The organism is Nakamurella deserti (assembly GCF_003260015.1).
In the GTDB taxonomy this organism is placed as follows: Bacteria; Actinomycetota; Actinomycetes; order Mycobacteriales; family Nakamurellaceae; genus Nakamurella; species Nakamurella deserti.
On sequence record NZ_QCXS01000002.1, the window covers coordinates 691,352 to 922,037 of the forward strand.

Annotated in this window: 197 protein-coding genes, 1 tRNA gene and 3 pseudogenes (2 of these 201 cut by a window edge); 119 read left to right on the plus strand and 82 right to left on the minus strand. The window is 72.1% G+C overall.

Annotated elements, in window-relative coordinates; all coding sequences use genetic code 11:
- From DB033_RS03310 to DB033_RS03330, 4 genes are all read right to left on the minus strand, one after another.
- A protein-coding gene (locus DB033_RS03310) for an MFS transporter (protein ID WP_111765442.1) crosses the window boundary here: on the minus strand, positions 1-330 show its start. It extends 1,245 nt beyond the left edge of the window; only the first 330 of its 1,575 coding nucleotides appear in the window; it begins with the start codon at positions 328-330; its stop codon lies off the left edge, out of view.
- A complete protein-coding gene (locus tag DB033_RS03315; protein WP_111765443.1) occupies positions 327-1,043 on the minus strand; it encodes an LppX_LprAFG lipoprotein in 717 nt (238 codons plus the stop codon). The genes DB033_RS03310 and DB033_RS03315 overlap by 4 nt, the downstream gene beginning before the upstream one ends.
- Before the next feature lie 418 nt (positions 1,044-1,461).
- Positions 1,462-2,022, minus strand: a complete 561-nt coding sequence (locus DB033_RS03325) for a DJ-1/PfpI family protein (protein ID WP_111765445.1) — start codon at positions 2,020-2,022, stop codon at positions 1,462-1,464.
- Between the two features lie 309 nt (positions 2,023-2,331).
- Positions 2,332-3,144, minus strand: coding sequence for a DUF3105 domain-containing protein (locus tag DB033_RS03330; protein WP_157970482.1), 813 nt, complete (start codon positions 3,142-3,144; stop codon positions 2,332-2,334).
- A 372-nt stretch (positions 3,145-3,516) separates the two neighbouring features.
- On the opposite strand from DB033_RS03330, the gene DB033_RS03335 reads away from it, so the two are divergent.
- The gene (locus DB033_RS03335) at positions 3,517-4,923 is read left to right on the plus strand and encodes a glycosyltransferase family 39 protein (RefSeq protein WP_111765447.1); all 1,407 of its coding nucleotides are present in this window, start codon (positions 3,517-3,519) and stop codon (positions 4,921-4,923) included.
- Complete coding sequence (locus DB033_RS03340) at positions 4,920-7,022, plus strand: glycosyltransferase (protein ID WP_205843625.1); 2,103 nt, start codon at positions 4,920-4,922, stop codon at positions 7,020-7,022. The genes DB033_RS03335 and DB033_RS03340 overlap by 4 nt, the downstream gene beginning before the upstream one ends.
- Positions 7,023-7,159: 137 nt before the next feature.
- Here the strand turns inward: DB033_RS03340 and DB033_RS03345 are convergent, their stop codons facing one another.
- A complete protein-coding gene (locus tag DB033_RS03345) occupies positions 7,160-9,550 on the minus strand; it encodes an ATP-binding cassette domain-containing protein (RefSeq protein WP_111765448.1) in 2,391 nt (796 codons plus the stop codon).
- 162 nt (positions 9,551-9,712) lie between these two features.
- Positions 9,713-11,080 carry an MFS transporter gene (locus tag DB033_RS03350; RefSeq protein WP_111765449.1) on the minus strand — a complete coding sequence of 456 codons (1,368 nt, stop codon included), beginning with the start codon at positions 11,078-11,080 and terminating at the stop codon, positions 9,713-9,715.
- Between the two features lie 73 nt (positions 11,081-11,153).
- Between DB033_RS03350 and DB033_RS03355 the strand changes: the two genes are divergently transcribed.
- Positions 11,154-12,257, plus strand: a complete 1,104-nt coding sequence (locus DB033_RS03355; RefSeq protein ID WP_157970483.1) for a winged helix DNA-binding domain-containing protein — start codon at positions 11,154-11,156, stop codon at positions 12,255-12,257.
- Positions 12,258-12,582: 325 nt separating this feature from the next.
- Here the strand turns inward: DB033_RS03355 and DB033_RS03360 are convergent.
- The 5 genes from DB033_RS03360 to DB033_RS03380 form a co-directional block, all read right to left on the minus strand.
- Positions 12,583-12,654, minus strand: a tRNA-Arg gene (locus DB033_RS03360).
- A gap of 13 nt (positions 12,655-12,667) precedes the next feature.
- Positions 12,668-14,857 (minus strand): heavy metal translocating P-type ATPase, encoded by a 2,190-nt coding sequence (locus tag DB033_RS03365; protein ID WP_111765451.1) that lies wholly within the window; start codon positions 14,855-14,857, stop codon positions 12,668-12,670.
- Positions 14,857-15,135, minus strand: coding sequence for a DUF1490 family protein (locus tag DB033_RS03370; RefSeq protein WP_111765452.1), 279 nt, complete (start codon positions 15,133-15,135; stop codon positions 14,857-14,859). The genes DB033_RS03365 and DB033_RS03370 overlap by 1 nt, the downstream gene beginning before the upstream one ends.
- 116 nt (positions 15,136-15,251) lie before the next feature.
- Positions 15,252-16,253 (minus strand): DUF305 domain-containing protein, encoded by a 1,002-nt coding sequence (locus DB033_RS03375; protein ID WP_111765453.1) that lies wholly within the window; start codon positions 16,251-16,253, stop codon positions 15,252-15,254.
- Complete coding sequence (locus DB033_RS03380; RefSeq protein ID WP_240615712.1) at positions 16,250-17,206, minus strand: DUF3105 domain-containing protein; 957 nt, start codon at positions 17,204-17,206, stop codon at positions 16,250-16,252. The genes DB033_RS03375 and DB033_RS03380 overlap by 4 nt, the downstream gene beginning before the upstream one ends.
- Before the next feature lie 489 nt (positions 17,207-17,695).
- Here DB033_RS03380 and argS point away from each other — a divergent pair, with 489 nt between their 5' ends.
- The 12 genes and pseudogenes from argS to DB033_RS21770 all read left to right on the plus strand — a co-directional run.
- Entirely contained in the window at positions 17,696-19,366 is a 1,671-nt protein-coding gene (argS, locus tag DB033_RS03385) for an arginine--tRNA ligase (protein WP_111765454.1), read from the plus strand.
- Positions 19,363-20,829, plus strand: a complete 1,467-nt coding sequence (lysA, locus tag DB033_RS03390; RefSeq protein WP_111765455.1) for a diaminopimelate decarboxylase — start codon at positions 19,363-19,365, stop codon at positions 20,827-20,829. The genes argS and lysA overlap by 4 nt, the downstream gene beginning before the upstream one ends.
- Positions 20,826-21,104 carry a hypothetical protein gene (locus tag DB033_RS03395; RefSeq protein ID WP_157970484.1) on the plus strand — a complete coding sequence of 93 codons (279 nt, stop codon included), beginning with the start codon at positions 20,826-20,828 and terminating at the stop codon, positions 21,102-21,104. Before lysA ends, DB033_RS03395 begins: the two co-directional genes overlap by 4 nt.
- A complete protein-coding gene (locus DB033_RS03400; RefSeq protein WP_111765457.1) occupies positions 21,101-22,408 on the plus strand; it encodes a homoserine dehydrogenase in 1,308 nt (435 codons plus the stop codon). Before DB033_RS03395 ends, DB033_RS03400 begins: the two co-directional genes overlap by 4 nt.
- An 82-nt stretch (positions 22,409-22,490) precedes the next feature.
- On the plus strand, positions 22,491-23,582 hold the full coding sequence (gene thrC / locus DB033_RS03405; RefSeq protein ID WP_111765458.1) for a threonine synthase: 1,092 nt from the start codon (positions 22,491-22,493) through the stop codon (positions 23,580-23,582).
- Between the two features lie 10 nt (positions 23,583-23,592).
- Positions 23,593-24,528 (plus strand): homoserine kinase, encoded by a 936-nt coding sequence (gene thrB / locus DB033_RS03410; protein ID WP_157970485.1) that lies wholly within the window; start codon positions 23,593-23,595, stop codon positions 24,526-24,528.
- A 433-nt stretch (positions 24,529-24,961) separates the two neighbouring features.
- Positions 24,962-27,178: a transcription termination factor Rho gene (rho, locus tag DB033_RS03415; RefSeq protein ID WP_240615713.1), complete on the plus strand. Its 2,217-nt coding sequence runs from the start codon at positions 24,962-24,964 to the stop codon at positions 27,176-27,178.
- Positions 27,179-27,180: 2 nt separating this feature from the next.
- Complete coding sequence (locus tag DB033_RS03420) at positions 27,181-27,648, plus strand: PPOX class F420-dependent oxidoreductase (RefSeq protein ID WP_205843626.1); 468 nt, start codon at positions 27,181-27,183, stop codon at positions 27,646-27,648.
- 156 nt (positions 27,649-27,804) lie between these two features.
- A complete protein-coding gene (rpmE, locus tag DB033_RS03425; protein WP_111765460.1) occupies positions 27,805-28,017 on the plus strand; it encodes a 50S ribosomal protein L31 in 213 nt (70 codons plus the stop codon).
- 106 nt (positions 28,018-28,123) lie between these two features.
- Complete coding sequence (gene prfA / locus DB033_RS03430) at positions 28,124-29,206, plus strand: peptide chain release factor 1 (protein ID WP_111765461.1); 1,083 nt, start codon at positions 28,124-28,126, stop codon at positions 29,204-29,206.
- Positions 29,206-30,081, plus strand: coding sequence for a peptide chain release factor N(5)-glutamine methyltransferase (gene prmC / locus DB033_RS03435; RefSeq protein ID WP_111765462.1), 876 nt, complete (start codon positions 29,206-29,208; stop codon positions 30,079-30,081). The genes prfA and prmC overlap by 1 nt, the downstream gene beginning before the upstream one ends.
- A 45-nt stretch (positions 30,082-30,126) precedes the next feature.
- Positions 30,127-30,747, plus strand: a pseudogene (locus DB033_RS21770) (L-threonylcarbamoyladenylate synthase); the annotation flags it as partial.
- A 723-nt stretch (positions 30,748-31,470) separates the two neighbouring features.
- Here DB033_RS21770 and DB033_RS03445 read toward each other — a convergent pair.
- Together DB033_RS03445 and DB033_RS03450 are read right to left on the minus strand one after the other, a co-directional pair.
- Positions 31,471-31,956, minus strand: a complete 486-nt coding sequence (locus DB033_RS03445; protein ID WP_157970486.1) for a hypothetical protein — start codon at positions 31,954-31,956, stop codon at positions 31,471-31,473.
- Positions 31,953-32,642: a hypothetical protein gene (locus tag DB033_RS03450; protein WP_111765464.1), complete on the minus strand. Its 690-nt coding sequence runs from the start codon at positions 32,640-32,642 to the stop codon at positions 31,953-31,955. The genes DB033_RS03445 and DB033_RS03450 overlap by 4 nt, the downstream gene beginning before the upstream one ends.
- Positions 32,643-33,272: 630 nt before the next feature.
- On the opposite strand from DB033_RS03450, the gene DB033_RS03460 reads away from it, so the two are divergent.
- From DB033_RS03460 to DB033_RS03515, 12 genes are all read left to right on the plus strand, one after another.
- Positions 33,273-34,442: a glycosyltransferase family 4 protein gene (locus DB033_RS03460; RefSeq protein ID WP_240615714.1), complete on the plus strand. Its 1,170-nt coding sequence runs from the start codon at positions 33,273-33,275 to the stop codon at positions 34,440-34,442.
- Between the two features lie 97 nt (positions 34,443-34,539).
- Positions 34,540-35,013: a Cg1360 family ATP-synthase-associated protein gene (locus DB033_RS03465; RefSeq protein ID WP_111765467.1), complete on the plus strand. Its 474-nt coding sequence runs from the start codon at positions 34,540-34,542 to the stop codon at positions 35,011-35,013.
- 207 nt (positions 35,014-35,220) lie between these two features.
- Positions 35,221-35,454, plus strand: a complete 234-nt coding sequence (locus tag DB033_RS21040) for an AtpZ/AtpI family protein (RefSeq protein WP_205843628.1) — start codon at positions 35,221-35,223, stop codon at positions 35,452-35,454.
- The gene (atpB, locus tag DB033_RS03475) at positions 35,451-36,263 is read left to right on the plus strand and encodes a F0F1 ATP synthase subunit A (RefSeq protein WP_111765468.1); all 813 of its coding nucleotides are present in this window, start codon (positions 35,451-35,453) and stop codon (positions 36,261-36,263) included. Before DB033_RS21040 ends, atpB begins: the two co-directional genes overlap by 4 nt.
- 114 nt (positions 36,264-36,377) lie before the next feature.
- Positions 36,378-36,620 (plus strand): ATP synthase F0 subunit C, encoded by a 243-nt coding sequence (atpE, locus tag DB033_RS03480; protein WP_111765469.1) that lies wholly within the window; start codon positions 36,378-36,380, stop codon positions 36,618-36,620.
- Between the two features lie 55 nt (positions 36,621-36,675).
- Positions 36,676-37,200 (plus strand): F0F1 ATP synthase subunit B, encoded by a 525-nt coding sequence (locus DB033_RS03485; RefSeq protein ID WP_111765470.1) that lies wholly within the window; start codon positions 36,676-36,678, stop codon positions 37,198-37,200.
- Positions 37,200-38,021, plus strand: coding sequence for a F0F1 ATP synthase subunit delta (locus tag DB033_RS03490; protein ID WP_111765471.1), 822 nt, complete (start codon positions 37,200-37,202; stop codon positions 38,019-38,021). Before DB033_RS03485 ends, DB033_RS03490 begins: the two co-directional genes overlap by 1 nt.
- Positions 38,022-38,097: 76 nt before the next feature.
- Positions 38,098-39,753, plus strand: coding sequence for a F0F1 ATP synthase subunit alpha (gene atpA / locus DB033_RS03495; RefSeq protein ID WP_111765472.1), 1,656 nt, complete (start codon positions 38,098-38,100; stop codon positions 39,751-39,753).
- A gap of 48 nt (positions 39,754-39,801) precedes the next feature.
- Positions 39,802-40,740 (plus strand): F0F1 ATP synthase subunit gamma, encoded by a 939-nt coding sequence (locus DB033_RS03500; protein ID WP_111765473.1) that lies wholly within the window; start codon positions 39,802-39,804, stop codon positions 40,738-40,740.
- Positions 40,741-40,747: 7 nt separating this feature from the next.
- On the plus strand, positions 40,748-42,169 hold the full coding sequence (atpD, locus tag DB033_RS03505; RefSeq protein ID WP_111765474.1) for a F0F1 ATP synthase subunit beta: 1,422 nt from the start codon (positions 40,748-40,750) through the stop codon (positions 42,167-42,169).
- Positions 42,170-42,276: 107 nt separating this feature from the next.
- Positions 42,277-42,663 carry a F0F1 ATP synthase subunit epsilon gene (locus DB033_RS03510; RefSeq protein WP_111765475.1) on the plus strand — a complete coding sequence of 129 codons (387 nt, stop codon included), beginning with the start codon at positions 42,277-42,279 and terminating at the stop codon, positions 42,661-42,663.
- A gap of 11 nt (positions 42,664-42,674) precedes the next feature.
- Positions 42,675-43,121 carry a DUF2550 domain-containing protein gene (locus tag DB033_RS03515; RefSeq protein WP_111765476.1) on the plus strand — a complete coding sequence of 149 codons (447 nt, stop codon included), beginning with the start codon at positions 42,675-42,677 and terminating at the stop codon, positions 43,119-43,121.
- A gap of 3 nt (positions 43,122-43,124) precedes the next feature.
- Here the strand turns inward: DB033_RS03515 and DB033_RS03520 are convergent, their stop codons facing one another.
- On the minus strand, positions 43,125-43,697 hold the full coding sequence (locus tag DB033_RS03520) for a cob(I)yrinic acid a,c-diamide adenosyltransferase (RefSeq protein ID WP_111765477.1): 573 nt from the start codon (positions 43,695-43,697) through the stop codon (positions 43,125-43,127).
- A gap of 63 nt (positions 43,698-43,760) precedes the next feature.
- On the opposite strand from DB033_RS03520, the gene murA reads away from it, so the two are divergent.
- On the plus strand, positions 43,761-45,023 hold the full coding sequence (murA, locus tag DB033_RS03525) for a UDP-N-acetylglucosamine 1-carboxyvinyltransferase (protein WP_111765478.1): 1,263 nt from the start codon (positions 43,761-43,763) through the stop codon (positions 45,021-45,023).
- Between the two features lie 694 nt (positions 45,024-45,717).
- On the opposite strand, the gene DB033_RS03530 is transcribed toward murA, so the two are convergent.
- Positions 45,718-46,656 (minus strand): sucrase ferredoxin, encoded by a 939-nt coding sequence (locus tag DB033_RS03530; protein ID WP_157970487.1) that lies wholly within the window; start codon positions 46,654-46,656, stop codon positions 45,718-45,720.
- 30 nt (positions 46,657-46,686) lie between these two features.
- Here DB033_RS03530 and nucS point away from each other — a divergent pair, with 30 nt between their 5' ends.
- Together nucS and DB033_RS03540 are read left to right on the plus strand one after the other, a co-directional pair.
- On the plus strand, positions 46,687-47,346 hold the full coding sequence (nucS, locus tag DB033_RS03535; RefSeq protein WP_111765479.1) for an endonuclease NucS: 660 nt from the start codon (positions 46,687-46,689) through the stop codon (positions 47,344-47,346).
- Positions 47,347-47,453: 107 nt separating this feature from the next.
- On the plus strand, positions 47,454-47,705 hold the full coding sequence (locus tag DB033_RS03540; RefSeq protein WP_240615715.1) for a DUF3107 domain-containing protein: 252 nt from the start codon (positions 47,454-47,456) through the stop codon (positions 47,703-47,705).
- A gap of 886 nt (positions 47,706-48,591) precedes the next feature.
- Here DB033_RS03540 and DB033_RS03545 read toward each other — a convergent pair.
- On the minus strand, positions 48,592-49,209 hold the full coding sequence (locus DB033_RS03545) for a TetR/AcrR family transcriptional regulator (RefSeq protein ID WP_111765480.1): 618 nt from the start codon (positions 49,207-49,209) through the stop codon (positions 48,592-48,594).
- Between the two features lie 968 nt (positions 49,210-50,177).
- On the opposite strand from DB033_RS03545, the gene DB033_RS03555 reads away from it, so the two are divergent.
- The 4 genes from DB033_RS03555 (at position 50,178) to DB033_RS03570 (ending at position 54,886) form a co-directional block, all read left to right on the plus strand.
- On the plus strand, positions 50,178-51,035 hold the full coding sequence (locus tag DB033_RS03555) for an alpha/beta fold hydrolase (RefSeq protein ID WP_420814045.1): 858 nt from the start codon (positions 50,178-50,180) through the stop codon (positions 51,033-51,035).
- Between the two features lie 770 nt (positions 51,036-51,805).
- Positions 51,806-52,753 (plus strand): DUF3152 domain-containing protein, encoded by a 948-nt coding sequence (locus tag DB033_RS03560; protein WP_111765483.1) that lies wholly within the window; start codon positions 51,806-51,808, stop codon positions 52,751-52,753.
- A gap of 66 nt (positions 52,754-52,819) precedes the next feature.
- Entirely contained in the window at positions 52,820-54,016 is a 1,197-nt protein-coding gene (gene moeB / locus DB033_RS03565) for a molybdopterin-synthase adenylyltransferase MoeB (RefSeq protein WP_111765484.1), read from the plus strand.
- 24 nt (positions 54,017-54,040) lie between these two features.
- Entirely contained in the window at positions 54,041-54,886 is an 846-nt protein-coding gene (locus tag DB033_RS03570; protein ID WP_111765485.1) for a TIGR02569 family protein, read from the plus strand.
- Here DB033_RS03570 and DB033_RS03575 read toward each other — a convergent pair.
- Together DB033_RS03575 and DB033_RS03580 are read right to left on the minus strand one after the other, a co-directional pair.
- Positions 54,880-56,064 carry a DUF4192 domain-containing protein gene (locus DB033_RS03575; RefSeq protein ID WP_111765486.1) on the minus strand — a complete coding sequence of 395 codons (1,185 nt, stop codon included), beginning with the start codon at positions 56,062-56,064 and terminating at the stop codon, positions 54,880-54,882. The genes DB033_RS03570 and DB033_RS03575 overlap by 7 nt on opposite strands.
- 173 nt (positions 56,065-56,237) lie before the next feature.
- Positions 56,238-56,540 carry an MGMT family protein gene (locus DB033_RS03580; RefSeq protein ID WP_111767207.1) on the minus strand — a complete coding sequence of 101 codons (303 nt, stop codon included), beginning with the start codon at positions 56,538-56,540 and terminating at the stop codon, positions 56,238-56,240.
- 157 nt (positions 56,541-56,697) lie between these two features.
- Between DB033_RS03580 and DB033_RS03585 the strand changes: the two genes are divergently transcribed.
- The 5 genes from DB033_RS03585 (at position 56,698) to DB033_RS03610 (ending at position 65,445) form a co-directional block, all read left to right on the plus strand.
- A complete protein-coding gene (locus DB033_RS03585; RefSeq protein ID WP_170315467.1) occupies positions 56,698-59,820 on the plus strand; it encodes an ATP-dependent helicase in 3,123 nt (1,040 codons plus the stop codon).
- Positions 59,817-63,113 carry an ATP-dependent helicase gene (locus tag DB033_RS03590; RefSeq protein WP_111765488.1) on the plus strand — a complete coding sequence of 1,099 codons (3,297 nt, stop codon included), beginning with the start codon at positions 59,817-59,819 and terminating at the stop codon, positions 63,111-63,113. Before DB033_RS03585 ends, DB033_RS03590 begins: the two co-directional genes overlap by 4 nt.
- On the plus strand, positions 63,110-63,757 hold the full coding sequence (locus DB033_RS21045) for a DivIVA domain-containing protein (protein ID WP_205843629.1): 648 nt from the start codon (positions 63,110-63,112) through the stop codon (positions 63,755-63,757). The genes DB033_RS03590 and DB033_RS21045 overlap by 4 nt, the downstream gene beginning before the upstream one ends.
- Positions 63,758-64,280: 523 nt before the next feature.
- Entirely contained in the window at positions 64,281-64,742 is a 462-nt protein-coding gene (locus DB033_RS03605) for an SRPBCC family protein (protein WP_111765489.1), read from the plus strand.
- 1 nt (position 64,743) lies between these two features.
- Positions 64,744-65,445: a DNA-3-methyladenine glycosylase I gene (locus DB033_RS03610; protein ID WP_276309193.1), complete on the plus strand. Its 702-nt coding sequence runs from the start codon at positions 64,744-64,746 to the stop codon at positions 65,443-65,445.
- Positions 65,446-65,972: 527 nt separating this feature from the next.
- Here DB033_RS03610 and DB033_RS03615 read toward each other — a convergent pair.
- Positions 65,973-66,209, minus strand: coding sequence for a DUF6191 domain-containing protein (locus DB033_RS03615; RefSeq protein ID WP_157970489.1), 237 nt, complete (start codon positions 66,207-66,209; stop codon positions 65,973-65,975).
- Between the two features lie 64 nt (positions 66,210-66,273).
- Positions 66,274-67,074, minus strand: a complete 801-nt coding sequence (locus tag DB033_RS03620) for an SDR family NAD(P)-dependent oxidoreductase (RefSeq protein ID WP_111765491.1) — start codon at positions 67,072-67,074, stop codon at positions 66,274-66,276.
- A gap of 830 nt (positions 67,075-67,904) precedes the next feature.
- Between DB033_RS03620 and DB033_RS03625 the strand changes: the two genes are divergently transcribed.
- Complete coding sequence (locus DB033_RS03625) at positions 67,905-68,072, plus strand: DUF3117 domain-containing protein (protein ID WP_090479970.1); 168 nt, start codon at positions 67,905-67,907, stop codon at positions 68,070-68,072.
- 605 nt (positions 68,073-68,677) lie between these two features.
- On the opposite strand, the gene glgA is transcribed toward DB033_RS03625, so the two are convergent.
- A complete protein-coding gene (gene glgA, locus DB033_RS03630) occupies positions 68,678-69,829 on the minus strand; it encodes a glycogen synthase (protein ID WP_170315468.1) in 1,152 nt (383 codons plus the stop codon).
- Between the two features lie 104 nt (positions 69,830-69,933).
- On the opposite strand from glgA, the gene glgC reads away from it, so the two are divergent.
- Positions 69,934-71,160, plus strand: coding sequence for a glucose-1-phosphate adenylyltransferase (glgC, locus tag DB033_RS03635; RefSeq protein WP_111765492.1), 1,227 nt, complete (start codon positions 69,934-69,936; stop codon positions 71,158-71,160).
- 117 nt (positions 71,161-71,277) lie between these two features.
- Here the strand turns inward: glgC and DB033_RS03640 are convergent, their stop codons facing one another.
- The gene (locus DB033_RS03640) at positions 71,278-71,919 is read right to left on the minus strand and encodes a D-alanyl-D-alanine carboxypeptidase family protein (RefSeq protein ID WP_157970490.1); all 642 of its coding nucleotides are present in this window, start codon (positions 71,917-71,919) and stop codon (positions 71,278-71,280) included.
- Between the two features lie 18 nt (positions 71,920-71,937).
- On the opposite strand from DB033_RS03640, the gene ligD reads away from it, so the two are divergent.
- Positions 71,938-72,912 (plus strand): non-homologous end-joining DNA ligase, encoded by a 975-nt coding sequence (gene ligD, locus DB033_RS03645; protein WP_111765494.1) that lies wholly within the window; start codon positions 71,938-71,940, stop codon positions 72,910-72,912.
- Positions 72,913-72,917: 5 nt separating this feature from the next.
- Here the strand turns inward: ligD and DB033_RS03650 are convergent, their stop codons facing one another.
- On the minus strand, positions 72,918-73,538 hold the full coding sequence (locus DB033_RS03650; protein WP_111765495.1) for an O-methyltransferase: 621 nt from the start codon (positions 73,536-73,538) through the stop codon (positions 72,918-72,920).
- Between the two features lie 259 nt (positions 73,539-73,797).
- On the opposite strand from DB033_RS03650, the gene sigE reads away from it, so the two are divergent.
- The 4 genes from sigE to tatB all read left to right on the plus strand — a co-directional run bounded on the left by sigE (position 73,798) and on the right by tatB (position 77,081).
- Positions 73,798-74,391 carry an RNA polymerase sigma factor SigE gene (gene sigE / locus DB033_RS03655; protein WP_240615716.1) on the plus strand — a complete coding sequence of 198 codons (594 nt, stop codon included), beginning with the start codon at positions 73,798-73,800 and terminating at the stop codon, positions 74,389-74,391.
- A complete protein-coding gene (locus DB033_RS03660) occupies positions 74,388-74,891 on the plus strand; it encodes an anti-sigma factor family protein (RefSeq protein WP_111765497.1) in 504 nt (167 codons plus the stop codon). The genes sigE and DB033_RS03660 overlap by 4 nt, the downstream gene beginning before the upstream one ends.
- Before the next feature lie 57 nt (positions 74,892-74,948).
- Positions 74,949-76,427, plus strand: a complete 1,479-nt coding sequence (locus tag DB033_RS03665) for a S1C family serine protease (protein WP_205843630.1) — start codon at positions 74,949-74,951, stop codon at positions 76,425-76,427.
- A 138-nt stretch (positions 76,428-76,565) separates the two neighbouring features.
- Positions 76,566-77,081, plus strand: a complete 516-nt coding sequence (gene tatB, locus DB033_RS03670) for a Sec-independent protein translocase protein TatB (protein ID WP_111765499.1) — start codon at positions 76,566-76,568, stop codon at positions 77,079-77,081.
- Between the two features lie 7 nt (positions 77,082-77,088).
- Here tatB and DB033_RS03675 read toward each other — a convergent pair whose 3' ends face one another.
- The 9 genes from DB033_RS03675 to DB033_RS03710 form a co-directional block, all read right to left on the minus strand.
- Positions 77,089-80,589 carry a 2Fe-2S iron-sulfur cluster-binding protein gene (locus DB033_RS03675; protein WP_170315469.1) on the minus strand — a complete coding sequence of 1,167 codons (3,501 nt, stop codon included), beginning with the start codon at positions 80,587-80,589 and terminating at the stop codon, positions 77,089-77,091.
- Positions 80,586-80,876, minus strand: a complete 291-nt coding sequence (locus tag DB033_RS20895) for a sarcosine oxidase subunit delta (protein WP_170315470.1) — start codon at positions 80,874-80,876, stop codon at positions 80,586-80,588. Before DB033_RS20895 ends, DB033_RS03675 begins: the two co-directional genes overlap by 4 nt.
- A gap of 25 nt (positions 80,877-80,901) precedes the next feature.
- Positions 80,902-82,158, minus strand: a complete 1,257-nt coding sequence (locus tag DB033_RS03680) for a sarcosine oxidase subunit beta family protein (protein WP_111767210.1) — start codon at positions 82,156-82,158, stop codon at positions 80,902-80,904.
- The gene (locus DB033_RS03685) at positions 82,155-84,662 is read right to left on the minus strand and encodes a GcvT family protein (RefSeq protein WP_111765500.1); all 2,508 of its coding nucleotides are present in this window, start codon (positions 84,660-84,662) and stop codon (positions 82,155-82,157) included. Before DB033_RS03685 ends, DB033_RS03680 begins: the two co-directional genes overlap by 4 nt.
- Before the next feature lie 113 nt (positions 84,663-84,775).
- Positions 84,776-85,771 (minus strand): ABC transporter substrate-binding protein, encoded by a 996-nt coding sequence (locus DB033_RS03690; RefSeq protein WP_111765501.1) that lies wholly within the window; start codon positions 85,769-85,771, stop codon positions 84,776-84,778.
- 51 nt (positions 85,772-85,822) lie between these two features.
- A complete protein-coding gene (locus DB033_RS03695) occupies positions 85,823-87,832 on the minus strand; it encodes an ABC transporter permease (RefSeq protein ID WP_111765502.1) in 2,010 nt (669 codons plus the stop codon).
- 4 nt (positions 87,833-87,836) lie between these two features.
- Positions 87,837-88,946, minus strand: a complete 1,110-nt coding sequence (locus DB033_RS03700; protein ID WP_111765503.1) for a quaternary amine ABC transporter ATP-binding protein — start codon at positions 88,944-88,946, stop codon at positions 87,837-87,839.
- A gap of 254 nt (positions 88,947-89,200) precedes the next feature.
- Positions 89,201-90,667, minus strand: coding sequence for an aldehyde dehydrogenase family protein (locus DB033_RS03705; protein ID WP_111767211.1), 1,467 nt, complete (start codon positions 90,665-90,667; stop codon positions 89,201-89,203).
- A 180-nt stretch (positions 90,668-90,847) separates the two neighbouring features.
- A complete protein-coding gene (locus tag DB033_RS03710) occupies positions 90,848-91,672 on the minus strand; it encodes an IclR family transcriptional regulator (RefSeq protein ID WP_111765504.1) in 825 nt (274 codons plus the stop codon).
- A gap of 173 nt (positions 91,673-91,845) precedes the next feature.
- On the opposite strand from DB033_RS03710, the gene purU reads away from it, so the two are divergent.
- Positions 91,846-92,718 (plus strand): formyltetrahydrofolate deformylase, encoded by an 873-nt coding sequence (purU, locus tag DB033_RS03715; protein ID WP_111765505.1) that lies wholly within the window; start codon positions 91,846-91,848, stop codon positions 92,716-92,718.
- A 148-nt stretch (positions 92,719-92,866) separates the two neighbouring features.
- Here the strand turns inward: purU and betA are convergent, their stop codons facing one another.
- Entirely contained in the window at positions 92,867-94,540 is a 1,674-nt protein-coding gene (gene betA / locus DB033_RS03720; protein WP_111765506.1) for a choline dehydrogenase, read from the minus strand.
- A 67-nt stretch (positions 94,541-94,607) separates the two neighbouring features.
- On the opposite strand from betA, the gene DB033_RS03725 reads away from it, so the two are divergent.
- Positions 94,608-95,381 (plus strand): IclR family transcriptional regulator, encoded by a 774-nt coding sequence (locus DB033_RS03725; protein WP_111765507.1) that lies wholly within the window; start codon positions 94,608-94,610, stop codon positions 95,379-95,381.
- Between the two features lie 18 nt (positions 95,382-95,399).
- On the opposite strand, the gene DB033_RS03730 is transcribed toward DB033_RS03725, so the two are convergent.
- From DB033_RS03730 to DB033_RS03750, 5 genes are all read right to left on the minus strand, one after another.
- Entirely contained in the window at positions 95,400-96,521 is a 1,122-nt protein-coding gene (locus tag DB033_RS03730; protein ID WP_111765508.1) for an aromatic ring-hydroxylating oxygenase subunit alpha, read from the minus strand.
- Positions 96,518-97,720: an NAD(P)/FAD-dependent oxidoreductase gene (locus DB033_RS03735; RefSeq protein ID WP_111767212.1), complete on the minus strand. Its 1,203-nt coding sequence runs from the start codon at positions 97,718-97,720 to the stop codon at positions 96,518-96,520. Before DB033_RS03735 ends, DB033_RS03730 begins: the two co-directional genes overlap by 4 nt.
- 91 nt (positions 97,721-97,811) lie before the next feature.
- Positions 97,812-98,189 carry a bifunctional 3-phenylpropionate/cinnamic acid dioxygenase ferredoxin subunit gene (locus DB033_RS03740; RefSeq protein ID WP_111765509.1) on the minus strand — a complete coding sequence of 126 codons (378 nt, stop codon included), beginning with the start codon at positions 98,187-98,189 and terminating at the stop codon, positions 97,812-97,814.
- A 139-nt stretch (positions 98,190-98,328) separates the two neighbouring features.
- The gene (locus tag DB033_RS03745; RefSeq protein WP_111765510.1) at positions 98,329-99,456 is read right to left on the minus strand and encodes an Mrp/NBP35 family ATP-binding protein; all 1,128 of its coding nucleotides are present in this window, start codon (positions 99,454-99,456) and stop codon (positions 98,329-98,331) included.
- Between the two features lie 182 nt (positions 99,457-99,638).
- Positions 99,639-99,818 carry a hypothetical protein gene (locus tag DB033_RS03750; protein WP_111765511.1) on the minus strand — a complete coding sequence of 60 codons (180 nt, stop codon included), beginning with the start codon at positions 99,816-99,818 and terminating at the stop codon, positions 99,639-99,641.
- A 176-nt stretch (positions 99,819-99,994) separates the two neighbouring features.
- On the opposite strand from DB033_RS03750, the gene DB033_RS03755 reads away from it, so the two are divergent.
- Complete coding sequence (locus DB033_RS03755; RefSeq protein WP_111765512.1) at positions 99,995-100,507, plus strand: YflT domain-containing protein; 513 nt, start codon at positions 99,995-99,997, stop codon at positions 100,505-100,507.
- Positions 100,508-100,529: 22 nt separating this feature from the next.
- On the opposite strand, the gene DB033_RS03760 is transcribed toward DB033_RS03755, so the two are convergent.
- The gene (locus tag DB033_RS03760; RefSeq protein ID WP_111765513.1) at positions 100,530-101,645 is read right to left on the minus strand and encodes a magnesium and cobalt transport protein CorA; all 1,116 of its coding nucleotides are present in this window, start codon (positions 101,643-101,645) and stop codon (positions 100,530-100,532) included.
- Between the two features lie 117 nt (positions 101,646-101,762).
- Between DB033_RS03760 and DB033_RS03765 the strand changes: the two genes are divergently transcribed.
- Together DB033_RS03765 and DB033_RS03770 are read left to right on the plus strand one after the other, a co-directional pair.
- Positions 101,763-102,635 (plus strand): PHP domain-containing protein, encoded by an 873-nt coding sequence (locus tag DB033_RS03765; protein WP_111765514.1) that lies wholly within the window; start codon positions 101,763-101,765, stop codon positions 102,633-102,635.
- Positions 102,632-102,970 (plus strand): hypothetical protein, encoded by a 339-nt coding sequence (locus DB033_RS03770; RefSeq protein ID WP_111765515.1) that lies wholly within the window; start codon positions 102,632-102,634, stop codon positions 102,968-102,970. The genes DB033_RS03765 and DB033_RS03770 overlap by 4 nt, the downstream gene beginning before the upstream one ends.
- Position 102,971: 1 nt before the next feature.
- Here DB033_RS03770 and DB033_RS03775 read toward each other — a convergent pair whose 3' ends face one another.
- Together DB033_RS03775 and DB033_RS03780 are read right to left on the minus strand one after the other, a co-directional pair.
- Positions 102,972-104,435: an Rv3212 family protein gene (locus tag DB033_RS03775; protein WP_111765516.1), complete on the minus strand. Its 1,464-nt coding sequence runs from the start codon at positions 104,433-104,435 to the stop codon at positions 102,972-102,974.
- A pseudogene (locus DB033_RS03780) lies at positions 104,365-106,083 on the minus strand (DEAD/DEAH box helicase); the annotation flags it as partial. The gene DB033_RS03775 and the pseudogene DB033_RS03780, both read right to left, overlap by 71 nt.
- A gap of 61 nt (positions 106,084-106,144) precedes the next feature.
- On the opposite strand from DB033_RS03780, the gene DB033_RS03785 reads away from it, so the two are divergent.
- Positions 106,145-106,810, plus strand: coding sequence for a ferritin-like fold-containing protein (locus DB033_RS03785; protein WP_111767213.1), 666 nt, complete (start codon positions 106,145-106,147; stop codon positions 106,808-106,810).
- A 58-nt stretch (positions 106,811-106,868) separates the two neighbouring features.
- Here the strand turns inward: DB033_RS03785 and DB033_RS03790 are convergent, their stop codons facing one another.
- Positions 106,869-108,149, minus strand: coding sequence for a M18 family aminopeptidase (locus DB033_RS03790; protein ID WP_111765518.1), 1,281 nt, complete (start codon positions 108,147-108,149; stop codon positions 106,869-106,871).
- On the minus strand, positions 108,146-108,808 hold the full coding sequence (locus tag DB033_RS03795; protein ID WP_111765519.1) for an MOSC domain-containing protein: 663 nt from the start codon (positions 108,806-108,808) through the stop codon (positions 108,146-108,148). Before DB033_RS03795 ends, DB033_RS03790 begins: the two co-directional genes overlap by 4 nt.
- A gap of 108 nt (positions 108,809-108,916) precedes the next feature.
- On the opposite strand from DB033_RS03795, the gene rlmN reads away from it, so the two are divergent.
- Both rlmN and DB033_RS03805 read left to right on the plus strand, forming a co-directional pair.
- Positions 108,917-110,068, plus strand: coding sequence for a dual-specificity RNA methyltransferase RlmN (gene rlmN, locus DB033_RS03800; protein WP_111765520.1), 1,152 nt, complete (start codon positions 108,917-108,919; stop codon positions 110,066-110,068).
- 65 nt (positions 110,069-110,133) lie between these two features.
- Entirely contained in the window at positions 110,134-110,688 is a 555-nt protein-coding gene (locus tag DB033_RS03805) for an isochorismatase family protein (protein ID WP_111765521.1), read from the plus strand.
- 107 nt (positions 110,689-110,795) lie between these two features.
- Here the strand turns inward: DB033_RS03805 and DB033_RS03810 are convergent, their stop codons facing one another.
- On the minus strand, positions 110,796-111,158 hold the full coding sequence (locus DB033_RS03810; RefSeq protein WP_157970492.1) for a DUF2631 domain-containing protein: 363 nt from the start codon (positions 111,156-111,158) through the stop codon (positions 110,796-110,798).
- Between the two features lie 140 nt (positions 111,159-111,298).
- On the opposite strand from DB033_RS03810, the gene dxr reads away from it, so the two are divergent.
- From dxr to DB033_RS03830, 4 genes are all read left to right on the plus strand, one after another.
- The gene (dxr, locus tag DB033_RS03815; protein ID WP_111765523.1) at positions 111,299-112,405 is read left to right on the plus strand and encodes a 1-deoxy-D-xylulose-5-phosphate reductoisomerase; all 1,107 of its coding nucleotides are present in this window, start codon (positions 111,299-111,301) and stop codon (positions 112,403-112,405) included.
- A complete protein-coding gene (locus DB033_RS03820) occupies positions 112,399-113,721 on the plus strand; it encodes a M50 family metallopeptidase (RefSeq protein WP_111765524.1) in 1,323 nt (440 codons plus the stop codon). The genes dxr and DB033_RS03820 overlap by 7 nt, the downstream gene beginning before the upstream one ends.
- 108 nt (positions 113,722-113,829) lie before the next feature.
- Complete coding sequence (ispG, locus tag DB033_RS03825; RefSeq protein WP_111765525.1) at positions 113,830-114,993, plus strand: flavodoxin-dependent (E)-4-hydroxy-3-methylbut-2-enyl-diphosphate synthase; 1,164 nt, start codon at positions 113,830-113,832, stop codon at positions 114,991-114,993.
- Positions 114,994-115,018: 25 nt separating this feature from the next.
- Positions 115,019-115,855, plus strand: coding sequence for a GNAT family N-acetyltransferase (locus DB033_RS03830; RefSeq protein WP_111767214.1), 837 nt, complete (start codon positions 115,019-115,021; stop codon positions 115,853-115,855).
- A gap of 70 nt (positions 115,856-115,925) precedes the next feature.
- Here DB033_RS03830 and DB033_RS03835 read toward each other — a convergent pair whose 3' ends face one another.
- Entirely contained in the window at positions 115,926-116,594 is a 669-nt protein-coding gene (locus DB033_RS03835; protein WP_111765526.1) for a DsbA family oxidoreductase, read from the minus strand.
- Between the two features lie 264 nt (positions 116,595-116,858).
- Here DB033_RS03835 and DB033_RS03840 point away from each other — a divergent pair, with 264 nt between their 5' ends.
- Together DB033_RS03840 and map are read left to right on the plus strand one after the other, a co-directional pair.
- Positions 116,859-118,685: a penicillin-binding transpeptidase domain-containing protein gene (locus DB033_RS03840; RefSeq protein WP_157970493.1), complete on the plus strand. Its 1,827-nt coding sequence runs from the start codon at positions 116,859-116,861 to the stop codon at positions 118,683-118,685.
- Positions 118,686-118,756: 71 nt separating this feature from the next.
- Entirely contained in the window at positions 118,757-119,614 is an 858-nt protein-coding gene (gene map, locus DB033_RS03845; protein ID WP_111767215.1) for a type I methionyl aminopeptidase, read from the plus strand.
- Positions 119,615-121,367: 1,753 nt separating this feature from the next.
- On the opposite strand, the gene DB033_RS03850 is transcribed toward map, so the two are convergent.
- The 3 genes and pseudogenes from DB033_RS03850 to DB033_RS03860 form a co-directional block, all read right to left on the minus strand.
- Positions 121,368-122,780, minus strand: a complete 1,413-nt coding sequence (locus DB033_RS03850) for a mycothione reductase (RefSeq protein ID WP_111767216.1) — start codon at positions 122,778-122,780, stop codon at positions 121,368-121,370.
- A gap of 142 nt (positions 122,781-122,922) precedes the next feature.
- A pseudogene (locus DB033_RS03855) lies at positions 122,923-123,874 on the minus strand (RIO1 family regulatory kinase/ATPase domain-containing protein).
- 495 nt (positions 123,875-124,369) lie between these two features.
- Entirely contained in the window at positions 124,370-125,107 is a 738-nt protein-coding gene (locus DB033_RS03860; RefSeq protein WP_111767217.1) for a YaaA family protein, read from the minus strand.
- Between the two features lie 25 nt (positions 125,108-125,132).
- Here DB033_RS03860 and DB033_RS03865 point away from each other — a divergent pair, with 25 nt between their 5' ends.
- Positions 125,133-125,891, plus strand: coding sequence for a fructosamine kinase family protein (locus tag DB033_RS03865; RefSeq protein ID WP_111765529.1), 759 nt, complete (start codon positions 125,133-125,135; stop codon positions 125,889-125,891).
- A gap of 86 nt (positions 125,892-125,977) precedes the next feature.
- The gene (locus DB033_RS03870) at positions 125,978-127,741 is read left to right on the plus strand and encodes a proline--tRNA ligase (RefSeq protein WP_111765530.1); all 1,764 of its coding nucleotides are present in this window, start codon (positions 125,978-125,980) and stop codon (positions 127,739-127,741) included.
- Between the two features lie 227 nt (positions 127,742-127,968).
- Here DB033_RS03870 and DB033_RS03875 read toward each other — a convergent pair whose 3' ends face one another.
- On the minus strand, positions 127,969-128,322 hold the full coding sequence (locus DB033_RS03875) for an iron chaperone (RefSeq protein WP_205843634.1): 354 nt from the start codon (positions 128,320-128,322) through the stop codon (positions 127,969-127,971).
- A 342-nt stretch (positions 128,323-128,664) separates the two neighbouring features.
- Between DB033_RS03875 and DB033_RS03880 the strand changes: the two genes are divergently transcribed.
- A complete protein-coding gene (locus DB033_RS03880; RefSeq protein ID WP_157970494.1) occupies positions 128,665-128,976 on the plus strand; it encodes a hypothetical protein in 312 nt (103 codons plus the stop codon).
- A gap of 5 nt (positions 128,977-128,981) precedes the next feature.
- Here the strand turns inward: DB033_RS03880 and DB033_RS03885 are convergent, their stop codons facing one another.
- Positions 128,982-129,542, minus strand: coding sequence for a ferritin-like domain-containing protein (locus DB033_RS03885; RefSeq protein ID WP_111765533.1), 561 nt, complete (start codon positions 129,540-129,542; stop codon positions 128,982-128,984).
- Entirely contained in the window at positions 129,539-130,078 is a 540-nt protein-coding gene (locus tag DB033_RS03890) for a hypothetical protein (protein ID WP_157970495.1), read from the minus strand. Before DB033_RS03890 ends, DB033_RS03885 begins: the two co-directional genes overlap by 4 nt.
- A 61-nt stretch (positions 130,079-130,139) precedes the next feature.
- Here DB033_RS03890 and rimP point away from each other — a divergent pair, with 61 nt between their 5' ends.
- The 5 genes from rimP (at position 130,140) to rbfA (ending at position 135,876) form a co-directional block, all read left to right on the plus strand.
- Positions 130,140-130,919, plus strand: a complete 780-nt coding sequence (gene rimP / locus DB033_RS03895) for a ribosome maturation factor RimP (RefSeq protein ID WP_111765535.1) — start codon at positions 130,140-130,142, stop codon at positions 130,917-130,919.
- Positions 130,916-131,929 carry a transcription termination factor NusA gene (gene nusA / locus DB033_RS03900; protein ID WP_111765536.1) on the plus strand — a complete coding sequence of 338 codons (1,014 nt, stop codon included), beginning with the start codon at positions 130,916-130,918 and terminating at the stop codon, positions 131,927-131,929. Before rimP ends, nusA begins: the two co-directional genes overlap by 4 nt.
- Before the next feature lie 106 nt (positions 131,930-132,035).
- Positions 132,036-132,287, plus strand: coding sequence for a YlxR family protein (locus DB033_RS21615; protein WP_276309194.1), 252 nt, complete (start codon positions 132,036-132,038; stop codon positions 132,285-132,287).
- Positions 132,288-132,427: 140 nt separating this feature from the next.
- On the plus strand, positions 132,428-135,331 hold the full coding sequence (gene infB / locus DB033_RS21620; RefSeq protein WP_111765538.1) for a translation initiation factor IF-2: 2,904 nt from the start codon (positions 132,428-132,430) through the stop codon (positions 135,329-135,331).
- Positions 135,332-135,423: 92 nt separating this feature from the next.
- Positions 135,424-135,876 (plus strand): 30S ribosome-binding factor RbfA, encoded by a 453-nt coding sequence (gene rbfA / locus DB033_RS03915; protein ID WP_111765539.1) that lies wholly within the window; start codon positions 135,424-135,426, stop codon positions 135,874-135,876.
- A gap of 113 nt (positions 135,877-135,989) precedes the next feature.
- On the opposite strand, the gene DB033_RS03920 is transcribed toward rbfA, so the two are convergent.
- The 6 genes from DB033_RS03920 to DB033_RS03945 form a co-directional block, all read right to left on the minus strand.
- Positions 135,990-136,943: an SGNH/GDSL hydrolase family protein gene (locus DB033_RS03920; protein WP_157970496.1), complete on the minus strand. Its 954-nt coding sequence runs from the start codon at positions 136,941-136,943 to the stop codon at positions 135,990-135,992.
- An 8-nt stretch (positions 136,944-136,951) separates the two neighbouring features.
- Positions 136,952-137,776, minus strand: a complete 825-nt coding sequence (locus tag DB033_RS03925; protein WP_111765541.1) for a carbohydrate ABC transporter permease — start codon at positions 137,774-137,776, stop codon at positions 136,952-136,954.
- Positions 137,773-138,726 (minus strand): carbohydrate ABC transporter permease, encoded by a 954-nt coding sequence (locus DB033_RS03930; RefSeq protein ID WP_111765542.1) that lies wholly within the window; start codon positions 138,724-138,726, stop codon positions 137,773-137,775. The genes DB033_RS03925 and DB033_RS03930 overlap by 4 nt, the downstream gene beginning before the upstream one ends.
- A gap of 6 nt (positions 138,727-138,732) precedes the next feature.
- Positions 138,733-140,133, minus strand: coding sequence for an ABC transporter substrate-binding protein (locus tag DB033_RS03935; RefSeq protein WP_111765543.1), 1,401 nt, complete (start codon positions 140,131-140,133; stop codon positions 138,733-138,735).
- A gap of 67 nt (positions 140,134-140,200) precedes the next feature.
- Positions 140,201-141,157, minus strand: coding sequence for an alpha/beta hydrolase (locus DB033_RS03940; protein WP_111765544.1), 957 nt, complete (start codon positions 141,155-141,157; stop codon positions 140,201-140,203).
- 183 nt (positions 141,158-141,340) lie between these two features.
- A complete protein-coding gene (locus DB033_RS03945) occupies positions 141,341-142,333 on the minus strand; it encodes a LacI family DNA-binding transcriptional regulator (protein WP_111765545.1) in 993 nt (330 codons plus the stop codon).
- Positions 142,334-142,785: 452 nt separating this feature from the next.
- Between DB033_RS03945 and DB033_RS03950 the strand changes: the two genes are divergently transcribed.
- The 12 genes from DB033_RS03950 (at position 142,786) to DB033_RS04005 (ending at position 156,283) form a co-directional block, all read left to right on the plus strand.
- The gene (locus tag DB033_RS03950; RefSeq protein ID WP_111765546.1) at positions 142,786-143,772 is read left to right on the plus strand and encodes a DHH family phosphoesterase; all 987 of its coding nucleotides are present in this window, start codon (positions 142,786-142,788) and stop codon (positions 143,770-143,772) included.
- On the plus strand, positions 143,769-145,118 hold the full coding sequence (locus DB033_RS03955) for an MFS transporter (protein ID WP_111765547.1): 1,350 nt from the start codon (positions 143,769-143,771) through the stop codon (positions 145,116-145,118). The genes DB033_RS03950 and DB033_RS03955 overlap by 4 nt, the downstream gene beginning before the upstream one ends.
- Positions 145,091-146,044 (plus strand): tRNA pseudouridine(55) synthase TruB, encoded by a 954-nt coding sequence (truB, locus tag DB033_RS03960; RefSeq protein ID WP_111767218.1) that lies wholly within the window; start codon positions 145,091-145,093, stop codon positions 146,042-146,044. The genes DB033_RS03955 and truB overlap by 28 nt, the downstream gene beginning before the upstream one ends.
- A 13-nt stretch (positions 146,045-146,057) precedes the next feature.
- Positions 146,058-146,999 carry a bifunctional riboflavin kinase/FAD synthetase gene (locus DB033_RS03965; RefSeq protein ID WP_111765548.1) on the plus strand — a complete coding sequence of 314 codons (942 nt, stop codon included), beginning with the start codon at positions 146,058-146,060 and terminating at the stop codon, positions 146,997-146,999.
- A gap of 32 nt (positions 147,000-147,031) precedes the next feature.
- A complete protein-coding gene (sppA, locus tag DB033_RS03970; RefSeq protein WP_111765549.1) occupies positions 147,032-148,660 on the plus strand; it encodes a signal peptide peptidase SppA in 1,629 nt (542 codons plus the stop codon).
- Positions 148,661-149,083: 423 nt separating this feature from the next.
- Positions 149,084-149,866: a serine hydrolase gene (locus tag DB033_RS03975; protein ID WP_111765550.1), complete on the plus strand. Its 783-nt coding sequence runs from the start codon at positions 149,084-149,086 to the stop codon at positions 149,864-149,866.
- A gap of 392 nt (positions 149,867-150,258) precedes the next feature.
- Positions 150,259-150,528 (plus strand): 30S ribosomal protein S15, encoded by a 270-nt coding sequence (gene rpsO / locus DB033_RS03980; protein WP_111765551.1) that lies wholly within the window; start codon positions 150,259-150,261, stop codon positions 150,526-150,528.
- Positions 150,529-150,713: 185 nt separating this feature from the next.
- On the plus strand, positions 150,714-152,936 hold the full coding sequence (locus tag DB033_RS03985; RefSeq protein ID WP_111765552.1) for a polyribonucleotide nucleotidyltransferase: 2,223 nt from the start codon (positions 150,714-150,716) through the stop codon (positions 152,934-152,936).
- Between the two features lie 97 nt (positions 152,937-153,033).
- On the plus strand, positions 153,034-154,320 hold the full coding sequence (locus DB033_RS03990; protein WP_240615721.1) for a M16 family metallopeptidase: 1,287 nt from the start codon (positions 153,034-153,036) through the stop codon (positions 154,318-154,320).
- A 1-nt stretch (position 154,321) separates the two neighbouring features.
- Positions 154,322-155,086 carry a 4-hydroxy-tetrahydrodipicolinate reductase gene (gene dapB / locus DB033_RS03995; protein WP_111765554.1) on the plus strand — a complete coding sequence of 255 codons (765 nt, stop codon included), beginning with the start codon at positions 154,322-154,324 and terminating at the stop codon, positions 155,084-155,086.
- Positions 155,083-155,529: a tetratricopeptide repeat protein gene (locus DB033_RS04000; RefSeq protein ID WP_111765555.1), complete on the plus strand. Its 447-nt coding sequence runs from the start codon at positions 155,083-155,085 to the stop codon at positions 155,527-155,529. The genes dapB and DB033_RS04000 overlap by 4 nt, the downstream gene beginning before the upstream one ends.
- An 82-nt stretch (positions 155,530-155,611) precedes the next feature.
- The gene (locus DB033_RS04005; RefSeq protein ID WP_111765556.1) at positions 155,612-156,283 is read left to right on the plus strand and encodes a hypothetical protein; all 672 of its coding nucleotides are present in this window, start codon (positions 155,612-155,614) and stop codon (positions 156,281-156,283) included.
- A gap of 3 nt (positions 156,284-156,286) precedes the next feature.
- Here DB033_RS04005 and DB033_RS04010 read toward each other — a convergent pair whose 3' ends face one another.
- Positions 156,287-156,805 carry a GNAT family N-acetyltransferase gene (locus DB033_RS04010; RefSeq protein ID WP_111765557.1) on the minus strand — a complete coding sequence of 173 codons (519 nt, stop codon included), beginning with the start codon at positions 156,803-156,805 and terminating at the stop codon, positions 156,287-156,289.
- A 205-nt stretch (positions 156,806-157,010) separates the two neighbouring features.
- On the opposite strand from DB033_RS04010, the gene DB033_RS04015 reads away from it, so the two are divergent.
- The 3 genes from DB033_RS04015 to DB033_RS04025 all read left to right on the plus strand — a co-directional run bounded on the left by DB033_RS04015 (position 157,011) and on the right by DB033_RS04025 (position 162,445).
- Entirely contained in the window at positions 157,011-159,653 is a 2,643-nt protein-coding gene (locus DB033_RS04015) for a discoidin domain-containing protein (protein WP_111765558.1), read from the plus strand.
- Positions 159,654-159,797: 144 nt separating this feature from the next.
- Positions 159,798-161,042 (plus strand): winged helix-turn-helix domain-containing protein, encoded by a 1,245-nt coding sequence (locus DB033_RS04020; protein ID WP_205843635.1) that lies wholly within the window; start codon positions 159,798-159,800, stop codon positions 161,040-161,042.
- Entirely contained in the window at positions 161,039-162,445 is a 1,407-nt protein-coding gene (locus DB033_RS04025) for a gamma-glutamyltransferase (protein ID WP_111765559.1), read from the plus strand. Before DB033_RS04020 ends, DB033_RS04025 begins: the two co-directional genes overlap by 4 nt.
- 123 nt (positions 162,446-162,568) lie before the next feature.
- Here the strand turns inward: DB033_RS04025 and DB033_RS04030 are convergent, their stop codons facing one another.
- Positions 162,569-163,270: a DUF4097 family beta strand repeat-containing protein gene (locus DB033_RS04030; protein ID WP_111765560.1), complete on the minus strand. Its 702-nt coding sequence runs from the start codon at positions 163,268-163,270 to the stop codon at positions 162,569-162,571.
- A gap of 42 nt (positions 163,271-163,312) precedes the next feature.
- Positions 163,313-163,891: a toxin-antitoxin system HicB family antitoxin gene (locus DB033_RS04035; RefSeq protein WP_111765561.1), complete on the minus strand. Its 579-nt coding sequence runs from the start codon at positions 163,889-163,891 to the stop codon at positions 163,313-163,315.
- Between the two features lie 126 nt (positions 163,892-164,017).
- Between DB033_RS04035 and DB033_RS04040 the strand changes: the two genes are divergently transcribed.
- From DB033_RS04040 to DB033_RS04090, 11 genes are all read left to right on the plus strand, one after another.
- Positions 164,018-164,560, plus strand: a complete 543-nt coding sequence (locus DB033_RS04040) for a ferritin (RefSeq protein ID WP_111765562.1) — start codon at positions 164,018-164,020, stop codon at positions 164,558-164,560.
- Between the two features lie 3 nt (positions 164,561-164,563).
- The gene (gene thyX, locus DB033_RS04045) at positions 164,564-165,295 is read left to right on the plus strand and encodes an FAD-dependent thymidylate synthase (protein WP_111765563.1); all 732 of its coding nucleotides are present in this window, start codon (positions 164,564-164,566) and stop codon (positions 165,293-165,295) included.
- A gap of 69 nt (positions 165,296-165,364) precedes the next feature.
- Positions 165,365-166,012 (plus strand): TIGR03085 family metal-binding protein, encoded by a 648-nt coding sequence (locus DB033_RS04050; RefSeq protein ID WP_157970497.1) that lies wholly within the window; start codon positions 165,365-165,367, stop codon positions 166,010-166,012.
- A 9-nt stretch (positions 166,013-166,021) separates the two neighbouring features.
- Entirely contained in the window at positions 166,022-166,951 is a 930-nt protein-coding gene (gene dapA / locus DB033_RS04055; RefSeq protein WP_111765565.1) for a 4-hydroxy-tetrahydrodipicolinate synthase, read from the plus strand.
- A 3-nt stretch (positions 166,952-166,954) separates the two neighbouring features.
- The gene (locus tag DB033_RS04060; RefSeq protein WP_276309195.1) at positions 166,955-168,727 is read left to right on the plus strand and encodes a ribonuclease J; all 1,773 of its coding nucleotides are present in this window, start codon (positions 166,955-166,957) and stop codon (positions 168,725-168,727) included.
- Between the two features lie 136 nt (positions 168,728-168,863).
- Positions 168,864-171,461, plus strand: a complete 2,598-nt coding sequence (locus DB033_RS04065; RefSeq protein ID WP_240615722.1) for a molybdopterin oxidoreductase family protein — start codon at positions 168,864-168,866, stop codon at positions 171,459-171,461.
- Positions 171,462-171,465: 4 nt separating this feature from the next.
- Positions 171,466-173,988, plus strand: a complete 2,523-nt coding sequence (gene nirB, locus DB033_RS04070) for a nitrite reductase large subunit NirB (RefSeq protein ID WP_111765566.1) — start codon at positions 171,466-171,468, stop codon at positions 173,986-173,988.
- Entirely contained in the window at positions 173,985-174,311 is a 327-nt protein-coding gene (locus DB033_RS04075) for a Rieske (2Fe-2S) protein (protein ID WP_111765567.1), read from the plus strand. Before nirB ends, DB033_RS04075 begins: the two co-directional genes overlap by 4 nt.
- Positions 174,312-174,428: 117 nt before the next feature.
- Complete coding sequence (locus DB033_RS04080) at positions 174,429-175,841, plus strand: nitrate/nitrite transporter (RefSeq protein ID WP_111765568.1); 1,413 nt, start codon at positions 174,429-174,431, stop codon at positions 175,839-175,841.
- On the plus strand, positions 175,842-177,092 hold the full coding sequence (gene cobA, locus DB033_RS04085) for a uroporphyrinogen-III C-methyltransferase (protein ID WP_205843636.1): 1,251 nt from the start codon (positions 175,842-175,844) through the stop codon (positions 177,090-177,092).
- 83 nt (positions 177,093-177,175) lie between these two features.
- Positions 177,176-177,841 (plus strand): maleylpyruvate isomerase family mycothiol-dependent enzyme, encoded by a 666-nt coding sequence (locus DB033_RS04090; RefSeq protein ID WP_111765569.1) that lies wholly within the window; start codon positions 177,176-177,178, stop codon positions 177,839-177,841.
- On the opposite strand, the gene DB033_RS04095 is transcribed toward DB033_RS04090, so the two are convergent.
- The gene (locus DB033_RS04095) at positions 177,842-178,270 is read right to left on the minus strand and encodes a VOC family protein (RefSeq protein ID WP_111765570.1); all 429 of its coding nucleotides are present in this window, start codon (positions 178,268-178,270) and stop codon (positions 177,842-177,844) included.
- A gap of 79 nt (positions 178,271-178,349) precedes the next feature.
- Here DB033_RS04095 and DB033_RS04100 point away from each other — a divergent pair, with 79 nt between their 5' ends.
- The 4 genes from DB033_RS04100 to DB033_RS04115 all read left to right on the plus strand — a co-directional run bounded on the left by DB033_RS04100 (position 178,350) and on the right by DB033_RS04115 (position 183,266).
- Complete coding sequence (locus tag DB033_RS04100; protein WP_111765571.1) at positions 178,350-178,757, plus strand: MmcQ/YjbR family DNA-binding protein; 408 nt, start codon at positions 178,350-178,352, stop codon at positions 178,755-178,757.
- A 345-nt stretch (positions 178,758-179,102) separates the two neighbouring features.
- Entirely contained in the window at positions 179,103-181,721 is a 2,619-nt protein-coding gene (locus tag DB033_RS04105) for a DNA translocase FtsK (RefSeq protein ID WP_205843637.1), read from the plus strand.
- 9 nt (positions 181,722-181,730) lie between these two features.
- Positions 181,731-182,132 carry a protein-tyrosine phosphatase family protein gene (locus DB033_RS04110; protein ID WP_111765573.1) on the plus strand — a complete coding sequence of 134 codons (402 nt, stop codon included), beginning with the start codon at positions 181,731-181,733 and terminating at the stop codon, positions 182,130-182,132.
- Between the two features lie 90 nt (positions 182,133-182,222).
- Complete coding sequence (locus tag DB033_RS04115) at positions 182,223-183,266, plus strand: DNA topoisomerase IB (protein WP_111765574.1); 1,044 nt, start codon at positions 182,223-182,225, stop codon at positions 183,264-183,266.
- Positions 183,267-183,420: 154 nt separating this feature from the next.
- On the opposite strand, the gene DB033_RS04120 is transcribed toward DB033_RS04115, so the two are convergent.
- The 7 genes from DB033_RS04120 to tkt form a co-directional block, all read right to left on the minus strand.
- On the minus strand, positions 183,421-183,843 hold the full coding sequence (locus tag DB033_RS04120; protein ID WP_157970498.1) for an NUDIX domain-containing protein: 423 nt from the start codon (positions 183,841-183,843) through the stop codon (positions 183,421-183,423).
- 65 nt (positions 183,844-183,908) lie between these two features.
- Positions 183,909-184,895 (minus strand): malate dehydrogenase, encoded by a 987-nt coding sequence (locus tag DB033_RS04125; protein WP_111765576.1) that lies wholly within the window; start codon positions 184,893-184,895, stop codon positions 183,909-183,911.
- Between the two features lie 134 nt (positions 184,896-185,029).
- Positions 185,030-185,779: a 6-phosphogluconolactonase gene (pgl, locus tag DB033_RS04130; RefSeq protein ID WP_111765577.1), complete on the minus strand. Its 750-nt coding sequence runs from the start codon at positions 185,777-185,779 to the stop codon at positions 185,030-185,032.
- Entirely contained in the window at positions 185,776-186,846 is a 1,071-nt protein-coding gene (opcA, locus tag DB033_RS04135; protein WP_111765578.1) for a glucose-6-phosphate dehydrogenase assembly protein OpcA, read from the minus strand. The genes pgl and opcA overlap by 4 nt, the downstream gene beginning before the upstream one ends.
- A gap of 55 nt (positions 186,847-186,901) precedes the next feature.
- Positions 186,902-188,431 (minus strand): glucose-6-phosphate dehydrogenase, encoded by a 1,530-nt coding sequence (gene zwf, locus DB033_RS04140; RefSeq protein WP_111765579.1) that lies wholly within the window; start codon positions 188,429-188,431, stop codon positions 186,902-186,904.
- A gap of 118 nt (positions 188,432-188,549) precedes the next feature.
- The gene (gene tal / locus DB033_RS04145; RefSeq protein ID WP_111765580.1) at positions 188,550-189,677 is read right to left on the minus strand and encodes a transaldolase; all 1,128 of its coding nucleotides are present in this window, start codon (positions 189,675-189,677) and stop codon (positions 188,550-188,552) included.
- A 45-nt stretch (positions 189,678-189,722) separates the two neighbouring features.
- Positions 189,723-191,834: a transketolase gene (gene tkt, locus DB033_RS04150; protein ID WP_111765581.1), complete on the minus strand. Its 2,112-nt coding sequence runs from the start codon at positions 191,832-191,834 to the stop codon at positions 189,723-189,725.
- A 310-nt stretch (positions 191,835-192,144) separates the two neighbouring features.
- Between tkt and DB033_RS04155 the strand changes: the two genes are divergently transcribed.
- Both DB033_RS04155 and DB033_RS04160 read left to right on the plus strand, forming a co-directional pair.
- Positions 192,145-193,176, plus strand: coding sequence for a heme o synthase (locus DB033_RS04155; RefSeq protein ID WP_111765582.1), 1,032 nt, complete (start codon positions 192,145-192,147; stop codon positions 193,174-193,176).
- A 50-nt stretch (positions 193,177-193,226) separates the two neighbouring features.
- Positions 193,227-193,586, plus strand: a complete 360-nt coding sequence (locus DB033_RS04160) for a hypothetical protein (protein WP_111765583.1) — start codon at positions 193,227-193,229, stop codon at positions 193,584-193,586.
- A gap of 176 nt (positions 193,587-193,762) precedes the next feature.
- Here DB033_RS04160 and DB033_RS04165 read toward each other — a convergent pair whose 3' ends face one another.
- The 5 genes from DB033_RS04165 to mptB form a co-directional block, all read right to left on the minus strand.
- Positions 193,763-194,566, minus strand: a complete 804-nt coding sequence (locus DB033_RS04165; RefSeq protein ID WP_111767223.1) for a transglutaminase domain-containing protein — start codon at positions 194,564-194,566, stop codon at positions 193,763-193,765.
- Positions 194,567-194,697: 131 nt separating this feature from the next.
- Positions 194,698-195,648 carry a COX15/CtaA family protein gene (locus DB033_RS04170; protein ID WP_111765584.1) on the minus strand — a complete coding sequence of 317 codons (951 nt, stop codon included), beginning with the start codon at positions 195,646-195,648 and terminating at the stop codon, positions 194,698-194,700.
- A 55-nt stretch (positions 195,649-195,703) separates the two neighbouring features.
- Positions 195,704-196,477 (minus strand): ABC transporter permease, encoded by a 774-nt coding sequence (locus DB033_RS04175; protein WP_205843639.1) that lies wholly within the window; start codon positions 196,475-196,477, stop codon positions 195,704-195,706.
- On the minus strand, positions 196,474-197,388 hold the full coding sequence (locus DB033_RS04180) for an ABC transporter ATP-binding protein (RefSeq protein ID WP_111765585.1): 915 nt from the start codon (positions 197,386-197,388) through the stop codon (positions 196,474-196,476). Before DB033_RS04180 ends, DB033_RS04175 begins: the two co-directional genes overlap by 4 nt.
- Positions 197,385-199,154 (minus strand): polyprenol phosphomannose-dependent alpha 1,6 mannosyltransferase MptB, encoded by a 1,770-nt coding sequence (gene mptB, locus DB033_RS04185; protein WP_157970499.1) that lies wholly within the window; start codon positions 199,152-199,154, stop codon positions 197,385-197,387. The genes DB033_RS04180 and mptB overlap by 4 nt, the downstream gene beginning before the upstream one ends.
- 167 nt (positions 199,155-199,321) lie before the next feature.
- Between mptB and DB033_RS04195 the strand changes: the two genes are divergently transcribed.
- From DB033_RS04195 to DB033_RS04235, 9 genes are all read left to right on the plus strand, one after another.
- Positions 199,322-200,095, plus strand: a complete 774-nt coding sequence (locus DB033_RS04195) for a helix-turn-helix transcriptional regulator (protein ID WP_111765587.1) — start codon at positions 199,322-199,324, stop codon at positions 200,093-200,095.
- A 154-nt stretch (positions 200,096-200,249) separates the two neighbouring features.
- Positions 200,250-201,656: a Fe-S cluster assembly protein SufB gene (gene sufB / locus DB033_RS04200; protein ID WP_205843828.1), complete on the plus strand. Its 1,407-nt coding sequence runs from the start codon at positions 200,250-200,252 to the stop codon at positions 201,654-201,656.
- Positions 201,657-201,829: 173 nt separating this feature from the next.
- Positions 201,830-203,014 carry a Fe-S cluster assembly protein SufD gene (gene sufD, locus DB033_RS04205; protein ID WP_420814046.1) on the plus strand — a complete coding sequence of 395 codons (1,185 nt, stop codon included), beginning with the start codon at positions 201,830-201,832 and terminating at the stop codon, positions 203,012-203,014.
- 64 nt (positions 203,015-203,078) lie between these two features.
- Entirely contained in the window at positions 203,079-203,858 is a 780-nt protein-coding gene (sufC, locus tag DB033_RS04210; protein ID WP_111765588.1) for a Fe-S cluster assembly ATPase SufC, read from the plus strand.
- Positions 203,855-205,213 carry a cysteine desulfurase gene (locus DB033_RS04215; protein ID WP_111765589.1) on the plus strand — a complete coding sequence of 453 codons (1,359 nt, stop codon included), beginning with the start codon at positions 203,855-203,857 and terminating at the stop codon, positions 205,211-205,213. Before sufC ends, DB033_RS04215 begins: the two co-directional genes overlap by 4 nt.
- 5 nt (positions 205,214-205,218) lie before the next feature.
- On the plus strand, positions 205,219-205,794 hold the full coding sequence (gene sufU, locus DB033_RS04220; protein WP_111765590.1) for a Fe-S cluster assembly sulfur transfer protein SufU: 576 nt from the start codon (positions 205,219-205,221) through the stop codon (positions 205,792-205,794).
- Complete coding sequence (locus tag DB033_RS04225) at positions 205,791-206,231, plus strand: iron-sulfur cluster assembly protein (protein ID WP_111765591.1); 441 nt, start codon at positions 205,791-205,793, stop codon at positions 206,229-206,231. The genes sufU and DB033_RS04225 overlap by 4 nt, the downstream gene beginning before the upstream one ends.
- A gap of 258 nt (positions 206,232-206,489) precedes the next feature.
- Entirely contained in the window at positions 206,490-207,020 is a 531-nt protein-coding gene (locus tag DB033_RS04230) for an SRPBCC family protein (RefSeq protein WP_111765592.1), read from the plus strand.
- 58 nt (positions 207,021-207,078) lie between these two features.
- Positions 207,079-208,095, plus strand: a complete 1,017-nt coding sequence (locus DB033_RS04235; RefSeq protein ID WP_111767227.1) for an LLM class flavin-dependent oxidoreductase — start codon at positions 207,079-207,081, stop codon at positions 208,093-208,095.
- 549 nt (positions 208,096-208,644) lie between these two features.
- Here the strand turns inward: DB033_RS04235 and DB033_RS04240 are convergent.
- From DB033_RS04240 to DB033_RS04250, 3 genes are all read right to left on the minus strand, one after another.
- Positions 208,645-209,958: an alkaline phosphatase family protein gene (locus DB033_RS04240; RefSeq protein WP_111765593.1), complete on the minus strand. Its 1,314-nt coding sequence runs from the start codon at positions 209,956-209,958 to the stop codon at positions 208,645-208,647.
- A gap of 11 nt (positions 209,959-209,969) precedes the next feature.
- Complete coding sequence (locus tag DB033_RS04245) at positions 209,970-211,781, minus strand: alkaline phosphatase D family protein (RefSeq protein ID WP_111765594.1); 1,812 nt, start codon at positions 211,779-211,781, stop codon at positions 209,970-209,972.
- Positions 211,782-212,138: 357 nt separating this feature from the next.
- Positions 212,139-212,981: a class I SAM-dependent methyltransferase gene (locus DB033_RS04250; RefSeq protein ID WP_111765595.1), complete on the minus strand. Its 843-nt coding sequence runs from the start codon at positions 212,979-212,981 to the stop codon at positions 212,139-212,141.
- Positions 212,982-213,155: 174 nt separating this feature from the next.
- Between DB033_RS04250 and DB033_RS04255 the strand changes: the two genes are divergently transcribed.
- The 7 genes from DB033_RS04255 (at position 213,156) to DB033_RS04285 (ending at position 219,281) form a co-directional block, all read left to right on the plus strand.
- Positions 213,156-213,836, plus strand: a complete 681-nt coding sequence (locus tag DB033_RS04255; protein ID WP_111765596.1) for a winged helix-turn-helix transcriptional regulator — start codon at positions 213,156-213,158, stop codon at positions 213,834-213,836.
- A 23-nt stretch (positions 213,837-213,859) separates the two neighbouring features.
- Complete coding sequence (locus DB033_RS04260) at positions 213,860-214,528, plus strand: Pr6Pr family membrane protein (RefSeq protein WP_111765597.1); 669 nt, start codon at positions 213,860-213,862, stop codon at positions 214,526-214,528.
- A complete protein-coding gene (locus DB033_RS04265) occupies positions 214,525-215,181 on the plus strand; it encodes an acVLRF1 family peptidyl-tRNA hydrolase (RefSeq protein WP_111765598.1) in 657 nt (218 codons plus the stop codon). Before DB033_RS04260 ends, DB033_RS04265 begins: the two co-directional genes overlap by 4 nt.
- A 317-nt stretch (positions 215,182-215,498) precedes the next feature.
- On the plus strand, positions 215,499-215,906 hold the full coding sequence (locus tag DB033_RS04270; RefSeq protein ID WP_111765599.1) for a YciI family protein: 408 nt from the start codon (positions 215,499-215,501) through the stop codon (positions 215,904-215,906).
- An 8-nt stretch (positions 215,907-215,914) separates the two neighbouring features.
- The gene (locus DB033_RS04275) at positions 215,915-217,066 is read left to right on the plus strand and encodes an RNA polymerase sigma factor (RefSeq protein WP_111765600.1); all 1,152 of its coding nucleotides are present in this window, start codon (positions 215,915-215,917) and stop codon (positions 217,064-217,066) included.
- A 57-nt stretch (positions 217,067-217,123) separates the two neighbouring features.
- Complete coding sequence (locus DB033_RS04280; protein ID WP_111765601.1) at positions 217,124-218,740, plus strand: ABC-F family ATP-binding cassette domain-containing protein; 1,617 nt, start codon at positions 217,124-217,126, stop codon at positions 218,738-218,740.
- Positions 218,741-219,062: 322 nt separating this feature from the next.
- Complete coding sequence (locus DB033_RS04285) at positions 219,063-219,281, plus strand: helix-turn-helix domain-containing protein (RefSeq protein ID WP_111765602.1); 219 nt, start codon at positions 219,063-219,065, stop codon at positions 219,279-219,281.
- 31 nt (positions 219,282-219,312) lie between these two features.
- On the opposite strand, the gene DB033_RS04290 is transcribed toward DB033_RS04285, so the two are convergent.
- Positions 219,313-219,621, minus strand: a complete 309-nt coding sequence (locus tag DB033_RS04290; protein ID WP_111765603.1) for a putative quinol monooxygenase — start codon at positions 219,619-219,621, stop codon at positions 219,313-219,315.
- A gap of 216 nt (positions 219,622-219,837) precedes the next feature.
- Here DB033_RS04290 and DB033_RS04295 point away from each other — a divergent pair, with 216 nt between their 5' ends.
- Positions 219,838-221,262 carry a glucose-6-phosphate dehydrogenase gene (locus DB033_RS04295; protein ID WP_111765604.1) on the plus strand — a complete coding sequence of 475 codons (1,425 nt, stop codon included), beginning with the start codon at positions 219,838-219,840 and terminating at the stop codon, positions 221,260-221,262.
- Positions 221,263-221,283: 21 nt separating this feature from the next.
- Here the strand turns inward: DB033_RS04295 and DB033_RS04300 are convergent, their stop codons facing one another.
- The 3 genes from DB033_RS04300 to DB033_RS04310 form a co-directional block, all read right to left on the minus strand.
- Complete coding sequence (locus DB033_RS04300; RefSeq protein ID WP_111765605.1) at positions 221,284-222,069, minus strand: class I SAM-dependent methyltransferase; 786 nt, start codon at positions 222,067-222,069, stop codon at positions 221,284-221,286.
- 113 nt (positions 222,070-222,182) lie between these two features.
- The gene (locus DB033_RS04305) at positions 222,183-222,746 is read right to left on the minus strand and encodes a TetR/AcrR family transcriptional regulator (protein WP_111765606.1); all 564 of its coding nucleotides are present in this window, start codon (positions 222,744-222,746) and stop codon (positions 222,183-222,185) included.
- A gap of 29 nt (positions 222,747-222,775) precedes the next feature.
- Positions 222,776-225,655: an aconitate hydratase gene (locus tag DB033_RS04310; protein ID WP_111765607.1), complete on the minus strand. Its 2,880-nt coding sequence runs from the start codon at positions 225,653-225,655 to the stop codon at positions 222,776-222,778.
- A 220-nt stretch (positions 225,656-225,875) separates the two neighbouring features.
- Between DB033_RS04310 and cds1 the strand changes: the two genes are divergently transcribed.
- Positions 225,876-226,985 (plus strand): L-cysteine desulfhydrase Cds1, encoded by a 1,110-nt coding sequence (gene cds1 / locus DB033_RS04315; RefSeq protein WP_111765608.1) that lies wholly within the window; start codon positions 225,876-225,878, stop codon positions 226,983-226,985.
- Positions 226,986-227,045: 60 nt separating this feature from the next.
- Here cds1 and DB033_RS21050 read toward each other — a convergent pair whose 3' ends face one another.
- Both DB033_RS21050 and DB033_RS04325 read right to left on the minus strand, forming a co-directional pair.
- Positions 227,046-228,806: a hypothetical protein gene (locus DB033_RS21050; RefSeq protein ID WP_205843641.1), complete on the minus strand. Its 1,761-nt coding sequence runs from the start codon at positions 228,804-228,806 to the stop codon at positions 227,046-227,048.
- Between the two features lie 301 nt (positions 228,807-229,107).
- Positions 229,108-229,662 carry a hypothetical protein gene (locus tag DB033_RS04325; protein ID WP_111765609.1) on the minus strand — a complete coding sequence of 185 codons (555 nt, stop codon included), beginning with the start codon at positions 229,660-229,662 and terminating at the stop codon, positions 229,108-229,110.
- A 333-nt stretch (positions 229,663-229,995) separates the two neighbouring features.
- Here DB033_RS04325 and DB033_RS04330 point away from each other — a divergent pair, with 333 nt between their 5' ends.
- On the plus strand, positions 229,996-230,686 hold the start of the coding sequence (locus DB033_RS04330; RefSeq protein ID WP_157970500.1) for a C40 family peptidase. The gene runs 854 nt beyond the window's last position; the window shows 691 of its 1,545 coding nt (coding positions 1-691); its start codon is at positions 229,996-229,998; its stop codon lies beyond the right edge, outside the window.

Below are 230,686 nucleotides of genomic sequence, written 5' to 3' on the forward strand. Positions count from 1 at the left end.
GGCCACGAGCAGCGCGAGGGTGCCGGCCAGCGCCGTGAGCACCGAGCCGGCGGCGAAGGCGAGCAGGCAGTACTGCAGCACCCGGCGGCGGCCCAGGCGGTCCGAGAGACGGCCGAGCAGCGGCATCGCCGCCACGTAGCCCAGCAGGTAGCCGGTGACGATCGGGGTCGCTCGCTCCAGCCGGTTGACCGGGATCTGGAGGTCGGTGACGATGTCGACGAGGACACCGACCACCACGTAGGCGTCGAGGGCGGCGAGCAGCACGGCGGCGCCGGCCGCGGCCAGCGCCGCGGAGCGGCGGACCGGCCGGGGAGGAGTGGTCCGCGTCACGACACGGCGGGTGCGGTGATCGCGAGGTCCTTGTCGAAGTCCCCGAGCTGCAGCGTGACCGTGGCCGGCTGCCCGTCGGAACCGGTGGTGCTGAACGACACCGACGAGGTCCGCGACGAGGCCGCGTCGACGACGAAGGTGCCGGCGACGTCGGTGGTGATGCCCGGGGTGAGGCTGGCGGCGACCTTCTCGGGCACGGTGCCGCTCACGGTGTAGCTGCCGTCCGCCTCGGTCACCGCGGACAGCCCGGTCGTGCTGGTCAGCACGGCGGCCACCCCCCGCTCGGGGTCCAGGATCGCCGTCGGGTCGTACACCTGCCCGGCCAGCGCCGCCGGCACCTCGGTGAAGCCGCCGGTGCCGGCTTTGAGGTAGAGCGCCGTGTCGACGACGACGAACTCCACCTCGACGAGCTGGCCGAACTGGCGGATGCTCGCGGTGCCCTGGGCGGACCCGGTGCTGGTGAGGTCGCCGTCGCCGGTCTGGACGACGAGGTCGGGCAGGGTGCCGGTGACGGCGAGCGAGAAGTGCGCGCTGGACACCGCTGTCATGGCCGTGGCGGAGCGGCTGATCAGCTCGGACGCCGACGGGGCCACGGTCGGCGCGGCCGACGGTCCGGTGCCGTCCGGCGAGGATCCCGACGAGCACCCGGTGATCGACAGGATCGACGTCAGCGCCGTGGCCAGCAGCCACCGGTGTCGGGCTCGAACGTGCATGACCGTCCTCCGTCGGGCCGGAGGATGACCGGCGTCGAGCGGACAGTACCGCAGTCGACGTCCGCCTCCCCGCTGTTCCGGCTGGACCGGGACGGGCCGCACCGCCCACCGCCGGACCCCCGGCCGTCCGGTCCGCGGTCACCGATGCCGATTGGCCGGCCGCACCGCCGGACCCTCGGCCGTCGGGTCCGCGGTCACCGACGCCGACCGGCCGGCCGCACCCGCCCGACCCCCGGCCGTCCGGTCCGCGGTCACCGATGCCGATTGGCCGGCCGCACCGCCGGACCCCCGGCCGTCGGGTCCGCGGTCACCGACGCCGACCGGCCGGCCGCACCGGCCGGACCTTCGCCGTGCGGTGGGACCGGGCGGACCGGCCTGGCCCAGCGGGCGCTGTGGGGGTGTCGGTCGGTGCCGGCGGTCAGGACGCCGCGGCGGCGTGACTGACCAGCGCCTTGCTGAACGCGGGCAGGTCGTCGGGGTTGCGCGAGGTGATGAGGACCCAGCCGTCGGTGTCGTCCACGTGCACCTCCTCGTCGACCCAGGTGCCACCGGCGTTGCGGACGTCGGTCTGCAACGACGGGTAGCTGGTCAACGTCCGGCCCCGCACCGCGCCGGCCTCGACCAGCGCCCACGGGCCGTGGCAGATGGCCGCGACGACCGTCCGGCTGGACACCGCGGCGGACACGAAGGCGACCGCTTCCCCGACCGTGCGCAGGGTGTCGGCGTTCACGGTGCCGCCGGGGATGACGACCGCGTCGTAGTCGGCGATGTCGGCGTCGGCGATGACCCGGTCCACCGGGTAGGCCTCCGACGGCTCGAGATCGTTGTTCACGGTGGACACCTCGCCCGCTTCGGGGGCGATCAGCACCGGTGTGCCCCCGGCGTCGATCACGGCCTGCCACGGCGTGGTCAGCTCCGGCTCCTCGATGCCGTGCTGGGAGGTCAGGAACGCGATGGTCTTGCCGGTGAGTTCGGCCATGAGGACTCCTTCGGATCAGGGGACCCCGGCATCCTTCGTCCGGGGCACTGCTGTGGTGCCCGATGGGGGGCCGGGCCGAAACCCGCCGGCGTGTCCCACGGCCGGGCGTGCGTCGTGGACCGTTGCGGCGCCCAGGGTCCCGATCGTCGTCGCTTCCGCGGCGACGACGGGTGGGTGCCCGAGGGCGCTCGCGCACACCCGCCGGCACCGCTCGCGCCGCGGTGGCCGTGGACCGCGCCGTGACCGGGCTCCACCGGAAACGCCGGGTGTGCGGGCGCACCGGGCGTTCCGGGGTGACGGACGGCGCGATCAGCCGGTCGTGGGCGTCGCCGTGGCGTCGCCGGGTTCCGGCGCACCCGGTCCACCGGAACCGGTCGTGGGCGCCGGGGGCGCATAGTCCAGCGGGATGCCGTCGGCTCCGGGTGGGCCGCTGACGAACGGCGGCGGATCGTCCACGTCGATGGACGGGTTGGCGCAGGTCGCGTTGAGCTCCGGCGTCGAGTACGGGTTGCGCAGCATCGCCAGCAGGAACTGTTCGAAGCGGGGATCGGCGCTGGAGTCCAGCGGCAGCTGATGTCCCCAGGCCTGCAGGGACAGCGGGGTGGCGAGTCCGGGGTAGGGCGTCATCACCAGGTAGGACACCTGCGGCACCAGCGCCTCGAGGTTCGCCCGCTCGTCGGCGGGGAGGCCGTCGGGGTCGTAGGCGATCCAGACCGCGCCGTGTTCGAGGGCGTGCACCATCATCTCGTCGCGGACCGGCGCGGAGTAGACGACGCCGTCGCAGGCCGCCCAGGCAGGGTCGTGCGGCCCGCCGACCGGGGGGTACCGGTCGTAGGCGACGCGGTCCGGGGCCGCGAAGTGGTAGCGCTGCGCGTAGAGCGAGGGCGCTCCGACGTAGACACCGTCGATGTCCACGGTGGGGTCCGGATTGGTCTCCGAGGGCAGCCAGCGGTCGTGCGAGTCGGGGTTCGTCGCGTCCGGGGAGGCGGCCGTCGACCCGTCGACCCCGCCGGCGGCGGTGGGTCGTCCGTCGACCGTCGGCGAACACGCCACCGTCAGGGCGACCGTCGTCAGGGCGACGGCGAGGCGCCGGGCGTGGGCACGGCGGTACGTCCGGGTCACAGCTACTCCTCCGTCGGGCCGTTCCCAGTGTGCCAGGCGCCCCGGACGTGACTGTGCGTCACCGGAACGGTGGCTCCCGCCGCGTCCGGCTCCACCCGTGCGGCCGGCGGAGGGCACCGCATCCGCGGACAGTGACCGGATCTGCGGGCGAGATTCACTCATCGTCACGTTGTCTTACTGTCCGTTACTCGGTTCAATGGGGTGGTGGTCACGTGCGGTGACCACCGGCCGTCCGTCGGCCCCGGACCAGGAGATTCCCGTGCTCAGATCCACTCCGACACCGGGCGCCGTCGTCCGCCGTCGCGGCACCCGCCGTGTCGTGACCCTCGTGGCCTCGTCGCGAGTGGTGGTCGCATCGTGAGTGGTGGTCGCATGGTGAGTGACGGAGCGGCCGCGGCGCCGGGAGCCACCGTCGCCCGCCGCCGACCCGCCGTCTGGGCGGCCCTGGACAGTGCGCCCGGCTACCGCCGGGTGGCCGGTACGGGGGTGTCGTCGCTGCTGGCGCTGGCCGCCGGTGCCGCCGTCGGGGTCGTGGCCCTGACCACCGACTCGACCCCGACGGTGGACCCTGCCGTGCTCGACATCGGCGCCTCGACGCCCACGGTCCCCGGCGGGGTCCCCGCCGACGGCTGGCTGCCGGTCCCACGGCTGCTGCTGATGCCGTTCACCGCCCTCGTCGGCACGCGGCTCGCGGTGACCCTGCTCGGCGTGGCCTGTCTCGTGGTGGCCGCGGCGGCGCTGTACCGCCTCACGGTGCGGATCTCGCTGGGTCGTGGCGGCCGGATCGCCGCGCTGCTCGTGCTCGTGGCCGCGCCGACCACGCTGTACCAGGAGACGACCACCACGACCGGCCCGGTGCTGATCGCCGCGCTGCTGGCCACCGTGGCCGGCCTGGCGCGTTGGGCACGGGTCAAGCGGACCCCGTCCGGCGGTGAACTGGCCATCTTCGCCGGCATCCCCTGCGCGATCGCCGTGCTCACCCGGTACGAGGGCTGGCTGCTGCTCGTCGGCGGCGTGGTGTTCATCGCGCTGGCCGCGCACCAGAAGGGTCGCGGGCCGCGGTTCGCGTTGCGCATGATCGCCTCGTTCGCAGCGGTACCGGCCGTCGGTGTGGCGTGGTGGCTGGCGTACAACTTCTCCACCCGCGGCACGGCCTTCGCCGGCGCCCCCGACGCGGCGGCCGCCCTCGGCCTGCCGTCGACGACCACCGCCGAGGTGCCGCCGCAGGGTCTGCTGCGCAGCATGACCGAGGCACTGCCCGCCGACGTCACCGGTGCGGTCGCCGTGGTCGTCGTGCTCATCGGTGTCGCCGCCGCGGTGCTGCGGTACCGATGGTCGGACCGGCTGTGGGTGGTCGGCCTCCTCGGCGCGGTGGCCGCCGCGGACGTCGTCGTCCTCAGCGGTGCGCTGGCGGCCGGTGGCCCGGGCTGGGTGGGTCGTACCGCACTGCCGGTCATCCCGGCGCTGGCCCTGACGACGGGTCTCGCGGTGGACTTCGCCCGCCGGGCCGTCCGTGCCCGCAGCGCTGTCACCGCGGTGCTGCCCGCGGCGCTGGCCGTCGCGTTGGTCGGCACGGCCGTCGGCGTGCGGCCCGGCGCCGACGACCACGCGGCCGCCGGGCCCGTCGCCGCACCGTCGGTCACCGGACCGTCCACCGCCGGATCGTCCGCTGCCGCGCCCGCACCGTCCACCGCCGCTCCAGCACCGCTGACCGCGGTACCAGCACCGCTCACCGCTCCGCCAGCGCCGGCCGGCCCCGACCGAACGGACCTCCCGTGACCGACACCGCCGTACCGGACCTCGCCGCGACGCCCGTCGCGGCACCGGCCGCCGACGTCGGGCCCGACCCGGTGTCGGACGGCTACCGCGAATACGCCCCGCTGCTCACGGCCAGCCCCACCGGAGCCGCCGGAGAGGCCAACTTCGCCGCCTGGGTGCCGCGTACCCCGCTGCCGCCCGTGCTGCCCCGCGAGACCGGGGGCCTGCTGGTCGCCGGCGGTCACATCACGCAGGAGCAGCTCGACCGGGCGCTCGAGGCGTCGCGCACCCAGGGCGGGTACGTCGGCGAGCACCTCGTCGCCCGCGGCGACATCCACGCGCTCACGCTGTACCGCGTCCTCGCCACGCTCTGGCAGGCACCCCTGGTCGACCTCGCCCACGAACGTGTGGACGAGGAGATGTTGCGCGGCATCGGGTCCCGGCAGATCCTCGCCCAGGGCTGGATCCCGGTCCGCCGTGAGGGTGACACGCTGGTCGTGGCCACCACCGTCGAGCCGACCGCGGCGCTGCTGGACCAGGTGCGGGCCGCGATGGGCGTGGACCGCCTCGACGTCCGCACCATCACCCCTCGCGACTACGCCCTCGCCGTCGGATCGGTGTTCCGCAACGCCCTGCTGCACGACGTCACCGACGGGTTGGCCGACGCGCAGCCCGAGCGATCGGCGCGGGTGAGCCTGTACCGCTGGCAACAGGTGGCCCCGGTCGCGCTCATCGTGCTGTGCGTCGTCGGGTTGGTGCTCGCGCCGAGCCCGACCGTGGTGGCGCTGCTCGTCGTGGCCAACCTCGCGCTGGGCGCCAGCGTCAGCTTCAAGCTCTTCGCGTCGCTGCGCTACCCGTGGGTGGTCGTCCGCGAGCGGTGGCGCGACCGCCGGCGGCGCCGTCTCGTCGCCCTCGACGCCGGCCCCGGCGATCCGCCCACGGCGCCGCCGGTGATCGCCGACCGTGACCTGCCCGTGTACACGATCCTGGTCCCGGCGTTCCACGAGGCCAACGTCATCGGCAAGGTGATCGACAACCTCGACCAGCTCGACTACCCGAAGTCCAAGCTCGACGTGCTGGTGCTGCTCGAGGAGGACGACACGGACACCATCGCGGCGGCCCGGGCGGCCCGCCCGCCGTCGTACGTGCGCATCGTCATCGTCCCGCGTGGGGTGCCGCAGACGAAGCCGCGGGCCTGCAACTACGGGCTCAGCTTCGCCCGCGGCAGCCTGGTGGTGATCTTCGACGCCGAGGACCGGCCCGAGCCCGACCAGCTGCGCCGGGTGGTGGCCGACTTCGCCCGCGACCGCGCCGACCGCGCCGCCGGCGGCACCGGCGCGCCGCTGGTGTGCGTGCAGTGCGCGCTCAACTACTCCAACGCCGGCTACAACGTCCTGACCCGGATGTTCGCCATCGAGTACACGCAGTGGTTCGACATGATGCTGCCCGGGCTGGACGGCACCGGCATCCCGATCCCGCTGGGCGGCACGTCCAACCACTTCGACACCGAGATGCTGCGGTTGCTCGGCGGCTGGGACCCCTACAACGTGACCGAGGATGCCGACCTCGGGATGCGCGCGTCGGCGCTGGGCTTCCGGGTGGGGGTCAACAGCTCCACCACGTGGGAGGAGGCGTGCTCGCAGACCGGCGCCTGGATCAAACAGCGCACCCGGTGGATCAAGGGCTACATGATCACCGCGGCGGTCAACTTCCGGCACCCGGTGAAGTTCTACCGCGCCACCGGGCCGCTGGGCCTCGTCGGGCTCACCGGGCTGATCCTCGGCACGCCCGCGGCTTTCGTGCTCTACCCGCTGCTGCTCGCACTGACCCTGGTGACGTTCGTCTTCGGCCGGTCCGTCGACCTCGACATCCCGCCGTGGCTGGTCGATCTGGGCATCGCCAACTTCGTCATCGGCAACGGGGCGACGATCATCGTGTCGGCGCTCATCGCCACCCGCCGGCACGGCTGGCGGATCGGCGTCTACGCCGTGCTGAACCCGCTGTACTGGGTGCTGCACTCGGTCGCCGCCTGGCGGGCGGCCTGGCAGACCCTGTTCACCCCGCACCACTGGGAGAAGACGCCGCATGGCCTCAGCGAGGACGGCGACGACGACGAGTGACCCGGCGCCGTCGGCCGACGGTGGCCGGGTCGTCGCCGGCGGGAGCCGGGCTCAGGCGGCGACGGAAGCGGCCGGGTGCCGGCCGGGTCGGCGCCGCCTGCCGACGGCGGCCGGGTCGTCACCGGCGGGAGCCCGGCTCAGGCGCCGACGTAGGCGGCCAGGTGCCGGCCGGTGAGCGTGGACCGGTCGGCGACCAGTGCCGCCGGGGTGCCCTCGAAGACGATCCGGCCGCCGTCGTGACCGGCGCCCGGGCCGAGGTCGATGATCCAGTCGGCGTGGGCCATCACCGCCTGGTGGTGCTCCACGACGATGACCGACGTGCCGCTGTCCACCAGTCGGTCGAGCAACCCCAGCAGCTGCTCGACGTCGGCCAGGTGCAGGCCGGTGGTGGGCTCGTCGAGGACGTACGTGCCGGCCCTGCCCCCCATGTGGGTGGCCAGCTTGAGCCGCTGGCGCTCGCCGCCGGACAGGGTGGTGAGCGGTTGGCCGATCGTCAGGTACCCGAGGCCGACGTCGACGAGCCGCTGCAGGATCAGGTGCGCGGCCGGCACCTTCGCCTCGCCGGCGGCGAAGAAGGCGCACGCCTGCGCCACCGACATCGTCAGCACCTCGCTGATGTCGCGGCCGCCCAGGTGGTAATCGAGCACCGAGGCGTCGAAGCGGCGGCCCTCACAGACCTCGCAGACCGTGGCCACCCCGGCCATCATCGCCAGGTCGGTGTAGATGACACCGTTGCCGTTGCAGTTCGGGCAGGCGCCCTCGGAGTTGGCGCTGAACAGGGCCGGCTTGACGCCGTTGGCCTTGGCGAACGCCTTGCGGATCGGCTCGAGCAGCCCGGTGTAGGTGGCCGGGTTGCTGCGCCGGGACCCGCGGATGGCGCCCTGGTCGATCGAGATGACCCCCGCCCCGGCCGGGATGGAACCGTGGACCAGCGAGCTCTTGCCCGAACCCGCGACCCCGGTGACCACCACCAGCACCCCGAGCGGGATGTCGACGTCGACGTCGCGCAGGTTGTGGGCGGACGCGCCGCGGATCCGCAATGCCCCGGTGGGGGTCCGGACGGTGTCCTTCAGGCGGGCACGGTCGTCCAGGTGCCGGCCGGTCAGGGTGCCCGACGCCCGTAGGCCCTCGACCGTGCCCTCGAAGCAGACCTCGCCGCCGGCGCTCCCGGCCCCCGGGCCGAGATCGACCACATGGTCGGCGATGACGATCATCTCGGGCTTGTGTTCGACCACCAGCACCGTGTTGCCCTTGTCGCGCAGCTGCAGCAGCAGGTCGTTCATCCGCTGGATGTCGTGCGGGTGCAGCCCGGCCGACGGCTCGTCGAAGACGTAGGTGACGTCGGTCAGCGACGACCCGAGGTGCCGGATCATCTTGACCCGCTGCGCCTCGCCGCCGGACAGCGTGCCGGCCGGCCGCTCCAGGGACAGGTAGCCGAGCCCGATGGCCACGAACGAGTCGAGCAGGTGTCGCAGCGACGCCAGCAGCGGCTTCACCGACGGTTCGGTCAGCCCCGCCACCCAGCCCGCGAGATCGGTGATCTGCATGGCGCAGGCGTCGGCGATGCTGATCCCGTCGATCTTGGACGAGCGCGCGGCCTCGGTCAGCCGGGTGCCGTGGCACTCCGGGCAGACGCCGAACGTCACCACCCGCTCCACGAACGCCCGGATGTGCGGCTGCATCGCGTCGACGTCCTTGGACAGGAAGGACTTCTGGATCTGGGGGACGAGCCCCGTGTAGGTCAGGTTGATGCCCTCGACCTTGATCTTGGTGGGCTCCTTGTAGAGCAGGTCGTCGAGCTCGCGCTTCGTGAACCGGCGGATCGGCTTGTCGGCGTCGAAGAACCCGCAGCCCCGGAAGATCCGGCCGTACCAGCCCTCCATGCTGTAGCCGGGAATGGACACCGCCCCCTCGTTGAGGGACTTGCTGTCGTCGTAGAGCTGGGTGAGGTCGATGTCGGAGACCGACCCGCGACCCTCGCACCGGGGACACATGCCACCGGTGACACTGAAGCTGCGGCGCTCCTTGACGGTGCGGCCGCCCTTCTCCGTCTCCACCGCGCCGGCGCCGCTGATGGAGGCGACGTTGAAGGAGAACGCCTGCGGAGAGCCGACGTAGGGCTGCCCGAGCCGGCTGAACAGGATGCGCAGCATGGCGTTCGCGTCGGTCGCGGTGCCGACGGTCGACCGCGGGTCGGCGCCCATCCGCTGCTGGTCGACGATGATCGCCGTCGTCAGACCGTCCAGCACGTCGACGTCCGGGCGGGCCAGCGTCGGCATGAAACCCTGCAGGAAGGCGCTGTAGGTCTCGTTGATCAGTCGTTGCGAGTCGGCGGCGATGGTGCCGAAGACCAGCGAGCTCTTGCCCGACCCGGACACCCCGGTGAACACGGTCAGCCGCCGCTTGGGCAGCTCGACGTCGATGTTCTTCAGGTTGTTCTGCCGGGCACCGTGCACCCGGATCAGGTCGTGGGAGTCGGCGGCGTGCCGCCCGGCGGCACGGTCCTCGGTCGTCGTGCGGGTGGTCATCGGATCTCCCTGCGGGGGGCGGGACCGCGGCCGTCGGACCGGGACGCGCGGTGGCTCGAACTGCTGGTGGAGGTCACCTTAGATCCGCCCCGGTCCGGTCGGCTTCTCGATTCCGGACCGGTCGGCGACACCCCGGCGCCGTGACGCCGGTGGGCTCCCCGGTCACCCCGCGTCCCGGCGGGTCCGGTTGGTGATGCCCACGGCCGCGAGCAACCCGGACGTGATGAGCAGGCCGGCGGTCCACGCGACGAGGCGGTGGAAGCCGTCGAGGTCCAGCACGCCGCCGGCGATCACTCCGGCGAAGGCGATGGCCACCAGGCCGGCCACCCGGGAGACGGCGTTGTTCACCGCGGAGCCGATCCCGGCGTGCCGCTCGGCGATGCCGCCCAGGATGGCCGAGGTCAACGGGGCGACGGTGACGGCCAGTCCGACACCGAACACCACGATCCCCGGCATCAGCTGGGTCCACAGCTGCAACGGCACCTCGGCGCCGAGCATCAGCAGGTAGCCCACGCCGGCGATCACCGGTCCGGCCGCCATGAACAGCCGCGGCCCGAGACGCCCGGCGAGACCGCCGAAGACCGACGACAGCAGCAGCATCATCACCGTCACCGGCATCAGCACCACCCCGGCCGCGGTGGCGGTGAACCCGGCGACCTGCTGCAGGAAGAGCGTGACGGCGAACGAGCCGAGCGACAGCGCCCCGTAGATGCCCACGGTGGCGAGGTTGCCGACCCAGAAGTTGCGCACCCCGAACAGCTCCAGTGGCAGCATGGGGTGCCGGCTGCGCCGTTCGACCAGCAGGAACGCGGCGAAACAGGCCGATCCCAGGACCAGCGGCAGGTAGACGACCGGCGAGTGCCAGCCGAACCGCCCCTGCTCGATCAGCGCGAAGACGGGACCGGCCAGCCCCGTGGCACCGAGCGCGGCGCCGAGGTAGTCCACCGGGACGCGGTGCGCGGGCGGTACGTGGGGATCGGCGCGGTTCAACCGCGCGAGCATGACCACGGTGACGGCGATGGGCAGCACGTTGATGCCGAACACCCAGCGCCAGGAGACCGCGTCGACGAACACCCCACCGAGCAGCGGCCCCACGATCGCGGCGACCCCCGACCACGCCGTCCAGCGCCCGATCGCCCGGCTCTGCGCCGGTCCGCTGAGGGCGGCGATGACCATGGCCAGGCTGGACGGCACCAGCAGGGCGCCCGCCGCGCCCTGCAGTCCCCGCGCCACGACCAGGAACAGTCCGCCCGGCGCGACGGCGCAGAGCACCGACGTCACCCCGAAACCGAGCAGGCCGATCCGCAGGATGCGGACCCGGCCGAACTGGTCGGACAGTGATCCGGCCAGCAGGATCAGCGATCCCAGGGTGATCAGGTAGGCGTCGAGGACCCACTGCTGGATGGTCAGCCCGCCACCCAGGTCGCCGACGATGGCGGGCAACGCCACGTTCACCACGGTGCCGTCGAGGAAGGCCACGAAGCTGGCCAGGATCGCCACCACCAGGACCTGCCGCTGCAGCGGGGTCATCGGGGCGGTGCCCGGGGCGGGGGGAGCTGGGGGCTCGACCGGCCGGGTCACCGGCGGCCTACCGTCGTCGGGCATGGAACACGCACCGGCGGACACCGCGGGAACCACCGGGATCGGCCGGCGGCGGTGGCGGTCACAGCTGCTTCCCGACGGCAGCGGACCGGCCGACCCCGCCGACGTGGTCCGGTGGCTGGGTGCGGTGCAGGCCCAGGACCACGGTCAGTCGCTGTGGGCGGTGGCCTCCCGGATGCGCGAGCCGTCGACCGCCCGGGTGGCGGCGGCCGCGACGGACGGCCGGATCCTGCGGACCTGGCCGATGCGCGGCACCCTGCACTGGGTGGCCGCCGAGGACGCGCACTGGATGGTGGCGCTGTCGGCCGACCGGATGGCCACGACCGCGGCGACCCGCCGACGTCAACTCGGGATCACCGACGACGAGCTGGCCCGGGCCGGTGAGGTGCTGGTGGCCGCGCTGACCGACGGGGACGTGTGGGACAGGCCGCGGGTGATGGCGCTGTGGACGGACGCGGGGATCCCGGTCGACGGCCAGCGCGGCTACCACCTGCTCTGGAACCTGGCACTGCAGCGGGTGGTGGCGATCGGTCCGATGGCGGGCCGCCAGCAGACCGTCGTGGACCTGGACAGCCACGTGCCACCGGAACGTCGGGCGACCCCGGCCGATCCCGGCGCCGAGCTGGCCCGCCGCTACCTGCAGAGCCACGCGCCGTGCACCGACCGCGATTTCGCCTGGTGGTGCGGCAGCACGCTGACCGAGGCCCGGCGGCGGCTCACCGCCGCCGGCGCGGTGCCCGACCCGACGGGGGACCGGCTGCTGACCGCGCCGGACGGGTCCGCCGCGGCGGCCGGCGCGTCCGGGGTCGCCCTGCTGGCCGGCTTCGACGAGTTCCTGCTCGGCTACCAGGACCGTTCCGCCGTGCTGCCCACTGCCTTCGCCGACCGGATCGTTCCCGGCGCCAACGGCATCTTCGCGCCGTGCGTGGTGGTCGACGGCGTGGTGGCGGGCACCTGGCGGCGGACCCTGACCCGCGGTGGCGTGACGGTCACGGTCGTCCCGTTCCCCGGTCGCGCACTCGATCCGGACGAACTCACCCGGGCGGCCCGCCGCTACGCCGCCGCGATCGGGGTGTCCGAGGTGGCCGTCGCCGTCGACGGATGACCGGGGACGGACGGGTGCCGCCGGTCGGGTGTCCGGTGGCTGTGGGGCGTCGTCGCGCCGTCCGCGGACCCCGTGGACGGTGGTGATGGTGCCGTCGATGGCGAGCTCCCTCGTGAGCACCGCCGGCGGGCCCCGGGCGGTACGGCCACGAGCGTAGAGAACCGGTCCGACACTGTGCCGCCGGCGGGGCCCGCCCCGACCTCCGACGCGACAGGCGCCGCCGACCGGGACCGCGGACGGGGACGGACCGCCCAGGAAACGCAGAACACCCCCGGGCCGGTGGCCCGAGGGTGTCGCGTGGCGCCGATGAGGGCCGATCTCTCGGTGCCCCCGGCAGGATTCGAACCTGCGCACCTGCCTCCGGAGGGCAGTGCTCTATCCCCTGAGCTACGGGGGCGCGAGAGATGACACTACCCGACAGTCGGGGCGCCGGTTGCCACCTCGTCCGTCCGGGCGACACCGGTGTCGCCACGGGGCACCCGGTAGCGGGTCAACCGCGAGCTGTTGCCGACCACGGCGACCGACGACGCGTTGTGCAGGATGGCCGCCAGCACCGGCGACAGTGCGCCGGCCGCGCTCACGGCCAGGCCCACGGCGTTGACCGCGATGGACATGCCGTAGTTCTGCCGGATCAACCCGACACTGTGCCGGCTCAGGTCACGCAGCTCCAGCACCGCGTCCAGGCGGTCACTGGCCAGCGCGACGTCGGCGGTCTCCACGGCGACGTCGGTCCCGCCGAGGCCCATCGCGATCCCGATGTCGGCCAGCGCCAGCGCCGGGGCGTCGTTGGTGCCGTCCCCGACCATGGCCACCGTGTGACCGGTGGCCTGCAGCTCCCGCACGATGGCCTGTTTGTCCTCGGGGAGCACCTCGGCGTGCCACGAGTCGATGCCCAGCTCGGCGGCGACCACGGCGGCGGTGTCGGCGTGGTCCCCGGTGAGCATGACGATGCGGCGGACTCCGTCCGCCCGCAGCCGGGCCAGGACCCGGGCGGCCTCCGGACGCACCGTGTCACGCAGGCTGACCAGCCCGACGAGAGAGCCGTCCACCGCCAGCAGCAGCGGGGTCTCGGCGCGCCGTTGCAGCCGGGCGACCCAGCCGCGGGCGTCGTCCCCGACGGTCACGCCCTCCTGCGCCAGCAGCGTCGAGTTGCCCAGCAGCAGCACCCGGCCGTCGGCCTGGGTCCGCATGCCCAGGCCCAGCAGCACCTCGCACTCCTCGTGCGCGGGGATCGAGATGCGCCGCTCCTCCGTGGACCGGATCACCGCCTGCGCCAACGGGTGTCGCGAGTGGATCTCCGAACTCGCCGCGTACGCCAGCACCCGCTCGGGCTCCCAGTCGGACGCGAACGAGATCACCTCGGTCACCACCGGCCGACCCTCGGTCAGGGTGCCCGTCTTGTCGAACACGATCGCGTCGACCCGGCCCATCGCCTCCAGATGCGAGCCGCCCTTGATGAGGATGCCGCGTCGGGCGCCGTTGCCGATCGCCGCGCTGATCGCGGTCGGCGTGGCAAGGCCGACCGCACACGGGCACGCCACGAGCAGCATCGTCATCGCCCGACGCACGTCCCGGGTGACCAGCAGCGTCGCCGCCGCCACCGCGAACGACAGGGGGACGAACCGCCGGGAGAAGTTGTCGCCGACGGTCTGGATCGGTGCCCGGTCGGCCTGCGCCTCCTCGACACGGCTGATGATCCGGCCGATGGCGGTCTCGGCGCCGACCGCGGTGGCCCGCACGACGAGCCGGCCGCGGAGCAGCACACTGCCGGCGTGCACCGCGTCGCCGGCAGTCACGGTGACGGGCAGGCTCTCCCCGGTGATGGCGCTCTGGTCGAGGATGCCGTCACCGGTGACGACGACGCCGTCCACCGGCAGCGCGATCTGCTCGTGCACCACGACGTGGTCACCCGGCCGCAGCACCGCGATGTCGACGCGCTGCTCCGTGTCGTCCGGGCCCTGGGTCCAGATGGACGTCTGGGTGCCGGTGAGCAGGCTGGTGATCGCCCGCCGGGTCCGGCGCAGCGTGAGGTCCTGCAGGTACTCGCCGATGTTGAGCAGCCACAGCACGGTCAGCGCGACGACGTTCTCGCGGAGCAGCAGCGACGCCACCGTGGCGGCCGACACCAGCGCGTCGGTCCCGGCGGTGCGCCGGCCGCGCAACGTCGCCAGCGCGCCGCGGAAGAACGGGTAGCCGGTGAACAGCGTCACCCCGGTGGCCACCGTGCGGCTGCGCGGACCGAGCACGGCGGGGCGCCGCAGGCCGTAGCGGCGGAGGCCGAGCAGGACCAGAGCGGCGCCGCCGACGACCATCCGGAGCAGGTCGCGATTGCCGACGTCGGCCGACCGGGGGAGCCGGTCGACCGGCCTGGCGGGGACGTGGGTGCGCGCGTCGCCGATACCGGCGAGGACGGCCTCGACGTCGGTGCGGTCAGGGTCGAACCAGACGACCACCGAACCGGTCCGCGGATAGGCATGCACCGCCCGGACCCCGGGCCTGGTGGCGACCAGATCCTCGACGACGACGGCCCGCGCGGTGGCGCAGCGCAGCCAGTCCGCGGTCAGCCGCAGCCGGCCGCCGGCGTGGGCGACGACACGCATCAGTGCTGGTGGTCGTGGACGGTCGGGGCGCCCGGCGGGGTGGCCTGCTCGCCGACCTTCTCCCTGGCCTCGGCGACGATGTCGGCGGCGACGAGACGGGTGTTCTCGGCGCCGTGCTCGGCGGCTCGGACGGCCCGCAGCCCGGCGGCGGTGACGCCGACGGCGGCCTGGTGGGCGACGCGGCCGAGCCGTCCGCTACGGGCGGCGTTGACCACGGTGACACCGGCGACGCCGCTGATCACCGCGCCGACGGCCTTGCCGAGTACTGCCTGGATCATGGGAGTCCTTCCGGTCTGGCGACACACGCCGCCCCACGATCATTGCTGATAACTGTTATCAACACCAACAAGCGCGGGGGTACGACGGCCCCGACCGGAAGACGGCGGCGGCGCCCTCAGGAGCTGGGCGCGGAGGTCATCCCGGTCATGCCGGTCATGCCGGTCATGCCGGTCATGCCGGTCATGCCGGTCATGCCGGTCATGCCGGTCATGCCGGTCATCGCGTCTCCGTCCGCGGTCGTGGCGCCGCTGTCCGACGCGGTCGGGGAGCCGGCCGCCCCCGACGATCCCGACGCCACCGGCGCGGCGCCCACCGCCAGCGGCTGCTCGCCGTAGGTCTGCCGGAGCAGGGACGTCATCGACGCGATCTCGGCGACCTGCCCCTGGGCCATCTTCAGTGCCATGTTCTTGACCACCGGGTTCGTGGCGTAGGTGGCGGCGTAGTCCATCATCGGCACGCCGCCCTCGTGGTGGCGGATCATCAGCTGCAGGAAATAGGCGTCCGAGGCGTCCCCGCGCAGCGTCTTGAGCCGGTCGACCTCGGCCCGCGTCGCCATTCCCGGCATCAACGCGCCGGCGGCGACGGACGCCCGGTCCATGGTCGTGGCGACCGCCATCGGATCGGCGCCGGTCATCCCGGGCATGCCCGCCATGCCGCCCATGTCGTGTCCACCGGCGGCCGACATCCACGCCATCAGCGGTCGGGGGTTGTTCAGCGAGTACCCCCAGAGCTGCAGGAACCCGCCCATCTGGCCGATCTGCGAGGTCTGCTGGTACTCGATGTCGTAGCCGATACCGGCGACCTCGGCGCGGCCGCCGTTGAGCTGCACCAGGTGCGCGAGCTCCACGCCCTGCTCGTGGTGGACCGACATGTCGTACAGGAAACCGACGTCGACCGAGTCCGCCGCCGGCCGGGTCAGCGACTCCGACGACGGCGCGGCGGCGTTGCCCAGGGCCAGACCCACGGTGCCGCCGATGAGCAGCATCACCACGGCACCCAGGGCGAGGACGAGCCCGGTGCCGCCGCGGCCCCAGCGCTGGAACACCGAGGACGGTGCGGGTGCGGTCACCGGTACCGGGTCGAGATCCCGCGCGGGGGTGGGTGCGCCGGAGGTCATCCGGTGGTCGCCGCCACGGAGGGCTCGGTCGTCTCGGCGGTGTCGGAGGACTCCGTGCCGGTCGCCGCCGGGGCGGTGTCGCCGGTCGGGACGGCCTCGGCCGAGGTGGTGGCCGGGTCCGCGGTGCCGGACTCCGTCATGCCGGTCTCGGGAGCGGTCTCACCCTGCGCCTCGGCGCTGTCCTGGGTGACAACCGCTCCGCTGGCGCCGCCGGTGCCGTCCATCTGCACGGCGTCGGCCCCGGGCGGGGTCGCGTCGAAGGCGGGGGGGTTCGCGATGTCGAAGGTCGGCTGCGCGCAGGTGCCGTTGACCTCGGGCGTCAGGAACTGGTTGCGCTGCAACGCGGTGATGAACTGCTGGATGCGCCCGTCGTCGGCCGAGTCGACCTTGAGCTGGTGGGCCCAGGCCTGCAGCGAGATGCGGGAGTCCAGGCCGGGGTAGGGGCTCAGGGTGATGTACTGCTTGCCCTCGACCAGACCGCGGAGGGTGTCCAGCTGGTCGCCGATGGTGTCGGGGTTGTAGGTGATCCAGATGGCGCCGTGCTCCAGCGTGTGGACCATGTTCTCGTTACGGACGGGGACCTCGTAGACCACGCCGTTGCACGCCGCCCACTCGGCGTCGTGCGGGCCGCCGACCGGCGGGAACCGGTCGTAGGCCACCCGCGTCGGGGGCGTGACGTGCAGGCCGACCTTGTAGGTGTCGGCGGCCCCGGTGAAGACGCCCTCGATGCCGGCCGCCGGGTCCTGGTTCTCCGCCGTGGGCACGAACGGGGCGAGCACCTCGGCGGCCTGGTTCTTGTCCTCGCGGGCGTTGAAGACCACGAAGAAGATGGTCGCGGCGAGCGCGACGATCACGGTGACCGCGGTGATGGTCAGCCAGGGCAGACCCTCCCGCTGGTTGATCACCGGCAGCTCGCGGCGTGCCTTCTTCGCGTTCTTACCACTGGCCATCATGGAAGACAGGACCTCGTTCTGCTGGTGATCACGGAATCGGGGGGACGACGGAGGAGCGGCAACGGCCCCCACGTCGGCAACGGCCACCCATCCTACGAGGTGGCGGGTCGCGGGATGGTCACCGTCACCGGTGGGTTCCATGTGAGCCGCGGCGGGCCCGGGACCCCCACCCGGACGCCGGACGCGCCCGGACGCACCGCTGCGGAGTGTGACGATGGCAACGCCGCACGCTCGACCCGGGTCGGCCGATGGGGAAGAAATCACCCCGATGGTGTGTTGTAGGGAGTAGCCGACCCTGGATGCGCTGGTGGAGACACCGACAGACGGCGTTGTGAACCAACGCGGCAGTCGAGCATGGGCGATGCGGGAGGTTCGATTCCTCCCGTCGGCACCACCGGTCCGCGCGGACGGCCCCACGGCCGGTCGGCCGGACCACCTGGAGTGTTCCGGCGGTCAGAATTGCCGGTCGGACCTTCCTAAGATGGGGGGGTGAACCCCGCACAACTCTCGGCCGCCATCCAGGCTGCGCTCGTGGCGGCGCTGGCCGACCTGAGCGACCTCCCGGCGGACAGCGCCGGCCCGGCTCGGATCCCCGACGTCGTGGTGGAACGCCCCCGCAACCGTGAGCACGGCGACTACGCCACCTCGGTCGCGCTGAAGCTGGCCGGCCAACTCGGCCGCAAGCCACGCGACATCGCCCAGGCCATCGCCGACAAGCTGGCCGGTGCCGACGGCATCGCCGCGGTCGAGATCGCCGGCCCCGGATTCCTCAACATCCGGCTCGACACCAGTGCCGCGGGCGCGATCGTCGGCCAGATCGTCGCCGCCGGGGACGGTTACGGCCGGGGGACCGCACTCGCCGGCTCCCGGATCAACCTGGAGTTCGTCTCGGCGAACCCCACGGGTCCGGTGCACATCGGCGGCGCCCGCTGGGCCGCGGTCGGCGACGCCCTCGGCCGGGTGCTGTCGGCCCAGGGCGCGGACGTGGTGCGTGAGTACTACTTCAACGACGCGGGTGCCCAGATCGACCGCTTCGCCGGATCCCTGCTGGCCGCCGCCCGCGGCCGTGCGACCCCCGAGAACGGTTACGGCGGCGCGTACATCACCGAGATCGCGGACAAGGTCACCGCCGCCCACCCGGAGGTCGCGACGCTCGACGACGACGCCGCGACGGCCGTGTTCGCCCGCGCCGGGGTCGACCTGATGTTCGCCGACATCAAGGCCACCCTGCACGCCTTCCGCACCGACTTCGACGTCTACTTCCACGAGGACTCGCTGCACAGCTCGGGCGCGGTCACCGCCGCGGTCGGCCGGCTGCAGGCCAGCGGCCACCTGTACGAGAAGGACGGTGCCTGGTGGCTGCGCAGCACCGAGTACGGCGACGACAAGGACCGCGTCGTCATCAAGAGCGACGGCAATCCCGCCTACATCGCCGGTGACCTCGCCTACTTCCTGGACAAGCGCTCACGCGGTTTCGACCTGTGCATCTACATGCTGGGCGCCGACCACCACGGCTACATCGCCCGCCTGAAGGCCGCCGCGGCCGCCTTCGACGACGACCCGGACACCGTCGAGGTGATGATCGGCCAGATGGTCAACCTGGTGCAGGGCGGGCAGCCCGTCCGGATGAGCAAGCGCGCCGGCACCGTGATCACCCTGGACGACCTCATCGACGCGCTGGGCATCGACGCGTCGCGGTACGCCCTGATCCGCTACTCCGTCGACACCACCATGGATCTCGATCTGGACCTGTGGACGCGCCAGACCAACGACAACCCCGTCTTCTACGTCCAGTACGCCCACGCGCGGTTGGCGTCGCTGGCGCGCAACGCCGCCGATCTGGGCATCACCGTCGGCGGCGACTACGACGCGGCCCTGCTCGACACTCCGCAGGAGTCCAACCTGCTCGCGCAGCTGGCGGCGTTCCCGGCGGTGCTGGCGACCGCGGCCGACCTGCGCGAGCCGCACCGGGTGGCCCGGTATCTGGAGGAGGTGGCGTCGGCGTACCACAAGTTCTACGACGCCGTCCGGGTGCTGCCGATGGGTGACGAGGCGCCGGACGCGTCCACCCAGGCCCGGCTGCAGCTGTGCGCCGCGACCCGCCAGGTCCTGGCCAACGGACTGGCCATCCTCGGCATCTCGGCCCCGGAGCGGATGTGAGGGCGCATCCGGCCGGGCCGCGGCACGCCGACGTCGTCCAGGAGCGGCACAGCTCCGGGCCGCCGCGCGACCTGAACACCCTGGACCCGAAGGTGTGGCCGCGCAACATCTCTCGCGGTCCGGACGGTGAGATGCGGTTGGCCGGCGTCGATGTGCGCGACCTCGCGGCCACCCACCGGACGCCGGTGATGGTAATGGACGAGGCCGACTTCCGTTCCCGCTGCCACGATTTCGCCGACGCCTTCGGCTCGGCGGCGGCCGTGCACTACGCGTCCAAGGCCTTCCTGTCCGGTGAGATCGCGCGCTGGCTGGACGACGAGGGCCTGGGCCTGGACGTCTGCTCCGAGGGCGAGCTCGCGGTCGCGCTGCGGGCCGGTTTCCCGGCCGGGCGCATCGCGTTCCACGGTTCCAACAAGTCCGAGCGCGAGCTGCGCACCGCGGTCGACGCGGGCATCGGTGCGATCGTGGTGGACTCGTACTACGAGATCGCCCGGTTGGCCGAGCTCGCACTGGAGCGGGCCGACGAACCGTCCCGGTCGGTCCGGGAGGCCGCGTCACGCAACGGGTCCACCGCCACCCTGGAGCCGATCCCGGTGATGGTCCGGGTGACGGTCGGCGTCGAGGCGCACACCCACGAGTTCATCGCCACCGCGCACGAGGACCAGAAGTTCGGTTTCTCGCTCACCGGTGGCGACGCCGCCGAGGCCATCCGCCGGATCGCGGCCTGCGCCGGCCTGCGGCTGGTCGGACTGCACTCCCACATCGGCTCGCAGATCTTCGATCCGGCCGGGTTCGAGGTCGCCGCCCACCGGGTGGTGCGGCTGCTCGCCGACACCGTCACCGAGCACCCCGAACTGGCCGACACCCTGACCACGCTCGACCTCGGCGGCGGCCTCGGGATCGCCTACACCTCGGCCGACGACCCGACGCCGCCGGACGTGATGGCGAAGGCGCTGGCCGACATCGTCTCCCGCGAGGCGCAGCTGGCCGGGATCGCGGTCCCGCGGATCGCGGTGGAGCCCGGCCGGGCCATCGTCGGCCCGGGCACCGTCACCGTCTACGAGGTCGGCACCATCAAGGACGTCGTGCTCGACGGCGGGATGGTGCGCCGCTACGTCTCCGTCGACGGCGGGATGAGCGACAACATCCGCACCGCGCTGTACGACGCCGAGTACACCGTCACGCTCGCGTCGCGCACGTCGGACGCCCCGCCGATGACCAGCCGTGTGGTCGGCAAGCACTGCGAGAGCGGCGACATCGTCGTGCGGGACTGCTACCTGCCGTCCGACATCGCCGTGGGGGACCTGATCGCGGTGGCCGCCACCGGGGCCTACTGCTACGTGATGAGCAGCAACTACAACCGGGTGCCGCGCCCGGCCGTGGTCGCCGTGCGCGACGGCGCCGACCGCACGGTGCTGCGCCGTGAGACCGACGACGACCTGATGCGACTGGAGACATGGTGAGCACGCCTGCACACGACCCCGACAACGCCGGGACCACCGGAGCCGGGCCCGCGCCCGGGACGACACCGCCGCGCCCGCAGCAGCCGTCCCTCGCGGTGGGGATGGTCCTGCTGGTGCTGGCCGCCGTCCTCATCGTGGTTGTGCTGGTGCAGCCGACGATGGCGCCCTGGCTCAAGATCACCATCGCGGTGCTGGCCGTCCTCACGGTCGTCGCGCTGCTGGTGTTCTCGGTGCTCCTGGTGCGTTCCACCAAGCAGGCGGGCCGCGGCCGATGAGCGACCCCGCGAAGTCCGGCCGCACCGTCCGCGTCGCCCTGCTGGGCTGCGGCGTGGTGGGTTCCCAGGTCGTGCGGCTGCTGACCGAGAACGCCGCCGAGCTCACGGCCCGCGTCGGCGCCCCGCTGGAACTGGTCGGGGTGGCCGTGCGCCACCCGGACCGGCACCGTGAGCTGCCCGCCGACCTGGTCACCGGCGACGCGGCGGCGCTGGTCGCCCGCGAGGACGTCGACGTGGTCGTCGAGGTGATGGGCGGGCTCGACCCGGCCCGGGAGCTGCTGCTGACCGCGCTGCGCCGCGGTGCCGGCGTCGTCACCGCCAACAAGGCCCTGCTGGCGGCGCACGGTCCGGAGATCTTCACGGCGGCCGACGCCGGGGGACCGGGCCTGTACTTCGAGGCCGCGGTGGCCGGGGCCATCCCGCTGATCCGGCCCATCCGCGAATCGCTCGCCGGTGACCGCGTCTCGCGGGTGATGGGCATCGTCAACGGCACCACCAACTTCATCCTGTCCGCCATGGACAGCACGGGCTCCACGTACGAAGCCGCGCTGGCCGAGGCCACCCGGCTCGGGTACGCCGAGGCCGACCCGACCGCCGACGTCGAGGGCTTCGACGCCGCGGCCAAGGCCGCCATCATCGCCTCGCTGGCCTTCCACACCCGGGTCAACGCCGACGACGTCTACCGCGAGGGGATCTCCGGGGTGTCCGCCGCGGAGATCGCCGCCGCTCGCGAGATCGGTTGCACGGTCAAGCTCCTCGCGATCTGCGAGCGCATCACCACGCCGACCGGCGAGGCCGTTTCGGCCCGCGTGCACCCGGTCATGCTGCCACGCACCCACCCGCTGGCCGGGGTGGACGGGGCGTACAACGCGGTCTACGTCGAGGCGGAAGCGGCAGGTCAGCTGATGTTCTACGGTCCCGGTGCCGGCGGCGCCCCCACCGCTTCGGCGGTCCTCGGGGACCTGGTGACGGTCGCCCGCAACACCGTCGTCGGCGCCCGCGGTCCGCGGGAGTCGGCCTACGCGGAGCTGCCCAACCAGCCGCTGGGCGAGGTGACCAGTCAGTACCACATCTCGCTGGACGTCCAGGATCGCGCCGGGGTGCTGGCCCAGGTCGCGCAGTGCTTCGCCGACCTCGGCATCTCGATCTCCACTGTCCGGCAGGCCGGCACCGGCAACGACGCGACGCTGGTGATCGTCACCCACTGCGGCCCGGAGGCGGCCCTCACCGAGACCGTGCGGCGGCTCAGCGGGATGGACGCCGTCCGCAAGGTCAACTCGGTGATGCGGGTCGTCTCCGAGTAGTCCGACGGGACCGGCACTCCCACAGCAGCACGAGCACACACCAGCACCGACGACCGAGCACAGGCAGAAAGCAGACGACGCGATGACCGGACTCACCGAACGCGCACTGGGCACCCACTCCCGGTGGCCGGGCCTGATCCGGGCGTACGCCGACCGGGTCGCCGTCCCCGAGGGGGCGGAGATCATCACCCTGTTCGAAGGTGGGACGCCGCTGCTGCCGGCCCCCGCGCTGTCGCGCCGGACCGGGTGCGAGGTCTTCCTCAAGATCGAGGGCGCCAACCCGACCGGCTCGTTCAAGGACCGCGGGATGACCGTCGCCGTCACGCACGCGGCCGCCGGCGGCGCCAAGGCCGTGATCTGCGCCTCGACCGGCAACACCTCCGCCGCGGCGTCGGCCTACGCCGCCCGCGCCGGGCTGACCAGCGCCGTCCTGATCCCCACCGGCAAGATCGCCGCCGGCAAGCTGGCGCAGGCCGTCGCGTACGGGGCGAAGATCCTGCAGATCCAGGGCAACTTCGACGACTGCCTGGAGCTCGCCCGCAAGGTCGTGATCGACCACCCGGAGATCGGCCTGGTCAACTCGGTCAACCCGGCCCGCATCGAAGGCCAGAAGACCGCCAGCTTCGAGGTCTGCGACGTCCTCGGCCGCGCCCCCGACGTGCACATCCTGCCGGTCGGCAACGCCGGCAACATCACCGCGTACTGGAAGGGCTACGTCGAATACCACGCCGACGGCCTGATCGACTCACTGCCGCGCATGTTCGGTTTCCAGGCCGCCGGGGCCGCGCCGCTGGTGCACGGCGCCCCGGTACCGCACCCGGAGACCATCGCCACCGCCATCCGGATCGGCGCGCCCGCCTCCTGGGACGGCGCCATCGGCGCGCGCGACCGGTCGAACGGTCTCATCGACGCGGTCACCGACGAGCAGATCCTCGAGGCCTACCGACTGATCGCCAGCACCGAGGGGGTGTTCGTCGAGCCCGGCTCGGCCGCATCCATCGCCGGCCTGCTGATGACCGCGGCCGACGGGCGGCTGCCGAAGGGCTCCACCGTGGTCTGCACCGTCACCGGACACGGCCTGAAGGACCCCGACGTGGCGCTGGCGACCATGGAGCTGCCGACCGTCATCCCGGTCGACTCCGAGGCCGTCGCGGCCGCGCTGGACCTGTCGTGACGTGGTCGGTGTGACCGGCGCCGCCGGGTACGACGGCCGCCAGGTCTGCGTCCGGGTCCCCGCCACGTCGGCCAACATCGGCCCCGGCTACGACAGTTTCGGCATCGCGATGGGCCGCTACGACGACGTCCGGGCACGCCTGACCGACGGGCCCACGCTGGTCACGGTGACCGGCGTGGCCGCCGACGAGGTCCCGCGCGACGAGACCCATCTGGTGGTCCGTGCGGCCGCCCGGCTGTTCGCCGAGCTCGGCGAACCCGCGCACCGCCTGGACCTGACGTGCGAGAACCGCATCCCGCACGGGGGAGGCCAGGGTTCGTCGGCCGCCGCCACCGTGGCCGGGATGCTGCTGGCCCGCGAGCTGGTCCCCGCGGGCGCCCAGCTGGGCCGCGAGGACGTGCTGCGGCTGGCCACCGAGATGGAGGGCCACCCGGACAACGTGGCCCCCACCGTGTTCGGCGGCCTGACCGTGTCGTGGGTCCGGGAGGACGGCAGCGTCGGGTGCATCCGGCACGAGGTGCACCCGGAGATCCGGCTGGTCGTGTTCACGGCCCCGTCGCACTCGTCGACGAAGACGACCAGGGCGATGCTGCCCGCGGTCATCCCGCACGCCGACGCCGCGGCGAACTCCGCCGCGACCGCGGTGCTGCTGCACGCGATGACCGACGACCCGGCGTACCTGATGGACGGCACCGTCGACCGGTTGCACCAGAGCTACCGGGCGGCGGCGATGCCCGAATCCGCACAACTCGTGGCCGAGCTGCGTTCCGCCGGCATCCCCGCGGTCATCTCCGGCGCGGGCGCATCCGTTCTGGCCATCCTGGACCGGCCGCTGGACGTGCACGCGTGGCAGCCGGTCGGGTTCGTCGCCGAGGAGATAGAGGTCGACCAGGTCGGCGCGCAGGTCACCGTCGAGGTGCCGTCCGAGGTCGGCGACCCGCGCTGATCCCCGGCCGGCGCCCGATCTGTGCTGATGGGGTCGGCGGGGACACACCGGAGCCGGTGTTGTCACTGTGGACCGAACACCATTACAGTGGAACTCGATCGTCGGCAAGGGGTGGGTGACCTCCGGTCGGAACAGCCGGTCGATCCGATCGATGATCGTTCTCCACCATCCGCTCGCGCCTCCGGGTCCGGCGGTCTCTGCACACAGCACACTCCTGGATCTCTATCTCTGGATTCCCCTCGCGTCAGCCGCGTGTCCGTACCGCCGTACACCGGCGCAGCGTCACCGCACCGGACCGGTACGCCGTGCACGCACCGGACGCGACCATCACTCCTCCCACGTCAGGTCTGGGCGTGGACTGGCAGCCGTCGGCAGTACTCACCGCGGCGCACAACCCACCGGCATCCACTGCCGGTGAACAGGAAGGATCTTCGTGAGCGAGACCACGGAGCTGCTCGATACCCCGCAGACCGCATCGTCGGGCCGCGGCAAGGGCCTGACGGGCATGGTGTTGCCCGATCTCAAGGCGATGGCCAGCCGGCTCGGCATCAAGGGCACCTCGGCCATGCGCAAGGGCGACCTGATCGCCGCCATCTCCGCCCGTCAGAGCGGTGAGGGGCGCACCGGCGACACCGCCGCCGCCGGCCAGGCACCGACCCAGGCTCCGGCCACCGGACAGGCGCCGGCGGCCGCCCAGGCCCCGGCCGAGGGCACCCAGCGCCCGCCGCGGGCCCGTCGCAGCGCGAGCCGACCGGCCGGCAGCCCGGAGACCGACGCCGCAGCGACCACCGGTGCGCCTGCAGCCCCCGCCCCGGCCGTCGAGGCCTCGGCCGCCGACGCCCCGCGTCGCGACCAGCGCGGATCCGCGCAGGACACCGCGGCCGCGGACACCCGCGGCCGGACCGGCGAGGCTCCCGCGCGTCCGCGGTCCGAACACGACGGCGGCGGCGACGCCCCCGCCCGGGACGGCGGCGACACCGGTGCCCGCGCGAACGACGGCGACACCCGCTCCCGTCAGGACGGCGACACCCGTCGCGACCAGGCGGGCGGCGACACCGGTGCCCGCGCGAACGACGGCGACACCCGCTCCCGTCAGGACGGCGACACCCGTCGCGACCAGGCGGGCGGCGACACCGGGGACCGCTCCGGCGAACGCACCGACCGTGGTGACGGATCGGGATCCGACGAGTTCCCCAGCCGCGACCGCAGCCGCCGCAACCGCCGCAACCGCCGTGACCGCGACCGCCCGGCGGACGGTGCGGGGGAGACCGCCGACGGCGCCGACCGCGGGTCGCAGCCCCGGCAGAACACCCAGCGCGACAACGGGAGCCAGAACAACGGGTCCAACCGCGACCAGAACCGTTCGGCGCAGAGCCGCGAGACGCAGCGCGACCAGGACGACGACTTCGACGGCGACGGCACCCGCCGGGGCCGCCGCTACCGCGACCGGAACCGCCGCGGCCGCGAGCGTTTCACCGAGACCCCGGGTGACACCGAGGTCCGCGACGACGACGTGCTGCTGCCCGTCGCCGGCATCCTCGACGTCCTCGACTCGTATGCGTTCGTGCGGACCTCCGGCTACCTGACCGGGTCCAACGACGTGTACGTGTCGCTCTCGCAGGTCCGCAAGCACCACCTGCGCCGCGGTGACGCGATCACCGGCGCGGTCCGGGCCCCCCGGGAGAACGAGGCCGCCCGGCAGAAGTTCAACGCACTGGTCCGGCTCGACTCGGTCAACGGCCTGGACCCGGAGCAGGCCAAGAACCGGCCCGAGTTCACCAAGCTGACCCCGCTGTACCCGAACGAGCGGCTCCGCCTGGAGACCGAGGCGCACATCCTCACCACCCGCGTCATCGACCTGGTGATGCCGGTCGGCAAGGGGCAGCGCGCACTGATCGTGTCGCCGCCCAAGGCCGGCAAGACCTCGGTGCTGCAGGCCATCGCCAACGCGATCAGCACCAACAACCCGGAGTGCCACCTGATGGTGGTCCTCGTCGACGAGCGTCCGGAAGAGGTCACCGACATGCAGCGGTCGGTCAAGGGGGAGGTCATCGCCTCCACCTTCGACCGCCCGCCGGCCGACCACACCCAGGTCGCGGAACTGGCCATCGAGCGGGCCAAGCGGCTCGTCGAGATGGGCAAGGACGTCGTCGTGCTGCTCGACTCGATCACCCGGCTCGGCCGCGCCTACAACCTGGCCGCCCCGGCGTCCGGGCGCATCCTGTCCGGTGGTGTCGACTCGACCGCGCTGTTCCCGCCGAAGCGGTTCCTCGGTGCGGCGCGCAACATCGAGAACGGCGGCTCGCTGACCATCTTCGCCTCGGCGCTGGTAGAGACCGGCTCCGCCGGTGACACGGTCATCTTCGAGGAGTTCAAGGGCACCGGCAACGCCGAGCTCAAGCTCGACCGCCGGATCGCCGACAAGCGGGTCTTCCCGGCCATCGACATCGACCAGTCCTCCACCCGGAAGGAGGACCTGCTGATGTCGCCCGACGAGCACGCCGTCGTCATCAAGCTGCGTCGGGTCCTCGGTGCGCTGGAGTCGCAGGCCGCGCTGGACCTGGTCCTCGGCCGCCTGCGCAAGACGCGCAGCAACGTCGAGTTCCTGATGCAGGTCGCCGCCACCACCCCGAACGCCGACCGGGACTGACCGTGTCGCCGCACGGACACACCCCCGCGGGCCAGGCGCCCGCGGGGGCGGTGCTCGACCTGCTCGGGCAGGCCCGCACCGTGCTGCTCACCACCTTCCGGAAGAACGGCACCCCGGTGGCGACCCCGGTGTGGACCGTCCGCGACGGGGACGAGCTGCTCGTGTGGACGAACCCCACCAGCGGTAAGTACAAGCGGATCCGCCGCGACGCCGCCGTCACCGTCGTGCCGTGCTCCACCCGGGGGGAGCCCCGCGGCACGGCCGTGCCCGCCCGCGCCCGGTTGCTCGACGACGCCGAACTGCCGGCCCTGCTGGCCGGGATCCGCGCCAAGTACGGCGTCGCCGGCCGGGTCACCGTGCTGTCCAGCGTCATCGGCGCGTGGTTCGATCGCCGCCCCCAGGGCGGTCTCGCCATCACCCTGGACGCACCGGATCCACGTCCGGGAACCACCGGTCCCGACCGGGAATAGCGGCGACACCCGTCGTGTTTGGACTGACCGTGGGCCGATCTGGCACACTGGACGACTGTCCACCGGTTCCGGTTCACGATCCCGCAGCAGTGCTGCAGTCCCTGCCGTCAGGGGGGACGGATCGACCCGGCGACCACACCGAGAAGAGGAACTGTCATGAAGGCTGGGATCCACCCCACCTACCACGAGACCTCCGTCAGCTGCGGCTGCGGCAACTCGTTCACCACGCGGTCGACCAAGGCCGACGGCACCATCGCCGTCGAGGTCTGCTCGAACTGCCACCCGTTCTACACCGGCAAGCAGAAGATCCTCGACACCGGTGGGCGCGTCGCCCGCTTCGAGGCGCGTTACGGCAAGCGCACCCGATAGCTGTCTCCCAGCGCCCGTCCAGCCCTCTCCGGAGGGCAGGGCGGGCGCTGTCGTTTCTCCACCTCCGGGTGCCGCCCGCCTGCCGCACGTTCCCGAAAGGCCTCCGATGACCAGCCCCGCCAAGCCCGCCGCCGAACTCGTCCGCGAGTACGCCGAGCTGGAGGGCCGGCTGGCGGACCCGGCCATCCACTCCGACCAGGGGCTGGCCCGCAAGCTCGGCCGTCGCTACGCCGAACTCGGCCCCATCGTCGCCACCGCCAAGGCCCTCGACCAGACCCGCGACAACCTCGCCACCGCACTCGAGTTCGCCGCCGAGGACGAGTCGTTCGCCGCCGAGGCCGAGGAACTGCGCCCACAGGTGCTGGAGCTGGAGACCAGGCTCGTCGAGCTGCTCGCCCCCCGCGACCCCGACGACGCCAAGGACGTGATCGTCGAGGTCAAGGCGGGGGAGGGCGGCGACGAGTCCGCGCTGTTCGCCGGTGATCTGCTGCGGATGTACCTGCGCTACGCCGAGCGCCGCGGCTGGAAGACCGAGGTGCTCTCGGCCAGCGACTCCGACCTCGGCGGCTACAAGGACGTGACCGTCGCGGTGAAGTCCAAGGGCACCCCGGCGCCGGCGGACGGCGTCTGGGCCCGGCTGAAGTACGAGGGCGGTGTGCACCGGGTCCAGCGGGTGCCCGTCACCGAATCCCAGGGGCGCATCCACACCTCGGCCGCCGGGGTGTTCGTCTCGCCCGAGGTCGAGGACGTGGACGAGGTCACCATCGACCCGAACGACCTACGCATCGACGTCTTCCGGTCGTCGGGCCCGGGCGGCCAGTCGGTGAACACCACGGATTCCGCGGTGCGGATCACCCACCTGCCCACCGGCATCGTGGTGTCGTGTCAGAACGAGAAGTCGCAGCTGCAGAACAAGGAGCAGGCGATGCGCATCCTGCGCTCCCGCATGCTCGTCGCCGCCCGTGAGGCGGCCGACGCGCTGGCCGCCGACGCCCGCCGCTCGCAGGTGCGCACGGTGGACCGCTCGGAGCGCATCCGCACCTACAACTATCCGGAGAACCGGATCGCCGATCACCGCGTCGGCTACAAGGCCTACAACCTGGACGCCGTACTCGGCGGCGACCTGGACAGCGTGCTCGACGCGCTGGAGACCGCCGACCGCAACGAACGACTGGCAGGGGCCCACTGATGAGCCGTGAATCGCTGCGGGTCGCCATCATGGAGGCGACCAAGAAACTTGCCGAGGCCGGCGTCGGGTCGCCGCAGGTGGACGCCGAGCTGCTGGCCGCCCACCTGCTGGCCGTCGACCGCACCCGGCTCGGGATGACGCCGTTGGTGGAGCACAGCTGGGTGGCGGACTACCAGGCCGCGGTCGACCGGCGCGCCCAGCGGATCCCGCTGCAGCACATCACCGGACAGGCGTACCTGGGGGCGGCCACCGTGCTGGTGGGTCCGGGGGTGTTCACCCCGCGGCCGGAGACCGAGGTGTTGCTCGAATGGGCGTTGGACGCCATCAGCACGGTGAAGAACCCGCTGGTGGTGGATCTGTGCTCGGGCAGCGGCGCGATCGCGATCGCGGTCTCACTGGCCCGTCCGGACGCCACCGTCATCGCCGTCGAGGCCGACGCCGGCGCGCTGAGCTGGGCCCGGCGCAACATCGACCGCCACCAGCGGCACGGCGGCACGCCGATCACCCTGCGCGGTGGGGACATCTTCGACGAGCGGCTGCTGTCCGATCTCGACGGCAAGGTCGACCTCGTCACCGCCAACCCGCCCTACGTCCCCGAGGGGACGCCGGTCGAACCCGAGGTGTCCCACCACGACCCGGGGGTGGCGGTGTTCGCCGGCGCCGACGGGCTGTCGGTCATCAAGCCGATGATCAGTGTGGCCGCGGGCCTGCTCAAGCCGGGTGGATCGCTGGCGTTCGAGCACGACGACACCCAGGGCAGCAGCGTGCCCGCGCTGCTGGCCGCCCGCCGGGTTCTGGCCGGGGTCGAGGACCACGTCGACCTGAACGGGCGGCCGCGCTTCGCCTCCGCACGCCGCGTCGCGCTGCAGCACTAATCTGGGTCGGTCCCACCGCACCGCGCTACGGAAAGAGCACCTGACGTGACCGTCTTCGACTGCCTGGATCCGGTCTCCCGCCGCGAGGGCCTGGACGCCGCGACCACCGCCGCTCGCGGTGGTCGACTCGTTGTGCTGCCCACCGACACCGTCTACGGCATCGGCGCCGACGCGTTCAGCCCGACCGCGGTGCGGGACCTGCTGGCCGCCAAGGGCCGTGGGCCGGACATGCCCGTGCCGGTGCTCATCGGGTCGACCGCGACCCTGGCCGGCCTGGTCGTGGCCGTACCGCCGCGGGCGCGGCTGCTGATGGACGCGTTCTGGCCGGGCGGGCTGTCGCTGATCCTCGAGCACGCGCCGTCGCTGTCGTGGAACCTCGGCGACACCCGCAACACGGTCATGGTGCGGATGCCGCTGCACCCGGTGGCGCTGGAGCTGCTGCGGGCGGTGGGGCCGATGGCGGTCTCGAGCGCCAACATCAGCGGCCGGCCGCCGGCCACCTCGGCGCAGCAGGCCCAGGCCCAGCTGTCCGACAGCGTCTCGGTGTTCCTCGACGCGGGGGACAGCCCGGTCGGCGTCGCGTCGACCGTCGTGGACCTCACCGGTGACGTGCCGCTGGTGCGCCGGGTCGGTGCCGTGTCGGTCGAGCAGCTCCGCGCGGTGCTGCCCGAGATCGAGGTCCCGGCCGGGACGACCCCGGACGCCACGCCGCCGGTGGAGCTGGGCGAGCCCGCGGCCGGCGGGACAACCGTCGACGACACGGCTGCGGCCGGCGCCGACGCAACCGGGGCGGATCCTGTGCTCGAGGAGGCCGGGGCCGGTCGGCCCCCGATGATCGAGGCGGACCTCGACGCCGCGGACGACACCAACGACGGATCTGCCGCCCAAGACGACCCCGGTGACGCGTCGCCGGCCGGCGGCGGGGACCAGACGTCGACGGGGGACGGGCCGGCCGCCGGCGACGTCCCACCGGGGGCCGCGGTACCACTGGCCGCCGACGCCGGCGACGGAGCGCCGCTCGCGGACGCCACGGTGGCGTCAGGACACGAGTCGCCCCAGGAAGCGGCGTCGGAGCCGTCCGCGGACGACGTGGACGCCATCGACGGGGCGCCGCTCGCGGACGCCACGGTCGCGTCAGGGCACGCGTCGCCCCAGGAGACCGCGTCGGAGCCGGTCGCGGACGACGACGCCATCGACGGGGCGCCGCTCGCGGACGCCACGGTCGCGGCAAGGCACGCGTCGCCCCAGGGAGCCGCGTCGGAGCCGTCCGCGGACGACGCGGACGCGCCCTCCGGGCCGGCGACGGGTGACAGTGCGGGCGGCCGCCATGCGCGTCCGGACACCGACCGGTTCTGACTCCGCCGTACCCGCCGGACGGTACGCCGCCGCTCAGCCGGCCGGAACCGGGCCCACGGGGCGCCGGGACGGGAACACCCCGTCGCGCCGGAGCGCCACCAGCAGCGCGCCCAGAGCCAGGGCGCACAGCGACTGACCGGCCATCCCGGTGACACCGAAGGCGGTGATCCCCACGGCGGCCGGCGCCGGCGCGGCGACCAGCCACCGGCGGTCCCCCCGGCGGTACCCGACGACGACCATCACCACCGTGAGCAGCAACAGGGCCCGCACCGGATGCGCGATGCCCAGCATCGTCGTGAGCTCGGGTTTCACCTCCAGCCGAGGCGTCCAGTACGGATCGCAGACCGTGGTCATCCAGCCGTCCGCGTCGTAGCTGTTGTGGCACAGACCGTTGCCGTAGAAGGTGTAGCCGAATCCGGTCTCCACGGTGTTCTTCCACGGGAGCCCGAGGGACACCGTCGCGGCGACCGCGGCGATGACCAGCCAGCTCCGCGCGACCGGCCCGGGGCGTCGGCTCACAGCCGGCGGCCCGGGGAGAGCCACAGACCCAGCGCCGCGGCGAACGTGCCCATCGTCAGCACGAAGTTCGGCCCCGACGAGATGCCGGGCAGCACGATCAGCACCCAGAACGCGATCAGGGCGCCCACGCCGACCGCACCGGTCCGCCAGGCTCCCGCGGGTGCCCGCTGTTGGAGGCGGGCCGCCAGCGGCGCCAACTGGACGACCGCCGCCAGCAGCGCGAACACCGCCCACGTCGTGGTGGTCGACCAGAGGGCCTTGGCGGCGAAGTCCTCGCCGAACGGCAGTCCGGCGCCCAGCGGCACGAGGACCAGCGCGGCGAGCTGGAGCGCACCGGCGGTCAGGGCGCCACGGGTCGGGCGGGGTCCCGGGGCGGAGCCGGGCCACAGCGTGGTGGGCGGGCCGAAGGGGTTTCCCTGCTCGTACGGCCCCTGCGGGTGGTCCTGGCGGTCCGGTGACCCCTGCGGTGCCGTCGGTGTGGAGCCGTGCGCAGCCGGGTCGGCAGGTGACGGGCCCGGCGATCCCTGATGATGCTGCGGGTGGGAAGGACCCGCGGGCCGCGGCGCCGGCGGCGCGAGACTGTTCGGCGGCGCGCCGGTCGGGCCGTACCCGGCCCCCGGTCCGTGGCCGAGCGGCGGGGACGGGTGCGGGCCCGGTGCGTACGGGCCGGACATGGGCTGCGACATGGGGGGCGCCTCTCGGTCGGCATCATCGGAAACGGCTACGCAAAGTGACGGTTCCGGCGCCGCCGCCCGGCGGGCCCGGCCGTCACCTCGACGTCGGCGGACCTCCGGTGCCCTGGGCTCCCGGTCGGTCCGGTCCTCCGATGCGCCGGTCGCCCGGAATGTTCCCGAGGTCGCACCGGTCGCGCCCGCACCCGGACGGGCGGCGCGTCCGGCCCCGGACACACCGATGGCCGGACCGTCTCCGAGGAGACCTCCGGCCATGGTGGGAAGGACGACGGTGCCGCCCGGCGTGGGCGGGGTGTCCGACGGGATGGTGCCGGGCGCGGCGGGCGCCCGGGTGCGGGACCGTACGGCCCGGCGTGGGCCTGTCGGTACAGGTGAGACGGTCGACCGGTGGGCCCCGGCGTGGGGCCCGTCCGGTCGGAACGGCGATCCGGCGTGGATCGTGGGTGGTGCGGTGCGGCCGGACGGCGGGGCGGGGATCGAACCGGATCCCGTCCGATCGGGCGTCGAACGGACGGCATCCGGATCCCCGCGGTCAGGCGGCTCGTAGAAGGGATGCGCCGGACCCCGGTTTCGTCCCGCGATTCGGCCGAATCTTTCCGGTACTCCCGCGGTTACCCTGAGTCAGTGATTTCCTCGATCCCGGCGCGCGAGTACGGCCTCGTCTTCGCCACGGCGGTCGCGGTCACCTATCTCGTCACCGGGGTCGTACGGCTGTTCGCCACCCGTATCGGCGCGTTCTCACCGATCCGCGAGCGGGACGTGCACAGCGTCCCCACCCCGCGCATGGGCGGGGTGGCGGTGTACCTCGGGGTGACCGCCGCCGTGCTGATGGGCTACAACCTGCCGGCCCTGTCGGAGGCGTTCCGCAACAACACCGAGATCCTCGGTGTCCTGGTCGCCGGCGGGGTGATCTGCTTCGTCGGGGCCGTCGATGACCGTTTCGACCTCAGTGCGGTCACCAAACTGGCCGGTCAGGTGCTCGCGGCCGGCCTGCTGGTGCTCTTCGGGGTGCAGTGGGTGCTCCTGCGGCTGCCGACCGGCAGCGACGGGGACGTGGGCAACATCTACGTTCTCGGCCGCGACCAGGCGGTGATCCTGACCGTGCTGCTCGCCGTGCTGCTGACCAACGCGATGAACTTCATCGACGGTCTGGACGGGCTGCTCGCCGGAGTCGCCTTCATCTCCGCGATCGCGGCGTTCGCCTTCTCGCTGTACGTGCTCTACGACTCGGGCAACAACGGTCTCGCGCAGCCGCCGCTGATCGCCGCCGCGCTGGCCGGCGCCTGTCTGGGCTTCCTGCCGCACAACTTCTTCCCGGCCCGGATCTTCATGGGCGACTCGGGCTCCATGTTCATCGGCGTCACCATGGCCGCGGCGATCACCAGCACCGCCGGCAAGATCGACCCGCTGGCGTTGGGCACCCGGTCGTCGATCGCGCTGCTCGCGCCGCTGATCGTGGCGCTGGCGGTCGTGTTCATCCCGCTGCTGGACTTCTTCCTGGCGGTGGTGCGGCGGACCCGGGCCGGCAAGAGCCCGATGTCGGCGGACAAGAAGCACCTGCACCACCGCATGCTGCAGATCGGCCACACGCACCGCCAGGCGGTGCTGATCTTCTACCTGTGGGCGCTGGTCTTCGCCGGGGGAGCGGTGTCCCTGGGCTTCTTCAACTGGCAGGTGGTGATCGGGCCGTGGCTCGGGGGTGCCGTGGCGGCGCTCGTCGTCTCGGCCCACCCCTGGCTGCGCGCCTCTAGACTGAACCGGCTGCGGACCCGCAGCCAGACCCCGGCGGACTGACCGAGCCGCGTCGCGACCCCTCGGGCGACACCGAGGATCCGGTCGCCCGTCACCGCCGTCACCGACCCCGGTCGGTCCGGCCCCGCGAGAGGACGTCGTGCCCAAGCCCGACTCGGACGCCCTGCCGCCACTGCGGCTGGATTTCGCCGCGCGCGCCGAGGCGCAGGCCCTCACCGGCGGTGCCTGGTCGCTGCGGCACCTGCGGCTGTGCTGGATCGGGCTCGGTGCGGCGGGCGGCCTGCTGACCGTGGTCGCCTTCCTGGCCGCCGGGGCCGGTGCCGGCGTGGGCAGCCTGCTCGGGACCGTCATCGTCGGCGCGTTCTTCACCGTGTCGGCCGTGGTGATCGCGCGCGTCGGTGCGCGCCGTCCGCAGAGCGTCATGTGGGCCGCGTTGGGTGCCTACGTGGTCAAGATGCTGGCCCTGTACGTCGTCGTCGCGATCACCCCGCGGGACGGGTTCGTCGACACCCGGTGGCTCGCCGGTGCGGTCGGGCTCGGTCTCGTCGTCTGGCTCGCCGCGCACATGCGCTTTGTCTGGACAAACAAGATCATGTACGTCTCGCCGTCCTGATCCCGGACGTGTTGACCGGCAACGGTTCTCGTTCGGAGGGCGCTCGGGGGGAGGCGCGCCGGGCACGTGACTTAGGTCAAATACGGGTAAATGCGCGCGGTGCGGATGCAGCGCACCCATAGGGGGACTGATAGTGTCCTGAGCGCTATGAAGACACGGTTCATACCGCGCCAGCGCACTGAAGGCGCCGACATCGGTTGGTCCGTGATGACCACTCTGATCGGCGGTTTCGCCGTGTGGGGCGGCATCGGCTGGCTTCTTGACCTGTGGCTGGGTACGCGGTTGTTCACCCCCATCGGTCTGATCGTCGGCATGGCACTCGGGATCTACGCGGTGGTAGCCAGGTTCGGGCTCGCCGCGGCGCCCCCGCCCACCAAGCCTCAACAGCAATCACCCCGCGTTCCGCCGACCTCCGTCGGCGCCCGAGAGGAGAACGAGTGAGTCTGACCCTGTCGTCCGCGATGCAGTTGCTCGCGGCCGAGGGCGAGCCGTCCTTCAACCCGCCGACGGTCGAGCATTCCTTCTTCTTCGACAAGCTCGGTGACGGCACGGTCATCGCCTCCGTCAAGGCGATGGTGCTCCTGGTCCTGGGCTCGCTGTTGATCATCGGTTTCTTCGTGGCCTCCGCCCGCAAGGCGGCCGTCGTCCCCTCCAAGTTCCAGTTCATCGGTGAGTCGATCTACGGCTTCGTCCGCAACGGCATCGCCATCGAGGTCCTCGGCAAGGCCGGCAAGAAGTGGGCCGGCTTCCTCTCCACGCTGTTCGTCTTCATCCTCGTGATGAACCTGTGGGAGCTCGTCCCCGTCGCCCAGCTGCCCGTCACCTCGCACTTCGCGATCCCGGTGTTCCTGGCGATGCTGGTGTGGGTGCTCTACAACGGCGTCGGCATCCGCAAGCACGGCTTCTTCGGCTACCTGAAGATGCAGACGATCATCCCGGGCGTCCCGGTCGCGATGCACGCGCTGCTGGTGCCCATCGAGTTCCTGTCCAACATCATCCTGCGGCCGTTCACCATGAGCGTCCGACTCTTCGCCAACCTCTTCGCCGGGCACATGCTGGTCGCGGTCGCCGCCACCGGCCTGCTGTTCCAGCTCGAGTCCGGCGGCATCAACTACGCGATCGCCGTCCTGCCGGCGCTCGCCAGCGTTCTCCTCGTCTTCTTCGAACTCCTGGTCTGTGCGCTGCAGGCCTACGTGTTCACCCTGCTCGCTGCCATCTACCTCGAGAGCTCGCTGGCAGATTCGCACTAAGCTGCTCCGCGCGGTACCGCACCACCCCGCTCGTCCTGTCCTGTCTGTCCCGCCCCGAAGTGACTGACCACCAGTCCGGGTCTCGCAGCTCCACCGAAAGGGAGAACGAACTCCATGTCTGCTCTTGAAGCCACCACCCAGCTGGCCGAACTCACCGGCAACATCGGCACGGTCGGGTACGGCCTCGCCGCGATCGGCCCGGGCATCGGTGTCGGCATCGTCTGGGCGTCCTACATCCAGTCGACCGCCCGCCAGCCGGAGTCGGCCGGTCTGACCCGGACCTACGCGTTCCTCGGGTTCGCGGTGTCCGAGGCGCTGGCGCTGCTGGGCTTCGTCGTTCCGTTCATCATCACCTGAGCACGTCCACCACACCGACGGTTCCTGACGCTGTGAGGACGAGGAGTACGAGCTGATGTCGAAAGCGCTGATCGCCGCAGAGGGGGCGACCAACCCCATCGGGCTGCCCTGGGGCGAGGTCGTCATCGCGGCTGTCTGTTTCCTGATCCTGATCCTCGTGCTGCGCAAGTTCGCGTGGCCGATGTTCGAGAAGGCCTACGCCGAGCGGACCGCGGCCATCGAGGGCGGGATCGCCAAGGCCGAGCAGGCCCAGGAAGAGGCGGCGGCGGCCCTGGAGCAGTACAACCGCCAGCTGTCCACCGCTCGCGACGAGGCCGCCAAGATCCGCGAGGAGGCCCGCACCGCCGCCCAGGCGATCCGTGAGGACCTGCTGGCGCAGGCCCACGCGGACAGTGAGCGGGTGGCGGCCCAGGGTCGCGCCCAGCTCGAGGCGCAGCGGCAGCAGATCCTCGCCGAGCTGCGTGCCGACCTCGGCCGCACCTCCGTGGAGCTGGCCAGCAAGATCGTCGGCGAATCGCTGACCGACGAGGCGCGGCAGCAGCGGACCGTCGAGCGGTTCCTCGCCGACTTGGAGCGCTGATGCAGCACCTGGCCTCCCGGCAGTCGCTCGGTGCGAGCACCGAGACCCTGCTGTCCATCGCCGCCACGCTGGACGACACCGGTCTGCGCACGCTGGGCGAGGAGCTCAAGTCCGTCGCGGACCTGTTCAACCGCGAGCTCGGCATCCGGCGTGCGCTGTCGGATTCCAGTGTCGACGCGGAGTCCAAGACCGCGCTGGCGCAGCGGCTGCTCGGCGGCCGGATCGGCGATCCGGCCCGTCGCGTGCTCGACAAGGTGGTCCGGGAGAACTGGTCCACCGGTCGCGACCTGACCGACGCGCTGGGGCGGCTCAGCCGGACCGCGATGTTCCTGCGGGCCGAGCGGTCCGGCGAGCTCGACAACGTCGAGGACGAGATCTTCCGCTTCGGCCGGATCATCTCCGGCAACCCGGACCTGTCCAATGCGCTGGACGACAAGCAGGGCACGCCGGAGGCGCGCACGAACCTGGTCGACCGGCTGCTGGCGAACAAGGTCCATCCGTTGACCGTCGAGATGCTGATGGCGCTCGCGTCCGATCCCGGTGGGCGGTCCTTCAGCTACGGCGTCGACCAGCTGGTGGCCGAGGCCGCGCAGCGCAAGGACAAGGTCGTCGCGGTGGTGACCAGCGCGGTCCCGCTCACCGACGACCAGTCGGCCCGGCTCAACGCGGCCCTGGTCCGGATCTACCGCCGGCCCGTCGTCGTGCACGTCGAGGTCGAACCCGGCCTGCAGGGAGGCCTGCTGGTCAAGGTCGGCGACGAGGTGATCGACGGCAGTGTGGCCGGCCGCATCGCCGAGATCCGCTCGCGGCTCGCAGGTTGATGCCTACATTCGTGAGTAGCACAGCAGTACCGGCAATGAACAACGAGATGCAGCAGATACAGAGAACGGGAACGCGATGACCGAGTTGACGATCTCCGCTGACGAGATCCGCTCCGCGATCGATGGCTATGTCGCCAGCTATTCGCCCGAGGTGTCCCGGCAGGAAGTCGGTGTCATCACCAACACCGGTGACGGCATCGCGACCGTCGAGGGCCTGCCGTCGGCGATGGCCAACGAGCTGCTCGAGTTCCCCGGTGGGGTGCTCGGCGTGGCGCTGAACCTGGACGTGCGCGACATCGGCGCCGTCGTCCTGGGTGACGCGAACACCCTCGAGGAGGGCCAGCAGGTCACCCGCACCGGCCAGGTGCTGTCGGTGCCCGTCGGCGACGCCTTCCTCGGCCGCGTGGTGAACCCGCTGGGCGAGCCCATCGACGGCCTGGGCGACATCGTCTCGGAGACCCGTCGTCCGCTCGAGGTGCAGGCGGCCACCGTCGTGCAGCGCAAGGGCGTCCACGAGCCGCTGCAGACCGGCATCAAGGCCATCGACGCCATGACGCCGATCGGCCGCGGGCAGCGTCAGCTGATCATCGGCGACCGCAAGACCGGCAAGACCGCGGTCTGCGTCGACGCCATCATCAACCAGAAGTCCAACTGGGAGTCCGGCGACACCGACAAGCAGGTGCGCTGCATCTACGTCGCGATCGGCCAGAAGGGCACCACGATCGCGGCCGTCAAGCAGTCGCTGCTCGACGCCGGCGCGATGGACTACACCACGATCGTCGCGGCTCCCGCGTCGGACTCCGCGGGCTTCAAGTGGCTGGCGCCCTACACCGGCTCCGCCATCGGCCAGCACTGGATGTACCAGGGCAAGCACGTTCTCATCATCTTCGACGACCTGTCCAAGCAGGCCGAGGCCTACCGCGCCATCTCGCTGCTGCTGCGCCGCCCGCCGGGCCGTGAGGCGTACCCGGGTGACGTGTTCTACCTGCACTCCCGTCTGCTCGAGCGTTGCGCGAAGCTGTCCGACGAGCTGGGTGCCGGTTCGATGACCGGACTGCCGCTGATCGAGACGAAGGCCGGTGACGTCTCGGCGTTCATCCCGACCAACGTCATCTCCATCACCGACGGCCAGGTCTACCTGCAGTCGGAGTTGTTCAACTCCGGCGTCCGCCCCGCCATCAACGTCGGCATCTCGGTGTCCCGCGTCGGCGGTGCCGCCCAGGTCAAGGCCATGCGCAAGGTCTCCGGCACGCTGCGTCTGGACCTGTCGGCCTACCGCGAGCTCGAGGCGTTCGCCGCCTTCGGTTCCGACCTGGACGCGGTGTCCAAGCGTGCGCTGGACCGTGGTGCGCGTCTGGTCGAGCTGCTCAAGCAGCCGCAGTTCTCGCCCTACCCGGTGCCGGAGCAGGTCGTGTCGATCTGGGCCGGGACCAAGGGTCACCTGGACCGGGTCCCGGTCGCCGACGTGCGCCGCTACGAGGCCGAGCTGCTGGAGTCGCTGCGGCACCAGCAGAACGGTCCGCTGCAGGCCATCGCGGCCGCCAACGACCTGTCCAAGGAGACCGAGGACGCGCTGCTGGCGGAGCTGGAGAAGTTCAACAACAACTTCACGACCTCCGACGGCACCATCCTGGGCCGCGAGGCCGAGGTCGCCGCGATGGACGCCAAGAACGTCGGCCAGGAGAAGGTCCAGGTCCGCAAGCCGGCAGCCAGCGGTTCGAGTCGCGCCTGATGGTGCTTCCGACGACGTGCGACACCAACAGCCGCTGGGAGGGATGACGTGGCAGCACAGGTGCGGGAACTGAAGGACCGTGAACGATCGGTCCGCAAGACCCAGAAGATCACCAAGGCGCAGGAGCTCATCGCGACCTCGCGCATCGGCAAGGCGCAGGCGGCGGTCCGGGCTTCCAAGCCCTACTCCAACCTGATGACGTCCGTGCTGTCGGCACTGGCGTCGGCGGCCACCCTGGACCATCCGCTGCTCAACGAGCGGCCGGAGTCCAAGCGGGCCGGGATCCTGCTCATCACCTCCGACCGCGGTCTGTGCGGTGGTTACAACTCCAACGCGATCAAGACCGCCGAGGAGCTCAGCTCGCTGCTGCGGTCGCAGGGCAAGACACCGGTGTACTTCATCATCGGGCGGAAGGGCTTCGGCTACTACACCTTCCGCGAGCGCCCGGTCGCCGCGCACTGGCAGGGCTTCTCCGAACGGCCCAGCTTCGCCGACGCGGAGCGGGCGGCCAGGACCGTCCTCGACGCGTTCCTGGTCGGTTCCGACGGGACCACCGAGTCGGGCGAGGCCGGCATCGACGAGCTGCACGTTGTCTCCACGCAGTTCCACTCGATGATCTCGCAGGTGCCGCACGCCTCCCGGGTCGCCCCGCTGGAGGTCGAGTACGTCGACGAGCTCTCCGACGAGAGCGGCCGGGCGAGCGGCCCGGCGCCGGCCTACGAGTTCGAGCCGGCGGCCTCGGAGCTGCTGGACGAGATGTTGCCGCGGTACGTCAACAGCCGGATCTACGCCGCGCTGCTGGATTCGGCGGCCAGTGAGTCCGCCGCCCGTCGGCAGGCCTGCAAGTCGGCCACCGACAACGCGAACGCGATCATCAAGCGTCTCAACCGGGAAGCCAACCAGGCCCGGCAGGCGCTGATCACCCAGGAGCTGACGGAGATCGTCGGCGGCGTCGACGCGCTCGCCGCATCAGGAAAAGAAGAGTGAGGACGTCATGACTGCCGCTACCGCCACCGCCACCGGCCGGGTGGTCCGGGTCATCGGGCCCGTGGTCGACATCGAGTTCCCCCGGGGCACCATCCCCGAGCTGTTCAACGCGCTCTACGCCGACGTCAGCGGCCTGGGTGACCAGCGCCGGTTGACGCTCGAGGTCGCGCTGCACCTCGGTGACGGCATCGTCCGGGCGATCTCCATGCAGCCCACCGACGGCCTGACCCGTGGCACCGACGTGGTCAACTCCGGTGCGCCGATCTCGGTCCCCGTCGGCGACATCGTCAAGGGGCACGTGTTCAACGCCCTGGGCGCCTGCCTCGACGAGCCGGGAGCGACGGACAGCGCCGAGCGCTGGCCCATCTACCGCAAGCCGCCGAGCTTCGACCAGCTCGAGGGCAAGACCAAGCAGCTGGTCACCGGCATCAAGGTCATCGACCTGCTGACCCCGTACGTCGAGGGCGGCAAGATCGGTCTGTTCGGTGGAGCCGGCGTCGGCAAGACCGTGCTCATCCAGGAGATGATCACCCGTGTCGCCAAGAACTTCGGTGGTACGTCGGTGTTCGCCGGTGTCGGCGAGCGCACCCGTGAGGGCAACGACCTCTTCACCGAGATGACCGAGTCCGGCGTCATCAACGACACCGCGCTCGTCTTCGGCCAGATGGACGAGCCGCCGGGAACGCGTATGCGGGTGGCGCTGTCGGCGTTGACGATGGCGGAATACTTCCGCGACGTGCAGAACCAGGACGTCCTGCTCTTCATCGACAACATCTTCCGGTTCACCCAGGCCGGTTCCGAGGTGTCCACGCTGCTCGGCCGGATGCCGTCCGCGGTGGGGTACCAGCCGACGCTGGCGGACGAGATGGGCGAGTTGCAGGAGCGCATCACCTCCACGCACGGCAAGTCGATCACCTCGCTGCAGGCCATCTACGTGCCCGCCGACGACTACACCGACCCCGCGCCGGCGACGACCTTCGCCCACCTGGACGCCACCACCGAGCTCGCCCGCTCCATCACCGAGAAGGGCATCTACCCGGCGGTGGACCCGCTGTCGTCGACCTCCCGAATCCTGGATCCGCAGTACGTCGGTGAGGAGCACTACCGGGTGGCCCGCCAGGTCATCCAGATCCTGCAGAAGTACAAGGAGCTGCAGGACATCATCGCCATCCTCGGCATGGACGAGCTGTCCGAGGAGGACAAGCTCACCGTCGGGCGTGCCCGCCGCATGGAGCGCTTCCTCGGCCAGAACTTCTTCGTGGCGAAGCAGTTCACCGGCCAGGACGGTTCGTACGTGGACATCGAGGAGACGATCGCGGCGTTCGCCGGGATCGCCAAGGGCGACTACGACCACATCCCCGAGCAGGCGTTCCTGAACGTGGGTGGGCTCGACGACGTCCAGGCCAAGGCCAAGGCGCTGCAGTCCTGATCCGACGGGGACCTCGGTCCCCGTGATTCGACTCGCGGCCGGAGCTCGCTCCGGCCGCGGGTAACATCTGCCCGAGAAGCACGACCGAGAAGGTGAGCGGAGCACGCATGGCCGAGATGAACGTGGAGCTGGTGGCGGTCGAGCGCCAGGTCTGGTCAGGGACGGCCACGAGTGTCATCGTCCGCACCGTCGAGGGTGACGTCGGCATCCTCCCCGGCCACGCGCCGTTGCTGGCGCAGCTGAAGGAGGGCTTCTCGGCGCGCATCGTGCTCGAGGGCGGCGAGGAGCTGGGCGTCGCCCTGCACGGTGGCTTCCTGTCGGTGACCAAGGACAGGGTGTCCATCCTGGCCGAGGACGCCCAGTTGGCCAGCGAGATCGACGTCGCGGCCGCCCAGTCCGACTACGCCGACGCGGAGCGTCGCGCGAACGGCGAGGAAACCGCCGACCTCCTGCGAGCACGCGCACAGCTGCTCGCCGCGGGACACAGCGTCTGAGAGACCGCGTCATGGGCAGCCTGCAGATCGGTGCACTCGTCGTGCTGATCCTTGCTGTGCTCGTGATCGTCCACGTCGCCGTACGACGACAGTTGCTGTCGCGGTCCGGTGCCGTGGACATGTGTTGGCGCGACCGGTTGGCCGACGACGGAACGGGCTGGTACCTCGGCGTCGGCAAGTTCGACGGAGCCGACCTCTACCTGTACCGCTCGTTCTCCGTCCTCCCGATGCCCAACCGCAGGCTGCACCGCGCCGACCTCTCGCTCGGGCCGCGGCGGCCGCCGGCCCCCGCCGAGAAGGACCTGCTCCCCGGCGGCGCAGTGATCAGCCGGTGTCAGGCGGGGAACCACGAGTTCGAACTCGCCATGAGCGCCGACGCCGTCACCGGGCTCTCCGCCTGGCTGGAGTCGATGCCCCCCAGCAACCGCAGCACCGGACGGCTCCGCCGCACCGGCTGAGCCTCAGCGCTCGCCGCCCGGCACCCACAGCACGTCCCCCTCGGGGTTGGCCACCCGCCCGAGGATGAACAACAGATCCGACAGCCGGTTGAGGTACCTCCCGGTGAGCGCACTGGTGCGCTCCGGATCCTCGTCCAGCAAGGCCCACGCCGACCGCTCCGCGCGACGGGCGACCGTGCGGGCCTGATGCAACAGAGCCCCCGCGGGCGTTCCGCCGGGCAGGATGAACGACGTCAGCGCGGGCAGTCCGGCGTTGAACTCGTCGCACGCCGCCTCCAACCGGTCGACGTAGTCCTGGGTGATCCGCAGCGGCGGGTACGCGGGCTCCGGCACGATCGGTGTGGCCAGGTCGGCGCCGAGGTCGAACAGCTCGTTCTGGATCCGGCGGAGGACCGCGGCGACCTCGGGCGCGGGGGACCCGAGGGTCAGGACCAGCCCCACGACCGCGTTCGTCTCGTCGCAGTCGGCGTAGGCGACCAGCCGCGCGTCGGTCTTCGGCACCCGGGAGAAGTCCGCCAGACCGGTGGTGCCGTCATCCCCCGTCCGGGTGTAGATCTTGGTCAGGTGCACGCTCATGGTGCGAGCGTAGGCCGCCCGGCAGTGCCCGTCGGGCCCGGTCGACCCCGATACAGTTCCCCCGTGGATCAATTCGTCGTCAGTGGAGGAGCCCGGCTCCGTGGTGTCGTGCAGGTGGCCGGGGCCAAGAACAGTGTCCTGAAGCTGATGGCGGCGGCGTTGCTCGCCGAAGGCACCACGGTGCTGACCAACTGCCCGGCCATCGAGGACCTGCCCCTGATGGCCGATGTGCTGCGCGGGCTCGGCTGCACGGTGGCCATCGAGGGCGACGTGGTCACCATCGACACCCCGGCGGAGCTGTCGCACGTGGCCGATTTCCCGGCGGTCAGCCGGCTGCGGGCGTCGGTGGCCGTCCTGGGTCCGTTGATGGGGCGTCTGCGGCAGGCGCGCGTCGCGCTGCCCGGCGGCGACGCCATCGGCAACCGGCCGCTGGACATGCACCAGAACGGGCTCCGCCTGCTCGGTGCCACCATGACCATCGAGCACGGTCACGTCGTCGGGTCGGCGAGCGAGTTGCGCGGAGCCCAGATCGAGCTCGAGTTCCCCAGTGTCGGTGCGACCGAGAACCTGTTGATGGCGGCCTGTCTCGCCCGCGGCGTGACGGTGATCGAGAACGCGGCGCGGGAGCCGGAGATCGTCGACCTCGCGGTGATGTTGACATCGATGGGCGCCCGGATCACCGGCGCCGGGACCAGCACCGTGACCATCGAGGGTGTCCGGGGGCTCACGCCGACCACCCACCGGACGGTCGGCGACCGCGTGGTGGGCGGCACCTGGGCCTACGCGGCCGCCATCACCCGCGGCGACATCACCGTGCACGGCGTCAACCCCGCGCACCTGGCGGCGCCGTTGGAGCGCTTGGTGCGGGCGGGCGCGCGGATCACCTCCGGGGAGGACTGGTTCACCGTGGTGATGGACCGTCGGCCCCGGGCGGTCGATTTCATCACGCTGCCGTTCCCCGGCTTCCCGACCGACCTGCAGCCCATCGCCCTCGCGCTGGCCGCGGTCGCCGACGGGCACTCCTTCGTCACCGAGAACGTGTTCGAGGCGCGGTTCAAGTTCCTCGACGAGCTGGTGCGGATGGGCGCCGACGCGCGCACCGACGGTCATCACGCCTCGTTGAACGGACGCGAGACGCTGTCCAGCGCACCGGTCTGGGCGACGGACATCCGCGCCGGCGCGGGGTTGGTGCTCGCCGGCCTGGTGGCCGACGGGGACACCGTCGTCAACGACGCCTGGCACATCGACCGCGGCTACCCGCGGTTCGTCGAGGACCTGGTCTCGCTCGGGGCCACGGTCGTCCGGCGGGCGGCGCCGGAACGCTGAGGCCGGCACGAACGTGCCGGTGCCGGGGTGGCGGTCCGGGATTGTCCGGACGCCGGGTCGCGGCGGAGCGTGCGCTGGGGCTGGAGCTCTCGACCGGCGGGGGTGCGGCGTGGGTGTCCGGATGCCGGGTGCGGCGTGGGCGTGCCGATGGGGCGCAGTGAGCGTTCGACCGCAGATGTTTCGGGTGCGGCGTGGGCGTGCCGATGGTCGTGCAGTGAGCGTTCGACCGCCGGTTCTCCGGGTGCGGCGCGGGTGTCCGGATCCTGGGTGGGCGCGAACGTGCCAGTGGTCGTGCAGTGAGCGTTCGACCGTCGGGGGCAGCGTGAGTGTCCACCTACCGGGCGGCGGAAGCGTGCTGATGCTGCGCGCCGAGCGTTCGACCGTCGGGGGCAGCGTGAGTGTCCACCTACCGGGCGGCGGAGACGTGCTGATGCTGCGCAGCGAGCGTTCGACCGTCGGGGGCAGCGTGAGTGTCCACCTACCGGGCGGCGGAAGCGTGCTAGTGCTGCGCGCCGAGCGTTCGACCGTCGGGGGCAGCGTGAGTGTCCATCTACCGGGCGGCGGAAGCGTGCTGATGCTGCGCGCCGAGCGTTCGACCGTCGGGCGAGGCTGTGGCGTTGAACCGCCGCGCACCGAATGGGCAAGTCCGACCGCCTGCGCATGGCGCGACCGCAGTGCGCGGCACCGCGGTCGGTCAGGCGCGCGTCCAGCGGCCGGTGGCGATCGGCTTGCCGCCGCACGCCGTCGCGCCGATCACCGGCCCTGGTCGGTGCGTCAGCCGCACGATCTCGTCCCGGCCGTCGACGCGGGCGCTGACCAGGAAGGTGGCGTCGTCGTCGCCGTCCTTCCCCGCGTTCCCGTCCCGGTCGTCGTGCACGGTGATGGTGCCGATCGCGCCGACCGGCGCGGGCCCGAGCTCGGCGCGCCAGAGCGCTTCGGCGACCTGGGCCGGCGGCGACAGGTCGGCGCGGCCGCGCAGTCCGTCCGGATGCACCAGGCCGTCCCGCGCGGCGCGGGCGACGGCGACCGCGCGGTCCGGGTCCAGCCAGGCGTAGGCGTAGCCCCACGGCAGGACCAGCATCGTGGGTGCGTAGCGGTGACCTCCGAGATGGCTGATCTCCACGACGCTCGGCGTCCCGCCCGGGTCGTCCAGTGCATCGTGCAGGGCGGCGGCGAGGTCCCGTCCCTTCAGCGCGCAGCAGCGGTCCCGGGAACCGTTGGTGCACACGGCGAAGAGCGGTCCGGCGGCGACAGCCGGTGCGGTCGCGAGGTCGGACAGCTCGACGGCGCTGGGCGTGGCCACCGTCGGGCGCAGGAAGCTCGCGGGCCCGGTCCGGCCCACCCACCGCACGCGGGAGCCGGCGCTTCCGGCGCGACCGACCGGCCGGATCGCGAACGGTCGTAGTCCGGGCGTCGCGGCGCCGGTGGGCGAGGCCCGGCCGTACACCGCGGACACGGCGTCGTCGGCGGCCTCCCGACCGAAGCCCGCCGGGTGTTCGATCAGGACGAACGTGCGGAAGGCCGCGGCCGAGCCGCGGGGATCGTCGTCGACAGCCGCGTCCGCGTCGGAACACAGCGGCATCACGGGCGGGGTGGGCAGTGTCGGCGGGACGGGCACAGGAGGCGGAGGCACGGACACCATCCTGCCGGTAGGGTTCTGCGGGTGCGTCTGGTCATTGCCCGTTGTTCCGTGGACTACGTCGGACGTCTCACCGCCCATCTGGGCGAGGCGACGCGGCTGCTGCTCATCAAGGCGGACGGCTCGGTGTCGGTCCACGCCGACGACCGCGCCTACAAGCCGTTGAACTGGATGAGCCCGCCGTGCTGGCTCACCGAGGAGAGCCCCGAGCTGTGGCGGGTGCAGAACAAGGCCGGTGAACAGCTCGTCATCACCCTGCACGAGGTGCTGCACGACACCCGGCACGAACTCGGTGTCGACCCGGGCCTGGTCAAGGACGGCGTCGAGGCCCACCTGCAGGAACTGCTCGCCGATCAGGTGCACCTGCTCGGAGAGGGCTTCACGATGGTGCGCCGCGAGTATCCGACGCCGATCGGGCCGGTGGACCTGCTGTGTCGCGACGCCGGCAACCGGGTCGTCGCGGTCGAGATCAAGCGCCGTGGCGAGATCGACGGCGTCGAGCAGTTGACCCGCTACCTGGAACTGCTGGGTCGCGATCCACTGCTGACCGGCATCACCGGCATCTTCGCCGCCCAGCAGATCAAGCCGCAGGCCCGCACGCTCGCCGAGGACCGCGGTATCCGGTGCGTGGTGCTGGACTACGAGGCGATGCGCGGGTTGGTCCGGGACGACGTCCTGTTCTGAACGCCCGGCGCCTTTCACCGTGAGCGCAACCGTGGCGTCCGGGGCGGGTGACGCGCTCCGCTAGCCTTGCCGGTAGCCGGTCCGTCGGGGCCGGGACAGTTGCTGATGTGCTTTTGGAGGCCTTCACCGTGGACGTCAGGATCGGTGTCTCGGACACCGCACGTGAGCTCGTGGTCAATTCGGCCTCGCAGCCGGACGAGATCGAGGCTCAGGTGGTCGCGGCGTTCGCCGATGCCACGTCGACCTTGACCCTGGTCGACGAGAAGGGCCGTCGTGTGCTGATCCCGGCGGCGAAGATCGCCTACGTCGAGATCGCGCCGGCGGACGGCCGCCGCGTCGGATTCATGCTCGCCGATTGAGTTCACTCGTTCCGCCACGACCGCACGTCCCGCCGGGACGTGCGGTCGTGGCGTTTCCGGGCGTGGACGTGGCAGCGACCGCGCATGGCCGGCCGGGTGATCTGCGGTGTCCGGTGTCCGGTGTTCGGCTGTCGGGCACTGATGTGGGACCACGGTGGTCGTGGTCGGTGCTCGAGGCGGGCGTTGTCGGCCCGGTGGGATCGGGGATTGTGTCGGCAGGTGGCCCGGGCCGACCGCCCGCGCCCGGATCGACGGCGGGCCGACCGGGCCTGAGCGGGCTGACCCGCGTGCCTGGATTGATGGCGGTCCGACCGGGCCGCGCGGGGCCGACCCGCGCGTACCCGGGTCCACGGTGGGCCGACCGGTCGTGAGCGGGCTGACCCGCGTGCCTGGGTTGATGGCGGGCCGACTGGGACTGCCCGGCCGACCGCGCCTCCCTGGGCCGATCGCGCGTGCCTGGGCCGATCGCGCGTGCCCGAATCGACGGCGCGCCGACCGGGCCCGCCCGGGGCCGACCTGCGTGCCCGGACCGATCGCGCGTGCCCGGATTGACGGCGGGCCGACTGGGCCTGCCTGGGCCGACCCGCCTGCCTGGGTTGATGGCGGGCCGACCGCGCCTCCCTGGGCCGACCGCGCGTGCCCGGACCGACCGCGCGTGCCCGGATTGACGGTGGGCCGATCGGGCCTGCCCCGGCCGACCCGCCTGGCTGGGTTGATGGCCCCATAGGGCTTGCCGGGGGCCGACCGTCTGTGCCCGGATCGACAGTGGGCCGACCGGGCCTGCCCGGGTCGACCAAACTGCCTGTATTGCTGGTGGGCCGACCGTGCCCGCCCGGGGGCGGACCCGCCTGCCCGGACCGATGGCGGGCCGACAAGGAGCGCCGAATCAGTGCGGCTGGCGGGGGAAGCGGGAAATGCCCCGCCACGCCAGGGTGTGCACCAGCTCCACCGCTTCGGTCAGCGGAACAACCGACTTCTGCGCGAGCCAGTACCGGGCGCTGACCTGGGAGACGCCGACGAGACCGGCGGCGAGCAGCCGCCCGCGGGCCTGGTCGACCCCGGTGTCGTTGATGATGGGTTCGGCGATCGCTTCGATGCAGCCCTGGGTCATGACCTCGACGATGCGGTTGACCTCGGGGTTGCCGGACAGGTCGGACTCGAAGACGAGGCGGTGCACCTGGTCGGTGCCACCCACGAAGTCGAAGATCGCCTCGACCGCACGGTGCACCCGGACGTCGTTGTCGTCGGTGGACGCGATGGCGGTACGGACCTGGCGGACCAGATCGTCGGCGGCCTGGTCTACGAGCGCGATGTACAGCTCGAGCTTGGACGGGAAATGCTGGTAGAGCACGGGTTTGGAGACGCCGGCACGCTCGGCGATGTCGTCCATGGCGGCGGCGTGGTAACCCTGATCGACGAAGGCGGCACGGGCTGCGGTGAGCAGCTGAGCACGCCGGACGGCACGGCTGAGCCGCGGAGTCTGCGTGCCTGTCGCGTCCGTCATCACTCCCCGTTCCTGTCTGCCGGCTGACTCTATCGTCGGCGGTCCGTCGAGCACACCGCTTTCACGCCGCGTCCGCGGCGGGCTCGAGCGGGGACCGGCCGGTGTGGTCGCCACGGAGCGTCACGCGGCGGGCCAGATCGGCCGGCGCGATGTCCGGGAGCATGCCCGTGGTGGCGGCGCGATGTCGTCGCGGTGCATCGGGGACCACGGCACCGGGCGTGCCGAGGTCGTACGGGTGCCGCGACGCGGACCCGGGGCCGGTTGCGGGGACCGACTCGGCAACGCCGGGGCTGACGACCCGTGCGGGCGGCAGCACCCGTCGGTCGTCGGGGCGTGCGTCGGTGGCGTCGAACTCCGGTGTCGCGGTCGGCAGGCGGTGAGGAGCGTGTGCGGGTGGGCGCGGGCGGCCTCCGCCGGCTACAGGGGGCACCCGGAAGCAGCATCCGCAGGCCCCCGCGCCGTCGAGCGGGGCGGCGTCGGGCTGGTTCGCGGCGGGCCAGGATGTCGCCGAACGCGAGCCGCTACGGCTACGCGGACGTGGGTGTCAGCGCCGGTCGGAACGATGATCAGCCGGTCGACCAGTTCCGTGTCGGACCGGGGGAGTGACGAGGATCCCGCCGGCCCCTCCGTCGATACGGGTCCACGGCTGGTCGGGGTCGAGGCAGTGACCCCCCGCTGGTCGGGGGAGCGCGGCACGGCACGGCAGCCCAGCCGGGAATGGCAACGGTCGGTGTACTGGCCGGTGGTGACGGCCGACGTCGGCGGGACCGGTCGGCCGTCGGCCCATCCGGCAAGATGGAACGGTGACCAGGCCCATCGCGTTCTCCGGACCAACTCCCCGGGACGAGCTGGCGGCGTGGACGACGGCGGCTCTCGGGCCGGAGCTGGCGACGGCGGCGTTACCCATGTCGGCGCTGCCCTGGCCGGGTGAGTCGGTGGTCCCGGGCGGTGGTGACGACGAACAGGCGGTGTTCGTCCGTACGACCCGCTCGGAGCGCCGGCCGCTGCCGACGGATGAGGCGTTCTACGTCCACGGGCTGGCGGGAGCCGCCGCGAACTGGACGGCGCTGGCCGGGCTGCTGTCGTCGCTGGCGACCGGGTACGCACCGGACCTGCCGGGCAGTGGCCGGTCGGATCCGCCCCGACAGGGTGACTACTCCGTGGCCGAGCAGGTCCGGGTGCTGGCGGCGCTGATCCGCGACACGGCGCGCGGACCGGTGCATCTCGTGGGCAACTCGCTCGGCGGGTTCCTCAGCACGATGCTCGCCGCCCGGCACCCGGAGCTGTTCCGTTCGCTGACCTTGATCTCACCGGCGGTGCCGGACTTCCGGTTGACGCGCGACCGGGGAGCGGACTCGCGGTTGGCCGCGTTGCTGGCGCCGGGACTCGGACGGCTGGTGGAGCCCCGGATGGCGGGCATCCCTGCCGAACAACGCGTGCGCGGCATGGTCGAGGTCTGCTTCGGCGATCCCTCCGCAGTGAGTGAAGCGGACAGCGTCGCGGCTGCCGTGGAGTACGCCTGGCGCGCCGATCTGCCCTGGGGACAACGGGCGGTGCTCGAACAGTTGCGGGAGCTGATCAAGGCCTACGTCACCCCCAGACACCGCTCGTACTGGGCGTCCGCCGCGCAGGTGCGGATCCCCACGCTGGTCGTGTGGGGAACCCGGGACCGGCTCGTCGATGTCCGGCTCGCGGAGCGGACCGCGGCAGCCTTCCCGGACAGTCGCATGCTGGTGCTCGCCGGGGTCGGTCACGTCGCCCAGATGGAGGCTCCGGTACCGGTGGCCCGGGCAATGGCAGCGCTGTGGTCCGAATCCCGCCAATGACCCCGGCGTACTGACGCTGGGTAGGCACGGGTGTGCAGGGTGCCACCTTCGGGCGCGGCGCAGGGGACGTCCGCAGGCCCTGTGGCACGCTACGCAGCGTGAGCAGCTCCGGTCCCGACCGTCCCCGCACGAGCGGGTCGGCGCGGCAGCCGACCGGCGACGGGTCAGCGCCGCGACCGACAACTGAGCCCGATGGGTGGACACCTCCCCGTCCGAACGCACCGCGCGGCGGGCGGGCCACGCCGACGCCGCCGGATCGCGACGCGGCGAGCGCCGGCGTCCCGCGGTACGCCCCGCCGTCGAGTTTCGATCAGCGCGATCGTGCCGACCGTGGACGCCCGGCACCTCCGTCGCCCGGCCGGGCCGCTGACGGTCGCACCCGTGGGATCTCCGACGCGGTGGACCGGGCTGATCTCGGCCGGCCGTCTGGGCCGGCGTCACGCTGGCGTACGCGAGGCGAATCGGTCGTCGCCGCGAGTGCCCGCCCTGTCGATCGCAGCGCACTGTGGGACGACGGCCGCGACCCGCGGCGGCCCCGACGTCCGGTGGGTACCGATCCCCGTCGGGCAGCGGGCGGGCCCGAGCGACCTCCAGGGTCCGGTCGTCCCGGTGCCGGTGGGCCGCGCGACGACAGTCCGGCGGCGGATCGCCGTAACAGTCGTCCGCGTCCACCCGTGGGGCCCGCGGCGCCGGCAGGCGGTTGGGGGTCGCGCCTCCACCGGCGCTACGGCTGGCGCCTTGTCGCCGCACCGTTCCTTGCTGCGCTGACGGTGATCACCGTCGTGCTGATCGCCCGCACTCCGGACGCCGCCGCCCCGGCGGGTCCACAGGTGGCCGGTGTGCTGCCGGCGTCGGAGTCGGCCACGTCCGTGGCGCCGTTGCCCGGCGTCCCCCGGGCGCCGTCCGGTACCACCGACGGCGTTTCGCCGGGGACTGCGGCCACCGGTACCGAGGCCGTGCCACCACCGGTCGCCGCCCCGACGAACGAGCCGACATCGTCGTCCGCCGAGGCGGTCCCGTCGTCGGTACCGACGGATCCCGGCGAGGTCCTCCCGCCGAACCTGGCCGTCGGTGCGTTGCCGGCGGGCGAGCCGTTCGCCGTCGCCGGCGACGGCTCCTACCGCATCGTGGGTGGCGCCGGTCCCCAGGCGGGTTCCTCGCCCACCGTGGTGCGATACACGGTGGAGATCGAGAACGGTGTCACCCCCACGGAGGGCGACGAGGCCTTCGCGCAGTTCGTCGAACGCACGCTCGCCGATCCCCGGAGCTGGACGACCGTCAAGGGGGTGTCGCTGCAGCGCGTCGACGCCGGTACCGCCGATCCGGACTTCCGGGTCACGCTGACCAGCCAGCAGACGGTGCGCGGCATGTGCGGATTCAGTGTGCCGTTGGAGTCCTCGTGTTACACCCGCGCCCAGGGGCGGGTCGTCATCAACGACGCCCGGTGGGTGCGCGGGGCGCTCACCTACGGCGGCGATCTGACGGCGTACCGGGAGTACGCGGTGAACCACGAGGTGGGCCACGCGCTGGGCTACGGGCACCAACCGTGCGGGGAGAACACCGCCCTGGCGCCGGTGATGATGCAGCAGTCGTGGAGCGCGTCGAACGACGCACTCGCCGGCATCAACGGATCCACCCCGGCCGACGGGAAGGCATGTGCCGCCAATCCGTGGCCGGACCCCGCCGGCGCTGAGCAGGCTGCCGCCCCCACCGGTTGACCACTTGCAGAGTGCCGTGAGCCGTCCGTACCCGGGTCCTCCGGCGGCGGGGGCAGACTTGACGGCATGACCCCTGCCGCCCCCCGGATCCCGCCCCTGGTGGAACCCGGCCCGCCACTCTCCCGCGCGGAACTCGACCGCTACTCCCGCCACGTGCTGCTGCCCGACGTCGGAGCTGTCGGCCAGCGTCGACTGCGTGCCGCGCGGGTCGCCGTCATCGGAGCCGGGGGACTCGGATCGCCGATCCTGACCTACCTGACCGCAGCGGGTGTCGGGACGATCGGCGTCGTGGATTTCGATGTCGTCGAGGAGAGCAATCTGCAGCGGCAGACCGTGCACGGCGTCGAGGACGTCGGACGGGCGAAGGTCGAGTCCGCCGTCGCGGCGGTCCGGCGGATCGACCCGACCGTGGACATCCGGGCCATCCCGGTGCGGTTGACAGCCGACAACGCGCTGAGCGTCTTGTCCGGCTACGACCTCGTTCTCGACGGGACCGACAACTTCGCGACCCGATACCTCGTCAACGACGTCTGTGTGCTGCTGGGCATCCCCTGTGTCTGGGGGTCGGTGTTCCGCTTCGAGGGCCAGGTCAGCGTGTTCTGGGCGGCACGCGGTCCGCAGTACCGGGACCTGTTCCCGACGCCACCGCCGCCCGGGAGCGTCCCGTCCTGTGGTGAGGGCGGGGTGTTGGGCGTGGTCTGCGCCGTCGTCGGGTCGTTGATGGCCACCGAAGCGGTCAAGCTGATCTGTGGGGTCGGAGAGCCTTTGCTCGGGCGGGTGTTGACCTATGACGCGTTGCGTGCCGGCTTCCGGACGCTGACCGTGCGCCCGGATCCCGCAGCGGTGCCGGTCACGGGTCTCGTCGACTACGACCAGTGGTGCGGCTCGCCGGCCGCCGGGCCGGAAGCTGTGGAGGCTGCGGAGTTGTCGGCGGCTGAGCTCGACATCCTGAGGTCCGGGAGTGAGGTGATCACCGTGGTCGACGTCCGGGAGCCGTCCGAACATCACCTGGGGCTGATCCCAGGTTCGCTCGGGATCCCGCTGGCTCGGGTGACCGACGAGGACTCGCTGGCTGTGCTGCGGGCGGCCGCGGACTCGGGACGGATCGTCGTGTACTGCGCGTCGGGGGTCCGCTCCGCGCGGGCGGTCGTCGCGCTCACCGACCGGGGCGTACCCGCCGCCGGGCTCACGGGTGGGTTCACGGCGTGGACCCGGTCCGGTGGCGCGGTGGTCGGACCGGACGCCGTGGCGACGCGGGCCTGAGTGCAGCCGGTAGCGTCTGCTGCCGTGAGCGCGCCGCCTGACCACGTCCGGTCGGCGTTCGGCGTCCCCGGGGAGGTACCCCACCGGATGTCCGGTGGCCGGGGCGGGACCTACCGGTGCGGGAGCGTCGTCCTCAAGCGCACCGACGACTCCGCCGAATCCTCGTGGCTGGCCGGGACGTTCGAGCAGTTGTGGGTGCCAGGCGTCCGGGTCGCCCGGCCGGTCCGCTCGTCGGACGGACGATGGGTCATCGCCGGCTGGACCGCCCACCGCTACGTGGTTGGCCGGTCCGCGCCGCGCTTCACCGACATCATCGAGGTCGGGCAGCGACTGCACGCGACGTTGGTCGACCTGCCGCGCCCGCGCTTCCTGGACGACCGTGACACCGTCTGGTCGTGGGCCGACCGGCTGTCCTGGGGGGACGCGCCGGCGGACGACCGCCGATTGGGCGACGGAGTGGGGGCGGCCGCTTTCGCGGAGCTGGCCGCAGGTCGCCGTCCCGTCGACCTGCCACACCAACTGGTGCACGGCGACCTCACGGGCAACGTGCTCTTCGCCGGTGCCGCCCCGCCCGCGGTCATCGACATGACGCCGTACTGGCGTCCTGTCGCCTGGGCGAGCGCCGTGGTCGTGGTGGACGCGATCGCCTGGGGCGGTGCCGACCTCGACCTGGCCATCGGTCGCCGCACCGACCAGTGGCGGCAGGTGTTGCGGCGGGCCTTGATGTTCCGGCTCGCCGTCAGCCTCGCGCAGCCGCACAGCACGCCCGCCTCGATGGTCGGTGTCATGTCGGCGGTCGAGCAGCTGCAGCCACTGCTGGACGACGAACTGCCGGGTCTCGCGGGCCACACACCGGATGCCTCTCACTGAGACCGCCCGTCGGTTCCGGTCGGGGTGTCGGCGGGCTGGACGTCGTCGAGATCCTGTTCGGCCGCGGCGTCGAGGTCGAGCAGCCGTCGGAACCAGAACGGGGCGGCGGGGTTGGCCGGATGGTCGGCCCAGGCGATGATCAACGAGTCGAGCTCGGTGGGATGGACCCCGTTGACGACGAACTCGCGGATGAGGATGGCCAGCCGGTACTCCGGATCCACCGCCAGGGCGCGTTCGAGAGCGACATTGGCCAGAGCGCCGTCACCACTGCGATAGGCGACCAGCGCGAGCACCGCCAGCACCGGCACGGCGAAGTCGTCGCCCACCCACCGGGCGAGCGCGGCGAAGAGCCCGACCGGGATCTCACCGGTGCGCTCCAGACACCACGAGATCACGGCATCCCGGACGAGGTCGATGGTCAGCACGACGACCAGGTCGGCCCACACCGCGTCGTCGCCGGCCCGGGACTGCCCGAAGGCCGTGACCGCCGCGGCCAGGCGAGCATGCGCCAGGTCGCAACCCACCTGCACGGTGGCCTTGAAGTCCAGGTCGGCGATGGTCACCGCAAGACGCCCGAATGCCTCTGTCACGGCGGCTTCCGACACTGCGGCGTCGGCGGCGGACGGTGCGGCGACGGTGCGGCCGATGGCCTTCCGGTCGTTCAGGACCGCCCGACCCGCACCGACCGCCGCGGCGTGCAGGTGGGCGAGCCCCGGGTCGTCGTCGGCGGGTAGCGGTGAACCGGCAGCGGAGGCGGGGTGTCCCAGGTAGGACCATGCCGCCCCGCCTCGCACGAGGACCGCGTCGATGACCGGCACCCCGGTGTCCTCGAATCCCCGTACGCAGTCGGCCACCAGTCGGGCGTGCGGCAGTGCGGTCCGCCCTCGGGCGATCTCGTTGTCGGCGGGCGAATAGCAGATCAGCATCACCGCGGTGGCGTGGCGGGCGGCCTGCGCGGCGAGGAACGTGACCACCGCAGCCTCGTCCGCGGGAATCGGGAGGTCGATCCGCAATGCCGGACCCACACGGTGACGGATTCCGTGGACGCACAGCAGTACCAGGCTGCGTGCCGGGTGGAAACCCATCAGGACCGGCACGGCTCCGACGAGGGCGAGGGGACCCGACAGGCGAACCGTCTCGCGGGGCGGCGGCACTTCCAGGGCGGTGGGCTGCGTCATACGACCACTGTCGCTGCGTGCGGATGCTCACGACCGGCCATGTGCGGGGTTGTGGATGGTTGGGGAGCTGGGGACCGTTCGAGCGCGGCCGGCGGCGGTGGTGACGGCGTGTCCGGTGGTGCGTCCCCGCCTGTCGTGCGACACGCATGCGCAACGGCGGTAGGTCCTCGCGGTCACCGCCGGTTCGCGGCACCGATCCGGTACCGACCCATCGGGACACGACCGTCGACCGCTGGCACGCCTTCCGCGGCGAGCCGGTCCAACTGACGGTCCGCGAGCCGTGGCACGGGGCGGCCGTGCGCGGGTAGCACGCGGTGCCACGGCAGATCGTCCTCGGCCAGATTCGACAACACCCACCCGGCGAAGCGGGGGGAGTTGCCGCCCGCCTCGGCCGCGACGTCACCGTAGGTGGCCACCCGCCCCGGCGGGATGGCGGCCACGGCGTCGAGGATCCGTTGTGCGAGGGCGTCGTCCATCCGCCGATTCTGCGGCACGGGCGGGCCGGTGGGCCTGTCCGTCGGTGCTCGCGGGTCGGGTCGGGGCTGTGTCGGTGGCTCGTGATCTGATCTCGGCATGGTTCCCGCCGCCTCCGTTCCGGCTCCGCCCGCACCACAGCTGGTGCGTCGCGGTGTCGTGACGGGCGCTTTCCGGCCGTCCCCGGAGCAGCAGCGGGTGATCGACAGCCGGGTCGGTCGGTTGCGGGTGCTCGCCGGGCCGGGCACCGGAAAGACCACCACCCTCGTCGAGGCGGTCGCCGACCGCATCACCCGCCGCGGGGTGCCGCCAGAGCAGATCCTGGTGCTGACGTACTCCCGGCGGGCGGCGACCGAGCTGGCCGGCCGAATCGTCGCCCGACTGAAGCTCACCACCCGCGTTCCGCTCGTCCGGACGCTGCATTCCTACGCGTTCTCTCTCCTGCGGGCCGAAGCGGCCCGCCACGGCGAGCCGTCGCCGCGGTTGATCTCGGCCGCCGAGTCCGACCAGGTGATTCGCGAACTGCTGGCCGGACACGACCACGACGGGGGTGGTCCGTGGCCGGACTTCCTGCACCGGGCACTGACGCTGCGGGGCTTCGCCGCGTCCGTCCGGGACCTCCTGGCCAGAACCACGGAACGCGGGCTGGGCCCCGCCGACCTGCGGGCGCTGGGCCGCCGGCACCGGCGTCCGGAGTGGGTCGCCCTGAGCAGCTTCGCCGCCGAGTACTCCCGGGTGCTGGACCTGCAGGCTGGTACGACGCGGCAGGGGCAACCACTGGACCAGGCCGAGTTGATGGGGGTCGCGCTGGGTCTGCTCCGGGTGGACGAGACACTGGCCGCCGAGCAGGGTCGGATCCGTCGGATCTTCGTCGACGAGTACCAGGACGTCGATCCGGCCCAGGCCGCCCTCATCGAGACCCTGGCGGCAGGAGCCGACGAATTGGTGGTCTGCGGTGACCCCGACCAGTCCATCTACGGTTTCCGCGGCTCCGACCCGACGGCGCTGCAGGATCTCGAGGCGGACGAGACGATCGCCCTGACCGCCGGCCGCCGGATGGCCGGCGCCATCACCGACGCGACACGGCGCACGGCCCGGTTGCTGCCCGGACCGCGGGAGCACCGTGCGCTCCGGGTGCCCGACGGGACGGCCCCCACACCGGGCCGGGTCCAGGTACGGGTCCTGCCCAGTGCCGGCACCGAGGCGCTCTTCGTCGCCGACCAGCTGCGACGGGCGCATCTGCTGGACGGCGTCGCGTGGTCGTCGATGGCGGTCCTCGTGCGGTCCCCCGCGGCGGCGCTGCCGGCGCTGCGCCGGGCTTTCGCCGTGGCCGGTGTCCCGTTGCAGCCGCCGTCACGCTCGCTCCCGATGACCGAGGACCGGGTCGTGGCCGCCATCGTGTCGGTGATGGCCTGCGGTGAAGACCTGGCGTTACTGACTGCGGACCGTGCCGCAGAGTTGCTGGCATCACCGCTCGGCGGACTCGATGCGCTGGCGATGCGTCGTCTGCGGCGGGCACTGCGGCTGCTGATGCCGGGACAGGGCTCGTCCATGGACCTTCTCGCCGCGATCCTCAGCGGTGCACCGATCCCCGAGGATCTACCGGCCGACCTGGCGCCCCGTGTCCGTGCGGTCCGCGATCTGATCGGCGTGGTGCGTGACCGCGACACCGACGCGGTCGCAGAGGACCTGCTCTGGACATTGTGGCGGATGACCGGCCTCGAGCCGGGCCTCGTGGCCACCTCGGCACGTGGGGGTCTCGCCGGTCAACGCGCCGACGCCACCCTCGACGCGGTCATACTGCTCTTCGACGCTGCGGCCGACCGCAATGCGCTGGTGCCGGGAGCCGGGGTCCCGGACTTCCTGGACTCAGTCGTCGGCCGCACGGTCGAGGACGAAGCGGTCGACGCCCGCCGGCCCGCGACCGATGCGGTCGGTCTGCTGTCGGCGCACGCCTCGAAAGGCCTCGAATGGGATGTGGTCGCGGTGGCCGGGGTGCAGGAGGGCAGCTGGCCCGACGTGGGAACCCGAGGCGACCTCCTCGGCACGGACGACCTCCTCGACGCTGCGGCCGGCCTGCCCGCGGGGACCTCTCGATCGGCATCCCGGCTGGCCGACGAGCGCCGGCTCTTCTACGTGGCGGCGACGCGGGCCCGGCGGCAGTTGATCGTCACCGCGGTCGTCGACGCCGACACCCAGCCGTCCCGTTTCCTCGTCGAGCTCACCGGGTCGGCCGACCTGCCGACCGGCCTTCCGCGAGGTGTCGACGGCCAACGGCAGCGCGGGCTGAACGTCGCCGAGCTGGTCGCCGACCTCCGGCGAGCAGTGACCGATCCAGACGCCACCGAGGAGCGTCGGCAGCGCGCGGCGGCCCATCTCGCCACCCTCGCCGCGGAGGCCCTGCGTGGTGCCGATCCCGACGAGTGGTGGGGTCTGCCGACGCTCTCCACGTCCGAGGACCCGGTTCCGCCCGGAGTCCCGGTGTCCATCTCGCCGTCGACGGTGGAGAACGTGCTGCGGTGCTCACTGCGTGCCGTCCTCGAGCGGGCCGGGGGACGGGCGGCGCCCTCCGAGAACCAGATCGAAGGCATCGTCGCGCACGCGCTGGCCCACGGGGTGGCCCTGGAGGTACCGCACGACGAGCTGGTCGCCGAACTCGACGACTGGCTGGAGCAGTCCGGCACGCTGACCCCCTGGCAGGTGGCCCGGCAGCGGCGCCTGATCCTGCGGATGACCGCCGCAGCGCGGGACTGGTTCCAAGCCCATCACCCGCCCTGGACGGTGGCCGGCACCGAGCTGCGCATCGAGGCCGTGCTCCCACCGGTCGGCGCGGACGACCTCCCAGACGGTGTGTTGCCCCCCGGACTCTCCGAAGCGGACGCCGTTCGGCCTGTCGTCCTGACGGGACGGCTGGACTGGCTGAGCCGGGACGCCGCCGGCCGGGCGGTGGTGGTGGATTTCAAGACCACGGCCACCCCGAAATCGAAGGCCGAGGCGCAGGAGAACCCGCAGCTGGCGGCCTACCAGATCGCCATCGACGAAAGCCATGAGCACCCGGCCGCCGCTGGTGGGCAGCTCGTCTACCTGAAGAAGGACGCCGCCGAACGGGACCAGTCCGCCCTCGACCCGCAGCGTCGAGCGGTGTGGATCGGCGCGATCCGCACAGCCGCCGCGCAGACGGCGGGCGCGGCACAGACGGCGACGGTCAACAGTTACTGCGACATCTGCTCAGTACGGACGAGCTGCCCGCTGCAGCCCGATGGACGGCAGGTGCTCGGATGACTGTGCGGTGGTCCGCGGTCGAGCTGTCCCGGGCACTGGGCCAACCTCACCCGCCGACGCCCGAGCAGATCGCGGTCATCGAGGCTCCGCTCGAGCCGCTGCTCGTCGTCGCCGGAGCGGGCTCCGGCAAGACCGAGACGATGGCCGCCCGGGTGGTCTATCTGGTCGCCAACGGTCTGGTGGCGCCCGAGCACGTGCTGGGACTGACCTTCACGCGCAAGGCGGCCGCGCAGTTGCTGCACCGGATCCGTCAGCGCCTGGCGCAACTCCCGGAGACCTTCGAGAGCGAGCCGCAGGTCCTGACCTACCACGCGTTCGGCGGTCGGCTGCTGGGCGAGTACGGCGCGCTCGTGGGCATCGAACCGCAGGCCCGGGTGCTGACGCCGACGAGCAGCTGGCAGCTCGCCAGCTCGGTGGTGCGCCGGTGGGATTCCGACCTGGACACCGATCTCCCCCCCGATCTCGTCACCGAGCGACTGCTGCAGTTGTCCGGCGTGCTGGCCGATCACCTGCGGACACCCGGCGAGCTGGCGGACGCGACCGACGAGCTCGCGGGTCTGATCGCCGACGCACCCCCCGCCGCTCGTCAACGCAACGCGCTGCACACCAAGCTGGTCAACCTGCATGCCCGGTTGACCAACCGGCACGGCATCCTGCCGTTGGTGGGTGCCTACAGCGACGCCAAGCAGCGGACCAGCTCGCTGGACTTCGGCGACCAGATACAGCTCGCCGCAGACTTGGTGGCCCGGCATCCCCGTGTCGGCGAGGAGATCAGGGACAGGTACCGGGTCGTCCTGCTCGACGAGTACCAGGACACCGGACACGCCCAACGCATCATCCTGCGGGGCCTGTTCGGCTCGGGATCCGGCCGTCGCGGACATCCGGTCACCGCCGTCGGTGACCCCTGTCAGAGCATTTACGGGTGGCGGGGCGCGGCGGCGTCGAACCTGCCGCGGTTCACCACCGACTTCCCGTCGTCGGACGGGACACCGGCCGCACGGGCGTCGCTGCTCACGAGCTTCCGCAACCCGTCGCGGGTGCTGACCATCGCCAATGCCGTGTCGGCGCCGGTGCGCGCCGAAGGCATCCCCGTGGACGAACTGCAGCCACGGGCCGGTGCGGCCGCCGGTGATGTGCGGTACGGACTCTTCGAGACGGTGAACGACGAGGACGTCTGGGTGGCGGACACGATCGCCGCCCACTGGCAGGCCGCGCTCGACACCGGGCAGCGGCCGCCGACGACCGCCGTCCTCTTCCGCCGTCGGTCCAGCATCGCTCCATTGGCAGCCGCTCTGACCGCGCGCGGTGTACCCGTCGAGGTCCCCGGGCTGGCCGGTCTGCTGAGCGAACCCGAGGTCGCCGAGGTGGTCAGCGTGCTGCGGGTGCTGGTGGATCCGACCGCCGGCAACGCCGCTGTGCGGGTGCTCACCGGTGCCCGATGGGCGATCGGGCTCGCCGACGTGACCGCACTGCAACGCCGGGCGGGCGTTCTCACCGGCCGTCGGGCCGCCGGCGCAGGCGCGCGCCTGGGACGGGACTCGGTTCACGAGGCGATCCAGCAGGCGGTGACCGACGACATCGAGTACGCCTCCCTGCTCGACGCGCTCGCCGACCCCGGACCTGCCGCCGACTACTCGCCGGCGGGTCATGACCGGATCCGGCGCCTCGGTGCCGAGCTCGACCGGTTGCGACGCCGACTCTCGATGCCGCTGACCGACCTGGTGGTCGAGATCGAGCGGCAGATCGGGCTCGACGTCGAGGTCGCCCTCGCCCGGGGCCGCGGGCGTGCCAACCTCGACGCTTTCGCCGAGGTGGTCGCCGACTTCGTCAGCGGCGGTGGCGGGCGCTCCGTCCCTGCGGACGCCGACGAGATCGCCGGGATGCGCACCGGGCAGGCGTTGGACCTCCTGAGCTTCCTCGACGTGGCCGCCGACCGTGAGGAGGGCCTCGAGCTGACCGAGATCGAGCAGGACGGCGACGCCGTTCAACTCGTGACCGTGCACGCCGCCAAAGGCCTCGAATGGGAGCTTGTCGCCGTCCCGCACCTGGCTCAAGGGGTGTTCCCGAGCGCCCGCAGCAGTACCTGGCTCACCGACGATAGCTACCTGCCGCCACACCTACGTGGCGACCACCTGGACCTGCCGGTGCTCGACCTACCGCCGGGGGCCGACCAGGGGGCCATCGCCGCCGCCGTGGAGAAGCACAAGGAGGACTGGAAGTCCGAGCAGCTGGTGGAGGAGCGCCGGCTGTTGTACGTGGCGTTGACCAGGGCCGAGCACACCCTGCTGATGTCGTCGCACTGGTGGTCCCGGACCACGGCGAAGCCCCGCGGCCCGTCCGAATTCTTCACCGAGGTGTTGCCGGCGATCGGCGGTGAGGCCGTGCAGTGGGTCTCTGCGCCCACCGCAACCGAGAACCCGCTCACCGAGATCTCCGTGACCGGGAGCTGGCCGGTGGACCCGCTCGGTACGCGTCGCCCCGCGGTCGAGGAGGGCGCGCAACTCGTGCGGCTGGCCCAGCACTTCGCGCCGCCGGTCGGCCTCGGGCAGCCGGCGGCGCTTCCGGGCGCCGCTGCCGATCCCGACGGATGGGACCGTGACGTCGATGCGTTGCTGGCCGAGCGCCGCGCCGCTCGTGAGCGGCGGCAGCACGTGCCGCTACCGGACTCGGTGTCGGTGTCCGCGCTGGTCGCGATGGCTTCCGACCCGGGTCGGCTGGCCCGCCAGCTGCGCCGGCCGGTCCCGCAGCCGCCGGCGATCGCCGCCCGGCGGGGCACGGCCTTCCACAGCTGGCTGGAGCACCACTACGCCGGCGACGCCCTGCTGGACATCGACGAGCTGCCGGGGTCCGACGACCGGGACGCACTGCCCGACGAGATGCTCGACGTCCTGCGGGAGGCGTTCCTCGCGTCCCCGTGGGCTGCGCGGACACCCCACGCCCAGGAGGTCTCGTTCTCCACCGTGATCGACGACCTGCCCGTGCGCGGACGGATCGACGCGATCTTCGCCGACGCCGACGGCGGCTGGACGGTCATCGACTGGAAGACCGGTCGGGTTCCTGTCGGTGACGCCACCGCTGCGGTTTCGGTGCAACTGGCGGTCTACCGGCTCGCGTGGGCCGAGCTCAGCGGATCCCCCTTGGACCAGGTCCGGGCCGCGTTCCACTACGTCGCCGAGGGGGTCACCGTCGCGCCGAGTGATCTGCTGGGGGCTGCGGACCTCGTTGCCATGATCCGGAACGCGACCTCGGCCGAACCGACCGTCGCAGCCGACGTGGCACCATCACTGGTGTGACGACCGTCCTCCAGTACCTCGTGATCGCCGCCGTGATCGGGCTGGTGCTGTTCGGACTCGCACTGCTGTTGTTCGGTCGTGGGGAGCGACTGTCGGCGCTGCCCGCCCGGACGTCGCCGGCTCGACTGCCGGAGCGGGGCATCCGGGGCGCCGACGTCCGGGAGGTGCGCTTCGCGCTCGCCCTCCGCGGTTACCGGATGTCCGACGTCGACTGGACCCTCGAGCGACTCGCCGACGAACTCGATCGCACCCGACAGGAGCTGGCGCTGGCAACCGGCTCGGCGGACTCGGACCCAGGGCGCGGCGATCTCGGGCGCACCGAACTCGAGCGCACTGATGTCGACCACGCCGGGGCCGAAACCTCCGAAGACGGCTACCCTATGGCCGGCCATGCGGAGGCGGGCGTCGACCGGGACCTCGTCGTCAGCGCCACCGCGACCGGTGACAGCGGCGGCGACGGCGCTACCGATGACCGTCCCGCGTCCCTGACCGTTTGGTCGGGCGGCACATCCGCCGCGCCGGTGACCACTCTCGGAGCGTCGACCGCGACCACCGACGTCGTGGGGGAGCCGCCCACCTCGCCTGCCCCCACCGACGGAATGCCGCACCGGCACCCCCGCCCGACCGACGGTGCCAACTCGTGAGCGACCACGCCGGTACCGCTGGAGAAAATAGCGGACCCACGTCGTCGCACGCCGCAGGCGAACGCGGCTTCCTGCGGTCGGCCGTGTCGGCGTCGGCGTCGACGTCGCACGCCGGGTGCGGACGTGGCTGGCACCGATTGCTCGGCTCGGCGTCGGCGTCGCATATCAAGTGCGGACGCGCCTCGCACGGGCTGGCCGGGTCGGTGTCGGCGTCGCAGACCGGGTGCGGACGTGGCTCGCACCGATCGCTCGGCGTAGCGTCGGCGTCGCACGCCGGGTGCGGACGCGACTCGCACCGATCGACCTGGTCAGCCTTGGCGTCACACGCCGGGTGCGGACGCGGTGCCCTTCGGCCCTCGGTGTCAGCGCCGGCTCCGCCGACGGTGGCGCACCTCGACGATGTCGGTGCGGCACCGCCCGGCCGGGCAGGTACCGATGTTGCGGCACCGGCCGGCCCCACTCCGCGGCGACTCCGCCCGCGAGCCACCGGGCGCTGCGCGTCCTCAGCAGGATCCGAGGCCTGATGTCCCGCCATGTCTCCGTCGAAGCCACGGTCACCGTTCCAGTGAGTGCCGAGCGCGCCTTCGCCGAACTCCTCGACGCCGAAGGGCAGGGCCGATGGATGCTCGGCACCTCCATCTACCCGGTGGATGGTGAGGTTGCGGCGCCAGAGGTCGGCTCGCGGCTGGTCGCCTTCACCGGCGTCCTCGGGTTCGGGATTCTCGACACCATGGAGGTGACCGAACACGTGCCCGGCCGCCGGTGGGTGGTCGCACACCACGGCAACGTCATCAAGGGCAGCGGCGTCTTCTCCGTCGATCCGGAGCCGGGGCCGACCGACCGTGCGGTCGTGCGGTGGGCGGAGGAACTCGATCTGCCGTTCGGCGTCATCGGGCGTCTCGGCTGGCCGATCGTGAAACCCGCAGTGCGCTGGGGTCTGCAGAAGTCCCTCGACTCCTTCGCTGCGATGCTGGCCCGCGGCTGAGATGGCCGGCGCGACGGAGATGACCGGGTCCGCCACACCTGCACCAGATGTTTGCGGCGGCACCCAGCGGCGGACGGAGGCGAGTGGCCCGACCAGCACCGCTGATCCGGTCGCGCCCAGCCCTCCCGGCGACGAGGGCAACGACGGGCGCCCGCGCTGCAGTTGGGCGACCTCCACCGAGGAGTACGTCCGCTACCACGACGAGGAGTGGGGAACCGAGCTCCACGGGGACGACGCGCTCTTCGAACGCCTGACGCTGGAGGCCTTCCAGTCCGGGCTGAGCTGGATCACCATCCTGCGGAAACGGGACAACTTCCGCGCCGCCTTCGCCGGATTCTCCATCGCCGAGGTCGCCGCCTTCACCGCGGCCGACGAGGAGCGTCTGATGGCCGACGCCGGTATCGTCCGCAATCGCGCGAAGATCGTCGCTGCCATCGCCAACGCCCGTGCGGCGAGGGCACTGCCCGAGGGTCTGGACCGACTGCTCTGGTCGTATGCGCCCGAGCCGGCGGCGCGACGACTCGATGTGGCGGAGGTGCCGTCGACCACCCCGACGTCGACACGGATGGCCAGGGACCTCAAGCGGCTGGGGTTCTCGTTCGTCGGGCCGACCACCGCCTATGCGTTGATGCAGGCGACCGGCATGGTCTTCGACCATCCGCCGACCTGTTGGCGTTGGGCCGCCTATCCCCACGCGTCCTGAGGAAGCGGCGCGGCCGGCGCGCGTCCGGGCTCAGCGGACGTCGTCAAGCGCAGCTGCGACGGCTCCGGCGCCACGATGGAGCACTCAGACTGGGCGACGCTCCGGGTACTGATCACATCAGGCCCTCGCCGTGATGCCGGTTTTCAAGCGCTTCTCGCGGTCCGGGAGGCGCGGTGCGCCCCCTCCTCCCCGACCATGCACCGACGCCGGGACGCCACCGACACCAGCGACGCCACCGACGCCGTGAACGCCATCGACGCCGTGAAAGCGACGGCGACCGTGGCGTCGCTGAGGTCGGGAGCTGTCGACGGACATCAGAGACGACGACGCGCGCCCCACGCGGGCGAGCCGCAGGACGCGACGACCCGACGGAGTGCAACGACGAGCCGTTCGGGCCGGCAGGGGGAGCGTGACTCCCGTAGGCAGGCAGCGGGCAGACGATCTGCGTAACGCTGACGGACCAACCGATACCCGGTCGCGCACGCTAGGGGACGTGGACGGAGGGCAGCGGCGACGGCCGCGAGGCCTCAGCTGCGCCGGGCGTTCTTGGTGGTGGGGGTGACCTTGGCGGACGGCTTGTCGTCCGCGTCGTCCGCAGCCGGGGCCGCCGGCGGCGCCGTGATGTTCACGAATCCGGATTCGAGGTCGATCCGTAGATCCGCGTCGCGCGCGTTGCCGTCTTCCTCCCGGCGCAGCGCCTTCGACCGACGTTCCTCGATCTCGTGCCGCATGCCGGGATTGAAGATCTCTCCCAGTGGTCCCACCACGCCAGACTACCGGGACGCCCGAGCGACAGCGGTGCCGCGGATTGTGGCAATCAGGTACTTCTCAGTCACTGTCGGTGAGCATCACCGCGGTCTGTTGCCGTAGCCAGCGGCGGAACTCGAGATCGTAGGCCTCCGGGTGCGCCTCGGTGCGCTGCAGGCCGTCGTAGAACCGCCCGGTCACCGATGCCGCCCCGGGCTCGACGATCAGTCGCATCACGGCCTCGGCGCCCTCCGCGATGGTGGTGCGCGGCGAGATACCGGCGTCGAGCACCATCGTCGTGGCCATGTAGGACGCCGGATGGATGCAGTTGACCGCCACCCTCCCGCGGAGTTCGTCCGCGAGGTCGAAGGTGAAGGCGGCGAGCGCCAGCTTGGAACGGCGGTACGCCGCCGTCCCGTTCCAGTCGTGCTCGTACTCGAGGTCCTGCTGGTCGATCGCTTGCTGCCCGAGCGAGCCGATGTTGATCACGCGGGAAGGCGCCGACGACACGAGCAGCGGAGTGAGCAGGCGGGTCAACAGCACCGGTGCCAGATAGTTGACCTGAATCCGCAGTTCGTGGCCGTCGGGAGAGACCTCGCGCTGGTCCGAGGGCGCACCGAAGCCGATGCCCGCATTGTTGACGAGCACGTCGAGACGCTTCGTGCGTCGGCGGACGGCCCTGGCCAACGTGCGCACCTGCGCGGACGAGGCGAGGTCGGCGCACAGCGGCTGGACGTCACCGGGGATGGATGCGCCGAGTTCCGCGAGCTTGCGGCGGTCCCGGCCGTGGGCCAGCACCGTCCAGTCCATGCCGGCCAGGAGAGTGGTCAGATACCGGCCGAGGCCCGCGGTGGCGCCGGTGATCAACACGGTGGGCCGCATGGCCTCAATGTATCGCCGCTGACGGCACGTTTCGCCGGTGACCCGTGCACGCCGGTCCCCACGGTCAGCGTGGGGTTGCCCGCGGGGTCGGGCGCTGTCGCCGACTGCCGTCGTCCGCCGTGCACCTACCACGGACGGGGCGCTGCGGCCGTGATGAATGCCGTTCCCAGTTCGCGTCCGGCCCGGGGCGGCCGGCGGTCTGTCCGGCGGTGGAAGGTCCGCCCCGCCCGGCGGTGCCACCAAGCCGTCCGCCCGGCGGTGCCGGCGGTCCGCCCGCCCGGCGTCGCCTGCGGTCCGCCCGCCCGCGGTGCCGGCGATCCGCCCGCCCGAGGTTGCGGGCGGTGCGCCCGCCCGGTGTCTCCTGCGGTCCGCCCGCCCGGCGGTGCCAGTAATCCGCCCGCTCGGCGGTGCCAGCAATCCGTTCGCCCGGCGGTGCCAGTAATCCGCCCGCCCGAGATTGCCAGTAATCCGCCCGCGGTGCCGGCGATCGGCCCGCCCGCGGTACCAGTGATCCGCCCGCCCGGTGTTGCTGGCGATCCGCCCGCCCGCGGTGCTGGCGATCCGCCCGCCCGGCGTCGCCAGCAATCCGCGCGCCCGGGGCTGTCATGGGACCGACCGCTCCGCAACCGATCCGCGACGGCCGCATGTCGGCTCCCGACCCGACACCCGCGGCGCCGGTGGCCCACCGGATCGCCGGCGCAACCCCCGTCCATACTCGGTGCGGCCGGTCGGTGCCGCCCTGTTAGGGATTGGCGGTGCCCATGGGGAAGAATGGACGGGTGGCCTGCGTGAGCAGGCCGATCACGCACAGTGCTGTTGGAGGGATTCGCATGGCGGCCATGAAGCCCCGCACGGGAGATGGACCTCTCGAGGTGACGAAGGAGGGGCGCGGCATCGTCATGCGCGTGCCTCTGGAAGGCGGTGGCCGCCTCGTCGTCGAGATCTCGGCCGACGAGGCGTCGGCACTCGGCGACGCACTCAAGGCCGTCGTCAGCTGAGCCATCGCTGACCGGTCCGGTGTCCACCGGACCCCCAACGAGTCGATGCAGGTCCGGTGCACACGCACCGGGCCTGTTGTCGTTCCCGGGCCGGGAACCGTCGGGGCTGCCGGCGTTGCCCATCCATCGCGAGCTCGTGCGGCCCTTCGCTGCGCCGACCCACTTCTCGCTGCGACCGATCACGCCGTTGCGGCGCCCGAACTGGTCCTCGCCGCGCCCGGAGTGCCTTTCCCCGCGCCCGAACCGACTCCTGGCCGCGCGATTGAACCGCCCGAGTCGGGCATCGCCGGCCCGCAACCTTCGTAGCTGCGCCCGCACCGAGATTCCTGACCGCGCCGACGGACCGCCCACCGCGGTGCCCGACCTGGCCGTCGTCGCGCCCACGGACCACATCACCGCATTTCGGGCCGATCCGTCGCCGCGCCCGGACAGATCCACCGCTGCGCCGTGGCCGAGTCGTTGCCACACCCGGTCAACCGCCGCGCCCGGCCCGGATCAACCTGGCCGTACCGCCCACCGCACCCTGACCGACCCACCGTCACACCCGGCCCAGGCCACAACCGCCCCCGGCCGGGCCGCCCGTCACCCCCGGACGGGCCGCCGGCTCAGAGCAGCGTGCGGTACAGGTCGACCGTCTGCTCGGCGATGGTGAGCCAACTGAACTCGTCCACCGCCCGGTCCCGGCCGGCCTGGGCCATGGCGCGGGCGCGCTGCGGGTCGGCGGCGAGTTCGTTGACCCGGGCGGCGATGTCGGCTTCGAACTGGGCCGGCTGGTCGGCGTCGTAGTGCACCAGGATGCCGGTGACGCCGTCCTTGACGACCTCGGGGATGCCGCCGACGTCACTGGCCACCACGGCCGCGTTGCAGGCCATGGCCTCCAGGTTGACGATGCCCAGCGGCTCGTAGATCGAGGGGCAGGCGAAGATGTCCGCCGCCGACAGCACCTCCTTGACCTGCGGAAGGGTCAGCATGCCGTTGAGCCAGACGACGCCGTCCCGGGCTGCCTGCAGCTCCTCGATGGCGGTCTTGGTCTCCGCCGCGATGTCGGGGGTGTCCGGCGCGCCGGCGCAGAGCACCAGCTGCACCTCGGGAGCGAAGTGGTGGGCGGCGGCGATGAGGTGCTTGACGCCCTTCTGCCGGGTGATCCGGCCGACGAACGCGACGATGGGCCGGTCCAGGTCCACGCCGTTCTGCAGCAGGAAGTCGCGGTCCTCGACCGGCCGGTAGATCTGCGTGTCGATGCCGTTGAGGATGACGTGCACCCGGTCGGGATCCAGGGCCGGGTAGGCCTCGATGATGTCGCGGCGCATCTTCGCCGACACCGCGATGATCGCGTCCGCGCCCTCGTAGGCCGTCTTCTCCGCCCACGACGACACCCGGTACCCGCCGGCGAGCTGTTCGGCCTTCCACGGACGGTGTGGCTCCAGCGAGTGCGCGGTCACCACGTGCGGGACGCCGTGCAGCAGCTTGCCGATGTGCCCGGCCATGTTGGCGTACCAGGTGTGGGAGTGCAGCAGCGCGACGTGACCGGCGGCGGCGGCCATCGACAGGTCCACCGACAGCGTCTGCAGCGCGGCGTTCGCGTCGGCCAGCACCGGGTCGGCGTGGTGGCCGCGGGCGCCGGGACGGTCGTCGCCCCAGGCGTGCACGTCGACGTCGATGAGCGTGCGGAGTTCGCGGACCAGGTAGTCGACGTGGACCCCGGCGCCGCCGTAGACGTCGGGCGGGAACTCACGGGTCAGGATCGCGATGTGCATGACCGCAGAATCTAGATCACCGGCGACGGCGCCGCTGAGCAGGCTCTCCGGGGCGCCGGACCCCCGCGATGCCGAATGATCAAGTGACCGCTAGGGTCTGGGCCATGGCGAAGAAGCCCCGCGTTCTCGGAATTGTCCTTGCTGGTGGCGAGGGGAAGCGGCTGTGGCCGCTGACGGCGGACCGGGCCAAGCCTGCGGTGCCGTTCGGCGGGAACTTCCGCCTCGTGGACTTCGTGCTGTCCAATCTCGTCAACGCCGGATACCTGCGTATCTGCGTGCTGACGCAGTACAAGTCGCACTCCCTCGACCGCCACGTCACCATGTCCTGGCGGATGAGTCAGCTGCTGGGCAACTACATCACCCCGGTACCGGCGCAGCAGCGGCTCGGCCCGCGCTGGTACACCGGCAGCGCCGACGCGATCTTCCAGTCGCTGAACCTGGTCTACGACGACGACCCCGAGTACATCGTGGTCTTCGGCGCGGATCACGTGTACCGCATGGAGATCTCACAGATGGTGCAGCAGCACATCGACTCCGGTGCCGGCTGCACGGTCGCGGCCCTGCGGGTGCCCCGGATGGAGGCCACCGCGTTCGGCGTCATCGACACCGAGGCCGACGGGCAGAAGATCGCCAGCTTCCTGGAGAAGCCGGCCGACCCGCCGTCGGTGCCGGACGACCCGGACATCGCCTACGCGTCGATGGGCAACTACGTCTTCACCACCAAGGCCCTCATCGAGGCGCTCAAGGCCGACGCGGCCGACGAGTCGAGCATCCACGACATGGGGACGAACATCATCCCGTCGTTCGTGGACAAGGGCGACGCCTACGTCTACGACTTCTCCAAGAACGAGGTCCCCGGCACCACCGACCGTGATCGCGGCTACTGGCGCGACGTCGGCACCCTGGACGCCTACCACGAGGCGCACATGGATCTCGTCTCGGTGCACCCCATCTTCAACCTCTACAACTCCGACTGGCCGATCCTCACCCAGCCGCCGTCGTTGCCGCCGGCGAAGTTCGTCGAGAACGGCGCTGCGCGCGAGTCGATGGTGGGTCCGGGGACGATCATCTCCGGCGCGGACGTCTTCCGGTCGGTGGTGAGCGACAACGTCCGGGTGCAGGGCGGCAGCCGTGTCGAGGGCTCGGTCATCATGCCCGGCGTGCGCATCGGCCGGGAGGCCCGCGTGATCAACGCGATCCTGGACAAGAACGTGGTGGTCCCGGACGGCGCCACGGTCGGTGTGGACCACGAGTACGACCGGGCCAACTACACGGTCACCGAGGGCGGCATCACCGTCGTCGGCAAGGGCATCACCATCGGGCGGCACTGAACCCTGGCGGGCGGCCGCACCGCCGCCCGCCCGCCCGCCGCCGGCGGGCGGCCGCACCGCCGCCCGCCCGCAACCCGAGCACCCGACTCAGGAGGGGCAGGCAGCCCGCACCGACGGTCAGCCCTGTGGTGCCGCCCGGCGCGGCGGGCAGCCCAGCCGGAAGGTCTCGGCGAACTCGAAGTGCCAGACCTCGTTGTCGTACATCCGGCAGAACCCCAGGGACCCGTTCGTCGCCTCCAGCCACGCCGCCGACGCTGCGGGTTGCACGTCGACGGCGTAACCGGCGACGTGGGCGGATCGGTCGGGCGGCAGGACGTACTGCTCGGCGGCGGCCGCCCCGTGCCGGTCGACGTAGTCGTCGTAGGTGGCCTGCTGCTGAGCACGGCTGCGTTTGCCGTCGTTGACGCACATCGTCACGCCGGCGGCGGCGGCCGCGGTCTCCGCCTCCGTCCAGGCGGCGATCACCTCGGCGGCCAGCCCGTCGGTGTCCTCGTCGTGGTAGGCCGGGTCGACCGGGCAGGTGGGACCGCCGTCAGGCCCGGCCGCGCCCGGGTCGGGGCGGCCGGGCGTGGTCTGGACGACGGAGGTCACGGTGGTCGTGGCGGTGACCAGCGAGGTCTCCACCGTGGTAGCGGTCACCGAAGCGGTTGCGGTGGCGGTGGTCTGCACCGTGGACGTCGCCGGAACGGCGGCGGCGGCCGCACAGCCCGCCATCAGCGACAGCACCGCACAGACGGGGATCCCTCGGTAGCGCGGCACGCGCCCTAATCTATCCAGATGGCGACCAAGGCCCCGTCCATCGAGATCACCGTGGGGGAGCGCGTCGTCCGGATCAGCAACCCGGACCGGGTGTACTTCTCCGCGCGCGGCGAGACCAAGCTCGATCTGGTCCGCTACTACGAGAGCGTCGGTGACGGCATCGTCCGGGCGCTGCGGGAGCGGCCGTGCATGATGCACCGCTTCCCCGACGGTGTCGACGGCGAGAAGGTCCACCAGAAGCGGTTGCCCCGTGGCGCACCCGACTGGGTGCAGACGGTCCAGCTGTACTTCCCGCGGTTCAAGCGCACCGCGGACGAACTGTGTGTCACCGAGTTGGCCAGTGTCGTCTGGTCGGTGCAGATGTCGTGCGTGGAGTTCCACCCGTGGAACACCCGCCGCGGCGCCGTCGAGCTGCCCGACGAATGGCGCATCGACCTCGATCCCGGCCCGGAGTGCGACTACGAGCGCGTCCGCCGGGTCGCGCACGTGGCGCACGAGGTGCTCGACGAACTCGGTGCCGTCGGGTTCCCCAAGACGTCCGGGGGCAAGGGCATCCACATCTACGTGCGGATACCGCCGCTGCTCGGCTTCGGTGACGTGCGCCGCGGCGCGTTGGCGTTCGCCCGCGAGGTCGAGCGACGCGTTCCCGACGAGGTGACCACCACGTGGTGGCGCAAGGACCGCGACCCGGCGAAGCTGTTCATCGACTACAACCAGAACGCGCGCGACCACACCATCGCCGCCGCCTACTCGGTCCGGGGCACCCCGGAGGGTCGGGTCAGCACGCCGGTGCGGTGGGACGAGATCGACGAGGCGCTGCCGGGTGATTTCACCATCGCCACCGTGCCGGCCCGCTTCGCCGCACTCGGTGACCTGCACGCCGGGATCGACGACGCCGTGTTCGACCCGTCGCCGCTGCTGGAGTGGGCCGACCGCGACGAACGGGACGGTGCGGAGCCGCCGGCCGAGCCGGACGTGGTCCAGCTCGACTGACGACCTCAGGCCAGCTTCACCGCGGCGAGCATGCCGTCACCGAGCGGGACGAGAACCGGGACGACGTTCTCGTCGTCCCGGAGCATCCGGCCGGCCTCGCGGACGGCGACGGTTTCGGCGTCGCGCTGGGTGGGGTCGGCGACCTTGTCGTGCCACAGCGCGTTGTCGATGGCCACGACCCCGCCGGGGCGGAGCAGCCGCAGCGCTTCGGTGAGGTACTGCGGGTACTCCTCCTTGGCGCCGTCGATGTGCACCAGGTCGTAGGCGCCGTCGGTCAGCCGGGGGAGGACGTCCAGGCCACGGCCGTTGATGAGCCGGATCCGCGACGGCGGGATCGACGCCTCGGCGAAGGCCAGCCTGGCGGCGCGCTGGTTCTCCGCCTCCACGTCGATGGAGGTGAGGATGCCGGTCGGCATGCCGGCGAGCAGGTGCAGCCCGGACACCCCGGCGCCGGTACCGATCTCGACCACCGAACGGGCCCCGATGCTCGCGGCGAGGAACCGCAGCAGGGCCCCGGCGCCGGAGCCGACGGGCACACAGCCCAATTCGGCGGCGCGCGAACGGGCCGCGAGAACCGCGTCGCTCTCGGGGACGTAGAACTCCGCATACGACCGGCTCGAGGTCACCGATGATTCCTTCCTGACAGGTCCGCCCGCGGCCCGCGGCGGGCGGTGGAGTCGGCCGGTCCGACCCGCGGGAACGGGGGAGCGACGACGGGATCTGAGGGTACCGGTCCGACGGAGCCCCGGGTCGCCGACCCGCGCTGCGCAGGAAATGGCGCGGAGAAGGTTTAAGTGTGCTTTACGTCGATTCACAGATGGTTCGCAGAGGGATTGGGAACAATCAGGTCACGACCACGTTGTACAGGGCAAGAAAGCAAATGAGGTGAGTTCCCTGTCGATCCTGCCCACACCTGCGGCGGACAGCGGTACCGAGACGAGCGCCTGGGTGGCGCCCGCCTGGGAGGACATCGTGCGCGACCACGGCGACCGGGTGTACCGGTTGGCCTACCGTCTCGCCGGTAACCAGTACGACGCCGAGGACATCACCCAGGAGACGTTCATCCGCGTCTTCCGTTCACTCGATTCGTTCAAGCCCGGCTCGTTCGAGGGCTGGTTGCACCGCATCACCACCAATGTCTTCCTCGACATGGTGCGCCGCCGTCAGCGCATCCGGATGGAGTCGCTGCCGGAGGAGACCGACCGGATCGCCGGTCGGGAGCCGTCCCCGGAAGCAGCCTGGGATGCGGCGAATCTCGACCCCGACCTGCAGGCGGCGCTGGACGACCTGTTGCCGGAGTTCCGCGCGGCACTCGTGCTCTGTGACGTCGAGGGGCTGTCGTACGAGGAGATCGGCCAGACGCTGGGCGTGAAGCTCGGCACCGTACGGTCGCGCATCCACCGTGCGCGACAGGCGCTGCGCACCGGACTGGAGAACAGGCAGGTGTTGCGGCTCGGACTCGCGGGAGGCGTGGCGTGACCGGATTCTTCACCGACCACCTCAACCTGGACACCGTCGTCGCCTATGTCGACGGCGAACTGTCGCTGGTCGCCTTCCAACGCGCGGCGGCCCACGTGACCAGTTGCCCGCAGTGCGCCGCGGAGGTCGACGTACAGGCCTCCGCGCGCGATTTCCTGCGCTCGGCCTCCAGCCCGTCGATGCCGTCGTCGCTCTCCGCCGCCCTGTGTTCGATCCCGGTCGCCCTGCCCGCCGCGGGCCGGGCGCCGGGGATCGGTGTGGACTCCCTGACCGGCCATCCCATCCGGGTCACCCACGTCCGCCGGGACGTCACCCGCAGTCGCCGGCTGCGTCTCGGTGCCGGCGCCCTCGTCGTCGGCATCGCGGCCGGCGCATTCGCCACCGCCAGCGCGCCCGTCGACGACGCCCCGGTCGGCCCCGACGGGAGCCGCCCGGTGCTGCCGGCCGCCCACCAGCCCGGTCCGCCCACCGCGGACCCGCTCGACCCGAACCACCGGTGACCGTCCGTGGCGGGTGACGCCCGCCGGGCCCGCCGCCGGTTGGCATAGCCTGTGCCGGTGACCGACCCATCCCCGCCCCGGGCCGTCCGGGACCGGCCGGTGCTCGCACCCCGGCCGTTGTGGCGTCCGCCGGTGGACCCCGCGGCCCGCGGCACGTTCGGACGTCCGCAGGGCGTGCGGGGCGCGTTCGCCGGGAACGACCGGACCGCCGCCCCGTCGTTGCCGCTCGCGCCGCCGACCGACGGGGTTCTCGTCGAGGCCTTCGGCCGCCCACCCGGGGCGCCGTCACTGCAGCGCGAAGCAGCTCCGCCCGCGGTCCGAGCCCTCCCCACGCCGGCGGAGGACAACCCCTGGCGGCGGACCGACGCCGTCGCGACCCTCGGGGCGCCGGCGCTGCCGGCGGAGCCCGCCGCCGCCGTGGAACTGGGCCCGGCGGTCCGCTACAGCCTCCGTGAGGCGCTGTTCCAGAAACGGCTGCGGCCCGGCGCGCTCGTCCTGGCAGCGGTGATCGCCCTGGTGATCGGCGCGGTCGGCGCGACCATCGGGACCTTCGCCGCCTCGCGGGTCCCCGCCCCCGGGCTCGACCCGGAGTACACCCTGGCGACGGCGCAGCCGGCCGTCGAGCGGGCTCCCGGCTCGGTCGCCGACGTCGCAGCGCGGGTCATCCCGTCGGTGGTGTCGATCGAGATCCGGATCGGCGACACCGGCGGGTCCGGGTCGGGCATCGTGCTGGACGGCGACGGGCACATCCTGACCAACAACCATGTCGCCGCGGTCGGGACGACCGCGGGAGCGCAGCTGTCGGTGGTGTTCTCCGACGGAACCCGCGTCCCCGCCACCATCCTGGCCCGGGACACCCGCAGCGACCTGGCCGTGCTGAAGGTCGACGTCGACAACCTCACCGTCGCCGCGCTCGGCGACTCCTCGACCCTGGAGGTCGGGGACGCGGTGATCGCCATCGGTTCGCCGCTGGGTCTGTCGGGCACCGTCACCACCGGCATCATCTCCGCGCTGGACCGTCCCGTGAAGCTCGCCGGGGAGGGCAGTGACACCAACGCCGTCATCGACGCGCTGCAGACCGACGCCCCGATCAACCCGGGCAACTCCGGCGGTGCCCTCGTCGACGCCGGCGGCGCGGTCATCGGCATCAACTCCGCCATCCGCACGCTCGGGGACACCGCGTCCGGATCGATCGGTCTGGGTTTCGCGATCCCCATCAACTACGCCCGTGACATCGCCGAGCAGTTGATCCGCACCGGCGCCGCCGTGCACGCCACCATCGGCGTGGACGCGCGGTCGGCCACCGACGGCACGACGCTCGGCGCCCAGGTCCAGAACGTCCGGGCCGGCTCGCCCGCGGAGGCCGCCGGTATCGCCGAGGGCGACGTCATCACCGCGGTGGGCGACCGGGCGGTCGGCAGCGCCGACGAACTGGTGGTCGCCGTCCAGTCGCACGCCGTGGGGGAGGTCGTGCCGGTGGAGCTCACCCGCGACGGCCGGGGCTTCAGCGTCGAGGTCACCATGGCGCAGGAGTGACGCGCCGTTCCGCCTCCGCTGCACAGCACGCCCACACCCGAACCGGCCGGGGGCGGCGGACGCCGCCGGTAGGGTTGGCAGCGCTCCGTTCTCCGCCCCGCCCGCCGGGCCGTCCGTCGTCGTCAGGAGGTTCGACCGTTGTTCGGCCTCAGCTGGGTTGAGATCATCATCATCCTCGGGGTGGGCGTCTTCGTCCTCGGCCCCGAACGGATCCCGGTGGCGGTCCGCTGGGTCACGACGACGATGACCAAGGTGCGCGGGATGGCGGCGACGGCGCAGTCCGACCTCGCCCGGGAGATCGGCCCCGAGCTCGACGAACTCCGCCGCCAGGTGTCGGACCTGCAGTCGATGAAGGAGTTCCAGGACCTCAAGTCGCTGCGGGACATCAACCCGAAGCGGTACCTGCAGAAGAACATCCTGGGCGACCAGTTCTCCGGCGGCGTCACCGGATTCCTCGGGCTCAACGGTGAGGGCACCCCGGCGGAGCAGGCCAACGCCGCCGCCGAAGCCGCCGCGATGGACACCGGCACCCCGGGGGTCCCGGTGCCGGCGGCCGCGACGGCCCCGGCCATGGATCTGGCCTATCCGACGAAGCGGGTCACCCGCTCGCTCGCACCGGGCGAGCTGGCCCCCTTCGACAGCGACGGCACCTGAGGCGGTCTCAGCCCGCGTACTCCTGCGCGGTGAGCAGCAGCCACTCGGCCAGATGCGCCGCGAACGTCGACCGCACCAGGACCTTGACCAGGTCGTCGGGTGCTCCCGGGGCGCCGTCGGCCACGAGGATCACCGCGCACTGCGCCAGCAGCGTCTGCGCGCAGCCGTCCGCCCCGAGCCGCGAGAGGTCCAAGGCGCAACCGTGTGCCAGCACCCGCCGGGCCGCCGGTCCACTCACCCGGATCATCGTCCGCGCCGCCGAGACGTCCACGACGGCGTCGGCGCCCGCTGCGGCCAGCCGGTCGACCAGGGCCGGTCCGTGGCCGGGCCCGCTGGTGACCAGGTACTCGTCCGGACCGAGCGCGAGCAAGCTGTCGGTGCCGGCGTCCGCCCGGCCCCCGGTGGCGGTCGGCAGTTCCACGCCGAGCGCGGCGCCCACGGCGTCCCCGGCCACCGTCCCCGGTCGCACCCGGACGTCGACCAGGGTGGTCAACGCCGCCTCGGCCAGGCGCACCCGGGTGAGCGGCCGGTGCGAGAGCGCCGCGAACCGCCCGGCCACCGCCGCCAGCGGTGAGACCGGTATCCCGGCGGGGGGTGTCGTCGCCGGGAGGTCCAGCGGGGGCAACGCGACCCCGTCGCGGCGGGTGCCGTCCGGGTCGACCAGCACCGGTGACGTGACGGTGGCCGGCTGCGGCACCCCGTCGACGACGACGTACACGGTCTCGCCGATCAGGTCCCGGCCGCCCCGGAGCAGGGCCAGCGCGAAGGTGCGGCCGAGCTCCACCGAGTCGTAGGACGACGTCACGTGGCCGAGCATCCGCACCGGTGGCGGCGGCAGTTCGGCGTGCTCGACGAGCTGGCAGCCCTCGGGCAGCTTCAGCCGCTCGTCGACCGGCAGCAGCCCGATCAGGTGTTTGCGGTCCGCGCGGCGGTTCTCCGCGCGGGCGTGGGAGCGCCTGCCGAGGTAGTCGGTCTTCTTCTTCGACACGACCCAGTCCATGCCGAGGTCCTGCGGCGTGATGGTGCCGTCGGTGTCCTGACCGATGATGGGATAACCCTTCTCGGCCCGTAGGACGTGCATCGTCTCGGTACCGTAGGGCGTCAGCCCGACCGGTCCGCCGAGGGCCCAGACGGCGTCCCACAGGGCGGCTGTGTCCCACCAGGCGACATTGATCTCGTAGGCCAGCTCACCGGAGAACGACACGCGGGCGACCCGCGCCGTGAGGCCGGCCACCGTGGTCTCGCGCCACGTCATGAAGGGGAAGGCGTCGTTGTCGACGTCGAGGTCCGGGGCGAGCGCGCCCAGCAGCTGCCGCGAGTGTGGCCCGACCAGCGCCATGGTGGCCCACTGCTCGGTCACCGAGGTGCACCACACCCGCAGGTGCGGCCACTCCGTCTGCAGCCATTCCTCCATCCAGTCCAGGATCTTCGCGGCGTTGCCGGTGGTGGTGGTGACCAGGAACCGGTCGTCGGCGAGCCGGAAGACGGTGCCGTCGTCCAGGGTCATCCCGTCGACACCGCACATCACGCCGTAGCGGATGCTGCCGACCTTGAGCGGGGACATCAGGTTGGTGTACAGCAGGTCCAGGAACGTCCCGGCGTCCGGTCCCTGCACGTCGATCTTGCCCAGCGTGGAGGCGTCCATGAACGCGACACCGGTACGGGCGGCGGCACATTCCCGGGCGACGGCGGCGTCCATCGTCTCGCCGGGGTGCGGGTGGTACCAGGGGCGCTTCCACTGCCCGACGTTCTCGAACAGCGCACCGGCGGCGACGTGCCAGGGGTGCGCACCGGTGGTGCGCACCGGGTCGTAGAGCGCGCCGCGTTCCCGGCCGGCCAGGGCGGCGAAGCCCACCGGAGTGTAGGGCGGCCGGAACTTCGAGGTGCCCAGCTCGCCGACGTCCACGCCCAGCAGGGTCGAGACCACGCCGCTGGCCAGCACTCCGGAGGTCTTGCCCTGGTCGTGGGCGGTGCCGGCGGTGGTGTACCGCTTGACGAGCTCGACCGACAGCAGCCCGGCGCCGGTGGCCCGGGACAGGTCGGCCACGGTCACGTCGCGCTGCAGGTCGACGAACGAGGCATCGAGGGAGCGCGGGTCCGGGGAGTCATGGCGGGTGCCGTCGTGGACCGAGAACAGCAGGGCGGCGGGCTCGGGGTAGGTCTGGAGGCCGTCGTCCGGCGGGTCCAGCGGCGGGACGGTGGCCGACGTCTCGAGGTGCTCGGCAGCCGCGGCGACCCCGATGGCCGCCTCGGCCGCGGCGGCCCCAGCCCGCTCACCGTCGTCGACGATCTCGGCGAGGGTGCGCAGCCCGCGGACCGCACCCGCGGGGGTGACCCGCTGGGTCGGGCGGCCGGGGACGAACGCGGCGAGATCGTCGTCCCAGGCCAGGGTCCCGCCGGACTGGGAGAACAGCTGCCCGGCGGGGTTCCAGCCCCCGGACACGGCCAGCACCGTGCACGGCACGGTCCGGAGGCTGCCGTCGGCGGTGCGGACGACGGCCGCCGACAGGGTGCCGGCGTCGTCGGTCCCGGTGCCGACCACCACGGCGCCGCTGTACAGCGCCCCGACCGGCAGCGGCGCCGGGAGCAGTTCGCCCGCCCGGTCGCTGGGCCGGGCGTCGACCACGGTGACCCCGGCTCCGGCCGCCAGCAGGTCGACGGCGACCCGGTAGGCGTCGTCGTGGGCGGTGAACAGCACCACGTCGCGGCCGACGAGAACCCCGTAGCGCAGCAGGTACTCCCGGACGGATTCGGCCAGCATCACGCCGGGGACGTCGTTGCCCGGGAAGACCACGGGGCGCTCGTGGGCGCCGGTGGCGAGCACCACCTCGGCGGCCCGGATCCGCCAGATCCGCTGCCGGGCGGAAGTGGGATCGAGTTCGGCGGTGTCGTGGTCGGAGCGCCGCTGCACGGCCACGAGGTAGTTGTCGTCGTAGTAGCCGATGACCGTGGTGCGGTCGAGGACCTCGACGGTGGGCATCGCGCGCAACCGCTCGAGCTGCGTCGCCGCCCAGCTGGTCTCGGCGTCGGAGAGCAGCAGCCCGCCGGGCGTCGGCCGGTCGTCCAGCAGCAGCACACGCGCGCCGGCGGCACCCGCGGTGACCGCGGCGGCCAGGCCGGCGGGGCCGGCGCCGACCACCGCGACGTCGCAGTGGTGGTGCAACGCGTCGTAGGCCGCCGGGTCGGTGGTCCGGGCCAGCCGGCCCTGCCCGTACAGCGTCGAGATGCTCAGTCCCGGCACGGCTTCCACGGTCGTGGCGAGCAGCATCGGCTCCGGGAACGGCTCGTCCACCTGGATCAGCGCGGACGGTTCCTCCGCGCCCGCGGCGACCACTCCGCGGGGGCGGCCGAGCAGCACGGAATGGGCGACCACCCGCTCGCCGGCGGCCAGCAGCGCCGACGCCACGGTGTCGCCGCGGAACGCCGGCACGGGACGGCCGTCGAAGGTGATGTCGAAGGCGGCGGTGCGGTCGAGGCGGCCGCGGCCGTCGAGGCGGGCGGCGGTCATCGGGCTCCCTGCACGTGCGGACGGGGCTCACCGGGCCGGTAGACGGCCTCGAAGCGGTAGCTGACGGTGTCGCGGACGGCGTTGAACCAGCGGCGGCAGCCGGCGCTGTGCACCCACCGCTCGGCCATCAGGCCCTTCGGTGAGTCGCGGTAGAACACGTACTCCGCCCACTCCTCGTCGGACGCCGTCGCGCCGCCGTCCGGGGGGTAGGGCACGTGCGCCTGACCGCCGTAGGAGAACTCGTTCTCGTCCCGGGGTCCGCACTCCGGGCAGGGGATGAGCATCATCGGTGTGGCTCCTCGGTGCTCGGGATCAGTGCGCCACGGCGGCGGCGCCGTGCTCGTCGACGAGCCGACCGGAGGTGAACCGGTCCAGGCCGAAGTCGGCGGCGAGGTCGGGCACCTTGCCGGTCTCCAACAACTCGGCCATCACGTGGCCGATGCCGGGGGTGGCCTTGAAACCGCCGGTGCCCCAGCCGCAGTTGAGGAACAGGTTCTCCACCGGGGTGGTCCCGACGACGGGTGAGGCGTCCGGGGTGGTGTCGACGGTGCCGCCCCAGGTCCGCAGCACGTGCGCGCGGGCGAAGATCGGGAACAACTCGACCGCCGCGCTCATCTGCCGTTCGATGACGTGGAAGGCACCGCGCTGGCCGTAGCCGACGTAGGGATCGATACCGGCGCCCATGACCAGCTCGCCCTTGTGGGCCTGCGAGACGTAGACGTGCACGGCGTTGCTCATCACCACCGTCGGGTGCACCGGCTCGAGGAGCTCGGACACCAGTGCCTGCAACGGATGTGAGGTGACCGGGACGCGGAAGCCGGCCATCTCGGCCAGGACCGGCGTGTGGCCGGCGCCGATGAGCGCGACCCGGTCGGCGGTGATCGGACCGCGGCTGGTCTGCACGCCGGTGACCGTGCCGCCGGCGATGTCGATGCCGGTGACCTCGCAGTTCTGGATGAGATCGATGCCGGCGGCGTCGGCGGAACGGGCGAAGCCCCACGCGACGTAGTCGTGCTTGGCGATGCCGGCGCGCGGCTGGTACGTGCCGCCGAGCACGGGGTAGCGGATGTCGTCGGAGACGTTGAGCACCGGGCAGAGCTCCTTGGCGCCGGCGGCGTCGACCCAGTCGGCGTCGACGCCGTTGAGCCGGTTGGCCTCGACCCGGCGGCGGGAGTCCCGGACGTCCTGCAGGGTGTGGTCGAGGTTGAGCACCCCGCGCTGGGAGAACAGGATCGGGTAGTCCAGATCCTCGGCCAGGCCCTCCCACAGCTTCAGCGCGTGCTCGTAGATGCCGGCGGAGGCGTCCCACAGGTAGTTGGACCGGATGATCGTGGTGTTGCGGGCCATGTTGCCGCCGGCCATCCACCCGCGCTCGAGCACGGCGACGTCGGTGACGCCGCGGCGCGCGAGGTAGTGCGCGGTGGCCAGCCCGTGACCGCCGCCGCCGACGATGACGATCGAGTAGTGCTTCCTGGGATCCGGGTTGCGCCACAGGAACTCGGGGTGGTCGGGCAGCGCGGCTCCGGGCGGGGCGGGCGCGTTGACGGATCGGGCGGCGCGGGAGGTCAGCAACGGATCTTCTTCATCTCGGGGTCGAACGCCGGTTCGGCCGTGACGGTGGCGGGGATGCGGCGCCCGAAGTAGCCGATCTCCACCGTGGTGCCGGGGGTGGCGGCGTCGACGGGGAGCCAGGCGTAGGCCAGCGGCAGCCCGAGGGTGTAGCTGTAGGCCGCACTGGTGACGTAGCCGCCCGGGACGCCGTCGACGAACACCGGTTCCGACCCTGCCATGATGCCGTCGGGGGTGTCGACCGCCAACAGGCAGAGCTTCCGGGCCGGCTCCGGCCGGGCCAGCAGCCCGTCCTTCCCGGCGAAGTCGAGGTCCCGTTTGACCGCGAAATCCAGGCCACTCTCGTGGGGGCCGTGCTCGTCGGTCATATCGGCACCGTAGGAGCGGTAACCCTTCTCGATCCGCAGCGCGGTGAAGGCGGCGCGGCCGGCGGCGATGATGCCCGCGCCGGCACCGGCCTTCATCAGCAGGTCCCACAGCACCAGGCCCTGGTCCGCGGTGGTGTACAGCTCCCAGCCGAGTTCGCCCACGTAGGACAGCCGCATGGCGGTCACCGGGACGGTGCCGAGATAGAGCTCCCTGGCCCGGAAGTAGCCGAACGCGGTGTGCGACAGGTCGGTGTCGGTCAGCGGCTGCACCACCTCGCGGGCCTTCGGACCCCAGATGCCGATGCAGCAGGTGCCGGGCGTGATGTCGCGCAACTGCACCGTGGCGGCGGAACGCGAGCGGGCCAGTCGCCGCCGCAGCCGGTCCAGGTCCAGCTCGCCGTTGGCGCCGACCTGGTAGTGCTCGGGCCCGAGCCGGGCGACGGTGACGTCGGAGCGGATACCACCGTCGTCACCCAGCATCAGGCAGTAGGTGACCGCCCCGACCGACTTGTCGATCTTGCCGGTGACCTGGGACTGCAGGAACTCGGTCGCACCGGGCCCGGTGACGGTGAACCGCTTGAGCGCGGTCATGTCGAACAGCGCGACGTCGGTCCGGGTGACGGCCGCCTCGGCGGCGACGGTGGGGGACAGGAAGCGGCCGGCCCAGTCGTCGGGGACCGGTACGTGCCAGCCGGTGTCGCGGTCACTGCCGACGAGGGAGTCGTTGGCGGCGTACCAGTGCGGCCGCTCCCAGCCGTTGGCCTCCAGGAACACCGCCCCCAGCTCCTGCTGGCGCGGGTAGAACGGCGAGGTGCGCAGCGGCCTCGAGTGCTGCATCGGCTCCAGCGGGTGCAGGATGTCGTACACCTCGACGAAGTTCTGGCAGTTCTTGGCCTCGATGTAGGCCGGGGCGAGCTGGTGCCGCTCGAAGCGGTTGAGGTCGCAGGCGTGCAGATCGAAGCTGCGGCTGAAGCCGTCGACGATCCACTCGGCCATCGCCCTGGCGACCCCCGCCGAGTGCGTCACCCAGACCGCCTCCGCGGTCCAGAAGCCGTCCAGCTCGGCGTGCGGGCCGAGCAGCGGGAGGTTGTCGGTGGTGAAGGAGAACAGCCCGTTGAACGGAACGGCACGGGAGTCCGACAGGTCCAGCCGCCCCACGGAGGGCAGGATGCGGGCGGTCTCGGCGAGCGGGAAGGCGAAATCCTCAGGGGTGAACGGCAGCACACTGGGCTGGCCGTCGTCGCCGGGGGCGTAGCTGTTCCAGGCGGCGAGGTCCTCGGCGCGGACGGGCATCGGCCGGTGCCGGTAGGAGCCGACGCCCAGACCCTGGAAGTGCTCCCGGTAGTAGAGGTCCGCGTCCTGATGGCGCAGCACCGGCCGGGCGGCCTCGGTGGTGCGCTCGGCGAGGACGGGAAGCGGTGCGGTCCAGGCGAACTGGTGCGCCAGCGGGGTCAGCGCCAGGGTCTGGCCGACCATCCCGGCGACCTTCGGGCCCCAGATCCCGGCGCAGCACACGACGATGTCGGCGTCGATCTCCGACTCGCCGTCGGCCGTCCGCACGGCGACACCGGTGACCCGGGGGCCGAAAGGGCCGGCGCCGCTGCGGATCCCGGTCACCTCGTGCCCGTCGAGGACGCGCGCACCCCGCTCGACGGCGACCGCGAGTTGGGCCTGGACGGCGCGGACGGCCTTGGCGATCCCGTCGTCGGGAACATGCAGGCCGCCGTACACCGTGGACGGGTCCAGCAGGTCGAAGGCGGCGACGGTCTCGTCGACGTCGAGCAGCCGGGCGCCGTCGACCCCCCACGACTGGGCGAACCCCAGGCGGCGCTGCAGTTCCCGGGCCCGCTCGGGCGTGGTGGCGATCTCCAGCCCGCCGACCGGCAGGTAGCAGGGCTCGCCCTGCCACGTCATCCCGCTGAACTTCTCGACGGTGTACCGGGCGAAGTCGGTCATCACCTTGGTGCCGTTGACCTGGAAGACCACCCCGGGGGCGTGCGACGTCGAGCCGCCGGCGTGCGGCAGGGTCCCGGCCTCGACGACGGTGACGTCGGTCCAGCCGCGGGAGGTCAGCTCCTCGGCCAGCGACGCGCCCACGACACCCGCGCCGATCACCACCACTCTGGGTCCCGGCATCCGGTTCTCCTGTCTGCGAACGGCTCGGTTCATCTTGCGCAACGCGATGCGTCCAGCGCAACAGCTGGGCGGGGGAATCTGCGTCTCCGCCGTGGTGGGCGGGGCGCGGCACGTCATTCCAGCCAGGCGGCGACCTTGTCCGGGTTGGCCTCGACCCAGGTCTTCGCCGCGTCCTCGGGGCTCATCTTGTCGGCGGTGATGTACTTCGCGACCAGGTTCTGGTCGTCGTTGGTCCAGGTGAAGTTCTTCACCAGGTCCGCGGCCGGTGATCCGGAGTTCGCGAACGTCGTGGACACGATCTTGTCCAGGGTGTACTCGGGGTAGTCGCAGGCGACCTTCTCCGGGTCGGCGTCGCAACCCTCGGTGTACGGCGGCAGGTCCACCTTGACCAACGGGACCTCGGAGAGGAACCACTGCGGCGCGTAGAAGTAGCCGAGCATCGGCGTCTTGTTCTTCTCGGCGTTGTCGAACGCGGTGATCAGCGCGGCCTCGGAACCGGCGTAGACCACTTTGTAGTTCAACCCCAGGTTGGTCACCAGCGCCTCGTCGTTGGTGACGAACGACGGGTCACCGTCCAGCAGCTGGCCCTTCTCGCCCGACTCCGAGGTCTTGAACAGCTCGGCGTAGGTGTTCAGGTTGTTCCAGTCGGTGATGTCGGGGTACTTCTGCGCCATCCACGGCGGCACGTACCAGCCGATGGTCCCGATGTTGCCGGTGGGACCGGCGTTCTGGGCCACCTTCTGCTCGTCGATGTACTTGGCGACCAGGTCCGGGTGGCCCCAGTTCTCGATGATGACGTCGACCTGGCCGTTGCCGAAGCCCTGCCAGGCGATCTCCTCCTTGAGGGCGGTCTGGGTCACCGTGCAGCCCAGCTCGGTCTCGGCGACGTAGGTGAGCACCGCCGCGTCGGCGGTGTAGCCGACCCAGTCGTTCATCGCCAGTGTGAACGGAGCGCACGCGGCCGCCGCGTCACCGCCACCACCGCCGGTGCCGGACGACACCGGCGGGGCCGAGGTGGACGCGCCGTTGTTGACGGTCGCGCCGCCGCACCCGGCGAGCAGCAGGCCCGCCGCCAACGCGGTGAGCACGGGGGTCTTGGTGATGCGCATGGCGGTCTCCTCGGGCGAAGGGCACAGCGGACGGGACAGCGGCGGGACGGGTCAGTGGGTGGTGGCCGTCGTACGGGTCCGCCGGGCGGCGGCCTGGGTGGTGCGGTCGATGAGGATGCCGAGGACGACGAGGGTGAGGCCCGCGGCCAGCCCCTTGCCGAACCGCTCCTGCTGGTTGAGGCCGGCGATGACGTCGTAGCCCAGCGCTCCGGCGCCGACGAGCGCCCCGACCACGACCATCGAGAGCACGTAGATCAGGCCCTGGTTGGCGGCCAGGGCGATCGCGGACCGCGACATCGGCAGCTGCACCGTGGTGATGAGCTGCCACGGGGTGGAGCCGTTGGCGGTGGCCGCCTCCACGGTGGCCGCCGGGACCCGGGTGATGCCGTCGGCGACGATCTTGATCGCGGCCGGGGCGGCGTAGACGATCGCGGCGACGATGGCGGTGAACCGGCTGGGGCCGAAGAGCCCCAGGAACGGCACCAGGTAGACGAACGCCGGCATCGTCTGGCCGGCGTCCAGCACCGGCCGGAGGATGCGGTCCGCGGTGCGGGAGCGCCCCATCCACACCCCGGTCGGGATGCTCACGAGCATCACCAGCACGGTGGCGACGAGGGTCGCGGCAAGGGTCACCATCGCGTCGCCCCACACCCCGAGGCCCACCATCGCCGCGACGGCGGCCAGCGCGGTGACCGCCGTCCTCCAGCCGCCGGCGACGAACGCGATCACCACCAGCACCAGACCGACCATGAAGAACGGGCTGCCGGTGAGCAGGCTCTCCAGCGGGTTGAGGACCGCTGCGCTGAACCAGTCCTTGAGTTCCAGCGTGATGACCGAGAAGTGTTCCTGCACCCAGGACGTCACGGTGTCGACGCCGCGGGAGATCGACGGTCCGATCGACGGCAGACCGTCGGGGACCTGCGCCGCCCACAACATCGTCCGGGACAGCTGCACGGCGACGGCGGCCGCGACGAACCCGGCGGCCAGGGCGATCCGGCGGATCCGCCGGCGGTTGCGTCCCGACCGCAGCGCCGTCTCGGCGCGGACACCTGCGGCGGTGGTCACCCGGTCGAAGCAGATGGCCAGCAGGACGATGGCCAGACCCGCGTTGAACGCCGTTCCGACGTCCAGCTTCTGCAGCGCCTGGGCCACGGTGAGGCCCAGGCCCGGTGCGCCGATGAGCGCCGCGATGGTGACCATCGACAGTGCCGCCATGACGGTCTGGTTGATCCCCATCACGATGGTGCGCCGCGCCATCGGCACCAGGACGGTGCGCAGCCGCTGGCCGCCGGTCGCGCCGAGTGAGTCCGCCGCCTCGCGGGTGGTGGGAGGGACCTGGCGGAGACCGTGCGCGGTGATCCGGATGACCGGGGGTGCGGCGTAGACGACCGTGGCGACGATCGCCGAGGCGGGGCCGATGGCGAAGACCAGCACCAGCGGGGCCAGGTAGGCGAAGGACGGGAGGATCTGCATGACGTCCAGGACCGGGGTGACGATGCGGTGCACCCGGTCGCTGGTGCCGGCCCAGACGCCGAGCGGCAGGCCGACGAGCAACGCGAAGAACGTCGCGCTGACGACGAGCGAGAGTGTGTCCGTGGCGGGCTCCCACAGCCCCTGCAGGCTGATGGCGAGCAGCACGGCGAGGGTGAGCACCGCCACCCGGAGTCCGCCGACGGCCGCGGCGATCCAGGTGCCGACCGCCACCAGGCCGAGCCAGCCGATCCGCGGGATGCCGAGACCGGTGTCGGACCGGGCGATGAGGCCGGTGACGAGGTCGCCGACCGCTTCCACGCCGAGCTGGACGTAGTTGAGGAAGTACACGAAGAACGCGTTGGTGTTGCGGTGGGCGTCGACCCAGTCGCGGGCGTCGTTGAGGTCGCGGTGCAGGGGGGTGAGGCCGGCGGTGTCCAGAGCCAGCGTGAACCGGCCCGCCAGCAGCACCCGGGCCAGCAGCCAGAGGGCGAGGACGCCGACGACCGCCAGGGTCGCGACGGAGACCGCGCGGTGACGGGCCGGCGGGGCGGGTGCGGCGGCCGGTGGTCCGACCAGCGTGGCGGTCACCGGGTCAGACCGAGCCGCTGAGGGCCGGGGTGCCGGCCGGCGCCGGCGCGCCGCGGTGGCCGGCCACGACCGCCAGGACGGCGTCCCGGTCGACGGTGCCCACCACCTCGCCGCGGTCGGTGACGACCACCGGTCCGGGACTCGCCATCACTGCCGGGATGGCGTCCCGGATGATGGTCGCTGCGTCCAGACGGGGTGCGGTGGGGTCGATGTCGCCACCTCGGCGGGTGATCCAGCGCAGCGTGAGCACGTCGGCGCGGGGGACCTCGGAGACGAAGTCGGCGACGTAGTCGTCCGCCGGCGCCCCCACGAGTTGGTCGCCGGTGCCGATCTGCACCAGCTCGCCGTGCCGCATGATCAGGATGCGGTCACCCAGCTTCAGCGCCTCCGACAGGTCGTGGGTGATGAAGATCATCGTCTTGCCCATGTCCCGGTGCAGCCGGACGACCTCGGCCTGCATGTCGCGGCGGATCAGCGGATCGAGCGCGGAGAACGGCTCGTCGAACAGCAGCACGTCGGGATCGCCGGCCAGCGCACGGGCCAACCCCACCCGCTGCTGCATACCGCCGGAGAGCTGGTCCGGGAAGCGGTTCTCGTACCCGCGCAGGCCGACCAGCTCGATGACCTCGTGGGCGCGGGCGCGTCGCTCGGCCTTGGCCGTGCCGCGGATCTGCAGGCCGTAGGCGACGTTGTCGAGCACGGTGCGGTGCGGCAGCAGGCCGAAGTGCTGGAAGACCATGCTCATCTTGTGCCGCCGCAGCTCGCGCAGCGTGCCGGCCGACATCGACATCACGTCCTCGCCCCCGAGCCGGATGGAACCGGCCGTGGGCTCGATGAGGCGGGTGAGACACCGCACCAGCGTCGACTTCCCGGATCCCGACAGGCCCATCACCACGAACACCTCGCCGCGGCCCACGTCGAAGCTCAGGTCACGGACCGCGGTGACACAGCCGGTCCGCTCGAGGATCTCGGGGCCGCTCAACCCGCTCAGCGCCGGATCGCCGGGGATCCGGCCGGGTCGGTGTCCGAACACCTTCCACAGGTCGCGGACCGAGAAGTCGACCGGACCGGCCGGTGTCGACGCCGGGAGGCCCGGGGCGGGGGCAGCGGTCATGATCGGCCTTCCTGAGCGGCGCGGCGGGTGCGACAGAGCGGGACTGCGACGGGAGCGGGACTGCGGCGGCAGCGGGACTGCGACGGGCCTGCGACGGCAACGGGACGGCGACGGCAACGGGACGGCGACGGGAGCGGGACGGCGACAGCGACGGGAGATGGGACTGCCACAGCGACAGCGACGGAGCGGGACTGCGACCGCAGCGGGACGGCGACAGCGACCGCGGTGGGGGCGCGGGAGCCGACGCCGGCGCGTCAGCGGGGGAACCAGTAGCCGGCGGCCGGCGCGGTGTTCTGCCAGACGTGCTTGATCTCGCGGTACTCGGCGAGCCCGGTGGGCCCGAGCTCGCGGCCGTTGCCGGACTGCCCGAATCCGCCCCACTCGGCCTGCGGGACGTACGGGTGGTAGTCGTTGATCCAGACGGTGCCGTGACGCAGGGCGCCGGCGACGCGCTGGGCACGGGAGGCGTCGGACGTCCAGACGGCACCGGCCAGTCCGTAGACGGTGTCGTTGGCCAGCCGGACGGCGTCGGCTTCGTCGCTGAACGTCTCGACCGTCAGGACCGGCCCGAACGACTCGTCGCGCAGGCAGTCCATGCCGGTGGTGCAGCCGTCGAGAACCGTGGGCGGATAGTAGGACCCGTCCTGCAGGGCGGGGTCGGTCGGGACGGCGCCGCCGGTGCGCAGCACCGCGCCCTGACCCACCGCCGCGGTGACGTAGGCGTGCACCTTGTCCCGGTGTGCGGCTGAGATCAGCGGTCCGGTTCCGGCTTTCGGGTCGAACGGCCCGCCGAGGCGGATCTCCGCCGCACGGACCACCAGTTCGTCGACGAAGGCGTCGTGGATGGTGTCCTGCACGATGAGGCGTGCGCCGGCCGAGCACACCTGACCGGAGTTGAGGAAGACCGCGGTGAGCGCGTTGTCCAGCGCGGCCTCGCGGTCGGCGTCGGCGAAGACGACGTTCGGGTTCTTGCCGCCCAGTTCCAGCGCCACCCTCTTCACGGTGCCCGCCGCGGCGGCCATGATGGCCTTGCCGGTGGCCAGACCGCCGGTGAACGACACCAGATCGACCCGCGGATCGGTGGTCATCGCGGCACCGACGGCGGGCCCGGTGCCGGTGACCAGGTTGGCCACCCCGGGCGGCAGGCCGGCCTCGGTGAGGGTGTCCATCAGCAGGATGGACGTCGACGGGGTGAGCTCGGACGGCTTGAGGACGAACGTGTTCCCGGCCGACAGTGCGGGGGCCACCTTCCAGGAGGCCTGCAGCAGCGGGTAGTTCCACGGCGTGATGAGGGCGCACACGCCGACCGGGGCGTAGGTGATCCGGCTGATCGCGTCCGGACGTCCGGTGTCGACGACGCGCCCGGCTTCGGTACCCGCGATGCCGCCGTAGTACCGGAAGCAGCTGACGATGTCGTCGATGTCGTACTCGGCCTCGACCAGCCGTTTGCCGGTGTCCAGCGCCTCGGCGGTCGCGTAGGCGTCCCGGTCGCGGACGAGGAGGTCGGCCACCCGCAGCAGCAGGGCGCCGCGCTCGCGTTCCGGGGTGGCCGGCCAGCCGCCGGCGTCGAAGGCGCGGCGGGCGGCGGCGACCGCGGTGGCTGCGTCGCCGGCGTCGCCCTCGACGACCGTGGCGACGAGCCTGCCGTCGGCGGGGCAGCGGATCTCGCGTCGAGCACCCGCGGTCGGGGCCCAGGAACCGTCGACGTACAACCCACGGATACCGGCCGTTGACGGCCGGTCCTCCGACACCGCCATGCCGCCTCCGCTCGGTCCGCTGTTGCGTATCGCGCACTCGCTCGCTCGTCGTGCAACAGCATGGAACTCCGCACCGGCCACGTCAAGGAACCGGCCCGCCGCGGCGGACCTGGACCCGCACCTGTTACACGGGGTGCCCCGCCGTCACACCGCCGTCATCGTCACGGTGCCGCTGAAACCCATCCGCCGCGAGACCGCGCCGGCGGCGACGACCACGGCCCGCACCGTGTCGTCGAGGCGGTCGGTGGTGAGACGGAATCCCGGCCCGGACACCGACAGTGAACCGATCACCTCGCCGTCGGCGCCGCGGACCGGTGCGGCCACCGCGGTGAGTCCGATTTCCAGTTCGTCGACCGCGACGTCGTAGCCGCGGTGCCGGACCTCGACCAGAGCGGCGCGCAGCGCTTCGGCGGAGGTGACGGTGCGGGCGGTGAGGGCGGGCAGCCGGCGCCGGTCGTCGGAGATGGCGGCGATGATGGCGTCCTGTTCGGCCCGGCTGGCGTGCGCCAGCAGCACCCGGCCGTTCGCGGTGGCGTGCAACGGGTTCCGCCGCCCGACCCAGTGGTGGATCTGGAGCGCGGACGGCCCCTCCACCTGGTCCAGGTAGAGGGTCTCGGTGCCGGAGAGGATGACCAGGTTGACGGTCTCGCCGGTGTCGGCGGCCAGCGCGCGCGCGATCGGCCGGCTCTCCCGGACGATGTCGAGCCGCACCCGCGTCGACCCGGCCAACCGGAGCAGGCCGACCCCGAGCTGGTACCGCCCGCGGTCGGGGAGTTGCTCGGCCAGTCCGTGCGCCTCCAGGGTGGCCAGCAACCGGGAGGCGGTGGACTTGTGGACGCCGAGCAGGCCGGCGATCTGGGTGACGCCGAGTTCACCGTCCGCGGCCAGCAGTTCCAGGATGGTCAGCGCCCGGTCGACCGACTGGACCGATCCGGTCGTCTCGTCGCCGGTCCCGGAGCTCGCTGACATGGGGTCGAAGATACGGGTCGCACCGGGTCGATGCGGAGCTGTGCCGGCGGACGCACCGCCGGGGTCTTGACCCCGGACGGTGCCGGCGTCATGCTCGCTGTGTTGCGCTCCGCGCACCTTGTTGCGCGTGACGCACCTTATGTCGCTGTGCTCCCCTGACGTCCGGAGGTCCCATGTCGCCCCGCCCCGTCCCGGGACGCGAGTTCATCCTGACCCTGAGCTGCAAGGACGGCCCGGGTCTGGTCGCCGCGGTGAGCGGCTTCCTCGCCGCCCGGGGGGCCAACCTGCTGGCCAGCCAGCAGTTCGACGACCAGCTCACCGGTCGCTTCTTCATGCGGGTGCACGCCGCTTTCCGCGACGCCGCACCGGATCTCGAGGAGTTGCGGGCCGGGTTCGGCGATGTCGGCGCGGCACACGCGATGGACTTCGAGCTGATGGACGTGACCACGCCGACCCGGACGCTCATCATGGTCAGCCGTTTCGGACACTGCCTCAACGACCTGCTGTACCGCCACCGGATGGGCACGCTGAACATCGAGATCCCGGTCATCGTCAGCAACCACCGTGACTTCGAGGCATTGGCCGCCTCCTACGGCATCCGCTACGAGTACATCCCGGTCACGCCCGACACGAAGGCGGACGCGGAGGCCCGGCTGCTGGCGTTGATGGAGGAGCACCGGATCGACCTGGTGGTGCTCGCGCGGTACATGCAGGTGCTCGGTGAGGAGACCAGCCACGCGCTGTCGGGCCGGGCGATCAACATCCACCACTCGTTCCTGCCGAGCTTCAAGGGCGCCAAGCCCTACCACCAGGCCCACGACCGGGGCGTCAAGCTGATCGGCGCGACCGCGCACTACATCAACGACGACCTGGACGAGGGTCCGATCATCGAGCAGGACGTGGCCCGCGTCGACCACAACGACGACCCGGACGCGCTCGTCGCCGCCGGTCGCGACGTGGAGACCCAGGTGCTGGCCCGGGCGGTCAAGTGGCACTGCGAGCGCCGCGTGCTGCCCAACGGCAACCGGACCGTCGTCTTCCGCTGAGCAGAAACCTCCCCGATCCGGGGAGGAATGTGCCCGCTGAGCGGGCATATTCCTCCCGGATTCCAGGAGGGCCGGCGTGCCCGCCGGATCGGGGAGACATGTGCCCGCTGAGCGGGAACGATCCTCCCCGACTCGGGGAGGATTCTGCTCAGCCCACCCCGTGGCGGTAGAACGGGGCGTCCGACGGAGGGAGCGGCGGCACCCCGAGGATGGCGTCGGCGGCCTTCTCTGCCAGCATCATCACCGGGGCGTAGATGTTGCCGTTGGTCACGTACGGCATCACCGAGGCGTCGACCACGCGCAGGCCGTCGACGCCGTGCACCCGGAGGGTCTCGGGGTCGACGACGGCCATCGGGTCGCTGTCGGGGCCCATCTTGGCGGTGCACGAGGGGTGCAGGGCCGTCTCGGCGTCACGGGCCACCCAGTCGAGGATCTCGGCGTCGGTGCCCACCGACGGGCCGGGCGAGGTCTCACCGCCGTTGTACGGACCCATCGCCGGCTGGTTGAGGATGTCGCGGGCCACCCGCACCGCCTCGACCCACTCGCGTCGGTCCTGGTCGGTGGAGAGGTAGTTGAACTGCAGCGCAGGGTGTCTCGTCGGGTCGGTGGAGGTGATCCTCAGCGTCCCGCGGGCGTCGGAGTACATCGGCCCGACGTGCACCTGGTAGCCGTGCCCGGTGCGGGCGACCTCGCTGGACACGCTGCCGTCGTAGCGGACGGCGATCGGCAGGAAGTGGAACATCAGGTTCGGGTAGGCCACGTCGTCGTTGGAGCGGACGAAGCCGCCACCCTCGAAGTGGTTGGTGGCGGCGGGACCCCGCCGCGCGAGGATCCACTCCAGTCCGACGAACGGCTGGCGCCACTTCGACAGGTACGGCTGCACCGAGACCGGGCGGGTGCAGGCGTACTGGATGTAGACCTCCAGGTGGTCCTGCAGGTTGGCGCCGACACCGGGCAGCTCGGCCACCGGCCGGATCCCCAACGGCGACAGCACCTCCGACGGCCCGATGCCCGAGAGCTGCAGCAGCTGCGGTGAATTGATCGCCCCGCCACACAGGATCACCTCGCCGGCGTGGGCGACGTGCTGTCGCCCGTGGCGCCGGTAGGACACCCCGGTGGCCCGGGCCCCGTCGAAGCGGACGCCGGTGACCAGAGACAGGGTGCGCACCGTCAGGTTCTCCCGGGTCATCGCCGGCCGCAGGTAGGCCCGGGACGCCGACAGCCGCCGGCCCCGGTGCACGTTGCGGTCGAACGGCGCGAAACCTTCCTGGCGGTAACCGTTGACGTCGTCGGTCAGCGGGTAGCCCGCCTGCACCGCCGCCTCGAAGAACGCACCGAACAACGGGTTCTTCGCCGGGCCGCGCTCGAGCGTGAGCGGTCCGGAGTGTCCCCGGAGCTCGTCGGACGGCGGCGTCGCCAGGGTGTTCTCCATCCGCCGGAAGTACGGCAGACAGTGCGCCCAGTCCCAGCCCTTCATCCCGGGATCGGCGCCCCACCGCTCGTAGTCCAGCGGGTTGCCGCGCTGGAAGATCATCCCGTTGATGGAGCTCGACCCGCCGAGGACCTTGCCGCGGGCGTGGGCGATACGGCGGCCGTTCATGAACGGCTCCGGCTCGGACTCGTACCGCCAGTCGTAGAAGCGATTGCCGCTGGGAAAGGTGAGGGCGGCGGGCATCTGGATGAACAGGTCCCACGGGTAGTCGCTGCGGCCGGCTTCGAGCACCAGGACGCGCGCGCTGCCGTCCGCCGAGAGTCGTTCGCCCAGCACGGACCCGGCGCTGCCGCCGCCGACGATGACGTAGTCGAAGTGCTCGGAACTCATCGGGACGTCCTGTCGTCGTCGGGGTGGGAACCCGGTCGGGCCGCGGGGGAGGCGTTAGGGTTGCGCTGTGAGCAACGAAGCACCGGTCCGGGACTCCGCGGTCCAGTCCGTCGACCGGGCCGTCAGCGCCCTGGAGTTCCTTGCCCGTCATGGCGAGGCGCGGGTCTCCGAGGTGGCCGTCGCGATCGAGGTGCACAAGTCCACCGCATCCCGGTTGCTGACCGTGCTGGCGCAGCGGGGCCTGGTGGAGGTCGCGGGCGAGCGTGGCCGGTACCGGCTCGGCTTCGGGTTGGTCCGGTTGGCGGGAGCGGTCGGCAGCCGCCTGGACGTCGTCGGCCACGGCCGCGACCTGTGCGACGAGCTGGTGACCGTGAGCGGCGAGACGGTCAACCTGGCCGTCCGCCGCGGCGACCAGGTCTTCAACATCCACCAGAGCGCGGGTGACAGTGCCGTCGCGGTGAACTGGGTGGGCCGTCCGACACCGCTGCACGCGACGTCGTCGGGCAAGGCGCTGCTCGCCTGGGCATCCGTCGGGCATCCCGCCGAACTCGACCTGGAGCGGTTCACCGCGCACACCGTCACGGATCCGGACACGTTGGCCCATCAGCTGTCCCGAGCCCGCGACCAGGGCTGGGCGGTCACCCTCGGCGAGTACGAGGAAGGGTTGAACGCGGTCGCCGCACCGGTGTTCGGTCTGACCGGCGGGATCATCGCGGCGCTGTCGGTGTCGGGCCCGTCCTACCGGCTGACCGGGGAGGCGCTGGCCGCGCTGGCGCCCGCGGTGACCGCGGCGGCCGCCCGGCTCAGCGAGCGGATGGGGCACGTCGAGCGTCCGGTCTGACCGGGTCCCCGGACCCACTCAGTGGCCCAGCATCCCGGTCAACCACTCGTGGAACCCGCCGATGTGGTGCTCGCTGGGGACCAGCACGCCCCCGTCGCGGTAGGCCCGGGACGACATCGCCGGCTGGCACCGCTCGCAGGCGTCGAAGTCCTGCACGTTGACCCGGTGGAAGAGCTCCACGGACTTGGTGACGTCGCGGCCGGACTCGACCACCGACGGCAGGTAGAGCCAGTCGCACTCGACGACCGTCCGGTCCGCGGCCATCGGGTACATCCGGTGGAAGATGATGTGGTCGGGCACCATGTTGACGAACACCTGCGGCTTGACCGTGATCGCGTAGTAGCGGCGGTCCTGGTCGGGATCGATGCCCGGCAGGACGTCCAGACCCTCGGAGCCGTCCACGGTGAAACCCTTGATGTCCGAGCCGAACTCGGCGCCGTGGTTGACGAAGGACTGCGCCGCGTAGCCGTCCGCGAACTCCGGCAGCACCTCGGTCAGCTCGGGATGGATCGTCGCGCAGTGGTAGCACTCCATGAAGTTCTCGATGATGAGCTTCCAGTTGGCCTTGACGTCGTAGACGATCCGGCGGCCGACGGCGAGCGTGTCGACCTGGTAGTGGTCGAGATTGGCGACCTCGCCCAGCCTCTCGACGACCTCCTGCAGCACGGTGGCCTCGAAGGCCGGCGGCTCGTCGGCCAGCGACACCCACACGTAGCCGAGCCACTCCCGCACGTGCACCGTCTTGAGGCCGTACTCGACGCGGTCGATGTCGGGCATCTTCGTCAGGTTCGGGGCGGCGATCAGCTTGCCGTCGAGGTCGTAGGTCCAGGCGTGGTACGGGCACTGGAACGCTCGTGCGACGGCTCCACTGTCCTCCAGGCAGATCTTCGCGCCGCGGTGCCGGCAGACGTTCAGGAAGGCCCGCACCTCACCACGCCGCGACCGCGAGACGATCACGGACTCGGTGCCGACCTGCACCGTCCGGAACGAGCCGGGGGTGGGGATGTCGGAGCCGCGGGCCGCGCAGAACCACATCTGTTCGAAGATCAGCGCCTGCTCCTCGGCGAAGATCTGCGGATCGGTGTAGTACCGGCCGGGCAGCGTCGGGATGAGCGATGCGGGGAGCTCGGTCGTGGTCACGGAACCTCCAGGAGCGTTGCGGCTGCGGGTGTGTCGGCGGGAGCGTCCCCGACGGCGGACGACGGGAGACTGCGCCGGATCCGGGTGAACAGCTTCGGCTGGTTCATGCCGAGCACCGCGACCACGTCACCGTCGCGTCGGTAGACCGCGAGCAGATCGGCGCCCTCGGTGCTGCCGGCCTCGACGGTGACGGTCTCGTCGCCGCGGCGGCGGCCGGCGAACTGGATGCGCACGCCGTACTGGTCGGACCAGAAGTACGGGGCGCGCAGGGCGGCGGGTGACGGTCCCGCGAGCATCGCGGTGGCCAACGCGACCGGCCGGTCCCGGGAGTCGGTCCAGTGCTCCACCCGGAAAGGCGTCCCGCGGACGGTGTCGTGCCAGGCTGCGCAGTCGCCGACGCCGTACACGCCGGGGGCGGCGGTCGCGCCGAGCGCGGAACAGACCAGACCGTTGGACAGGTCCAGCCCGGAGCCGGCCAGCCAGTCGACCGCCGGGGCGGCGCCGACGCCGGCCACGACGACGTCGGCCGGCAGGTGGGTGCCGTCGGTGAGCGTGACCCCGTCGACGCGGTCGGTGCCGGTGAAGCCGGCGACCGGGACGCCGCAGAGCAGCCGGACGCCGTGCCGCGCGTGCAGCCCCGCGACGGCCGCACCGACCCACGCGCCGAGCGGTCCGGCGAGGGGAGTGGCGCCGGCTTCGACCACCGTGACGTCCAGGCCGCGGGCGGCGGCGGTGGCGGCGACCTCGGATCCGATGAAACCTGCGCCGATGACGACCATCCGGGCTCCGGGCTGCAGCGCGGCGCGCAGGGCGACGGCATCGTCGAGGGTGCGCAGGGTCAGGACGCCCGGGGGTGTCCCGGGCAGCCGGCGGGCGGTGGAACCGGTGGCGACGACGACCGCGTCGCCGCTCACGCGGCTGCCGTCGTCGAGGGTGACGGTCCGGTCGTCGGCGTCGAGCGCGGTGGCGCGGCGGCCGAGAAGCCATTCGGCGTCGAGGTTCTCATCCGTGCCCTCGAGGGCGAGGTCGTCCTCGGTGAGTGCTCCGGTGAGGAAGTCCTTGGACAGCGGCGGTCGGTCGTAGGGCCGGTGCGGCTCGGCGCCGATGAGGGTCAGTCGTCCGGTGAAGCCCTGATGGCGCAGGGCCCGGGCGGTGGCGTGCCCGGCCAGGCTGGCCCCGACGACGACGACCGAACGCAGGGTCACGACCCACCGCCGGTGGAGCGGCGGCGGGCCGAGCTGCGGGAGGGGTGGGACCGTGGGTGCGCGGGGGGACCGGCGACGGGCGTGGTCACAGGGACACGCCGGGCGGCAGGCGCGGCGCGTCGGTGGAGAGCTCGACCCAGACGTCGCCGTCGTCGGTCACCGTCACCGCGTGGGTGCGCACCCCGACCTTCGCGGGCGGTGCGTCGACCTCGCCGGTGCGCAGGTCGAACTTCGAGGCGTGCAGCGGACACTCGATCTCGCAGCCCTCGAGCCAGCCGTCGGCCAGCGAGGCGTCCTGGTGGGTGCAGGTGTCGTCGATGGCGAACACCTCGCCGTCCTCGGTGTGGAAGACCGCGATCGGCGGGGAGACCTGGGCGAAGCGCACACCCTCGCCGGCCGGGATGTCACCGAGCGGGCAGAGCCGCACGCGGCCGGCCGGACCTGAGGTGGCGGTTCCGGTCATCCGACCGTCCTTTGCGCTAGGCACAACGCGATTCGTCTTCCGCAACAGCTTCGTGGCAGCGGCCGGACGCTGTCAAGGGTCCGTGCCACGCGCGGCACGTCGGACCACGTCACATTCCCCGGTGACGGGCCGTCGCCGGTCAGCGACCGGCGACGGACAACCCCAGCGGCACCCGGGTGAGTGGCTTCGCCCGGTTGGCCAGCGTCGCGGCGACCGAGGCCAGGGCGACCGCGGACGGATCCTGCGGCGAGGAGAGCACGATCGGCGTCCCCGCGTCACCCGCCTCGCGGACCGGAACGGCCAGCGGCACCTGGCCGAGCAGCGGCACGTTGGTCCCCGTGGACCGGGTGAGCGACTCGGCGACCTGGCGGCCACCGCCGCTGCCGAAGACGTCCAGCGTCGATCCGTCCGGCAGCACCAGCCCGGACATGTTCTCGATGACCCCGACCACCTTCTGCCGGGTCTGCAGGGCGATCGCGCCCGCGCGCTCGGCGACCTCGGCGGCGGCGGTCTGCGGGGTGGTCACGACGATGATCTCGGTGGCCGGGATGAGCTGCGCGGTGGAGATCGCGACGTCGCCGGTACCCGGCGGCAGATCCATCAGCAGCACGTCCAGGTCGCCCCAGAACACGTCGGCGAGGAACTGCTGCAGCGCACGGTGCAGCATCGGGCCGCGCCAGACGACGGCGGCGTTGCCCTCGACGAACATGCCGACGCTGATCACCCGGACCCCGTGCGCCACCGGCGGCAGGATCATGTCGCCGATGCGTGTCGGGCGGGTGGTGACGCCGAGCATCCGCGGCACCGAGAAGCCGTAGACGTCGGCGTCGAGCACACCGACCGACAGCCCGCGCGCGGCCAGCGACGCCGCCAGGTTGACGGTCACCGTGGACTTGCCCACGCCACCCTTGCCGGAGGCGATGGCGTACACCGAGGTCCGCGACTCCGGGCGGGCGAAAGGGATGTCCTTGGTGGCGCCACCGCGGAGCTGGACACGCAACTCGTCCCGCTGGGCGTCGGTCATCGGCACCAGTGACAGCGACACCCCGGTGACGCCCGGCACCGACCGGACGGCGGCGGTGACGTCGCGTTCGATGGTGTCCTTCATCGGGCAGCCGGCGATGGTGATGAGCACGACGAGGTCGACGTGGCCGTCGGACCGGACATCGACCCGGTCGACCATGTTGAGATCGGTGATGGGGCGCCGGATCTCCGGGTCCTTGACGGTGGCCAGGGCAGCGCGGACGGCATCGGCAGTGGGCAGCATGATGACGCCAGTCTACGGCGGGCCGGGGGGCGACCCGTCGGCCGTCGCCGCCGCGCAGCGGGTCACGGGTTCGTGTGCCCGACCCGTCGGCGCAGGCCTGGAAGGGGACCGCTCGGCGTCGGTGTGGGCCGGTGCCGCCGCGCGCCGCCGGTCGTGCCCGCCGTCCCCACCCGGGCGCCGGGTCAGGTTCCCCGGGCGGCCGCCGCGGAGGGGCGCCGGTCCAGCCCGCCGAGCGCCGGGACCTCGTCGAGGTCCGCCGGCCCGGCGTCGGCGCGGTACCGGTCGCCGACGGCCACACCGCGCCCGGCGGCGACGGTGGTCGGCGGCTGCATGCGCAGCAGCGCGCCGTCGTGCCCGGTCACGGGGTCCCCACCGGTCCCGGGAGTACGTCGGTATCAGCGTTCGTTTCGCCACAGACGGGAACCGCCGACCGCGGTCCCTCGTGGGGTAGACGTACGACGTCGATCGGATTCGACAGTCCAGGACCGTCCGTCCGGATATGGGACCATGAGAGTTGACCTGCGAGAAAGGGTTCGCGATGACTGCACCAGGGACGTTCGGGGGCCAGGCCCGGGCCATGGCCATGCCCACCCCGCCCACCGGCTTCGCGGTGGCCGCCTACCCGAACTACGCCCAGGCCCAGGCCGCCGTCGAGTACCTCGCCGTCCAGGAGTTCGCCGTCGAGGACGTCACCATCGTCGGTTCCGACCTGCAGCTGGTGGAGCGCGTGACCGGCCGGCTGACCCGCGGCAAGGTTGCCGCCGCCGGCGCCGCCTCCGGCGCGTGGTTCGGTCTGTTCGTCGGTCTGCTGATGGGGTTGTTCTCCACCGTGCAGGGCGGCTCGCTGCTGCTGATCGTGGTGGGCGTGGCCATCGGTGCGCTGTTCGGCGTCGCGATGGGGCTGCTCGGCTACTCGGTCACCAAGGGCCGCCGGGACTACACCTCGTCGTCGCAGGTGGTGGCGCAGCGCTACGACGTGCTGTGCAATCCGCAGACCGCCGAGCAGGCCCGCACCCTGCTGGCCAAGATGGAGCTCGGCCAGCGCGGCTGAGCCGTCCGGATGCCGCGGCGGCCTAGAGCCAGCCGCGTTTGCGGAGCCCCCGGTACAGCATCAGACAGATCCCGACGATGATGCACAGCGCCATGGGGTAGCCGAAAGTCCAGCCGAGTTCGGGCATGTGCTCGAAGTTCATCCCGTAGATGCCGGCCACCGCGGTCGGGACCAGCGCGATGGCCGCCCACGCCGAGATCTTGCGCATGTCGGAGTTCTGCCGCATCGAGATCTCGGCCAGCGCGGCGTTGACCAGCGTGGTGAGCAGCTCGTCGTAGGTGGCCACCCGCTCCGTCACCTGCGTGAGGTGGTCCTCGACGTCACGGAAATAGGCGCGCACGGTGGCCGGGATGAACGGGTTCGGGTTCTCCGCCATCCGGTGCAGCGGGGCGGCCAGCGGCGCGGTGGCCCGGCGCAGCTCGAGGATCTCCCGCTTGAACAGGTAGATCTGCTCGATGCCGACCTGCTCGCCGGGGGAGAACACGGCGGTCTCGATCTCGTCGACGTCGTCCTCGGCGGCCTGCACGACCTCCAGGTACTGGTCGACCACCCGGTCGGCGATGGCGTGCAGCACGATCGCCGGGCCGCCGGTCAGCCGCTGCGAGTCGGCCTCGAGTTCCGAGCGCAGCCCGGCCAGCCCGGAGTGCGCGCCGTGCCGGACGGTGACGATGTAGTCCGCGCCGACCCAGACCATGATCTCGCCGGTGGTGATGATCTCGTTGGCCGTGGTGGGAGATTCGTGCTCGACGAAACGCACCGTCTTGAGCACCACGAACAGCGACTGCTTGTACTGCTCCAGCTTGGCCCGCTGGTGGGCGTGCACCGCGTCCTCGACGGCCAGCTCGTGCAGGCCGAAGGTCCAGGCGACGGCGGCCATGTCCTCGCTGGACGGCTCCTGGAGACCGACCCAGACGAAACCGCGGCCCGCCTCGCGCACGGCCTGCAGGGCGACGTACGGGTCGCCACAGCCGGGCACCCGGACCCCGTCGATGTAGGGCGCGCAGTCCACGATGGCGGCGTTGGCGTCCACGGTCGGTGGCGCCGGTGCCGGTGCGGTCCGGCCGTTCGCCCGGGCTCCAGGGGCGATGACCGCCGGGAGCTTGAGCCGCAGGTGAGGTGGTTCGAAGCCGAGAGCCATCGCAGACCTCACTTCCGGGTCGACAGGGCGGGCAGGACGAGGCACAGCCGGGCGCCGGGAGCGCCCGGGACACCGGAAGGCACGGTACCCGCTGGAGACTGCGGCAGGATGTGAACAATGCGCATCGACCTGCACACCCACTCCAACGCGTCGGACGGCACGGACACACCGGCCGAACTGGTGGCGATCGCGGCGCAGGCCGGTCTGGACGTCGTCGCGCTGACCGATCACGACACCACCGGGGGCTGGGCCGCCGCCGAGGCCGCACTCCCGCCCGGGATGACGCTGATCCGGGGGGCCGAGTTCTCCACAGGTCTGCTGATGCCCGGCGGTCACCGGGTCAGCGTGCACCTGCTCGCCTACCTGTTCGACCCGCTCGACGCGGCCGTGGTCGCCGAGCACCGGCGGCTGTTCGACGAGCGGCTGCAGCGGGGTCTGCGCATCGTCGACCTGATGGTCGCCGACGGCATCCCGATCAGCCGCGAGCAGGTGCTGGCCATCTCCGCCGGAGCGCCCGTGGGCCGGCCCCACATCGGCCGTGCGCTGGTCGCCTCCGGTGTCGTGACCAGCGTCAACGAGGCGTTCGAGCGCTACCTCGCCGGGAACAGCGGTTACTACGTGCCCAAGGTCGACACCGACCTGAACGTCGCGGTCCGGATGATCGCCGCGGCCGGCGGGGTCAGCGTGATGGCGCACAGCCGCTCCCGGTCGGCCGCGCGGTTCCTGACCCCGGAACGCATCGCGGAGCTGGCGGCGCTCGGTCTGGACGGCATCGAGGTCGACCACCCCGACCATGCCGCGGCCGACCGGGTGGAGCTGGCGGGGTTGGCCCGCGAGCTGGACCTCATCACCACCGGCTCGTCGGACTACCACGGCACGAACAAGACCATCCGGATCGGCGCGGAGCACACCGCCCCCGACCAGCTCGCCCGGATCGTGGACCGGGCGACCGGGATCCCGGTGATCGGACCCGCCGGGGCGCGTGCGTGACCGACACGACCCCGCTGAGCGTGCCGGCGGTCCGTCGACCGTCACGGGCGGGGCGGTTCGTGGTGGCGACCGGCGATCTGCTCGCGGCGGGGATGCTCGTGCTCGGGCTGGGCCTGGCCCTGGCGATGATCGTGCTGCCCGCGCCCGGCAGCGGACCCCACGAAGGCACCGGAGGTCCCGGATGGGGCCCGGTCGCGGCGCACCTGGCGGTGGGAGTGCTGGCGGAGGCTGGTGGTCAGCTGGCCCGGCGTCGCGGCCGACCGGTGCGGATCGCGGTCGCGGTGGTGACGGTCGTGGCGGCGTCGGTCGTGCTCGCCCGGTGCTGGTGGCGCTGACTCAGTTGCCGGCGGCCGCGGCCGTCGATCCGGCGGTGTCGGTTCCCGCGGTGCCGGTGGGTCGGGAATCGGCCGGCGTGGTCGCGGTGGCGGTGGTGCCGGACGGGAACGACAGCGTGGCGGGCGGCCGGGCGGAACTGGTCACCAGCGGCGGGTCGGTGGCCGGCGCGGCGGGATCACGCAACCCCACCACGGTCGTGCCGCGGGACTCCACGACGGTGTTGCCGACGGTGCGGACGTCGATCCGGCCGGCGTATCCGGTTCGGTCGACCGGGATCGTGGTCGTGGTCCGCCCGTCCTGCGCGGAGACCACCGCGAGTCCCTCGTCCTCCGGCACCAGCAGCTGGTCGCCGATCAGCGCGGGGGTGCCGCGGACGTCGGCCATCGTCCAGCTCACCGCCAGGTCGTCGCTGTCCACGGCGATCAACGTCGACCCGACCCAGGCGTAGCGGGCGTCGGCGGTGACGGTGACCGGGGTGACCCGGCTCTGGTCGCGGGAGGCGACGATGTCGTCGGCGGTGACCGGCACCGGGGTGCGCGAGACCTCGACCCCGGCCGCGTCGTACACGACGACCGCGGGCTCCGGGCCGCCGACCAGGACGGCGACCTTCTCCGACGTCACCGACAGGACGCGGGCGTCGGTGGTCTGCAGGTCGACGGTGGCCCGTGGGTCGTGGTTGAGGTTGTCCCAGCTCTTGGACTTGCCGTCGGCGGTCGCGCCGGGATCGACGTAGTTGATCACCAGTCGGGCGTTGGGGCCGGCGTCGCTGTCCGGGCAGTGCTCGATGGTGGCGAACTGCTGGGTGGTGATCGCCAGGTCGTCGAAACGGCATCCGAGGTGCCTCGTGGAGGGCTTCGTCGGCTCGGGCTGGTCGCCGTACTGGATGGTGCGGACGAGGTCGTAGCGCCACAACTCGACGAGGTCGTCGCTGACCATGCCGCCGTAGGGCCCGCCGAAGACCAGGGTGGAGTCCTCGGCGGTGAACCCGGTCCGCTGGTCGGTCCGCTCGCCGGTGATCGGGTTGAGCAGGGTGATCTCGGAGCAGGTGTCGCCCTTGGAGTACGCCGTCAGGATGCCGCGGACGGCGCCGGACGCGGTCAGCGTGTCGGCGCGGATGTCGCCGCTGCCCATCGCGCACAGTGCGAGGTTGCTGCGGTCGTACGTCCAGCGCACGTCGCCGGTGACGGCGTCGTGACCGGTGACGGTGTGCCCGGTCGCGGTGGCGACGGTTCCGTAGGGCGAGGCCACCCCCGGGAACCCCGGGTCGGTGGGCAGCGTCCACACCTCGTCCAGTGCCGCCGGTGCGTCCGTCATCGGGGCCGGCGCGACCGCCTCCGGTCCGGTGGTGAGCGTCGTCGCGCGCGCGTCGCTCTTCAGGTACACGGCGACCGCGATCAGCACCACCAGGACCGTCAGCGCGACGGCGACCGCGACGTCGAGACGACGCCGCCGCGACAGCGGCATCACGGACAGGTCACTCCGCGGCGGGTGCGGAGGTGCTGGACGAGTCCTGGCCGCTGCGGGTGCGGCGACGGGACCGGTTGCGGCGGGGCCGCGGGACCTCGTCGACCGCCGGGGCGGCGGGTGCGGACGCGGGTGCGCTGCCCTCGGTGCCGCCGGAGCCGTTCCCGGACGTCCGCGAACCGCGGCTGCGGCCACGGCTGTCGTCGCGACCGGCATCGCGGCCGGCGGGCTTGCGCGGACCCCGGCCGGTCTCACCGAGATCCTCGATCACCTCGGCGTCCAGCCCGGGCAGCGTCTGCTGTGACTTGCGCAGCCGGCCGGTGGTGCCCTCCGGGATCTCCAGGTCGGCGAACAGGTGCTGGGAGTTGGAGTACGTCTCCACCGGCTCGGCCAGCTCCAGGCCCAGCGCGTCGTTGATCATCTTCCACTTGGGCATGTCGTCCCAGTCGACCAGCGTCAACGCGATGCCGGTACGGCCGGCGCGGCCGGTACGGCCGATCCGGTGGACGTAGGTCTTCTCGTCGTCCGGACTCTGGTAGTTGATGACGTGGGTGACGCCCTCGACGTCGATACCGCGGGCGGCCACGTCCGTGGCCACCAGGATGTCGACCTTGCCCGAGCGGAACGCGCGCAGCGCCTGCTCGCGGGCGCCCTGCCCGAGATCGCCGTGGACGGCGGCGGCGGCGAAGCCACGCTCGACCAGTTCGTCGGAGACCTTCTGTGCCGACCGCTTGGTGCGGGTGAAGATCATCGTCAGACCGCGGTCCTTGGCCTGCAGGACCTTCGAGATCAGCTCGACCTTGTCCATGGCGTGGGCCCGGTAGGCGAACTGCGTGGTGGTCAGGTGGGTGGCGCCCTCGGCGGGGGCCTCGGCGCGGATGTGCGTCGGCTGCGTCATGAAGCTGCGGGCCAGCGTGATGATCGGGCCGGGCATCGTCGCCGAGAACAGCATCGTCTGCTTGGTGGCCGGGACCATGCCGAGCACCTTCTCGATGTCGGGCAGGAAGCCCAGGTCGAGCATCTCGTCGGCCTCGTCGAGGACGAGGACGTGGACGGCGCCGAGGATCAGACTGCCGCTCTTGGCCAGGTCAAGCAGTCGGCCGGGGGTGCCGACGACGACGTCCACGCCGGCCTGCAGCGCGTTAACCTGCGGTTCGTAGGCGCGACCGCCGTAGACGGCGAGCACCTTGAGGCCGGTGTCCTTGGCCGCGGTGGTGAGGTCGCGCGTGACCTGCACGCACAGCTCGCGGGTGGGCACGATGATCAGGCCGCGGGGCGCCCGCTCACCGGTCTGCGCGCCCGGTTCGGCGGCGAGACGGTGCAGCAACGGCACACCGAAGCCGAGCGTCTTGCCCATGCCGGTGCGGGCCTGACCGATGAGGTCGTGGCCCTGCAGCGCGATCGGCAGCGTCAGCTCCTGGATCGCGAACGTCCGCTCGATGCCGGTGGCGACCAGCGCGCTCACGATGCGCGGGTCCACCCCCAGCTCGGCGAACGTGGGCGCGTCCGGCTTGACCGGAGCGAGCTCGATGGGCGGCGGTTCGATCGCGGCCTCGGCGTCGGCGTCCAGCGGCACGGCGGTGTGGTCGAGTTCGACTGCGGAAGGAGCAGCGTCCTCAGTGGGTTGAGTGGTGTTTTCGGTGGTCATCGGTTGTCCATGCTACGGGGCATACGATGTCCCGGTGACGGAGACAGCCCCGACGGCGCCCCTGGAGACGTCCGAGCGCGGCTTCGAGCCGGATCCGCAGTCGGTCACAGACCTGCTCGGTGTGCTCGCGTACGGCGAGCTGTCGGCGTTCGACCGGATGTCGATGGACGCCCGGATGGCGCCTTCGATGTCCGGGCGTGTCGCGTTGTCGCAGATGGCGGCGGCCGAGATGGGCCATTTCCGGGCCCTGTCGCAGCACCTGGCGCGGCGCGGCACCGACGTCGAGATCGCCATGTCGCCGTTCGTCAAGGCGCTCGAGGCCTTCCACGACTCCACTCCGCCGCACTCGTGGCTGGAGTCACTGGTCAAGGCGCACGTCGGCGACGGACTGGCCGCCGACTTCTACCGCGAGATCGCCGAATGGCTCGATCCCGAGACCCGCGACCTCGTCTTCGAGGTGTTGGGGGACACCGGGCACTCCGCGTTCGCCGTCCGTGAGGTGCGCCGGGCGTGCGAGGCGGATCCACGGCTGACCGGGCCGCTCGCGCTCTGGGGCCGTCGGCTGCTCGGCGAGGCGCTGACCCAGGCCCAGTACGTGGTGGCGGAGCGGGACGCGCTGGCGTCGTTGATCGTCACCGGGTCGGGGGATCTGGCGGGTATCGCCGCCCTGTTCCGCCGGCTGCAGCTCGGGCACACGGGGCGGATGAAGTCGCTCGGCCTGGCCTGAGGCCGGGCCCGGCTCGTCCGTCGGACGCCCTCCTGCCCGGACGGCGACCGCCGCGGCATCAGGGCGCGAGGAACGCCGCCAATAGATCGACGTAGTACGCCTGGTCGGCCACCCCCGCCAGCTCCCGCGCCGAGTGCATCGACAGCGTCGGCGTCCCCACGTCGACGGTGGTCGCACCGGTGGACGCGGAGATCATCGGGCCCACGGTCGACCCACAGGGCAGGTCGGTACGGGTGACGAAGCGCTGCAGCGGCACGCCGGCGCGTTCGGCGGCGAGCTCGACATGGGAGGCCCCGACGGAGTCGGTGGCGTACCGGAGCTGGCTGTTGATCTTGAGCACGGGGCCGCCGTTCATCGCGACGGTGTGCTGCGGTTCGTGCTTCTCGGCGTAGTTGGGATGTGTGGCGTGCGCGGCGTCGCCGGACAGGATCACCGTCCCGGCCAACGCCCGCAGCAGGTCCTCGCGGCCTCCGCCGGCGGCGAGCACGAGGCGCTCCAGCGTCGCCGTGAGCAGCGCCGAGCCGGCCCCGCGCTCCGACACGCTGCCGACCTCCTCGTGGTCGAACAGCACGACGACCTGCACCAGCGGCGACGTGGGCGCGCCCGCTCCGATCAGCGCCCGGGTCGCCGCCGAGGCGGTCGTCTGGTTGTCCAGCCGGGCCGCGGCCAGCGTCGCACGGTCGCCGCCGGTACGCCGCGCCGGCGTCAGGTCGTGCGTCATCAGGTCCCAGGCGAGGACGTCATGGGAATCGATGTCCAGCCGGCCCGCCAGGTGGCCGATGATGTCGCCGGGCGTATTGCCGATGGCCCAGTGCGGGGCCAGGTGCTGCTGCGGGTTGAGCACCAGCCCTTCGGCGTTCACCCCCCGGTTGAGGTGGATGGCCAGGTTGGAGACCCGCAGCAATGGCTCGTCGATCCGTACCAGCCGGGTCCGGACGCCGTCCGCCGACCGCAGCGACAGTCGTCCCGAGAGCCCCAGATCCCGGTCCAGCCACGTCGACAGCAGCGGCCCGCCGTAGACCTCGACGCCGACCAGCTGCCAGCCGGCGCGGCTCAGATCGGGCTGCGGCTTCAGTCGGAGGTTGGGCGAGTCGGTGTGCGCCGCCACCACCCGGAACGGCGTCGCGGGACCGGACGCGTGGGTGGTGTCCCACGCCACCAGGGAGCCGCCGCGGACCAGGTAGCCGCGTCCTCCGACGAAGGCATCCGTCTCCGACACCCGCGACCAACCGGCCGCGTCCAGCAGCGCCGCCGCGGTCTCGCAGGCGTGGAACGGTGTGGGGGAGGCGTCGACGAACGACGCCAGATCCGCTGCCGCCTGATCGGGGGAGGTGCTCATCGGGCCATCGCCTTCGCTCGCTTGGCTGCCGTCCGGCGCAGCTCGTCCGGCAGATCCGGTACGTCCACCATCAGGTCGAGCAGTTCCGGTTCCACGGTGATGGCCCGGAACGCCGTCCAGTTGCTGATCTGATGGTGCGGCCGCTCCACAACCACGATGCTGTCGCCGGCGGTCACCGGGCCGCCGCGCAGCACCCGCAGGTACGTGCCGGACACGCCGCGCTCGGTGAACCGCTTGACCCAGCGCTTCTCGCCGAGCGCCGCCTGGAAACTGCGGCAGGGGATCCGCGGCACCGTGACCTGCAACAGCAGGGACCCGCCGACGAGCCACTGCTCACCGACCAGGGCGCTGGTGATGTTGATCCCCGACGTCGTCAGGTTCTCGCCGAAGCACCCGTCGGGGAGGTCCCGGCCCAGCTCGGCCTGCCACCAGTCGAGGTCCTCGCGGGCGTAGGCGTACACCGCCTGGTCGTCGCCACCGTGGTACCGCAGGTCGCACACGGTGTCGCCGGCCAACCCGCCGCCGGCGAGACCCTTCGGCCCCGGTGCGAACACGTCGACCGCACCGCGCACCGGACGTTTGTCCATCCCGCTGAGCCGCGTACGGCCCGGGAGCTGCAGCGGCGAGGACGCCAGGTTCACCGACCGGACCGCAGACATGCGGCCCACCCTAACGGTGGCCCTGCGTGATGCCGCATGCGCCTGCGGTCGCCGTCGCGCGGTCGTCCGGGGCGCGCCGACCTCGGTCGATGAGACAATGGGGAGGTCATGACCGAACCTGTCACTCCCGTCGCCCCCGCCCCGGCCACCCGCGCACTGCCGCTGGTCTTCAACGCACCGCGCCGCGGCAAGCCGCCGGTGCACCTCGCCGACCTCGGAACCGACGCCCGCAAAGCCGCGCTGCAGCAGATCGGCCAGCCCGCGTTCCGGGCCGACCAGGTCGCGCGGCACTACTTCGGCAACCTCACGCGCGACCCCGCGGAGATGACCGACCTGCCCGAGAAGCACCGCACCGCCATCGCCGACACCATGCTGCCCGAGCTGTTGACGCAGGTCAGGGCGATGTCCACGGACGACGGCGACACGCGCAAGACCCTCTGGCGCGCCCACGACGGCACGCTCATCGAGTCGGTGCTGATGCGCTACCCCGAGCGGGTCACGCTGTGCGTCTCGTCGCAGGCGGGCTGCGGGATGGCCTGCCCGTTCTGCGCCACCGGCCAGGGCGGCCTCGACCGCAACCTGTCCACCGCGGAGATCGTCGAGCAGGTGCGGCTGGCCGCCCGGGCGACCCGCGACGGCGTCTTCGGCGAGCCCGACCGGCTCTCCAACATCGTCTTCATGGGCATGGGAGAGCCGCTGGCCAACTACAAGCGGGTGCTCGAAGCGGTGAAGCTCATCACCGCGCCCACCCCGCACGGTCTCGGCATCTCGGCCCGCTCGGTCACCGTCTCCACGGTGGGCCTGCTGCCGGCCATCGACAAGCTGACCGAGGAGAACATGCAGGTCCGGCTGGCGGTCAGCCTGCACGCCCCGGACGACGAACTGCGCGACGAGCTCGTCCCGGTGAACTCCCGCTGGAAGATCGGTGAGGTGCTGCAGGGTGCCCGCCGCTACGCCGACCGCACCGGCCGCCGGGTCAGCATCGAGTACGCGCTCATCCGCGACGTGAACGACCAGCCGTGGCGGGCCGACCTGCTCGGCACGGTGCTGCGGGAGCACCTCGGACACCTGGTGCACGTCAACCTCATCCCGCTCAACCCCACCCCGGGCAGCAAGTGGGACGCGAGTCCCCGCCCGGTGCAGGACGAGTTCGTCCGCCGCGTGCAGGCGCAGGGCGTCACCTGCACCGTGCGGGACACCCGCGGTCAGGACATCGACGCGGCCTGCGGTCAGCTGGCGGCCAGCGAACGCGACCGGTAGCCCACTGTCGGGGGAGCGTCCTAGCGTGGTGTCGGTCAGGTCACACCACGTCCCGGGAGGTCCTCATGACCACGCTCCAGAACCGACCGCACACCGCGCTGCTGGTCATCGACGTGCAGAACGGTGTGGTCACCGGCGCCCACGACCGTGACGCGGTGGTCGGCAATGTGGCCACGCTGGTCGAGCGGGCCCGGGCGGCCGACGTCCCCGTCGTCTGGGTGCAGCACTCCGATCCGGGCCTGACCATCGGCAGCGACGCCTGGCAGCTGGTGCCCGAGCTCGAGCGCGCCGAGTCCGAGCCGCTGGTGGGCAAGACCTACGGGGACTCGTTCGAGGACACCGACCTGGAGACCGTGCTGGCCCGGCTGGCTGTGGGCCGGCTGGTGGTGGCGGGCGCCCAGACCGACATGTGCATCCGGTCGACGCTGCACGGCGCCCTGGTCCGCGGGTACGACGCGATGCTGGTCAGCGACGCGCACACCACCGAGGACCTCACCGAATGGGGTGCCCCGACCCCCGACCTGGTCATCGCCCACACCAACATGTACTGGAGCGAACAGCGTGCCCCGGGCCGGACGGCCGGGACGGTGGCCACGGCCGACGTCGACTTCGCCGGGTGATCCGGCCGGTACCGGTCGACCCGGGGGTGGGGTTGCACCCCCGGACATGCCACCGCCGGCCGCCCCTCGCGGGGACGACCGGCGGTGGCACGGGTCGGGTGTCGGCGTCAGGGCCGGCGGCGGCGCTCCTTGCGGATCCGCGCGTCGGTACGCAGCAGCCACCACGCCAGCAGGGTGCCGATGGCGGCCAGCCACCAGTTCTCGACGTTGGAGACCTGGTTGCCGGCGAAGATCATGATGAACATCACGGCGACGGCGATCCACAGCATGATGCGGCTGCCGACGGGAGCGAACTCCCGGAACGAGCCGTGCCAGCCCCACTCCTCGCTCGGTGCGTCGGGGTTGTAGCGGACGACGTGCCCGTGGGCGGCCTGCTGGACCTCGGCGCCGACCTCGTCGGTCGGGCCCTGACCGTGGATCGACTCGGGGACGTCCCCGACTGGTGCCTTCTCGATCGACGTGCCCGCCACGGTGACTCCTCTGTGTATCGGTGTGTCTCGGAACTCCTGTGTCCAGTCTGGCATGCCGCCGGGGGCGGCACGCGTCGGCGCGGCCCGGCGTCATCAGACGCGAGCGCGAGCGACGGTCCTCCGTCGTCGGGTCGGGCAGAATGGCTGCCGTGCGACGACTGACGATCCTGGGCTCGACCGGTTCCGTCGGCACCCAGGCCCTGGACATCGTCCGGGCCAACCCCGACCTGTTCGCCGTGGTGGGTCTCTCCGCCGGTGGCGGCAATCCCGAGCTGTTCGCCCGGCAGGCCGCCGAGTTCCCCGGGGCCGCCACGGCCGTGGGCGCGCAGGCCTCCACCCGGCTGGTCCACGACGTCGAGGCCGACGTCGTCCTCAACGCCATCACCGGCTCGGTCGGGCTCGCGCCGACCCTGGCCACCCTCGAGACCGGCCGCACCCTCGCGCTGGCCAACAAGGAGTCGCTGGTCGCGGGCGGCGCACTGGTCACCCGCGCCGCCGCGCCCGGCCAGATCGTCCCGGTCGACTCCGAGCACTCCGCGCTCGCGCAGGCGCTGCGGTCCGGGACCCACGGTGAGGTCGCGGCGCTGGTGCTGACCGCCTCCGGCGGGCCGTTCCGGGGGCGCACCGCCGACGAGCTGCGCGAGGTCACCGCGGCCCAGGCACTCGCGCACCCGACGTGGGCGATGGGGCCGGTGGTCACGCTGAACTCCGCGACGCTGGTCAACAAGGGGCTCGAACTCATCGAGGCGCACCTGCTGTTCGACATCCCGTACCCGCAGATCGAGGTGGTCGTCCACCCGCAGTCGATCGTCCACTCGATGGTCACCTTCACCGACGGCAGCACCCTGGCGCAGGCGAGCCCGCCCGACATGAAACTGCCGATCGCGCTGGGCCTGGGGTGGCCCGACCGGGTCCCCGGCGCAGCGCTCGCCTGTGACTTCTCGCAGGCCCAGTCGTGGACGTTCGAACCGGTCGACCACGTGACGTTCCCGTCGTTGAACCTGGCCCGCCGGGCGGGCGAGGCCGGCGGCCGGCTGCCGGCGGTGTTCAACGCCGCCAACGAGGAGCTGGTCGCGGCTTTCCTGTCCGGAAATCTGGCGTTCCCACTCATTCCCCAGACTCTCGAGCGCATCCTGGACAGGAGCCCTGCCGCCTTCACCGACGACGCGACCACCCTCGCCGACGTCACCGAGGCCGAGGACTGGGCTCGTGACGCCACCACGAGAGAACTGGGTCGAGCATGTTGATCGCGATCGGGGTGATCCTGTTCGTCCTCGGGCTGCTGCTGTCCATCGCCCTGCACGAACTGGGCCACTTGACCTTCGCCAAGCTGTTCAACGTCCGCACGACGCAGTACATGATCGGGTTCGGCCGGACACTGTTCTCCCGCCGCCGTGGCGAGACCGAGTACGGCCTGAAGGCGATCCCGCTGGGCGGCTACATCCGGATGGTCGGGATGGTGCCGCCGGCCCGGGTCGGCGCGAGGTTCCGCGGCCCGACGACCACCGCGGTCAGTCCGTTCGGCCTGTTCCGGCAGATCGCCGAGGACTCCCGCACCAACGACAGAGCCGCCGTGATCGACGGTGTCGACGATGGCCGGCAGTTCTACCAACTGCACCCGTTCAAGCGCATCGTCATCATGTTCGCCGGGCCGTTCATGAACCTGGCCATCGCCGTCGTGCTGTTCGGCATCCTGCTCGTCGGGATCGGCGTCCCCACCGCGGTGCCCACGGTGGCCGCGGCTTCGGAGTGCATCATCTCCGCCGAGACCGCCCAGACCCGCACCGACTGCGAACCCGGGGACCCGGCGGCGCCGGCCAAGGTGGCCGGGCTGCAGCCGGGGGACCGCTTCGTGTCCCTGGACGGCGTGCCCGTCCAGGACTGGGACCAGCTGCGCGCCGTCATCGCCGCGTCCGCCGGCAAGACGGTCAGCGTCGTCTACGAGCGCGACGGTCAGCAGCTCACCAGCCAGATCCCGGTCATCCAGACCGTCCGCAACGTCTACGACGACCAGGGCAAGGTCACCGGCCAGGAGACCGTCGGCGTCATCGGCGTCTCGCCGCAGATGCCCTACATCAGCCAGTCGCCGGTGGCCGCCCTGCAGACCACCGGCGCGTTCATCGGGCGCGCGGCGACCGCTGTGGTGCAGATCCCGTCGCGGATCCCGGCGCTGTGGGACGCCATCTTCTCCGGCCAGGAACGCGACCTCAACACGCCCGTGGGCATCGTCGGGGCCGGCCGGATCAGCGGCGAGATCCTCGACCTGGACACCACCGCCAAGGACAAGCTCGCGCTGTTCCTGCAGCTCCTGGCCGGTTTCAACATGAGCCTGTTCCTGATCAACCTGCTGCCGCTGCTGCCGCTGGACGGCGGCCACATCCTCGGTGCGGTCATCGAGTGGATCCGGCGGGGCTTCGCCAGGATCGCCCGCCGGCCCGACCCCGGTCCGTTCGACGTGGCCAAGCTGATGCCCGTCGCCTATGTCGTGGCATTGTTGTTCGTGGGTCTCACCGCGCTGACGTTCGTCGCCGACGTCGTCAACCCGGTCAAGCTGTTCGGCTGATCCGCACCGATCGGCACGCCCGCCGCGCAGCCCGGGGAGCATCGTCGCCCCGGACGTACCACTCGACCCGCACCACCTGAGAAGCAACGAGAGGGGCACGACACCGCAATGGTGAGCCTCGGAATCCCGTCCATGCCGTCCGACCGTGTCGTCCCGGTGCTGGCCCCGCGTCGCAAGACCCGGCAGCTGATGGTCGGCGACGTCGGCGTCGGCAGCGACTCACCGGTGTCGGTGCAGTCGATGACCACCACCGTCACCGCCGACATCAACACCACCCTGCAGCAGATCGCCGAGCTGACCGCCGCGGGCTGCCAGATCGTCCGCGTCGCGGTACCCAGCACCGACGACGCCGAGGCCCTGCCCGCGATCGCCAGGAAGTCGCAGCTACCGGTGATCGCCGACATCCATTTCCAACCGAAGTACGTCTTCGCCGCGATCGACGCCGGCTGCGCCGCGGTCCGGGTCAACCCGGGCAACATCATCCAGTTCGACGACAAGATCGGCGAGATCGCCAAGGCGGCCACCGACGCCGGCATCTCCATCCGCATCGGCGTCAACGCCGGCTCGCTCGACAAGAGGTTGCTCGCCAAGTACGGCAAGGCCACGCCGGAGGCGCTGGTCGAATCCGCGCTCTGGGAGTGCTCGTTGTTCGAGAAGTACGACTTCCGGGACATCAAGATCTCGGTCAAGCACAACGACCCGGTCGTCATGGTCCGCGCCTACGAGCTGCTGGCCGAGCAGTGCGACTACCCCCTGCACCTCGGCGTGACCGAGGCCGGCCCCGCCTTCCAGGGCACCATCAAGTCGGCCGTCGCCTTCGGCGCGCTGCTGTCCCGTGGTATCGGCGACACGATCCGGGTCTCGCTGTCCGCGCCGCCGGTCGAGGAGGTCAAGGTCGGGCTGCAGATCCTGGAATCGCTCAACCTGCGCGAACGGGGCCTGGAGATCGTGTCCTGTCCGTCCTGCGGTCGCGCCCAGGTCGACGTGTACAAGCTCGCCGAGGAGGTCACCGCCGGCCTCGAAGGCATGGACGTCCCGCTGCGGGTGGCGGTCATGGGCTGCGTCGTCAACGGTCCCGGTGAGGCCCGTGAAGCCGACCTCGGTGTGGCCTCCGGCAACGGCAAGGGCCAGATCTTCGTCAAGGGGGAGGTCATCAAGACCGTTCCCGAGCACGAGATCGTCGAGACGCTCATCGAGGAGGCCATGAAGCTGGCCGACGCGATGAAGCTCGCCGGTGCGGTGTCCGGCGAGCCTGTCGTCAGCACGGTCTGACCGGAGCGGCACCGTGGCGCTGAGCATGGTGGCGAGTCTGCCGGTGAAGGTCCTCGGACCCGCCCAGCTGCCGCAGGTCGCCGCCACCCTGGCCGCCGACCCGTACGCGGGGTGCATCGTCGGCGCCCGTTTCGACGACCACACCCAGCGCAACGGCCGTCTGGGCGGGCAGTTCTGGGGCATCAACGGTGGTCGGGGCGGGCTGTGCTTCGTCGGGCCCAACCTGGTGCCGCTGAGCGGCGACGAGCGGGCGCTGCGCGCGTTCGCGGCCATGGCCGCGCGGCGCCCCCGGGCGAGTGCGTCGGTGTGCGGGCGCCGGGAGCTGGTGCTGCCGCTGTGGGACCGGCTGGAGCGACGCTGGGGCCCGGCCCGGTTGATCCGCGCCGAGCAGCCGTTCCTCGTCTGCGCCGACCCGCCGGCGGTCGCGCCCGATCCGCTCGTCCGGGCGGCCCGAACCGAGGACCTGCCGTCCTACTTCCCGGCCGCGGTGGCGATGTTCACCGAGGAGATCGGCGTCGACCCCACCGAGGGCGACCACGGCCGTTCGTACCGCAACCGCGTCGGCGAGCTGATCCGGCAGGGCCGCGCGTTCGTCCGGTACGACGGTGATCAGGTGGTGTTCAAGGCCGAGGTCGGGTCGTTGTCCGATCGGGCGGCGCTCATCCAGGGTGTGTGGGTGCGGCCGGACCGCCGCGGTGAGGGCATCGCCGGTCCCGCGATGGCCGCCGTGATGCGGGCCGTGCAGGACGGCCTCGGCCGGACCCCGTGCCTGTACGTCAACGACTTCAACCTCGCTGCCCGCGCCGCCTACCGGCGGGTGGGGTTCCAGCAGATCGCGACCTACGCCTCGGTCCTGTTCTAGGCCTTGCGGGCAGGCCGGCGGCGGAACCCGGGCCGGTTCCGGGCACCGACGAGGTGCGCGGGAAGACCGATCAGGGGGAGGTGGCGGCCTCCAGGGCGGCCAGGAACTCGGCGGGCTCGGCGGCACCACGGACGACGTACCGCCCGCCGATGACGAAGTGCGGGACGCCGCGCACCCCGGCGTCCGCCGCCGCCGCCTGATCGGCGCGGACGGCGGCGAGGTGACGGCCGTCGGTCAGGGCGGCGCGGATGTCCGTCGGGTCGAGGCCGACCTCGGCGCCCAGCGCCGCCAGCTCGTCGACGCGGCCGACGTGCCGCCCCTGTTCGAAGTAGGCCTGGAACAGCCGCTCGTAGGCCTGTGCCTGCACGCCGTGTTCGCGGGCGTGGTGCAGGAACTGGTGGGCCAGCACCGTGTTCGTGTGCTGGAGTGCGTCGAAGTCGTAGCTCAATCCGACCTCCGCGGCGATCCCGGTGACCCGGCCCAGCATCGCCCGGACCTCCGTCGCCGGAATGCCCTTGTGCTGCACCAGGAACTGCAGCTCGGAGCCGTCGAAGTCCACGGGGGTCTCCGGCGACAGCTCGTAGCTGTGATAGGTCACCTCGACCCCGGCGGTGCTGCGCTCGCGGAACGCGGCCAGTGCGGCCTCGAACTTCCGCTTGCCGATGAAGCACCACGGGCAGGCGATGTCGGACCAGACGTCCACGGTGACGGTCGGCAGGGTCGGGGTGTCGGCGGTCATGACGAGATCAACCCGGCGTCGGCGGTGGTATTCCCGACTGCCGGGTGCGTGGGGTTTGGTGCCGGCCCCGCCGCTCACGTCGGGGCCTGGCCCTGCGCGCGCGGTCCGGTGGGCGCCCTGCCGCTTCGGTCGGGGCCTGGCCCTGCGCTCGCGGTCCGGTGGGCGCCCTGCCGCTCCGGTCGGGGCGGCGGCCGCGCGTTCCCGTGTGCGCCCACGGCCGGGTTCCCGGCATCGGCGCCGCCCGGCCGGATACTGGGAGACGTGATGCTGCGACGCCACCGCCCGACCCGGACCGGACTGGCACTGCTGGCCGTGCTGGCCCTGCTCGTCGGCTGCACGTCCTCGACGCCCAGAGCCGCCGACCCCACCACGGAGGTGGCCGCGTTCGCGGCGGCCTGGCAGGGCGGCGACCTCGTGACCGCCGCCGGCCTCACCGACGACGCCCCGGCGGCCACCCAGCTGCTCAAGCAGAGCGAGCTGAACCTCAGCCCGTCCGAGTTCGCCGTGACGCCCGGCGCCGTCACCCGCACCTCCGACACCACGGCCACCGCGACCGCTGCGGTGAGCTGGACGCTCGGCGACGCCGGGCAGTGGGCCTACGACGTCGACTGGACGTGGACGCTGGGGGAGAGCGGGTGGCGGCTGGACTGGTCGCCGACCGACGTGCACCCGCAACTCGGCCCGCAGCAGGGCCTCACCGTGCGCATCACCAAGGCCATCGACGGCACCATCGTCGACCGCGACGACAACCAGCTGGTCAACCCGGTGCCAGTCTTCAGCATCCTGGCCCTGAAGGACTCGATCACCGACGTCCCGGGGACGGCGGCGACGCTGGCGACCGTGCTGGCGCCGTTCGACGCCACACTCACCGCCGCCGACATCGAGGCCGGCATCGTCGCCTCGGAGCCCACCACCGGCTACACCGTGCTCAACCTGCGCCAGGCCGACTTCGACACCGTGGCCGCCCAGCTCGCCGCCCTGCCCGGCATCGCCACCCCGTCGGAGGTCCGCAACCTGCCGCCCACCCGCGACTTCGCGAAATCCCTGCTGGGACAGGTGACGCCGGTCGCGACCGAGATGATGACCGGGACCTCCGGCTGGCGGATCGCCACCATCGACACCACCGGCGCGGAGATCGTCACCCTCGCCGAGCAGCCCGCCGTTCAGGGCCAGAAGGTGACGCTGACGTTGGACTCGGACCTGCAGCAGGCCGCGGACCGCGCGGTCGGCGCGATCACCCTGCCGGCCGTCGTCGTGGCCATGCAACCCTCCACCGGCGAGGTCCTCACCGTCGCCCAGAACGCCGCCGCCGACGCCCAGGGCACGATCGCGCTGTCGGGCCGCTACCCGCCGGGGTCGATCTTCAAGATCGTCACGGCCACCGCCGGCATCGACGACGCCGGTCTGACCCCGGTGACCAAGGTGCCGTGCCCGGGAGTCACCACCATCGACTCCCGCCCCATCCGCAACGCCCACGACTTCGACCTCGGCACCGTCGACCTCACCCTCGCCTTCGCCAAGTCGTGCAACACGACGTTCGCCGAGGTGGCCAGCGCGCTGCCGGCCGACGCACTGCACGCCACGGCCAAGGAGTACGGCGTCGGCCTGGACTTCGACATGAAGGGCGCGATCACCCTGACCGGCCAGTCACCCGTCGCCGAATCCGTCGTCGAGCAGGCGGAGAACGGTTTCGGCCAGGGGCGCGACCTCGTCAGCCCGTTCGGGGCGGCGCTGATGGCCGCGACCGTCGCCCACGGTTCGATGCCGATCCCGACGCTGATCCGCGGCACCACCACCACCGTCGACGAGCCCGCGCCACCCCGCTCGGCGGCGGCGAGTGCGGCGCTCCCGGTGCTCATGGCCGCGGTCACCGCCGAGGGCACCGGGTCGCAGCTGCAGGGATTCGGGGACATCCGGCTGAAGACCGGCACGGCGGAGTACTCCGACGAGACCGGGGCCCTCAAGGCGCACGCCTGGACCGTCGGCTACCTGGGCGACATGGCGTTCGCCGCCTTCATCGCCGGCGGTGACGACTCGGTACGCACCAATGAGCTCGCCACGTCGTTCCTGACCAACGCCGGGCTGGGCTGAGAGGCCCCTCCGCCCCGCCGCCGGGGCTCGGGCGGCGCGACGGGGGTGTCGCGGTGACTACCGTGGACGGCATGCTCCGCACCGCCGTCAAGCCCGGCCGACCGACCCCGAACCGCACCGTCCCCGCCTCGATCCCGCATCCCGAGTACGTCGGCAAGGCCCGCCCGACGCCGGGCGACGGCCAGCACGTCCAGACCGCGGAGACCATCGAGAAGATGCGGATCGCGTCGCGCATCGCCGCCGGGGCACTGCAGGAGGCCGGGCGCGCGGTGCGCCCCGGGGTGACCACCGACGAGCTCGACCGGATCTGCCACGAGTACGTGCTCGACCACCACGCCTACCCGTCCACCCTGGGCTACCGGGGTTACCCGAAGTCCTGCTGCACCTCGCTGAACGAGGTCATCTGCCACGGCATCCCGGACAGCACCGTGGTGCAGGACGGCGACATCGTCAACATCGACGTCACCGCCTTCATCCACGGCGTGCACGGGGACACCAACGCCACGTTCCTGTCCGGTGACGTCGCCGAGGAGAACCGGCTGCTGGTCGAACGCACCGAGGAGTGCCTGAACCGGGCGATCAAGGCGGTCCGGCCCGGACGGCAGCTCAACGTCATCGGCCGGGTCATCGAGAACTACGCGGCCCGGTTCGGCTACGGCGTGGTGCGCGACTACACCGGCCACGGCATCAACGAGACGTTCCATTCGGGGCTGGTCATCCTGCACTACGAGGACACCTCGGTGACCACGGTGCTGGAGGAGGGGATGACGTTCACCATCGAGCCCATGATCACCCTCGGCGGCATCGCCTGGGACCTGTGGGACGACAACTGGACCGTCGTCACGCGCGACGGCTCGTGGACGGCGCAGTTCGAACACACGCTGGTCGTCACCGCCACCGGCGCGGAGGTGCTGACGCTGGCGCCCTGAGGCTGTTTCGAGGGTGGGCTGAGACCGGGGTTGGGCGTCTGCCGCACGAATCCGAGTCTGCCGGGCCTGCAGGGTGGGCACGGCCGGATTCGGTGGCAGACGGACGCGGCGGCGGCCGGGCAGCTGCGGCCGGGGCTTCCCCGGATGCTCGCGCGACCTCGCCGTGCGTGTGCCGCACGAATCTTGGTCTGCCGAGCCTGCAGGGTAGGCACGGCCCAGTTCGGTGGGCAGATGGGTGCCTCGGGACGGACGTCCTCGTCGTGCCGGATGCAGTGCGGGTGTGCCGCAGGAATTCGCGTCTGCCCACCCTGCTGGGTGCTTGCGGCCCCATCCGGCCTGTGGGCGGTGCCGAGGCCCGAAAGCCCTGTGTGCCGGGGTGCGGCGCGTATGCCCAATGAATGCGGGTCTGCCCACCCTGCAGGGCGGGCACAACCTGGTTCGGTGGGCACATCGCTGTCGGGGGTGGACCGGGGCAGCTGCGGGTCGGGGCTTCGTCTGGGTGCCCGCGCGACGTCGCCGTGCGTGTGCCGCACGAATCTGCGTCCGCCGAGCGTGCAGGGTGGGCACGGCCCGGTTCGGTGGGCACACCGGTGTCGGGGGTGGTGGCCGGGGCAGCTGCGGTCGGGGCTTCGTCTGGGTGCTCGCGCCGGGTCGCCGTGCGTGTGCCGCACGATTCTGCGTCTGCCGAGCCTGCAGGGTGGGCACGGCCGGATTCGGTGGGCACATCGCTGTCGGGGGTGGTGGCCGGTGCAGCTGCGGTCGGGGCTTCGTCTGGGTGCTCGCACGACGTCGCCGTGCGTGTGCCGCACGAATCTGCGTCTGCCGAGCCTGCAGGGTGGGCACGGCCCGGTTCGGTGGGCAGATGGGTGCCGGGGGACGGAAGTCCTCGTCGTGCCGGGTGTGCTGTGCGGGTGTGCCGCAGGAATGCGCGTCTGCCCACCCTGCTGGGTGCTTGCGGCCCCATCCGGCCTGTGGGCGGTGCCGAGGCCTGAAAGCTCTGCGTGCCGGGTGCAGCCAGGTGTGCCCAATGAATGCGGGTCTGCCCACCCTGCAGGGTGGGCACAACCTGGTTCGGTAGGCACATCGCTGTCGGGGGTGGACCGGGGCAGCTGCGGCCGGGGCTTCGTCTGGGTGCCCGCGCGACGTCGCCGTGCGTGTGCCGCACGAATCTGCGTCCGCCGAGCGTGCAGGGTGGGCACGGCCCGGTTCGGTGGGCACACCGGTGTCGGGGGTGGTGGCCGGGGCAGCTGCGGTCGGGGCTTCGTCTGGGTGCTCGCGCCGGGTCGCCGTGCGTGTACCGCACGATTCTGCGTCTGCCGAGCCTGCAGGGTGGGCACGGCCGGATTCGGTGGGCTGATCCGTCGAACAGGACGCGACAGGCCGGCCCCGTGCCGCAGCGCGGGCGCAACCAACCGTCCGAGTCCGGCAGCTCGGTCGCAACGTAACGAAGTGGTGCGGCAGCTCAGCGGTGACAGGTCGCCCGGTCGGGAGCTCAGGTGCGAAGGACCGGTCCGGCCCGGCGGCTGAACCGCGACGAACGGTCCCGCAGCCAGCGCCAACGCCCGCCCCGGCCCCGCAGCTGAGCTGCAACGAGCGGTCCGAACTGCTCAGCGCCAACGCCCGTTCCGGCACCTCGAACGCCGGACCGGCCCGTTGACGATTCAGCGGCTGCCGGGGTTCTCGTCCCGTCGGACCTTGCGGCGGGCAAGGGCGTCCACGATCTTGTGGATGGCGTTCATGAGGGCACGCACGGTCACTCCCTGTCGTCGGCGGGTTCGGGGTCGAGTTCCAGTCCGAGCAGCGCGTTCTCGATGAGCTCGGGGAGCGCGGGGTGGATCCAGTACTGACCACGGGCCAGCCCGCGGACCGACTGGCCGAACGACATCGCCTGGATGAGCGGCTGGATCACCGTCGCGGCCTCCGGGCCGATGATGTGCGCGCCGAGCAACCGGCCGGACGCCGGATCGGCGATCAGCTTCGCGAAGTGCGTGGTGTCCTCACGGGCCCAGCCGGCGGCGATGTCGCCGTACTGCTGCGTCTTCACGACGTGGCGCACCCCGTGTCTGACCGCCTCGTCCTCGGTGAGGCCGACGCTGGCCACCTGCGGGTGACCGAACACCGCGGCCGGCACGAAACGGTGATCGGTCGCGACGAGCGCGTCCGGATGCCGGAGATTGTGTGCGACCGTCCGTGCCTCCGCGTTGGCGACGTGCTTGAGCGCGTAGTGCGAGCTGATGTCGCCCAGCGCCCAGATGCCGTCCACGTTGGTGCGCTGCTGCGCGTCGACCTTGATCCGGCCGTCCTTGTGCAGCTCCAACCCGGCCGCCTCGGCGTCGAGCAGATCGGAGTTGGGCGTGCGGCCGGTGGCGATCAGCACCAGGTCGACGTCGAGGGTGGACTCGCCGTCGGGTCCGTCCAGGGTCGCGGTGATGCCGTCCGCGGTCGCGTCGAGCCCGGCGATCTGGGAGTTCAGGCGCAGGTCGTAGCGCTGTCCGGCGTCGGTGGTGAACACCTCGGACACGTCGCGGTCGTGCTTGGCGAGCAGCCGGTCCCCCCGGACCGCCTGGATCACCGTGGTCCCGAACGAGGCGAAGACGTGCGCGAACTCCGACGCGATGTAGCCGCCGCCGATGATGAGCAGCCGACCCGGCAGGTCGTCGATGCGCATCACGGTGTCGCTGGTGTGGACGCGCGCCTTCACGGTCGCGTCGTCCAGACCCGGGATGTCCGGGATGAGCGGCCTGCCGCCGGCACCGATGACGATCCGGTCGGCGGTGATGGTCTCGCCGGTCCCGGTGTCGATGGTGTGGGCGTCGAGGAACCGGGCGGTGCCGGTGTAGACCGTCTGGTTGGGTGTCCGGGGACCGCTGCGGTACTCGCGTCCGCCCGCCTCGATGGCGTCGATCCGCCCGAAGATGCGGTCCCGGATGGCCGGCCAGTGCACCTTGTCCAGGCTGGCGTCGACGCCGAACCGGGACGCCTCCACGGTGCCGGTGGCCAGTTCCGCCGGCCAGACGAACATCTTGGTGGGAATGCACCCCACGTTGGTGCAGGTGCCCCCGAAGAGGCCCTTCTCGAGGATGGCGATGGACCAGTCGTCGAAGTCAGGTCCGGGGATCGAGTTGGCGGATCCGGTTCCGATGATGGCGAGGTCGAAGTGGCGCACGACGCCCACTGTAGGCGGCGCCGCGCGCCCGGCGGCGGTACCGGGCGCGGGTCGCTCCCATCCGACGCCGACCGCTCCAGGGCGCCACCCGCCGGCCTGCCGGACCGGACCGCCGACCCGGGGTGATGGCGCCGGCCGCGTGTCAGAGCCCCGCGAAGTCGGCCAGCCGGGTGGCGAGCAGATCACCGTCGGCGCCGGGAACGCCGCGCCGGGCGAAGAAGTCGGCGATGACCGACGCGTCGCGGGCGAGGAACGCCGGGCCCTGCGGGTTGGCGATCACGTCGACGATCTGCGGCAGGTCGATCAGGACGCACCGCCCGTCGGCGACGAGCACGTTGTACGGCGACAGGTCCCCGTGGGTGTAGCCGAGGGACGCGACCAGCTCCAGGCTGTGCACCAGGTCCTGCCAGAGCGCGGTGAACCAGTCGACCGGTTCACAGTGGTCGGGCACCGGTACCGCAGCGAGTCGGGGAGCGGCCGCGCCGTCACCGTCGCCGACGAACTCCATCATCAGCTCGGAGCCGATGAGCTGCACCGGGTAGGGCACCGGCGCGCCGGCGGTCCACAGCGCCGACAGGGCCGCGAACTCCGCCGCCGCCCATTTGCCGGCGAGCAGTTCGCGACCGAAGGCCGTCCGGGTGGTCATCGCGCGGCCCTCCCGGGTGCGGCGCGTCCGGCGTCCCTCCTGGTAGCCCGCGTCGCGGTGGAACATCCGGTGCTCCGAGGAGCGGTAGGTCTTGACGGCCAGCAGCGACGACGGCCCGCCGGGCAGGCCCCGCTCCAGCAGATGGACGTCGGCCTCCTTGCCCGTCTTGAGGACACCCAGCGGATGGTCGATCGCGGAGTAGGACGTCACGACCCAACCGGGGACCGGCTCGGGCCCGCGGGCGGCGGTGTCGTAGGTCGAGTAGGCGGTGGATGCGGTGACCGGTGGCGCGGCGCCACCGCGCGGGTCCTGGTCCGGGACGGGAACCGGTTCGGCGGCGGCGACCTCGCGTCGGCCGGACCTGCCCTCGACGACGACGTGGCGTCGGCCTGCGGCGGTGGCGGAGCGGAACTTCTGGAACGACACGTCGTCGTCCCCGTCGTCCCAGTCGCCCCTGGCGTCCTGGTCGTCGTCGTCGTCGTCGGCGGCGGCGGCGGCGTCGGACCACGGGCCGACGGGACCGTAAGGCGCGGCACCGGCGGGCGCGGGCCCGGCGGCGTCACGGTCCGAGGGGTCGGGGGCGTCGGGAAGATCGGCGGGTCGGTCGTCGCTGCTCACGGACGGGTCGACGACCTGCAGATGACGCTTGGTGTGGGTGCCGTGGGTCGGCATGGGAGCGGCTCCAGAGGGAAGGTCCGGACCCGGGAACGCCGACGAGGTCAGCGGGGCAGGGGATCCGGTGAGGGGAGGATGCGGGAGTGCCACACGGGGGCGACGGACACGGGCTCCTCCTTCACGCTCACGGACCTGCGGTGTTCAGTGCTGCGGTGTCGTCGAGCTGCGGTGCTCGGACTGACGTGCCCTGAACGGGGGTGGTCTGGCGCACCGCGACGTCTCGGTGCACGGATGATCCTGGCCGGGAGACTCCCGGCGGGCAACCGATTTACCCGGTGACGACCGTCAGGACGGTCGGCCCGGTGTGCTCGACGGTCAGCCCGCCCCGGCGGGCGGCGCGCACCACGGCGCCCACCGAATCGAGCTCCGCCCGCGACTGACACAGCACCCGGGCCAGAACGCCCTTGGTGGCCTTGCTGAAATGCGACACCACGCTCCGGCTGCCGTCTGGACGTTCGGTGACGACATCCACGGTGACCGCTCCGGCGACGGGCCCCAGCGCGGCGTAGGCACCCGATCGCAGGTCCAGCGTCAGCTCGCCGGTGCTCAGAGCCGGCGCGAGCAGCGGTTTCCAGCGCGCGGCGAGTCCGCCCCGACCCGGCAGCTTCGCGTTGGCCGACAACCGGTAGGCGGGCAGCGGGTCGGTCGCCCGGGTCGCGCCGAACAGCGCGGAGCCGATCACCAACCGGGCGTCCGCGCGCCCGCGTTGCACCGTCGTCATCGTCGCGACCCCGAGATGGTCGTACAGCACCCCCGTGTACCGGTCCAGGGCGGGCAGCGTCGGCGCGGTGCGCAGAGCGGCGTTGGCCGCGATCTCGGTGTCGAGCGAGGGCTTCACACCGAGCGCGGCACGGGCGGCGGGCAGGTCGGCGGCGAGCGTGACGAGTTCGTCGACGAGCGTCTCTCGCAGCGGGGTGAGCCCGGGAAAGGCCAGCGCGGCGAGGTCCAGCGGTGCACCGTGGCCGCCGGTCCGCTTCGTCTCGGACGGGGGCAGCAGGATGAGCACGACGGGCCAGCCTACGGTCTTGCCCATGAGCTTCCGAAAGCAGCGCGACGATGCCCCCGCCGGGTTCTTCGAGGCCGAGGCGGCCGGTCTGCGGTGGCTGGCCGCGGCCCCCGACGGGGCGACGGTCGTCGACGTGCTCGACGTGGGACCGGGCTTCATCGAGCTGCCGCGGGTGCGCGACGGCGCGGCCGGCGCCACCGCCGCCCGCGCCTTCGGGGCGGCGCTGTCCCGCACCCATGACGCCGGGGCGGCCGCCTGGGGCGCCCCGCCGGACGGCTGGACCGGCCCGACCTTCATCGGACGACAGGAGATGAGCTGCCGCCCCGCCGCGTCGTTCGGTGCCTTCTATGCCGGTCAACGGGTCCTGCCCTACCTGCGGAAAGCGGTCGATCGCGGGCACGTGGACGCGGCCGACGCCCGAGCGGTCGAGCGGGTCTGCGACCGGCTGGTGGCCGGCGACTTCGACGACGGTGAGTCGCCGGCACGCATCCACGGCGACCTGTGGAGCGGCAACGTGCTGTGGACCGCCGCGGGGGTGTGCCTCATCGATCCGGCCGCGCACGGCGGTCATCGTGAGACCGACCTGGCGATGTTGGCCCTGTTCGGTGCGCCGCGGCTCCGCGACATCCTCGACGGCTACTCCGACACCCACCCGCCGGCGGACGGCTGGCGCGACCGGGTGCCGCTGCACCAGCTGCACCCGCTCGCGGTGCACGCCGCCAGCCACGGACGCGGATACGCCCAGCCGCTGGCGGACGCCGCGCGGGCGGTGCTGGCGCTGTAGGGCGGCCCGGAAACCGCAGGATCGGCCGCCGACCGGCCAGTAGGCTGACCCGTCGGACCGTCACTTCACCCGAGGAGCCCCATCCCGTGATCACCCGCATGTCGACCCTGTTCCTGCGCACCCTGCGCGAGGACCCGGCGGATGCGGAGGTGCCGAGCCATCGGCTGTTGGTCCGGGCCGGCTACGTCCGGCGCGCCGCCCCCGGGATCTACACCTGGTTGCCACTGGGCCTGAAGGTGCTGCGCAACGTCGAGAAGATCGTCCGCGAGGAGATGGACGCCGCCGGTTCGCAGGAGGTCAGCTTCCCCGCGCTGCTGCCCCGCGAGCCCTACGAGGCGTCGGGTCGCTGGACCGAGTACGGCGACAACGTGTTCCGCCTCAAGGACCGCAAGGGGGCGGACTACCTCCTCGGGCCCACGCACGAGGAGATGTTCACGCTGCTGGTGAAGGACCTGTACTCGTCCTACAAGTCTCTGCCGCTGTCGATCTACCAGATCCAGACGAAGTACCGCGACGAGGCCCGGCCCCGCGCCGGCATCCTGCGCGGCCGCGAGTTCGTGATGAAGGACGCCTACTCCTTCGACATCGACGACGCCGGGCTGGAGAGCGCCTACCAGAAGATGCGGGAGGCCTACCGTCGTGTGTTCGACCGGCTCGGGTTCTCCTACGTCATCGTCTCGGCGATGAGCGGTGCCATGGGCGGCTCGGCGTCTGAGGAGTTCCTGGCCATCTCGCCGGTCGGTGAGGACACCTTCGTCCGCAGTGAGAGCGGTGACTACGCGGCCAATGTCGAGGCCGTGACGATGCCCTCGCCGCCGGCGATCCCGTTCGACGACCTGCCGCCCGCGCACGTCGAGGACACTCCCGACACCCCCACCATCCAGACCCTCGTCGACCACCTCAATGCGGCGTTCCCCCGGGACGACCGGCCGTGGACCGCGGCCGACACGCTGAAGAACGTGCTGGTGCTGCTGCGCCACCCGGACGGCGCGACCGAGCCGCTGGCCGTCGGTGTTCCCGGCGACCGCGAGGTGGACCCGAAGCGGCTGGAGGCCCAGGTGTCCCCGGCCGAGGTCGAGGCGTTCGACGAGGCGCAGTTCGCCAGGTACCCGTCGCTGGCCAAGGGCTACATCGGGCCGGGTGCGCTCGGTTCCGGGAACGCTTCCAAGATCAGGTATCTCGTGGATCCGGCGGTCGTGTCGGGGACCAGCTGGGTGACCGGCGCCGACCAGCCGGGCAGGCACGTCCTCGGCCTCGTCGCCGGCCGTGACTTCACCCCTGACGGCGTCATCCACGCCGCCGAGATCCGGGACGGCGACCCGAGTCCGGGGCCCGCCGGTGGGGTGCTGCAGACCGCCCGTGGCATCGAGATGGGCCACATCTTCCAGCTGGGCCGCAAGTACGCCGACGCTCTCGATCTCAAGGTGCTGGACCAGAACGGCAAGCTCGTCACCGTCACCATGGGCTCGTACGGCATCGGGGTGTCCCGTGCGGTGGCCGCCATCGCCGAGGACAACCACGACGACAAGGGTCTCGCCTGGCCCCGCGAGATAGCCCCCTACGACGTGCATCTCGTCATCGCCGGCAAGGGGGCCGAGCTGTTCGACGCGGCCGGTGCGGTCGCGGACGAGCTGTCCGCTGCGGGCGTCTCCGTGCTGCTGGACGACCGGGCGGCTTCGCCGGGCGTGAAGTTCGCCGACGCGGAACTGCTCGGGATGCCGACGATCGTGGTCATCGGACGCTCCTGGGCGACCGGCACCGCCGAGGTCCGGGACCGGGCGTCGGGGGCGAAGTCCGAGGTCGCCGCGACCGACCTGGTGGCGACGGTGCTGGCGGCCGTCCGGGGTTGAGCTGACCTCCGGTTTTCGGCGTGATTTTCACCGGATGACGGTGATCCTCACGCCGAATCCGGGCTTTCGGGCGCCTTGGGCCGGGTTCGTCTGGCGCCCGGCTCGTCCCGACCCGGGCCGTGCGTTCGGCGTAATCATCACCGGCATCCGGTCATCTTCACGACGGAAGCACAGGTTCCGTGCCGCCCGAGTCACCGACTCCCCACGCTGGAGGGCGGGCCCGATGTTCAGCCGCTAAGCCGGCGTCTCACCGCCAGCGTCACGATGCGGTCGAGGACGTCCCACGGGAACGGCGTTCGGTAGGGAAAGTGAACCGAGTCCTTGGCCGCGCGGTACGGCGCGACCAGTTCCTCGTAGGCGGCGTCGCCGAACGGCACCGGGTAGACGCCGAGGTGCTTCTTCCAGGCCGCGTAGTAGAGCAGGGCGGTGCCGTCCATCGTCACGGTCGGCATCTGGTAGCTGATGGTCTCGCCGGCGTCGGGCACCGTCGAGCGCAGCCGTTCCCGCACCCGGGTCAGCAGTTCCCGGACCTCGTCGGAGCCGGCGGCGGCGACGTACTCGTCGACGGTCTTCGCGGTCACGCTCACTCCTCCGGTCCGGCTGGGGCGGGACGCTACCGCGGTGCCCACGATCCGACCAGGCGGGCGTGCAACCGGCGGCCGCTCCGCTCCCGTCCGGTTGTCACGGACCGACCGGAGGACACTCGTGCGACACGGAGCAGGAACAGTGGTGGGCCTCGTACTCTCGGCGCTCGTCGGAGGATGCGCGGGCGCCCCGGACACCGCCGGCGCGCCGGCTGGCCCGTCGCGCCCCCTGGGCTCCACCGCGACCTCGCAGCCCACCGGACCGCCGCTGCCCATCGGCCTCCCACCGGGACCTGGATCAGCGGGCAGGGTTCAACCGCACTCGCCCAGGGGATGCTGTTGGCCGGCCCCGACGGTTGTGTCTACCTCGGCCCGGTCAGCGATCCCGCGGTCATTTCCGCGCGTTCGGACGGGGACGGCGGGCCGGTGCTGGTCATCTGGCCACGCGGCTTCCGGGCCGTCGGCTCTCCCGCGGTCGGATTGACCGTCCTCGATGCCGACGGCAGGGAGGTGGCCCGCACCGGGGATGTCGTGGATCTCGGCGGCTCGGGCTGGAACCGGACACAGTCCGAGACAGGCGGCCAGTGCACCGCAGCCCCGTCGGACTCGATCTGGATGGCCAACACCGTCGGGCTGCGCACCCTGCGGTGACGGCCTCAGGACGGTTCGTCGCCCGGGAACGGCACGGTGGTGGGCGCAGCCCCGGCCAGCACCCGCCAGCCGGTGAGCCGGACGGCGGCATCGGACAGTGCGGTCAGCGCGAAGCGCCGCAGCTGGTAGTTGCCGGTCGATCCGATGACGGCGCGCCAGGCGTTGGTGGCGTCCTTCTCGATGGCGACCGCCACCTGCAGCGCGGTGACCCGGTCGTTGACGACCACCGGCACCCGGTACGCGACCTCGGTGGCGACCGGCTCGGCACCGACGGAGCTGAGCAGGTCGGTCGTCGAGTCCCGGATCTGCTCGTTGGCCAGGCGGTTCTGCCGGATCAGGTCGACGTCGTCCCCGTCCCAGGCGCTGATCAGCCCGTACGCCCAGACGGCGGCGTGCGCGGTGCCGAGCCCGATCTGGATCGCGGCGACCGCCGCCGGCTCCACCTCACCGATGTCCACCTGGGTGGTGACGACCGCGCCGCCGCTGCCGGGAACGACCGAGACCGACGCCTCGCCGCTCGGGGCGGGCGCGCCCGTGGTTCCGGACGGGGTGCTGGGCGCGGTCATACGGTGAGCACCGATCGGTGGGTGGCCAGGCAGGCCGAGATGGAGGCGAAAAGGGCGGCGCGGTAGGCCCCGGTGGCCACCACGCCGTCGCTGAACTGCAACTGCGCGTTCTCCGCGTCGGAGCGGATGGTGGCCAGGGCCGTCGTGACGTCCGGGGAGACCTGCAGACTCGCCGCGTCTCCCGGGGAGGACGGCTCGGTGCCCTCGGGCAGTACCGAACCCGACGCCCGGGCGTCCTCGGTGCGCAGGGCGTCGAGGTGCGCGGCGCGGTCGGCCCGCAACGGCGTGAGCAGCGCCACCGTGGCGCCGTCGGCGGCGTAGGTGGTGAGGGTGGCGTCCAGCCGGGCGAGGTGCAGCCTGGTCGTCGCGATCAGCGTCTCGATCGGGTCGACCGGCGGCGGGGCCTCGACGGTGCTGGTCACGGTGGGTGCGTCGCCCCCGAACACCGAACAGCCGGTGAGGGCCACCGCACCCGCACCGCCGACGCCGGTGAGGAAACTGCGTCGGCCGATCGGGCGTGGACGGGGACTGGGCACGCCGGACATCATTCCAGATGCGGTTACTCTGATCGGGACAACTACACAGGCGGGAGACACGATGAAGCCAGCTGACGAGGACGCTCTGCGTGAACTGGCACGGTCGGTCGTCGGGCGCGTCGAGGGCCTGGACCTCGAGGACGTAGTCGTCGTGGCCGCCGGCCGGCGCTCACTGGTCCGGGTGATCGTGGACGGCGACCACGGGGTCACCCTGGACGCCGCCGCCGAGATCAGCCGCACGCTCGCCGCCGAGCTCGACGCCGCCGAGGAGGCGGGAACCGCCCTGCTGGGTGCCGAGCCCTACACGCTCGAGGTCACCAGTCCCGGCATTGGCCGCCCGCTCACCGAGGAACGGCACTTCCGCCGGGCCCGGGCGCGGTTGCTGACCGTCACCATGATGGACGGGACCAAGATCGAGGGACGGGCCCGCCGTGTGGTCGAGGGCACGCTCGAGTTGCTGACCGGCACCGACGCCACCGTCACGGCCGTCCCGCTGGGCGACATCCGGCGGGCCAAGGTCGAGGTCGAGTTCGGCAAGATGCCGCCCGCCCACGTCGCGCTGCTCGACGCCGACGGGTTCGTCGACCCCGCCCGCGCGTTCGACGAGGTGCCGGCCGACGCCTTCACCGACGACGAGCTCGAGGGCGACACCGACGACCTCGACACCGATGACGAGGGCGACGATTTCGAGGACGACGACACCGACGACCTCGACGACGACCCGGCCGACACCGACGACACCGACGACCTCGACGAGGACGACACCGCCACCACGGTCGACCCGACCCCCACACCCGGCAGCACCCGCAGCACGAGCACCACGGAAGAAGGACAGCAGTGAACGTCGACATCGCCGCACTGAGGGCGGTCGAACGGGAGAAGAACATCAGTTTCGAGTCCCTCATCGAGACCCTCGAGACCGCCCTGCTCACCGCGTACCGGCACACCGACCACCATGCTCCGCGCGCCCGCGTCGAGGTCAACCGCAAGACCGGCCAGATCCGCGTGCTCGCCCGCGAGCCGCGCGGCGACGGTGAGGACGGTCCCGAGTGGGACGACACGCCCGAGGACTTCGGCCGGATCGCCGCCACCACCGCCCGGCAGGTCATCCTGCAGCGGCTGCGCGACGTCGAGAACGAGCGCACCTTCGGCGATTTCGCCGGTCGCGAGCACGACCTCATCACCGGTGTCGTCAGCGCCGACAGCCGGGTCAACGCCAAGGGCGTCGTCGTGGTCAGCCTGGGCGACATCGAGGGGGTCATCCCGGCGGCCGAGCAGGCGCCGGGGGAGAGCTACGTGCACGGCCAGCGGCTCAAGTGCTTCGTCGTGTCGGTCGTGCGCGGCATGCGCGGGCCGCAGATCACGCTGTCGCGTACCCACCCCGGCCTCGTCCGCAAGCTGTTCGCCCTGGAGGTCCCCGAGATCGCCGACGGCACCGTCGAGATCACCGACATCGCCCGCGAGGCGGGCCACCGGTCCAAGATCGCCGTGCGGGCCACCGTCCCCGGCGTCAACCCCAAGGGCGCCTGCATCGGCCCGATGGGCCAGCGGGTCCGCGCGGTGATGAGCGAGCTGAACGGCGAGAAGATCGACATCATCGACCACGACCCGGACCCGGCGACGTTCGTCGGGAATGCGCTGTCGCCCGCACGCGCTCTCTCTGTCACGGTGGTCGACCTGGCCGCCCGCGCCGCCCGGGTGGTGGTGCCGGACTACCAGCTGTCACTCGCCATCGGCAAGGAGGGCCAGAACGCGCGGCTCGCCGCCCGGCTCACCGGATGGCGGATCGACATCCGGTCCGACGCCGAGCCCGCCGCGGACGGTGCCCCGGCCGGGGCACCGGGCAGGTAGAGTGAAGAAGGCCCGACTTCGGGCACCCATCCCCACACGCGGCGCCGGGCGACAGGCCCGGGCGGCGCAGGACGCGGACGGGCCTCCGGGCCCGGTGCGGACGTGTGTGGGGTGCCGTGCCCGTACGACGGCTGCTGACCTGCTGCGTGTCGTGGTCTCCGGGGGCGCCATCGTCCCCGATCCGCGGCACCGGCTCCCCGGTCGAGGGGCGTACCTGCACCTCGACGCGCAGTGTCTGCGGAACGCGATTCGCCGGAAGGCGTGGATGCGGGCCCTCCGGCTCGCCGCCCCGCTGCCCGACGACGCGGTCGCCGCCCACCTCGCCGAGGTGGTCGGGGAACCGGTAGGTGAGCAGTAGAACGGCAGTGCAGAGCACTCGCCATGTCCGACAACGAAGGCAGACCCATCGTGAGCACGCCGTGAAGCACCAGCGATGAGCATCATCACCAACTAGGCCCGGCGCGCCATCCGCCGCTGGGCCCCCTCAGAAGGAGACCAGTGGTAGGTAAGGCCCGAGTATCCGCGCTCGCAAAAGAGCTCGGCGTTCCCAGCAAAGATGTGATGTCGAAGCTCGCCGAGCTCGGCGAGTTCGTCAAGACCCCGTCCTCGACCATCGAGGCACCGGTGGTGCGCAAGCTGCGTGCGGCCTTCCCCGCAGCTGCCGCGGCCCCGGCCAAGGACACCAACGGCGGAGCCGGTCACGGTGCGGCCACCCGGCCCGCCCCGGCCGCTGCGGCGGCTCCCGCCCCGGCTCCCGCCGCACCCGCTCCGGCCGCGCCGGCGCCGGCCGCCGCCGCTCCGGTGGCGACCCCGGCTCCCGCCGCGCCCGCGGCGACCCCGGTGACGCCCGCACCCGCGCGTCCGGCGGCTCCGGCCCCGGCCGCCGCGCAGGCTCCGGCCGTGGCGGCACCGGCGGCTCCCGCCCGTCCGCAGACCACCGGCGCCCCGGCGCCCCGGCCGGCCGCTCCGCGTCCGGCGGCCCCGGCCGCTCCGGTCGCACCGGCCCCCGCCGCCCCGTCGGCGCCGGAGTTCCGGCCCGCCGCCGCGGCCGCTGCCGCACCCGAGCAGGCCGCACCGCCGGCCGCGCCGCGTCCCACCGGCGGCATCCCGGGCGCACCCCGCCCGCCGCGTGTCGGCAACAACCCGTTCGGTGTCGGCTCCGGTGGCCGCACCGCGCCGCCGCGTCCCGGCGGTGGCATCCCCGGCGCTCCGCGTCCGCCCCAGGCCCGTCCCGGTACCGGTGTCCCCGGTTCCGCACCGCGTCCGGCCGGTCCCGGTGGCCCGCGTCCGGGAACCCCGGGTGGCCGTCCCGGCACCCCGGGTGGTCGTCCCGGTTTCGGTGGCCCCCCCGGCGCCGCCGGCGGCGGCGCCTACCGTCCGGGCGGTGCGCCCGGCGGTTACCGTCCCGGTGGCCCGTCCACCGGTGGGCCCGCGCGTCCCGGTGGCGGTGGCCCCCGTGGTGGTGCCGGTCGCGGTACCGCGGCGGGTGCCTTCGGCCGCCAGGGTGGACCGTCCCGCAAGGGCCGCAAGTCCAAGAAGCAGCGTCGGCAGGAATTCGACAACATGCAGGCCCCGTCGGTCGGCGGCGTCGTCCTGCCCCGTGGCAACGGCAGCACCGTCCGTCTGGTGCGCGGTTCGAGCCTGGCCGACTTCGCCGACAAGATCGACGCCAACCCGGCCTCGATGGTGCAGGCGCTGTTCCACCTCGGTGAGATGGTGACCGCCACCCAGTCGGTGAGTGACGACATCCTGGAGCTGCTCGGCTCCGAGATGGGCTACGAGGTCGAGATCGTGTCCCCCGACGAGGAGGACCGCGAGCTGCTCGAGACGTTCGACCTGAACTACGGGGCGAACGAGGGCGGCGAGGACGAGCTGCAGATCCGGCCGCCGGTGGTCACCGTCATGGGTCACGTCGACCACGGCAAGACCCGGCTGCTGGACGCCATCCGCGACACGCACATCATGGACAAGGAGGCCGGCGGCATCACCCAGCACATCGGCGCCTACCAGGTGGCGACGGAGCTGGACGGCAACGAGCGGCTCATCACCTTCATCGACACCCCGGGCCACGAGGCGTTCACCGCCATGCGTGCCCGTGGTTCGAAGTCGACCGACATCGTGGTCCTGGTGGTCGCGGCCGACGACGGCGTGATGCCGCAGACGGTCGAGGCGATCAACCACGCCAAGGCAGCCGAGGTGCCGGTCGTCGTCGCGATCAACAAGATCGACAAGGAAGGCGCCAACCCGGACAAGATCCGGCAGCAGCTGACCGAGTACGGCCTGGTCGCCGAGGAGTACGGCGGGGACACCATGTTCGTCGAGGTCTCGGCGCGCGAGCGGATCAACATCGACGGACTGCTCGCAGCCGTCCTGCTGACCGCCGACGCGGCCCTGGACCTCACCGCCAACCCGAACATGCCCGCGCAGGGTGTGGCCATCGAGGCCCACCTCGACCGCGGTCGTGGTTCGGTGGCCACCGTGCTGGTCCAGCGCGGCACGCTCCGGGTCGGCGACTCGATCGTCACCGGCAACGCCTACGGACGCGTCCGGGCCATGCTCGGCGACCACGGCGAGAACGTCTTCGAGGCGCTCCCGTCGCGGCCCGTCCAGGTGCTAGGCCTCACCTCGGTGCCCGGCGCCGGTGACTCGTTCCTCGTCGTCGAGGAGGACCGCGTCGCCCGCCAGATCGCCGAGCGTCGGCAGGCCCGGGCCCGCAAGGCCCAGGTCGCCAACCGTCGCCGGATCACCCTGGAGGACCTGGGTACCGCGCTGGCCGAGAAGAAGATCGAGAACCTCACCCTGATCATCAAGGGCGACAACTCGGGCACCGTCGAGGCGCTCGAGGACTCCCTGATGCAGCTCGAGGTCGGTCCGGACGTGAACCTGCGCGTCGTGCACCGCGGTGTCGGTGGCATCACCCAGGACGACATCAACTTGGCGGCGACCACCGAGGCCATCGTGGTCGGCTTCAACGTGAAGCCGGTCCGTGGTGTCCAGGAGCTCGCCGACCGCGAGGGTGTCGACATCCGGTACTACACGGTCATCTACCAGGCGATCGACGAGATCGAGCTGGCCCTGAAGGGTCTGCTCAAGCCGGAGTACGAGGAGATCAACGTCGGGTCCGCCGAGATCCGCGAGGTCTTCCGCTCGTCGAAGTTCGGCAACATCGCCGGCTGCATCGTCCGGTCCGGCGAGATCCGACGGAACGCCAAGGCCCGTCTGCTCCGCAACGGCGTCGTCATCAACGACGACCTGCGGATCGACTCGCTCAAGCGGTTCAAGGACGACGCGGTCGAGGTGCGTGAAGGCTACGAGTGCGGTATCGGGCTCGGCAGCTGGAACAACATCGAGATCGAGGACACCATCGAGACGTACGAGACCCGCGAGAAGCCGCGCGCCTGACGTACCCCTGACCGTGGGGGCCCCCCGGGGCTCCCACGGTCGTCTCGACTCCGTCGCCTGCCGGCGACGGACCTATCCGCATGAGGTGAACCATGGCTGATTCGGCCCGCGCCAGGAGACTGGCCAAGCGCATCGTCGCGATCGTGGCGACCGAGCTCGAGCACTCCGTGAAGGACCCGCGGCTGGCGATGATCACCATCACCGCCGCGACCGTCACCCCGGATCTGCGTGACGCGACCGTGTACTACACGGTGTACGGCGCCGACGAGGACGTCGAGTCCACCGGAATCGCCCTGAAGAGCGCCCTCGGGGTGCTCCGCAGCGCGGTGGGCCGGGAGACCGGCATCAAGTTCACCCCGACCCTGACCTTCGTGCTGGACAAGGTGCCCGACACCGCCCGCGCGATGGACGAGCTGCTGAACGCCGCGAAGTCGGCGGACGCCGCGGTGGCCGCGCAGGCGGCCCACGCCGCGTACGCCGGTGACCCGGATCCGTACAAGAAGCCGCCGGTCGTCGATCCCGACGACGCGCGGTTCTCCGCCTGACCCGCAGCCGACGACGAGGCGCCGCTCCCACCGGGGGCGGCGCCTCGTGCGTTCTGCGGCATGGCCGGCACCGACGGGCCGTCGCGCGACGGCCTGCCGGAGCCGGCGATGGCTCAGTCGGCGGCGGCGGTCGGACCCGCCGCGGCGTCGACGGCGTCCCCAGGGTGGCCGGCGCCTCCCGCGTCGCGGCCGTCCCCGAACTCCCGGTCGTCGGCCGCGTCGACCGAGCGGCCGGCGGTGGTCGACCGGGACAACCCGGCGGCGATCGTCGCGGCCGTGAGGCGCTGTCCGTACGCGCTGAGGTGGACCCCGTCCGGGTCCAGCCAGGTGCGGTCGGGTTGCCGGCGCAGCACCCGGTGCAGGTCGATGTGATCCACTGCCACGTCCCGGACCTGCGCGGCCACGGCGTCCAGCTCGGCGGCGGCCCACCGCACGGTCTCCCCGGCGAACGACCGGTCGATCGACGCCTGGTCGCCGGGGGGCGGGGTGATGAAGACCGCCCGCGCGTGCAGGGTGCCGCGGATCAGGTCGTCGAGCACCCGGAGGTTGCGCTGGGTCTCCGAGGGGGTGACCATCCGGTGGTCGGTCGACCGGCCGTGCCGCCGGGCGTCGTTGGTCCCGAGCAGGACCAGCACGTGCGTCGGACGGAACGCCTCCAGCAGGTCGAACCGTTCCAGCGCGTCGGCGGTGGTGTCACCACTGAGCCCCAGGTTGTGCGTGGCCACCCCCGGGTACCCGGCCAGCCGCATGGTGTGGGTGAGCAGCTCGAACCACCCCAACCGGTCGGCGGTGAGCGAGTCACCGAGCGCGGCGACACGGTCGCCGCCGTGGAACGGCAACCGCCGCAACGCCGCCTGGTAGGCCGGGTCGGCCAGCAGCGTCGCCGCCCCGTCGTGGGCCCGCGACCGCAGGCCGTGCCGGCGGCGGCGCACCTCGTCGGTGCTGTCCACCAGGATCTCGGCCAGGATGCGGTCGTGCAGCTCACCGCTGACCGGGAACCGGTCGAGCAGCGGCCACCGCTCGGGCCGGGTGTAGCGGACGAAGCGGGTCCGTTCGTCGTCGGTCATCGGGCCGGTCATCCCTTGAGCGCGCCCTGCAGCAGGGCCGCGGTGAACTGCCGTTGGAAGATGACGAAGACCAGCACGGTGGGGGCCAGGATCAGCAGCGACCCCGCGCACAGCAGGGGGATGTCGGTGCCGTACTGGCCCTGGAAGGCGCCGAGGGCACCGGCCATCGTCCGCTTCGCCGGATCGTCCACCAGCACGATCGCCAGCAGGAACTGGTTCCACGTCCACAGGAACAGCAGGATGCCCAGCGCGGAGATGGCCGGCCGGGCCAGCGGCACGTGCACCTTCCAGAACAGCTGCCAGGTGGTGGCGCCGTCGATGCGGGCCGCCTCGGACAGGTCGTCGGGCATGCCGGCGAAATGGGCCCGCATCCAGATGACCGAGAACGGCATGAAGAGACCCAGCAGCGGCAGGATGATCGCCCACCGGGTGTTCAGCAGTCCCATGTCGCGGACCTGGTAGTACAGCGGCGTGATGATGCCCTCGAACGGCAGCGTCAGTCCGAGGACGAAGGCGAAGAAGCCGACCCGGTGTCCGGTGACCCGGAGATGGCCGAACGCGAACCCGGCCATCGTCCCCATGACCAGCGCCGCCGGGACCACACCCAGCACGATCAGCCCACTGGACCACAGCAGCGCCCCCATGTTCGCGGCGGTGAAGGCCTTCCCGAAGTTGCTCCACTGCGGGTCGTCGGGCCACTCGACCCCCGACGGGTAGGTGCCCGACGGGTGCAGCGCGGTGACCAGCAGGCTGAGGAACGGCACGATGGTGAAGGCCATCAGCAGGACCAGCAGGACGCGCCCGGTCCAGGCCTCGCTCTTGGTGACGATCATGCGTTCGGGTCCTTGGCGAGTCGCTGGATGGGAACGACGACGACCAGCACCAGCACCACGAGCGCGACCGCCAGGGCCGACGCGGCACCGATCCGCCGTTCGGAGAAGGCCAGGTAGAAGATCTGCAGACCGGGCACCATCGTGGTGCCGCCGGGGCCGCCCTGGGTCGAGATGTAGATGATGTCGAAGCTGGCGAGCGCGGCGATCACGGTCAGAGTGATGCAGACCCCGATCTCGGCCCGCAGGTTCGGAAGCGTGATCGAGAAGAACTCCCGCACGGAGCCGGCGCCGTCGATCCGGGCGGCCTCGTACTGCCCGGGGTCGATCTTGCTCATCCCGGCCAGCAGCAGCAGGGTGCACAGGCCCAGCAGCACCCAGGCCCCGATGATGCCGACGGCCGGCAGCGCGGTGTCGAAGTCACCCAGCCAGGCGCGGGTGGTGCCGCCGAGACCCACGAGGTCCAGCAGCTGGTTCACCAGGCCCTTGGTCGACAGCAGCCACGTCCAGATGATGCCGGCCGAGACGAGCGGGATGACCTGCGGCAGGAACAGCACCGTCCGGGCCACCACGGCGAGCCGGCTCTGCGCGATCCGCCGGATGGTCGCGGCCACGAGCAGGCCGAGGAACACCGGGATGAAGCTGAAGAACACGATCAGCTTGAAGGCGTTGAGGATGGACCCGTACAGCTCGGGATCGGCGAAGATCCGCCGGTAGTTGTCCAGCCCGACGAAGGTCGAGGCCCCGATGCCGTTCCACTGGTAGAAGGAGTACTGCAACGTCAGCAGCAGGGGCCGCAGCACGAACACGGCGTACACCAGCAAGGCCGGTGCGGCGAACAGCCAGCCCAGCAGCGCGCCGGGGCGCCGCGCTCGGGGAGCGCGGCGCCTCCGGACGGACTCGGCCGGCGGTGGCTCGGTTCCGGTGCGGACCGGTGCGAGGGGGCTGGCCATGACCGGTCAGTTGCCCTGGTCGGCCACGTAGTCGGCCTGGACCGTGCTGAGCAGTCCCTCGGGGGTCTGCTGGCCGGCGACCAGCGACTGCAGCTGCGGGGTCCAGCTCTTGGCATAGATGGAACCGTTGGCGTTGGCGATGAAGTCCATCGAACCGTTGTCGGCGACGACCTTCGCGCCGGCCTCCAGCGTCTCGGCGGTGACGGTGCCCTCGGCGACAGCCGGCATGTACGCGTCGGCCGGCCCCATCGGGTGCGAACCACCGACGGTCACGCCGATGTCACGTGCCTTCTCGTCGGTCGCCACCCAGTTCAGGAAGAACGCGGCGCAGTCGGCGTGCTCGGCGTTGGCGGCGATGCCGTAGGTCAGCGGCGCCGACATCGCGGCCTGAGCGCCGCCGGCCTCGACCGGCGGGGTCAGGAAGAAGCCGACGTTGCCCGGCATCTGCTTGTCCAGGTTCCCGGACTCCCAGTCGCCGTCGAAGATGAACAGGCTCTCGCCGCCGATGAAGCGGCTCATCATCGTGGCGTAGTCCATGGCGTTGACGTCCGAGGCGAAGTAGCCGGCGTCGATCCACTTCTTCAGGTGCTGTGCGGCCTGGAGGTTCTCGGGGGTGTCGATGCTGGCGCCGGACTTGTTGAAGATCCAGTCGTTGATGTCGGTGGGGGAGCCGTACACCGCCATCAGGTTCTGCAGCGGGAAGGCCAGGCCCCCGGTGGCGCCGCCGTTGAACTGGGCGATCGGCGTGATGCCGGCGTCCTTGGCCTTCTGCAGGTCCGCGTCGAACTCGGCCAGCGTGGTCGGCGGCGCGGTGATGCCGGCCTTGGCTGCGAGCTCCTTGTTGTAGAACACGCCGGTCATGCTGAAGTTCAGGCCCATCGCGAGCAGCGGACCGTCGCCACGGGTGCCGTCCTCGGCCACCCGTAGCTGCGACAACTGCGACGCCGGCCACTGGTCCCAACCGAACGAGGTGGCGTAGTCGTCGAGATTCTTCAGCAGGCCGTCCTTGGCCAACGACGACAGCTGCGGAAGCCGGATCAGGTCGGGCGGGCTGTCGGCCAGGGTGCGGGCGGCGTTCTGGGTGATGACGGCGAACTGGTCCTCGCGGATGTCCCAGGTGACGTTGGGGAACTGCTTGGTGAACTCGGTGGTCAGGTCCTTCGGCAGCGGGAACCCGGTCTCGAAGTAGGCCTTCATGGTGACGGGGTCGCTGCCGCAGTCCACCGCGGCGGCCGCCGCGGTGCCGCTCCCGGAGGCGGCCGACGACGGGGCGGTGCTGCTGGACGACGAGGTGGTCGAGGCGCCGGGGGCCGAGCAGCCGGCGACGGCGAGCACGCCGCCCAGGGCCAGGGCGGTCAGGACCGATCCGGGGGTGCCGGCACGACGCCGGCGCAGTGCTGTGGACATGCGAACTCCTCGGGATGGGGGAAGCGCCGGTGGTCGGGGTCCGTCCGCCGGGTGGTGGGTGAGGGGGTCAGGCCCCGGGGGCCCGGTGGTGCGCCTGTCGGAGGGCGTCGAGCAGGTGCGCCCGCCACTGCCGGGCCGGTTCCCAGCGGCCGGTGAGAGCCAGGGAGCCGTGGACGGCCCCGGGTTGGCGACGGCAGACGACCGGCACGCCGGCGTCCCGCAGCCGTTCGGCGTATCGCTCGCCCTCGTGGCGCAGCGGGTCGAACTCCGCGGTCAGGATGTGCGCCGGCGGCAGGCCGCGCAGGTCGGTCGCGAGCAGCGGCGACGCGTACGGCGACGTCGGATCGGCCGGCGCCGGCAGGTAGAGGTCGACGGTGACGGCCATGTCGGCGACGCTGATGCCGTGGTCGTCGCCGACACCGGAGGCCACCATCGATGAGAGCGTCAGGTCCAGCGCCGGGACTTCGAGCAGTTGCAGAGCCAGCGGCGGCCCGCCGCGGTCGCGGACGGCGAGGGTGACCGCGGCGGCGAGGTTCGCACCCGCCGAGACCCCGCCGATCGTGAGTACCGACGGGTCGCCGCCCAGGGACGCCGCGTGCTCGTGGGCCCACAGCAACGCGCGGTAGCAGTCCTCGACCGGCGTGGGGAAGGGATGCTCCGGCGCCAGCCGGTAGTCCACGGCGACCACCACGCAGTCGGCGCCGGTGCTGCGTTCCCGGCAGGTGGCGTCCACGACCAGCTCGTCGACGGACCCGAGCCAGAAGCCGCCGCCGTGGATGAACACGTGCACGGGCAGCGGCGCGGCGGCGTGCGGGCGGTAGACCCGGACGCGGATCGCCCCACCGGGCTGATCGACGACGTGGTCGGTCACCGAGGCGACGTCCGGGGCCGGTTCACCGAAGCGGCGGAAGATCTCGTCGGACGCGTCGAGGATGGCCCGGCGGCGGTCGGCCACCGGGGTCCCGGACGCTCCGGCATCGGGCTTGAAGGCGAGGAACTCCGCCACCGGTGCGTCGAGCGTCATGACGAACTCCTCCGTGGCGTCGGCGACGTCGCCCGGGGCGGGCGGCCGCGCCGGGACGTTTCCCGCAGCGGAACTCTCACGTCGTTGTGCCGCAAGCAAACCCCGACCGGGACCGCACTGTCAAGTGGTTTAGTAGAAGCACTTTTATCGGCCGGACAGCGGGGACGCCAGGCGCGCCGGGGGTCAGGTCGTGGAGCGGGGGACGAGTTCGACGTCGAGCATGGTCGTGGTGCGGACACTGCTGCGGCCGTCGTTGCGCAGCAGGAGGTCGACCGCCGCCCGGCCGGACTCCTCGAAGGGTTGCCGGACCGTCGTCAGATCGGCGGCGGCGGCCGACTCACCGTCGTCGAAGCCCATCACGGCGAGGTCCTCGGGCACCCGCAGCCCGCGGTCGCGCGCGGCCAGCAGCACACCGACGGCCAGCAGGTCGTGGTGGGCCATCACCGCGGTCGGGCGGTCGGGCCGGTCCAGCAGCTGGCCGGCCGCCACCCGGGCGCCGGCCACGGAGTTGTCGCTGGCGGCGATGAGGACCGGGTCCGGCCCGGCACCCGCCATCACCTCACGGAAACCGGCGAGCCGCTTGATCGCCTGCGACTCGTAGTCGGCGACCTGGCGCTCGAGAAGGTAGCCGCACCGGGTGTGGCCCCGTTCGACGAGATGCCGGGCGGCGATCCGGCCGCCGTCCACGTCGTCGACGAGAACCCGTGAGAAGAAGTCACTCTCGGCGTCCACCGCCACCGTCGGCAGGCCGCGCCGGTGGAACCGCTCGGCGATGCCGTGCTCGATGTCCAGGCCCATCACGATGAGACCGTCCAGACGTCCGTGGATCGGCATGCTGGCCAGCGTCGGGGACGACGTGGACGCGGCGGACTCGTGGTCGTAGACGACGACCTCCATACCCCCCGCGCCGGCCGCGCCGATGACGCCGGACAGCCGGCGCAGGAACGACGCGTAGGACGTGAACGGCGCCATGACGCCGATCCGCCCCGTGCCCTTGCGGGCGAGGTCGGCGGCGGCGACCTTGGGTACGAACCCGAGTTCGTCCGCCGCCGCGAGCACCCGCCGCCGCGTCTCTGCGCTGACCCGGTCGGGCTTGTTGACCGCGTTGGACACCGTCGAGATGCTCACGCCGGCACGCTCGGCCACCTCGTAGATGGTGATGCGATCAGCGTGCACGTCGACCGTTCTCGTCCCCGGCCGCCGGACGGCAGCTCCTCTTCGGTGAAAGTCCCTCGGTCAGAGGATAGGTGTCGGCGTCGGCGGATGGACGCGCCGTGCGGCGCGCTCCGACGAGCGCTGGTCCTGGCTGACTCCGCGGACCGCACCCGGTCGTTGCAACGGTGTCCCCGGGCCGCGTCGTCAGCGACCGGGTGCTCCAGCGGGTGCATCCCGGTCCGCCGGCAGCCCGGCCCGTCCGGTAGTGGGGGTGCGGAGCCGGGAGGCGACCGGCCCGCCCGCGAACGCATCCGTGCCTCCGTCGCAGGCGCGGCCGTCCCGGTCCGGGTGCGGGTGGCCGCGGTCGGGGTGGGCCTCGTGGACCGGCTCCGATCCGAGGTGGGCACCGGGCGACGATCTTCGTCACGTCCTCGACGAACCGGAGCCGAACGGCGAGGAACTACGCTGAACAGATGAGTGCCGCCCCCCTTTTCTCCACGGCGGCACCCGTGCACCACGTGGCGGAACGCATCACCGCGGCCCGCTCGGTGCTCATCCTCTCCCACGTCAACCCCGACGCCGACACCCTGGGCAGCGCACTCGCGCTGGGCCTGGCACTGGATGCCCGGGGCACTTCCGTCGAGGTCGCGTTCGACGAGCCCGCCGTCCCGGAGTCCCTCGCCGCCCTGCCCGGGCAGCACCTCGTCACCCGGGATCCGTCCCGCACCGCGGACCTCGTCGTCTGCGTCGACGTCGCCTCGTCCGGGCGGCTCGGTGGACTGGTCGACATCCTGGAGACGGCCCGCGACAGCATCGTCATCGACCACCACGCCAGCAACCTCGGCTTCGGCCGGCTGAACTGGATCGACCCGCACGCCGAAGCCACGGTGGTGATGATCGCGGCGCTGCTCGACGAGCTCGGCTGCCCGCTCACCACCGAGATCGCCACCGACCTGTACGCGGGCCTGGCCACCGACACGGTCAACTTCCGCTTCGCCAGTCCCGCCGGACACCGGCTCGCCGCCCGGCTCCTCGAGGCCGGCGTCGTCGCCGACGAGGTGCTGCGGCCGATCTCCGACACCCATCCGTTCGGCTGGCTGACCATGCTCGGCACCGTGCTCACCGCCGCCGTCCTGGACCCGGCCGGCGCCCGCGGTCTCGGCCAGGTCGTGGTCAGGATCCCGCTCGAGACCGCCGCCGGGCTGCGCCGCGAGGAGCTCGACGCGGTGATCGACATCGTCCGGACCAGCGCCGAGGCCGAGGTCGCGGTGGTCGCCAAGCAGACCGACGACGACGTCTGGCAGGTGTCGTTGCGCTCACACGGCGCGTTGGACGTCGCCGAGGTCGCCGTCCGCTGCGGGGGTGGCGGGCATCCGCGCGCGGCCGGCTACACCTTCGTCGGCAGCGGCGCGGCGTTGACGGCCCAACTCGACAGCGCGTGGAACGTCCCTCTGACGTGAGCACCGACATCAGCCGCCGCGCATGGGCCGTCTGGGGCATCGGCGCCGGTGTCTACATGCTGGCGGTGTTCAACCGCAGCACCCTCGGCGTGGCCGGTCCGGACGCCTTGACCCGTTTCGGCATCGAGTCCGCGGCGCTGGGCATCTTCATCACCCTGCAGCTGGCCGTCTACGCCGGGATGCAGGTGCCCGCCGGCATCCTCATCGACCGGTTCGGCCCCCGCCGGATGCTGCTGACCGCCGCCCTCGTCATGGCCGTCGGTCAGCTCGGTTTCGCCTTCGCGCCGAACTACCCGCTGGCGCTGGTCTCCCGCGGCATCCTCGGCTGCGGCGACGCGATGACCTACGTCAGCGTGCTGCGGCTCATCTCGGCCTGGTTCCCCGGCCGCCGCTACCCGCTGCTGACCTCGTTCTCCGGGTTCTTCGGCGTCGTCGGCAACGTTGCGGCCACCGTCCCGCTGGCCGCCCTGCTGCCGATCTGGGGGTGGGTGCCGACGTTCTCGCTGGCCGGCGGACTGTGCCTGGTGTACGCGCTGGTGCTGGTGCGCAAGGGCACCGAACCGCCGCCGTACCTGGCCCAGGCCGCCCCGGCCGAGGCCGTCCGGGGCCGGCAGCTGGCCGGCGAGGTGTCGAGGTCGTTCCGGGAGCCCGGTGGCCGGCTCGGCTTCTGGGTGCACTTCACCACCATGAGCGGCTCCGCGGTGTTCACCGTGCTGTGGGGTTTCCCGTACCTGACCGCGGCGCTGGGTTACTCCCGCGGTCTGGCGTCCAGCCTGCTGCTGCTGACCGTCGTGGCGCAGTGCCTGTTCTCGGTGTCGCTGGGCACCCTGCTCGGCCGGCGGCCGTCCATCCGGGTGCCGGTGGCGTTCGGGGTGAGCATCCTCAACCTGGCGATCTGGGGGCTGCTCATCGGCTGGCCGGGTGGGCATCCGCCCCTCGGGGTGATCGTCGTGATGATGGTGCTGCTGGCCGTCGGTGGCCCGTCGTCGATGGTCGGCTTCCTGCTCGCGCGTGACTACAACCCGCGGCACCGGATCTCCACCGCCACCGGACTGGTCAACTCCGGCGGCTGGATCGCCACCCTGACCGGGGTGCTGCTGGTCGGCCAGATCCTCGACATCGTCGAGCCCGGACCGGTGAAGACCACCACCGGCTACCGCTGGGCGTTCGTGGCGATCCTGCTGCTCACCGCCTTCGGTCTGTACCGGCTCACGGTCTGGTGGCTGCGGGTCCGCCGGCAGCTGCTGGAGTTGCAGGCGGCCGGCGGCCACGGCCCCATCGAGGTGCACCCGCACCGCTTCGACCGCCACGTCGGCGGATCCACCCCTACCGGAGGCACCCCCTGATCCCCGGCCTGCTGCTGGTCGACAAGCCCACCGGGCCCACCTCGCACGACATCGTCGGGCGCGGCCGCCGGGTGCTCGGCACCCGCCGGGTGGGTCACGCGGGCACCCTCGACCCGCTCGCGTCCGGCCTGCTGGTCCTCGGGGTGGAACGTGGCACCAAGCTCCTCGGACACCTCGCGTTGAAGGACAAGTCCTACCTCGCGACCATCCGGCTCGGGCAGGCCACCACCACCGACGACGCCCAGGGCGACGTCGTGAGCAGCACGGACGCGACCGCGGTCGGCGACGACGCCCTCGCCGCCGGGATCGCCGCGCTCACCGGTGACCTGATGCAGGTGCCCAGCTCGGTGTCGGCGATCAAGGTCGACGGCAAGCGCGCCTACGACCTGGTCCGGTCGGGTGCGACGGTGACGCTGGCCGCACGGCCGGTCACCGTCAGCCGGTTCGACGTCCTCGCGATCCGTCGCGGCGCGGAGGTCGGCACCGACACCGGCGGCGGGCCCACCGGCACGCGCGTGGTGGACGTGGACGTGATGGTGGACTGCACCACCGGTACCTACATCCGGGCCCTGGCGCGCGACCTCGGGACCGCTCTCGGGGTCGGGGCGCACCTGACCGCGCTGCGCCGCACCCGGATCGGTCCGTTCGGCGTGGGCGGTGCGCTGGATCTGTGGTCCATGGGGGCGGACGACCGCGACACCGCGCACGCCGCGATCCTGCCGGCCCCACGGGCCGCCGAGCTCTCGTTCCCGATCCGCCGGGCGTCGGCCGACGAGGCCCGCGATCTGTCCTACGGGCGTCCGCTGGCGGCGGCGGGAATCAACGGCACCTACGCGGTGCTGGACACTGCAGGAGAACTGCTCGCACTGCTGGCCGAGGACGGCGAGCGGGCGAAGCCCGTGCTGGTGTGGCACGCGGCGAGCTGAGGAGGAGTCGACGGTGCAGCGCTGGCGAGGCGTGGACGAGGTACCCACCGGGTGGGGGCGCTGTGTGCTCACCGTCGGGGTGTTCGACGGGCTGCACCGGGGTCACCAGAAGATCGTCGGTGCCGCCGTGGACAGAGCCCGGGCGCTGGGCCTGCCGGCCGTGATGATGACGTTCGACCCGCACCCCGCCGAGGTCATCCGGCCCGGCAGTCATCCGGCCGAGCTGACGCCGCTGCGCCGCCGCGCCGAGCTCGCCGAGGGTCTCGGGGTGGACGTGTTCTGTGCGTTCCCCTTCACCGGTGCGGTCGCCGCGACCTCGCCGGAGAGCTTCGTGCACGAGGTGCTGGTCGAGAGGCTCTTCGTCGCCGAGGTCATCGTCGGACACGACTTCCGGTTCGGGCACAAGGGAGCCGGGACGGTGGCGTTGCTGCAGGACCTGGGGGAGCGCTGGGGGTTCCGGGCCGAGGGTGTGGAGCTGCTGTCCGAGGGTGCCTCGAAGATCTCCTCCACCTACGTGCGGGCCTGTGTGGCCGCCGGTGACGTCACCGCCGCGGCCGCCGCGCTGGGCCGGCCGCACCGGGTCGAGGGCGTCGTCGTGCACGGTGACGGGCGCGGCACCGGCCTGGGCATCCCCACCGCCAACCTGGACACCACCCCGCACGCCGCCATCCCCGCCGACGGTGTCTACGCCGCCTGGCTGCAGGTCGGCACCCGCCGGTCACCCGCCGCGGTGTCGGTCGGCACCAACCCGACCTTCGAGGGCAAGGAACGTCGGATCGAGGCGTTCGCGTTGGACGGTGGCGGCAACTTCTACGGTCGCCGGGTGGCCATCGACTTCGTCGAGCGGTTGCGCGGGATGTGGAAGTTCGAGTCGGCCGAGCTCATGATGGCCGAGATCGACCGCGACATCTCGCGCACGCACGCCATTCTCGGCACGTCCCCGGTCGAGGCCTGACCGCCCGTCAGCGTGCTGTCTACGGTGGGGTGATGTCCTACCTGCCGGGTCGACGACCCCTGCTGCTGCTGGAGCTCGACCTCACCCGCGCGCCGGCGGAGTCCGGTGGTGACGGTGTGCTCGGCCGGCTCGCCGGGCGCGCCGGCCACCAGCTCCGACCGGCCCTGCGGGCGCTGCACGAGGCGGCCGACTACCCCCGGGTGGGTGGACTCATCGCGAAGGTCGGCGGCCCGCTGCCGTGGGCGGTGATGCAGGAGCTGCGGCTCGCCGTCCGTGCGTTCGCGGCCGGCGGCAAGCCGACGGTGGCGTGGGCCGAGAGTTTCGGTGAGGGCACCGGCGACACCGCCGGGTACGTCCTGGCGACCGCGTTCGACCGGATCTGGCTGCAGCCCGGCGGCGGGCTCGGCCTGCTCGGGGTCGGCATCGAGACCACGTTCGTCAGGGGCGCACTCGACCGGCTCGGCGTCGAGCCGCAGCTCGAGCAACGCCGGGAGTTCAAGAACGCCGCCGATCAGGTCCTGCGGACGGAGTTCACCGAGGCGCACCGCACCGCGTCCGATCGGCTCGCGGAGTCGCTGTTCGACGGCGGCGTCGCGATGATCGCCGCCGGCCGCGGGATGGCCCCGTCGCGGGTGCGGGAGCTGACCGACACCGGCCCGCGGACCGCCGCGGAGGCGCTCGACGTCCGGCTGGTCGACGAGCTGGGGTACCGCGACCAGGCGTACGCGGCGATCCGCGCCACCATCGGCAGGCCCAGCGAGCTGCTCTTCGCCGACCGCTGGCGTCCCCGTCGGCGGCTCCGCCTGCCGGCCCGCTCCCGCAGGCACGTGGCGCTGGTGGACATCCGCGGCGGCATCGTCTCCGGCCGCTCCCGCCGCACCCCGATGGGCCGTCAGGTCGGCAGCGACTCGGTGTCCGCCGCCCTGCGGGCCGCCACCGACAGTGCGCAGGTCGCCGCGGTGGTGCTGCACGTCGACTCGCCCGGCGGGTCCGCGGTGGCCTCGGAGACCATCTGGCGCGAGGTGTGCCGGGTCCGCGAGGCCGGCAAGCCGGTGATCGTGTCGATGGGATCCGCCGCCGCGTCCGGCGGCTACTACGTCGCCTGTCCCGCCGACGTCATCGTCGCGCTGCCCGCGACGCTCACCGGGTCCATCGGCGTGTTCGGCGGAAAGGTGGTGCTGCGGGCACTTCTCAACCGGCTCGGGGTCAACACCGGGTCCGTCGAGCACGGGTCCCGGTCGCTGATGTTCTCGTCCCGCCGCGGTTTCACCGACGACGAACGCGAGCGTCTGGCCGCTGCGGTGGACGCCGTCTACGACGATTTCGTCGGCAAGGTCGCGCAGGCCCGCGGCCGCACCGTCGCCGAGATCGACGAGATCGCGCGCGGCCGGGTCTGGACCGGAAGCGACGCGCTCGGGGTCGGCCTGGTGGACGAGCTCGGTGGGTTGCGTGACGCCGTCCGGATCGCCCGCGAGCGGGCCGGTCTGCCCGACGACGCACCGGTGCGGCGGGCCGGCCGGATCAGCCCGCTGGCCCGGCTCGGGCGGCCGACCAACAGTGAGGACCCGCGGGCGGTGCTGGGCGGCCTGCCGCAGCTCGGGACCGCGCTCCGGATGCCGACCGGTGCGCAGCTGGTGATGCCGTCCATCACCATCCGGTAGCGGTCTGGGGTCGATGCGACCGACGGGGTCGACGGGGCCGACGGGGTCGACGGGGTCGACGCGGTCGGTGGCGCCGGTCCCCGTCCGGGACGATGACGATCCGCGAGGCCGGTGGTCGGGGCGTGGGTCCCCGACGCCCGGCCGGTGGGGTCGTCGACCGTCCGGGGAGTCGGCCGCGTGCGGCCCCCGGGAGAGACGTCCGGGCGGCGACCGGGCGGGGTCGGGCAGCTGTGGCGGTAGGCCGGCCGACAGCCGGACCGCACCCCGACCGATGTCGGCGAGGAGCGTGCAGGGCCGGGCGCCGCCGTGGCCCGTCGGGGCCCGGGGGGAGCGGTGCGGTGCCGGCACGGCGCCGCCACCTGGACCAGCCGGCACCTCCACGGATGGACCGTGCCCGGTGGGTCGGCTCGCTACGCTCGGACGATGTCCGACCTGCGGTGGTCCGTGGCCCTCGTCGACGCCGACACCGGGGCCGCGATCCGTTCGCAGGACGGGGATCTGGTCGCGCGGACGGCGGGTGTCGGCACGCTGCTGCTGCTCACCACGGCCGCCCGGTTGATCGTCACCGGTCGGCTGTCGCCGGCCGAGCGGCTGCGGCGCACCGCGGCCGACACCGCCGGCGGCTCCGGGATCTGGCAGCACCTGGCCGTCGACGAGCTCGCCGTCCGCGATCTCTGTCAGCTGGTCGGCTCGGCCGGCGACAACCTCGCGACCAACGTGCTGCTGCGCCGGGTGGGTCTGGAGACGGTGCGTGAGACCGCCGCCCTGCTGGAGCTCCGTGACACCGCGCTGCTCGACCGGGTCCGCGACCACCGCGGTCCGGACGATCCGGCCACGCCGTCCACCGGCACCGCGGTCGAGCTGGCCCGGCTGATGGCCGCGATGGCGGTCCGCCGCCTGATCGACCCCGACGTCTCGCAGCTGATGCTCGGCTGGCTGGCCGACCGGTCGGACCTGTCGATGGTGCCCGCCGGCTGGGGATGGGACCCGTTGGCGCACACCGCCCGCGGCGCGCCGGTCCGGCTGCACCACACGACCGGCGTCGACGCCGGCGTCCGCTGCGACGTCGGGGTCGTCGTCGGCCCCTGGCGCACCGTCGCCTACGCCGTGCTCGCCGACTGGGACCCGGCCGGCCCGGACCGGCTCCCGGAGGTGCTGGCCGGGATGCGTGACGTCGGCGGGGAACTCCGCGCCCTCGTCTTCTGACCCCGGCCGCGCCCGCGCCCGGCACCCGGCTGTTCCTCCGGCCGCGGCACGCGGCAGCAGGCCCCGGCAGGTCCCACGCGCGCGGAGCCGGCCCCGGCCGTGCCGTTCACCCGGCCGCACCGCGCCCGGCCGCCGGCCCCGGCGGTGCTGTCCTCCAGCGGCGTCGGGAGGTTCCGCGGCGCGGCGCGGGCACAGCGGCGACGCGGTGGCAGGGTGCCGGATGCGGGCCGTCACGCTCCGCGCCGGACGCGCCACACCCGGTACGGCCGTCGGATCCCCGCTGGTAGACTCAGCGGTTGGGTTCGGCTGCAGTCCGTGGCTGCCGACACCGTCCACCCCCCGGCACACGTCCGGAGCGGGACGATCACGGTACAGAAACACAAGGAGTTGGCGTGGCACTGACCACCGACCAGAAAAAGGGCATTCTCGCCGAGTACGGCCTGCATGACACCGACACCGGTTCGGCCGAGGCCCAGGTGGCCCTGCTGACCAAGCGGATCGCCGACCTGACGGAGCACCTGAAGGAGCACAAGCACGACCACCACACCCGTCGGGGCCTGCTGGGCCTCGTGGGTAAGCGTCGTCGCCTGCTGCGCTACCTGCAGACCGTCGACATCGCGCGATACCGCAGCCTGATCGAGCGCCTCGGCCTGCGCCGATAGCTCACCCGGCTGGGCGGCGACCCGCCGCCCAGCCGAACGCTCCCGGCCCACCGCGTGTCGCACGTCAGACCCGCGCCGGTCCTCGGTAGTGGCCCCCGGACCCCGTCCGGCGGCTTCGATCGATGATCGGCCCCGCTGACAGGCACCGGTGGACGGAGTGACTCACCGTCCCACCAAGGAGATACATGTCAGACGACACCGCTCTGAGCGCCACCGCTGTCCTGGACAACGGCGCCCACGGCACCCGCACCATCCGCTTCGAGACCGGGCGTCTCGCCCAGCAGGCCGCCGGCTCCGTCGCCGCCTACCTGGACGAGGACACCATGCTGCTGAGCGCCACCAGCGCCGGCAAGCACCCGAAGGAGCAGTTCGACTTCTTCCCGCTCACCATCGACGTCGAGGAGCGGATGTACGCCGCGGGCCGCATCCCCGGCTCGTTCTTCCGTCGTGAGGGCCGCCCCTCCGAGGACGCCATCCTCACCTGCCGCCTCATCGACCGCCCGCTGCGTCCGTCCTTCGCCGACGGCCTGCGCAACGAGATCCAGGTCGTCATCACGGTCATGGCCCTGAACCCGGACGTGCTGTACGACGTCCTGGCCATCAACGCCGCGTCCGCGTCCACCCAGATCGCCGGCCTGCCGTTCTCCGGCCCCGTCGCCGGTGTGCGCGTCGCCCTCATCGGCTCCCAGTGGGTCGCCTTCCCGACGCACTCGCAGCTGGAGAAGGCCGTGTTCGACATGGTCGTCGCCGGCCGGTTGGTGGGAGACGGCGACGACAGCGACATCGCCATCATGATGGTGGAGGCCGAGGCCACCGCCGACGCCTACACCCTGATCGGCGAGGGCGCGACCGCCCCCACCGAGGAGATCGTCGCCCAGGGCCTGGAGGCGGCGAAGCCGTTCCTGCGCCAGCTGGTGCAGGCGCAGCAGGAGCTGGCCGCCCAGTCCTCCAAGGAGACCGGCGACTTCAAGCTGTTCCCGGCCTACCAGAGCGACGTCTTCGACGCCGTCAACGAGATCGTCGGTGCCTCCGTCGCCGAGGCGCAGGCCATCGCCGGCAAGCACGAGCGTGAGGCCCGGGTCGACGAGATCAAGGCCGACCTGCTGACCCAGCTCGGTGACCGCTTCGCCGGCCGCGAGGCCGAGATCGGCAAGGCCTACCAGGCGGTCAACAAGAAGACCGTCCGCAACCGCATCATCACCGAGCAGGTCCGTATCGACGGCCGCGGCCTGTCCGACATCCGGACCCTGTCCGCCGAGGTCGGCTACTTACCGCGCGTCCACGGTTCGGCGCTGTTCGAGCGCGGCGAGACCCAGATCCTGGGTGTCACCACGCTGAACATGCTCCGTATGGAGCAGCAGCTGGACACGCTCTCCCCGGAGACGCGCAAGCGCTACATGCACAACTACAACTTCCCGCCGTACTCCACCGGTGAGACCGGCCGGGTCGGCTCGCCGAAGCGGCGCGAGATCGGCCACGGAGCGCTCGCCGAGCGCGCCCTGGTGCCGGTGCTGCCGTCGAAGCAGGAGTTCCCCTACGCGATCCGCCAGGTGTCGGAGGCGTTGGGCTCCAACGGTTCCACCTCGATGGGTTCGGTCTGTGCCTCGACGCTGTCGCTGCTCAACGCCGGTGTGCCGCTGAAGGCCCCGGTCGCCGGCATCGCCATGGGTCTGGTGTCGTCCGAGATCGACGGTGAGACCAAGTACGTCGCGCTGACCGACATCCTGGGAGCCGAGGACGCCTTCGGCGACATGGACTTCAAGGTCGCCGGCACCCGCCAGTTCGTCACCGCGCTGCAGCTGGACACCAAGCTCGACGGCATCCCCTCGGATGTCCTCAAGGCCGCCCTGTCGCAGGCCAAGGACGCGCGGTTGACCATCCTCGACGTCATGAACGAGGCGATCGACGAGCCCGACGAGATGAGCGTCCACGCGCCGCGCATCACCTCGGTCAAGATCCCGGTCGACAAGATCGGCGAGCTCATCGGGCCGAAGGGCAAGATGATCAACTCGATCACCGAGCAGACCGGCGCCGACATCGCCATCGAGGACGACGGCACCGTCTACGTCTCCGCGGCCTCGGGAGAGTCCGCGCAGGCCGCGATCGACATCATCAACTCGATCGCGAATCCGCAGCTGCCCAAGGTCGGCGAGCGCTTCCTCGGCACCGTCGTGAAGACGACCGCCTTCGGCGCGTTCGTGTCGCTCCTTCCGGGACGTGACGGCCTCGTGCACATCTCGAAGCTCGGCAGCGGCAAGCGGATCTCCAAGGTCGAGGACGTCGTGAACGTCGGCGACAAGCTGCAGGTCGAGATCGCCGAGATCGACGCCCGCGGCAAAATCAGCCTCGTGCCGGTGGCCGCCGATGCGCCGGCGGCCGCCGACGCGGACGCGGTCTCGGCCAACTGAGACACCCGTACCTCGTACTGACATCGACAACGCCACCATCGTGACGCCGCGTACCCGGACCAAGGTCCTCGAACGTTCGCCCGATGGTGGCGTTGTCATGTTCTCGGAGGTTCCCGGCGGCCTGCGGGTGATCACCGAGAGCGTCCCCGGTTCCCGCAGCGCGTCGGTGGGGATCTGGGTCGGCGTCGGCTCGATCGACGAGACCCCCCGGCTGTCCGGGGCGTCGCACTTCCTGGAACACCTTCTCTTCAAGGGCACCTCGACCCGATCGGGCCGTGACATCTCGATCGCGGTCGACGCGGTCGGGGGCGACCTCAACGCCTTCACCTCGCACGAGTACACCTGCTACTACGCGCACGTGCTCGCCGCCGAAGCGCAGATGGCCGTCGAGCTGGTCTGCGACGTCGTGCTGGACGCCAGCATCGCCCGTGCGGACGTGGACGTCGAGCGGCAGGTGATCCTCGAGGAGATCGCCATGCGCGACGACGATCCCGAGGACGTCCTCAACGACATGTTCTCTTCGACCGTCTTCACCGGTGAGCTTCTCGAGCGCCCGGTCATCGGCACCGTCGAGACCATCGAGCAACTGTCCCGCAGTCAGATCGCCGGGTACTACCGCCGGCGCTACGAGCCGTCGCGGATGGTCGTGTCGGTGGCCGGCGGCATCCAGCACACCGACGTGCTGCGCTGGGTCCGCAAGGCCTTCGGGCCCTACCTGTCGACCGGGACCGCGCCTGTCGCACCGCGTCTCGGTGCCGTCCGCGGGACCCCCCGGGGCGGCGCGCTGACCGTCATCGAACGCGACACGGAGCAGGCCCACCTGTGTGTCGGCGTCCGTGCCCTCGGGCGTGCCGATCCGCGCCGTCACGCGCTCGCCGTGTGGTCGACGGCCATGGGCGGCGGGATGAGTTCCCGGCTGTTCCGTGAGATCCGCGAGGAACGCGGACTCGCCTACTCCTGCTACACCTCGACCTCGGCCTACGCCGGTACCGGGTCGTTCTCCGTCTACGTCGGCTGCCAGCCCGAGAACCTCGCCGAGGCGGTCGATGTCGTCCGGCACGAACTGACCGTCGCCCGTGACGGCCTGACCGACGAGGAGATCACCCGGGCCAAGGGCCAGCTCGTCGGTTCGACCATCCTGGGCCTGGAGGACAGCGAGTCCAAGATGAGCCGGATCGGCAAGAACGAGCTGGTCCGCGGCCGCTACCGCTCCGTACAGGACGAATTGGACGCGATCACCGCGGTCACCGCCGACGAGGTCCTGGCCATCTCGCGTGACCTGCTCGCCCGCCCGGTCAGCGCCGGGCTGGTCGGCCCGTACGCCCGCGACTCGGACACGCCGGCGGCGCTGCGCGCGCTGATCGCCGGCGGGATCGGACTCTGACATGACGACGTCGACGCCGCAGAAGGTGGGTGTGCTCGGTGCCACCGGCCGGATGGGTACCGTGACCTGCGAGACCATCGCCGCGGCCGAGGATCTCGAACTCGTCGCCGCGGTCGGCCGCGGGCCGGGATCGCTGCAGGCGCTGGTGGACGCCGGTGCCGAGGTGGTCGTCGAGTTCACCCATCCCGACGTGGTCATGGCCAACGTCGAGTTCCTCGTCTCGCACGGGATCTCGGTGGTCGTCGGCACGTCCGGCATCAGTGCCGACCGGCAGCGGGAGATGGCGGGCTGGCTCGACGGCCGGCCGGGGGTGGCCGTCGTCGTCGTCCCCAACTTCGCCATCGGCGCGGTGCTGGCCATGCGTTTCGCGCGCGAGGCGGCCCGGTTCTTCGCCGGGGTCGAGATCATCGAGTTGCACCACGCCGGCAAGGTCGACGCCCCCTCCGGTGCGGCCGCGGCGACCGTCCAGGGCGTCGCGGAGGCCCGCGAGGCCGCCGGCTGCGCCCCGATCCCGGACGCCACCGAGAGCGACCCGCACGGGGCCCGGGGGGCCGTCCGCGACGGGGGGGTGCACGTGCACTCGGTCCGGTTGCCCGGACTCGTGGCGCACCAGGAGGTGCTGCTGGGCAACGAAGGCGAACTGCTGACCATCAGGCACGACTCGATGCACCGTTCGTCGTTCATGCCGGGGGTGCTGACCGCCGTCCGTGCCGCCGCCGGGCGCCCGGGCCTGACCGTCGGCCTCGAACCGTTGCTCGGCCTGTGAACCCCCGCCTCGTCGTCGCGCTGCTGTCCGCGGCGCTGATCGCCTACTTCGTGCTCATCGGCGACAAGGCACTCATCCTGTTCAAGGACGGCAGCCCGGCCACGATCGGCCTCGGCGTGGCCGCCCTGCTGATGCCGCTGATCGGCGCGATCCTGCTGTACTTCGAGTTGCGGTTCGGTTGGCGCACCCAGCAACTCGGTCGGCGCCTGGGCGACGAGGGAGGCCTGCCGGAACAGCCGGACCTGCCCACGCGGCCGTCCGGCCGGATCGACAAGGCCGCCGCCCTCCCGCATTTCGAGAAGGCACGGATCGAAGCCGAGAACGACCCGGAGAACTGGCGGGTGTGGTTCCGGCTGGCCGACGCCTACGACCTGGCCGGCGACCGCAAGCGGGCCCGCGCGGCGATGCGCACCGCGATCGAGCTCGAAGCCCGGCGCTCCTGACCGATCCGTCCGCGGCGCCCCGTTCCGGGGCCGACCTGCGGCGGCCCCGGGCCCGGCGTGACCGGCCGTCTACAGTGCGGACGTGGCCGTACCCGGATCATCCGCCGACGAGGACGACGAGCTGCCGGTCGACGTCCGGATCGCCGCCGCGCTGACCCTGACCACCGACACCCCTTCCGCGACCGCCCTCGCGCTCCTGGACGACCGCCGGATCGCCGCGCAGTGGTCGTCCGGGCTGCTCCTCGCCGGATTCGTGCTGCTCGCCGTCCTCGCGCTGCTGTCCGGCCGGGCCGACGGCACCGGACCGACGGTGCTCACCGCCGGTGCGCTCGCGGTGGCGCTCGGGGGCGGCCTGCGGCGATGGCGGATCGAACGCGCCCGGTCGCGCGCCCGGACCGCGGACGCCGCGTTGCCCCGGGCGGAGCGCCTGCTGCTGCTGGCCGGCATCCACCGCGGCCGGCAGGCCAACCGGATCCCGGTGCCGCTGCTGCGGGAACTCGCGCGGTGGCGCGCGGACGCGGCCGTCCCGGAGCTGCTGATGCTCGTCGGTGCGTCCACGGCGCTCTACCTGCCCGGGTGGCAGGACGTCCTGTCCGAGGTGTCCGGGTGGCGGATCGTCGGCGCCGTGGTCCTCGTCGGTGCGCTGGCCCTCCTGGTCGGCACCACGCTGCGGGAACGGGCGCGCTGCCGAAGGTTCCTGGCCGACTCCGCCGGCTGGGGATCCGCCGGAGGCGACGCGGCAACCGCGATCTGACGGTCAGCCGCTGAGCTGCAGATCGAGGGTGCCCGTCCAGCGCCGCTCGGTCATCATCGCCCGCCCGGTGTCCAGAACCCGTGCGCCGCCCGACATCTCCCACCCGACGACCCCGACGAAGCGCCGGGTGGCGGTGTCGGTCTCGGGTACCCACCACTCACCGACCGACGCGCCCGCGTCCCGCAGGGCGGCGGCGGCCGTCGCCAGCAGGCGTCCGCCGTGTCCGCGACGGGCCCACGCCGGACGGACGTGGAGCACCAGGATCCGGCCCGTCGTGCGGTCGTCGGGATCGACCGCGGCGTGGACGAAGCCGACGGCCTCCGCGCCTTCCGTGGCCATCAGCACGGTCTGACTGGTGGCGTGCAGCGCCGCGGTCCACGAGGCGGCGAGCTGCGCGGCCGGGGTCTGGAGGACGTCGTCGGGCAGCAGGCCGGAGAAGGCGGTCCGCCAGACCTCGAGCTGGATCCAGGCCATCGCGAGACCGTCCCCGGCGACGGCCGGGCGGACCTGCGCCTGTGCCATCCGTCGATGATGACATTCCGCGGCCCCGGGCCGCAGCGACCGACCCGACGGAGGCGGTGGGCGGTTCGCGAGGTGTGGCCTGCGTCGCCTTTCTTGCTCGGTTTATCCGCTCTTGACATAGTTCACCGGGGCGACCTCCGTTCGGGGTGCGATCACGTCGTCAACAGGGTGAGACTCGACCACCCGGGTCAGCAGAGGAGCAGGCATGCGGTTCGACGGCGTCGGTACATGGGTGCGGCCGAACAGGCGGCGATTCCTGGGTACGGCGATCGCCCTGGGGGTCGGGGTGGCCCTGCCGCGGACGGCCGCTGCGGCGCCGGCCGTCGGTACCCGGATGGCCGCGGCACCGTCCGACGCGGCGACCGCCCTGCTGCCCGACGTGCCCTGGCACCTGACCGCGCGCCCCTGGCAGCCCTCCGGGCAGGACGCCTCGGGCTTCCTCGACGTCGGTGAGTGGATCGCCCGTGAGCACGCCCGGCACCAGGCCGACGACGGCTCCATCCTGGACGCCTACTCCGGTCGCGAGCAGCAGTACCAGACGCCGTACTTCGCGGTGTCGGTGGCGATGCTGGTCACCCACGGCCGCGCGACCGACCTGCTGCCGCAGGGGATCGCGGCCATGGAGCGGGCCACCGCCGCGCTGTCGCAGGGACGCTCGCGCATCCCGGAGAACCACGGCGAGTTCTACGTGGCCGCGGTGGCCAAAGCGCTGCCGCTGTACCGGCCGCACGTGCCCGCCGCGCAGTACGACGCCTGGCGCACCCGGCTGGCCACGCCTCTGGGATCCATCCTGCAGGGACTCAGCCACAACTGGCGCACTTACGCGATGAAGGGCGAGTGGCTCCGCGCGAAGAACGGTCTGGTCGACCGGGTCCTGGCGACCGCCTGGATCGAGGCGAGCTGGCTCGGCTCGCAGCGGGCGCGCCTGCAGGGGACCCGCTGGAACCAGTACGCGGACCGCTCCGGCACCCCGGACACCCACGTCTACGACGCGGCCGCCCGCAGCAACCTGTTCGCCCTCATCACCGAGGGGTACGACGGCCCGTCGGCGCCCGGGATGACCGCCCTGCTCGAGCGGGGTGCGCTCACCAGCCTGCTCATGCAGGAGCCGTCCGGCCAGAACCCGGCCGGCGGCCGCTCCGGCGACCACGTCTGGAACGACGTGTACTCGGGCAACGTCTTCGCCCAGATGGCCGAGCACCACCGTGAGAGCGACCCGCAGCTGGCCGGCCGCTACCGGCGGGCGGCGTTGATGAACCTGGCGAGCCTTTCCCGGTGGCGCCGTCCGGAGGGCGCCTACTCGGTCACCAAGAACCACTTCGACCCCGCGGACCGGGTCGGCTACGCGAGCTACAGCTGGTTCCAGAACTACAACGGCAACGTGATGTTCCATTCGCTGGAGTCGTTCGAGTCGGCCGCCGCCGAGGTGGCCGCCGTCCCCGAGCAGCCGGTGCCAGCGGAGATCGGCGGCTACGCGTTCGCCACCGATCCCGCGGTGTTCGGCAGCGCCTTCGCCAACGCCGGCGGCATGCACATGCAGGCCGCGCTGGTGGGGGCCGACGAGGTGAGCTACGGCCAGTACTGGACGGTGCTCGGCGTGACCCGCTTCGGGCGGGCGGGCTGGGACGGCCGTCTCGGGCCGTCCAACGGCGTCCGGGACCCCGGGTCGGGCCGTGCGGTGAGTTTCGCCCCGAGCTTCCCGGAGAACGGGGGTTGGTCGCGGCTGGGTGAGCTCGCGGACCGTTACGAGGGCACGGCGTCGTTCGAGTTCGTGCACCCGCTGCTGGTGCGCTGGGCCATCGACTACGCGCCGGCCCGCGGCCGCTCGGGGCCGGCGTTCCGCCACGAGTTCGTGGTGACCCCGGACGGCGTGCTGGCCACCTTGACGTCCGACACCACCGCCTTCGGGGTGACCCTGCCCGTGGTCGAGAACGACGGCCGCCCGCTGGACGTCGACTACGCCGGCGGGGTCGCGTCGACGTCCTACCCGTGGCGCACCGACGAGCAGCACTTCATCGCGACGCAGCCCGCCGCCCGCCTCGACGCCGGCACCGCCGTGGTCCGCGGCGGCATCGGTGACGTCCGCCCGGTGCAGCTGACGGTCCCCGGCGCGACCACCGCCGAGGTGTTCGTCTACCCGCGCAGCGCCGGGGACCCGTCCGCCGCCGAGGTGCGGTCCAGCTTCACCCGGTCCGGCGACGACTTCTCGACTGTCGTGGGGCGGGTCCGCGGCACCCTCTACGTCGGGCGGACCTCGGCCGGCGGCTTCGGCACCGACCTCGACCTCGACGGTGACGGCACGCCCGACGCGCACTTCGACACGGCCTGCAACTTCGTCCTGCAACTCGACGGCGGCACCGTGACCGCGGTGGAGGCCGACCGGCCGGTCACCGCCACCGTCCAGGGCCGGCGCATCGCGCTGCAGGCCTACGTGCCGCTCACCATGGCGGACGCGCCGGTCACCGTCGGCGTGACCGCCACCGCCAGCAGCGCCCAGAACGGCCGGCCGGCCGCGGCCGTGCTCGACGGCGACCCGGCCACCCGGTGGTCGGCGTCCGGCCTGGACGAGACCCTGACGCTGGATCTCGGGTCGGTGCAGGCGGTGTCGGGCGTGCGGCTGGCCTTCTACCGCGGGGACGTCCGGACCGCGACCTTCGACCTGCGCACCTCCGTGGACGGTGCGTCGTGGACGCCGGCGGGTGCCGGCCTGGTCAGCGGCGGCACCTCGACCGACGCCGAGACGTTCACCCTCGGTGGTGTGCGGGCCCGCTACGTGCGGGTGGTCAACCGGGGCAACTCGGAGAACTCCTGGATCGCCGTCACCGGCGCGGAGGTCGTCACCGCCTGACGGGCGGCCGGGCGAACCCCGGTCCGGCCGCGGGAGCCGTCCACCCCGTCCGGGCGCGGGGACGGTCGGACCCGGTCCGCCCCGGGGGACGGTCGGACCCGTCCGGGCGGCTCGACTGTCGGCCCCGGATGAGAGCATGCCGGGGTGCCGACCGTCAGCCCCACCGTCCGGACCCTGACCGCCGCCCAGGCCCGGCGGCTGGCCATCGCCGCGCAGGGTCTCGGCCGCGCCCGCCCGCTCGACGCACCGCCGGCCAGCCGGCTCCAGGTACAGCGGGCGGCGGCCGGGCAGGGACTGCTGCAGATCGACTCGGTCAACGTCCTCGCCCGGGCGCACTACATGCCGCTGTTCTCCCGGCTGGGCCGCTACGACACCGCCCACCTCGACGACGCGGTGTGGCCCACGGCCCCCGGCGTCACCGGGCGCCGGCCGCGACTGCTGGTCGAGGCCTGGGCACACGAGGCCTCCATGGTGCCGTTGGACGTCTGGACCAACCTCTGGTGGCGGCGTCGCGACCACGCGCTCGGACGCTGGAACTCCGCGATCCGGCTCGCCCGCGAGCATCCCGGGGCGCTGGACGAGGTGCTCGCGACGATCGACGAGCACGGTCCGATGACGGCGGGCCAGGTCGAGCAGCACCTCGAGAAGGGCCGGGGCGCCGGCGGCTGGTGGGGATGGTCGGCCACCAAGACGGCGTGCGAGGTGCTGTTCGCCGCCGGGTCGATCGCCACCGCCCATCGCCGCGGGTTCGAGCGCTGGTACGACCTCACCGAGCGGGTGCTGCCGGCGGCGGTGCTGGCCGCCCCGCAGCCGGACGAGACGGACGCCAAGCGCACCCTCGTCGAGATCGCCGTCCGCCGGTGCGGTGTCGGCACGCTGGCCGACATCGCCGACTACTTCCGGATGAGGACCGCCGACGTGGCCGTCGCGCTGACCGACCTGGTGGACGCCGGCGTCGTCGAGCCGGTCGCCGTCGACGGCTGGCGGGAACGCGCCTGGCGGCACGTCGACGTCCGGACCCCGCGGGCGGTCGACGGTGCGGCACTGCTGTGCCCGTTCGATCCGCTGGTCTGGTTCCGGCGCCGCACCGAGCGGCTGTTCGGGTTCCACTACCGCATCGAGATCTACACCCCGCAGGAGAAGCGGGTGTTCGGGTATTACGTGTTCCCGCTGCTGATCGACGACGCGCTCGTGGCGCGGTTCGACCTCAAGGCCGACCGGCAAGCCGGTGCCCTGCTCGTCCAGTCGTCCTGGCTCGAGCCCGGCCGGTCCGCTGACCAGGTCGTTCCCACCGCCCGCGCGGAGCTGCGCCGGATGGCCGACTGGCTGGGGCTGCCCGACGTGGTGGTCAGGCCCAGCGGTGATCTGGCACTAGCGTTGGGCGGGTGACGAGTCGCATCCCCGCCGGCGTCGCCGCCGGTCATCCGGCCACCGCGACCGCCGGCCACCAGGTCCTCACCGCGGGTGGCAACGCCGCCGACGTCGCGTGCGCGATGATCCTGGCCGGTTGTGTCGCCGAGACGATCTTCACCGGTCTCGGTGGTGGCGGGTTCGCCACCTACTACGACGCGGCCAGCGGCACCGTGACGTGTCACGACTTCTTCGTCACCGTACCGGGTCTCGACGGGACCGTCGCCGGCAAGGGTGCGGGGATCGCGGTCACCTTCGGGGGTGGCGTCCCGGTGCCCTACGACGTCGGTGGCCCGACGGTCGCCGTCCCCGGGACGCCGGTGGGCGTGGAGACGCTGCACCGCCACCACGGGTCCCTGGACTGGGCCGACATCGTCCGCCCGGCACGGGATCTGGCGGTCGCCGGCACGGAGTTCCCGCAGCAGCACGCCGCCCTGCTGACCGAGGTGTACCCGGCGTTCATGCTCGACGCCGGCGTCGCCGCCTACTCGACGGACCAGGCGGGTGAGCGGCGGCTGCTGCAGGCCGGTGAACGGTTGTTCCACGACGGACTCGCCGAGACCCTCGACGGCTACGCACGACACGGCTCCGCGCACCTGATGTCCGGTGCCTTCGCCGACGAGCTCATCGCGCGGGTCCGCGCCGACGGCGGCGCGATGTCGCACCAGGACCTGCAGGCGTACCGCTCGCACCACCGTCCGGCCACGGCGACGCCGTTCGCGCAGGCGGTCGTGCACCTGCGGGGCGACGACCTCGACGACATGGGGGCCACCCTGGCCCGACTGGATGTCGACGCGGTCCGGGCCGGCGGCGCGTCCCGGTCGCGGGCGTTGATCGCTGCGCTGGCCGGGGCGCCGAAGCGGTCGGACACCACGTCCTGTGTGGTCGTCGACGCCGCCGGCAATGCCTGTGCCGCAACCCATTCGCTCGGCCTCGGCTCGGGTGTGTGGGTCGGTGGGGTGCACGGCAACTCGATGATCGGCGAAGGTGAGCTGCTGCGCGGGCCGCTGGTTCCCGGCGAGCGGATGGGTTCGATGATGACACCGCTCGTCGCGCTGGACGAGGACGGCCAGCTGCTGCTGGCGGGCGGGGCGGCCGGCGGCAGCCGGATCCGCTCGTCGCTGCTGCAGGTGATGACCGCGGTGCTCGTGGAGGGCCGGCCCGTCGCCGAGGCCATCGCCCGGCCCCGGATGGCCTTCGGCGGCACCCTGGTGCACCTCGAGCCCGGATTCCCGCCGGAGACCGCGGCCGCTCTGGCCGCCGACGGCTACCAGATCCTGGACTGGGCCAACCGCGCGCCGTACTTCGGTGGGGTCTCGATGGCCACCCGCTCCGGCCTGGCCGCCGATCCGCGCCGTGGCGGTTTCGCCATCCCGCTCTGAACCCGCGCAGATGTCCGGGAGAAGAGCCGGGGCACGGGACGAGGGACGGGCACGGTCCACAGGACCGAGCAGGCGCCGGCCGCAGCGCCGGCGACCGGGCCTCGACCCGGGCCCGCCGAAGCGTCAGCCGTCGGACGGCCCCGCGTCGGCGGCGGCCAGCGAGACGGCGCCGGACACGGTGCGTCCCTTGACGGTCAGCGAGCTGCCCTCGAGGTGCTCGACCACCGGCAGGGTGCTGCGCGCGGTACCGGACACCGTGGTCAGCTCGACCTTGGCCGCCACCCCGGCGTGGATCCCGACGTGCAGGGACCCCGACACCGCCGCCAGATCGACGGTGCCGCGGCTCGCGTCGCGGATGTCGATGTCACCGGACACCGTGCGCACCATGGCCCGTCCGTCGGCTCGCCCCACGGCGACCGCGCCGGAGGCGGTCTTGACCTCGATGCGCTCGGCGCGCCCGGTGATCCCGACCGCGGCCGACTCGGTCCGGGCGCGGACGCCCGACCCGGCGGGGGCGGTGATGCGGACGATGAACCCGCTGTGCCAGCGACGGCGGGCCGGCTCGCTGTCGACGATCAGCTTGCCGTTGTCGAACGACACCAGCACGTCCTCGGTGGCGTCGTCGGACGGCCCCGGCGCGGGCTGCTCGGCCGGCGTCCAGCCGGACACCGAGCGGATGACGTCGTCCAGGAAGCCGCCCGGGGCGTCGTCGGCGGTGATCACGTCGACGGTGGTCATGCTGGTGTCGGTCAGCTCGACGGTGACCGCGCCGGCGGCGTTGCGCACCTCGCAGGTGATCGGCTCGGGTGTCAGGTAGTGGTGCATCGGATCCTCCGGAGGCAGGGCTGGTCGGGCGGGGGCTGCGGATCAGCCCTGGACGTAACCGCTGATGGTCTCCCCGCGGGGGGTGTCGCGGTCGTGGCGCTCCGCCTTGTCCTTCCACTTGCGCGGCAGGTCGGTCTTGATGGACTCGGCGACGGCCCGGGAGATGAACGAGTTCAGCGAGACACCCTGCTCGGCGGCGGCCTTCTCGGCCCGGCCCTTGAGCTCGTTGAACATCCGGACCGTGGTCCGGGTGAGGTCACCGCCGGCCTCGGCGAACGTCCGCTCGTGGCCGCGGTCCGTCCCGTCGGCGTCGCCGCCGTCGTCGCGGGCGGTGTCCGGGGTCGCGGCCGGCGTGGCCGTGCCGCCGGGAGCCCGGTCGGCGACCACCCGCACGTCGCGGCCCTCGATGCGGACGTCGACCGTCACCGGGGTGCCACCCGCGGACAGCTGGCGGGTCACCTCCGCGGCCAGGTCGGACAGGGCGTGCATGAGCGCGAGCCGGGCCGACGGCTCCAGGGCGGCGGCAACGGCCGACGCGGCCCGTCGGGTGGCCTCGTCACCCAGGGAGGCCGCCGCGGTCAGGTTGTCGCGGAGTTCGGAGGTGTACGTCGAAAGGTCCATGACACCACTGTGACACCACAGGTGACACCACGCAAGGGAAACGTGGTGTCAGGGACCCGGAGAACGGCGCCGACGCGGCTCCACCGGGCTCCGACCTGCGGCGAAAGGCCCACTAGAGTACGGGGAATGACCCTCGCCAGCGCCAGCCGTTACGTGTCCCTGCTCGGTGACCAGGTCCGCAACGAGCTCGCCGCCAGTCAGCAGTACCTGGCGATCGCCGTGTGGTTCGACTCCCACGACCTGCCCCAGCTGGCGCGGCACTTCTACCGGCAGTCGGTCGAGGAGCGCAACCACGCGATGATGATGGTCCAGTGGATGCTGGACCGGGACCTCCCGGTGACCATCCCGTCGGTGCCCGAGGTGCGCAACGACTTCGCCGAGGTCACCGAGCCGATCGCGCTGGCACTGAGCCAGGAGAAGCAGGTCACCGATCAGATCCGCACCCTGTTCGCCACCGCGCGGGAGGAGAACGACGCGCTGGGTGAGCAGTTCATGCTGTGGTTCCTCAAGGAGCAGGTCGAGGAGGTCGCGTCCATGAGCACGCTGTTGACCATCGCGCAGCGGGCCGGCCGGGACTGGTTCGAGATCGAGACGTTCCTGGCCCGCGAGCTCGTCGGCGACGGCGGCCTCGACACCGACGCGCCGACGGCCGCGGGCGGGGCGCTGTAGCCCGTGCTGCGTGTGCAACTCGTCGGCGCGACCAGCTTCTCGCCGCCCGCCGACGTCCCCTGGGACACCGACGCCGACGGCGGACAGGCGCTGGCCGAGTTCGCCGGCCGCGCGTGCTACCAGTCGTGGTCCAAGCCGGTGGCCTCGACGGCGACCAATGCGGGCTACCTGCGGCACATCCTGCAGGTCGGGCACCTGTCGGTGCTGGAGCACGCCAGCGCGACCTTCTACGTCACCGGGGTGTCCCGTGCCCTGGCCCACGAGCTGATCCGGCACCGGCACCTGTCGGTGTCGGAGCTGTCGCAACGTCATCATCCCGCCGAGGACGTCGTCGTCCCCACCGCGATCGAGCGCGACCCCGAGTTGCGTGAGCTGTTCCTGACCTCGACGGCGGCGGCCCGGGAGGCCTACACGACCGTCCTCACCGCGCTGGAGGCCAAGGTGGAGACCGCCCCGGCCGGGACGCTCAACCGTAAGCAGGCCCGCCAGGCCGCCCGCTCGGTGCTCACCCACGCCACTCCCACGGTGCTGGTCGTGACCGGCAACCTCCGGGCGTGGCGGCACTTCGTCGGGATGCGCGCCTCCGACGCCGCCGACACCGAGATCCGCGCGCTGGCCGTCACCGTCCTGCGGGAGCTGCTGCAGGTGGCGCCGCACGCGTTCACCGACTTTCGGATCTCCCAGCTCCCCGACGGCTCGGAGACCGCGGCCAGCCCGCTGATCGGCGAGGGCTGACGCTTCCCCGGGTGTCCGTCGGCCCCGCCGGCTGCGTCACCGTCGGCGGTGATGGGTACCGTCGCGTCTGTGCCTGATACCGGACCCACCACCGTCGCCCAGCGCGAGCGGGCCGCCCTCGCGGACCTCTTCGACGAGGTCGGGCCCGACCAGCCCACGCTCGACGAGGGGTGGCTGACCGCCGACCTGCTGCACCATCTGCTGATCCGCGAGGAGCGACCGGACGCCGCCGTCGCGCAGTTCGTCGGACCGTTGAACTTCTGGGCCGAGCGGGTCGTCGACGGGTACCGGAAGCTGCCGTGGGCGCAACGGGTGGACCGCTGGCGGCAGGGACCGTCGGGTCTGAGTCCGGCCCGCATCGGCAGGATCGACGCGGCGATGAACACCGTCGAGCACTTCATCCACCACGAGGACGTGCGTCGCGGGGTGCCCGGCTGGACCGTGCGCACCCTGGACCCGGAGACCGGACAGGCGGTCCTGGACGCCGTCCGCAGTCGGATGTCGGGTCTGCAGCTGAGGAAGCTCGGCGTGGGCGTGCAGGGACGGCTGCCGGACCGGCGGACCTTCCAGATCCGGCTCGGCGACCCGGCCGTCACGCTGGTCGGCGCCCCGAGCGAGCTGCTGTTGTGGATCAGCGGCCGTCGCACCGCGTGTGAGGTGGAAGTCGAGGGCTCACCGGCCGCGCTGGAGATGGTTGAGCGGGCCTCCCGGCGGTAGGTTGAGCGCATGACAACCCTGTTCGCGGGCCCGACCGGGCGTCCGGGACGGCCTTTCGGGACCGTCCTCTCGGCGATGATCACCCCGTTCGACGCCGAGGGCAGGCTCGACCTGAAGGTCGCGGCCGAGCTCGCGACCCGGCTGGTGGACTCCGGCGGGCACGACGGGCTGGTCCTCAACGGCACCACCGGCGAGTGCCCGACGACCACCGACGCCGAGAAGGCGGACCTCATCCGGGCCGTCGTCGACGCGGTCGGCGACCGTTGCACCATCGTCGCCGGCGCCAGCACCTACGACACCGCGCACTCGATCCAGCAGGCCCGGGACGCCGAGAAGGCGGGTGCCCACGGCACCCTGCTGGTCACCCCGTACTACTCCCGGCCGCAGCAGGCCGGCCTGCTCGCGCACTTCACTGCCGTCGCCGACGCCACCGACCTGCCCGTGATGCTGTACGACATCCCGGCCCGTTCGGTGGTGCCGATCGAGGTCGACACCATGCTCCGGCTCGCCGAGCACCCGCGGATCACCGCGGTGAAGGACGCCAAGGGCGACCTGCTCGCCGGCGCCCGGGTGATGAACGAGAGCGATCTGGCCTTCTACTCCGGCGACGACCCGCTGACCCTGCCGTGGATGTCCATCGGCGCGGTCGGCATCGTCAGCATCATCGCCCACGTCGTCGGACCGCACGTCCGCGCCCTGGTCGACGCCGCCAACGCCGGTGACCTCGTCGAGGCACGCCGGATCCACAACCTGCTGATGCCGGCGCACACCGCCATGGCGCGGACCGGCGGCGGCGCCGGCCTCGTCTTCGCCAAAGCCGCCCTGCGCCTGCAGGGTCTCGAAGTGGGCGATCCGCGGCTCCCGCAGCTGCCGGCCACTCCTTCCCAGATCGAGCTGATCGCCGGCGATCTGGACCGAATCCAAGAGCTGAGTAACTGACACGTGAGCAGTGCCAACCAGAATCGCAACCAGAACACCCCGAACCGCGGCGGGTCCAACCAGGGCCAGGGCGGCTACCGGTCGCAGGCGCCCGCGCCGAAGCCGCAGCTGACGCCGCCGCCGAAGCTGGCCGACAACGCCCTGCGCGTCGTCGCCCTCGGCGGGATCGGTGAGATCGGCCGCAACATGACGGTCTACGAGTACCGCGGGAAACTGCTGATCGTGGACTGCGGTGTGCTGTTCCCCGAGGCCACCGAGCCCGGCGTCGACCTCATCCTGCCCGACCTGCGGCTCATCGAGGACCGCATCGAGGACATCGAGGCCGTCGTCATCACCCACGGCCACGAGGACCACATCGGTGCGCTGCCGTGGCTGCTCCGGCTGCGTCACGACATCCCGGTGCTGGGCGCGAAGTTCTCGCTCGCCCTCATCGAGGCCAAGTGCCGCGAGCACCACCTCAAGCCCAACCTGCAGGTCGTCACCGAGGGCGAGCTGCGCTCGACCGGCGACTTCGACCTGGAGTTCTTCGCGGTCAACCACTCCATCCCGGACGCGCTCGCCGTCGGCATCCGCACCGACGCCGGCACCGTGCTGCACACCGGTGACATCAAGCTCGACCAGCTGCCGTTGGACGGCCGCCTCACCGACCTCGGCGGTTTCAGCCGGTTCGGCGACGAGGGCGTCGACCTGTTCCTGGTGGACTCCACCAACGCCGAGGTGCCCGGGTTCGTCCCGCCGGAGCGCGACATCGGGCCGGTGCTCGACTCCTACATCGGTGCCGCCCGCCAGCGGGTCATCGTCGCGTCGTTCGCGTCGCACGTGCACCGCATCCAGCAGGTCATCGACGCCGCCTACAAGCACAAGCGCAAGATCGCCTTCGTCGGCCGGTCGATGGTGCGCAACATGCAGATCGCCCAGGAGCTGGGGTACCTGCACGTGCCGGACGGCATCGTCCGGTCGCTGGACAAGCTGCTCGACCTGCCGCCCAGCCAGGTGGTGCTCATCTCCACCGGCTCGCAGGGCGAGCCGCTGTCGGCGCTGTCCCGGATGGCCCGCGGCGACCACCGCCAGGTCAACCTGGAGGAGGGCGACACCGTCATCCTGGCGTCCTCGATGATCCCCGGCAACGAGACCTCGGTCTTCACCGTGGTCAACGAGCTCGCCCGGATCGGCGCCCAGGTGATCCACCAGGCCAACGCCAAGGTGCACGTCTCCGGTCACGCCTCGGCCGGCGAGCTGCTGTACCTGTACAACGCGGTCAAGCCCAAGAACGTGATGCCCGTGCACGGTGAATGGCGCCACCTGCGCGCCAACGCCAAGCTCGCGAACCTGACCGGTGTCCCCGAGTCCCGCATCCTGCTGGCCCCCGACGGCGTGGTCGTGGACCTCGTCGAGGGCAGAGCGTCGATCGTCGGCGGCTTCGAGGTCGGGCACGTGTACGTGGACGGCAACGCCGTCGGCGACGTCGGGACCTCGACGCTGTCCGACCGCCTGGTGCTGGGCGAGGGCGGCTTCATCTCCATCACCATCGCCATCGACGGGCTCACCGGACGCGCGGTGCAGTCACCGCAGATCTCCGGGCGCGGCTTCTCCGACGACCCGAAGGCGCTCGACGCCGTCCTGCCGCTGATCGAGATGGAGTTGTCGGTCACCGAGGCCGACGGCATCACCGACCCGCACCGCATCGCGCAATCCGTCCGTCGGATCGTCGGCAAATGGGTCGGCGAGGTCTACCGCCGTCGCCCGATGATCGTCCCCACCGTCATCACGGTCTGAGTTCCGCGGACCTCACAGCCGGCTCGGACCGGCGGTGAGGTTGCCGACGCCGCGATGTCATCACCGCGCGGATCCGGACCTCGGCCGTTAACAGGCGGGCACCGGCGACGACACGGACGGGTCCGAGACTCGACGGGTGACCACCTCCCTCGGTACCCCGGGTCGCGGCCGGCCGGCCGGCGCGAGCGGCACCCTGACGCACTGCCCGTACTGCAGCCTGCAGTGCGGCATCCGCATGGTGGCCGGCGACCGGCCCGCCACGCTGCAGCCGCAGGAGGACTTCCCCACCAACCGCGGGGGACTGTGCTCCAAGGGCTGGACCGCGGCGAACCTGCTGGACCACCCGGACCGGCTGCTCACCCCGCTGGTCCGCCAGGTCCGCGGGGACCGGACGTCGGCGTTGCGCCCGGCGACCTGGGACGAGGCGCTCGGTCGCATCGTCGAGGCCATCGGACAGGCGCAGCTCCGGTACGGGCCGGACGGGGTCGGCTGCTTCGGCGGCGGCGGGCTGACCAACGAGAAGGCCTACCAGTTCGGCAAGTTCGCCCGGGTCGCGCTGCGGACCAGCGCGATCGACTACAACGGCCGGTTCTGCATGTCGTCGGCGGCCACCGCCGCCAACCGGGCGTTCGGTATCGACCGGGGGTTGCCCTTCCCGCTCGCCGACATCGCCCGGGCGCAGGCCATCCTGCTGGTCGGCTCCAACCCGGCCGACACCATGCCGCCGGCGATGCAGTACTTCGACGAGGGCCGCGCCGACGGCGCCACGCACATCGTGGTCGACCCCCGCCGCACCGCCACCGCCGCCGGCGCCGCCCTGCACCTGGCGCCCATCCCCGGCACCGACATGGCGCTGGCGAACGGCCTGCTGCACATCGCCATCCGCGAACAGCTGATCGACCGCGCGTTCATCGCCGAGCGCACCACCGGTTTCGACGCGCTGCGGGCGCGGGTGTCCGCCTACTGGCCGGACCGCGTCGAGCGGATCACCGGGATCCCGGTCGCCCAGCTGCAGCAGACCGTGCGCACCCTGGCCCGGGCGTCGTCGGCGATGATCCTCACCGCCCGCGGTGCCGAGCAGCACAGTTCGGGCACCGACATCGCCCAGGCCTTCATCAACCTGGCGCTGGCGCTGGGCCTGCCGGGCCGGCCGTTCTCCGGGTACGGCACCATCACCGGCCAGGGCAACGGGCAGGGCGGCCGTGAGCACGGTCAGAAGGCCGACCAGCTGCCCGGTTACCGCAAGCTGACCGACCCGGCCGACCGGGCGCACGTCGCCGCGGTGTGGGGGATCGACCCCGCCGAGCTGCCGCTGCCGGGGAGGTCCGCCTTCGAGATGCTCGACCGGATGGGCGCCGACGGCGGCGTCCGCGCGTTGCTGGTGCTGGCTTCCAACATCGTCGTCTCCGCGCCGGACGCCAACCGCATCAAGGACCGCCTGGACGCCCTGGACTTCCTGGTGGTCAGCGACATCTTCCTGTCCGAGACCGCGGCGATGGCCGACGTCGTCCTCCCCACCGCCCAGTGGGCCGAGGAGGAGGGCACGATGACCAATCTGGAAGGGCGGGTGCTGCACCGCGTCCGGGCCCTGCCGCCACCCGCCGGGGTGCTGACCGACCTCGAGCTGATGGCCGAGCTCGCCGCCCGGTTGGGCCGTGGCCGGTACTTCAGCAGCGACCCCGCGGTGGTGTTCGACGAGCTGCGCCGCGCGTCCGCCGGTGGCGTCGCCGACTACGCCGGGATCACCTGGGACCGCATCGACGCCGAACAGGGCGTGTTCTGGCCCTGCCCCGACGTGGACCACCCGGGCACGCCGCGGCTGTTCGCCGACCGCTTCCCGACCGCCACCGGCAGGGCGGTGTTCCTGCCCGTGGACTACCGGGCCGCCAACGAGCAGACCGACCTGCGCTACCCCTACCTGCTGACCACCGGCCGGCTCGCCGCCCAGTACCAGAGCGGGACGCAGACACGCCGCGTCCGCACGCTCAGCCACGCCGACCCCAGCGTGACGATGCACCCCGATCTGGCCCGCGCCGTGAGCGTGGCGGCGGGGGATCTCGTCGAGCTCGAGACCCGGCGCGGCCGGGCCACGTTCCGGGCGGTGCTCGACGACACCATCCGCGCCGACACCATGTTCATCCCCTTCCACTGGGGTGGCGTGTCGTCGGCCAATCTGCTGACCGATCCGGCGCTGGACCCACACTCCCGGATGCCCGCGTTCAAGGTGTGCGCCGTCAACGCCACCCGCGTCGGTGGTGCCGACGACGACCACCTGCTGACCGCGCCCGCCGTCCGTCCCGCCGTGGCCGCCGCCCGCCCCGGCGAACCGGCCGACCCCTCCCGTTCCCGCCGCCGACCGCCGCCATCCCACCGAAAGGACGTCTTCATGGCTTCCCAGAACCGATTCCTCCAGGGCATCTATCCGTTCACCGGATCGGGTGTGGACAAGCCCGCGCCGCTGTCCGCGGACCTGGTCCGGTTGGTGCCGGACGGCGTCGTCGCCCAGGCGCTGTACTTCCGCGGCGGCAACACCAGCGACGAGCTGGTCACCGTGGTACTGGTCCGCGACGGCGTCCCGATGCGGTACTTCCCGATCGGCGCCAGGAGTGACGTGCACGTACCGCTGCGCGTGGTCGAGGACATCGAGGGTGGCAGCGCCCTCGAGCTGCACCTCGCCGCGCCCGATGGTCTCACCGGGCATGTCGTGGTCGATCTCGGGATGGTCGAGGTCTGATCGGATGACGAGCACCATGGAGAACCCGACCGGGCTGGGCGACCCGGGGGACACCCGACGGCGTCTGGTGGTGATCGGCAACGGCATGGCCGGGGCGCGCGCGGTCGAAGAGATCCTGCTCCGCGCCCGGGACCAGTTCCAGATCACCATGTTCGGGGACGAGCCGTACGGCAACTACAACCGCATCATGCTCTCGCACGTGCTGTCCGGAGAGGAGAGCGACAAGGACATCTTCCTCAACTCCATGGAGTGGTACGAGGAGAACCGGATCGACCTGCACGCCGGGATCCGGGTCACCAAGATCGACCGGCACGCCAAGCTGGTGTTCTCCGACGACGGTCGCATCACGCCGTACGACCAGCTCATCATCGCCACCGGCAGCAACTCGTTCATGCCCAGCATGGAGGGGCTGCGGATGGACGACGGCTCGCTCAAGCCCGGCGTCTTCGCCTTCCGCACCATCGACGACACCCGCGGCATGGTCGAGTACGCGACGCACGAGCACCACACCCGGGCCGTCGTCATCGGCGGCGGGCTGCTGGGTCTGGAGGCGGCCCGGGGCCTGCAGGCCTACGGGTTGACGGTGGACGTCGTGCACGCGGGCGCGCACCTGATGAACGCCCAGGTCGGCCCGCAGGCCGGCGAGATCCTGCGGCAGAGCGTGGAGAAGCTCGGCATCTTCGTGCACACCAAGGCCCGCACGACGGCCATCCTGGGCGAGGAGAAGGTCGAGGGGATCTGGCTCCTCGAGAAGCCGCAGATCCCCTGCGACATGGTCGTGGTGGCGGCCGGGATCCGACCCAACGTCGATCTGGCGGTCCGCAGCGGCTTCACCGTCGAGCGGGCCATCGTGGTCGACGACCAGATGCGCACCGTCGACAGTGACGACGTCTACGCCGTCGGCGAGTGCGTCCAGCACCGCGGCGAGGTCTACGGCCTGGTCGCCCCGCTGTGGGAGCAGGCCGTGGTGCTCGCCGACCACATCACCGGTGCCGACCCGGACGCGGCCTACCACGGCTCGCGGACCGCGACCAAGCTCAAGGTGGCCGGCGTCGACGTCGCCTCGATGGGCCTGCAGGGCCCGGAGCGCGACACCGACGAGGTGCTGGTGTTCTCCGAGCCCAAGCGCGGAGTGTTCAAGTCGCTGGTGATCCGCGACGAGAAGCTGGTCGGAGCAACGGTTCTCGGGGACACGTCCAAGGTCGCGTTCCTGATGCAGGCGTTCGACCGGGGGCTGCCGCTGCCGGAGGAACGGTTGGAGATGTTGTTCAACCTGGGCACCCCGACCGCCGAGGCCAGCGTCGAGGAACTCGCCGACGACACCCAGGTCTGCAACTGCAACGGGGTCAGCAAGGCGGCGCTGGTGCACGCCGTGGAGGGCGGCTGCAAGACCGTCGGTGCGGTGATGGACAAGACCCGGGCCGGCAAGGGCTGCGGCTCGTGCAAGACGATGGTGTGCCAGATCGTCGAGTGGGCGGCCGGCGGTGCGGTGCAGGAGGACCCGTCGGCGAACTGGTACGTGCCGGGCATCCCGATGGACAAGCCGGCGCTGATGCTGGCCATCCTGCAGCAGGAGCTCAAGTCGGTGTCGTCGGTCTTCGCCGCGCTGGCACCGGACGGGGCCGAGGAGGCCAAGTCCAAGATGGGCCTGGCGTCACTGCTCAAGATGATGTGGGCCGACGACTACATCGACGAGAAGGACGCGAAGTTCATCAACGACCGCGTCCACGCCAACATCCAGAAGGACGGCACCTTCTCCGTCGTCCCGCAGATGAAGGGCGGCGTCACCTCCGTCGAGCAGCTGCGGCGCATCGCCGACGTCGCCGAGAAGCACAAGATCCCGATGATCAAGCTGACCGGCGGGCAGCGCATCGACCTCCTCGGGGTGCCGAAGGAGGACCTGCCCAAGGTCTGGGCCGACCTCGACATGCCGTCCGGCTACGCCTACGGCAAGAGCTTCCGCACGGTGAAAACGTGCGTGGGCCAGGAGTTCTGCCGGTTCGGGGTGGGCGACTCGACCAAGCTCGGGATCGACATCGAGTCGAAGTTCCAGGGCATCGAGTCGCCGGCGAAGATGAAGCTCGCCGTCACCGGTTGCCCGCGCAACTGCGCGGAGTCGCTGGTCAAGGACGTCGGCATGGTCGCCATCGAGGGGGGCCGGTGGGAGATCTACATCGGCGGCGCCGCCGGCGCGCACATCCGCAAGGGCGACCTGCTGGCCACCGTCGACAGCCACGACGAGGTGATGACGCTCATCGGCCGGTTCATGCAGTACTACCGGGAGAACGCCAAGTGGCTGGAGCGCACCTACTCGTTCGTGCCGCGGATCGGCCTGGAGAAGATCCGGGGGATCGTCGTCGACGACACCGAAGGTCTCGCCGCCGGTCTCGACGCGCGGATGGCGACATCGATCGCCGCGTACAAGGATCCCTGGAAGGAAGGCGCCGAACCGGCCACCCCCGGCCAGTTCCGCACCGCACTGCCGCTCGAGGTCCTGCCGCAGGTGCCGATCCGGGTGGGCTCGTGAGCACCCCGGTGGTCCTGACGAACCTGGGCCCGGTGGACCAGATCCCGTTCGGCGAGGGACGGGCCTTCGACGTCCACGGTGAGCAGGTGGCGGTGTTCCGGTTACGCAGCGGCGCACTGCACGCGGTCGGCGCGGTCTGCCCGCACCGGGGCGGGCCGATCGCCGACGGCCAGATCGACGGGTCGGTCGTGGTGTGCCCGTTGCACCTCAACTCCTTCGAGCTGGCGACCGGCTGCTCGCGCACCGGGCAGCCGGACCTCGGCTCGTGGCCGGTCAGCGTCGACGACGACGGTGACCTGATCATCCAGGCGCGGCGGGCCTGACCCTCCCGCCGGCACCACCCGCCACCCGCTGTCCCGCGGGCGGTGCACCGCCGCAGCACCCGCACGTTCCCCGAGGTCCGCCGACGTACCTCCCACCTTCGCCGCACGGGAGAAGTCATGAGTTCTGACGTCACGAATGCCACGACCGCCGCGGGATCCTCCGCTGCGGGAACCGCGGTCACTCCGGGTACCACGGTCACCAAGCCCGGCCGGGCCGGACGCTGGATCGACGACTGGCGGCCGGAGGACCCGTCGTTCTGGGAGAACGGCGGCCGTCGCGTCGCCTGGCGCAACCTGGTGTGGTCGGTCACCTCCGAGCACATCGGCTTCTCCATCTGGAGCATCTGGTCGGTGATGGTGCTGTTCCTCGGACCGGCCTACGGCATCGACCCGGCCGGGAAGTTCCTGCTCACGGCGCTGCCGACGCTGGTGGGTGCCACCCTGCGACTGCCCTACACGTTCGCGGTGGCCACGTTCGGCGGGCGCAACTTCACCATCGCCGCCGCCCTGCTGCTGCTGATCCCGACGATCTTCATCGCCATCGTCCTGGAGCCCGGGGTGTCGTACACGACGCTGCTGATCGCGGCGGCCACCGCCGGTGTCGGCGGCGGCAACTTCGCCTCGTCCATGACCAACATCAACTCCTTCTACCCGCAGCGGGAGAAGGGCTGGGCGCTGGGACTCAACGCCGGCGGCGGCAACCTCGGGGTCGCGGTCGTGCAACTGATCGGTCTGCTGGTGCTGGCCACCGCCGGGGTGGACAACCCCCGGGTCATGGTGGCCATCTACATCCCGCTGATCGTCATCGCCGCCCTCGGGTCGGCGCTGAAGATGGACAACCTGACGGTGGCCAGCAACGCCAAGGGCGCTCTGCGGGAGGTCTGCCGGGACGGCCACACCTGGATCATCTCGCTGCTCTACATCGGCACCTTCGGCTCGTTCATCGGCTTCGGGTTCGCGTTCGGCCAGGTCCTGCAGGTGCAGTTCACCAAGACCCCGCTGCAGGCGGCCTACCTGACCTTCCTCGGCCCGCTGCTCGGTTCGCTGATCCGGCCCTACGGTGGCATGCTCGCCGACCGGCTGGGCGGCTCCCGGGTGACGTTCTTCAACTTCATCGCGATGGCCGTCGGGGCGTCGGTGGTGCTGATCGCGGCGCTGAACCAGACGCTGCCGCTCTACCTGGCCGGTTTCATCCTGCTGTTCATCTTCTCCGGGCTGGGCAACGGCTCGGTCTACAAGATGATCCCGGCGATCTTCGCGGCCAAGGCGGCGAAGAAGGTCCGGGCGGGGACGGAGCTGCAGGTGGCCGCGGTCGAGTCCGCCCGGTTGTCCGGGGCGCTGATCGGCATCGCCGGGGCGATCGGGGCGTTCGGTGGGGTGCTGGTCAACCTGGCCTTCCGGCAGTCGTTCCTGGCCACCAAGAGCGCCAACGCCGCGTACGTCAGCTTCATCGTCTTCTACGCGATCTGCTTCGTCGTGACCTACGCCGTCTACATTCGGAAGTCGGACAAGTCCCTGGAAGGCGTCTGAGTGGATCCGAGTACGCCGCTGCTGCCCCTGCACCTGTCGCTGGCCGGTCGCCGCGTCGCGGTGATCGGTGGCGGGCCGGTGGCGTGGCGCAAGGTGCGCTCGGCCGTCGAGGCCGGTGCCGTGGTGACGGTGGTCGCACCGTGGGCATGCGACGAGCTGACCGCAGCGGCCGCCGCCGGCGAGGTCGCCTGGGCGTGCCGGGAGTACGCCGACGGTGACCTGGCCGGCGCGTGGCTGGTCTTCGCCGCGACCGGTGACGTCGCCACCGATGACGCGGTCGAGGTGGCCGCCGATGGCGCCCGCATCTTCTGCGTGCGAGCGTCCTCCGGCGCGGGCGCCCGCAACGCCACCCGCTCGCCGGCGGTGCTGCGTCGCGACGCGGTGACGGTCAGCGTGTCGTCGGTGGACGGCGCCGATCCGCGGCGGGCGGTGGCCGTCCGCGACGCCATCGGACTGGCGCTGGACTCCGGACGGCTGCCGCTGCGCCGGGTGCGCGGGGGAGCGGGCCGGGTCACCCTGGTCGGCGGCGGACCGGGCAGCGTGGATCTGCTGACCCTGGCCGGTCGCCGGGCGCTGGCGGAGGCCGACGTCGTGGTGGTCGACCGGCTCGGGCCGCGCGAGGTGCTCGGTGAACTCGGCGCGGACGTCGTGATCCTGGAGGTCGGGAAGGCGCCGGGGAAGCACCCGGTGCCCCAGCACGCCATCAACGACCTGCTCGTGGAGCACGCCCGGGCCGGCCGCCACGTGGTCCGCCTGAAGGGCGGGGACCCGTTCGTCTTCGGCCGCGGCGGCGAGGAGGTCGAGGCCTGCCGGGCCGCGGGTCTGGACGTGACCGTGGTCCCCGGCGTGTCCAGCGCCTTCGCCGTCCCCGCCGCCGCAGGCATCCCGGTCACCCACCGCGGTCTGGCCCGCCAGGTCACCGTGTTGGCCGGCCACGACGCGCACGGCGTGGTGGCGGCCGACTGGCCCGCGCTGGCCACCGCGGCGGCGGACGGCAACACCCTCGTCGTGCTGATGGGGGTCAAGCACCTGCCCTCGATCAGCGCGTCCCTGCTGGGGTCCGGGGCACCGCCCGACGTACCGGTGGCCGTCATCGAGAACGGCTGCACCCCGGCGCAGCGACTGACCGTGGGCACCCTCGCCGACATCGCGTCGGTCGCGGTGAGCCGCGGAGTGCAGTCACCCGCCGTGGTCGTCGTCGGGCGGGTGGTCGACGCGCGGTTGGTCGACGAGCGGATGCCGATCGGCTGAAGCGTGCGGACGACCGATGAGTTCGCGGCCGGGCGGCGGTCTCATCCGGTGACAGCCGTCCGCCCGACCCCGGGAGTGCCGCCATGAACGAGATCCAGGTACCCGACAGTCCCGCCGAGCTCTGGGCCGCCGTCCACGCCGCCCGCAGGTCGCTGGCCGAGGAGCTCGCGACGCTGACGCCGGACCAGTGGGCGGTCCCCACGCTCTGCACGGCGTGGACCGTCGAGGAGGTCGTCGCCCACCTGACCGCGGTCGCCTCGGTCGGCCGGATCCGTTGGATCCGCAGTGTGCTGGGCGCCCGGTTCGACTTCGACCTGCACAACGCCCGCCGGCTGGCCGAGCACCGCGGTGCCACCACCGCCGGGACGCTCGAGCGCTTCCGGGCGGTCTCCGCAGCGTCGGTCGGGCCGTCACGGCACACCGCGGCGTGGCTCGGTGAGGTGCTCGTGCACGGCCAGGACATCCGCCGGCCGCTCGGGTCGTCGACCACGCCGTCGATCGGGGCGGCGACGGCGGTGGCCCGGTTCTTCGCCTCCCGCGACTTCGCCGTGCCCAGCCGGACCACCGCGGCCGGGCTACGGCTGGAGGCCACCGACGGGCCGTTCGCCGCCGGCGCCGGACCTCTCGTCCGGGGCGACACGATCGCGCTGGTGATGGCGCTGGCCGGCCGGCCGGCGTACCTCGCCGACCTCCACGGACCAGGTGTCGCGGCCCTGCGGCAGCGTCAGCCGGCCACCGGCCACCGCTGATCAGGCAGCGGTCGTGCCCTCGTGGAAGCCGGGCAGGTGCGACGGGCCGACGAGCAGACCTTCGGGGCTGAGCAGCCGGGCGGTGGTCTGGCCCCACGGTTCGGTCTTCAGTCCGGCCGGCAGCTGCCGGCCCGCCGCCGTGAGCTCGGCCGCGCCGTCCGCCACCGCCGTGGGGGAGGCGAGCTCGAACTCGACCCAGGCCTGCGGGACCGGGAGGTGCGACGGCCGGCCGGGGACACCGGACGTCGCCTCGGCCGCCTGCGTCAGCAGCCACAGCCCGAAGACCTTCGCACCGTCGAGCGCCCTGGCGTGGTGGTGGCCGGGGGCGATCTCGTCGAACCGGAGGCCGAGCGTGCCGGACCAGAAGCGGTGCGTCTCGTCCGGGTCGGGACCGATCGGACCGAAGCCGGCGACGAAGCGGATGTCCATCGCCGGAACGGTGGTGGTCCGGCTCCGCCGCCTCCAGGGATGCCGGGCCGCCGACCGGTGGCGGTCGTAGGCTCTCCCGATGGCCGACCGACCGGCAACCGTGCAGGACCTCCACGACATCGCGCTCGGGCTGCCCGGAGTCACGGTCGAGCACAGCAGCGGCGGTCCGGTCTACCAGGTCGGACGGAGGTCGTTCGTGTTCTTCCGCGGCCCACGACCGGACGCGGTGGACCCGGTGACGGGGGAGCGACTGACCGACGTCATCGTGCTGTGGGTGGGTTCGGAGTCGGACAAGCAGGCGCTCGTCCAGGACCCGGCGACGCCGTTCTTCACCACACCCCACTTCGACGGTCACCGGTCGGTGCTGGTCAGGTCGTCGCAGCTGGCCGAGCTGGGCTACGAGACGCTCCGCGAGGTGGTCGAGGAGGCCTGGCTCTCCCGCGCCGGTGTGCGGGTCCGCACGGCCTGGCTCGACGAGCACCGGTGAGCGGCCGGGTCGGGCCCCTCCGGTGTGGCAGCCGGGGCACGTGGGACTGCCGGGACTAGGGTTTCCTCCATGGCCGGAAAGACCCCTGCTCCTGCGCGCGCGCGTGCCTCCACCGCCTCGGCGCCGAAGTCCGGGGCCGACGGCGCCCGCGGAGGCAGCCGTGCAGCGGGCTCGACGGCGGCGCCCCGCGCGGCGTCCGGCCGCAGCCGACCGGCGGCCGCCGGGGCCTCCGGCGCCCGCGCGACCGGCTCTCGTGGCAGAAGCACCGGCAGCACGCGGGCACCCCGCACCGCCGCCGCCCGTCCGTCGCGGCCGGCCGGCACCCCGTCCGGCTTCGCCCGGGCGATGTCGGCCCTGGGACGGGCCGTCGCCGCGCTCTGGCGCACCGTCGCCAAGGGTGTCGGGTCGCTGACCCGCGCCGTCGGCCGTGGTGCCGCCTCGGCCCGCGACCTCGACCCCGCCCACCGACGCGACGGCATCGGGCTCGGGCTGCTGGCCGCCGCGCTGATCACCGCCATCGGCACCTGGTTCGCCGCCGCCGGCCCGGTGGGCCACCTCGTCGACCAGGCGGTGAGGGTGTGGGTCGGCAGCGTCGCCGTGGTCGTCCCCGTTCTGCTGCTGATCGCCGCCGTCGTGCTGATGCGCACCGCCCCCGACCCGGCCCACCGGGCCCGCCGTGTCTTCGGCGGTCTGGCCATGACCCTGGGGGTGGTGGGCATCCTCCACGTCATCCGGGTGGCCGGTCTGGACGCCGCCGTCGACCCGGTCGCCATCCGCACCATCGCCGGCGGTGTGCTCGGCTGGCTCGTCGGACAGCCGCTGTACGCCGGACTCACCGTCGTGCCGGCGGTCCTGGTCCTGGTCCTGCTGTTCGTCTTCGGGCTGCTGCTGTTCACCGGCACACCGATCCGGGACGCGCCCTACCGGGTGCTGGACGCCTGGGACTGGGTCCGCGGCTACCGCGGGGAACCCGACGCCCACGGTCATCCGGCGTCCGACGCCGGCTGGGACGACACCCCGTCGTCCACCGACACCGTCGCGCTGGACCTGCGTGAACACGACGGACACGGCGACCCGGGCACCGCGCCCCGGATGCGCCGCCCCCGCCGTGGTGAGGCACCGGCCGGCGACGCCGACGGTGGGTTCACCCCCGGCGCCCCCGACCCCGCCGCCGGGTTCTCCGGTGCCGGCCTCGGCACCGCATCCCTGTCCGCGGCCGTGTCTCCGGGCAGCGCGGCGCTGCCGCCGTTGGTGGCCCGGCCGCCCCGCACCCCCTCGTCCGGCGTCCCGGTGCCGCCGGCCCCTCCGGCGCAGGCCGCGGCCCCGGCCGCGCCCGCTCCGGCGCGTCCGGTCGACGACCCCGAGGCGCCGCCCGCCGGCCGCCCCCGCGTGCTGCGCCCGGCCCGGCCCGACCCGGAGCCGTCGGGGATGCCGCCGATCGTCGAGCCGACCCAGCTGAGCCTGGACCGGATGACCGAGAGCGGCTATCAGCTGCCGCCGGAGACCATCCTCAAGCTCGGAGCGCCCCCGAAGCTGCAGTCGGCCAGCAACGACCAGATGATCGAGCGCCTGATGACGGTGTTCGAGCAGTTCAACATCGACGCCAACGTGTCCGGCTACATGCGCGGTCCGACCGTCACCCGTTACGAGGTCGAACTCGGCCCCGGCGTCAAGGTCGAGAAGATCACCAACCTGACCCGCAACATCGCCTATGCGGTGGCGTCGGAGTCGGTCCGGCTGCTCGCCCCCATCCCGGGCAAGTCGGCGGTCGGCATCGAGGTTCCCAACCTGGACCGGGAGATGGTGCGGCTGGGCGACGTCCTCGCCGATCCGAGCGCCCGCCGCGACCACCATCCGTTGGTCATCGGCCTCGGCAAGGACGTCGAGGGCGGCTTCGTCACCGCCAACCTGGCCAAGACCCCGCACCTGCTCGTCGCGGGCGCCACCGGCTCGGGCAAGTCGTCGTTCGTGAACTCGATGCTGGTGTCGCTGCTGCAGCGGGCGTCGCCGGCCGAGGTCCGGATGATCCTGATCGACCCGAAGATGGTCGAGCTGACGCCCTACGAGGGCATTCCGCACCTCATCACGCCGATCATCACCCAACCGAAGAAGGCCGCCGCCGCGCTGGCCTGGCTCGTCGAGGAGATGGAACAGCGGTACATGGACATGCTGGCGCACGGGGTGCGCCACATCGACGACTTCAACCGCAAGGTGCGCAAGGGCGACATCACCGCACCGCCCGGATCGCAACGGGTCTACCGGCCCTATCCGTACATCCTGGGGATCATCGACGAGCTCGCCGACCTGATGATGACCGCCCCGCGGGACGTCGAGGAAGCGATCGTCCGGATCACCCAGAAGGCCCGTGCCGCCGGCATCCACCTGGTGCTGGCGACGCAGCGGCCGTCCGTGGACGTGGTGACCGGCCTGATCAAGACCAACGTGCCGTCGCGGCTCGCGTTCGCCACGTCGTCGCTGACCGACTCCCGGGTCATCCTCGACCAGCCGGGTGCGGAGAAGCTGATCGGCATGGGCGACGGGCTGTACCTGCCGATGGGCGCGGGTCGCCCGATCCGCATCCAGGGTGCGTTCGTCTCCGACGAGGAGATCGCCGAGGTCGTCGCGTTCGCCAAGACCCAGGCCGAGCCCGACTACACCGAGGGCGTCACGGTGGTGAAGCAGGACCCGTCCAAGGCCGTCGACCCCGACATCGGCGACGACCTGGAGATCCTGCTGCTGGCCGTCGAGCAGGTCGTCACCTCGCAGCTGGGGTCCACGTCGATGTTGCAGCGCAAGCTGCGGGTCGGTTTCGCCAAGGCCGGCCGGCTGATGGACCTGATGGAGAACCGCGGCATCGTCGGGCCGTCCGAGGGCTCCAAGGCCCGCGAGGTGCTCGTCCGTCCCGAGGAGCTCGACTCGGTGCTGTTTCTCATCAAGGGCAGCGACGAGCCCGTCGAGGACTGACGTCGCCCCGTGCCCGCCGTCGAGCTGCCGTCCGGGCTCGTGGTGTACGGCCGCCGTCGGAACGCCCCACCGGCCGGCGGCGCCGATCTGCTGATCGCGCTGGGCTCAGGGCCGTTGCCGCCATGGGTGGCACGCGTCGTGCGCTGGCCGGACTTCGGGCTGCCGCTCAGCACGGCCGACGCCCTCGACGCGCTCGAGGTGGGCCTGAGTCGCGCCCGCGCCGGCGAGCGGGTCGAGATCTCCTGCCGCGGTGGCCGCGGCCGCACCGGCACCGCGCCGGCCGCGATGGCGATCCTGGATGGGCTGCATCCGGGGTCGGCGGTGGCGTGGGTGCGCGCCACGTACGACCGGCGCGCCGTGGACACCCCGTGGCAGGCATGGTGGGTGCGGTACCGGGTGGCAGGGCGCTGACGGCCGGCGGTAGCGCGGATGCCGATCAGGGCATCAGATCTCGTGCAGCCCGCAGCATCGACGTCGATCGTGGGCCGGAGGAGGTCACGCATGCGTCTGCGCCGCAGTGACCCGGCCCGCCCGGGCATCGCCCGCGTCCGCCGGGGCAAGGGGTGGACCTACCGTTGGGCGGACGGCGGCGTGGTCACCGACCCGGAGATCAAGCGACGGATCGCCGAGCTCGTCATCCCACCGGCATGGCAGGACGTCTGGATCAGCCCGCACCACAACGGCCACATCCAGGCCATCGGCACCGATCAGGCCGGTCGCCGGCAGTACCTGTACCACGAGCGGTGGCAGGAGAAGCGGCACGAGCTGAAGTTCGAGCGGATGCTCGAATTCGGTGCCGGGTTACCGCCCGCGCGGGAGATCGTCGCCGAGCACCTCGCCCAGGACGGCCTGACCCGGGAACGGGTGCTGGCCGCGGCGTTCCGGATGCTCGACGTCGGCTACTTCCGCATCGGCGGCGAGACCTACGCCGAGACCAACGGCAGCTTCGGGCTGGCCACGCTGCGCCGCGACCACGTCAAGCAGCAGGGCGACCTGCTGGTGTTCAGCTACTCGGCCAAGAGCGGGCTGGACCATGAGGAGCACATCGCCAACCCGCCGCTGGCGCAGGTGGTGGAGAAGCTGCGCCGGCGGCGGAGCGGTCCGGAGACGCTGCTCGCCTACCAGCAGCACCGGCAGTGGCACCGCATCTCCAGCGCCGACATCAACCGTTACATCAAGGACGTAATGGACCTGCCGGTGTCGGCCAAGGACTTCCGCACCTGGCACGGCACCGGGATCGCCGCCGTGGCGCTGGCCGAGCAGCAGACCGGCCACGATCCGGACACGTCGTGGACGCCGACCTCGCGCAAACGCGCCGTCGCGGCGGCCATCAAGGCGACCTCGGCCCGGCTGGGCAACACCCCGGCGGTGGCGCGCCGTTCGTACGTCAACCCCAAGGTGGTCGAACTGTTCGAGAAGGACCGCACCGTCGCGGAGGCCGTCGGGCAGGCGCGGGCCGCGTTGCCGGACGTCTTCGAGGACGAGATCGCGCTGCTGGCCGCCACTCCCGTGGTGGAGAACGCGGTCATCGAGCTGCTGCGCTGAGTTAGTCCGCGGTCGAGAACGCGGTCGTCGAGCTGCTGCGTCGGGCTCGTCCACCGGGGGCCGGGCACTCAGCGACCGTTGTGACGACTCCGCGACGGTTCCGGCTGCCTGCAACCGTCGCGATGCCGACGCGGTCGTCGCGAAGTCGAGGACGTCAGGACGGGGCGGCCCCGCCCGACTCCCGATGCGCGAGCCAGGCCCGCAGCGCGTCCTCGGAACCGGCGGCCAGGTTGGGCAGCGGCAGCTCGTCCACCGGCAGCCAGGCGACCTGGCGGTAGCGCTCGGAGATCTGCAGGGGCAGCCGGCCCTCGAGGTGGCAGCCGAAGGCGATGAGCTGGACGGGACCGTCGTCGGTGGTCACCTGGGTGTCGTACACCTCGGGGCCGACGACGACGGCCTGCCCGGTGGAGGCCCGGACCAGGCGGGACAGCTCCACCGCCCCGTCGGTGGCGTCCAGATCGGCGGTCCCGCCGGGCAGTTCCCACTGCTGGTCGTGCACCCTCCGGGCCAGCAGCACCTTGCCGTTGCGCACGACGACGGCGGTCAGCTGGGTGGGCATCCGGTGGCGGGCGGTCATCAGGAGCACTCCGGTGGGACGGGGGCGGCGGCAGGGTCAGCGGACGACCCTACCGCCGCGACCCGTCAGACCAGACCGAGCTCGCGGATGGCCTTGCGCTCGTCCTCGAGCTCCGCGACGGACGTCGCGATGCGGCCCTTGGAGTAGTCGTCGATGGTCAGACCCTCGACGATGGACCAGTTCTGGCCGTCGCTGGTGACCGGGAACGACGAGATCAGGCCCTCCGGCACGCCGTAGGAACCGTCGGAGACGATGGCCGCCGAGGTCCAGTCACCCTCCGCGGTGCCGTGCACCCAGGTGTGGATGTGGTCGATCGCGGCATTGGCCGCCGACGCCGCCGACGACGCCCCGCGGGCCTCGATGATGGCCGCGCCGCGCTTGGCGACGGTGGGGATGAAGGTGTTCTCCAGCCACTCGAACTCGACCTGCTCGGCGACCGGACGGCCACCGAACTGCGCGCGGTACAGGTCGGGGTACTGGGTCGCGGAGTGGTTGCCCCATACGACCATGTTGGTGATGTCCTCGACCGACACGCCGAGCTTCTTGGCCGCCATCGACTGCGCGCGGTTGTGGTCGAGCCGCATCATGGCGCTGAACCGCGACGCCGGGATGTCGGGGGCGTTCTGCTGGGCGATCAGCGCGTTGGTGTTGGCCGGGTTGCCCACCACCAGGATCTTGACGTCGTCGGCGGCGCCGGCGTTCAGCGCCTGTCCCTGCGGCTTGAAGATGCCGCCGTTGGCGGCGAGCAGGTCGCCACGCTCCATCCCCGGACCACGGGGACGGGCGCCGACCAGCAGCGCCACCCCGGTCCCGTCGAACGCCTTCGTGGCGTCGTCGGTGATGTCGATGCCGGCGAGCAGCGGGAACGCGCAGTCGTCGAGCTCCATCGCGGTGCCCTCGGCCGCCTTGAGGGCGGGGGTGATCTCGAGCAGGCTGAGCTGCACCGGGGTGTCCGGGCCCAGCATCTGCCCCGACGCGATGCGGAACAGCAGGGCGTAGCCGATCTGGCCGGCTGCGCCGGTGACCGTGACCTTGACGGGGGCCTTGCTCATGGTCCTCCTCCTTGAGGCAAAACGAGATTGCCTGGATCGCGAATGGTGATGCACCGCAACGGGAGTCGCGACGGTTGTCCGGTCACCTCGACGGCGGCCGGCGGTGTTCGACGTGCCTGGTACCGATCAGCATGTCAGGCGATGGGAGCCCGAAAAACCGACGAGGGCAACCTCACAGCCGACTCCCGGTCCATCAGCCACAGCGTCCGGGCGGTACCGACGGCGCCGACGGCCGGGACGGCGACCTCGCCCGCCCCGCCCAACGCCATCGCCACCGCGTCCGCCTTGGCCGATCCGCCGGTGACGACCCACACCTCGGTGGAGGTGCGGATCGTCGGCAGGCTCAGGGAGATCCGCACCGGCGGCGGCTTGGGGGAGTTGCGCACCGGCAGCGCGGTCCGGGTGTCGTACACCCCGGGATGCTCGGGGAAGATCGACGCGACGTGACCGTCCGGGCCCATCCCGAGCAGGGTGACGTCGAAGGTGCCGTGCAGGTCGACGAGGTCGGCGTAGGCGGCCGCGGCCGCATCGACGTCGGCACCGAACGGGCCGTCGGACGGGGCCATCGGATGCACCCGCGACGGATCGACCGGAACGTGGTCGAGCAGCGCCTCCCGGGCCTGCAGCTCGTTGCGCTCGGGGTCGGCGGAGGGCACGAAACGCTCGTCCCCCCAGAAGATCTCGACCCGGCGCCAGTCGACGGCGGCGCGGCTGCCGGACTCCCGGATCTTGGTCAGCAGCCCGATGCCGATGGTGCCGCCGGTGAGCACCACCGAGGGGATCCGGCCGGCGGCCTGCAGGTCGACCAGCTTGGTCACCAGCCGGGCGGCGGCGTCCGCGGCGACGTCGTCGGACGTCGGCAGCAGCACCAGTTGCGGGGTCACGACGCGGCCGCCGTGGTGCCGGACTTGCGCGACCGCGAGCGTTTCGGCTTGCTGGTGCTCTCCGGGTCGGCGCCGTCGGTCTCCAGCGGCGCCGGCAGCGCCGGGCGGCCGTCCGCCTTGCGTGCCGTCCGCCGGGTGGCGCCGCGGTCGTTGTCCAGCACCAACGGGATCCCCTTCACGAGCACCTCGTGGTAGACCTCGTCGGCGTCCAGCCGGCGCAGCTCCTCGGCGATGCAGTCCCGCAGCCCGCGGCGCGGCAGCGACAGCTGCCGGTCCGGCTGGTCCGGCGTGGACAGCGTCGCGGTGCTGTCCTCGTCGCGGCTGAGCACGATGTCGCCCGACCGGCGGGTCAACGTCACACTCTGCATGCCGGCGCCGGCCTTGGTCTTGCGCCGGGTCACCGGGCACTTCAGCCGCATCGCGAGCCAGCCGGCGAGCAGATCCGTCGACGGGGAGTCCGACGCCCCCTCCACGACCGCCGAGGTGATCGTCTCGAACGGCGGCTGGTCCAGGGTCGAGGCCAGCAGGCCCCGCCACAGCGTGAGCCGCGTCCAGGCCAGGTCGGTGTCACCCGGCTGGTAGGACTTCTCGCGCTCCAGCAGGGTCGCGTGCGGCCGCTTGGACGACGCCGCATCGGTGATCCGCCGCTGCGCGAGCGCGCCGATCGGGTCCTCGGCGGGCACCGCGGGCTCCGACACCGGCCACCAGGCGACGACCGGTGCGTCGGGCAGCAGCAGGGGCAGCATCACCGAGGCGCCGTGGTCGACGAGTTCGCCGAACAGCCGCAGCACGATGACCTCGCTGGCGCCGGCGTCGCCGCCGACCCGGATCTGGCCGTCCAGCCGGGGCGTGCCGCGGCGACCGCCGCGGGCGATGACGATGACCCGGCAGGGGTGCTCGAACGACGCCTCGTTGGCCGCGCGGATGGCGTCCTCGGACACGCTCTCGTCGGTCACGATCACCATCGTGAGCACCCGGCTGGTGGAGACCATGCCGCCGGATTCACGCAGGTCGACCAGCTTCTTGTTGATCGCGCCGGTCGTCGTCGCGGGGATGTCGATGATCACGTGCGGGATCCTCTCGTGCGCGGGGCGGCAACCGGGGTCGGCCGTGCGGGTGCGGTCACGGACGGCGCCAGACGCGGCCGTCGCGGGCCATCATGGCGTCGGCCGACGGCGGGCCCCAGGTGCCGGCGGGATACTGCTCGGGCTGCTTCTTCGTCCGCGCCCAGGCCTTCTCGATCGGGTCCAGGATCTTCCAGGACAGCTCGACCTCCTCGTCCTGCGGGAACAGCGACGGCTCGCCCAGCAGCACGTCCAGGATGAGCCGCTCGTAGGCCTCCGGGGACGCCTCGGTGAACGACTGGCCGTAGGAGAAGTCCATGTTGACGTCACGGACCTCCATCGACGGACCGGGCACCTTGGAGCCGAAGCGGATGGTGATGCCCTCGTCCGGCTGCACCCGGATGACCAGCGCGTTGGCGCCGAGCTCCTCGGTGTCGTTGGACGAGAACGGCAGGTAGGGCGCCCGTTTGAACACGACGGCGATCTCGGTGACGCGGCGGCCCAGCCGCTTGCCGTGCCGCAGGTAGAACGGCACCCCCGCCCAGCGCCGGGTCTCGACGAGGACCTTGATGGCGGCGTAGGTCTCGGTGGTGGAGTCGGGCGCGATGCCGTCCTCCTCGAGGTAGCCCAGCACCTTCTCGCCGCCCTGCCAGCCGCCGGCGTACTGGCCGCGCGCGGTGGCGGCGAGCAGGTCCTTGGGCAGTTGCACCGAAGCCAGGATCTTGGCCTTCTCGGCCCGGATGGAGACCGGGTCGAAGGCCCGCGGCTCCTCCATCGCGGTCAGCGCGAGCAGCTGCAGCAGATGGTTCTGGATGACGTCACGGGCGGCGCCGATGCCGTCGTAGTACCCGGCCCGGCCACCGACACCGATGTCCTCGGCCATCGTGATCTGGACGTGGTCGACGTAGTGGGAGTTCCAGATCGGCTCGTACAGCTGGTTGGCGAAGCGCAGCGCGAGCAGGTTCTGGACGGTCTCCTTGCCCAGGTAGTGATCGATGCGGAAGACCGACTCGGTGGGGAAGACCGAGTTCACCACGGCGTTGAGCTCGCGGGCACTCTTCAGGTCGTGCCCGAAGGGCTTCTCGATGACCACCCGGCGCCACTCGTCGGGGGAGTGCTGGGACAGCCCCGACCGGTTGAGCTGGTTGCACACCACCGGGAAGGCCCCCGGCGGGATGGAGAAGTAGAAGGCGTGGTTGCCGCCGGTGCCGCGCTTGGCGTCCAGCTCGGCCAGGGTCGCCTTGAGGTTGTCGAACGCCTCGTCGTCGTCGAAGGTGCCCTGCACGAAGCGGAACCCCTCGGCGAGGTGGCGCCACACCGGCTCGGAGAACGGCGTGCGGGCGTACTTCTTGACCGCGTCGTGCACGATCGCGGCGAAGTCCTCGTGGTCCCAGTCGCGACGGGCGAAACCCACCAGCGAGAAGCCCGGCGGCAGCAGCCCCCGGTTGGCCAGGTCGTAGATGGCCGGCATCAGCTTCTTGCGGGAGAGGTCGCCGGTGACCCCGAAGATGACGATGCCGGACGGCCCGGCGATGCGTGGCAGGCGCTTGTCACGCGGGTCGCGCAACGGGTTCTTGGTCACCGGCATGGCGGGTATCGGGTTTCCTCTCGATCAGGTCTGCGCCGGTGCGGCGCAGGTCCTTCCAGGGGTGGAGCTGCCGGTGGCCCGGCGGGACACCGCCGGGCCACCGGATGCCGCGGACGCGTCAGGAGCCGCTCGACGCCTTCTCCAGGGAGGTGCGGACGGTGGCCACCAGCTCGTCCCAGGACACGACGAACTTGTCGACGCCCTCGTTCTCGAGCACCGTGAACACGTCGTCGAGGTCGACGCCGACGGCCTGCAGATCCGCGAAGACCTGCGCGGACTCCTCGTACGTGCCGTGGATGGTGTCACCGCGGACGACGCCGTGGTCGGCGACCGCGTCGATGGTCTTCTCCGGCGCCGTGTTCACCGAGTCGGGCGCGACCAGCTCGACGACGTAGCGGGTGTCGTCGTAGGCCGGGTCCTTGACCCCGGTGGAGGCCCACAGCGGACGCTGCTTGTTGGCGCCGGCGGCCTCCAGGGCCGTCCACTCGTCGGACGCGAACTTGGTCTCGAAGAGCTGGTAGGCCAGCCGGGCGTTGGCGATGGCCGCCTTGCCCTTGAGGGCCTTGGCCTCGTCGGTGCCGATGGCGTCCAGCCGCTTGTCGATCTCGGCGTCCACGCGGGAGACGAAGAACGAGGCGACGGAGTGCAGCTTGGAGATGTCCTCGCCGTTGTCCTTGGCCTGCTTGACGCCCTCGATGTAGGCGTCGATGACGGCCTCGTAGCGCTCGAGGGAGAAGATCAGCGTCACGTTGACGCTGATGCCGCCCTTGAGGGTCTCGGTGATCGAGGACAGGCCCTCGACGGTGGCCGGGATCTTCACCAGCAGGTTCGGCCGGTCGACGATCTTGTAGAGCTCCTGGGCCTGCGCCGAGGTCTTGAGCGAGTCGCGCGCGATGCCCGGCTCCACCTCGATGGAGACGCGGCCGTCGCGGCCGCCGGTGGCCTCGAACACCTCCTTGAACAGGTCGGCGGCGTTGCGCACGTCGTCGGTGGTCAGGGTGCGGATGGTGTCGTCCAGGGTGGAACCCTGCTTGGCGAGCTCGGCGACCTGCGGGTCGTAGGCCTCGCCCTTGGACAGCGCGGCGGCGAAGATGGACGGGTTGGTCGTGACGCCGGAGATGTGCCTGCTCCCGATCAGCTCGGCCAGGTTGCCGCTGGTGATCCGGTCGCGGGACAGGTCGTCCAGCCACAGGGAGACACCGGCGGCGGTCAGGTCGGCCAGGGGTTCGGTCTTCTCAGTGCTCATGTGCGTGCTTCTTCCTTCTGCGTTGCCGCGGCTGGGGGCTGGGGATCAGCCGGCGGCCGCGAGGGAGGTCTGGGCCGCCGTGACGGTGGCCTCGGTGGTGATGCCGAATTCGCGGTAGAGCGTCTGGTAGTCCGCCGACGCCCCGAAGTGTTCGATACCCACGTGCTGCCCGGCGTCGCCGATCCAGCGGTACCAGGGCTGGGAGATGCCGGCCTCGACGGAGACGCGGGCACGGACGGCCGGCGGCAGCACGGAGTCGCGGTAGGCCTGGTCCTGCTCGGCGAACAGGTCCATCGACGGCATCGAGACGACGCGGGTGCCGATACCCTGCTCCTGCAGCGCCTTCCGGGCCTCGACGGCGATCTGCAGCTCGGAGCCGGTGCCGATGAGGACGACCTGCAGGTCGCCCTCCGCTTCGTACAGCACGTAGGCGCCCTTGGCGACGCCCTCCGCGCTGGTGCCCTCGAAGACCGGCACGTTCTGCCGGGTGAGGCAGATGCCGACCGGTCCGCCCTGCGGGTCGATGTGCCGTTCGAGGATGGTCTTCCAGCAGTAGGCGGTCTCGTTGGCGTCGGCCGGGCGCATCACGGTGAGGTTCGGGATGGCCCGCAGTGCGGCGAGGTGCTCGACCGGCTGGTGGGTGGGGCCGTCCTCGCCCAGACCGATGGAGTCGTGCGTCCACACGTAGGTCGCCGGGGCCTTCATCACCGAGGCCAGGCGCACCGCGCCGCGCATGTAGTCGGAGAACACCAGGAAGGTGCCCCCGTACGGGCGGGTCGGGCCGTGCACCGCGATACCGGTCAGGATGGCGCCCATGGCGTGCTCACGGATGCCGAAGTGCAGGGTCCGGCCGTAGGGGTTCGCGTCCCATTCGTGGGTGGCCGCCGCGGTCGGGCCGAACGAGTCGGCGCCCTTCATCGTGGTGTTGTTGCTCTCGGCGAGGTCCGCCGAGCCACCCCACAGCTCGGGCAGGGTGTCGGCCAGCGCGGCCAGGATCTGCCCGGAGGCGGCGCGGGTGGCGATGCCCTTCGCGTCGGGCTCGAACGACGGCAGTGCCGATTCCCAGCCTTCCGGCAGCCGGCGGTCGTGCAGCCGGTCCCAGAGCTGCTTGCGCTCCGGGTTCGCCGTGGCCCAGGCGTCGAAACGCTCCTGCCAGCCGGCCTTGTTCTTGATGCCCTTGTCGACGGTGGCCCGGGTGTGTGCGAGCACCTCGTCGCTGACCTCGAACGTCTTCTCCGGGTCGAAGCCCAGAACGACCTTGGTCGCGGCCACCTCGTCGCCACCCAGCGCCGAGCCGTGGATCTTGCCGGTGTTCTGCTTGTTCGGGGCGGGGAAGCCGATGACCGAGCGCACCTCGATGAACGACGCCCGGTCGGTGACCTTCTTGGCCTCGTCGATGGCGTTCATGATCGCTTCGACGTTCTCGGCCCCGTCGACCACCTGCGTGTGCCAGCCGTAGGCCGCGTACCGGGCGACGGTGTCCTCGGAGAGGGCGATGTTGGTGTCGTCCTCGATCGAGATGCGGTTGGAGTCGTAGAAGACGATCAGGTTGCCCAGCGCCTGGCGGCCGGCGATCTGGGAGGCCTCCGAGGTGACGCCCTCCTCGATGTCGCCGTCGGAGCAGATGACGTAGATGAAGTGGTCGAAGGGCGATTCACCGGGAGCGGCGTCCGGGTCGAACAGACCGCGCTCGCGGCGGGCGGCCATGGCCATGCCGACAGCCGAGGACAGCCCCTGGCCGAGCGGGCCGGTGGTGATTTCCACCCCTTTGGTGTGCCGGTGCTCGGGGTGACCCGGCGTGAGCGAGCCCCAGGTGCGCAGCGCCTTCAGGTCGTCGAGTTCGAGACCGAGGCCGTGCAGGTACAGCTGGATGTAGAGGGTGAGGCTCGAGTGGCCGGCGGACAGGACGAACCGGTCCCGGCCGATCCACTGGTCGTCCTCCGGGTCGGTGTCCATCACCTTGGAGAACAGGGTGTAGGCCAGTGGCGCCAGCGACATGGCGGTACCGGGGTGGCCGTTGCCCACCTTCTGCACGGCGTCCATGGCCAGCACCCGGACGGTGTCGACCGCGCGGGTGTCGAGCTCGGTCCAGTCGGCGGGGTAGTGCGGTGTGGTGAGCTCGGCGATCTGCTCAGCGGTGTAGTTGGCGGCAGCCATCAGGGTGTCTTGCTCCTCAACAGGCAGGGCACTCCCGGGCCGGCTTCCCGAGCAGCGCACACGGATCTTGCGTGAGTGAGCCTAGACGCACCAGGGCGGCCCGGACGCAGCGGGGCGACGACGAGTGAGCGTTAACATCCGCACGTCGTACGCTCGTGGGCCGACGGACGGGCCGGGCCGTCGTCGTCCCCGCGGCCGGTCCGCCCGGCCCCGGTCGCCGCCACGACCTAGGATGGACAGTCGGGGCCCACTCGCGGCGCCGATGGTTTCGTCCCACCCGTCCCACCACGTCACACGAGGAGCGGCCAGCGTGCGTCCGGCAGCAGAGTCCGAGGCCCAGGACCCGGTCGGCGACCGCACGGCAGGCGACACCGTCGCGACCGTCCGTGGTGCCGACCCGGTCGGCGGTACCGACGACGTCAGCGTCGCCGCCACCGCCAAGGGCGGCTGGAAGGCCACCGTCGGCGCGTACGTCGGGTTGACCAAGCCGCGCATCATCGAGCTGCTGCTGATCACCACGGTGCCGGCGATGATCGCCGCCCAGCGGGGCGTCCCCTCGATCGGGCTGGCCCTGGCCACCCTGGTCGGCGGCACGTTGGCCGCCGGCTCGGCGAACGCACTGAACTGCGTGGTGGACGCCGACATCGACGCGATCATGCGGCGCACCCGCGGCCGGACGCTGGCCCGGCACCTGGTGCCGACGCGCAACGCACTCGTCTTCGGCATCGTGCTCGGCCTCGCCGCCGTCGGCTTCCTGGCCGCCACGACCACCTGGCAGGCCGCCGTGCTGGCACTGGTGGCGATCCTGTTCTACGTCTTCGTCTACTCGATGTGGCTCAAGCGCCGGACCAGCCAGAACATCGTCTGGGGCGGGCTGGCCGGATGCATGCCCGTCATCATCGGCTGGTCGGCCATCACCGGCGGCATCGGCTGGCCCGCGTGGGTGTTCTTCGGCGTCATCTTCTTCTGGACGCCGCCGCACACCTGGGCGCTGGCCATGCGGTACAAGGCCGACTACGCCGCCGCCGGGGTGCCGATGTTGCCCGTCGTCCGGCCGCACACCGAGGTCGTCCGCCAGATCGTGCTCTACAGCTGGGCCATGGTGGTCTGCTCGCTGCTGCTGATCCCGGCCTCGGGCTGGATCTACCTCGCGGTGGCGGTGCCGACCGGACTGTGGTTCCTGGCCGTGGCGCACCTGCTGCACAAGCGGGTGGCCACCGGGGTGGAGGCCAAGCCGATGGTGCTGTTCCACCTGTCCAACGCCTACCTGACGTTGATCTCGGTGGCCTGGGCGGTCGACGCCGCCCTCTCGCTGCCGGTGCTCGGCTGGCCCTGGCACTGAGCTGTCCACCTCGCTGACCGCACCCATCTGCTGACCTGGAGGACCGACCCGTGGGACTCGACCCGGCTCTCCCGCCTCCCGCCCCCGGCGAGGACGTCGACGACGCGGCCGCGCGCCACGAGGCCCAGGTGGCCCGGGCGATGAAGCGCGCGTCCACGCGGCTGCGGGCGCTGTCGGACCGGCACGGGGAGGGCAGCGTCGCGCTGGCCAACATGGGCTCCCGCGGCGTCCGGATCGTCTACGTCGCCGGTGACGGCACCTGGGGCGACGTGGTGGTGCCCACCGTGGCCGCCGCCGACCAGGTCTGTGCCGAGGGGGGCTGGCCGATCAGCGGCTGGGACACGGCCACCACGCAGCGCATCGCCCCGTCCGCAGCGGACCGCCGTCGGATGGCGGGCACCGGACGCTGAGGCCGGACCGCCACCGGACGGCCGGCACCGGACGCTGACCTCGGACCGCCGCCGGACGGCCGGCGCCGGACGTCGAGGCCGGCCCTTCCGGGTCCACCGCCGGGCGTCGGCCTGCGACGCCGGTGCGGAGCCGGGTCCGGTGCCTCAGTGGTCAGTGAGTGAGTCAGTGCAGTGGGTCAGCGCAGTGGGACCAGGGAGTCCAGGTCGTCCACCGGCAGCTCCCCGTCGACCACCGCGAACACCTCCGACCGGTCGAGCACCACGGAGCCGCCGTTGCTCGACATGAAGGCGGTGTCAGCGGCGTCGCGTCCGGTGGCGATGCGGACCAGGGTCTGCCGCGGGGCCAGCAGCGTCGCGTCCAGCACCTGCCAGCGGCCCCCGAGATCGGCCTCGACGACGGCGTGGAAGTCCATCGGGGCGCAGCCGGGCGCGTAGACGGCGACGACCCGGGCGGCCATCCCGCGGGCCCGCAGCATCGCCGCCACCAGGTGCGCGTAGTCCCGGCAGACGCCCGCCCCGAGGTCCATCGTCTGGCCGGCGCCGTCCATCGGTCCGCTGCTGCCGGGGACGTAGGACAACGCGCCACCCACCCACGACGACACGGCGGACAGCAGCCGAGCCGGGTCACCGACGCCGCCGAACAGCTCACCCGCCACGTCGTTGAAGCGGTCGGACTCGACGAACCGGCTCGGCCGCAGGTACTCCCACACCTCGGCCGCGGTGACCGGTACGGGATCGGCGCGACCGGTCACAGTGGCCTCGTAGCGGATGCTCAGCCGCCCGGCCGGCGCCCGCAGCAGATGCATCCGCGTGCCGGTGTGGGTGCGGGTCTCGGTGACCGGCAGCGGCCGGCCGTCCAGGGTGACGACGAGTCCGTCGCGGACGGTGAGGCCCGGCGACGGCGCCACCGCCACCTGCAGCGCGACGTCGGACGACTTCTCGACGGTCGCGTCCAGGGCGGTGGCGACGGAACGGGTCAGCGGCACTGCGGAGGGGCCTTCCGGCTGCGGGGCGGCGGGACCGCAGGACGACGGACGCGCCCGCGGGTGGTGCTGCCGGAGTCTGCCCGGTCCGCGTTTCCGTCCGATGACGGCGGGCCGGGAGGGTCCCGTCAGGCCGGTGTGGCGGCGGTGCGGGTGCGGGTGGCGAAGAGCATCCGGACCGCCGCGGTGACCAGCAGCACCGCGCCGGTCACGTGCAGCACGACCAGCACCTCCGGGACGCCCAGCTGGTACTGCACGATGCCCAGCGCGCCCTGTGCGAGGGTGACGCCGACGAGCACCCACATCCGGCGGCGCAGCACGGCCGGGGCGTTGATCGCGACCAGCGCCACGCCGAAGGCGACCAGCAACCCGAGGTAGGTGAACATCAGGTCCGCGTGCACCTGCGCCAGGCCGCGCACCGACAGGTCCAGGCGCGCCGTGGCGGAGTCGCCGGCGTGCGGGCCCGCCGCGGTGACCAGGGTGCCGACCACGCACAGCAGCAGCAGCACGCCGCAGGTCGCCCAGGCCAGCAGGTGCAGCGGACGGGGCACGGTCGCCACGACCGGCCCGTCGCCGGTCTCACCGAGCCGCTGGTGGACCCACACCGCCACCGACAGCAGCCCCAGCGAGAAGAGCATGTGGGGTGCGACGGTCCACCAGGCCAGCCCGAACAGCACCGTGATGCCACCCCAGACGGCCTGGAAGAGCACCAGTGCCGGCAGCGCCGCCGCCAGCCACACCAGCGACCGGCGACGCGGACGGGCCCGCCAGATCAGCAGGAACGTGCCGAGCGACGCCACGAGCACGACACCGGTGAGCGTCCGGTTCCCGAACTCGATGAGCTGGTGGAAGGTCGAGTTCTCCTCCCGGATGACCGGGACCAGCGAGCCCGGGTGGCACTCCGGCCATGTCGGGCAGCCCAGCCCGGAGCCGGTGACCCGCACGACGGCGCCGGTGACGGCGATCGCGGCGTTGGTGATCACGGCGGCCAGCGCGAAGCCGCGCTGCAGCCGGTGCGACGGCCGCCAGCCGTCGAGCCCGGTGGTGCGGGGGATCGGCGGGGCGTCTCTCACTGCCATGCGGTTCGGGCTGCCTTCCGTGCGGGATGGGGGTGGCGGCTCCCGGAACCGGGGATCACTGCCACTTGAACCACTGTAGGGTCGCCGCCCACGCGGCCACCCCCCACGCGGCCAGGACCAGCAGTGACACTGCCGACGGTGCGCGGCCGTCGGTGAGCACGGCGTGCAGCGCGGCCGACAGGGCACCGGCCGGGGTGGCCTCGCCGACGACGGCGAGCCAGTCGGGTCCGGTGGTCAGCGGCACGACGACGCCGCCGAACGCGACCTGGACGATCCACAGCAGGTTCGCCAGCGCCAGCACCAGTTCGGCCTTGAGCAACCCGCCGAGCAGCAGCCCGAGACCGGTGAACACGGCGGCGCCCAACAGGATGACCGGCAGGGCCAGCACCGCCGAGGCGGTCGGCCGCCAACCGAGCGCGAGGCCGATCACCCCCAGGATGACCACCTGACCCGCGACGACGCAGCCGACGGCCGCGGACTTGCCGGCCAGCAGGGCGCCCCGCGGCACGCCGGCGCCGATCAGCCGCTTGGTCACCGCGTACCGGCGGTCGAAGGCCGTGGAGATGGCCAGTGACGTGAAGCCGGTGCTCAGCACCGCGAGGGTGACCACCCCGGCCAGCACGGTGCCGACTCGCGGCGCGGGCAGCTCCACCAGGGTGACCAGCGTCAACCCGATGAGGGCGGCGATCGGGATGACCAGCGCCAGCAGCAGCTGCTCGCCGTTGCGGACCAGCAGGCGCAGCTCGAAGGCCGTCTGGGCGCCCAGCATCCGGCGGACGGGAGCGGGCCCGGGGCGCGGACGGAAGGTGCCGGGCGCGAGATCGGTCACGAGCGCACCTGCCGGCCGGTCGCCGCCAGGTAGACGTCCTCGAGACCGCGGCGGCCGATGGCCAGGTCGGTGGCGAGGATGCCGGACTGCGCGCACCACGCCGTCACGGTCGCCATCATCGCCGGGGTCACGGCACCGTCGATGCGGTAGTGCCCGGGGCGCGGCTCGCCCAGCAGGTAGCCGTCCGGGAGGGCGTTGCGCAGTCGGCTGAGATCCAGACCTCCGGTGGCGTTGAAGGTCAGGTGTTCGTCGCCGGCCACCAGCTCCGACACCGAACCCTGGGCGACGACGCGGCCGGAGTCGACGATGACGACCTGGTCGGCCAGCAGTTCGGCCTCGTCCAGCAGATGGGTGGTGAGCAGGACGGAGACACCGTCGGCGCGGGCCGTCCGCAGCAGGTCCCACACGAGGTGCCGGGCCTGGGGGTCCAACCCGGCGGTCGGCTCGTCCAGGAACAGCAGCTCCGGGCGGCCGACCAGCGCCATCGCCAGGTTCAGCCGTTGGGCCTGCCCGCCGGACAGGCGACGCACCGGGGTGCGGGCGGCGGCCGTGAGCCCGAGGGTGTCCAGCAGCCAGTCCGGGTCGTGGGGGTCGGCGCTGCACGCCGCCACCAGCCGCAGCATCTCGCCGGCGCGGGCCGAGAGGTGCGCGCCGGCGCTCTGCAGCATCACCCCGATCCGGGGTCGCAGGCGGGCCGCGTCGCCCCAGGGATCCAGGCCGAGCACCCGCACGGTCCCGGCGTCGGGACGGGCGAAGCCCTCGCAGATCTCCACGGTGGTGGTCTTGCCGGCTCCGTTGGGGCCGAGCAGCGCCAGCATCGTGCCGGCCTCGACGGTCAGGTCGAGCCCGTCGACGGCGGTCAGCGCACCGTAACGGCGCACCAGCCCCCGCACCTGTACCGCCGCTGTCATGTCTGTCCTCGTGATGGTGGAGCGCTCGCGCTGTGGTGATCCGGACCGGGGGGCGTGACCTCGGCGTCCGGTGCCGGTGGGATACCCGGTCCGGGGTCCGCCGCGGCGGGGCCGCGGACGGGGATTCGTCGCCCGGCGGCGCTGGGATGGCGCAGCCGGGCCAGCTTCGCCGACGCCATCAGCCACCGGTCCCACTCGCTGATGGGGATCAGCCGCCGCCGGCGCAGCAGGTACCAAGCCGCCACGGCGACGACCGCGGCCGCCAGCGCCGCCTGCGCGATGATCAGCGGCCGGATCACCGAACCGCTGGGCATGATCATCACCGACAGCGCCATCGTGATCGCCACGGTCACGTCGCGGTACCGCGCCACCGCGGTGGACGCGGCGAGCGGCAGCGCCGCCCACAGCAGGTACCAGGGCTGCACCACCGGCGACAGGATGACGAACAGACCGATCGCCACCCCGAGTCCGAGGACCGGGTCGAAACCGCGCCGCCAGCAGCGCCAGAGCACGTACCCGGCGAGCACGGTACCCACCACGGTGCCCAGCGGGTGCAGCACGTCGAGCACGCCCTCGGTCTGGTCGCCGAGCCCGAGCAGGGTGCCGGCGGCGCCGGTGACCACGCTGACCGCGGTGGTGACCGACAGGAAAGACCGGATCAGACCGGGCGTGTTCAGCGCCGCCAGCCACCCGACGCCGACCCCGGCCAGCAGCGTGAGCAGCGCGAACGTCCCGACGAAGACGGCTCCCACCCGCAGTCCCCAACGCCACAGGTCCTTCCAGGCGCCGCCGGCCCGCAGGGCCAGCGCGACCACCAGGAAGGCAAGCGCCAGGCCCGCGGTGGCCTTCACCCCGACCGCTCCGGTGAGCAGCACGGTGCCGAGGATCACCGACCGGTCCAGGGCCACCACCAGGCCGGCCATCATCATCCCGATCATCAGTGCCTCGTTGTGCGCACCCGCGACCAGGTGGAACAGCACCAGCGGGTTCAGGGCGCCCAGCCACAGCGCCGAGATCGGGTCCACCCGGCTGCGGCGCGCCAGCCGGGGCAGCGCCCACACGATCAGCGCCACCCCGATCAACTCGACCAGCCGCTGCAGCAGCACGGCGAGGATGACGTGTGAGCCGCTGACCCCGACGATCGCCCGGGCGATCAACAGGAAGGCCGGGCCGTACGGCGTCGCGGTGTGCTGCCACTTCGCGTCGACCTGGTGGGCGAAGGCGTCGCCGTCGCCGAGCACGTCCAGCGGGCCGGAGTCGTAGGGGTTGAAGCCCAGCGACATCATCTTGCCGACGGCCAGATAGGAGTAGACGTCGCGGGAGAACAGTGGCGGCGTGACCAGGAACGGCACCGCCCACATCGCCAGCGTGTGGGTGAGCTGCGGGCGGGTCAGCCGGCGGATGCGCCCGGGCGTGGTGAGCCGGCCGAGCAGGTACCAGGCGAGGACGACGAGACCCATGCCGGCGTAGGAGACGGCCAGCGACGCCGGCCCCACCCGGGACAGCAGCCCGATGATGCGCAGCCCGTCGACCGGGTTCGGAATGGGGTTCGCGGCCCCGTAGGAGGACACGGAGCCGACCGCGATCAGCAGCGCACCGGTCGTGCCGGTCTGGCGCAGCACGCGGAGCTGACGCAGCTCCTGGGCGTCCAGATGTGTCTCGTCGGCGCGGGTGACGGTGGCGGTGGCGCCGGGGTGGGCGGCATCCGGGACGCGGCCGCGGGGTGCGCCGGGGCCGGCGGCGGCCTCGGCGCCCTGGGTGCTCACGGCTGCAGTCTATGGTCGTCGCGCCGCCCGCCGGCCGGTGAGCAGAGGCGTCTGACCGGCCGGGACGGACCTCCGCGCGGCCCGCCGGTGGCCGTGCGTGGCGAACGGAACACCGATCGTGGGTGGCCGGCTTTGAAGTCGCCGGGGAAATACGACACACTGGTGTTGTGAATATCGCCGCGACGACCCGACCCGGGGCCGACCGCCCCGGTGCCGCCGTCGCGCCCGCCGCCGGTGCTGCCGGTGCTGCCGGTACCCGTGACGCCGTCGTGCAGCTGGTGCTGTCGCAGGGGCCGGTCACGGCGGCGGCGATCGCCTCGACCCTGCATCTGTCCGTGGCGGGTGTCCGCCGCCATCTGGACGCCCTCGAGGCCGAGGGTGCGGTCTCGTCCCGTCTGCAGCAGACCTTCAACCCGCGGGGCCGTGGCCGACCGGCCCGGGTGTACGTCCTCACCGAGGCCGGCCGCGCCCGACTGCCGCACGCCTACGACGACCTCGCCGTGCAGGCCCTGGAGTTCCTCGCCGAGCAGGGCGGGGTCGACGCGGTGACCGCGTTCGCCCGCCGCCGGGCCGAGCGGATCGTGGCCGGCCGCCGCGCCGACCTCGACGCCGCCCCCGACGTCGCGGGCCGGGTCCGTGTCCTCGCCGGCGCCCTCACCGACTCCGGGTACGCCGCCTCGATCGAGCAGGTCGGCGCCGGCAACCAGCTGTGCCAGCACCACTGCCCGGTGGCCCACGTCGCCGAGAAGTTCCCGCAACTGTGCGAAGCGGAAATGAACGTCTTCACCGAGGCGTTGGGAACCTATGCGCAGCGGCTGGCCACCATCGCCCGCGGCGACTCGTTCTGCACGACCTTCGTCCCCACGCAGGGCGCCCGCACCGTCGCGGCGCTGCCCATGCCGGAGGTCGTCCGCCGCACCCCTGTCCTCACGGACTCCTGACCAGATTCATCTCCCGCAGTCCCGCACCACCCGCAGTACCGGGCCCAGCCGCCGCCATGCCCGGTGACCACAGATGGAGGATCACCTGATGACCGCCGATCTCACCGACGCTCCCGTCGTCGCTTCGCCCGATACCGCAGTCGTCCCGGCCAAGATGACCCAGGACGAGACGATCGACTCGCTGGGCAACTACGCCTTCGGCTGGTCGGACTCCGACGCCGCCGGCACGAACGCCCGTCGTGGCGTGGACTCCGACGTCGTCCGCAACATCTCCGCGCTCAAGAGCGAGCCCGAGTGGATGCTGGCCAAGCGGCTCAAGGGCCTGGAGTTGTTCGAGAAGCTGCCGATGCCGACCTGGGGCAGTGACCTGTCCGGCATCTACTTCGACACCATCAAGTACTTCGTCCGGTCGACCGAGAAGCAGGCGGCGACGTGGGAGGACCTCCCCGAGGACATCAAGAACACCTACGACAAGCTGGGCATCCCGGAGGCCGAGAAGCAGCGGCTCGTCTCCGGTGTCGCCGCCCAGTACGAGTCCGAGGTGGTCTACCACCAGATCCGCGAGGACCTGGAGAAGCAGGGCGTCATCTTCCTGGACACCGACACCGCGCTGCGCGAGCACCCGGAGTTCTTCGAGGAGTATTTCGGCTCGGTCATCCCGGCCGGTGACAACAAGTTCTCCGCGCTGAACGCGGCCGTCTGGTCGGGTGGCTCGTTCGTCTACGTGCCGCCGGGGGTCCACGTCGACATCCCGCTGCAGGCCTACTTCCGCATCAACACCGAGAACATGGGCCAGTTCGAGCGGACGCTGATCATCGTCGATGAGGGCGCCTACGTGCACTACGTCGAGGGCTGCACCGCGCCGATCTACAAGTCCGACTCGCTGCACTCCGCGGTCGTGGAGATCATCGTCAAGAAGGGCGGCCGGTGCCGCTACACGACCATCCAGAACTGGTCGAACAACGTCTACAACCTGGTCACCAAGCGCGCCAAGGCCGAAGAGGGCGCGACCATGGAGTGGGTCGACGGCAACATCGGCTCCAAGGTCACCATGAAGTACCCGTCGGTGTGGCTGACCGGTGAGCACGCCAAGGGCGAGGTCCTCTCGATCGCCTTCGCCGGCGCGGGCCAGCACCAGGACACCGGCGCGAAGATGCTGCACCTGGCGCCGCACACGTCCTCGACGATCATCTCCAAGTCGGTGTCGCGTGGCGGCGGGCGCACGTCCTACCGAGGCCTCGTCCGGGTCAACCCCGGCGCGCACCACTCGAAGTCGTCGGTGCAGTGTGACGCGCTGCTGGTGGACAACATCTCCCGCTCCGACACCTACCCCTATGTCGACGTCCGCGAGGACGACGTGCAGCTGGGCCACGAGGCCAAGGTGAGCCGGGTCAGCGAGGAGCAGCTGTTCTACCTGATGTCGCGGGGCCTGACCGAGGAGGAGGCCATGGCGATGATCGTCCGTGGCTTCGTCGAGCCGATCGCCCGGGAGCTGCCGATGGAGTACGCGTTGGAGCTCAACCGGCTCATCGAGCTGCAGATGGAAGGGTCCGTGGGCTGATCGTGGCCGCACTGCCCGGATCCACCCAGACCGCTGACGCCGACCGCGCAGCACCGAGCACCGAGGATGTCCCCAGCGTGAGCACCAGTACCGAGAGCGTTCTCGGCGGTTCCCTCGTCGTCGAACCCGACGGCGCGGACACGGCCGCCACCGCAGCCGATGCGCCGAACGGCCTGACCGAGCACAGCCACGTCGGTGGCCGCACGGTCAACCCGTCGGCGACGCCCGGCGCCCACATGACCCGCGTCGTCTCCACCGACCTCGCCGATCACCCGGTGCCGACGGCCAAGTTCGAGGCCTGGCGGTTCACCCCGCTGCGCCGGCTGCGCGGCCTGCACGACGAGGCCCCGCTGACCGGCCGCGCCGGCGTGGACTTCGAGATCGAGATCGACGCCCCCGAGGAGGTGTCGGCGGTGTCGCTGGCCGGCGCCGCCGCGGACTGGGTACGCGGCTCGTCGGGGGAGCACCCCGTCGACCGGCCGGCGGCCCGCGCCTGGAACGCCGCACCGGACGTCTTCCTCGTCGACATCCCGGCTGAAACCGTGGTCACCCAGCCCATCTCGGTGGTGTTCCGCGGCCTGTCGGCCGAGAACGCCGCCGCGGCGCACCTCGTCGTCCGGATCGGCCACCACGCCTCCGCGCAGGTCACGGTGACCTACGAGGGCAGCGCCACGCTGACCGAGAACGTCGAGATCGTCGTCGGCGACGGCGCGAAGCTCACCTACGCCTCGGTGCAGGAGTGGGCGCCCGACGCGGTGCACCTGAGCCACCACCGGCTGCGGGTCGGCCGGGACGCGACCCTGACGCACAGCGTCCTGACCTTCGGCGGCGACCTGGTCCGCATCTTCGCCACCGGCGCCTACGACGGCCCCGGCGGCGACATGGAGATGCTCGGGCTGTACTTCGCCGACGCCGGTCAGCACCTGGAGCACCGGCTGGTGCTCGACCACACCGCTCCGAACTGCAAGAGCCGCGCCTACTACAAGGGTGCGCTGCAGGGCGCGAGCGCACACACCGTGTGGGTCGGTGACGTGGTCATCCGGCCGGACGCCGTGGCCACCGACACCTACGAGATGAATCGCAACCTGCTGCTGACCGACGGCTGCCGGGCGGACTCGATCCCGAACCTGGAGATCGAGACCGGCGAGATCGTCGGCGCCGGGCACGCCAGCGCCACCGGGCGTTTCGACGACGAGCAGCTGTTCTACCTGCTGTCGCGCGGCATCCCCGAGGAGGTGGCGCGCCGCCTGGTGGTGCGTGGCTTCTTCTCGGAGGTCCTGGGCCGCGTCGGCATCCCGTCCGTCGTCGAGCACGTCAACGAGATCGTCGAGCGCGAGCTCGAGATCGCCGGGATCTGACCGTCCCCCGGGCCGCCGCCCACCGTCGTCGCTTTCACACCTTCTTTCTGGGAGTACACCGCACATGGCCACACTGGAAATCCGCGACCTGCACGTCTCGGTCCTGACCGACGAGGCGCCGAAGGAGATCCTGCGCGGCGTCGACCTCACCATCAACAGCGGTGAGACGCACGCGATCATGGGTCCCAACGGCTCCGGCAAGTCCACGCTGGCCTACTCGCTGGCCGGTCACCCGAAGTACGAGATCACCTCGGGTTCGGTCACCCTGGACGGCGTCGACCTGCTCGAGCTGAGCGTCGACGCCCGCGCCCGCGCCGGCCTCTTCCTGGCCATGCAGTACCCGGTCGAGGTGCCCGGTGTCTCGATGAGCAATTTCCTGCGCGCCGCCGCCACCGCCGTCCGCGGTGAGGCGCCGCCGATCCGCAAGTGGGTCAAGGAGGTCAAGGGCGCGATGGGCGACCTGGGCATCGAGAGCGAGTTCGCCGACCGCAGCGTCAACGAGGGGTTCTCGGGCGGGGAGAAGAAGCGCCATGAGATCCTGCAGCTGGGTCTGCTGCGGCCGAAGTTCGCCGTCCTCGACGAGACCGACTCCGGTCTCGACGTCGATGCGCTGCGCATCGTCTCCGAAGGGGTCAACCGCTACAAGGCGACCTCGGGCGAGACCGGCGACGCGGTGGGCGTGCTGCTGATCACGCACTACACGCGCATCCTGCGCTACATCACCCCCGATTTCGTGCACGTCTTCGCCGCCGGCCGCATCGTGGAGTCCGGCGGGGCCGAGCTCGCGGAGGAGCTGGAGACCAACGGTTACGTGCGGTTCACCGGAGCCGGCGCGTCCGCATGACCGTCGCCTACCGTGACCCGGCGGCCGATGGGGTCGCCGTCCAGCCTCCGTCGTCGGGCGTCGGCGACACGGTGGCGGACCTCGCGCTCGACATCGCGGCCATCCGCGCCGACTTCCCGATCCTGGAGCGCACCGTCCGGGACGGGAAGCCGCTGATCTACCTCGATTCCGGCGCCACCAGCCAGCGCCCGGTCGGCGTCATCGACGCCGAGCAGGAGTACGTCACCACCTCGAACGCGGCGGTGCACCGTGGCGCGCACCAGCTCTCGGAGGAGGCCACTGACGCGTTCGAGTCGGCACGCAGCCGGATCGCGGCCTTCGTGGGCGTGACCAACCCGGACGAGCTGATCTTCACCAAGAACGCCACCGAGAGCATCAACCTGGTGGCCTACGCCTTCGGAAACGCCTCGTTCGTCCCGGACACGTCGTCCGGGCGGAGGTTCGCGCTGGGGGTCGGTGACGAGATCCTGGTGACCGAGATGGAGCACCACGCGAACCTCGTGCCGTGGCAGGAACTGTGCCGCCGTACCGGGGCGACGTTGCGGTGGATCCCGGTCGGCGCCGACTTCCGGCTCGACCTCACCGATCTGGACACCCTGATCAACGACCGGACCCGGGTGGTGGCGTTCACGCACCAGTCCAACGTGCTCGGCACGGTCAACCCGGTGCGCCGGCTCGTCGACGCCGCGCACGCGGTGGGTGCGCTCGTGGTCCTGGACGCCTGCCAGTCGGTGCCGCACATGCCGGTGGACTTCTACTCTCTCGGTGTCGACTTCGCGGCGTTCTCCGGCCACAAGATGCTCGGCCCGTCCGGGATCGGTTGCCTGTACGGCCGTTTCGAGCTGCTGTCGGCGATGCCGCCGTTCATCACCGGCGGCTCGATGATCGAGCAGGTCTTCATCGACCACGCCACCTACGCCCTGCCGCCGGCCCGCTTCGAGGCCGGCGTCCCGATGACCAGCCAGGCCGTGGGCCTGGGGGCCGCGGCGGACTACCTGTCCCACCTCGGGATGGACGCCGTCGCCGACTGGGAGCACCGGCTCACCGCGTTGGCGCTGCAGGAACTCTCGGCCGTCGACGGGGTCCGCATCATCGGTCCGGCCGACACCACCGACCGCGGCGGCGCCGTGTCGTTCGTGGTGGACGGCGTGCACGCGCACGACGTCGGGCAGATCCTGGACGACAGCGGCATCGCCGTCCGGGTCGGGCACCACTGTGCGTGGCCGCTGCACCGGACCTTCGGTGTGCAGGCCACCGTGCGCGCGTCGTTCGCGGTCTACAACACGCCCGACGAGGTGCACGCGCTGGTGGCCGCCGTCCGCGAGGCGCAGCGTTTCTTCGGGACCGGGAGCTGACGGCCGTGCAGATGCAGCAGCTCTACCAGGAGATCATCCTGGACCACCACAAGCACCCGCATCACGCGGGTCTGCGGGATCCGTTCGGCGCTGAGGTGCACCACGTCAACCCGACCTGCGGTGACGAGGTGACCCTTCGGGTGCGGCTGGAGGGCGACGGTCGCGAGGCGAAGGTGCTCGACGTGTCCTACGACGCGCTGGGCTGCTCGATCTCGCAGGCGTCGACGTCGGTGATGACCGACCTGGTCATCGACCGGACGCTCGGCGAGGCGTTGGACGTGCTCGGCGAGTTCACCACGATGATGACGTCGCGCGGCACCCTGGAGGGTGACGAGGACGTGATCGGCGACGGCATCGCCTTCGCCGGTGTGTCGAAGTACCCGGCGCGTGTGAAGTGCGCGCTGCTGGGCTGGATGGCTTTCAAGGACGCTGCCGCGCAGGCGGCAGCAGACGACACCGCTGCCGCGCAGGCGGCAGCAGACGACACCGCTGCCGCGCAGGCGGCAGCAGACGACACCGCTGCCGCGCAGGCGGCAGACCAGGGTGCTGCCGTTCCGGCAGCCGTTGCGGAGGAATCATGACCGAATCTGTCGTCGAGAACGGCACAGACCGGAGCGGTCGCGGCGCGGCCGATCTGGACGCCGTGACCACCGACGCCGACGCGCTGGTCGCCGGACCGGCCCGCGGGATGACCGACGAGCAGGTCGACGAGGTCGAGGAGGCGCTGCGCGACGTCGTCGACCCCGAGCTGGGCGTGAACATCGTCGATCTCGGGCTGGTCTACGACCTGGCCCTGGCCGACGAGAAGCTGACCATCGACATGACGCTGACCAGCGCGGCCTGCCCGCTGACCGACATGATCGAGGACCAGATCAGCGCCGCGCTGACCGGCCCGGACTCGACCACCAGCCTGGTCAAGGATTTCACCATCAACTGGGTGTGGCTGCCGCCGTGGGGCCCGGAGCGGATCACCGACGACGGCCGCGACCAGCTGCGGGCGCTCGGCTTCAACATCTGACCGTCGGGGCGCTCACGGCCCGCTCCCCGGCAACGATCCTGCTTCCTGCGACTGCGCCAGCAGTCGCGGGAAGCTCTGTCGTTCGCGGGAGGGTCGCGGCGCGGCCGGCAGTGGTGTCGGAGCGCACCGCGGCGCCCTGACCGCGCGGCACCTCCCGCATCTCGACCACCCGGGGGAGACGCCCATTCCGTTCGTGGACGCTGGAATGACACCCTGGCAGCCGGCGCACTCCCGCGCGCCGCGAGTGAGGGAGAGACGTTGAGTCACACCGACGACCGCAGCCATCACGAATCGGTCACCGTCCAGATGCCGGCCGACACGTTGTACGACCTGGTGTCCGACGTCACCCGCACCGGCGAGTGGAGTCCGGTCTGCACGGCCTGCTGGTGGGACGACGGTGCCGAGGCCGGGACGGTGGGCGCCTGGTTCACCGGGCGCAACCAGGTGCCCGACCGGACCTGGGAGACCCGTTCGCTGGTCGTGGCGGCCGAGCGTGGCCGCGAGTTCGCTTGGGTGGTGGGCGGCGATCTCGTCCGGTGGAGCTTCACGCTCACCCCCGCCGGGACGGGCACCACCCTCACCGAGACCTGGGACTTCCTGCCGGCCGGGATCGCCCGTTTCCACGACCGGTACGGCGACGAGGCCGACGCGCAGATCCTCGACCGCACGGAGCAGGCCTTCGCGGGGATTCCCACGACGCTCGCCGCGATCAAGCGGATCGCGGAGGCGGCCCCCGCCGCGCCCGACGAACGACCGGCGGGCCGCCTCGACGACGAACGCCCGGGCTGATCCGATGATCGGGGCCGTGGGCCGGAAGGATCCGCGGCCGGTCCGTGTTGACCTGGGTATGACTTCGTCCTTCGCCGCTCGCCCCCGCCTGTCGATCCTGGACCTGGCGCCCATCACTCCCGGTCAGACCGCCGCTTCCAGCTTCGAGAATTCGGTGGCGTTGGCCCGCGCGGCCGAGCGGCACGGCTACGAGCGGGTCTGGTACGCCGAGCACCACAACATGGCCACCATCGCCTCCAGCGCGACCAGCGTGCTGATCGGCTACGTGGCCGGCCGGACCTCGACCATCCGGCTCGGCTCCGGCGGGATCATGCTGCCCAACCACGCCCCGCTGGCCATCGCCGAGCAGTTCGGCACGCTCGCCACCATGTACCCCGGCCGGATCGACCTCGGCCTCGGCCGCGCCCCCGGCAGCGACCAGGTCACCATGCGCGCGATGCGCCGCGACCCGTCGTCGGCCGACCGCTTCCCCGACGACGTCCTGGAGCTGCAGGGCTACCTGAGCGGGGAGTCCCGCGTACCCGGCGTCCAGGCCACCCCCGGCGCCGGCACGGACGTGCCGCTGTACATCCTCGGCTCCTCGATGTTCGGTGCCCGGCTCGCCGCCGCGTTCGGCCTGCCCTACGCCTTCGCCTCGCACTTCTCGCCGGGCCTGCTGCACCAGGCCGTGGCGCTGTACCGGCGGGAGTTCACCCCGTCGGCACAGCTCGCGTCGCCGTACGTCATCGCCGGCGTCAACGTGATCGCCGCCGCGTCGACCGACGCCGCGCAGCTCCAGTTCGAACGCACCCGGCGCAACCTGGTGCGGGGCTTCATCGCCCGGTCGGCGGGCGACGCCCAGTACCCGGACGACCAGATCGACGCCTTCCTGACCACGCCCGAGGGCGCGCAGATCGCCTCGATGCTCCGCTACACCGCCGTCGGAACCCCGGACCAGGTGCGCGACTACCTGACGTCGTTCGCCGACGAGGCTCAGGCGGACGAGCTGATCATCGCCCACCAGTCCATGCAGATCGACGACCGCCTGGAGTCGGTGGCGCTGACCGCCGGAGCAGTGCTCGGCGTCTCCGTCTGACCGGCCGGTGACGCGTCGGCCCGGCCCGCCCGGTCAGCACCGACGTCCGCACCGCCGCCCCGAAGGGTCTCGGACCTCGACCGGTGTGATGTCGTCTCCGGCGACGCGTCCACCGTGGCCGTCACGCGGAGTAAGGCTGCCTTCTGTCGTCGACCTGTGATCGGTCGTGGCCGTCGAAGCGGATGAGCTGACAGCGCTCGGGACGACAGCCATCAGCCGGCCGCGGGTCGAGTGGGTGTTGGATGCCGATCCGTCAGTCCGGGCGGTCGGGATCTGCGACCCGGCCCGTGGTCGAGCACCTCACGCACCTCGGCGGTCTGTCCGGTTCGGTCGACCCACCGCGGCTCAGCCACCTGATCGGTGAGTCGTCCGGGCCGCTCTGACCGACACCGGCGTGCCCGACGGCACGTGCCTGACGAGGCCTTGGCGTTCCGGAAGCCGGTCAACCCTCCGGGAGCGACCAGCAGCGAAGCAGTCGGACGGGGGACGACCGGGCCCCGGATTCGTCCGTGTTCCGGGTGTGGGTCGTCCGGGACTGACGGGCCGGCGTCAGCGGGGGATCGTGGTGAACGGCCCGGTGAGGGCATACCCGTCGTAGCCGCCGGTGGGCGCCCGCAACCCGAAGATCGTGCCCACGGTCGGAGCGATGTCCATGGTGCGCACGCGCTGGTCGACGACCCGGCCCCGTCGGACGGCCGGATGTCCGCCCGACACGAGGAACGGGATCGGCTCCGTTGCGGGGTGGCCGTGATTGCCCGGGATCGGATTGGACAGCGGGGTGGGGTCGGTGAACCGCCAGCCCAGTCGGCAGTACGCGACGAGATCACCGGCCCGGTTGTCGAGACGCAGGTCCGACGGGGTGTGCAGGGACAGCACACCAGGGTGCGCGCCGACGAGCCGTCGGACCTCGGCCAGCGCGGCGGTCCGACGCGTGGACGAGCCGACCCAGTACAGCAGGTCAGCGCCCCCGTTCTGGGCGATCCGGAGATCGGCCAGCAGATCGGGGCGGGTCTGCAGGATCCGGTCGACGGAGACGAAGCGGTTCGGGAGCGACCAGTCCATGGAGTGATCGGCCAGCACCATCAGCACCGATCGTTCCCAACGGCCCGTGGTCTTCAGGTGGTCGACGAAACGGCCCACCTGCGCGTCGGTGTCGATGAGAGCCGCGGTTCGGGCGGCCCGTAACGTCGTCCCGGTCAGATCGCTGTGCCCGACCCGGTCGGTGTCGCCCAGGTTGACGAACACCAGGTCCGGGTCGACGGAGTCGACCATGGCGATGAGGGCGTCGGTGGTGGCGACGTCGGGGGCGTGCCCGGTGATCGGCAGCAGCGGGAACGGCTCCCACCGGGTCGTCGCGCGGGTCCCGAAGATCCCGAACAGGTACTTCTTCGACAACACCGACCCCGTGGTGCGTCCGGTGGCGGCGACCCGGTCCAAGAGGGTGGGGAACTTCAGGTCCGACGCGCGGTCCAGATCCCGGACGACGTTCTCCACCCGGTCGAACACGGCATTGGCGGGCACTCCGGACCGGTCGGGCCGGACCCCGGTCATCATCATCACGTGGTTGGGGATGGTCTCCATCACCGGCAGCGAGCGGGCGTTGGTGTACCAGGTGCCCGCGGTGCGCAACCGGTGCAGGGTGGGCGTGAGGACCGGCCCGATCTCATCGGGTCGGGTGCCGTCGACGACCACGACGTAGACCCGCACCCCGGCGCCGGCCTGCGCGGCCGCAGCGCCCACAACCGACGTGGACAGCAGGACCGCCGCGCCACCGGTCGCGGCGACCCGGAGGAACCGCCGCCGCTGTGGGTCCGCCGGCCCGTGGTCGTCGCCGGTCGGCGGCAGCGGTGTGGAGGGGTTCATCGTCCCGGCTCTCAGCGCTTGCCGGGACGTCGGGCGGCCCGGGGGTTGTCACGCCGTGCGCCCAGCGGCGCGACCGGGCCGTCGATCCGGCGGGAACCGTGGGCGGAGGCGAAGGACGCCTCGTGGGCCACGGTCGCGGACGGGTCCACCCGCGGATCCACCAGCAGCCCCTTGTCGCCACCGCTGCGCAGGAACCAGAAGTCGGTCTGCACCCGATCGGGGGTCACGTCCACGACGGCGAACCCGTGCCCGATGCCGTCCAGGAAGCGCACCCACGGATTGATCGCCTGGAACGCCGCCGTGGCGCCCTGGGCGGCGGCGGCCGATCCGAGGACCTCCTTGAAACCGTCGCTGGTGACCGACGGGCAGACGAATTCGACGCCGACCGAGTTGCGGTCCACCGGGTAGGTCGTCGGGTTGCCGGGGAGCTCGTTCGCCCACGAGGAGTGGATGTCCCCGGTGAGGACGACGGGGTTCGTGGTGGCCTTGCTCATCGCGGTCAGCAGGGCGCTCTGGTCGGCCTGGTAGCCGTCCCACTGGTCAGCGTTGAAGATCTGACCCGGCAGTACACCGGTGCGGGGGACGGCGTACACACGGGCGAAGACGGTCTGGTTGCCGATCAGGTGCCACCGCTTGCGGGACTCCCGGATGCCCTGGGTCAGCCAGGTGAGCTGCTCCGGCTCGGGGAGGTGCCGGGTGGGGTCGGCCAGGGCCGGGTTGAGCAGCCCGCCGGAGGTGGTGGGCACCTGCCGGCTGCGGTTCTGCCGGGTCTCCACGACCGACAGGTCGGCGAGATCACCGAAGCTGAACCGGCGGAAGAACTGTCGGCCCTGGTGCGGTTGCGGCTGGTACTGCGCGGGTTCGCGGATCGGCATCCACTCGAGGTACGCCTGGAAGGCCCGGGCGCGGCGGGCCAGGAACTCGCCCTCGGCGCGTACGCCGGCCGGTTCCCCCGGGCCGGTGTAGGAGGTGTCCGGGTCGTCCTGGGTCTCGTGGTTCTCGGCGCCGGTGGCGTAGGCGTCGTTGGCGATCTCGTGGTCGTCGAAGATGACGATCCACGGATGCCGACGGTGCGCGGCCTGGGCGTCCGGGTCGGACTTGTAGAGCGCATGCCGCACCCGGTAGTCCTCCAACGACACCATCTCGGTGCTCGGCTGGTGGTCGCGGGTGCCGATCAGCGCCGCCGGGCCGTAGCGGTCACCGGATCCGGCGACACCCGCCTCGGCGGGGTCGTTGCCGTACTCGTAGACGTAGTCGCCCAGATGCAGGATCGCGTCGAGATCGTCACGGGCGGCGAGCCCGCGGTAGGCGGTGAAGAACCCTCCGGTGTAGTTGCTGCAGGACACGAAGGCCAGGCGCAACGCGTGGGTGACCCCCGGCTCGTCCGGTGCGGTCTGGGTGCGACCGACCGGCGACGTGGCGCCGCAGCTGGTGAACCGGAAGAAGTACCGGGTGTACGGATCGAGTCGGTCGACGACCACCTTGACCGTGTGGTCCCGGTCGGCGGCGGTCCGGGTCGCCCCCCGCTGCAGGATCACGGTGAACCCCTCGTCGGTCGCGACCTCCCACTTCACCGTGACCGCCTGGCCGCGTCCGCTGCCGGGGATCGCGTCGGGGGTGGGGGTGATCCGCGTCCACAGCAACACGGACGTGGCCGTGGGGTCGCCGCTGGCCACGCCGAACGCGAACACGCCGCCACGGGCCGCGGTCGCCACGGCGGCCCGGGCGGTGGCCGGGCTCATTCCGGCGAGGGCGAGCGAGGCGGCGGTGGCCACGCCGCCTCGGATGAGATGGCGGCGGGTGACGGAAGTCTCGGTGTACATCCCGGAAGAGTGAACCGCCCAGCGATCATCCCCACGACCGGTGGGTGAACCGCCGGCGGCGCGGGGAACAACGATCAGCCCGGCCGCGGACCCGGTCTCGCTGCCACCAGCTGGCCCCGCCTCGCTGTCGACGACGCGAGATCGACGGAACCGCCCCGGAACGAGGCGGTCCCGGCCTGGAGCCACGGAGGCCGGGTGGGCGGGCTCGCCGGGGCCCCGCGCCACATCGGCCCACCAGTCACCGTGGCGGCGTCGCCGATCCGGCTTCGATGTCCTGGGCGGCACCCCCGGCCACCAGGACGGATCCGGCCCCGTCGGAGGCCCTCCATGTTGCCGGGCCGCGGTCAGGAGCGCTCGTCAGGCCCGCCGGGCCGTGACGATCAGGTACTCCCACTCCATCGCCCCGCCGCCGGTGTCGAACCTGGCGGCCAGGCCGTCCAGCGCCGCGTCGAGCTCGGCGAGCCGCTCTTCGGCGTCCGGCTGCGAGGCCACGTACCGGTAGACCCCGATCGTCGGTCCGTACATCGTCGCGAAGTACTCCCGGAACGCCGACGGTGTGCTGAACGACGTCACCCGCACGGTGCCGGTCGTCGCCGTCAGCCCGGTGACGCCGTCACCGAACAGCTCCCGGACGTGGGCCTCGTCGCCCCACAGCGGACCCGGTGACGCGCCGGGCGGCGGCGGGGGAGCGAACGGCTTCATCGCGGCGAACAGCTGACCGACGAAGCCGGTCGGCGTCCAGTTGAGCAGTGCGATCGTGCCGCCCGGTCGGCAGACCCGCAGCGCCTCGGCGGCCGCGGTCGCGTGGTGCGGCGCGAACATGATGCCGACCGACGACATCACCACGTCGAAGGCGGCGTCCGGGAACGGCAGCGCCTCCGCGTCGGCGACCTGCCAGTCCAGCGTCAGCCCCGCCCGGTCGGCGATCGCCCGGCCCGCCTCGAGCAGCTCCGGGGTGAGGTCGCTCGCCACCACCTCGGCACCGCGACGGGCCGCCGGGATCGCCGCGTTGCCGGTGCCGGCGGCGATGTCGAGCACCCGGTGGCCGGCGGCGATCCCGGCGGCCTCGACGAGGGCCTCGCCCAGCGGGGTGATGACGTCGACGACGAGCTGCGGATAGTCGCCGGACGCCCACATCGCCCGGTGTTTCGCCTTCAGGGCGGCGTCGGCGGTCTGTGGATCGGTCACGGTGCTCGACATGGGGCTCTCCTCGCCTCCCGGGGACCCGGATGGTCCCGTCGGGGTCGAATCTAGGAACGGGCAGCCGGACTGCTCCAGTCCTGGATCTGTACCTCGGCCGGACGCCGCCCACGAGGATCCGTGTGTACCTGTTCGAGCGGCTCTTTCCGCCGGTCAGCGGCCTAGAGTTCCTCCATGGCGACCTCCTACCAGCAGTTCTGTCCCGTCGCCAAGGCGATGGAGCTGCTCGACGAGCGGTGGACGTTGCTCGTCGTCCGCGAGCTCGTGATGGGCAGTGAGCACTTCAACGAGGTGCGCCGCGGGGTCCCGCGGATGAGCCCGACGCTGTTGTCCAAACGCCTGCACCAGCTGGTCCGGGCCGGGGTGGTGGACCGCCGGCCGGACGGCCGCTACCTGTTGAGCGCGGCGGGTCGCGAGCTGCGTCCGGTGGTGGAGGCGCTGGGGCTGTGGGGCACCCGGTGGATCGGCGAGTTGGGCGACGCGGACCTCGACCCCCGGCTGCTGATGTGGGACATGCACCGCAGCGTGGTCGCCGACGCGGTGCCGCAGGGCCGCACCGTCGTCCGGTTCCGGTTCCCGGACGCGCCGACGGGCAGCCGCGACTGGTGGCTGGTCATCAGCGCCGACGGCACCGACGTCTGCGACATCGACCCCGGTCACGAGGTGGCGCTGACGGTGACCGGGCGGCTGCGCGCCCTGACCGAGGTCTGGCGGGGGGACCGGACGTGGCAGGACGCGGTCGGCGCCGGCGAGCTGGTGGTCAGCGGGCCGGCCGACCTGCGCCGGTCGCTGCCCGACTGGTTCACCCTGTCGACCTTCGCGCGGGTACCGCGGCCGGTGGCGGCCGGCCGCTGACCCCGCCCTTACAGTCGGTGGCGATGGACACCGACAGCACGACGACAACCGGGACCGTGGTGTCGGCCGGGCGGTGGTCGCCGCCCGCATTGGCGGTGGTGACCGGGTGGCGGATCGTGCTGGCCGGCGCCGCCTGGGCCGGGTTCGTCCTCGGGATGACCCGCGGCGACGTGTGGCGCTGGCCGAACCTCGCCTACTGGTCGCAGTTCTCGACCCTGCTGGTGGCGCTGACCGCGACCGGTTCGCTGGTCGCGCCGCTGGTGGTCCGGGGCCGGTCGGAGTGGCCGCGCGGTTCCCTGCGCGGCGCCGCGACGACGTACACCACGCTGACGCTGGTGGTCTTCCCGCTGCTGCTGTCGGGCACCTACGACGACCTCGACGGGCAGTTGATGCACCTCGTGGTGCCGGTGCTGGCCATCCTGGACTGGGTGCTCGTCGGGCGGAACCAGGCGGGCGTGCGCTGGTTCGGCCCGCTGCTGTGGTTGATCGTCCCGCTGCTGTACCTGCCGGTGTACGTGGTGCGCAGCAACGCCTCCCGTCCGCTGTACGGCTTCCTCGACCCCGCTCGCGGCGACTTCACCGGCTGGGTGCTCATCCTGCTGGCCGCCGTGCTGCTCATCGGTCACCTGTACTGGGCCGTCGGCCGGGCCCGCGCCGCGCTCGTGCCGGCGGCCCGTCCGGTGCGCGGATGAAGACCCGGGACGCGGCGGGCGGCGGCCGTGTCGTCGAGGTGACGGCCGCGCAGCTGCCCGGGTGGGTCAACCGCTTCAGCGGGCGCAACGACGGCCTGCGGTCGGTGTCGGCGACACCCGACGAGGTGGTGCTCACCGCCGGCGACGGGACCACTGCGACGTTCGCCGTGCCGTTCCCGCCGATGAGCGTGGGCGACCGGGAACCGTTGGAGGCGCTGCTGACCCACGTCGCCGGCATCGGTGCCGTCGGCATCGTGGCGGTCCGGGCCGGCGCGCACTCCGTCGGTGTCGCCCGGGCCGGCGTGGTCGTGTCGTCCAAGACCGACCGCGCCTACGTGCAGGGCCGCACGGCGGCCGGTGGCTGGTCGCAGCAGCGCTACGCACGGCGTCGCGGCAACCAGCTGACCGCGTCGCTGGGCGACGCCGCGGACGCGGCGAACCGGGTGCTCGTGCCGTCGGTGACGGTGCTCGACGCGCTGGTGCTGGCCGGCGACGCGTCGGCGCTGCGGACGGTGATGGCCGACCGGCGGCTCGCCGCACTCGCCGAGCTGCCCCGCCGGGAGTTCCGCGACATCCCCGAGCCGCGGCGCAGCGTGCTGGACGACCTGGCCGAGCGGACGACCGTCGTCGACGTGACAGTCCGGGAGCCGTGAGGGACCCCGCCCCAAGCCGGTCTGGGGGCGAGTGGGCGGCGGGCACTTCGTCCGTGTGGGTCCGCGCTCATGCCTCCTGCGCGCGCGGTCGTCCGGACGGACCGGCCACGGATCGGTTGAGCGCAACAGGACGGTGACCGGCACGGTGCCGCTCACCGCAGGGGCCGGACCGTCGCGCTCCCGGGAGGCGACGTCCGGGCCGGCTTCGTCCGGCTCGCGCCACGGCCGGCCAGGGCATCGATGTCGAGAACGCGCCGTCGGCTCCGTCCCTGCAGTGAGCGCGACCAGAATGGGTCGCACCTTCACGAGGAGTCCCGATGGCCAGGTACCTGATGCTCAAGCACTACCGCGGCGCCCCGGCGGCGGTGAACGACGTGCCGATGGAGGAGTGGACCGGGGACGAGATCACCGCGCACCTGCGGTACATGGACGACTTCGCCGCCCGGTTGGAGGCCACCGGCGAGTTCGTCGACAGTCAGGCGCTCGCCGCGGAGGGCACGTTCGTGCGCTACGACGGTGAGGGCCGCCCGCCCGTGACCGACGGCCCGTTCGCCGAGACCAAGGACCTGATCGCGGGGTGGATGATCGTCGACGTCGACAGCTGGGACCGGGCTCTGGAGCTCGCCGGCGAGCTGTCCGCTGCGCCGGGCGCCGGCGGCCGGCCGATCCACGAGTGGCTGGAGCTGCGGCCGCTGATGTCGGCGCCGACCACCACGGGCGAGTGAGACCGACGGTGGACGAGGACCTGCTGCGCCAGATCGTCCCCGCGGTGCTGGCCGTCCTCGTCCGCCGCGGCGCCGACTTCGCCACCGCCGAGGACGCCGTGCAGGAGGCGCTGGTGGAAGCGCTGCGGACGTGGCCGGCCGACCCGCCCCGCGACCCCCGCGGCTGGCTGGTCACGGTGGCGTGGCGGCGCTTCCTCGACGTCCGGCGGGCCGACACCGCCCGCCGGCGTCGGGAGGCGCTGGTCGACGAGGAGCCCCCGCCGGGTCCGGCCGTCGACGCCGACGACACCCTGCAGCTGTACTTCCTGTGCGCGCATCCGTCGCTGGCTCCGGGGTCGGCGGTGGCTCTGACGCTGCGCGCCGTCGGCGGACTGACCACCCGGCAGATCGCCCGGGCGTACCTGGTGCCGGAGGCGACCATGGCGCAGCGGATCAGCCGGGCGAAACGCACGGTGGCCGGGATCCGGTTCGACCGACCCGGTGACGTGGCGACCGTGCTGCGCGTGCTGTACCTGGTGTTCAACGAGGGCTACTCCGGCGACGTCGATCTCGCGGCGGAGGCGATCCGGCTGACACGGCGGCTGGCCGCCGGCGTCGACCACCCCGAGGTGGCCGGGCTGCTGGCGTTGATGGTGCTGCACCACGCCCGGCGGGCCGCCCGGTTCGCGCCCGACGGCAGCCCGGTGCCGCTGGCCGACCAGGACCGGGGCCGCTGGGACACCGCCGCGATCGCCGACGGGGTGGTGCTGCTGCAGGCCGCGCTGGCCCGCGACCGGCTCGGCGAGTTCCAGGCCCAGGCGGCCATCGCCGCGCTGCACGCCGACGCTCCGTCGGCCGACGAGACCGATTGGGTGCAGATCGTGGGGTGGTACGACGAACTGCTGCGGTTGACCGGCAGCCCGGTGGTGAGGCTGAACCGGGCGGTGGCGGTGGGGGAGGCGGACGGGCCCCGGGCGGGACTGGCGGCGCTGGCCGAGGTCGCCGACGACGTCCCCCGCCGGGTCGCGGCCCAGGCCCATCTGACCGAGCGGGCCGGCGACCGGGCGGCCGCCGCCCGGTTGTACGCCGAGGCCGCCCGCCGGGCGCCGACCCTGGCCGAACGGACACACCTCACCCGGCAGGCCGCACGACTCCACGCCGGCACCCACCCGCCGGGGTGACCAACTCGACCGGTCACCGCCGGGGAACCTGCCGCCCGCCCGGTAGACTCGTCCCACGTGATCACCGCTACCGGCCTCGAACTGCGGGCCGCCTCGCGGATCCTGCTCTCCGACGTGAACCTCCGCGTCCAACCAGGCGACCGCATCGCCTTCGTCGGCCGTAACGGCGCCGGCAAGACCACCACGCTGCGCGTCCTGGCGGGCGAAGGCTCGCCCTACGCCGGCTCGGTGGTCAACAACGGCCCGCTCGGTTACCTCCCGCAGGATCCCCGTGAGGGCGATCTGAACATCACCGCCCGCGACCGCGTGCTCTCCGCCCGCGGGCTGGACGTGCTGGCCTCCGAGCTGGCCAAGGTCCAGATCGAGATGGCGGAGTACGTGGAGGGTCCCGAAGCCGACGCCGCGATCAAGCGCTACGGCCGCATCGAGGAGCGCTTCGCCGACCTGGGTGGCTACGCCGCCGAGTCCGAGGCCGCCCGCATCTGCTCCAACCTCGGCCTGCCCGACCGCATCCTGGCGCAGCCGATGCACGAGTTGTCGGGTGGCCAGCGCCGCCGCGTCGAGCTCGCCCGCATCCTGTTCGCCGCCGCCGACACCGGCGACGGCACCATGCTGCTGCTGGACGAGCCGACCAACCACCTCGACCACGACTCGATCGTCTGGCTGCGCGACTTCCTCAAGTCGTTCTCCGGCGGGCTGGTGATCATCTCCCACGACGTGGAACTGCTGGCCGCCGTGGTCAACAAGGTGTGGTTCCTCGACGCCGTCCGCGGCGAGCTGGACACCTACAACATGACGTGGCAGCGCTACCTGGACGCGCGCAGCACCGACGAGCAGCGCCGCCGCCGCGAGCGGGCCAACGCCGAGAAGAAGGCGTCGGCCCTCGTCGCCCAGGCCGCCAAGATCGGCGCCAAGGCGACCAAGGCCGCGCAGGCGCACTCGATGGTCAAGCGCGCCGAGAAGATGCTCGGGTCGTTGGACGAGATCCGGGTGGCCGACAAGGTCGCCAAGATCCGCTTCCCGCAGCCGGCGGCCTGCGGGCGCACCCCGCTGATGGGCAACAACCTGTCGAAGGCCTACGGCTCGCTGGAGATCTTCGCCGGCGTCGACCTGGCCATCGACAAGGGTTCCCGCGTCGTCGTCCTCGGCTTCAACGGCGCCGGCAAGACCACGCTGCTGAAGATCCTCGGTGGCCGCGAGAAGCCCGACACCGGCGTCATCGAGGCCGGTCACGGGCTCAAGCTCGGCTACTACGCGCAGGAACACGAGACCCTGGACCCGGACGCGACCGTCTGGGAGAACATCCGGCACGCCTCGCCCGACACCGGCGCGCAGGAGCTGCGGACGCTGCTGGGCACGTTCATGTTCAAGGGCGAGCAGCTCGAGCAGAAGGCCGGCACCCTCTCGGGCGGCGAGAAGACCCGGCTGGCGCTGGCCGGGCTGGTCTCGTCGGCGGCGAACGTGCTGCTGCTGGACGAGCCGACCAACAACCTCGACCCGGCCAGCCGTGAACAGGTACTGGACGCGATCCGCAGCTACGCCGGTGCCGTCGTGCTGGTCACCCACGACGCCGGAGCGGTGTCGGCGCTGCATCCGGAGCGGGTCATCCTGCTGCCGGACGGCACCGAGGACCACTGGAACGACGAGTACCTGGATCTGGTCGAGCTGGCCTGACGGCCGGCCGGGGACCGTGGCACCACGGTCACCCGCAGCGTCCACGGTCACCCGCGCCGATCGCGCCGGCGACCGGCGGGGAGCCCGTTTCGGGGATCGCGTCCCGACTCACCGGCAGGACCACGCCGGCCGCGCTCCGCCCCTGGTCCGCTGACGCGACGACCACCGACGCGACAGCGGCCGCGGCGAGCGTGATCACCCGCCCTACTGGGTCGCGGTCCGTCCGGTGATGGACACCCGGTAGTGACCCCGGCTCACCGTGCACGTCGGGCACGCGGGCGGGAGGATGGAGGTCCACCCGAAGACCCGTTGGGGGCGATCGATGACGCACGTGCAGGCACTCAAAGGTGCCAGGATCACCGGGCCGGACCGGGCCGCACTGGCCGCCGAGGTCTGCCGACGCTACCGGGACGGCGAATCCATCCGCAGCCTCGCGGCGCAGACCGGCCGTTCGTACGGCTTCGTCCACGGGCTGCTGGTGGACTCCGCCGTCCCGCTGCGCAGCCGTGGCGGGCCCACCCGCCGACGCACCCCCGCCTGACCGACCGGTCGGACGGGCGCGCCCGAGCGGCTCAGAGAGCGCCCTTCCCGTCACCCACCGGGTGCGGCTGCAGGACGGTGATCTGCGTCTTGTCGGCGAGCAGTTCCTCCACGGCAGCGTTCATCTCGTTCATCGCCGGGCTGGTCAGGTGCGCCTGGTGCGCCTCGGCATCGGCCCACTTCTCGATGACGACGATGGTGTCGGCCTCGGTGTGCATGGCGTAGAGCTCGCAGCCCGCGTCCTCCTGCTGGACGCGGGTGATGGTCTTCTCGAAGAGATCGATGACCTGGTCCACGGACTCGGGCTTCGGGTGGATGGTGGCGACGACGACGACGGTCATGGGCATTCCTCTCCGGCGTGTGGATCGGTGATCCACGGATCTGCGGATGTCTCGCCGGGCCACGACCCGGAGGATCCGGCGTGTGCCCGTGCGGGTGAACCAGTACCCAGTCGGGGCCCGGACTGACCGGGCGTGGCGGCCGCCCGGGCCCGGCCGTAGCGTGCTGCACTGTCATCGCAACGGCGGACGGCCGTCGTTGGAGGAGGGGAGCACGTCGTGGCTGACGCGATCGGGACACTGCTGATCTTCGGAGCGAGCGGGGACCTGACCAACCGCCTGCTGCTGCCGGCGCTGGGCCAGCTGCTGTCCAGCTCCGAGGGACCACACACGCTGACCGTCGTGGGCTCCGGAACCGAACAGTGGGACGACGACACCTGGCGCGAGCGCGTCCGGGCCGCCTTCGCCTCCGTCGACGCGACGGGTCCGCGGGTGGACGCCGTACTGGCCGGAACCCGGTACGCCGCCGCCGACGTCACCGACGCCGACGACCTGCGCCGGCTGCTGGCGCTGTGCGACGGGCCGCCGGCGATCTACTTCGCGCTGCCGCCGGCGGTCACCGCCCGGTCCTGCGCCGCCCTGCGCGACCTCGACCTCCCCGAGGGCACGTCGCTGGTGCTCGAGAAGCCGTTCGGGACCGACGAGCGCAGCGCCCATGCGCTCAACGACCTGCTGACCGCGGTGGTCCCCGAGTCCCGGATCCACCGGGTCGACCACTTCCTGGCCAAGACCACCGTGCTGAACATCCTGGGTCTGCGGTTCGCCAACCGGATCTTCGAGCCGCTGTGGAGCGCCGACCACATCGAGCGCGTCGACATCGTCTTCGACGAGCCGCTGGCGCTGGAGGACCGGGCGCGCTACTACGACGGCGCCGGTGCCCTCGTCGACATGATCCAGAGTCACCTGCTGCAGGTGATGGCGGTCGTGGCGATGGACCCGCCGCTGAGCATCGACGCCCGCGATCTGCGTGACCGCAAGGAGGAGGTGATGCGGTCCACGCGGATCTGGGGTGGCGACCCGGTGAAGGCGAGCCGGCGGGCCCGCTACACCGCCGGCACGATCGACGGCCGGGACCTGCCCGCCTACGTCGACGAGCCGGGTGTCGACCCGGCGCGCGACACCGAGACGCTGGCCGAGATCACCCTGGAGATCGACAGCTGGCGCTGGCCGGGCGTGCCGTTCCGGCTGCGGTCGGGCAAGGCCCTGGCCGACAAGCGCAAGGAGATCATCATCAGCTTCAAACCGGTGCCCCGGCGGATCCCCGGTCTGTACGGCACCGCGGTGCCGGCGCAGCTGGTCATCTCGTTGGGTCCGGAGAAGATCTCGCTGGACATCAACGTGAACGGACCGGACGAGCCCTTCGAGCTGGACCGGGAGCACCTCGTCGCCGAGTTCAACGCGGGGCGGCTGCCGGCCTACGGCGAGGTGCTGGACGCGGTGTTCCGGGGCGACCCGACCCTGTCGGTCCGTGGTGACACCGCCGAGGAGTGCTGGCGGATCGTCGACCCGGTGCTCGCGGCGTGGAAGGCCGGGGACGTGCCGATCGATGAGTACGCGGCGGGCAGCACCGGACCGGACACCTGGAACGACCCGTCCGTGGGGGTGCCGGTGACGACTACCGCACCCGCGACGCCCGGGTCGTAGCGGCCCGGGCGCCGGCGGTGGTCAGTCCGGGACCGCCGCCGGCGTGAGTTCGACGACCAGCTGCATGAAGCGGAACAGCCCCGGCCGCCCGCTGAGCTGCTCGTAGCGCTCCACGACGTCGTCGACCCAACTGCCGACCAGCGCCGGGTCCAGGCGCGGCGTCCAGGGGGCGAACCCGACGGTGCACCAGGCCGCGAAGTCCTCCCTCGAGCCGAAGTCCCACTCCTCGTCGGTCACCGTCGACGACTGCACCGTCAGACCGGCGGCGGCCGCGAGGTCCGGGTAGCCGTCCGGGTCGACATGCACGAAGGGGGCGTCGAAGCCGTCGAACGCGGCCTGCCAGCGGGGGGCGGCGGCGACCTCCATGGCCACGTCCTCCAGGCTGGGCCGGGGGCCGGCACAGACCTGCTGGAGCAGCGCCCGGCCCTCCGGGACGAGAGCCCGGGCGATGCCGGACAGCGCGGTGTGCTGGTCGACCACCCAGTGCAGCGCGTTGAACGACGTGACCAGGTCGAACTCCGTGTCGAACCGCAACGCCGACGCGTCGCCGAGCTCGAAGCTGACGTACGCACCCGCCGGCACCGCGGCCCGCCTGGCGGCCTCGATCATCCGGGGTGAGGCATCGACGCCGAGCACGGACCCCTCGGGGAGCCGCATCGCCAGCAGGCGCGTCAGGTAGCCGTCCCCACAGCCCACGTCGAGACAGTCCTCGTCCCCGCGGACCACCAGGTGCTCCAAAGACCGGCTCGCCAGCGTCCGTTGGAGGTCGCTGACCTTTTCGTAACCCGCACCGTCCCAGTCCACCATCGGTCCATCTTGGCGCACGGTGCCGGTGGCCCGCACGCCGGGAACACGAGAACCGGCGTGCGGCAACGGGTCAGCCCGCCACCGGGCCGGGCCGGGTGGCGTGGGAGTTTCCCTCAGTGCGAGACGCGCACCGAGTCCTCGATGAGGTCCAGCACCGGCCCGATGCCGTCCACCGGACGGCCCGACGCCAACCGCGACACCAGCCCGTCGAGCACCAGCTCGAGGTAATCGGCGAGCACGTCGACGTCCACGTCGGCCCGGAGCACCCCGAGGTCGCGCTGCCGGCGCAACCGCGCCCGGGTGGCCGTGCGGATGGTCGCCTCGCGTTCGGTCCACGCGTCGCGGAACGCCGGGTCGGTCCGCAGTCGCCGGGTGATCTCCAGCTGCGTGCCCAGCCAGCCGACGTCGCGACGGGACAGCAGGTCACGCATGACCTGGACGAGTCCCTCGTCGGTGACGACGCGGACCATCGCGGCCGCGTCCTGCTCCGCCAGCGCCAGGAACAGCGCCGGTTTGTCGGTGAAGTGGTGGAAGATCGCCCCGCGCGACAGCCCGATCTCGTCCTCCAGGACGCGGACCGTGGCGCCCTCGTACCCGTGCCGCGCGAACGCGGCACGGGCACCGTCGAGGATCTGCTGCCGGCGGGACTGCAGGTGCTCCTGGCTGACCCGGGGCACCGTGGGTCCCGCTCCCTACCGTCCGGCGGCTACTTGGCGCCGGCCAGCAGCGACCGCAGCACGAACTGCATGATGCCGCCGTTGCGGTAGTAGTCGGCCTCACCGGGGGTGTCGATGCGGACCTTGGCGTCGAACTCGACGACGTCGCCCGACGGCTTCGTGGCCGTGACGTGCACCGTCCGCGGGATGCCGCCGTCGTTGAGGGCGGTGATCCCGGTGAAGTCGAACGTCTCGGTGCCGTCCAGGCCCAGCGTCCTGATCGACTCCCCCTCGGGGAACTGCAGCGGGATGACGCCCATGCCGATCAGGTTCGAGCGGTGGATGCGCTCGAACGACTCGGTGATGACGGCCTTGACGCCGAGCAGCGCGGTGCCCTTGGCCGCCCAGTCACGCGACGACCCGGAGCCGTACTCCTTGCCGCCCAGCACGACCAGCGGGGTGCCCGCCGCGGCGTAGTTCTGGGCCGCGTCGTAGATGAACGCCTGCGGGGCGTCGGGCTGGGTGAAGTCGCGCGTGTAGCCGCCCTGCACGTCGTCCAGCAGCTGGTTGCGCAGCCGGATGTTGGCGAAGGTGCCGCGGATCATCACCTCGTGGTTGCCACGGCGGGAGCCGTAGGAGTTGAAGTCCTTGCGCGCCACACCGTGCTCGGTGAGGTACTCCGCGGCCGGGGTGCCGGCCTTGATCGCACCGGCCGGGGAGATGTGGTCGGTGGTCACCGAGTCACCCAGCAGCGCCAGCACGCGGGCACCGCTGATCTCGGTGACCGGGGACGGCTCGGCCGGCATGTTGTCGAAGTACGGGGGCTTGCGGACGTAGGTGGAGTCCTCGGCCCACTCGAAGGTCTTGCCGGTGGGCGTCGGCAGCGACTTCCAGCGGTCGCCACCGTCGAAGACGTCGGCGTAGCTGGCGGCGAACATCTCGCGGTTGATGGAGCTCGCGATGGTGTCGGCGATCTCCTGCGGGGCCGGCCAGATGTCCTTGAGGTAGACGTCGACGCCCTGCTCGTCGGTGCCCAGCGGGGTCTCGTCGAAGTCGAAGTCCATCGTGCCCGCCAGCGCGTAGGCGATGACCAGCGGCGGGGACGCCAGGTAGTTCATCTTGACGTCCGGGTTGATGCGGCCCTCGAAGTTGCGGTTGCCCGAGAGCACCGACACCACGGTCAGGTCGGCCTCGTTCACCGCGGCGGAGATCTCGTCGGGCAGCGGGCCGGAGTTGCCGATGCAGGTGGTGCAGCCGTAGCCGACCAGGTTGTAGCCCAGCTTCTCCAGGTACGGCCAGAGGCCGGCCTTCTCGTAGTAGTCGGTGACGACCTGCGAACCGGGAGCCATGGTGGTCTTGACCCAGGGCTTGACCGACAGGCCGCGGTTGACGGCGTTGCGGGCGAGCAGGGCCGCGCCCAGCATCACCGACGGGTTGGAGGTGTTGGTGCAGGAGGTGATCGCGGCGATCACCACGGCGCCGTGGTCGAGCTCGAAGTCGCCGTACTCGGCGGTCGACACGTGCGTCGGCCTGGACGGCCGGCCGTAGGCGCCGGACGCCGCGGTCAGCGCCACCACCACCGGCTGGTCGGCGTCCTCGTCGACGAACGACGGGCTCATCGGCGCCGGGTCGCTGGCCGGGAACGTCTCGACGAGGGACTCGTCCACGTCGCTGTGCGGGGTGTCGGCGTCGAGGCTGACGTAGTCGTGCAGGGTCTTGCGGAACGACGCCTTGGCGTCGGTCAGCTCGATGCGGTCCTGCGGGCGCTTGGGCCCGGCGATGGACGGCACCACGGTCGAGAGGTCCAGCTCGAGGTACTCGGAGAAGACCGGCTCGACGTAGTCGGGGCTGGACGGGTCGTGCCACAGGCCCTGGGCCTTGGCGTACTGCTCGACCAGAGCCAGCTGGGCCTCGCTGCGGCCGGTGAGGCGCAGGTAGCCGACGGTCTCCTCGTCGATCGGGAACATCGCGGCGGTGGAGCCGAACTCGGGGCTCATGTTGCCGATGGTGGCGCGGTTGGCCAGCGGGACGACACCGACGCCGTCGCCGTAGAACTCGACGAACTTGCCGACCACACCGTGCTTGCGCAGCATCTCGGTGATGGTCAGGACCACGTCGGTGGCGGTGGTGCCGGCCGGGATGGTGCCGGTCAGCTTGAAGCCGACGACGCGGGGGATCAGCATCGACACGGGCTGACCCAGCATCGCCGCCTCGGCCTCGATGCCGCCGACGCCCCAGCCGAGCACGCCGATGCCGTTGACCATGGTGGTGTGCGAGTCGGTGCCGACGCAGGTGTCCGGGTAGGCCTGCAGGGTGCCCTTGACCGTGCGGGCCATCACCACGCGGGCCAGGTGCTCGATGTTGACCTGGTGCACGATGCCGGTCCCGGGCGGGACGACCTTGAACTCGTCGAAGGCGGTCTGGCCCCAGCGGAGGAACTGGTAGCGCTCGAAGTTGCGCTCGTACTCCAGGTCCACGTTGCGCTCGAAGGCGTCCTCGCGGCCGAACACGTCGGCGATGACGGAGTGGTCGATCACGAGCTCGGCGGGGGCGAGCGGGTTGATCCGGTCGGCGTCGCCGCCGAGGTCGGCCATCGCCTCCCGCATGGTGGCGAGGTCGACCACGCAGGGCACACCGGTGAAGTCCTGCATGATCACCCGCGCCGGGGTGAACTGGATCTCGACGTCGGGCTCGGCCGACGGATCCCAGTCGGCCAACGCCCGGATGTGCTCGGCGGTGATGTTGGCGCCGTCCTCGGTGCGCAGCAGGTTCTCCAGCAGCACCTTCAGCGAGTAGGGCAGCCTGGCGGCGTTCTCGAGGCCTTCGACCCCGGTGATCTTGAAGTACTCGTACGACTCCTCGCCGGATGCGCTGGCGACGACCAGCGTGTCCTTGGCGTCGAAGGTGTTCGGGTTGGTGGGTGCGGTCACGTCGGTGTCCCTCGGTCGGCGGCGTTCCGGCGGCAGCGGCGGGCCACCGGAGGGGAAATTCTCCCAGGCGTGTCGTCCCATGGTGCTCTGCGCCCGAACCGGCGGAGCGGCGGGGTCGCAGCGGCGCGACGGACCTGATGAACCAAACCGTACGCTTGTCCTGTAAGGGCGGCAAGTCGACGCACCGGCACGTGTCGACCGGCCCGTAGCGTGTCGTCCCATGACCGCCCCGAGCGCCCCGTCGGCCACCACTCCCCGCACCACCCGCGCCTGGGTCGACGACGCCATCCGCACCGTCGAGGCCGACGCGAACCGCAGCGCCGACACCCATCTGCACGTGTACCCGCTGCCGCCGCAGTGGGGGATCGACCTCTACCTCAAGGACGAGTCCGTCCACCCGACGGGCAGCCTCAAGCACCGGCTGGCCCGGTCGCTGTTCCTCTACGCGCTGGTCAACGGATGGATCACCGAGGGCACCACGGTCGTCGAGGCGTCGTCGGGCTCCACAGCGGTCTCGGAGGCCTACTTCGCGCGGATGCTCGGATTGCCGTTCGTGGCGGTGATGCCCCGCCGGACCAGCGTGGAGAAGATCGCCCTCATCGAGGCCGCCGGCGGCAGCTGCCACTTCGTCGACGACCCGGGGGCGATCTACGACGAGGCCCGGCGGGTGGCCGACGCGGCCGGCGGTCACTACATGGACCAGTTCACCTACTCCGAGCGCGCCACCGACTGGCGCGGCAACAACAACATCGCCGAGTCGATCTTCGGGCAGCTGGCACTGGAGCGGCACCCCGTCCCCAGTTGGATCGTCGTCGGTGCCGGCACCGGCGGGACCAGTGCGACCATCGGCCGGTTCCTGCGCTACCGCCGGCACCGCACCCAGCTCGTGGTGGTCGACCCGGAGAACTCGTCGTTCTACCCGGGTTGGCGGACCGGCGACCCGGACTACAGCACCGGGATCGGCTCCCGGATCGAGGGCATCGGGCGGCCGCGTGTCGAGCCGTCGTTCATGCCGTCGGTGATCGACCGGATGGAGCAGGTTCCCGACGCCGCGTCGATCGCGGCGATGCGTTTCCTCCTCGAGCAGACCGGCCGCCGGGCGGGCGGCTCGACCGGCACCAACCTGTGGGCGGCGCTCGGCATCGCCGCCCGGATGCACGCCGTGGGCAACCGGGGCAGCATCGTCACGCTGATCTGCGACGCGGGCGACCGCTACGCCGGCACGTACTACGACGACGCCTGGGTGGCCGCGGCCGGGCTGGACCTCGCGCCGTACCGGGCGACGCTGGACCGGTTCCACGAGACCGGTGAGTGGGTCGCCCCGGTCTGACCCGGACGCGCCGGAGGCCCGGCTCCCTGGCGGGAACCGGGCCTCCGGGACCGGGCGGGACTACTGCTCGAGCAGATCGATGAACATCTCGATGTCGGTCTGCTCCATGCCGCCGAGCAGCACGGTGAAGATCGCGCTGTAGCTGCGCAGCGGGCTGACGTACCACTGGCCGTCGACCTCGGTGGTCACGACGCCCAGGCCGAGGGCCGCCTTGAGCATGCGCTGGACGAAGTCCGGCATGTCCGGGTGGATCTCCTCGAGCCTGCCGGCGCCGATCAGCTCACCCAGGCTGTCCGCGTCGAAGGTCTGGGTGTCCGATCCGTCGGTCACGGTGACCGACCCGGCCGCCTGGTCGATCTCGATGGAGCCGCTCTCGCCGTCGGCGGTGAACTGCAGCGACTTCACCGACACCAGCTTGCCGCCGGTCACGTCGGAGACGTTCCACTCCGTGTCGATCTGCACGTCCTGCGCGCCGCTGCCGGAGCCGATGGCGTCGGCGATCTTCTTCCCGTAGGCGTGTACCGCCGACATCTCGTCCGGCGGCAGGAGACCGATGATCGCGGTGGCGTCCTGGTCGACGAGGGCCTGGATCATGGCGTCCACGGCGTCCTCGGGGGAGCCCTTGCCGGCACCGGGGATGGCGTCGGCGGTGGTCACCGGGCCGACGCCGGCGGACTGCGCCCAGTAGTCGGCCAGGGTGTAGAACAGGCTCGGGTACCAGGCGCCGTCCCGCTCGACGGTGGAGATCCGGATCGGCTCGCCGTTGTTCTCGTCGCGGATGACCTGGGCGATGTCGATGACGGTCGGTTCGGAGGTCGAGGTCATCGGCAGGTCCTCGTCGGCGGCCTTCTTCTGCACGGCGTCGACCAGTCGGCGGTAGAGGTCGGTCTCCACGCCGCTGTCCTGCACGGGGTTGATGGTGACCGTGCCGCCGGTCAGCTTGACGATCGTCAGGTCCGGCAGCGGCTTCTCCTCGGCGGCGTCGTCGAAGGTGATGCCCTTGATGCTGATGTTCGTGCCGGTCGCGTTGTCGACCGTGGCGCTGTCGGTGAGCAGGCCGAGCCGCTTGAACTGCTCGATCACGTCGGTGGCCAGGTCGTCGACGAACTGCGCCTCGACCGGGTCGAAGGTGTCGGTCAGGCCGATCAGGTCACCGTTGTCGACGTCGGCGAACAACTGTTGTGCGGCCGCCACCGGGGTGTCCTGACCGCCGGAGTTCTTCCGGATGGCCAGGAAGTAGACGCCGACCCCGGCCAGCAGCGCGACCACGACCGCGATCGCGGTGATGAGCACGCCCTTGTTCTTCTTCGGCGGCTGCCCACCGGGCTGCCCGGGCTGCGCTGCGGCCGGGTACGGCCGGCCCTGATCGCCGCCCTGCCAGGGCTGCTGTCCCCACTGCTGCTGGTCGCCGGCCGGCGGCTGTCCCCACTGCTGGGTCGGCTGGTCGCCGCCCTGCTGCGGGTTCCACTGCGGCGGCGGCTGCTGTCCCCACGGCTGGCCCTGCTGCGGCTGACCCTGTTGCGGCTGGCCCTGCCAGGGCTGTCCCTGGAACGGCTGGCCCGGCCAGGCCTGCCCCTGCTGCGGGCCCCACTGCTGGGTCGGCTGGTCGCCGCCCTGCTGCGGGCCCCACTGCTGGGTCGGCTGGTCGCCGCCCTGCTGCGGGTTCCACTGCGGCGGCGGCTGCTGTCCCCACGGCTGGCCCTGCTGGGGCTGCCCCTGCCACGGCTGGCCCTGCGGAGGCTGTCCCCAGGGCTGCTGCGGACCGGGACCCTGGCCACCCTCCGGGCCGGTGCCCTGATGCGGGTCGTGCGGTGAACTCATCTGATCTGCTCCCCTCGTCCACCGGGTGGACGCTCCGTGCTCCGTTCCGACATGCACTGCACCCTGCTGTCCCACACTGCGCTGTCGCACACCGCGCTGGCCCACACCGCCGTTTCCGGGCGGTGGTCGTTCCTCCGACAGAGGCGCGACGGTGTCCGCCTGATGCCCGTCCGGAGTGGTCGGACCCGAACGGTGCTGTGGTTCCGGGTGCGAGTTTCCCTCATCCGACGTACTCCTGTCCGTTCATTCCGCGACTGACGGCGGATTGTCGGCGGACCGTGACGTCCCCGTCACCGGGCGGTCACCGTGGGCGGGGCGGACCGGGCGGCGCGACCGGACTTCCGGCTCCGGTCTCCGTCGCCGTGGGGCGACGGAGCAGGGCGACGCCCGCGACCGCGCAGCCCACGGCCCCGACCAGGGTCACCGCGGGGCCCGGCCAGACGCCGCCGATGGTCGGCGCGTCGAAGCGGACGGCCAGCACCACACCGCAGAGGGCGACGAGACCGGTGGGGACGGCCAGCACGAGGGACGCCACCGCGGCAGAGCGTCGTCGCCGCAGCACCATCAGCACCACCACGACCGCCCACAGCGGTCCGAGGAACGGCCACGCCTGCAGCGCGCCCTCGATCCACGGGCCGGCGTCGAGCCGGCGGACACCGACGCCGGCCAGCTCGTAGCTGTTGCGGCTGACCCGTCCTGACCGCACCCAGGGCAGGAACGTGCCGGCGACGAGGACCACCACGGCTGCCCCGCCGATGCCGACCCAGCGAACCGACGTGGTGGGTGACGGCGCCGGGGGCGGGCCCCAGGGTGACGGCGCCGGGCCCCGGTGCGGCGGCGGGAACGGTCCGGACATCGACCCATTGTGACGGTGCGGCGGCGGCTCCGGTCACCCTTCCGGCGGCGTTCGCCCGGGCGACCCTCGCACCGGTGTCTCACCGACAGTGTTCGACCGTCAGCGCACCGCGTTCAGGCGGTGTTCGTCCGTTCTGTGAACACTGGGACGGAAGTTGTGAGCGAGACGGCTGGCTAAGCGGGGGAGGAAAGTGGCATCCTGAGGCGCAAGCGTGTCGCATTGACAAACGTTCCGTCGGTGCCCCGCTCCATGTCCCCGTCCTCAGGAGAGCCAGTGGCGCACGCACGAACCCGGCAGCGCGGCACCTCCGTACGCCGCGCACCCTGGCCCTCCGTGCGGCGCGCCCCCGCCCGGACCCTCGGGATCGGAGCGGGCCTGGTCATCGCCCTGGTGCTCGGTCTGGCCGCGCCCGCCGGTGCACTGCCGCCGCCGCCGGAGAACCCGACCGACGACCAGATCGCCGCCAGCCAGAACCAGGCCGCCGAGATCAACACCGCGGTCGGGCAGCTGTCCGCCCAGGTCGCCAGCACGCAGGGCCAGATCGACGCCCTGCGCAACGACATGCAGCTCAAGCAGGAGCTGTCGCAGAAGGCCGCGATCGACCTCGACATCGCCCAGGCCGACGCCGCGGACGCCGCGACCGCCGCCGAGGAGGCCGCCGCGGTCGCCACCGCCGCGCAGGGGGACATCTCCACCGCGCAGGACAAGGCGGACAGCTTCGCCGCCGCCTCGTTCCGCCAGGGTTCGACGCTGGGATCCATGACCGCCCTCTGGGACGCCGGCAGCGCGGACGAGCTGCTGCAGCGCAACCAGCTGCTGGAGTCCATCTCGGGCAGCCAACTCGACGTCATCGGCAACCTGCAGCGGGCCCAGGTCACCAAGTCCAACCTCGACGCGGCCGCCCGTGAGGCGCTGCAGAAGGCCAAGGACGCCGCCGCCGCGGCCGACGCGGCCAAGCAGGCCGCCGACAGGGCCGCCGCCGACGCGGCGGACGCGCTGCAGGTCGGCCAGGCCCAGCTCGTCA

Coding starts and splice junctions, on each gene's coding strand:
- ispG (WP_111765525.1), top strand. CDS start 113,830: ATGGTGAGCCTCGGAATCCCGTCCATGCCGTCCGACCGTGTCGTCCCG.
- DB033_RS04325 (WP_111765609.1), bottom strand. CDS start 229,662: ATGTCCGGACCGTTCCCGCCGCCGCACCGGGGCCCGGCGCCGTCACCC.
- DB033_RS04030 (WP_111765560.1), bottom strand. CDS start 163,270: ATGCACCACTACCTGACACCCGAGCCGATCACCTGCGAGGTGCGCAAC.
- DB033_RS03775 (WP_111765516.1), bottom strand. CDS start 104,435: ATGCCGCTGTCGCGGCGGCGTCGTCTCGACGTCGCGGTCGCCGTCGCG.
- DB033_RS04100 (WP_111765571.1), top strand. CDS start 178,350: ATGGCCGACCGACCGGCAACCGTGCAGGACCTCCACGACATCGCGCTC.
- DB033_RS03950 (WP_111765546.1), top strand. CDS start 142,786: ATGAGTGCCGCCCCCCTTTTCTCCACGGCGGCACCCGTGCACCACGTG.
- DB033_RS03745 (WP_111765510.1), bottom strand. CDS start 99,456: ATGCTGCCCACTGCCGATGCCGTCCGCGCTGCCCTGGCCACCGTCAAG.
- DB033_RS03835 (WP_111765526.1), bottom strand. CDS start 116,594: ATGACCGCCGACACCCCGACCCTGCCGACCGTCACCGTGGACGTCTGG.
- DB033_RS04170 (WP_111765584.1), bottom strand. CDS start 195,648: ATGGCAGTGAGAGACGCCCCGCCGATCCCCCGCACCACCGGGCTCGAC.
- DB033_RS03760 (WP_111765513.1), bottom strand. CDS start 101,645: ATGGCTCTCGGCTTCGAACCACCTCACCTGCGGCTCAAGCTCCCGGCG.
- DB033_RS04015 (WP_111765558.1), top strand. CDS start 157,011: ATGCGGTTCGACGGCGTCGGTACATGGGTGCGGCCGAACAGGCGGCGA.
- dapA (WP_111765565.1), top strand. CDS start 166,022: ATGACAACCCTGTTCGCGGGCCCGACCGGGCGTCCGGGACGGCCTTTC.
- DB033_RS04235 (WP_111767227.1), top strand. CDS start 207,079: ATGACTTCGTCCTTCGCCGCTCGCCCCCGCCTGTCGATCCTGGACCTG.
- DB033_RS04125 (WP_111765576.1), bottom strand. CDS start 184,895: ATGAGCAAGGCCCCCGTCAAGGTCACGGTCACCGGCGCAGCCGGCCAG.
- DB033_RS03355 (WP_157970483.1), top strand. CDS start 11,154: ATGGAACACGCACCGGCGGACACCGCGGGAACCACCGGGATCGGCCGG.
- DB033_RS03690 (WP_111765501.1), bottom strand. CDS start 85,771: ATGCGCATCACCAAGACCCCCGTGCTCACCGCGTTGGCGGCGGGCCTG.
- DB033_RS03610 (WP_276309193.1), top strand. CDS start 64,744: ATGGCCGGCGCGACGGAGATGACCGGGTCCGCCACACCTGCACCAGAT.
- DB033_RS04245 (WP_111765594.1), bottom strand. CDS start 211,781: ATGTACACCGAGACTTCCGTCACCCGCCGCCATCTCATCCGAGGCGGC.
- DB033_RS03700 (WP_111765503.1), bottom strand. CDS start 88,946: ATGACCGCTGCCCCCGCCCCGGGCCTCCCGGCGTCGACACCGGCCGGT.
- DB033_RS04115 (WP_111765574.1), top strand. CDS start 182,223: ATGCGTCTGCGCCGCAGTGACCCGGCCCGCCCGGGCATCGCCCGCGTC.
- DB033_RS03675 (WP_170315469.1), bottom strand. CDS start 80,589: ATGACCGCCGCCCGCCTCGACGGCCGCGGCCGCCTCGACCGCACCGCC.
- DB033_RS04255 (WP_111765596.1), top strand. CDS start 213,156: ATGGCGACCTCCTACCAGCAGTTCTGTCCCGTCGCCAAGGCGATGGAG.
- DB033_RS03620 (WP_111765491.1), bottom strand. CDS start 67,074: ATGCGGCCCACCGTGTTGATCACCGGCGCCACCGCGGGCCTCGGCCGG.
- DB033_RS03990 (WP_240615721.1), top strand. CDS start 153,034: ATGTTCTCGGAGGTTCCCGGCGGCCTGCGGGTGATCACCGAGAGCGTC.
- atpA (WP_111765472.1), top strand. CDS start 38,098: ATGACCGAGTTGACGATCTCCGCTGACGAGATCCGCTCCGCGATCGAT.
- glgA (WP_170315468.1), bottom strand. CDS start 69,829: ATGCACATCGCGATCCTGACCCGTGAGTTCCCGCCCGACGTCTACGGC.
- DB033_RS04120 (WP_157970498.1), bottom strand. CDS start 183,843: ATGACCGCCCGCCACCGGATGCCCACCCAGCTGACCGCCGTCGTCGTG.
- DB033_RS03920 (WP_157970496.1), bottom strand. CDS start 136,943: ATGACCGACGACGAACGGACCCGCTTCGTCCGCTACACCCGGCCCGAG.
- DB033_RS21050 (WP_205843641.1), bottom strand. CDS start 228,806: ATGAGTTCACCGCACGACCCGCATCAGGGCACCGGCCCGGAGGGTGGC.
- DB033_RS03625 (WP_090479970.1), top strand. CDS start 67,905: ATGGCGGCCATGAAGCCCCGCACGGGAGATGGACCTCTCGAGGTGACG.
- DB033_RS03380 (WP_240615712.1), bottom strand. CDS start 17,206: ATGATGGCCAGTGGTAAGAACGCGAAGAAGGCACGCCGCGAGCTGCCG.
- glgC (WP_111765492.1), top strand. CDS start 69,934: ATGGCGAAGAAGCCCCGCGTTCTCGGAATTGTCCTTGCTGGTGGCGAG.
- ligD (WP_111765494.1), top strand. CDS start 71,938: ATGGCGACCAAGGCCCCGTCCATCGAGATCACCGTGGGGGAGCGCGTC.
- DB033_RS04090 (WP_111765569.1), top strand. CDS start 177,176: ATGAACGAGATCCAGGTACCCGACAGTCCCGCCGAGCTCTGGGCCGCC.
- DB033_RS03400 (WP_111765457.1), top strand. CDS start 21,101: ATGAGCGACCCCGCGAAGTCCGGCCGCACCGTCCGCGTCGCCCTGCTG.
- DB033_RS04300 (WP_111765605.1), bottom strand. CDS start 222,069: ATGGTGGACTGGGACGGTGCGGGTTACGAAAAGGTCAGCGACCTCCAA.
- DB033_RS03510 (WP_111765475.1), top strand. CDS start 42,277: ATGGCCGAGATGAACGTGGAGCTGGTGGCGGTCGAGCGCCAGGTCTGG.
- DB033_RS03985 (WP_111765552.1), top strand. CDS start 150,714: ATGTCAGACGACACCGCTCTGAGCGCCACCGCTGTCCTGGACAACGGC.
- DB033_RS03580 (WP_111767207.1), bottom strand. CDS start 56,540: ATGGACGACGCCCTCGCACAACGGATCCTCGACGCCGTGGCCGCCATC.
- map (WP_111767215.1), top strand. CDS start 118,757: ATGCTCCGCACCGCCGTCAAGCCCGGCCGACCGACCCCGAACCGCACC.
- dxr (WP_111765523.1), top strand. CDS start 111,299: ATGGCTGCCGTGCGACGACTGACGATCCTGGGCTCGACCGGTTCCGTC.
- dapB (WP_111765554.1), top strand. CDS start 154,322: ATGACGACGTCGACGCCGCAGAAGGTGGGTGTGCTCGGTGCCACCGGC.
- DB033_RS03375 (WP_111765453.1), bottom strand. CDS start 16,253: ATGACCTCCGGCGCACCCACCCCCGCGCGGGATCTCGACCCGGTACCG.
- DB033_RS21040 (WP_205843628.1), top strand. CDS start 35,221: ATGACCACTCTGATCGGCGGTTTCGCCGTGTGGGGCGGCATCGGCTGG.
- sppA (WP_111765549.1), top strand. CDS start 147,032: ATGTCCTACCTGCCGGGTCGACGACCCCTGCTGCTGCTGGAGCTCGAC.
- cds1 (WP_111765608.1), top strand. CDS start 225,876: ATGACCGCCCCGAGCGCCCCGTCGGCCACCACTCCCCGCACCACCCGC.
- DB033_RS03935 (WP_111765543.1), bottom strand. CDS start 140,133: ATGTCCACAGCACTGCGCCGGCGTCGTGCCGGCACCCCCGGATCGGTC.
- DB033_RS04095 (WP_111765570.1), bottom strand. CDS start 178,270: ATGGACATCCGCTTCGTCGCCGGCTTCGGTCCGATCGGTCCCGACCCG.
- DB033_RS04105 (WP_205843637.1), top strand. CDS start 179,103: ATGTCGGCCCTGGGACGGGCCGTCGCCGCGCTCTGGCGCACCGTCGCC.
- DB033_RS03740 (WP_111765509.1), bottom strand. CDS start 98,189: ATGACCGGAACCGCCACCTCAGGTCCGGCCGGCCGCGTGCGGCTCTGC.
- DB033_RS03605 (WP_111765489.1), top strand. CDS start 64,281: ATGTCCCGCCATGTCTCCGTCGAAGCCACGGTCACCGTTCCAGTGAGT.
- moeB (WP_111765484.1), top strand. CDS start 52,820: ATGACCCCTGCCGCCCCCCGGATCCCGCCCCTGGTGGAACCCGGCCCG.
- DB033_RS03365 (WP_111765451.1), bottom strand. CDS start 14,857: ATGCGTGTCGTCGCCCACGCCGGCGGCCGGCTGCGGCTGACCGCGGAC.
- DB033_RS03790 (WP_111765518.1), bottom strand. CDS start 108,149: ATGAGCACCTCCCCCGATCAGGCGGCAGCGGATCTGGCGTCGTTCGTC.
- DB033_RS03975 (WP_111765550.1), top strand. CDS start 149,084: ATGTCCGACCTGCGGTGGTCCGTGGCCCTCGTCGACGCCGACACCGGG.
- DB033_RS04080 (WP_111765568.1), top strand. CDS start 174,429: ATGAGTTCTGACGTCACGAATGCCACGACCGCCGCGGGATCCTCCGCT.
- zwf (WP_111765579.1), bottom strand. CDS start 188,431: ATGCCGGTGACCAAGAACCCGTTGCGCGACCCGCGTGACAAGCGCCTG.
- DB033_RS03325 (WP_111765445.1), bottom strand. CDS start 2,022: ATGGCCGAACTCACCGGCAAGACCATCGCGTTCCTGACCTCCCAGCAC.
- thrC (WP_111765458.1), top strand. CDS start 22,491: ATGACCGGACTCACCGAACGCGCACTGGGCACCCACTCCCGGTGGCCG.
- DB033_RS03830 (WP_111767214.1), top strand. CDS start 115,019: ATGGTGGCGAGTCTGCCGGTGAAGGTCCTCGGACCCGCCCAGCTGCCG.
- DB033_RS04180 (WP_111765585.1), bottom strand. CDS start 197,388: ATGACAGCGGCGGTACAGGTGCGGGGGCTGGTGCGCCGTTACGGTGCG.
- prfA (WP_111765461.1), top strand. CDS start 28,124: ATGACCAGCCCCGCCAAGCCCGCCGCCGAACTCGTCCGCGAGTACGCC.
- DB033_RS04035 (WP_111765561.1), bottom strand. CDS start 163,891: ATGGACCTTTCGACGTACACCTCCGAACTCCGCGACAACCTGACCGCG.
- atpE (WP_111765469.1), top strand. CDS start 36,378: ATGTCTGCTCTTGAAGCCACCACCCAGCTGGCCGAACTCACCGGCAAC.
- DB033_RS03350 (WP_111765449.1), bottom strand. CDS start 11,080: ATGACCCCGCTGCAGCGGCAGGTCCTGGTGGTGGCGATCCTGGCCAGC.
- DB033_RS04290 (WP_111765603.1), bottom strand. CDS start 219,621: ATGACCGTCGTCGTCGTCGCCACCATCCACCCGAAGCCCGAGTCCGTG.
- atpD (WP_111765474.1), top strand. CDS start 40,748: ATGACTGCCGCTACCGCCACCGCCACCGGCCGGGTGGTCCGGGTCATC.
- DB033_RS03840 (WP_157970493.1), top strand. CDS start 116,859: ATGCTGCGACGCCACCGCCCGACCCGGACCGGACTGGCACTGCTGGCC.
- tal (WP_111765580.1), bottom strand. CDS start 189,677: ATGAGCACTGAGAAGACCGAACCCCTGGCCGACCTGACCGCCGCCGGT.
- DB033_RS03450 (WP_111765464.1), bottom strand. CDS start 32,642: ATGTCGCAGCCCATGTCCGGCCCGTACGCACCGGGCCCGCACCCGTCC.
- DB033_RS04225 (WP_111765591.1), top strand. CDS start 205,791: ATGACCGAATCTGTCGTCGAGAACGGCACAGACCGGAGCGGTCGCGGC.
- DB033_RS04250 (WP_111765595.1), bottom strand. CDS start 212,981: ATGTCGAGCACCGTGACCGATCCACAGACCGCCGACGCCGCCCTGAAG.
- DB033_RS03710 (WP_111765504.1), bottom strand. CDS start 91,672: ATGTCAGCGAGCTCCGGGACCGGCGACGAGACGACCGGATCGGTCCAG.
- DB033_RS04215 (WP_111765589.1), top strand. CDS start 203,855: ATGACCGTCGCCTACCGTGACCCGGCGGCCGATGGGGTCGCCGTCCAG.
- DB033_RS03820 (WP_111765524.1), top strand. CDS start 112,399: ATGTTGATCGCGATCGGGGTGATCCTGTTCGTCCTCGGGCTGCTGCTG.
- prmC (WP_111765462.1), top strand. CDS start 29,206: ATGAGCCGTGAATCGCTGCGGGTCGCCATCATGGAGGCGACCAAGAAA.
- rlmN (WP_111765520.1), top strand. CDS start 108,917: ATGACCGAACCTGTCACTCCCGTCGCCCCCGCCCCGGCCACCCGCGCA.
- DB033_RS03805 (WP_111765521.1), top strand. CDS start 110,134: ATGACCACGCTCCAGAACCGACCGCACACCGCGCTGCTGGTCATCGAC.
- DB033_RS03345 (WP_111765448.1), bottom strand. CDS start 9,550: ATGACCACCCGCACGACGACCGAGGACCGTGCCGCCGGGCGGCACGCC.
- DB033_RS03795 (WP_111765519.1), bottom strand. CDS start 108,808: ATGTCTGCGGTCCGGTCGGTGAACCTGGCGTCCTCGCCGCTGCAGCTC.
- purU (WP_111765505.1), top strand. CDS start 91,846: ATGTCGCCCCGCCCCGTCCCGGGACGCGAGTTCATCCTGACCCTGAGC.
- DB033_RS03370 (WP_111765452.1), bottom strand. CDS start 15,135: ATGATCCAGGCAGTACTCGGCAAGGCCGTCGGCGCGGTGATCAGCGGC.
- DB033_RS03575 (WP_111765486.1), bottom strand. CDS start 56,064: ATGACGCAGCCCACCGCCCTGGAAGTGCCGCCGCCCCGCGAGACGGTT.
- DB033_RS04265 (WP_111765598.1), top strand. CDS start 214,525: ATGAAGACCCGGGACGCGGCGGGCGGCGGCCGTGTCGTCGAGGTGACG.
- DB033_RS04270 (WP_111765599.1), top strand. CDS start 215,499: ATGGCCAGGTACCTGATGCTCAAGCACTACCGCGGCGCCCCGGCGGCG.
- DB033_RS03930 (WP_111765542.1), bottom strand. CDS start 138,726: ATGGCCAGCCCCCTCGCACCGGTCCGCACCGGAACCGAGCCACCGCCG.
- rpmE (WP_111765460.1), top strand. CDS start 27,805: ATGAAGGCTGGGATCCACCCCACCTACCACGAGACCTCCGTCAGCTGC.
- DB033_RS03885 (WP_111765533.1), bottom strand. CDS start 129,542: ATGACCGCGCCCAGCACCCCGTCCGGAACCACGGGCGCGCCCGCCCCG.
- DB033_RS03315 (WP_111765443.1), bottom strand. CDS start 1,043: ATGCACGTTCGAGCCCGACACCGGTGGCTGCTGGCCACGGCGCTGACG.
- DB033_RS03520 (WP_111765477.1), bottom strand. CDS start 43,697: ATGAGCGTGCACCTGACCAAGATCTACACCCGGACGGGGGATGACGGC.
- DB033_RS03925 (WP_111765541.1), bottom strand. CDS start 137,776: ATGATCGTCACCAAGAGCGAGGCCTGGACCGGGCGCGTCCTGCTGGTC.
- DB033_RS04285 (WP_111765602.1), top strand. CDS start 219,063: ATGACGCACGTGCAGGCACTCAAAGGTGCCAGGATCACCGGGCCGGAC.
- rimP (WP_111765535.1), top strand. CDS start 130,140: ATGAAGCCAGCTGACGAGGACGCTCTGCGTGAACTGGCACGGTCGGTC.
- DB033_RS03490 (WP_111765471.1), top strand. CDS start 37,200: ATGCAGCACCTGGCCTCCCGGCAGTCGCTCGGTGCGAGCACCGAGACC.
- DB033_RS04260 (WP_111765597.1), top strand. CDS start 213,860: ATGGACACCGACAGCACGACGACAACCGGGACCGTGGTGTCGGCCGGG.
- DB033_RS04040 (WP_111765562.1), top strand. CDS start 164,018: ATGACCCTCGCCAGCGCCAGCCGTTACGTGTCCCTGCTCGGTGACCAG.
- DB033_RS03590 (WP_111765488.1), top strand. CDS start 59,817: ATGACTGTGCGGTGGTCCGCGGTCGAGCTGTCCCGGGCACTGGGCCAA.
- rbfA (WP_111765539.1), top strand. CDS start 135,424: ATGGCTGATTCGGCCCGCGCCAGGAGACTGGCCAAGCGCATCGTCGCG.
- DB033_RS03685 (WP_111765500.1), bottom strand. CDS start 84,662: ATGCCGGGACCCAGAGTGGTGGTGATCGGCGCGGGTGTCGTGGGCGCG.
- DB033_RS03515 (WP_111765476.1), top strand. CDS start 42,675: ATGGGCAGCCTGCAGATCGGTGCACTCGTCGTGCTGATCCTTGCTGTG.
- nirB (WP_111765566.1), top strand. CDS start 171,466: ATGACGAGCACCATGGAGAACCCGACCGGGCTGGGCGACCCGGGGGAC.
- sufB (WP_205843828.1), top strand. CDS start 200,250: ATGACCCAGGACGAGACGATCGACTCGCTGGGCAACTACGCCTTCGGC.
- DB033_RS03335 (WP_111765447.1), top strand. CDS start 3,517: ATGGTGAGTGACGGAGCGGCCGCGGCGCCGGGAGCCACCGTCGCCCGC.
- DB033_RS04010 (WP_111765557.1), bottom strand. CDS start 156,805: ATGGCACAGGCGCAGGTCCGCCCGGCCGTCGCCGGGGACGGTCTCGCG.
- DB033_RS20895 (WP_170315470.1), bottom strand. CDS start 80,876: ATGATGCTCATCCCCTGCCCGGAGTGCGGACCCCGGGACGAGAACGAG.
- betA (WP_111765506.1), bottom strand. CDS start 94,540: ATGAGTTCCGAGCACTTCGACTACGTCATCGTCGGCGGCGGCAGCGCC.
- DB033_RS03485 (WP_111765470.1), top strand. CDS start 36,676: ATGTCGAAAGCGCTGATCGCCGCAGAGGGGGCGACCAACCCCATCGGG.
- DB033_RS03940 (WP_111765544.1), bottom strand. CDS start 141,157: ATGACGCTCGACGCACCGGTGGCGGAGTTCCTCGCCTTCAAGCCCGAT.
- tkt (WP_111765581.1), bottom strand. CDS start 191,834: ATGGCTGCCGCCAACTACACCGCTGAGCAGATCGCCGAGCTCACCACA.
- DB033_RS03755 (WP_111765512.1), top strand. CDS start 99,995: ATGACTGCACCAGGGACGTTCGGGGGCCAGGCCCGGGCCATGGCCATG.
- DB033_RS03865 (WP_111765529.1), top strand. CDS start 125,133: ATGAGCTTCCGAAAGCAGCGCGACGATGCCCCCGCCGGGTTCTTCGAG.
- DB033_RS03765 (WP_111765514.1), top strand. CDS start 101,763: ATGCGCATCGACCTGCACACCCACTCCAACGCGTCGGACGGCACGGAC.
- sufC (WP_111765588.1), top strand. CDS start 203,079: ATGGCCACACTGGAAATCCGCGACCTGCACGTCTCGGTCCTGACCGAC.
- DB033_RS04240 (WP_111765593.1), bottom strand. CDS start 209,958: ATGAACCCCTCCACACCGCTGCCGCCGACCGGCGACGACCACGGGCCG.
- DB033_RS03545 (WP_111765480.1), bottom strand. CDS start 49,209: ATGACGGACGCGACAGGCACGCAGACTCCGCGGCTCAGCCGTGCCGTC.